Genomic DNA, 224,598 nt, shown 5'->3' on the forward strand with positions numbered 1-224,598 from the left:
GATGATGTCAGTCTCAGCGTTGACACGGGCGAGACGCTTGTGTTGTTCGGGCCATCTGGCGCAGGGAAAACCGTTTTGTTGCGTCTGATTGCAGGGGTGATCGAACCCGATGCAGGGCAGATTTCCATTCATGGCCAAGATATGGATGGGGTCGAGCCCGAAGATCGCGGGATCGGGATGGCGTTTCAAAACTTTGCGCTCTTTCCCCATATGGATGCCAGTGCCAATATCGCGGCCCCTTTGACCGCGCGGCGCATGGGGCAGGGCAAAATTTCTGACACGGTCGGAAAAGTCGCTAAGATGTTGAAGATCGACCACGTTTTGCATCACAAGCCCAAGGAATTGTCGAACGGGCAAAAGCAGCGCACGGCCTTGGCCCGCGCCCTTGCGGGCGCGCCATCAATCTTGTTGCTCGATGATCCGCTGCGCAATGTGGATGCCAAGCTGCGCTTTGAGATGCGTCTGGAATTGCCACGTTTGCTGAAAGATCAGCAGGCCACAGTGATCTATGTGACCCAAGATTATAAAGAGGCGATGGCGCTTGGCGATCGCATTGCGGTGATGAGTGGCCGCGGCATTCAACAAATTGGCACGCCGCAGGATATTTATCTCAATCCTGCAAATATTGATATCGCGCGTCTCTTTGGCGACCCTGTGATCAATCTGCTGGATGTGACCCCTGAGGCGGATGGTGCGGGTGTTGTTGTCTCGCTTTCGGGTCAGCCGCTTAGTCTTGATGCGGGCTATGCCGATGCTGTTGGGCAGGACTGTGTGATTGGCATTCGCCCCGAAAGCCTGCGTTTTGTCAGCAAAGGCACCAAGGGCGCAATTCCTGTGACCATTGAAACAGAGGCGCCGTTGAACGAGAAAACAGTGACCTTGGCGCTGACGAAGAATGGCCGCGAGATCATGATTTCGCGCCCCGCAGGTCAAATCGCACCGAGCAGTGGCGAGGCCTATATTGCTGCCGATACATCACAAATTTATCTGTTTGATCGCAAAAGCGGCACGCGCATTGCCCAATCTTCGGCACAAAACAAGAAAAAAGGAGCGGCCTGATGACAGCGCAACTCAAGCTACAGGGCGTTGATAAATTTTACGGCCCGATTGGCAAAGGCGTTCATGCCGTGCGTGATATCAATATGGATATCGAAAAAGGCGAGATTATCGCCCTTTTGGGTTCGTCTGGCTGCGGTAAAACCTCGACCTTGCGGATGGTTGCAGGGTTTGAAGAAACCAGCCGTGGCAAAATCCTAATCGCGGGGCGTGAGGTGCAAAACCTGCCTCCTGTGCGCCGCAATGTGGCCATGGCCTTTGAGGGGTATTCGCTTTACCCCACGGTGACGGTGCGCGAGAATATTGCCTTTGCCCTGAAGGCGCAGCGTGAAAGCGATGCGCAGGTGGATGCCAAGGTCAATGAAGTGGCCGAGATGTTGGAAATTACATCCATCCTCGACAAATTTCCCGCGTCCATTTCTGGCGGGCAGCAGCAGCGCGCCTCTTTGGCGCGCGCCTTGGTGCGCGATGCCGATCTCTATCTTTTGGATGAACCCATGGGTCAGCTTGAGCCGCAATTGCGCACACTTTTGCGCGGGCGGATCAAATATTACATTAAGGAACGTGGCCTAACCGCAATCCTTGTGACCCATGACCAGACCGAGGCCAATGCTATGGCAGATCGCATAGCGGTGATGGAAGGGGGTGTTTTGCAGCAATTCGCAAGCCCCGATGAAATCAAACTGGCCCCTGCCAATCTGTTCACAGGCACATTCGTGGGCGAGCCGCCGATGAATGTATTTCCCGCCCGTGCGACCGAAGTGTCAGGCGATATTCAATTCCGCCTCGATGCAGGGGTCGAGCTGACTTATAGCGCCGATCAATTCGCGCCTGATCTGCGCGCGGCGCTGTTGTCGCGCGGTGATGTGGTCATGGGGGTGCGCCCCTATGCCGTGCGCCGCGCCAAGGGCAAGAGTGGGGCTGCCGCGCAGGTGGTGGCCAATCAATGGTTGGGGGATCAAACCCATATCGCCGCGGCCTTTGCAGGAAGCACGGTGGTCTTGGTCGAACATGATCGCGCCGATATTTTTATGGGTGACACCATTAGCGTTGAACTGAAGCCCGAAGATTTGCATTTCTTCGACCCTGCAAGCGGGGCCGCAATCAGCCACGGGACGCAAATGGCATGAGCGCATCAGGGGCAGACATTCTGATTGGAATTGATGCAGGCACATCGGTGATCAAATCGGTGGCCTTTAGCCTTGGCGGACAGCAGCTTGCCATGGCATCGGTTCCGAATGTCTACCACTCTGACGCAAGCGGGGCGGCGAGCCAGTCCTTGGTGGATACATGGGCGGGCTGTGCGCAAACGCTGCGGGATTTGGGCGAAAAAATCGAAAACCTAGGGGCGCGGGTTGCTGCGATTGCCGTCACGGGACAGGGGGACGGCACATGGTTGGTGGGGGCAGGGGACAAGCCCGTCACTGATGCTTGGCTTTGGCTCGATGCGCGGGCTGCGAAAACCGTGGATCGCCTGCGCGCCAGCGCCGCGGACATAACGCGGTTTGCCAAAACGGGGACGGGTCTCAACACCTGCCAGATGGGCACGCAAATGGCCCATATGGATCAGCACCATCCTGAGTGGTTGGATGCTGCCGAAGTCTCGCTGCATTGCAAGGACTGGCTTTATCTTCAGCTGACAGGCATACGCGCCAGTGACCCGTCCGAGACAAGCTTTACCTTCGGCAGCTACACATCCCGCAGCTATGAGGCGGATGTGATCGCGGCTTTGGGATTGACCCATCGCGCGCATCTTTTGCCCCCTGTGGTCGATGGGGTGCGGCAGACGCATCCCTTAAGTGCCGATGCCGCAAGCCAAACGGGCCTGCGCGCGGGAACGCCCGTTTCCCTTGGCTATGTCGATGTGGTTTGCACCGCTTTGGGGGCGGGGATTTACACACCAAACGCCCCATCGGGTTGCACCATCCTTGGCTCAACAGGCATGCATATGCGCGCCACGGCCGAGGCCGATGTTGTCCTGAACGAGGGGCGCACAGGCTATGTCATGGTTTTGCCCGTTTCGGGTATGGTTGCACAAATCCAATCGAATATGGCCGCGACATTGAATATTGATTGGGCGCTGAAATTGGGCGCGAAACTGATGGCTGAGTTTGGCCATGAGGTAAGCCACAAAGAGATGGTGGCCCGTATCGATGATTGGCTATCGGCCACCCGTGCGGGCCAGATTCTATATCACCCTTATATTTCCGAAGCAGGTGAGCGCGGCCCCTTTGTTGATGCACGCGCGCGCGCAGCCTTTACGGGGTTGGCCAGCAATCACAGCTTTGCCGATCTCATCCGCGCGGTGATCGAAGGTTTGGGCTATTCGGCGCGCGATTGCTATAGCACCATGGGGGCTGTGCCCGATGAGGTGCGCCTCACGGGGGGGGCGGCGCGCTCGGGCGCGCTGCGCAAAATCATGGCCGCCGCGATTGGCACCAATCTGCGCAGTTCGACCCGCGAAGAGGCGGGTGCGGCAGGGGCCGCGATGATGGCCGCCTGCGCCATTGGTGTCTATCCTGATATGGATGCCTGTCTGCGCGATTGGGTAGAACCTGCGCTTGGCCCGATTGAGGCCCCAGATGCCGCCCTCACAGCGCGCTATTCGGCACTGTTCCCGTCCTATCGTGCGCTGCGTGAAACCGCGCCTGTGGCGTGGGCGGCCCTCTCTGAACCTCAATCGCAACAAGGAGAACAATAAAAATGACAACCAAAATTGCGATTATCGGTGACCTGTTCATGTTGCCTTCAGCCTTTGAGGATGCCGTGACATTGGCCTGCGCAGGCAAGGATCTAGAGATCCGCACCCGCCAAGATGCATGGCCCGATGAGCCGATGGAACATGGCTATGCGGTGGCGGGCATGGATGGCCTGAAAGAATATTTTGGCACGGCTGACGATGTGGTTGAATTTGTTGGGGATGCAGAGATTTTGATCACGCAATTAGCGCCCATGTCGCGCGGCATGTTCGAGCGCCTTCCCCATCTCAAGATGATTGCCGTCTCGCGCGGTGGCCCTGTGAATATCGATATGAAGGCTGCCAAGGATCACGGCGTCTTGGTTGTGAACACGCCTGGCCGTAATTCTTCGGCGGTGGCGGAATTCACCCTTGGGGCGATCCTGTCGGAAACCCGCCGCATTCGTGCAGGGCATGAGGCGCTGCGCGCAGGCACTTGGCGCGGGGATCTCTACCGTGCCGATGTGACGGGGCGCGAATTGTCAGAGATGACTGTGGGTGTCATCGGCTATGGGGCGATTGGCACCAAGGTCGTGCGCCTGTTGCGCGCCTTTGGAACCCGCGTTTTGGTGTGCGACCCCTATGTGCAACTCAGCCCCGAGGATGCGCGCGATGAGGGGGTCAGCCATGTCGATTTCGACACGCTTTTGGCGCAGTCGGATGTGGTCACCTTGCACAGCCGCGTCACCGATGAAACGCGGGGGATGATGAACAAGCATGCCTTCGCGAAAATGAAGCCTGACGCGATTTTCGTGAACACGGCGCGCGGGCCGATGTGTGATTATGACGACCTTTACGCCGCACTCACCACGGGCGAGATTGCAGGTGCGATGTTAGAGACCTTTGCGGTTGAACCTGTGCCAGTGGATTGGCCGCTTCTGCAATTGCCCAATGTCACAATCACCCCTCATATTGCGGGCGCGTCTGTGCGCACCGTCACCTATGCCGCCGAACAGGCCGCAGAAGAGGTGCGCCGCTATTTGGCGGGCGAGCCAGCACGGAACCCTTGCGCATGAGTGGTCTTGCATCAGAAAAGCAGCTTCGCGCTGATATTGTCGCCGCTTGTCACAAGCTAGAGGCGATGGGACTAAACCGTGGCGCTTCGGGAAATATCTCGGTGCGCTATGGTGATGCGATGCTGATTACACCTTCGGCCATTCCCTATGATGCGCTGACACCCGATATGATTGCGGTCATGGATTTGGGGGATGAAACAGGCGCATGGCAGGGGCCAAAGGCCCCTTCGTCCGAATGGCGCTTTCACCGCGATATTTTGCGCGCGCGCCCCGATATGGGGTCAGTCGTGCATACCCACGCGCCCTATTGCACGATTTTGGCTGATGCCCGCCGCCCGATCCCTGCCATTCACTATATGATCGCGGCCTTCGGCACTGTGGAAATTCCCGTGGCGGGCTATGCGCGCTATGGCACACAGGAGCTATCTCAACAGATCATCAAGGCGCTTGGCCCAGTGCAGGGCGGCAGCAAGGGCTGCCTTATGGCCAATCACGGCATGATCGTTGGCGGGGCTGACCTGACGCGGGCCTTATGGTTGGCGGGGGAATTGGAAAGCCTTGCGCATCAATATTATCACCTTCTCGCCATTGGCGGGGGGCATGTCTTGAGTGCGGCAGAGATTGAAGACACTGCGCGCGGCTTTGAAAGCTATGGCGTGCAGTCGAAAGGGGACGGTGCATCATGACGCAAACGGTTGATCTGTTTGTCATTGGCGGCGGCATCAACGGCGCAGGCATTGCGCGCGATGCAGCAGGGCGTGGCCTCTCTGTGATCTTGGCGGAAAAAGATGATCTGGCGCAAGGCACGTCCTCACGTTCTGGCAAGCTTGTTCATGGTGGTTTGCGCTATTTGGAATATTACGAATTCCGCCTTGTGCGCGAGGCATTGATTGAACGGGAAGTTTTGTTGAACTCTGCCGCCCATATCATTTGGCCGATGCGGTTTGTCTTGCCGCATTCGCGCGATGATCGGCCTGCATGGTTGGTGCGGTTGGGTCTGTTTCTTTATGACCATTTGGGTGGGCGCAAGAAATTGCCGCCCACGCGGGTTTTGAACCTTGGCACGGCCCCCGAAGGGCGGGCACTGAAAGACAGCTATAAAAAAGGCTTTGAATACTCGGATTGCTGGGTCGATGACGCGCGGCTAGTGGTCTTGAATGCCGTTGATGCCGCCGAACATGGGGCCAAGGTTCTTACCCGCAGCGCCTGCACCTCTGCGCGGCGCGTGGATGGGATGTGGCAGATTGAGGTGCAAGATGGGCGCACAGGCGAAAAACGTCAGTTTCGCGCCCGCGCCTTGGTGAATGCAGGCGGGCCGTGGGTGAATGACATCATTGGTCGCGTTGCAGGCAGCAACAGCCGCCGTGCGGTGCGCTTGGTCAAAGGCAGCCATATCATCACCCCGAAATTTTGGGAGGGGTCACAAGCCTATCTGGTGCAAAACCACGACAAACGCGTGATTTTCATCAACCCCTATGAGGGGGATAAGGCGCTGATTGGCACGACAGATATTCCCTATGAGGGCGCGCCTGAACGGGTCGAGGCGGATGAAGATGAAATCACCTATTTGCTCGCTGCAGTGAACCGCTATTTCAAGCGCGCGCTGACCCGTGAGGATGTGATTGAACATTTTTCAGGTGTGCGGCCCCTCTATGATGATGGCAATGGCAACCCCTCTGCGGTGACGCGGGATTATGTGTTTGATCTTGATAAAACCGCCCAAGTTCCGATGCTGAACGTGTTTGGTGGCAAGATCACCACCTTCCGCAAATTATCTGAACACGCGATGCATAACCTGCGCGAGATTTTCCCACATATGGGCGGCGATTGGACGGCGACAGCGCCATTGCCTGGGGGAGATATGGCACGCGCCGATTTTGAGGGCTTTTTGCAGGAGGTCAGCGCGGCTTATCCGTTTTTGCCATTTGAATTGTGCCACCATTGGGCGCGGCTTTACGGCACGCGGATGCACCGCTTTTTGCATGGAACCAACAGCCTTGCCGATCTGGGGCGGAAATTCGGCCCGCGCCTCTATGAGGTTGAGGTGAAATATTTGCGCGACCATGAATGGGCGCTGAGTGCCGAGGATGTGCTGAAGCGGCGCACCAAAGAGCATCTCAATATGACCGATGCCCAGATGACCGATTTGCAGGCATGGTTTGATGATATGCTGGAGAAATCCGCATGAGCGCGCCTGCGCGCCCCGCTGATCTGGCGGCTTTGGCGGAATATTCTGCCAAAATCGGGGCCGATCCTTTGCTGATACAGGCTGCGGGTGGCAATAGTTCTGTCAAATCAGGCGATGTCATGTGGATCAAGGCCTCGGGCACGGTTTTGGCGGACGCGATGCGGCGCGATATTTTCGTGCCCTGTGATCTACCTAAGATGCGGGCCGCCCTTGCCGCGCAAAGCGCGATTGCCGATCAGCCGCAGGAGTTTTTGTTGCAAGAGGGGGGGCTGCGGCCTTCGATTGAAACCTCGCTTCATGCGGTGTTTCCGCAGCCTGTGGTGGTGCATGTGCATTGTGTGCATACGCTGTGCATGGCGATCCAAGCCGACCCTTTGGCGGCTATTGGCACAGCGCTTGACCGCTTTTCTTGGGGCTATGTGCCCTATGCAAAGCCTGGCGCGAATTTGGCCGCGCAGGTTGCGGGGCTTGTGGGCGGTGGCGAGGTCGATGTGATTGTCTTGGGCAATCACGGCTTGATCGTGGCCGCAGAAACTGTGGGCGAGGTTGCCTCGCTGTTGGCGGCTGTGCATGAGGCGTTGCGCCCGACACAGGCCCCGTTGACGGGGCCCACGGAGATGCCTGATCTGCCCAAAGGGTGGCAGCCCGCACCAGACAGTTTGATCCGCCTTGGCAAATCTGAGGATTTAACGGCACTGGCCAGTGCAGGCAGCCTTTATCCGGACCATGTGATTTTTTGCGGTGTTGCAATGCGTGCGGTTCCCTCTGTCGCGGATTTGCCAGACCCAACTGACCCCGACACGCCCCCCGCGATTTTGATCCAAGGGCAGGGCGCGGCCCTTCGGGCTGATGCAAGCGCGGGCGCGCGCGCCTTGGCGCAATGTTTGGGCGATGTTCTGGGTCGCACCGCGCCTGATGCCCGCCTGCATTATCTGAGTGCGGCGCAGAATATGGAACTATTGGATTGGGATGCCGAGAAATATCGGCAAGCCTTGAATGCCTGATCTTTATCTTGGGCTTGATATCGGCACATCGGGCGCGCGGGCGCTTGTGATGTCTGATAAAGGCACGGTTGTGGCCAGTGCAAAATCCGCCATGTCTGATCATGGGGCCAATCATCGTGACCCGATGCTGTGGTGGGCTGCGGCGCAAACGGCCTTGCTGCGGGCCTTGGCAGACTGCCCTGCAAAAAATATCCGCGCTGTGGCTGTGGATGGCACATCTGGCACAATGCTGGCCTGTGACCGCGCGCTGACCCCTGTGGGGGATGGGGTCATGTATAATGACCCTAGTAGCGATCAAGGCTTGATCGCGCGTATTGCGGCCGCTTCGCCCCCCCAAACCGCGGCGCGGGGCGCAACCAGTGCCTTGGCCCGCGCCGTTGCCTTGCATCAAGCGCATCAGGGTGTGAAGGGTTTGCACATCCTGCATCAGGCCGATTGGATCGCGGCAAAGCTGACGGGGATTGTCGCCAGTGACGCAAATAACGCCCTGAAAACGGGCTATGATCCTGTGGCGGGCGCGTGGCCTGATTGGGTGGCAGGGTTTTTGCCCCTCGATCTTTTGCCCACCATCCATGATGCAGGCACAGATTTGGGGGTCATTGGCGCGAATGATTTCGGCCTTTCGCCCGACACCCGACTGGTGGCAGGCACGACAGATGGATGTGCCTCTTATTTGGCAACGGGGGCCGATCAAGCGGGGGATGGGGTCAGTGTTCTTGGCACGACCCTGACCCTTAAAATCCTGTCAGATCAGCCCATTTTCGCGCCTGAATTCGGGATATATAGCCATAAGGTTTTAGGTCTTTGGCTGGCTGGCGGGGCATCGAACACGGGCGGGGCGGTGATTTTGCAAGAATTCCCCGACCAAGATATCGCGCAGCTCTCGCAGCAGATTGACCCTGCCGCACCAACAGGTCTGGACTATTACCCCCTAACCCAAAAGGGCGAGCGGTTTCCAATCAATGATCCAGAGCTGCCCCCCCGCCTTGGCCCGCGCCCCGCGCAGGATTGGCGGCACCTTCAGGCGATATTCGAAGGGATTGCGGCGATAGAATGCCGTGCCTATCGCCGCTTGGCCGAATTGGGTGCGCCTGCCTTAAGCACCATTCGATCTTTGGGGGGCGGGGCGCAGGATCGGGCCTTTACGGCCATCCGCCTGAATAGTTTGGGGGTTCAGCCCCGCAAGCCCCTCTCGGGCGAAGCTGCGATGGGCGCGGCGATTTTAGCGCAAAAGGGGATGCGCGGATGAGTGCCACGCTCACCACATTGCGCGATCTGGCCGATCAATATGATGCCTTTTTGATTGATCAATTTGGCGTTCTTTTGGATGGCGCAGGGGCCTATGAAAATGCCCCTTGGGCCCTGTCGGAATTGGCCAAAACGGGCAAGCCCATTGTGATTTTGTCCAATTCTGGCAAACGCGCGGCCCCCAATGAGGCGCGCCTGACGCGTTTGGGCTTCGCGCGGGGGGATTATCAAACCGTGCTTTCCTCGGGCGAGGCGGCCTATCGCCTGCTGTCAGAAACGGTGGGAGATAGGCGGGGTGGGGCCACGCCTGTGTGGTTGCATGCCCGTGACGGCGATCAAAGCGCGATTGAGGGGCTTAATCTGCGCTCTGTCGCCTCCGCCTCTGAGGCCGATCTCTTGATCCTCGCGGGCAGCCAAGGGGATCAGCGGGGCCTTGAGTGGTATCTTGCCGAACTTACACCTGCGGCGCAGCGCGCTGTGCCCTGTTATTGCACCAACCCCGACCTCGAAATGTTGACCGCGCAAGGCAAGGCCTTCGGGGCAGGGCGGATTGCGGCGCTATACGAAGAATTGGGCGGAAGCGTCACCTATATCGGCAAACCCTATCCGCAGATTTACCAAATCGCGGGGCAGATTTTGGGCCAGATCGCGCCGCGTGGGGTCTTGTGTATCGGCGACAGCCCCGCGCATGATGTTTTGGGTGGGGCGGGCGCAGGGTTTTCAACCGCGCTTGTCCGCGATACGGGGCTTCATGCGGGGGCCGATTTTGCTCATCTGCAAGAGATTTGTGAGGGTCTGGGCGCGCGGCTTGACCATGTGATACCTGCCTTCGACTGGGAGAGTTGAGATGCCACTGACCTTGTCATTGAACACCAATCCTTTGGTCAATCGCTTTGCCGAAATGGATGATCTCATCTTCACAGTCGCGCGCGATATCAAAATCCGCGACCTGCAATTGACGCATGAATTCATCAATCCTGCATGGCCTGCCCATGTGACCGCGCGGCTTACGCGCCAGATGGGGCGGGCTTTGCAGCAAACGGGTGTTCGGGTGACCTCGGGCATGACGGGGCCTTATGGGCGGCTCAACCATTTTGGCCATCCCGATGCGGATGTGCGGCGATACTACCTTGATTGGTTCAAACATTTTGCCGCGATCACCGCCGATTTGGGCGGGCGGGCCTTGGGCACGCAATTTGCCATTTTTACCTATCGTGATTTTGATGATCCTGCACGCCGCGCCGCGTTGATTGAGATTGCGCTCGATCATTGGGCGGAATTGGCTGAATATGCCAAGCCCCTTGGGATTGAGCATATTTTTTGGGAACCGATGAGCGTGGGTCGCGAATTTGGCGACACGATCGAGAACGCGATGGCGCTACAAGATCAGATTGCCGCGCGCAAGATGGCCGTGCCCATGTTCATGATGGCCGATATTGATCACGGGGATGTCACATCGCCAAATCCCGATGATTTTGACCCTTACTCTTGGGCGCGTGCCGTGCCGCCTGTCTCGCCAATCATCCATATCAAGCAATCCTTGATGGATAAGGGGGGGCACCGTCCCTTTACCGCCAAACATAATGCAGTCGGGCGGATACAGCCCGCACCGCTTTTGGCGGCCTTTGCAGAAGGCGGGGCGGTGGATAACGAGATTTGCCTTGAGTTAAGTTTCAAAGAGCGTGAACCAGATGATCGGGCCGTGGTGGCCGATATCGCTGAAAGCGTGGCTTTCTGGGCGCCCCATATCGACACAGGCGCATCTGATCTGCGGGTATGAAAAAAGCGGCGGGCCTGTGGCGCCGCCGCTTTTCAAAATCGGTATGAACCTGCCTTAAAGAATGGTTTGGCCCGTTGCAGCCCAATCTTTTGTGAATTGCTCAAGGCCCTTATCGGTCAAGACGTGCTTGGCCAGACCCTTGATCACTGCGGGTGGAATGGTCGCCACATCTGCACCAACCATCGCGGCATCTTTCACATGGTTTGCCGTCCGAATGGACGCCGCCAGAATTTCAGTCTCAAAGCCGTAATTGTCATAAATCTCGCGGATTTCTGCGATCAATTCCATGCCATCAAGGTTGAGGTCATCCAAGCGCCCGATGAAGGGGCTGATATAGGTTGCACCCGCCTTGGCCGCCAAAAGTGCCTGGTTGGCCGAGAAGCACAAGGTCACATTGGTCTTAATGCCCTTATTGGTGAAATGGCGGCAGGCCTTTAGGCCATCCAAGGTCAATGGCAGCTTGATCACGACATTATCGGCGATTTTTGCCAAATGCTCACCCTCGGCCACCATGCCTGCAAAATCGGTTGCAGCGACTTCGGCGGATACAGGCCCATCGACCAGCGCGCAAATTTCGGCGATGACCTCTTTGAAATCGCGGCCTGATTTTGCGATCAGCGAGGGGTTCGTGGTGACCCCGTCCAACAGACCATAATCGTGCAATTCACGGATTTCATCGACCACGGCAGTATCGACAAAGAATTTCATGGATGGCTCTCCTTGATGCTTATTCGCGCGGGGCAGGCGAGGCCTGATGCGCATGGGTTGCTTGGCGCTTCGATAACCTTGCGCGACAAATTCTGCAAATCGCAATTTGCGCAAGGCCGCTTGTAAACCACCACATCAAACATCACAATTAAAAATCACAAAATCACATTTTTATATTGATTTAACTGCGCCCCCTGATAGCGTGCAGGCGCATCTAAAGGGGATCACATGAAACTTGAGACGCGGCGCGAGCAGATATTGGCATGGCTGGCCGAAGCGGGATTCGTGGGGCTGGATGATCTGGCTGCGCGATTTGCCGTGTCTAAGATGACGATCCACCGCGATTTAGACGATCTTGAGGCAGCGGGGCTTTTGCGCAAGCTGCGTGGTGGGGCCTCGATAGAGGCGAGCGCGCAGTTTGAGGCAGATTATCGCTATCGCGCCCTGCGCCATGTCGAGGCCAAGCGCCAAATCGCCCGCGCTGCGGCAGATCGGGTTGAGACGGGCATGCGTGTGATGCTGAATGATGGCAGCACCGCCGCGCTTTTGGCCGAAGAGATTGCCCTGCGCGGTCTTGGCGTGACCATCATCACCAATAACCATGCCGCCATCCATGTGCTGCAAGAGGCCGCAAGCGTGACCCTCATCACCCTTGGTGGCCGCTATAGTCGCAAATTTCACTGTGCCACGGGGCCCATGGTACAAGCCGAAATTGCGATGATGCGGGCTGATCTGGCCTTTATCTCAAGCCCCGCAATTGATGCGCGGGCCTGCTATCACATGGATGAGGGCGTGCGCGCGATAAAGGCTGCGATGATTGCGGCCGCCGCGCGCCCCATTTTGATGGCAGAAGGTGCGAAATTTGGGCGCGATGCGTTGTATCACCTTGCCGATCTAGACGCGTTTTCAGCACTCGTGACCTATGATTTGCCACAGGCCCATAGGGCTGTTTGGGCAGACCTAAACCTGCCTTTCATTGATGCAAAGGAAACATGAAATGTCCGAATTTTGGGTTGGCACCAGTTGGAAGATGAACAAAACCCGCGCCGAGGCACGTGCGTTTGTTGCAGGTCTGAAGGCGGCGCAGACCCCGGCCGACCCGCGCATTCAGCCTTTTGTGATCCCGCCTTTCACAGCTTTGGCTGAGGTTGCGGCAGACCTCGTGGATAGCTCGGTGATGGTGGGGGCGCAGAATATGCACTGGGCCGATCAAGGTGCATGGACGGGGGAAATTTCCCCCGTGATGCTGCGCGACTGCGGCGCGCAGATTGTCGAATTGGGCCATTCTGAGCGGCGCGCCAATTTTGGCGAAACGGATGAGACAGTCGGGCTAAAGGTTGCGGCTGCGCTGCGCCATGGCCTTGTGCCCCTTATTTGCATCGGCGAGACTTGGGCCGAGCGCGAAGCAGGGCGCGCCACCGAAGTTTTGCGCGCTCAAACCGAGGCTGCCTTGGCGCAGATTGCCTCGACTGATCGCGACCGTGCCATTCTATTTGCCTATGAACCCGTGTGGGCGATTGGCGATGGGGGGGTGCCTGCCACCGCTGACTATGCTGATGCGCGCCATGCCGAGATCATTGCGGTCACCCAGGCGGTGATGGGGCGCGCTTTGCCCTGTCTTTATGGCGGGTCGGTCAATCCTGAGAATTGCGCAGAATTGATCACCTGTCCGCATATTGACGGGCTGTTTATTGGCCGCTCCGCGTGGAACGTGGCGGGCTATCTTGATATTTTGGCGCGGGTGTCGCGCGCCATTCAATCCCAATGATCGCAGGAGGAATGATCATGAAATTGGCAATCGCAGGTGACAGTGCAGGTGACGGTTTGGCGCGGGTTTTGGCAGATCACCTCAAAGCCAGCCATGAGGTGACGCTGATTGATATGGATGCAGCAGGCGCAGAGTTTTACGCCAACCTGTCTGAATTTGTGGCCAATCGGGTTTTGACGGGCGAGTTTGACCGCGCGATTCTGGTCTGCGGCACAGGGATTGGCGTGGCCATGTCCGCAAACAAGGTGCGCGGCATTCGCGCCGCACAGACCCATGACACCTATTCAGCTGAGCGTGCCGCGCTGTCGAATAATGCGCAGATCATCACGATGGGCGCGCGGGTGATCGGGGCAGAATTGGCGAAATCCATTGCCGAGGCCTATTTGGCGCAAAGTTTTGACCCCAATGGCCGTAGCGCCAGCAATGTTGCGGCGATTGATGCGCTAGACGGATAGCGCGGTCTGCTAAATTTCCCTTGGCGGCGCGTGGATCGGGGGCTTAACCTATTCCTGACGGAAGAAGGGAGGGCGCAATATGAACGACCGCGTGCAGTTCGAGGGTCCATCGCCCCTGCCGCCATTGGCCAAGATGGGATTGGGCGATATTTGGGCGGCATTGGGCGCAGGGTGGCGCGATTTTCGCCAAAAGCCGATGATGGGCCTGTTCTTTGCCCATATCTATGTGGTGGGGGGCTGGTTGATCTATGGCAGCCTTTCGATCCTGGATATGGGGTGGTTGGCTATTCCGATTACGGTTGGTTTTCCCCTCATAGGGCCTTTCTTGGCGGTCGGGCTTTATGAGGTGTCCCGCCGCCTTGAAGCGGGGGATCGGGACTTTCGCCGCAATGATATCTTCAGCGTGATCTGGCGGCAAAGATTGCGCCAATTGCCGTCTATGGCATGGGTGATCATCGTTTATTTTCTATTTTGGTCTTTCTTTGCGCATATGTTGTTTGCCCTGTTTATGGGGCCATCTGCGCTGATGAATGTGACCTCAAGCTATGCCTATCTGCTTCAGCCCGAAGGGTTGATTATGCTGTTGGTGGGCTCAGGCTTTGGTGCGGTTTTTGCGTTAGTGTTGTTTTGCCTTACGGTGATTTCGCTGCCCCTTTTGTTGGATAAGGAAGTGGATTTTGTGACCGCCATGCTCAAAAGCATTGCGGTGGTCAAAGCCAACCCGAAGGTGATGCTGATCTGGGGGGCGCTGATCGCAAGCCTGACCTTTTTGGCGATGCTGCCCGCGCTGTTGGGGTTGTTCTTGGTCTTGCCCGTTTTGGGTCATGCCTCATGGCATATTTATCGCCGCGCCTTTGTGCATGAAGCGATATGATGACTAAGAAAAACCCCCGCGCGCTGATGCGGGCGGGGGTGCATTGTAAATAAACCGCGCCTGCGCTTATTTCTTTTCTGGCTCTGCGGCGGCTGCGGCAGGTTTTGCGGCTGGGGCAGGGGCTGATTTCGCACCGCTAGAGAGCGGGTCTTCTTGACGCTGAACCGTGCCTTCAAAATGCGCACCAGATTCAATCGCGATGGTCTTGTGAATGATATCGCCCTCAACACGCGCGCTTGAGGTGAGGCGCACTTTCAAGCCACGAACGCGGCCTTTGACATAGCCGTTCACGACCACATCATCGGCAAGAACCTCGCCATCAATGCGTGCGCTTTCACCAACAGTCAGCGAATGCGCGCGGATGTCGCCCTTGACGGTGCCTTCGATTTGAATGTCGCCCGAGGTTTTCAGATTGCCCGTAATCACCAAATCCGAGCTCAGCAAAGACGCAGGCGGCTTTGGCTTGGCGGGGGCAGCAGATGTGCTGGGGGCCACCGGTGCCGAAGGCGCGCTTGGCGCTGTCGCGGCAGGGGCCGCGCTTGGCGTTGTTGTTTCTTTTGGTCCAGGTTCGTTGATTTTTGATTTAGAAAACATTTCGTCCTGCCGTGATAAAGGTCATCGGGTTGGTTGGGTTGCCATTCTGGCGCACTTCGTAATGCAAATGGGACCCGGTCGAGCGTCCAGTATTTCCCATATCACCAATTCTGTCGCCGCGCGACACTCTTTCGCCCCGTGTCACGCTAATACGCGATAAATGTGCGTAGCGTGTTGTATATCCCATAGCGTGGCGAATTTCTATCATATTGCCATAGGCGCCACGGCGGCCCGCGAAAACCACAGTGCCATCTGCGGCGGCAACAATCGGGGTGCCAACGGGGCCTGCAAAATCTTGGCCCTCATGCATCCGCCGCCCCCCTTGGATCGGATCATTGCGATAGCCATAGCCCGAGGTGCGCCGCGCAGCGCCCTGCACAGGATAGCTGAAGGGCAGGCTCTCTGCGGCAATACGATAGAGGTTCACCGCATCGAGATCCTCCAACACCTCATTGGCGCGCAGCGAAACAGGGTCGGGTTGGCCGTTGGAGGTTGAAAAGGTGATTGGCGTCAAAGGCCCGCCTTGGCCCGAATAGCCACGGCGCACCGTCTCCAGAATACTGTCGGTGGGCAGGCCTGCCGCACGGAACATCGCATCAAGTGGCTCAAGCGACATCGCGACCGCGTCTTCGATTTGGGTAAAGATGCGTTCATTGCGCTCGGCGGAAAGGGCAGCTTGGAATTCCAGTTCTTGAATCTGCGCGCGTGCCTCGGCGATCAGATCATGGGTTGTGTCGCGCCCTTCGGCTGTTTCTTGCAGCGCCTCGGTCAATAGCGCCACAACCTGCTCCAGATCCCGTTGACGGCTTGCGGCGGATTGCAGGCTGCCATTCTCATCGGTCATCTCGGCAGTCAATTGTGCCACCTCTTCAAGCGCGTCATCGCGTTCACTGATGGTGCGGCGCAAGGTGCTTTGGATCACGTTGACCGCGGTTTCCAATTCGCGGCGGCGTTCTTCTGATGCCAGAAGCTGCGATTGCATGGCAGAGACTTGGGCCATCGCAACGCCAAATCGTTCATGGGCGGCTTGTGCCTCAAGGGCGCGGCTGTCGCGTTCACTGGACATTGCATTGAGGCGGTCTTGATAGGCCTGCGAGGCGCGCGCGACCTGATCGCGATTAGAGCCTGCATTGATGGCATCGATGAAAAACACCGCTGAAACAATCGCCGTCCATGTGACCAGAAGCCCTGTCGTGGCAATGATTGCGGCCTGCGTCAGGGGCCTCAGGCGCACAAAGCGCGTGCTTGTATCGGATTTCAGAAACAGCCGTTTTTCAGGCAAATGCCGATCCAATGCGTGGTTTGCGCGCTCAATCAATCGCGATTTCAATGCCAAGTCCCCTGTTTTGTCGTTCGGGCGCTTTGCTCTGCGCCTCTCGTCACCACCCCATCACAGCGTCCCCAGACTAATTAGGGGGCGCGAGGATTGGATAGGACATTGAGCGGGGCGGCTCAATATTTTTTGCGCCATTTAGACGGGAAATTGAGGTCATCCCCACAATTTGGGCGAGATTTCGCCGATAGATGGCCTAGCGTTCAGAGAGAGGCCAGTAAAAATCGGGTGGAAGGCCCGCTTCAGCGCGCTTTTCTTCGTTAAAGGGTGGCTTCAATGCGCCGTGGAAATAACGCTGCACCAGTTCATGAAACGCATCCTTTGGATCAAGGTTTTCGCGGCCACAGAGGAAATGAAACCATTTGCTGCCATAGGCCACGTGATGCACCTCTTCGGCATAGATCACGTTTAGCGCATCGACCGCAGCACTGGCCGCAGGGTCATTTTGCGGGCGTTTGAAAATCTCGATCATCGAGGGCGTGACATCAAGGCCGCGTGCCTCGAGAACCATTGGCACCACCGCCAAGCGGCCCATGAAATCGGTGGCCGTATCTTCGGCGGCGCGCCACATCCCCGCATGTGCGGCAAGCGCGCCATAATGACTGCCCATTTGTTCAAGGCAATCTGACAATAGATTGAAATGCTTGGATTCTTCATCGGCCGATTTGACCCAATCATCGTAGAATCCGATGGGCATGGGCGTCTCAGCAAAGCGGGGGATAATGTCCCAATGTAAATCCACCGCATTAAGTTCGATATGCGCCACCGCGTGCAAAATCGCGATCCGACCCTCGGCCGTGCCGGGTTTACGCTTTGGCACCTCGCGCGGATCAAGCAATGCGGGTTGTGCAGGGCGCGCGGGTTGATCGGGCGGTGTGGCGCGGCCAAGGGGTAGGGGCGTGCCTGCCTCCCGCGCCGCGAACCATTTTTTGGCACAAGCGCGCGAAAGCGCGCATTTCTCCTTGGCATTGGCGGTGGTCAAAACCGCCACCGCCATTTCGGCCAATGTCTCGGGTATTTGTAAATCACTCATGGGGCGGTGGATTAGCCCAAGGATTTCACCGCGTCCAGCACGGCATCAACATGGCCTGGCACCTTAACCTTGCGCCAAATCTGGGAAATTTTCCCATCGCCATCAATAAGATAGGTGCAGCGTTCGATGCCCATGTATTTTTTGCCATACATGGATTTTTCTACCCAAGCGCCATAGCGTTCGCAGACATCGCTGGTTTCATCCGAGGCAAGGATCACCCCAAGATCATATTTGGCGATGAATTTATCGTGCTTGGCCACGCTATCTTTGGAGACACCAATCACCACGGCGCCTGCTGCGGCAAAGGCGTCTGCCGCTTCGGTGAAGCCCTGCGCCTCTTTGGTGCAGCCTGATGTGTCATCTTTGGGATAGAAATAGAGAACCACTTTCTTGGGCTTTTGAGCCGATAGCGTCACTTCGCCACCGCCATTGCGGGGAAGGGTGAAATCTGGGGCAGGGCTGCCGATCTCAAGCATGGGCTTCATCCTTTGTTCATTCTTTTGCGCGGAAACTCGCCACATCGTGATCCAGTGCGGCGAATATTTGCGCGGGGCCAGTTGCAGGGTTTTGTTATGTGTGATTGCAAGCTAGGGGATTTACAGCAAAGATAAAGGGCGGCATCCGAAATCGCCCCTCTCTTTGTTCCGCGCCCGACCCGTAAACAGCCCCGTGACCAACCTCGTGACCAGACAGATTATAGATTGACCGCTTCCCGTGACCTCCAAAGAAAACGCCGAGTCCGAACTTAAACCACAGCCTGCCAAATCGCGCAGAGGGCGGTGGGTCTTGGCTGTGGTTTTGGGCCTGTTTGTGACCATTTCAGCGGTGCTTGGTGGGTTTTACCTGCGACTGTCTCAGGGCCCCGTTTCGCTGCCGACCGCATGGCAGGCGCGTATTATTGCGCAAATGCAAGCGGGTATGGTGCGCGATGAGTTAAGCATTGCAGATATGTCCATTGCCCTTGATGAGACGGGGCGCCAAGCCCTGTTGGTCATCACCGATGTCACGGTGCACGATGAAACTGGCCTGCGTGCGGCGTTTCCGCAGCTTGGCTTTGCCTTTGATGCAGGCGCCTTGCTGATGGGGCAAATATCCCCCATCCGCGCCGAAATGCGGGGTGCCAGTCTCTTGCTTGAACGGGATGCAACAGGCGGTATCGATTTGGCTTTCACAACCAATCAAGACGCTGCGCGCGCCGATTTGGCCCAAACCATGGCCGCCTTTGACAGAATGTTTGCCGATCCGCGTTTTGCCAATTTTCAAGAGGCCATTGGCCGCGAGATTACGATTTCTCTGCGCGATGCCACCACAGGACGGGCCTTATCTATTGAAAACGGGCAAATGCGTCTGGCCCGTCAGGGCCAAGATTTGGTTTTGGCGGTGACCGCAGGTCTAGAGGCCCATGCGGAGGGGGCGGCAGATCAGGCGGGGCGTCTTTCCTTTGTGGCGACCCGCACCGATGCCGCGCGTGAGACTGAATTGCGCCTGCAATTTCAAGGGATACCTGCAAATAACCTTTCTGTTGCATCGCCTGCCTTGCGGTGGCTTGATCTGATCTCTGCGCCATTGTCGGGCAGTCTCAGCACCAAATTGCGCGATGCCGAAGGCGTTGGTGATCTTGAAGCCCGCCTTGATTTGGGGCCAGGGGAATTGGCCCTTGAGGGCGCAGAGCGCCCCCTAAGCTTTAGCGAGATCTCAGCGCGATTTCGGTATGAGGCCGCCACAGGGCGCGCGGCGCTGGATGAGCTGTTGGTTGATGCGCGCGACCTAGATTTTACCGCAACGGGTGATGCGCTGATTTCGCCCGATGGCACGCAAATTGACGCCACGCTTGATCTTAATGATCTATTGGTAAACCCCAATGCGATGTTCGAGGCGCCCTTGCTGTTCTCGCAGGGGCGGTCTGAGTTTCGGATCAGTTTGGGGGAGGAGCCGCGCCTCGATCTTGATCGTGTTTTGATCCGCACAGATGCGTTTGAGTTGACCCTTTCAGGCTATGGGGTGGCGCGCTCTGATGGCACGGAATTGGCGATTGATGGGAGTATTGCGCAAATGGTGCTTCGCGATGCCCTGATTTATTGGCCAAATGAGTTTGTCTCTAAAACGCGTGACTGGATTGATCGCAATCTGCACGAAGGGCAGGCGCAGAACCTTATGCTGAGCCTGCGTAAGTCCCCGCAAGATGCCCGTGCGCAGGCGGCCTTGGGGTTTGATTTTACCGCGCTCGCGCTTAGCCCCATTCGCGATATGCCGCCTTTGCGGGATCTGCAGGGCCAACTGCGTCTAGAGGGCGCGCGGCTGACCATTGTGGCGCAAGATGGTCTGATGCGCGCGCCAACGGGCCAAGATATCGTGATGCATCAAGGCAGGTTTACTGTGCCCAATGTGGCAATGCGCGGCCCTGCTGCCACGCTTGATTTGGATGTGTCTGGAGAAATCCCTGATCTTTTGACCCTATTCGCAGGGCCGCCCCTAAACCTATTTCCCGAAGACGGGCGCCTTGACCCTGCCACGTTGGCCACAGGGCAAGCAGAGTTGTCGGGTCAGATCGGTCTGAATTTGGTGCAACGCCAACCCATTGGTGAGATGAGCCTCGATATCACGGGGCGTCTGATAGATGTGCGCTCAGACACACTGGTTCCCAATCGCGATCTGCGTGCAGAGGCGCTTGATTTGGCGATTACCTCCGAGGCAGGCGTAATGATTTCTGGCGCTGCCACAATGTTAGGTCAGCCCCTCACGGGGCGTTGGGTTCGGCCTGATCTTAACCGTGATGCCCCGCAATCTTATGTCGAAGGGCAGGCGCGTTTGACCCCTGAAACCCTTGCGGCCTTTGGTGTCATTTTGCCTGATGGCATGGTGCAGGGCGATGCAGCACTGGATTTGCGGCTTGATCTTGCAGGGCGCGGTGCAGCCCCAGAATTGCGTCTCACATCACCGCTTGAGGGCGTTGCGCTGTCCCTTACCGCGCTCGGGTGGACGAAACCCGCAGAGGCAGCGGGGGATTTAGACGTCACCCTGATCCTTGGGCCTGACCCAAGCCTGCGCGCATTCCGCCTATCAGGGGCTGGCCTATCTGCACAGGGTTCGGGGGAACTCGGCCCCGAAGGCCGTCTTGAGCTGTTGCGCATAGAAGGCTTTACCATTGATGACTGGCTAGATGTGACAGGCATGCTGACGCCGCGTGGCGAGGGTCTGGCACCTGCACTTGGGATTGCTTCGGGGCGGTTGGATTTGCGGGGCCTGCCGCAGGGCGGCGCACAGGCGCAAACGGCACGCGCCCCCCTGTCTGTCAATTTGGACGAACTGCGCATTGGCGCCACGATTGCCCTCAGCGATCTGCGCGCGGATCTCAGTTCTGGCGGTGGCGGGTTGGCAGGGGCGTTTCGCGGCAATCTTAACGGCGCCGTTCCGCTAGAGGGCGCGATTGCCCCGCTTGAGGGCGGGGGCATCGATATTCGCCTTCAGGCTGATGATGGCGGGGCCGTCATGCGCAGCGCGGGCATCATGCGCAACCTCTATGGTGGCGCGCTGACACTGCAATTGCAGGGCGCGACTGGCGCGCGCAGCTATGAGGGCCAGTTACAAATCACCAACCCCAGACTGCGCGATGCGCCCGTTATGGCCGAATTGCTCAACGCCGTCTCCGTGATTGGATTGATTGAACAACTGTCGGGGGACGGGATTAATATGGGCGAGGTAAATGCGCGCTTCACGCTCGATCCGTCAAAGATCACGGTGCATCAAGGCACCGCCATTGGCCCGTCTTTGGGGATCAGTATGGATGGGGTCTATTATACATCTGCGCGGAATTTGGACTTTCGCGGTGTACTGACGCCGATTTATGCGCTCAACGGCGTTGTCGGGCGGCTGTTTGCACGGCGCGATGAGGGGTTGTTTGGATTTAATTTTACTCTGAACGGCCCGCCCGATACGCCGCAGGTGCGGGTCAATCCGCTCTCCATACTTGTGCCAGGCATTCTGCGCGACTTGATGCGTCCGCAGCTTGATACAAATTCCCAATAATCCGCCCGTTTTTTTTGCGATGGCCCGTTTCTGTCAGGTTTACGATGCGTCTTGATGATTTCGATTTTCACCTTCCCGAAACCCTTATTGCGACCCGTCCGGCAAAGCCGCGCTCTTCGGCGCGGCTGCTATATGCGCAAGGCGGGCAGATCACCGATGCGATTGTGCGCGATCTGCCGCAATTCTTGCGCAAGGGGGATCGGTTGATCCTGAATGACACCCGCGTCATTCCCGCCCGTCTGCGTGGCCAAAGGTGGCGCGACAGCGCACAAGGCCGCGTGAGCGCAAAGATTGAGGTGACCCTTCTGGAGCCACAGGCCGATGGCACATGGTCGGCCCTTGCCAAGCCGATGCGGAAACTGGCCTTGGGCGAGGTGGTGGAGTTCACCCCCGATTTTCATGCTGAGGTGGCAAGCCTTGAGGAGGGGCTGCACCTGCGCTTTAACCTTGGAGGGGATGATTTTGATGCGGCGTTGAACGCCGCAGGCGCGATGCCCCTGCCGCCCTATATTGAGGCCAAGCGCCCCTCCGATGCCCAAGATCGGGAAGATTACCAAACCATTTGGGCCAAGCGCCAAGGGGCGGTGGCCGCCCCAACCGCTAGCCTGCATTTTGATGAGGGGCTGATGGCAGATTTGCGCGCCCATGGGGTGACGTTCAGCTTTGTCACCTTGCACGTTGGTGCAGGCACGTTTCTGCCCGTGACGGTGGAAGATGTCACCACCCATAAAATGCATGCCGAATGGGGCGAGGTTTCGCAAAGCGCGGCGGATGAAATCAACGCCACCCGCGCCGCAGGCGGGCGGATTATCCCCGTGGGCACAACAGCATTGCGTTTGATTGAAACTGCGGCAAGCGAAACTGGCGAGATGCGCCCCTTTGAGGGGGATACCGATATTTTCATCTACCCCGGGTATCGCTTTAAAATCACCGATGGGTTGATGACCAATTTCCACTTGCCCAAATCGACCCTGATGATGTTGGTGTCGGCCCTGATGGGGGCAGATCAAATTCGCACGATCTATGACCATGCAATCACGCAGAACTATCGTTTTTTCTCCTACGGGGATGCTTCGCTATTAATCGGGTCGCAGACGTGACAGGATAGGGCGTGAACGCGGCATTAGTTTGGTGCCGTGCAGCGTAAGGATCGCGCATGTTATTGGTGTTGCGAAATTCATGGGCCTTGCTTTTGGGTATCATGCTTCTGATGGTCGGGAATGGCCTTCAGGGCACGCTTTTGGGTGTGCGCGGCGAAATTGAGGGTTTTTCAACCTTTGAGATGTCCGTGGTGATGTCTGCCTATTTTGCGGGGTTCCTGATCGGCTCGCGTATGGGGTCAGAAATGATCCGCCGCGTGGGACATATCCGCACCTTTGCTGCGCTGGGCTCGGTCATATCGGCGGTGCTGATCCTCTATCCTGTGCTGACGGATCCTATTGCATGGACAGTGTTGCGCCTGATTATTGGGGCCTGTTTTGCCGCCGTCTATGTCACGGCGGAATCTTGGCTGAACAATGCCGCAACCAATGAAACCCGTGGTCAGACCCTATCGGTCTATCTGGTGGTGCAGATGGTCGGCATTGTTGCCGCGCAAATGCTGCTGAACCTTGGGGATCCGTCCGACTATTTCCTCTTTGTGGTGCTGTCGGTTCTGGTTTCACTAAGTTTCGCGCCGATTTTGCTGTCGGTTACCCCAACGCCGGCATTTGAAACCGCCAAGCCGATGAGCCTGATGGAGGTTTTGAAAATCTCGCCCCTGGGTGTGATTGGCACATTCCTTATGGGCGGTGTTTATTCGGCCATGTTCGGCATGGCTGCCGTTTTCGCCACGCAGGCAGGGCTGCCAATTGCGCAATTGTCCATTTTTGTATCGGCCTTTTACGTGGGCGGCTTGGTTCTGCAATTCCCCATCGGATGGATTTCTGATCGGATGGATCGCCGTTTGTTGATCATGATCTTGGCGGCTATTTGTGGCGCAGCGGGCCTGTTGGGTGCGCTCAGTTCTGGCATCTTTTCGATCTTGGTGATTTCGGCCTTCTTCATAGGTGGCATGGCCAACCCGCTTTATGCGTTGTTGATTGCCTATGTGAACGACTTTCTTGAGGTTGAGCAAATGCCCGCCGCAGGGGGGCGTCTGTTGTTTGTGAACGGGGTCGGGGCGATTTTCGGCCCGATTGTCGTGGGCGGCATGATGCAGGCCATTGGCCCTTTGGGGTATTTCTATTTCATCGGCGGCTTGGTCACGGTTTTGGCGCTTTATGCGGCCTATCGTATGACGGTGCGCCCCGCACCCACAGTGGAAGATACGGGCAGCTATGCGCCTGTTTTGCCCTCGGCCTCGCCCGTTGTGGTGGGCTTGGCGCAAGAGGTTTTCGCGGATGCGGCCTCCGATGATGGCGATGACGCGCAAGGAACGCTTCCTCCTGCCGCGTGATCGTGGCAGTCTCTCTTTGACAATGGTCTAAAGGGGCAAGATCGGATGACAGACCCACTGGCGCAAGAAATCATAGAGTTCTGGATCGGGGCAGGGCCCGGGGAGTGGTATCGCCGCGATGATGATTTTGACGCTGAAATTCGCGCCCGTTTTGGCGCGGCATGGCAGAGGGCGGCAGCAGGCGCGATGGATCATTGGATCAATGCCGCCCCGACCGCCTTGGCGCTGATGATCCTGCTGGATCAATTCCCGCGCAATATGTTTCGCGCCGACCCGCGGGCCTTTGCCACCGATGCAAAGGTTTTGGGATTGGCCAAGGACGCGCTAGAAATGGGCCATGATCTGAGAATCCCAGAGCCTGAACGTCAGTTTTTCTACCTGCCCTTCATGCATTCCGAGGATTTGGCAGATCAAACCCGCGCGATTGAGTTGATCGAAACGCGGATGCCGCAGACGGGGCAGGGCAATGTGATCCATGCCCGCGCCCATGCTGAAATTATCCGCCGATTTGGCCGTTTTCCCTATCGAAACGCGGATTTGGGGCGGGATATGACCGCAGAAGAACAGGCGTTTCTAGACGCGGGCGGTTATGGTTCTGTGCTGCGCAGTCTGCAGGAATCTTAGATAGATTGCAGCGCGATCAGAGATGGTTTAGAGATAGTTTAACGTTGAACAATTCCGAATCCCGCCGCCCCTGCGTGGCCCGAATTGCAGGAGAACTGCCATGTCCAACCAAGATTTCGATGTAATCGTCATCGGTGCAGGCCCCGGGGGCTATGTGGCCGCGATCCGCGCCAGCCAATTGGGGCTGAAAGTTGCGATTGTCGAGCGGGAACATATGGGCGGGATTTGTCTCAATTGGGGCTGTATCCCAACCAAGGCCATGCTGCGCTCGTCCGAAGTTTTCCACCTGATGCACCGCGCTAAGGAATTCGGTCTGTCTGCGGATGGGATTTCCTATGATTTGGATGCGGTCGTGAAACGCTCGCGCAATGTGGCCAAACAGCTGAATTCGGGCGTGGGCCATCTGATGAAAAAGAACAAGGTCACAGTCGTGATGGGCGCGGCCACAATTCCCGCGAAAGGCAAGGTCGAGGTGAAGGCGGAGGATGGCGTGAAAACCCTGACTGCCAAACATATCATTCTGGCCACAGGCGCCCGCGCCCGCGAACTGCCGGGCCTAGAGGCGGATGGCAAGCGCGTATGGGCCTATAAATCGGCGCTGACCCCCCCGCATATGCCTAAGAAATTGCTTGTCATTGGGTCGGGCGCGATTGGGATTGAGTTCGCAAGTTTCTATAACACGCTGGGCGCTGAGACGACAGTTGTCGAAGTGATGGATCGCATCCTGCCCGTGGAAGATGCTGAGATTTCCGCCTTTGCCAAAAAGGCCTTTGAAAAGCAGGGGATGAAAATTCTGCAAAAGGCCGTGGTCAAGAAACTGGATCGTGCGGCTGATAAGGTCACAGCGCATATCGAAATGGGCGGCAAGGTTGAGACGCAAGAATTCGACACAGTCATTTCTGCCGTTGGTATTGTCGGCAATGTCGAGGGCCTGGGCCTAGAGGCGCTTGGGGTCAAAATTGACCGCACCCATGTTGTGACGGATGAATATTGCCGCACGGGCGTGGACGGGCTTTACGCGATTGGCGATGTTGCAGGCGCGCCGTGGCTTGCACATAAGGCCAGCCATGAAGGCGTGATGGTCGCCGAGATGATTGCAGGGCGCAAGGTTCACGCTGTGAAACCTGAAAGCATTGCAGGCTGCACCTATTGCCACCCGCAAATCGCCTCGGTCGGTTTGACCGAAGAAAAGGCAAAAGCCGCAGGCTATGCCGTAAAAGTGGGCCGCTTCCCCTTTATTGGCAATGGCAAGGCCATCGCCTTGGGCGAGCCTGAAGGGCTGATCAAAACTGTGTTTGATGCCAAAACGGGCGAGCTTTTGGGCGCGCATATGGTGGGCGCGGAAGTGACCGAACTGATCCAAGGCTATGTGGTGGGGCGCAAGCTGGAAACCACTGAAGAAGACCTGATGGAGACCGTTTTCCCGCATCCAACCTTATCAGAGATGATGCATGAGGCGGTTCTTGATGCCTATGGGCGGGCGATCCATATCTAGAGGGCGCGCGTCTCAGGTGTCTGGCTTATGGGGGCAGGGGCAACCTTGCCCCTTTTGCCGTTCTAGCGCCATGCTTGACAGGTTTGCGCGTTTCGGTTTTGTTCTCGCCATCCTGACCCTTGCTTTGTGGCACTGGCGCAGGCACAGGATCGCCCTAGCTTGTGGCGCATCAATATAGGATCGGGCGGTCAGATGGCGGAATTAAAGAAAATCGAAGTGCGCGGCGCACGCGAGCATAATTTGAAGAATATCGATGTCGATATTCCCCGCGACCAACTGACAGTGATCACGGGCCTATCGGGATCAGGGAAATCGTCACTGGCCTTTGACACGATCTATGCCGAAGGGCAGCGCCGCTATGTTGAAAGCCTCAGCGCCTATGCGCGGCAATTCCTTGACATGATGCAAAAGCCCGACATGGATCACATCTCGGGGCTGTCGCCCGCGATTTCCATTGAACAGAAAACCACTTCGAAAAACCCGCGCTCGACCGTGGGAACCGTGACCGAAATTTACGACTATATGCGCTTGTTGTTTGCGCGCGTGGGCACGCCCTATAGCCCCGCAACAGGTCTGCCCATTGAGGCCCAGCAGGTTCAGGACATGGTCGACCGCATTATGGGCATGGAGGAGGGAACCCGCGCCTATCTCTTGGCCCCGATTGTGCGCGACCGCAAAGGCGAATATCGCAAAGAAATGCTGGAGCTGCGCAAGCAGGGGTTTCAAAGGGTCAAGGTAGATGGGGCGTTTTACGAATTAGAAACCCCGCCAAGCTTGGACAAGAAATTTCGCCACGATATTGACGTTGTGGTGGATCGCATTGTGGTGCGTGCAGGCAGTGAAACGCGTCTGGCCGATAGTTTACGCACGGCGCTTGATTTGGCTGATGGGATTGCCATTCTGGAGACTGCACCAAAGGACGGCGATCCCGAGCGGATTACGTTTTCCGAGAATTTCGCCTGTCCTGTTTCGGGCTTTACCATTCCTGAAATTGAGCCGCGTTTGTTCTCTTTCAACGCGCCCTTTGGGGCGTGCCCATCTTGTGATGGGTTGGGGCATGAGCTGTTTTTTGATGAACGGCTGATGGTGCCCGATGTCACGCTTAGCCTTGCCGATGGGGCCATTGCACCATGGCGCAAGGGGAAATCACCCTATTTCCTGCAAACCATCGAAGCGATCGCCCGTCACTACGGCTTTGATCCTAAGGCGCAGTGGAAAGACCTGCCTCAGGCGGTGCAAGATGTGTTCTTGCGCGGCTCCGGCGAAGAAGAAATCGCCTTTCGGTATGACGAGGGCGGGCGGGTATATCAGGTTTCCCGCGTGTTTGAGGGGGTGATCCCCAATATGGAACGCCGCTATCGCGAAACCGATAGCGCGTGGATTCGCGAAGAATTTGAACGCTATCAGAACAATCGCCCCTGTGGTGCTTGTGGGGGGCACCGCCTGCGGGCTGAGGCATTAGCGGTGAAAATCGGCGGCCTCCATGTGGGCGAGGTGGTGCAAATGTCCATCCGTCAGGCCTATGATTGGATCGACACTGTGCCAGCGGCCTTGAGTGCGCAAAAAAATGAAATCGCCCGCGCGATCCTGAAAGAGATCCGCGAACGCCTCGGGTTTTTGAACAATGTGGGGTTGGATTACCTGACGCTGTCACGCAATGCAGGCACCTTGTCAGGTGGTGAAAGCCAACGCATCCGTTTGGCCAGCCAGATCGGCTCGGGCCTCACGGGGGTGCTTTATGTTCTTGATGAACCCTCAATTGGTTTGCATCAGCGCGACAATTCCCGCCTTCTGGATACACTGAAAAACCTGCGCGATCAGGGCAATACCGTCATCGTGGTTGAACATGACGAAGAAGCCATTCGCGAGGCGGATTACGTTCTAGATATCGGCCCCGGTGCAGGGGTGCATGGCGGCCAAGTTGTGGCCTCTGGCACGCCGCGTGAGATCATGGAAAACCCGGCCTCAATCACGGGGCAATATCTGTCGGGCAGCCGCGAGATTGCTGTGCCCCAAGAGCGGCGCAAGGGCAAAAAGGGCGGCAAGTCCGTCACCGTGGTCAATGCGACAGGCAACAACCTGCAGGGGGTGACAGTGGATTTCCCGCTTGGGAAATTTGTCTGCGTCACGGGTGTTTCGGGGGGGGGCAAATCCACCCTGACGATTGAAACCCTGTTCAAAACAGCCTCAGCGCGGCTGAATGGGGCGCGCCAGACACCTGCGCCTTGTGAGACGATCAAAGGGCTAGAGCATCTCGATAAGGTGATCGATATTGACCAACGCCCGATTGGGCGCACGCCCCGCTCGAACCCTGCGACCTATACAGGCGCCTTCACCCCAATCCGCGATTGGTTCGCAGGCCTGCCCGAAGCCAAGGCGCGCGGCTACAAGCCTGGGCGCTTCAGCTTTAACGTCAAAGGCGGGCGCTGCGAGGCCTGCCAAGGCGATGGGGTGATCAAGATTGAGATGCATTTCTTGCCCGATGTTTATGTGGAATGTGAAACCTGCAAAGGAAAGCGCTATAACCGCGAAACCCTTGAGGTGACGTTCAAAGGCAAAAGCATTGCCGATGTATTGGACATGACTGTCGAAGACGCGCAGGAGTTTTTCAAAGCGGTGCCATCCATTCGCGAGAAGATGGACGCGCTGATGCGCGTGGGTCTCGGCTATATCAAGGTGGGCCAGCAAGCGACCACCTTGTCGGGTGGCGAGGCGCAGCGTGTGAAACTGTCCAAGGAATTGAGCAAACGCGCCACGGGCCGCACCCTCTATATTCTGGATGAACCCACCACGGGCCTGCATTTCGAAGATGTGCGCAAATTGTTGGAAGTGCTGCATGAATTAGTTGATCAGGGCAACTCAGTCGTAGTGATTGAGCATAATCTTGATGTGATCAAAACCGCCGATTGGCTGATCGACATTGGCCCCGAAGGCGGTGATGGCGGGGGGCAGGTCGTGGCGACTGGCACGCCCGAGGATGTCGCGGGCGTTGCCGCATCGCATACAGGGCGCTATTTGGCCCCGATGCTGCCAGCGGCCCGTGTTACGGCTGCGCAATAGATTTGCCCCTTCACGCAAATTTTTCCCCGTTCGGTGCTGATTGCGTCTAAGCTTGGCGTGACGGATGAAGCATGAATAGGGGTTAACCAATGTCGGCACGTATGTCTTTTGCCTTGTCACTGGGGCTGTTTGCGGCAAGCAGCCCTGCCTTTGCGCAGGATTTTTGTGGGGGAATGGGGGCCATGGGTCTTTGGGCCAATGGCACCGAGGCCGCCTCTGACCTCAGCCAATCAAGCACGGCCTTTGATCTGACGGGTCTTGGCCTGTCTGCGGGCAATCAGGCGGTCGGGCTGTTCACATTATCGCAATCTGCAAATCTGCGCGTTGAGGCGGTGGGGCAGGGTGGGGTTGATCCCGTTTTAGACCTCTATGACGAAACGGGCCGTTTGATCTTGAATGATGACGATAGCGGCGGAAACCTTGCTGCGCGCGGTGAGATCAACTTGGCGGCGGGGCGCTATTGCGTTGCGGTGCGCGATTTTAGTGGAACCGCTGGCGCGGTTGACCTGCGTATTGGCCTCAGTGATCGCGATCCTGCGCTGACGATGGGTTTGGATGCAGGCACAGGCAGCTTTGCGGGGGTTACGCCCTGCACGGCGGATACGCCCGCCACGGTTTTGGGGGCGGGGGCCTTGAGCCAAGCTGAGCTGAGCGCAGGTATCAGTCAAACAGGCAGCGTGGCAAGCACACCCTATTATCGCTTTGGCCTTTCGGCCCCAACGGCGGTGACCATTCAAGCCGAAAACAGTGCGGCTGATCCCTATATGTATCTCTATGGGCCAGATGGGCGGCTCTTGGCGGAAAATGACGACCATATGGGTCTTGATAGCCAGATTGACATGGCTGACCCGTTGCCTGCAGGCAGCTATTGTATCGCGATGCGCGCCTTGTCGGATCAAAACGCGCCTGTGACAGTGACCTTGCGCGATTATGATCCAATGCGTGCCATGCAGCAGATGTATGAGGCGCTAGAGGCCAGCCCCCCCATCGGTGGCAGTTATCCTATCACGGATTTGGGGGCAATTTCGGGGCAGTTCGTGCGCGATGTCAGCGTGTCAGGCAAGGCGCAATGGTTCCTCGTGTCGATGCCAGAGGAAGGGCTTTTGCTGATTGATGCGGTTGGCATGGGCAATTCTGACCCAATTCTGGCCCTTTACGACCCTGTGGGCCGAGAGCTTGCCTATAATGACGATAGCGGGTCTGGATATGACAGCCAAATCGCGCAGCCTCTTGGCGGGGGCAGCTATTTGGTGGGCTTGCGGCAATATGATAACAGCGCAGGCATGGTGCGTCTGGTGATCCAGCGCTTTGTGGCGGCCAATTAAGCGCGTTCAGGCCGCGTCTGATGCGGCCAAGGCCGTGATGATGGGGCCAAAATCCTGCGCCTTGAGCGAGGCCCCCCCCACCAAAGCGCCATCGACATTTTCCAACGCGAAAATCTCGGCGGCATTGGTTGGCTTGACTGACCCGCCATAGAGCAGCGGCACGCTTTCTGCGGCATCCGCGCCGTAGCGCGCAGCCAGATTAGCGCGCATGGCATCATGGATTTCGGCAATATCACCCAGTTCAGGAACAAGCCCTGTGCCAATCGCCCAAATCGGTTCATAGGCTATCACAAACGCGCCTTCATCGGGGAGGGAGGCGTCAAGCTGTGCTTCAACAACCGCACGGGCCTGGCCCGCGCGCCGTTCTGCCTCGCTTTCACCTAAGCAGATAATGGGGGTCAGCCCAGCCGCCAGCGCCGCTTCTGCCTGCGCGCGCACTTGGGCGTTGGTTTCGCCGTGATCAGCGCGCCGCTCGGAATGGCCCACAATCACATAATCTGCCCCTGCATCCTTAAGCATGGGCGCGGAAATATCGCCCGTATGCGCCCCTGCCGTTGCGGTATGGCAATATTGCCCCCCAAGCGCGATGGCGCTGTCGCGGCACTGTGCGGCAAGGGCACCCAGCAAGGTCGCGGGCGGACAGATCAAAATATCGACTGGCTGCGGTGCAGGGAATGCCGCAATCAGGCTTTGCACTTCGGCCATATTCGCCAAAAGCCCGTTCATCTTCCAATTTCCTGCGGCAAGTTTCCTGCGCATCGCGCTCTCCTCTTTATCTTTGGTTTTATGGGTGGCAAGGATGCAGCCAAGGGTCAAGCCAATATGGGGTAAGAATCGTGATGATACCGCGAATTGATTTTCAGAAAATGATCGCAGGTGATGCCGAGACCCTTGAGACGATCGCCTATGGCGCGCGTGACGTTGGGTTTTTGACGCTTGAGAACACGCCGATTTCGGGCGAGGCTGTTCAAGAATTAATCGCGCTCTATCGCCGTTTTTTCAAAATGGATGACGCGGCCAAAGCGGCCGTGGATATGGCGCGCACAGGGGCCAATCGCGGGTGGGGTGCCTCCAAATCCGAACAGGTCGATCCCAAGGCAAACCCTGATTATAAACAAGTGTTCGACTGTGGCCTGCCAGTGCCCGATGGCGATCCAATGGCGCATTTGCCTGTTTATGCGCCAAATCTTTGGCCCGAAGCCCCTGAAGGTTTTCAAAAAACAGTCGAGCAGTATTTTGCGCAAGCGCGCGCTGTGTCCTTGGCCTTGCTTGCGGCGATTGCGCGGGCAATTGGCAAGGACGGGGATTATTTCGCCGATAAATTCGATCGCCCCATGGCGCTGTTGCGGGCAAATTTCTATCCGCCCCGTCCAGATTGGGCGGGTGAAAAGGATTTCGGCATCGCGGCCCATACCGATTATGGCTGCCTCACCCTTTTGGCCACGGATGGGCAGGCGGGCCTTGAGGTGGAGATGCGGGATGGGTCATGGCTGCCTGTCGCGGTTGAGCCAGGTGTCTTTGTCATCAATTTTGGCGAAATGCTCGAGATGTGGAGCGAGGGCGGGGTGAAGGCCACATTGCACCGCGTCACAGGCGGTGCGGAAGAGCGCATTTCCATCCCGCTGTTTTTCAATCCTAATTATGATGCCAATGTCGCACCCGCAGGATCAGATCAGGTGATCCGTGCAGGCGATCACCTCAGCCGCCGCTACGCAGAAACCTATCTACACATGAAAACCGCCTAAGCGGCCATCAGCGCGGCAAGGATTTCTGCGCGGCTTTCCTCAATCTCTTGCGGGGTTTTGGTGGTTGAGTAGCCGCTTGTTGTCGTGCCCCATAACTGTCTGCAAAACGGGTGCTCGGGGCCCTCATAGCGCCATCCGCGGAAATGTTCCGGCACGAACATATAGGCGGGATAGACATAAAGGCCGCGCGCCAAATCCCGATGCCGCTTGAAAAACTGCCGCAACCTAAAATTTCCTGATCCTTTCCATGGCTTTGGCAAAGTGGCTGGATCGGATTGTGACAGTTCCTCAATCAAAGCGGCCAGAATAGGATGACCCTTGGGGCTGCCCAGAATGGGGCAAAGCAGGCCCTTTTTGCGCGGCATACCATGGGTATCGCATACTTCATTTTCCACCTCACGGCAGGTGAACGGGCCTTGATGGTGAAGAAGGTCATGAACGGGGCGCAGGCATATGGAATCCGTTTCAGGAATGATCCCGCCAAATTCATAGAGAATTTCATAGCGCATCAAATCCGACACGCCCGCATATTCCCCTTACCGAAAATATTCAGTGATCTGCGCGTGGCATTTAAATTTGCGTCCCGTCAAAAACTGATTGTCATACAGTGTATAGTCCCAGTCAGGGTGCATATCGCGCCACGTTTTCATCCACTGAAGCGGTGGATCAAGCGGGCCAATCCAGATTTGCCCAAGCCGTTTGTCGACCGTTTGCGAAGCAGACATCAGAGGCCTTTCATCTCTCAGTGACCCGTTTTATCGCGTCATGGATTATTGGGGCGCGGCTGCGATTTTATTATCCTTGTGGTGAAACAGATAATCTGTGCGGCCAAACCGATAGGCCAGTTCATATCCGATTTCCTTCAAAGCCTCGGTCGCGGGGGCCACTTCGCCAAAGCGGGGGATCAATTCGATCCACATCGGAGGTTTGAATTTGTCCAAGGTTTTATGCGCCCCCGCAATCACTTCAAGGGCCATGCCTTCGACATCAATTTTGATAAAATCAATCGTCTTGAGTTTGGCTTTGGCGCAATAGGCATCCAGTGACTGCACCTCAAATGTTCCGCCGTCAGACAGTTCAAATCGGGTTGCACCGTAATTATTGGGATCAAACCGCGTGATTTGCATTTTCGCTGCCGCGCGTCCAAGGCCCATCAACTCAAAGCGCACACCGCTGAGATTGTTTTCTTGAACATTGCGTTCGAAAATACGCTGGCAGTGGGGTTGAGGATCAAAGGCGATGATCTTTGCGGCCTTCATCACTTTTGCAAAAAATAGGCTGTGATTTCCGATATTGCAGCCAATATCCAGAACCGTGCCACCCGCGGGGATCAGTTTGTCACGATACACACCCGTCAGATGGTTCATTTCAAAAAAGCTGCCTGTGGTCGCGATCAGGCCTTGGATCACATCTTGGGCCACATCAGGCAAATACATTCGGATCGTCTCGCCAAAGGCATTGAAGGTGAAAATGCCCTCTGCATCCAACAGCGCCTTCCGCCCCTGCGCCGCAATTTGCGCATTAAGCGAAATCAGGCTGTCGATTTTTTTCGACAGCGCCTCAAATTCTTCTGATTGCACGGATCAACCCCTTGTGCCCGTCCCAAGTTTAGCGGGTTCACTATAGGGGGCAGAAATCGCGCTTGGCAAGCGATGCGGTGCGTCAGCCCTCGCGTTCTGCGTTGAGTTCTGAGACATCCTTGAACTTGATCGATTCACCACAACCACAGGCATCGGCCACATTGGGGTTGTTGAATTTGAACCCTGCCTCAAGAAGCGAGGTTTGATAATCAATCTCTGTGCCAAAGAGGAACATTTGCGCCATGGGCGCAATCATCACGCGCGCGCCTTCGACCTCGACCACCTCGTCATGGGGGTCAATCTCCGCCGCGTAATCCATCGTATATTCCATGCCTGCGCAGCCGCCCTTTTTCACCCCGATGCGCAGCCCCTGATGCCCGTCTCGCGTCATCAGTTTCTTGATCTGCCCAATCGCAGCGGGGGTAAGGGTTACGGCCGCTTTTCCTGGAATGCCGAACATCTTACATGAACCCTAGCTCAAGACGGGCTTCATCGCTCATCATATCCATGCCCCATGGGGGTTCCCATGTCAGCTTGACATCGACCTGCTTGATCCCTTCGAGGGGCTCGATTGCGTCTGCCACCCATCCGGGCATCTCGCCCGCAACCGGACAGCCCGGTGCGGTTAGGGTCATGATTACCTCGACTGCATTCTCAGCATCGATATTGATCGTGTAGACCAAGCCCAGATCATAAATATTCACTGGAATTTCAGGGTCATAAACAGTGCGGCAGGCCTCGACCACCGTGTCGTAAAGCGGGTGGTCCGTGCTAGAGGGCGCAATCAAAGGCGCCCCTTCAAGCGTTTCTTGCGGCATCGGATCGGGAGTGCTGGTCATCTTGGGCCATATCCTTTGCGGGACGAATTCCTGACTAAACATATAAGGAAAGGGTGGGCCAAGGGCAAGGGTAAGTGACGCTCATCACCGCGGCGGGCGGCGTTTGATGGGGGCAGGGCGCACATGTTTTTCGATGGCGCTATAAAGATGGGCGGCGATGTTTTTGCCCGTGACCTCCTCGATGCCCTCAAAACCCGGCGAAGAGTTGACCTCAAGCACCTTAGGCCCGTCAGCGCCACGCAGCATATCGACCCCCGCAATCCCAAGGCCAAAGGCGCGCGCGGATCGAATGGCGGTTTCGCGTTCCTCGCGGGTGATGCGCACGCTGACCGCCGTGCCGCCACGATGCAAGTTCGAGCGGAAATCATCCGCCGCCCCCACACGTTTCATCGCAGCCACCACTTCCATCAATGACAAGGCAGCGAATATCCTCGCCTGCGGCCTCTTTGACAAAATTTTGTACAAGGAAATTCGCAGATAGGCCGCGAAAGGCATCGATCACCGATTGTGCGGCTTTCTTGGTTTCGGCTAAGACCACGCCTTTGCCTTGGCTCGATTCCAACAATTTCACGACCAATGGGGCATTTCCTACCAATGTGATAAGGTTGTTGGTGTCCTTTGGGCTTGCGGCAAAGGCCGTTTGGGGCATGCCAATGCGGTGGCGCGACAGAATTTGGTGGGCGTGCAGCTTGTCACGGCTTGCGTTGATGGCGGCGCTGCCATTCAGGCAATAGACGCCAAGCGTTTCAAATTGCCGTAAAATCGCCGCACCATAGGCCGTAATCGAAGGGCCGATGCGGGGAATAACCGCATCATATTTTGGCAATTCTTGCCCGTCATAATAAACCGCAGGCGTCATGGCATTTAGCGCCATGTAACAACGGGTTGTGTTGATCACTTCAACGACATGGCCGCGCGCCTCGCCCTCGGCCTGCAATTTTTGTGTGGTGTAGTTTTGTTCGCGGCTCAGAACGGCAATGCGCAGCGCGCGTTTGGGCGCGGTCTCTTTGACCGCAGCGGTGTGATAGACCTCGTAACTGCGTTGCGGCTGACAGAAACTTTCTGAGGGGGTGATGATCCAATCTGCCCCAATCGCCTGCCGCCCCAGAAGCATCCGATAGCTCATATTCGCGCGATCGGTCAGCGTGATTTCAATTTCTTGCCGCAACGGGCCGATTTCGAGCGGGCTGAGGATCACATAGCGCGCCTCGGTATCACCATTGGAACTGGTCACATCGCGGCGGTCATGGATGGTTGCAGAACAGGCAATCGCCAAATCGGGGCGGGCAGGAATTGGATTGATCAAAAACCGCACTTTCGGCTTAGTGGCAGGGCCAAAGAGTTCGATATCAAAGGCGTGCAGCGCGGAGGTGCGCGCGCCTGTATCCACCTTAGCCTTCAGTGCGGGCAGCCCCAATTGTGGCAAGCCAACCCATTCTTCCCAACCAAGTTTAAAGACTTGATCCATGCAATACCCCATCTGGTGAAATCATTCCCGGGCCTTGGCATTGGCGCAGAATCGCCTATGAACAGAGGCCCAATCTGAGCGAGGCTTTATCCCGTGCCCAAAGAGTTTGCATTTGAATTATTACACCAAGATGGCAAGGCGCGCCGTGGCGTGATTTCGACCCCACGGGGGCAAATCCGCACGCCCGCCTTCATGCCTGTAGGCACGGCTGCAACGGTCAAGGCAATGATGCCCGAAAGTGTTGCAGCCACAGGTGCGGATATTCTTTTGGGCAACACCTATCACCTCATGCTGCGTCCGACCGCTGAGCGGGTTGCGCGTTTCGGGGGGCTGCACAAATTCATGAATTGGCAGAAGCCTATCCTGACCGATAGCGGCGGGTTTCAAGTGATGAGCCTATCAGATCTGCGCAAGCTGACGGAGGAAGGGGTTGCCTTCCGCTCGCATGTGGATGGGTCAAAACATATGCTGACGCCCGAGCGTAGTATGGAAATTCAGGCGCTGCTGGGGTCGGATATTGTCATGTGTTTCGATGAATGCCCCGCTTTGCCTGCGGATCGAGATCGCATTGCAGCCTCGATGGAATTGTCCATGCGATGGGCTGCGCGCTCGAAAGCGGCGTTTGGCGAGAGGCCGGGCCATGCGCTTTTTGGGATCATGCAGGGCGGGCTAGAGCGCGATTTGCGGCAGGCAAGCGCTGAGGCGCTTTGTGATATTGGCTTTGACGGCTATGCGGTCGGTGGTCTCGCCGTTGGCGAGGGGCAGGCGGCCATGTTTGAGTGCCTCGATTACGCCCCTGATTTCTTGCCCCAAGATCGTCCCCGTTATCTGATGGGGGTGGGCAAGCCCGATGATATTGTGGGGGCTGTGGCGCGTGGGATTGATATGATGGATTGCGTGCTGCCTTCGCGCTCGGGGCGCACGGGGCAAGCATGGACGCGGCGGGGGCAGGTGAATATCAAAAATGCCCGCCACCAAGATGATCCGCGCCCCTTGGATGAAAATTGCACCTGTCCCGCATGTCGCAATTACTCGCGCGGCTATTTGCATCATGTGTTCCGCGCGGGCGAGATTATTTCTTCGATGCTGCTGACATGGCATAATTTGCATTACTACCAAGAACTTATGGAAGGGATGCGCGCGGCCATCGAGGCGGGGCAATTCGCCCAGTTTGAGGCGGGCTTCCACGCCGCCCGCGCAGAGGGCGATATCGAGCCGATCTAACCCTGATTTTCAGCTTGTCACTGCCCGCGCCCTAGTGCAGCATTGCATGAAATGCAGCCGCAAGACGCGTCAAGATTGGCAGGGGCGCAATATGGCACGCAGATTGAAGGCGCGGCCCTGATGCGTAAACCATAGATTAACTTCCCCGCTTGAAATGCGTCTCAAGGCTGCCCAAATGTAACTGCTCCATGAGGAGAGAGCCAAATGATTGCCAAGGATGGGATCGCGCGCTCTCTTGCCACGAAGAAAAGGAAGGCATGATGCCAGAAATTCACGAAACCTATCCAGTTCTGCCGCTGCGCGACATTGTCGTGTTTCCCCATATGATTGTGCCGCTCTTTGTGGGGCGCGAAAAATCGGTGCGCGCGCTGGAAGAGGTGATGCAGGATGATCGCCAGATCCTGCTGTCCAGTCAAATTGATCCCGCCATTGATGACCCTGAACCAGAAGGAATTTATTCGGTGGGTGTCTTGGCCTCGGTTCTGCAATTGCTGAAATTGCCCGATGGCACAGTCAAAGTATTGGTCGAAGGAAAATCCCGCGTCAAAATCAAGAAATTCACCAAAACGGACGAGTTTTTTGAGGCAGAGGCCGCGCCGCTTGAAGAAAAATTGGGTGATGAGGCGGCAACAACGGCCTTGTTGCGGTCGGTCGCAGACGAGTTTGAGCGCTATGCCAAGATCAAGAAAAACATCCCCGAAGATGCGCTGACCTCGGTTTCTGAAACCCAAGCGCCACAAAAACTGGCCGATCTGGTCGCGGGGCATCTCGGCGTTGATGTCGCGCAAAAGCAAGATTTGCTTGAAACGATTGACGTCTCCGAGCGCCTTGAAAAGGTCTATGGCCTGATGCAGGGCGAAATGTCCGTGCTGCAGGTTGAGAAAAAGATCAAAACCCGCGTGAAGTCGCAGATGGAGCGCACGCAGCGCGAATATTATCTGAACGAACAGATGAAGGCCATTCAGCGCGAGTTGGGAGATGGCGAAGACGGCGCCAATGAGGTGGCCGAGCTAGAAGAAAAAATCGCCGCAACCAAACTGTCAAAAGAGGCGCGCGACAAGGCCGATGCAGAGCTGAAAAAGCTAAAAAATATGTCGCCCATGTCCGCTGAGGCGACTGTGGTGCGCAATTATCTTGATTGGATCGTCTCGCTGCCTTGGGGCGTGAAAAGCCGTGTGAAAAAGAACCTCACCCGCGCCGAAGAGGTTTTGGATGCGGATCATTACGGGCTTGAGAAGGTCAAAGAGCGCATAGTCGAATATCTTGCGGTGCAGGCGCGTTCGGCCAAGGTGAAGGGGCCTATCCTTTGTCTTGTGGGCCCTCCGGGTGTTGGGAAAACCTCGCTTGGGAAATCGGTGGCGAAGGCCACGGGGCGCGAGTTTATTCGCATCAGTCTGGGCGGTGTGCGGGACGAATCCGAAATTCGGGGCCATCGCCGCACCTATATCGGGTCGATGCCTGGCAAGATCATTCAGGCGATGAAAAAGGCGAAAACCACCAATCCGCTGATCTTACTCGATGAGATCGACAAGATGGGTCAAGATTTCCGTGGGGATCCTGCCAGTGCGATGTTGGAGGTTCTCGACCCCGAACAGAACGCCACATTTGTGGATCACTATTTGGAGGTTGAATATGATCTCTCGAACGTGATGTTCCTGACCACGGCGAACAGCTATAATATGCCTGCGCCGCTGTTGGATCGCATGGAGATCATTTCGCTTTCGGGCTACACCGAAGATGAAAAGCTAGAAATTGCGACACGGCATCTGCTGCCTAAGCAGGTGAAAAACCACAATCTCAAGGCGCGGGAATTCGCGGTCGAGCCTGAGGCGCTGACCGATGTGATCCGCTATTATACCCGCGAGGCGGGCGTGCGGAACCTAGAGCGCGAAGTTGCGAAACTTGCCCGCAAGGCCCTGACCGCGATCCTCAAGGGTGGCGAGAAATCGGTGACAGTCACCCGTGAGCGCCTTGAAGAGATGCTCGGTGTGCGCCGCTATCGCTTTGGTCTGGCGGAATCGGATGATCAAATCGGTGTTGTCACAGGGCTGGCTTGGACAAGTGTGGGCGGTGATCTGCTGTCGATTGAGGCGCTGCGCCTGCCGGGTAAGGGGCGTATGAAAACCACGGGTAAGCTTGGCGATGTGATGAAGGAATCCATCGATGCGGCCAGTTCCTATGTGCGTTCTATCGCGCCCAAAATTGGCGTGCAGCCCCCGAAACTGGACGGATGGGATATCCATGTCCACGTTCCAGAAGGGGCGACTCCGAAAGATGGCCCCAGTGCAGGGATTGCGATGGTGACGTCTATCGTGTCAGTTCTGACCCAAACGCCCGTGCGCCGTGATATTGCTATGACGGGCGAGGTGACGCTGCGCGGCAATGTCTTGGCCATCGGTGGCCTTAAGGAGAAGTTGTTGGCCGCGTTGCGGGGTGGGATCAAAACAGTGCTGATCCCGCAGGAAAATGAAAAAGACCTGCCCGAAATCCCTGACAATGTGAAAGAGGGATTGGAAATTATCCCCGTGTCCCATGTCAGCGAGGTTCTCGCCAAGGCCTTGACCCGTCAGCCCGAACCGATTGATTGGGATGAGGAGGCAGAGGCCGCCGCCGCCGCACAGCGCGCGCTTGAGGCCACAAAAGACAGCAGCGCCACAACCCATTAACGTGGCGCATTCCGCGAAATTGCCCCCTTCATATTCGTGGCGGGGGTTTTCTTTTTCGGGTGCTGCAAAATCAAAAAATATATTTTTCATGTATAATATGTCCTGATACCATGCGGCTTTGATAGGATTGGCCAAATGGGGGCACACATGGCACCAAAATCACCAAAATCCACAACGGATAAGGCGGCAGCGAAACCAAAACCTGCGGTGGCCTCGGTCGCGGCGGTGATCGCGCCCAAATCAAAGGCGGCGGCAAAAGCAACAGCAAAACCGTCTGCCAAGCCTGCGCTCAAGGCCGTGACCGCCCCCAAATCTGACAGCAAACCCAAAGCGAAGATTGAGGCGCTGAAGCGCCGCGACCTGCTTGAGGCGGTTGCGATGCGGGTGGGTGTCAAACGCACGGATGCGCGCGAAGTCATGGATGCGGTTCTGGTCGAGATGGCCGAAGCCCTAGATCAAGGGCGCGACCTGATCCTGCCGCCATTTGGCAAGGTCATGTTGCGCAAAGATAAGGATGGTCAGGATGGGCGCCCGATGGTGGCGCGGATAAAACTGATCGAGGCTGACAAACGCGGTGCAAGCGCCGAGGAAACCGACCAAGACTAAACCCTTGCGCAGTGGGGCGCGGCTGACTAGAAGAACCCCGCGCAGAACGGGTGATTAGCTCAGTGGTAGAGCGCTTCGTTCACATCGAAGATGTCGGGGGTTCAAATCCCTCATCACCCACCATCTGGCCTATTGTTGAGGCGGGGCAGGTCTGTGACCCACGGGCGAGGTGATCTTTGTGATGCGGCGAAATTTTCCGATATATTTGCTGCGCCATGGGGAAACCGAATGGAATAACGAACATCGGTTTCAAGGTTGGCTCGACTCTGCGCTTACCCCCAATGGGGTTGCGCAGGCGCAGACGCAAGGTCGTTTGTTGCAGGAAATGATCACCCGTCAAGGCTATGACGCAGTGACCGATTTCCGAACCAGTCCGCTTGGGCGCGCGGCACGCAGCGCGCGGTTGATTGCGCGGGCCTATCCCGATTTGCCGACCCTCGTGCAAGACGCGCGTCTGCGCGAGATAAATATGGGGCAATGGCAGGGGCTTACGCGGGCCGAGGTGCAGGCGAATTGGCCTGTGCGCTTTGACACCGAGGCGCAGGTCTATCGTCATTCTCTCTTGACCCAAGGGGGCGAAACGCGCGCGGCCCTTGAGGCGCGTCTGCAGGATCTTGTGGCTGATTTGAAGGGGCCGAGCCTATTGGTCAGCCATGGTGTTGTGATCCAAACCTTGCGCGGCCTTTTGCGCGGGCTAGACCCTGACCAAACGGCATCTTTGGGCCATGCGCAGGGCGGGGTTTATGTGATTACCGCCAATGGGGGTGAGGTGAAGATTGGGTTTTGAGAAAACTTTGCGCCTTTGGCGCAAAATTCTTTGCAGATCGGGCTTGCATATCCCTGCATCATGCGGCTAATACGCCTTCACGCGTTGGCGAGGGTGATTAGCTCAGTTGGTAGAGCGCTTCGTTTACACCGAAGATGTCGGGAGTTCGAGTCTCTCATCACCCACCACGCGCTTCCCTCCCCAATCCTCAGTCTGATTGATGCAAAGGGCGCACGCGATCATTTCGCCGTGTAAAGCAGGGCCGTAATGCGGTCGCGGATATTGCCCGCGTCACCAGTATCCCCAATCCGATGCACATGGATGAAATACAGCTGATTGTTGTAACATTTCATGGTCACAAAAATATTGCCGTTGATTTGATACCACAAATATTCCGCGCCATCGCCACCCGAAAAATCGACCCAAGAAGCGACTTGGTTCACGGCGCGCTCAGAGGCGGTGACGCAGGCATAATTGCTGCTAAAGCTGCGTTCATCCACGGCAAAAGCCACCTCGTCTGCGCGGGCAATAGTGGCAAGGCCGCATAGGGCAAGAGCGGCAAGAATTGTTTTACGGGTCATTGGGCACTCATCATATTCATTGGTCATATGAATTGGCCGCACAAGCATCACTGTGCGGCCAAATTTGATCAGAAAGTTTCGATTTCCAAACGGGCGTTGCAATAGGCCCCATCATAGGTGCCAACCCAAATATCAATCGGCCCGTCTTGCGGGTTGGTTAGGATGATACGGGGGTCAAGATTTCCGTTATCGTCATCATCATAATACCAAGTTGCCGATGCGGTATTGATCAAAAGGGCCGCGTCACATTCGCTGACCACGCGAATATGCAACTCGTAAGCCGCCATGCCCGAGACGTTGAATCGGAAATCTGGTCGATCTGGGAAAAATCCCGGGCCGACATCTGTGGCAGGTCGGATATGGCTGCATTTCGAGAGCGAATAATCACCCCCAGCGACAATATTATAATAGCGTGGCGTGTAAAAATAGCTTCCGCTGCCGCTATATTGCTCTGCCGCTTGAAAGTTCCAATTTGGACACGCGTCCGCTGATGTGGTGAAGAATGACCCCGCGACAAGCGCGGCTGAAAGCAAGATTTTTCGCATTTTTTTGTCCCTTATTTTATTTATTTATTGGAATAAAACTAGCTCAAAATATAAATTTGTCTAATGTTTTGCGGATAAAGTGAATATCGACATTGCAGTGGAACGGGCGCAGCATAATCTGGGATGAACGAAAGGCGGATGAATGACAGGTGATCCACGTTTAGACGGGTTTCTGGCGACCTATGCGATTGTGATTGTCGCAGCGTTCTTCTTTCCAACCCTCGTGGCCATCCTCCGTGGCCATAAGCGCACCATTGGCGTTTTCATTCTGAACATCGTGGTGGGATGGACGGGATTGGGCTGGATTTTACTGCTGGCCTACGCGTTATTGAGCGAGGCAAAAGCGCAGCCGAGGTAAGCTCTGAACTTTCCCCGCGCATATGCGGTCAAACGCAAATTTGCTTTTGCGCATTTTTTGCGCCAATCGCGCCAAAGGAGGCCTTGACGGGGCAGGGCGCGCAGCATAGACACCCTGCACGCTACAGGGTTGCCTGTGGCCGATGGTGAGCGGTTGTAGCTCAGTTGGTTAGAGTACCGGCCTGTCACGCCGGGGGTCGCGGGTTCGAGCCCCGTCAACCGCGCCACCACCATCGCGCCCCAAAAGTCCCTGTTCGTCTGCGCGGTTGTAGCTCAGTTGGTTAGAGTACCGGCCTGTCACGCCGGGGGTCGCGGGTTCGAGCCCCGTCAACCGCGCCACTTCTTCCTTAGATACACGAAAAATGCGCGGGCGGTTTACCCTTTGTGGATCCATCCACCGCCAAAGATTCGGCTGCTGTTCTCATCATAAAAGACACAGGCCTGACCAGGGCTGACACCTTCTTCGGCGGTCAGCAATTCCACCATCGCGGTTGTCGGGGATGTCGGATGGATCAGGGCCGCGCGCGGTGGGCGGGTTGAGCGAATTTTGACCGCAACCTCGCGGGTTCTTTCGCTGTCAAAGGGCGTATCACCCAACCAGTTGATTTCGCGCACGGGGATATGGCGGGTCGCCAAGGCCTCCTTGGGGCCGACCACGACATGACGCGCCTCTGGATCAAGTTTGACCACATATAACGGGTCAGCCAGCCCCCCAATGCCAAGGCCGCGGCGTTGGCCGATTGTGTAATGGATCACGCCATTATGTTGGCCCAATACACGGCCTTCCATATCCACGATATCGCCCGGATCCGCCGCGCCGGGGCGCAATTTTTCAATCACACTGGCATAGTCGCCATTTGGCACAAAGCAGATATCTTGGCTGTCTGGCTTATCAGCCACGGGCAGTCCGTATTTATGGGCCAGTTTGCGGGTTTCTTCCTTAGACGCCAGATGACCAAGGGGAAAGCGCAGGAAATCCAATTGCGCTTGCGTGGTCGAAAACAAGAAATAGGACTGATCGCGCGTTGCATCTGCGGCGCAATGAAGCTCTGCTTTCTCAGCCCCCATTTTGCGTTGAATATAATGCCCCGTGGCCATGCAATCGGCCTCGAGTTCTTGTGCGGTGGCAAGCAGATCTTTGAATTTCACGCGCTCGTTGCAGCGGATGCAGGGCACAGGCGTGGCCCCTGCGAGATAGGCATCGGCGAATTCGTCAATCACCGCATCCTTAAAGATATTCTCGTAATCCAGGACATAATGCGGAAAGCCCATATTTTCGGCCACACGGCGCGCATCGTGAATATCGCGCCCTGCACAGCAGGCCCCTTTTTTTGCCAAGGCCGCACCGTGATCATAAAGTTGCAGGGTGACGCCCACAACATCATAGCCTTCTTCGGCCAATTGGGCCGCCACAACCGAGCTATCCACCCCCCCAGACATAGCCACGACAACCCGCGTCTCCTGCGGGGGTTTGGCAAAGCCAAGCGAGTTGAGCGGCGCATTGGGGCGGTCAAGGGGCATGTCGATCTCCAGGTGATAGGGCGAAATATAGGAAAATCTTATCTATTCACAAGGGGCTGAAGGCTTGGACGCTTACCTTGCCTTAAGGCTTGGGGGGTTAGCCCTAGGCCTGCGTTCGTGAATAAGGATAAGGTTATGTATATCCGCAAACCCAAAGGCCCTGTCAGCGTCACGCTGCCTAATGGTCAGCAGATGACCCGTGCAGATTTGCCCCCGGCAGACACCACAAGGTGGGTCGCAAGCCGAAAGGCATGCGTGTTGCGGGCGATTGCCACGGGCCTTATTTCACGGGACGAGGCACTGAGCCGTTGGGATCTGTCGGCGGAGGAATTGGACACTTGGCTTGCCAAGGCCAGCCGCTATGGTGAGGCGGCGCTCAAGGCCACAGCGGTGCAAAACTATCCACGCGAGCAGGGCACAAAATCACCCGCCGCTGGCTCTGCCGCGCGCCCGCCATCAGGCGAGCAAAGATTGAGTTGGCCGCAGTCAAAATAAATAATATATGTAAATTATACATATTTTGCATTAAAGCTAAATTAACCTTTTGACGCGATTGTCCTCTTTAAGCGAGTATTAGGAGGTTAGAAGATGCGGCTTCTCTTGGTTGAAGATGATCCAACCACCGCGAAAAGCATCGAAATGATGCTGCGGCATGCCAATCTGAATGTCTACTGCACCGATTTGGGTGAGGAAGGCATCGATCTGGCCAAGTTATATGATTACGATCTGATCCTTTTGGATCTGAACTTGCCTGATATGACGGGCCTAGAGGTGCTGCGCCAATTGCGTATGGCGCGGGTTGATACGCCGATCCTGATCCTGACAGGCGCAGATGATACCGATAGCAAACTCAAAGGATTCGGGTTTGGCGCTGATGATTACCTCACCAAACCCTTCCATCGCGAGGAACTGGTGGCGCGCATCCATGCCATTATCCGCCGCTCAAAGGGGCATGCGCAATCGGTGATCAAAACCGGTGAGATTTGCGTCAACCTTGATGCCAAAACGGTCGAGGTGGCGGGGCGCGCGGTGCATTTGACGGGCAAAGAATACCAAATGCTTGAGCTGCTATCGCTGCGCAAAGGCACGACATTAACCAAAGAGATGTTCCTCAATCATCTTTACGGCGGCATGGATGAGCCAGAATTGAAGATCATTGACGTTTTCATCTGTAAACTGCGCAAAAAACTGTCCGAGGCTTCGGGCGGTCAGAACCATATTGAAACGGTTTGGGGGCGTGGTTACGTGCTGCGTGACCCGCATCCAAAGGCCGCTTTGGCTGCCACGGCTTGATCTGCGCTAGACCTCTGCCGCTGCTGCCCATATCTATAGGGCAGCAGTCAGGCGAGGCGGTCTATGTCAGAAGAAGATCAAAACACGGGCGCAGGGGTATCCCTCTTAGGGCGCGATCAGGCGGCACAGCGTTTGGCCGAATTGGCCGATATTTTGGCGCGCGCCAATAAGGATTATTTCCAAGAAGACGCGCCCACCCTCAGCGATGCGGAATATGACCGCCTGAAACGCGAAAACGCGGATCTTGAGGCGCGGTTTCCCGATCTGATCCGCGGCGATAGTCCGAGCGCGCAAATCGGCGCCAGCCCTGCCGAGGGCTTTGGCAAAATCACCCATGCCGAACGTATGATGTCCTTGGCCAATGCCTTTGACGAGGCCGATGTCGCGGAATTTATCGCGGGCATTCAGCGCTATTTGGGCCTGTCTGATACCACGCCCTTGGTCTTTACCGCCGAGCCAAAAATCGATGGGCTGTCCCTGTCTTTGCGCTATGAAAACGGCGTTTTGGTGCATGCCGCCACGCGCGGCGATGGGGAGACGGGCGAAAACGTCACCGCCAACGCCCGCACGATTGCCGATATTCCGCAGGCCATCCACCACCGCGATTGTCCCGATATTCTCGAAGTGCGCGGTGAAGTTTACATGAGCCACGCAGATTTCGCCGCGCTCAACGCGCGCGCCGAGCAGGCAGGGGGCAAAACCTTTGCCAATCCACGCAATGCGGCCGCAGGATCGCTGCGCCAATTGGATGCCGAGATCACCCGCGCCCGCCCGCTGCGGTTTTTCGCCTATGCGCTTGGGGTTGTCTCCGCTCCGCTTGCAGACACGCAATTTGGACTGATTGCGAAATTGCGTGATTTTGGATTTCAGACCAATCCCTTGACCATTCGCTGCGAGAGCCTTGAGGCGATTATCGCCCATTATCAGGCAATTGCCCATGATCGCGCGGGTCTGGGCTATGATATTGATGGGGTGGTCTACAAGCTCGATGATCTGGCCTTGCAGCGCCGCTTGGGGTTACGCGCCACCACCCCGCGTTGGGCCATTGCGCATAAATTCCCCGCTGAACTGGCATGGACGCGGATCGAGGCGATTGACATCCAAGTGGGGCGCACAGGCGCGTTGTCGCCCGTGGCGCGGCTTGCCCCCGTGACAGTGGGCGGTGTGGTTGTCTCGAATGCAACGCTGCATAATGAGGATTACATCGCAGGCCGCAACAACACAGGCGAGGCGATCCGCGCCGGGCGCGATATTCGCGTGGGTGATTTGGTTCAGGTCTATCGCGCGGGTGATGTGATCCCTAAAATTGCCGATGTGGATGTCACGCAGCGCCCTGCGGATGCGCAGCCCTATATCTTTCCCAACACATGCCCCGAATGCGGATCAGAGGCGCATCGTGAGGAGGGCGATTCCGTGCGCCGCTGCACGGGCGGGCTGATCTGCCCTGCCCAAGCGGTCGAGCGCCTGAAGCATTTCGTCTCGCGCGCGGCCTTTGACATCGAGGGTTTAGGGGCGAAGCAAGTCGAACAATTCAACAAAGACGGATGGATCACCGAGCCTGCCGATATTTTCACCCTTGAGGCACGCTATGGCAGTGGTATCCAGCAGCTTAAAAACCGCGAGGGGTGGGGGGATAAATCTGCGCAAAATCTTTTTGCGGCGATTGCAGAGAAACGTCAAATCCCCCTTGGCCGTTTGATCTTTGCCTTGGGCATCCGCCATGTGGGCGAAGTGGCGGCCAAGGATTTGGCCGAACATTTCCGCAGTTGGGCTGCCTTTGACGCGGCCATTCATGCCGCCCGCCTTGAGCCTGCCGCAACAGCGCCTGACGCCAAATCGCGCAAAAAATTGCTTGAGGACAGCCCCGCATGGGCCGAAATCACGGGGATTGATGGCATCGGGGATACAGTTGCCACAGCGCTCTGCGAGGCATGGGCGCAGCCGCGTGAATATGCGTCAATCGAACGGCTTGTGGCCCATCTTGAGATCCAATCGCCCGCTATTCGTGATGTGTCGGGCAGCCCCGTGATGGGCAAGACAGTGGTGTTCACGGGCAGTCTCGAAAAGATGACCCGCGCAGAGGCCAAATCGCGTGCCGAAAGTTTGGGGGCCAAGGTCGCAGGTTCGGTTTCTGCCAAAACCGACCTTTTGGTTGCAGGGCCTGGGGCAGGATCAAAGGCCAAAAAGGCCGCAGAATTGGGCATTGAAACCATTGATGAAGATGCGTGGTTGGCCCTCATTGGGGATCTTTAACCCATGGCCGCGCAGGGCCGACCAGAGGTTTTGTTCGGGCTCTTCTCGCGCCTTGAGGGCCTATCTGGTATCGGCCCCAAAGCTGCGCAGGCCTTGGGGCATCTTCATATCGAAACCCCGAAAGATCTGATTTACACCTTGCCCGTGGGTGTGGTGGATCGCCGCCCCGTAACGCGCCTTGCTGAAATCACCCCACCGCGCATTGCCACGCTAGAGGTTGAGGTGATCCGTCACCGCCCGCCCCCGTCCCGCGGGCGTGGGCCCTATCGGGTCACGGTCACCGACAGTCAAACCGCCTTTGATCTGGTATTTTTTCACGCGCGTGCGCCCTATCTCGAAAAGCTTTTGCCCATAGGCGCGCGGCGTCTGATCTCGGGCAAGGTTGAGCTTTTCGATGGGATTGCGCAAATCGTGCATCCTGATCACATCCTGCCCGTTGAGGAGGCGGAAACCCTCCCCAAATTCGAGGCGATTTATCCGCTTGGGCAAGGGTTGACGCAAAAGATCATGGCGCGCGCGATTGCCGATGCCTTGCAAGCCGTGCCTGACCTGCCCGAATGGATTGATCCCGCCCTAAAGGCGCGCGAGGGGTGGCCCGATTGGGCTAATGCGATGCGGGCACAGCACCATATGCAATCGGCCAGTGAGGCCGCCCCCAATGCCAAGCCGCGGCTGCGTCTGGCCTATGACGAATTGTTTGCCCATCAATTGACCCTTGCCCTTGCGCGGGCGCGGGCCAAGCGGCGCAAAGGGCGGATCAGCCAAGGCGATGGTGCGCTGCGGGCCAAGGTTCTGCAAAGCTTGCCCTACAGCCCCACGGGCGCACAGACCCGCGCCATTGCGGAAATCGTGGCCGATATGGCCGCGCCCGAACGGATGAGCCGCCTGTTGCAGGGCGATGTTGGGGCGGGCAAAACCCTTGTTGCCTTGATGGCGCTTTTGGCGGCGGTCGAGGCGGGGGGGCAGGGGGTGATGATGGCGCCCACCTCGATCCTTGCGCAACAGCACGCCGCCAATCTGCGCCCCTTGGCCGAAGCGGCAGGTGTCGTGCTTGAGGTTCTCACAGGGGCGGATAAGGGGCGCGAGCGGGCCGCAAAACTGGCCGCCCTTGCGCGCGGCGATATCGCGATCTTGGTCGGCACCCATGCCGTGTTTCAAGAGGATGTTGAATTTGCCGATCTGCGTTTGGCGATTGTGGACGAGCAGCACCGCTTTGGCGTGCGCGAACGCCTGCGATTGGGGGAAAAGGGCGCTTTGGCGGATATGTTGGTGATGACGGCCACGCCCATTCCCCGCACCCTGAGCCTTGCGCAATATGGCGATATGGATCTGTCGATCTTGGATGAAAAACCCGCCAATCGTCAAAAGATCACCACGGCCTTGGTGTCCGAGGCACGGATGGATGAGGTGGTGGCACATTTGCAAAAGGCGGTGGCAGAGGGCCAGCAAGCCTATTGGATTTGCCCATTGGTTGAGGAATCCGAAGTTTACGAGGCCACCGCCGCTGAAGAACGCTTTAAATCCTTGCGCGCACGACTGGGCGAGGGGGTGGTGGGCCTTGTCCATGGGCAGATGAGCAGCCCTGAAAAAGATGCGGCCATGACCGATTTCAATGAAAACCGCACCAAGGTTCTGGTGGCCACCACGGTGGTTGAGGTGGGGGTGGATGTGCCAAATGCCAGCATTATGGTGATTGAACAGGCCGATCTTTTCGGCATGGCGCAGCTCCATCAATTGCGGGGGCGTGTGGGGCGCGGCAGCCGTGCATCGACTTGTGTGCTGCTTTATCGCAATGGCCTGACAGAAACGGCCAAGCGCCGCTTGCATGTCCTGCGCGACACGGATGATGGCTTTGTCATCGCAGAAGAAGATTTGGCCATTCGCGGCGCAGGCGATGTGATTGGCACGGCGCAATCTGGTCTGCCGCGGTTTCGCGTGGCCGATCTGGAACAACATGGCGGCTTGATGGCGATGGCGCAAAGCGATGCGCGCGCGCTTTTGGCGCGTGATCCATCGCTTGAGGGGCCGCGCGGTCAGGCCGCACGCACCCTGTTATGGTTGCTCGAGCAAGATAAGGCTATTCGCCTGATTTCGGCGGGCTGACCCGCTTTGTTCACAAATGTTCTCAAAAAGTTCTTGACGACTCGCGTCAGGGTATGAGAACAATCAGGCAACATTAACGGGAGATGGCCCATGTTGTCAGATGTAAAAACGATTATCACGCGTTCATCCACCACGCTTTTGGCCGATCTTTGCGGGGCGATGTCCCTTGTTGTTTTGGCGATGGGGCTGCTGCATCTGCCGCAATTTTTCTAAGTTTTCTGCCTGCGGTTCAGGTTTCGGGGGTATGCGCCCCTTTGGCATCATGATCCTTGCCTCGGATCTGTCCCCAATGCCGATAGGCCGCGCGATCCCCCAATCGCACGGTTGAAACGATACACCGCATCACTATAACCGCCCCTTTGCATTGCCCTGCAGGGGCGGTTTTTTTAGGGGTCTTCGGCGCGCTCTATCGCCTCAAGGGTCGCTTCGAGTGACAGCATGATAGAGGCGTGACGATTGCGATAATCGCGGGCGGGGGTCAGCACCTCATAACCCTCAAATGGGGCCTCTGGCCCGTTCCCCTCACCTTTGAGCATGGCGGCAAGCGCGTCTCGGGCGGCGGCAATTTCGGCGTGGTTGCGGCCCAGAATATGGGCACCCATCAATGCGGCGGAGGCCTGACCGAGTGCGCAGGCCTTTACATCTTGGGCAAAGCGGCTGATCCGCCCCTCGGCGATATCCAAATCCACTGTAACGGTTGATCCGCAGAGCGGGGCCCGCCGCTTTACACTAGCCTGTGGCGCCTCAAGCCGCCCGTGATGCGGAATATCCGCCGCCAATGCCAGAATTCGCTGCGAATATAGCTGCACCAAATCGGATTTTGTGTCGCTCATCTCAGCCATGCGCGTCTCGGCCCCTTCCATGATCTCCCCCCAAGAGCTAGTTTGAACAAGACGATTTGGAAAGGGTGAGATGTGGAAATGACGGGTGCTGTGGAATTTGACCCAGATAGCCTGCGCTATAATGAGGCGGGTTTGATCCCTGCGATTGCGCAATGCGCCGAGACGGGCGATGTGCTGATGATGGCATGGATGAACCGCGCCTCCCTCGAAAAAACCCTAGAAACAGGCAAAGTCACCTATTGGAGCCGCTCGCGCGCGGCCTTTTGGGTTAAGGGTGAAAGCTCGGGCCATGTGCAGGATTTGGTTGATCTGCGTGTGGATTGTGACCGCGATTGTCTTTTGCTCGTGGTGCGGCAAACGGGGCCTGCCTGCCACACCAATCGCCGCAGCTGCTTTTACACCGCGATCCGTGAGGGGTGCGAGGTCGAATTGATGCAACCCGAGGGCTAAAGCCCGACCATTTTACGAATATCAGCAGGGGTTTTTCCTGCATCCCGATAAAGGGCAATAGCGCGCGCATCATCGCGCTTGGCCAGACGTTTGCCCTGCTCATCACGGATCAAGGCGTGATGATGATATTGCGGCACAGGGTAGGCCAACAGATTTTGCAAAATCACATGGATTGCGGTTGCCTCAAATAAATCTTCGCCGCGAATGACATGGGTTACGCCTTGTGCCGCGTCATCAACCACCACGCTGAGATGGTACGAGCTGCCCATGTCTGGCCGCGCCAATACAGGGTCGCCAATATGGGCCAGCGCGCTATCGCGCGTGATCTCATGCCGCCCCTGATGGCGTGGCCCTGTTTCTGTGAAACGCATTTGCGCAAGGCGCTCAAAGGCGCGCGCCAGATCAAGGCGTAAGGCGGCCCCTTCGGCCTCGGCGGCACTGGTCACAGTCTGGCCGCGGCAGGTGCCAGGATAGATGCGCCCATCTGGCCCGAATGTGGGGCCCCCTTCCTGCGGGGCGGCACTGGCCGCCTCTATGTCCCGCCTGCGGCAGGTGCAGCGATAAATCAGGCCCTGTTGCGCCAATTGATCCAAAGCGGCGCGATAGCGGGCCATCTGCTCGGATTGCCGCATCACGGGCAGGGGCCAAGACAGCCCCAACCATGTTAAATCATCATAAATTTGCGCCTCCCATTGCGGGCGGGCGCGGGATTGGTCGATATCCTCAATTCTGAGCAAAAATTGCCCCTGCGCCGTTCGCGCCATGTCATGGGCCAGACACGCACTATAGGCATGGCCCAAATGCAAAGGCCCCGTGGGGGACGGGGCAAATCGGGTGACACAGCTCTTAGGCAGGGAAGGCATCAAGCCATGCGCGCCAATCTGTCTTAGCGCGATCCGTATAGGCCTTATAGCGGTCTTTGCGTCCGCGCCGCCCCGATTTCAGGCCTTCAACCGGGGGAAAAAGACCGAAATTCACGTTCATCGGCTGAAAGGTTTTCGCCTCCGCCCCGCCTGTGATGTGATGGATCAAGGCCCCCATCGCGGTGGTATTGGGCAATTCGGGCGGGGTGAGGCCGCGCAATTCTGCCACCGCGTAGCGCCCCGCAAGCAGCCCCATTGCGGCCGATTCAACATAGCCCTCAACCCCCGTGATTTGGCCCGCAAAACGGATATGCGGCATAGATTTCAACCGCATTTGCGCATCGAGAAGCGTGGGGGAATTGATGAAGGTGTTGCGATGAATGCCGCCAAGACGGGCAAATCGTGCCTCCTCCAAACCCGGGATCATGCGCAACACCTCGGTCTGTGCGCCGTATTTCATTTTGGTTTGAAAGCCCACGATATTGTAAAGCGTGCCCAGTTTATTGTCGCGGCGCAGCTGCACCACAGCCCAAGGTTTCACATCGGGCTGATGCGGATTGGTTAGGCCCACAGGTTTCATCGGCCCGTGGCGCAGGGTTTCGCGGCCCCGTTCTGCCATAACCTCAATCGGCAGGCATCCATCGAAATAGCCCGCCGTTTCGCCTTCGTGAAATTCGGTTTTTTCTGCAGCCAGCAGGGCATCGATAAAGGCCTCATACTGCTCGCGCGTCATGGGGCAGTTGAGATAAGCGCGCTGCTCTTCTTCGGTTTCGCCCTTGTCGTAGCGCGACTGCATCCACGCCCGCGACATGTCGATACTTTCGGCATAAACGATGGGGGCAATCGCATCGAAAAAGGCAAGGCTGTCTTGACCTGCCTCTTTGGCAATGGCCTGTGCCAGCGCGCCTGATGTCAACGGGCCTGTTGCGATGATCCAATGGCCTGTTTCGGGCAGGGCGCTGATTTCCCCGTCCTCAATCGTAATATTGGGATGCGCGCGCAGACGCGCTGTGACGGCTTGGGCGAAAGCATCACGATCCACCGCCAATGCGCCCCCTGCGGGGAGGCGGTGGTGATAGGCCATTTCCATAATGAGGCCACCCGCCGCGCGCATTTCCCAATGCAAAAGGCCGACCGCGTTTTGTTCGTGATCATCCGAGCGGAAGGAATTGGAACATACCATTTCCGCCAAATGCCCAGTTTGATGGGCAAATGTGCCAATCTTTGGGCGCATCTCATGGATGACGACCTGTTGACCAAGCTCTGCGGCCTGCCAAGCGGCCTCAGAGCCCGCCATGCCGCCGCCAATGATATGAAGCGCGTTATCTGACATGGGCGCTTCTTAGATCAAAAGCGGGGCAGGGTGAAACGGGTTTTTTAGGGGGCGTTACAGGCCGCGCGCCACCACAGGCAGGAATGGGTCTGCAAAGGGCAGGGGCGTGTAAACAGGGCGTTTTCCCAAGGCGATCTCGACCCCAAGACGGAACTGGCCTCTATCGCGCAAGGCGGGGTTGGAGAAGTCTTCAAAACCATAGCTTGCCGTCACCGCAACTGCACCGCTGGGATCCAGCCATTGCACACCAATTTCGCCAGTGATCTGCGTTGTGGACAGGCGCAATTCGTCAAATTCGGCAAGTCCGATTTGCGCAAAGCCCTGCCATGAGGGGCCTAGATCAAGTCGGATCTCACCACCTGCAAAAAGCACATCTGCATCCCCAAGGGGGCGTGTTGCCATGGCGCTGTCGCGCAGGCCAAACCCGCCATAAGCCCCCAATCCAAGCCCTGCAATTTGACGGCGCCCTTGAATGCCAAGCCCACCCCAGCGGCTGCTTTCATTGTTGAGGTCGGCCAAATAGGCAAAAAGACCATAGCGCCGATCAGCGGCAGGGATGAGGTGTAGGCCTGCCCGAACGGCGCCAATAGTGCCGATTTCGGTATCGGCCAGATCAAAATTCAGCTCAAACCCGTGATGCGCGGTAATCGCGTAATCAAGATTGAGATGCGCCCCATTTTGGTCAGCACCCGTGCTGTTAAGGCCAAGCGTTGCGGCGCGCAGGCCCAAATTATCGGCATGCGCCATATCCGCAGCCAAAGAGGCTAGACCGAGGCAAAGGCAAAATTGCGAGATTGGTGCAGCCATCAGAACGCGCTTTCAACAAAGGTTCTTTTGCAAATGGCGCATGGTGAAGAAAAAATATATATGAATTATATCATATGGTTAATGGCCGCAATTTATCTAAAATCTTAAGGGCCGCACGCGCCTTGGCGGTGCGGCCCTTGATGTGGGTCGTAAATTTTTTGGGTTTGAGCGGGCCTGAGATTTAGGTGTCTGCGTTGGCCTCGGCCGCATCCGCATCCGCCGTGGCGGTGTCCTCGTCATCACCTTCAACGATGCGCGCGACTGATACAACGGTTTCGCCTGCCTTTGTGTTAAACACCTTCACCCCACCTGCCGAGCGTGAGCGGAATGAGATGCCCTCAACAGGCACGCGAATAGATTGGCCCGTTGATGAGGCGAGCATGATCTGATCGGTCATCTCAACCGGGAAGGCCGCAACCAATGGCCCGCCGCGCATCGCCTTGTCGATGGCCATAACCCCCATGCCGCCACGGCCCCTGAAAGGGTAATCATGGCTTGAAGATAATTTTCCAGACCCGCTTTCTGTAATGGTCAGGATCAAATCCTCTGAGGCGCGCATTTCGGCAAAGCGTTTAGGGCTAAGGGTGCCTTCGGCCACCCCGCCCTCATCCTCGTCCGTTTCGACCTCATCTTCGGGCGCACCCGCCAAGGCGCGGCGCTGTTTGAGATAGGCGGCACGCTCAGCAGGGTCAGCGGTGAAATGGCGGATCACGGCCATGGAAACCACAGATTCCCCATCACCCAAACGGATGCCGCGCACGCCTGTGCTGTCGCGGCCCTTAAAGACGCGGACATCGGTGCAAGAGAAGCGGATTGCTCGCCCCCCTTCGGTGACCAACATCACATCGTCTTCCTCGGTGCAGATGCGCGCATTCACAAGGCTGACTGTCCCATCTTCGGGCAGTTTCATTGCAATCTTGCCGTTTGATTTCACATTGGTGAAATCCGACAATTGGTTGCGGCGCACATCGCCTGCGGATGTGGCAAAGATGATTTGCAGATCGCCCCAATCTTCCTCGGGGCGGTCAACGGGCATGATCGCCGCAATCGTAACCCCCACAGGAATGGGCAGGATATTCACAATGGCCTTGCCTTTTGATGTGCGGCTGCCAAGCGGCAAGCGCCATGTCTTGAGCTTGTAGACCATCCCATCGGTGGTGAAGAACAAAAGCTGGGTGTGGGTATTGGACACAAAAAGCGATGTTACGACATCGTCTTCCTTGAGGCTGCCGCCCGATAGCCCTTTGCCGCCGCGTTTTTGTGCGCGGAATTCAGCCAAGGCCGTGCGCTTGATATAGCCACCTGCGGTGACGGTCACGACCATGTCTTCGCGTTCGATCAGGTCTTCGTCATCCATGTCGCCAGACCAATCGACAATCTCGGTGCGGCGCGGCACGGCGAAGGCCGTTTTCACCTCGGCCAATTCTTCCGAGATGATCGCCATGATCCGATCACGGCTGGCGAGGATGGCAAGATATTCTTTGATCTTTCCTGCGAGTTCCTCCAACTCATCCGTCACTTCCTTGACGCCAATTTGGGTCAGGCGTTGCAGGCGCAGTTCCAAAATCGCGCGCGCCTGCGCCTCGGAGAGGTTATAGGTGCCGTCCTCGTTCATCGTATGGGTCGGGTCGTCAATCAGACGGATATAGGCGGCAATATCCGCCGCAGGCCAGCGCCGTGTCATCAAGGCTTCGCGCGCCGCGGCCGCATCTGCGGAGGCGCGGATCGTGGCCACAACCTCATCGACATTGGAGACGGCAACCGCCAAACCACACAGAATGTGACTGCGTTCGCGTGCTTTGTTCAACTCAAACGCGGTGCGGCGCGCCACGACCTCCTCACGGAAGGCGATAAAGGCGGTCAGAAAGCCCCGCAAATCCAACTGCTCGGGCCGCCCGCCATTCAGCGCCAACATATTGCAGCCAAAGGAGGTCTGCATCTGGCTAAAGCGGAACAATTGGTTCAGCACCACATCAGGGGTGGCATCGCGTTTCAACTCGATCACAACGCGCACGCCATTGCGATCAGATTCGTCCGCCACGCCTGAGATGCCTTCGACCTTTTTCTCGCGCACCAATTCTGCAATGCGTTCGATCATCGAGGCCTTGTTCACCTGATAGGGGATCTCATCAATAATGATGGCAAAGCGGTCTTTGCGAATTTCCTCAACATGGGTGCGCGCGCGAATGACCACGCTGCCGCGTCCCTCGGTATAGGCCCGCCTCGCGCCAGAGCGGCCCAAGATGATCCCGCCTGTGGGGAAATCGGGGGCAGGAATAAACTCGATTAACTGTTCCGAACTGAGGTCGGGATCTTGGATCAAGGCCTGACAAGCATCAATCACCTCGCCCAAATTATGGGGTGGGATATTGGTGGCCATGCCAACCGCAATGCCGCCCGCACCATTGACCAACATATTGGGAAAGCGCGCAGGCAGAACGGTGGGTTCCTTTTGCTTGCCATCATAATTGTCTTGGAAATTGACCGTGTCCTTGTCGATATCGGCCAAAAGATAGGCGGCGGGTTTGTCCATGCGCACTTCGGTATAGCGCATGGCGGCGGGGTTATCGCCATCCATAGAGCCGAAATTGCCCTGACCATCGAGCAGGGGCAGGGACATCGAAAAGGGCTGCGCCATCCGCACAAGCGCGTCATAGATCGCGCTGTCGCCATGGGGGTGATATTGGCCCATCACATCGCCCACGGGGCGCGCAGATTTCCGATAGGCCTTTTCATGCGTATTGCCCGTTTCATGCATCGCAAACAAAATGCGGCGATGCACTGGTTTGAGGCCATCGCGCAAATCGGGGATCGCGCGGCTGATGATCACCGACATCGCATAATCGATGAAGGATGTTTTCATCTCATCGGCGATATCAATCGAAGGGCCAGAATGCGGGTGCCGCGCGGGGGGCGTGGCGGGGTCATTCTCGGGGGTTTCGGGCGTATCTGTCACTGTGCGGGCCTGCTGTCTTTGCGATCTTGTTCTGCGATGACATGCTGCACCTCTTGGCACAGCTATATTTTGTTATCTGACACTATAGACCCCCGCGATATAGGGCGCAATGCTCCTGTCAGGTGAATTGGCCTTTGACGGCCTGCCGCTTGTTATCAGCCACCATAGGGTGCTGCTAATGCATTGTTTTTGTTGATTTTTAATTTGCATTTGCAATCATGAGGCATCATGAACCAAGCAAGGGAAAGTGCAGATGACTTGGGGGTCTCGCAACAGTGATGAAACCGCAACGGGGCTGATGCTTGAGGGGTATGGGCTGACCACGGCGGAATTTTACTATCGGATGCCTGATTATCGTAATGTTATCAACGTGTTCATCTGGCAGGATTACGATCTCGCGCCAGATTATCCCCGCATTTTCGGCTTTATTGATTTCTGGAAGCGCGAGATCGAGGCGCCGTTGCATTCCGTGCGTTTTGCGCATCGGCGGCTGATTTCTGACGGGTCATGGCGCAATGTCGTTGAGGAGATTTCCTATCACTAGCCCACGGGACAGGCCTAGGGCTACACTTTGGCCGTTGCGGCCTTGGCCCAGATTACGAACAGGGCCAAGCAAATCAGGCCATTCCATGAGGCCATCGACAGGCCCGCAAAAGCCCATGCCACCTCGTCACACATAACAATCGCAGGCGCGGTGTCTGTTGACAGCAGTTCATTCGCCGAAAGCGACAGGATATCTTCCGCGCCCCCCGTGCAGGAGGTTGGGCCTTGCCACCACCCGCGCTCAACCCCTGTGTGATACAGCGCGATCCCTGCATTCACGAGCATTGCGCCCGCCCCAATCAAGGCCAAGCCGCGCGCCAATTTGGGGGCAATGGCGGCAATGATTACGATGAACAGCGCAACCAGTGCAGCGCCCGCATGGGGCCAGCGTTGCCATAGGCACATGGCGCAGGGCGCAAGCCCGCCAAGATACTGAAACCCAAAAGCGCCCGCCAATGTCGCGGCAGACCCAAGACCCGCGAGGGCCGATAATTTTGGCAAATTCAGATCCCGCATCATCCTATGAACCTCACAGCATAAAACCCGCCAAGCAAGATGATGATGAACACTGTAAACATCAGCCCCAGACGGCGCTCAATAAAATCGCGCAAAGGGGCGCCGAATTGGCGCAGCAATGCCGCGATGACAAAGAATCGAATCCCCCGCGCGATGATCGAGGTGACAATGAATGTCCCCAAAGGCAGACCTGTCCACCCTGACATGATGGTGATGACCTTATAGGGGAAGGGGGTTAGCCCCGCGATCAATACGGGCCAAAACCCAAGATCATTGAAGCGCGTGTTAAACTCGGCCATTGCATCGGCCTTGCCAAGGGCCGCCAAAATCGGCGCGCCAATTTGGTCATAGAACAGCGCACCAATCGTATAGCCTGCAATCCCCCCCAAAACTGAGGCGATTAAGCAGACAGAGGCAATTAAAAAAGCCCGATTGGGCCGCGCAAGGATCATTGGGATCATCAAAATATCAGGGGGGATGGGAAAGATTGAACTTTCCGCAAAGGACACAATCGCCAAGGCCCAGAGGGCGTGGCGATGACCCGCCAAACCCATTGTCCAATTATAGAGCCCGCGCAGCATCGCAACTATCCTAATATCGCCCCAATGTCAGAGGCGATGCCCGACAGGGCGGAAAAGGTCAAGCCAAAGCCAGATGACATGATTGTGACAAAACGCTTGACGGATCGTTGCAAATGATAAAATGTCGCAGGCACATTGAATACGCGCGAGCCCCGAATGGGGGTTTCACGTCGCGTTGAGGCTCAAGCGGAGGGGAGGCCGCTTGAGCCTTTTTCATTTTACACCGCGCCACAGCGCGCGAAAATCTGCCCCGCCGCTTTGCCAAATCGTCAGGCTCTGCTAGACTTTGGGTTCGAGATTGGCTAAGCCCGCCTCAGCTTTCGTTAGCGCTAACGTAAATCACGGCCAAAGGCGGCAATAACCTGTGAATTTCCCAAAGAATCTGGGTCAGATGCAGGGCAAAGGAGAGAAAATGGTTTCGCGCGTCATTCCAGTTGAAGATTTTGATCTGGTAATTTTTGGGGCGACAGGGGATCTGGCGCGGCGCAAAATCCTGCCTGGACTTTATCGGCGCTTTCATGACGGGCAAATGCCGCCCGAGGCGCGGATCATCGGCGCGGCGCGCACATCCCAAGATGATGCTGCCTTTCGTGATTTTGTCCGCGCGGCTATTGCCGAATTTACCCCCGAAGCCAGACGCGATGAAACCAGCCTTGCCGCGTTTTTACAGCGTTTGAGCTATGTTGCCATTGATGCGCGCGGCACGGATGGATGGGCCGATCTCGCGGGCACAATGCGTGATGGTGTCGTGCAGGCCTTTTATTTCTCGGTCGCGCCCGCCTTGTTTGGCGATCTGGCCGAACGTCTGCACACCCATAAAGTTGCGCGCTCTGATGCGCGGATTGTGGTGGAAAAGCCCTTTGGTCATGATCTGGCCACCGCCAAGGCCTTGAACGCAACACTGGCCGAGCATTTTGACGAAAGCCAGATTTACCGCATCGACCATTATTTGGGAAAAGAAACGGTGCAAAACCTGATGGCGATCCGCTTTGCGAATATTCTGTTCGAGCCGCTGTGGAACGCCCAATATGTCGACCATGTGCAAATCACTGTGGCCGAAGAGGTCGGTGTTGGCGGGCGGGGGGCCTATTACGATAAATCAGGCGCGATGCGTGATATGGTGCAAAACCATTTGATGCAGCTTCTGTGTTTGACCGCGATGGAGCCGCCCAATCATTTTGACCCTGATGCGGTGCGCGATGAAAAGCTTAAGGTGATCCGCGCACTCGATCCTGTGCGCCCCGAGGATATTGTGCGCGGCCAGTATAAAGCAGGCGATAAGACCGCGTCTTATTTGGATGATGTCGAAGACCCCAAAAGCCGCACAGAAAGTTTTGTGGCCATGAAGGTGCATATCGCCAATTGGCGGTGGAATGGCACGCCATTCTACTTGCGCACAGGCAAACGGATGCGCGCGCGAATGTCCGAGATTGTGATCCATTTCAAAGAGCCGCCCCATTCCATTTTTGATGAGGATGCAGGGACGAAGCCCAATGTTTTGTCTATTCGCCTGCAACCTGATGAGGGCATTGATCTCAGCGTCACGATCAAAGAGCCAGGCCCAGGGGGGATGCGTTTGGTCGATGTGCCGCTTGATATGACCTTTGCCGAGGCGCTTGGGGCGGATGCGGCCGATGCACCCGATGCTTATGAGCGGCTGATCATGGATGTGATCCGTGGCAATCAAACGCTATTCATGCGCGGCGATGAGGTTGAGGCAGCTTGGCGTTGGACGGATCCAATCATCCAAGGGTGGCAATCGCGCAATGAGCGCCCCGTGCCCTATCAGGCCTTTAGCACAGGGCCAGAAGATGCGCTGATGTTGTTGCATCGGGATGGGCGCCGTTGGCGTGAGGTGGGCTGATCCCATGGAATTGATCACCTATCCCGACCGCGATCTATTGATGATGTCCTTGGCGGATCGTATCGCCTCGGAATTAGGGCAGGCCTTGCGCATGGCGGGGCGTGCCTCGCTCTGCGTTCCAGGCGGCACGACACCGGGCCCTGTGTTCAAAACCTTGGCCGAGGTGGATTTGGCTTGGCGCGATGTTGCAATCTTTCTCAATGATGAACGCTGGCTTGGTGAAGATAGTCCGCGCTCTAACACCAGGCTTTTGAAGGAAAAACTATTGCAATCAAAGGCATCAGAGGCAAAGTTAATTCCCTTATTTAACGGCGCCAATACGCCAGAGGAGGGCATCCCCGATCTGACAAACGGGCTGTTGCCGCATTTGCCGATCACGGTTTTGCTGTTGGGGATGGGCGCAGATATGCATACCGCAAGCCTCTTTCCCGATGGGGATAATCTCAACGCAGCCCTCAGCGCAGATGCGCCGCCCCTGATGGCGATGCGGGCCGCAAATGCGGGCGAGCCGCGGATCACCTTGACCGCCCCCGTGCTGAAAGCCGCGCTGCATTGCCATATCTTGATCACAGGGCCAGAAAAGCGCGCAGCACTTGAGCGGGCCGCAGACTTGCCTGAAGATCAAGCACCAATTGCCACTGTTTTAAAGACCGCCACCATTCATTGGGCTGAGTAAATCATGACCATCTGGACAGAGCTTTCCACCGCGTGGGATCACCTGCGCAGCACCCCTATGTCGCAGCTTTTTGACAATGATCCTGCCCGCGCTGCGCGGTTTTCGGCCAAGTCGGGTGATATGATGTTCGATTTTTCTAAGACACATATCACCGATGAGGTGCTGTCACTCTTGGTGGAATTGGCCCGCAAGGCGAATGTCGAAGAAAAACGCACGGCGATGTTCGCGGGCGAAAAGACCAATGAAACCGAAGGTCGCGCGGTGCTGCATACCGCCTTGCGTGCGCCCTCTGGCCCGATCATGGTGGATGGGGTGGATGTTCTGCCTGCCGTGCAAGAAACCCGCGCCCGTATGGCACAGTTCGCCGATGATCTGCGCGCAGGCCGCTATAAGGGGCAGGGCGGCAAGATCAGGGATGTGATCAATATTGGGATTGGCGGGTCTGATCTGGGCCCTGCGATGGCCACGCTTGCGCTTGCACCTTATCACGATGGGCCGCGCGTGCATTATGTGTCAAACGTGGATGGGGCACATATCAACGACACGCTGCAAGGGCTTGATCCAACAACAACTTTGGTCATTGTCGCCTCGAAAACCTTTACCACGATTGAAACCATGACCAATGCGCAAACGGCGCGCGATTGGATGGCGCAGGCGGTCAGCGAGCCTGCCGCGCAATTCGTGGCCCTGTCCTCTGCCACGGATAAAACAGCGGCCTATGGTATTGATCCGTCCCGCGTGTTTGGGTTCGAGGATTGGGTCGGTGGGCGCTATTCCCTCTGGGGGCCAATTGGCCTTGGGGTGATGCTGGCCATTGGGCCAAAACAGTTTGAGGAATTCCTTGCGGGTGCGGCGGCCATGGATGCCCATTTCCGCGAGGCGGATCTTCCCGAGAATATGCCCGTATTATTGGCCTTGGTCGGGCTGTGGCACAATCAGGTTTGCGGTCATGCGACCCGCGCGGTGTTGCCCTATGACCAACGCCTATCGCGTCTGCCCGCCTATTTGCAGCAATTGGAAATGGAATCGAACGGCAAGGGCGTGTCGATGGATGGGCAGGATTTGCCCTATCATTCAGGCCCGATTGTTTGGGGGGAGCCGGGCACAAATGGGCAACACGCGTTTTATCAGCTGATCCATCAGGGCACGCGTGTCGTTCCGTGCGAATTTATGGTGGCCGCCGCAGGGCATGAGCCTGAATTGGCGCATCACCATACCCTGCTCTTGTCGAATTGCTTGGCGCAATCTCAGGCCTTGATGCAGGGCCGTAGCCTTGAGGTGGCGCGCGGCATGATGGCTGCAAAAGGCCTGTCTGGTGCGGAATTGGAACGCCAAGCGCGGCACCGCGTTTTCACGGGCAATCGCCCGTCAACCACGCTGATCTATCCGCGCCTGACCCCGTTCACCTTGGGGCAGATCATCGCCCTTTATGAGCATCGGGTTTTTGTGGAAGGGGTGATCTTGGGGATCAATTCCTATGACCAATGGGGGGTGGAATTGGGCAAAGAACTGGCTTTGGCCCTGCAACCCGCCGTTGAGGGCGCGGCGGGTGCAGAGGGGTTAGACCCCTCTACGGCAAGCCTGTTGCGCTATATCCACGCGCATCGTTAACCAAGCGCCAGTGCGCCCACCCACATTCCAAGGCCAAAGACCGTATGGGCCATAAGACCCAAAACCCGCCCCTTCCATGGGGCGGCGGTTTTCGCAAGCGCCCATCCAAGCCCGAGGCCTGGATGCAACAAAAACCATCCCGCCCCGATGGTCAGGATCGCGAAAATCCAAAGCGGCAGGAAATTTGGCGCGCTTAACCACGCTTGGCCCATGATCCCCAAAAACAGCGCGCCATAGACCGCACCGACCGCATAGTGGAAAACCCAACCAATCATGCGTTCGCGGGCCACGGGGGTGCTGGCATTGATATCAGCGTGAAACACTGTCCCGCGCCCCAAATGCGCAACCCAACGGCCCACATTGCCCCAATTGGGCGCAGGGATGCCCGCAATCCGTGTCAGGATCACCGCCCAGATATCCATCGCAACAGTGCCACAGATGCCCATGATGAGGCCCAGTGTGATGACGCTCATTTTATCTTCTCCCCTGCTTGCAGGTTCATGTCACACGGACGCGCAACGTGCCCAGACCTGCAACCTTTCCTTCCATCACATCGCCGCGCGCCACGGGGGCAACCCCCGCAGGCGTGCCCGTCAGGATCACATCCCCTGCCGCCAATTCAAAATATTGCGACAGATAGCGGATGATTTCAGGCGTTTTCCAAATCATTTGCGCCAAATCCCCCTCTTGGCGCAGCGCCCCATTCACATGCAGCGTGATCTCTCCTGTGCTGGGATGGCCCACTTGGGATACGGGCAAAAGTGGGCTCATGGGGGCGGAGTGCTCAAAGGATTTACCGGTCTCCCAAGGGCGGCCTAATTTCTTAGCCTCGCCCTGCAAATCGCGCCGTGTCATATCAAGCGCCACCCCATAGCCCCACACATGGGACAGCGCATCTTCAAGCGCGATATCGCGCCCGCCTGATTTCAGCGCTACCATCATTTCGATCTCATGATGCAAGTCAGACGTGCCAACAGGGTAGGGCATCTCGCCTGACGCATCCAAACTATCTGGATTTTTCTGAAAGAAAAACGGCGGCTCGCGGTCGGGATCATGACCCATTTCAATCGCATGGGCGGCATAATTGCGCCCGATGCAATACACACGGCGAACAGGAAATACGCCGCCCCCCTCCACGGGAATCATTGGGTGCGGGGGGGCAGGGATCACAAAATTATCTTGGTTCATTTGGGCTATTTTCTTTTTCAGTTCTCACGCGACTGCCACGCTAGGGGCTTGGGGTTCGCTTGGCAATTGGAGAAAAATTTAAGGGAATTTTACCAATTCTTCACCTATCAGCTTCGCGGTTTGCTTTTTTTCTAGGCAAAATTTCTGGAACTGCCTAATCTTTAACAGGCCTTCGTCATGGCGCGCCGTCTTGCCCATGCTGCGGATTGACCGCAGGCGGGTGGGATCATGAGGTGGCTTCACAGTGCTGCATTGGATTGGAGAATAAGCCGTGCTTCGTAAAACACTACCACTGATCGCCGCAGGGATGATTGCAACTACCCCTGCCTTCGCCCAAACCGATATCCCCTTTACGCTCGATTGGCGGTTTGAGGGGCCATCTGCGCCTTACTTCTTGGCGATTGATAATGGCCATTTCGCAGATGCAGGCCTTGATGTTGAGATTTCTGCAGGTGAAGGGTCGCTCGATGCGATCCCCAAGGTTGCCACGGGTGCATTTCCTATTGGGTTTGCTGATATCAACTCATTGATCCGCTTCCTAGATCAAAACCCTGGCGCCCCTGTGACTGCCGTTATGATGATCTATGACAGCCCACCTTTCTCGATTGTGGGTCGTAAAAGCCTTGGGATTAACGGGATTGAAGATCTCGAAGGCTCTACCCTTGGCGCACCGCCCCCTGACGGGGCATGGGCGCAATTCCCGATTTTGGCAGCCGTAAATGGTATCGATGTCAGCACAATCACGGTCGAGCCTGTTGGCTTCCCCACGCGCGAGCCATCTTTGGCCGAAGGCACAGTGGACAGTGTGACGGGCTTCAACTTTAGCTCCTATCTCAGCGCCGCACGTTTGGGGGTGCCTGAGGATGATCTGACCACGATCCTTTTTGCGGATCACGGGGTTAAACTTTATGGCAACGCGATCATCGTAAATACGGATTATGCCGCCGCGAACCCCGAGATTGTGACCGCGTTCTTGGGTGCGGTTGTCGATGGCGTGCGCGATGCTATGGCTGACCCTGCCGCAGGGGCAGCTGCCGTAATTGCGCGCAACCCCGCAGGCGATGTTGATTTGGAAACGCGGCGTCTGCAAATGGCGCTCGATGCGAATATCGCAACCGCTTATGCGCTTGAAAATGGCATGGGCGATATTGACCCTGCCCGCATGGCCGAGGCGCTTGAGCAGATGACCATCGTTTACGATTTCCAAAACGCGCCTGACGCATCGCTTTATTTCACCGATGCCTATCTGCCCCCCGCCGAGGAGCGCAGCTTGGCCCAATAAAGCCAAACAATAAGACAATAAGGGCCAGCGCGACCTGATCTCGCTGGCCCAATTTTTCAGGGATAAAGGAACAGATGGCGTTTCAAATAGAATTAAAAGGGGTCACTCATGCCTATCGCACGGCATCGGGGCCGTTGCCCGTTCTTGATGATCTCTCTTTGCAGATTGAAGAACATTCATTTTGCGCGGTGGTTGGGCCTTCGGGCTGTGGGAAATCCACGCTGACGCGATTGGTGTCGGGGCTGATGCGCCCTGACCAAGGCGAGGTCTGGTTGTCAGGTCAAAAGGTAACAGGGCCACGCGCCACAGTGGGGATGGCGTTTCAAAACCCCGTTCTGTTGGAATGGCGCACAATTTTGGAAAACGTGCTTCTGCCCTTGGAGATTGTCAAAACCCCAATGAGCCGCGCCGAGGGCGAGGCGCGCGCGCGCCATTTGTTGGAATTGGTGGGGCTCAAAGGGTTTGAGGGCAAGAAACCCTCCGAGCTTTCAGGGGGGATGCGCCAACGGGCCTCCTTGTGTCGCTCTATTATCCATAAGCCCGATGTGCTGATCTTGGATGAACCCTTTGGGGCGCTTGACGCCTTCACTCGCGAAGACCTGTGGTGCACCATGCATGATCTGCGTGCGGAAGAGCCCTTTACCTGCCTGTTGATCACCCATGATCTGCGCGAAAGTGTGTTTTTGGCAGATCAAGTGGTGGTTCTCTCGGGTCGTCCCGCCCATGCCCAACATATTTTGCAGGTTGATCTGAAGGGCAAGCGCAGTCTTGAAGACCTCTACAGCAAAAAAGCGGTCGATATGCTGGCCGTGCTGCGCCACCAAATTCAACTGGCGCAAGGTCGCGTTCCTCAGGAGGGCGCAGCATGAATGATAAGTTTCTTAAAATCGGCGTGCCGATCCTGTTCATTGCGGCTGTGATTGCCATCTGGGAATGGTTGGTCTGGTTCTATCAACTGCCCAATTATCGCATGGCCTCACCTTCGGATTTGATCCCAAAATTTTGGCAATTCCGCGAATTATTCGTTGTGGCCTCGTGGGAAACGCTTTGGCGCACAGTTGTGGGTTTGGCCTTGGCGGTGGTGTTTGGCACAGGGTTGGGGATGATCATGGGCTTTTCGCGCATCGCGCGCGAGGGGTTATACCCGCTCTTGGTTGGCTTTAACGCAATCCCCAAGGCGACAGTGGTGCCGATTGTGGCGCTGATCTTCGTGGGTCAGCATGATTTCAACACCGTGCTTATCGCCTTTATGATCTCGTTTTTCCCGATTGCAGTCTCTGTCTCAATCGGATTGTCCACGCTAGAACCTGAATATCGTGATATTTTGCGCGCACTTGGTGCCTCGAAATTCACGATTTTCTGGAAAATTGCATTGCCCAAAACCCTGCCCGAATTTTTCGGGGCGTTGAAGGTTGCCGTCACCTTGGCCTTTATTGGCACAAATTTGATGGAAATCGTCAGCCCGCATGGTCGCGGCCTTGGGGCATTGTTCGATTCAGGGCGGATTAGCGCAGATTATCCATTGATGTTTGCGGTGCTGTTCATGTTGGCCGCCCTTGGTATCTTGCTGTTCTATGTGGTTGTGGCGCTTGAGCGTATCTTTGCAGGATGGGCAGAGCGCGCGCCAAACTGACCCGAGCGATTTGGCCCCCGCAGACACGCGCTGCGGGGGCTTTTCATTTCGCGCTATTTTTGAGCGCGGATCAAAATTTCGATTAAAATTTAATCAATCATCCGCAGGGGCCGATTGGGGCCAAGCGCGCCTCTTTTCCTTGCTGCCCGAGAGGGAAATCCTGGGCCAGACGTGCAATCCATCATCAAGGCCGCCTCCGCGTGACTGAAACTTTGCCCATATCGCCACCATGCGCCCCCCCGCGTGCAAAGGGGGCTTTGCGTGTGGGCTTGGGGCACTCGGGGCGATTACAGGATTTTCGGGCCGAAGGATCATTGCGCGCGCTGTTTCCGCGCCGCGAAGGCACCGTTGAGGCAGTGCTGATCAACACTGCAGGCGGCATCACTGGCGGAGATCGCTTCGCCATTGTGGGCGATGTGGCGGGCGGGCATCTGACCCTGACCACGCAATCGGCCGAACGCATCTATCGCGCCGCAACGGGCCGTGGTCAGGTCAGCACGCAGTTAACCATTGCAGCGGGGGCTGCGCTGTCATGGCTGCCGCAAGAGGTGATCTTGTTTGATGGCGGCGCGCTGCGGCGGCGCCTCTGCGTAGAGATGGCCGAAGACGCATATCTATTGGCGGCAGAAAGCGTTATCCTTGGGCGCGCCGCGATGGGCGAGGTGGTGCGACAGGGCTATCTGCAAGATCACATCAGCATCACCCGCGCAGGGCGCCCCCTCTATCGCGATGCGCTGCGGATGGAGGGTGATCTTCACGCCCATCTTGCGCGTGCGGCCATCGGGCAGGGGGCTGCGGGATTTGCCACGGTGATATGTGCCGCGCCTGACGCCTGCGCCAAGCTTGAGATGATCCGCACCCTGTTGCCCCAAACCGCTGCCGTATCAGCCCCGCAAGCGGGTTTATTGCTCGTGCGCATTCTGGCCGAAGATGGGTTTGGCCTGCGCCGCACTTTGGTGCCCGTTTTGCGCGCCTTATCCCCCCATGATCTTCCCCGTTCTTGGAGCCTGTAAGAGATGAACCTCACCCCCCGTGAAAAAGATAAACTGCTAATCTCGATGGCCGCTGAGGTGGCCCGCCGCCGCCTTGCGCGGGGGGTGAAGCTGAACCATCCCGAGGCCATTGCGCTGATCACCGATGCGGTGGTCGAAGGGGCCCGTGATGGCCGCAGCGTGGCGGATTTGATGCAGGCAGGGGGCCATGTCATCACGCGCGATCAATGTATGGAAGGCGTGCCTGAGATGATCCACGAGGTGCAGGTCGAGGCCACATTTCCCGATGGCACAAAACTGGTCACTGTCCATAACCCTATTCGTTGAAGATAAAGGAATAAATTCATGAAAACTATGATCCTTTCTGCCTTGTCCCTCATGCTTGCTGGCCCCGCAAGTGCGCATGAGGGGCTGCATCTTCACCCGCATGGGGTCGAACCTTGGGCCGTGGCGCTTGGCGCGCTTGGCGCAATTGGATTGGCTGTTTTGATCATTGCGGAGCAGTGGAAATGATCCCGGGCGAGCTGTTTGTTGCAGAAGGGGATTTGACCCTGAATGCGGGTGCCGAGGCGGTGACGGTCGTGGTTGCCAATACGGGCGACAGGCCTGTGCAAGTGGGCAGCCATTATCATTTCGCTGAAACCAACCCCGCGCTGGAGTTTGACCGCAAGGCCGCCCGTGGGATGCGCCTTGATATTGCCTCAGGCACATCGGTGCGGTTCGAGCCCGGTCAGCGCCGCGAGGTCACTCTGATCCCGATTTCTGGGGCGCGGCGGGTCTTTGGCTTTAACGCCGCAATCATGGGGGATTTGTGATGCCTGCCTCAATTTCGCGCCGCGATCATGCAGGGATGTTTGGGCCGACCATAGGCGACCGACTGCGCCTTGCCGATACAGATTTGATCATCGAGGTCGAGCGTGATCTCACAGGCCCCCATGGGGAGGAGGTCAAGTTTGGCGGCGGCAAGGTGATCCGCGATGGCATGGGCCAATCGCAATTGACCCGCGCTGAAGGCGTGATGGACACGGTCATCACCAATGCTTTGGTGGTCGATTACACAGGCATTTACAAGGCCGATATCGGCCTGAAGGATGGGCGCATCGCCGCCATCGGCAAGGCGGGAAATCCCGACACGCAACCCGATGTCACCATCCCCATCGGCGCAGGCACCGAGATCATCGCGGGCGAGGGGCGTATCCTGACGGCTGGCGGGTTTGACAGCCATATTCACTATATCTGCCCGCAGCAGATCGAAGATGCGCTGCATTCGGGCCTTACCACGATGTTGGGCGGGGGCACGGGGCCTGCGCATGGCACGCTTGCCACCACCTGCACGCCCGGGCCTTGGCATTTGGGGCGGATGTTGCAGGCGGCGGATGCCTTTCCGATGAACCTTGCCTTCGCGGGCAAGGGCAATGCTAGCCTACCCGCCGCCCTTGAGGAACAGATTTTGGGCGGGGCTTGCGCGCTGAAACTGCACGAAGATTGGGGCACCACGCCTGCGGCGATTGATTGCTGCCTCAGCGTGGCCGATGCGATGGATGTGCAGTTGATGATCCATACCGACACGCTTAACGAGTCGGGTTTTGTCGAACATACGATCAAGGCGCTGAAAGGCCGCACGATCCATGCCTTCCACACCGAAGGGGCGGGGGGCGGTCATGCGCCTGACATCATCAAAATCTGCGGCGAGGCACATGTGATCCCGTCCTCAACCAACCCAACACGGCCCTTCACCGTGAACACGGTCGAGGAACATCTCGATATGTTGATGGTCTGCCACCATCTGGACAAATCCATCCCCGAAGATATCGCCTTCGCCGAAAGCCGCATCCGCCGCGAAACCATCGCCGCCGAAGATATCCTGCACGATATGGGCGCTTTTTCGATCATTGCGTCTGACAGTCAGGCGATGGGGCGGGTGGGCGAAGTGATCATCCGCACATGGCAAACGGCGGATAAGATGCGCAAACAACGCGGCCGCCTGCCCGAAGAGACGGGCGAGAATGACAATTTCCGCGTCCGCCGCTATGTCGCGAAATACACGATCAACCCCGCCATTGCGCATGGAATTTCGCATGAGATTGGCTCGATTGAGGTCGGCAAGCGTGCCGATTTGGTGCTGTGGTCACCCGCCTTTTTCGGGGTCAAGCCTGAGATGGTCTTAATCGGCGGCACGATTGCCATGGCGCAAATGGGCGATCCCAATGCCTCAATCCCGACCCCGCAGCCCGTCTATTCGCGCCCCATGTGGGGGGCTTATGGGCGTTCGGTGGAACGCGGCTCGGTCAGTTTTGTATCCGAGGCCGCGCAATCGCGCGACATCAAATCCGCGCTTGGCCTTGCCAAGACCACCCTTGCCGTGCGCAACACCCGCGCCATCGGCAAGGCGGATATGAAGCTGAACACCGCCACCCCACAGGTCGAGGTGAACCCTGAAACCTATGAGGTGCGCGCAGATGGGGAATTGCTGATCTGCGAACCTGCCGAGGTGCTGCCAATGGCGCAGCGCTATTTCCTATTCTGAAAAGGGGGGGAAGGATGACTGATCTACCCTTGTGCCATGAGGTGATGCGTGGGCCTGTCACGGGCGTGGCCCTTTCTTTTGACACGATCACGCTGGATTACGAGGCGCGGTTTCTACGCCGCAAGCGCCTTATCAGCGATGGTGGACGGGCATTTTTATTGGATTTGGCGCAGACCACATCGCTGGACGCGGGGGATGTTTTGGTGCTGACCGATGGTCGCCGCATTGCGGTGCGCGCCGCCCCTGAGGCGGTGTTGGTCATCCGAGGTGAAAACTTGGCGCGTCTCGCGTGGCACATTGGCAATCGCCACACCCCTTGCGAGATTGGGCAAGGCTGTCTGATCATCCGCCGCGATCCCGTAATCGCGCATATGTTGGGGCAACTTGGGGCGGATTTGGTGGAAGAAACCCGCCCCTTCACCCCCGAGGGCGGGGCCTATGGTCATGGGCGCACCCATGCCCATGAACATGGTGCAAGCGCGCATATGCCCCATGCGCATTGATGCCGATTATATCACACTGGCGCAGTGGGTTTCGCCTGCCTTCCCTGTGGGGGGCTTTGCCTTTAGTCATGGGATTGAGGCCGCCATTCAAGACGGGCTAATCACATCTGCCGATGATCTTGAGGATTGGTTATGTGACCTGCTGCATCATGGCACGGGGCGCAATGATGCGATTTGGATCGGGCTTGGCGCCAAAGCCGAGGGGCATGGCGCCTTGATCGCACTCCAAGATGAGGCCCGCGCATGGCAGTTCGCGGCCCCCCGTCTGCGCGAGGCGCAAAATATGGGGGCCAGTTTCAGCGCCTTGATGCGCGATGTTTGGGGGCAGGATGGCCTGCCTGATCTGTTTGTGCCAATCGCGCTAGGCTTTGTAGCCGCACAGCGCGGGATTGCGCCCGCCGATGCGGCGGCCCTCTATCTTCAGGGGTTTTTCGCAAATCTTGTCGCTGCGGCGCAACGCTTGATGCCCTTGGGGCAGGTGGCGGCACAAGGGATATTGGCGCGGCTTTCGCCCCAGATTGCCGCCCTTGCCCCGACTGCTGAAACCGCAAGTTTGGATGATTTGCACAGCACCGCCTTTCTTTCTGACATTGCCGCCGCACACCACGGGTTGGCCCCTGCGAGGATGTTTCAATCATGACCAATCTTTCCCCAAATGGCCCGCTTCGAATTGGGATCGGTGGCCCTGTTGGCGCGGGTAAAACCACGCTGACCGCAAGGCTCGCCGCGCGTCTGAAAACCCAGTTTTCCATCGGTGTCATCACCAATGACATTTACACCCAAGAGGATGCAGAGGCGCTGATGCGGATGCAGATCCTGCCCCTTGATCGGATCATTGGGGTTGAGACGGGGGGGTGCCCCCATACGGCCATCCGCGAGGATGCCAGCATCAATTTGGCCGCAATTGCGCAAATGCAGGCGCGCCACCCTGACCTTGAGATCGTGTTGATCGAAAGCGGCGGCGATAACCTATCGGCGACATTCAGCCCTGAATTGGCGGATTTGACGATTTATGTGATTGATACGGCATCGGGCGAGGATATTCCGCGCAAAGGCGGGCCTGCACTGACACGCTCGGATATCTTGGTGATCAACAAAACTGATCTCGCGCCTTATGTCGGGGCGCGGCTTGAGGTGATGGAGGCTGACGCCACCCGCGCACGGGCAGGGCGGCCCTTCGTGATGGCGCAATTGCGCAATGAGCAGGGCGTGGAGAAAATCGTTGATCTGATCCTTGAGATGGGCGGCTTGCCTAAGGTGCAGTCTGCAAAAATTGCCTAATAGAGTGCTGAAATTATCAAATAAACCCGAAAACTGCCTTCGTGCTTTTTGGGTGCGACAGCGCCGCAACAAGCGCCTATCATTGTCTCAGTTTTCAATGTGAGTTGCCTTTATGACCCCCAAATATTTCGCCCCCACAGGCGGCCATCCCCCGCAGGAACAGCTTTTGACAGATCGCGCGGTCTTTACCGAGGCCTATGCCGTGATCCCACGCGGCACGATGCGCGATATTACCACCAGTTTCCTGCCCTTTTGGGAGAAAACCCGCCTTTGGGTGATTGCGCGGCCCCTGTCGGGCTTTGCTGAAACCTTTTCGCATTACATCATGGAAGTCGCGCCCGAAGGTGGCAGCGCGCGCCCTGAAACCGATGAGGAGGCCGAAGCGGTTCTTTTTGTGGTGGAGGGCGAAGCAAGCCTAACAGTGGATGGTCAAACCCATCTGTTGGAGGAGGGCGGTTACGCCTATCTGCCGCCTGCCCATGCATGGGAATTATATAATCGCGGGCAGTCGCCTGTGCGGTTTCATTGGATCAGAAAGGCCTATCAAGAGGTTGAAGGTCTTGATCACCCTGATGTTTTGATCTTGAACGAGCGCGATATCGCGCCCACGCCAATGGCGGGCACAGAAGGGAAATGGGCCACCACGCGCTTTGTTGACCCTGCTGACCTGCGCCATGATATGCATGTGACCATCGTGACATTTGAACCGGGCGCGGTGATCCCGTTTCTGGAAACCCATGTGATGGAGCATGGTCTTTATGTGCTAGAGGGCAAGGCCGTCTATCGCCTCAACACGGATTGGGTCGAGGTTGAGGCGGGCGATTATATGTGGCTGCGCGCCTTTTGCCCGCAAGCCTGCTATGCAGGGGGGCCGGGCAAGTTCCGCTATCTGCTTTACAAAGATGTGAACCGCCACATGCCCCTATGAGGTGGCGATAATCACTTCATCAGGCAGCCAATATTCTTCTAAATTGGGGCCTTCGCCGATGCGGTCGATGACCGCGAAAAGACCAGGGTCATAAAGCGGCGTCAGCACCCCGTGCCAGACGCCGCGGTGAATATTGATCGCTTGCCCTGCCTCGGTCAGAAAGGCGCGGATGTTTTGCGGTGTGCCGTTTTGATCTTCTGCCACGACCACCAAAAACGGCTGGTGGCTCATCGGAACAAAGGCCTGAGATCCGTCAGGGTGCCGCTCGACCAGATGAAGCTTTAAGGGCAAATCGCGCTTTTCTGCGTGAAAGATACTGATCCCCGCACGCCCATCCGAAAAATCCATCCGCGCGCGGTCGTGGAAACGGCCACATAGGCCTTGATTGATGATCTTATCAGGCATGCCTTTCGCCTCAAGCAGATCGCCAAACGGGGCGAAGGCATCGGCGGTCATGGGTTCGATGATGATTTTCATTGTGCAAACCGATCTATCAGACGCAATTCTGCGATACGCTCGACCTGACGGCAGGCTTCGGTGAATTCCACATCGCGCGATTGCGTCACCCGGCGCTTGAAGGCCTCCAAGATACTGGCCTTGGTGTTGTCGCGCACGGCGATGATAAAGGGAAATCCGAAGGCTTCGGTATAGCGGTCATTCAAGGCGGTGAATTCGGCGCGTTCTGCATCTGTCAGGCTATCAAGCCCGACTGAGGCTTGCTCGGCGGTGGAGTCTGCCGTCAGACGCTTGGCCGCGGCCAGTTTTCCCGCCAGATCAGGGTGGGCTTGCAACACCCCAAGCTGTTCTGCCGCGCTGGCGCTGCGAAAGGCGCGTGCAAGAACCGAATGAACCCCCGCCGCGCAATCATGTGCGGCACCAAGCTCCATCTCAAAGGCACGTTCAGCAATCCACGGGCTATGCTCAAACATGCCCCCAAATTCGGCGACAAATTCCTCCCGTGTCATTTGCGAGGGGGTCATGCGCGCGGTCACGGGGTGGGTCGCGGCCCAATGATCGGCAATCTCCGCGCGAGTGGCGAACCAAACGCCCTCATGTGCTTGGAAATGCGCAAGCGCGCGTTTCAGCGCCAGCGCACGGGCAGGGCGCCCTGCAAGGCGGCAATGCAGACCGATCGACATCATCTTGGGCGCGCCTGCCGCCCCTTCGGCGTAAAGCTGATCAAAGGTGTCGATCAAGCTGCGCTCGAATTGCGCGCCTTCGGTGAAACCTGCTTGGATGGCAAAGCGCATATCGTTGCAATCCATCGTATACGGCACGATCAGCTGATCCTTGCCGCCCGCCTTGACCCAATAGGGCAGGTCATCGGCATAGCTGTCTGCGATATAGGCCAGATCCCCCTCTTGCGCGGCAAGATCCACAGTGTTCATGGAACAGCGTCCCGTATACCACCCGCGTGGCGGGGTTCCTGTGACCTCAGTATGCAGGCGGATGGCCTCGCGGATTTGCGCGCGCTCTTCTTCGGGGGGCATATCTTTGTGTTCCACCCATTTTAGGCCATGGCTGGCAATTTCCCAACCCGCCTGTTTCATCGCCGCCACCTGTTCGGGGCTGCGGGCAAGGGCCGTGGCCACACCATAAACTGTCACGGGCAGGTCGGACATCATGGAATAAAGCCGCCAAAACCCTGCACGCGCACCATATTCGTAGATCGACTCCATATTCCAATGGCGCATCCCAACCCATGGTTGCGCGCCTGTGATCTCGGATAAAAAGGCCTCGGACGCAGCATCGCCATGCAGGATATTGTTCTCGCCACCTTCCTCGTAATTCAGCACGATCTGCACAGCGATTTTCGCGCCATTGGGCCAAGCGGCATGGGGCGCGTCTGGCCCGTGGCCGCGTAAATCTCGGGGGTAGCGTGTCATATCAGCCTCGTTTGTTTTTCTATGGCATAATGCAGATAATCGCAGATGATTTTAAAAAAAATCTATAAGCACTCTTTTGATCGCTCTGCACTGTATCAGGCGCATAATCTCGCCTATCATGGGCGCAAGTTTTGAGATTTTCTAGGGTTCATTTACAGGCAAAAGGACGCGCGCGATGGCGGGATATTTGACCACCCATGTTTTGGATACGGCAACGGGCCGCCCTGCGGCAGGCATGAAAATTGATCTTTATCGCATCAGCGATGCAGGGGCGGAGTTGATCAAAACTGTTGAAACCAATGCAGACGGGCGCACCGATGCGCAGATTTTGCCAAGGGCGGAATTTGCGCGCGGGGTTTATGAGCTCTGCTTTCACGCAGGCGCCTATCTTGACGCGCAAGGCGTGCCAAAAGAAAGCCCCCGTTTCTTGGATATGATCCCGATCCGCTTTGGCATGTCAGAAGACACGCATTACCACGTGCCGCTTTTGCTGTCGCCTTTTGGCTATTCCACCTATCGCGGCAGTTAATCGCGCGCGCTGTTGCGGATCACATCCCCCACGCGGTCAATCATGAATTCCATGAAAAGCCGCGTTTTGGGGTCTTGTCTGCGCCGATGGGTGAACAAACAGGCCATTTGAATAGGGGCGGGTGGGGTTTCCGTTGCCACGGGCACAAGCGCGCCTGAGCTGAGATGCTCGGCCACCTCAAAGATGGGTTTCATTACAATCCCATGCCCCGCCAAAGCCCAATCTGTCAGGACATCGCCATCATCGGATTCGTAACGCCCTGCCACGCGGAACCGCTCAAACCCTGCTTTGGTTTGCAACCGCCATTGAAATTCCTTGGCCCCTGGAAAGCGCAAGTTGAGGCATTCATGCCGCTCGGTCACGAGATCAGCGCCTGATTTGGGCATGCCCCGCGCGGCGATATAGGCAGGCGCTGCACACAACACCCGCGCGACATCCGCAATCTTGCGGATGCGCAGATTGCTATCCTCAGGTTCCCCAAGGAAAAACGCCAGATCAAGCCCTTCGGTGGTCAGATCAATCTTGCGATCTGACAGGCGCAGACGCACGTGAATTTCAGGGTATTGCGCGATAAAATCTGGCACATGGGGCGCGATCAAGCGCCGACCCACCCCCAAAGGTGCGGCCACATAGAGACTGCCTTTGAGGTTCTCTGTGATGTTAACGATCTGCGCTTCGGCATCCTCGACCGATTCCAAAATCCGCGTTGCCCCCCGATAAAAGGCTTGGCCCTGCTCGGTGGGGGTGAGGTTGCGGGTTGTGCGCTGAAACAGACGCACGCCCAAATGTTCCTCAAGTTGAGAAATCCGCGAGGATGTCACGGCAGGTGAGATGCGCAAATCGCGCCCTGCCGCCGACATTGACCCAAGCTCGTAGACACGGACAAAGGTTCGGATATTATCAATATAGGACATTGTTTTGCTTTTTTTGATACTGCTTGGCGTTTGCCCGTAATAGCAGAATAAAGCTCAGCCGCCTAGTATGCAGGAAAGACAAGTAACAACAGGGAGATGCCGGTATGTATGATCTGGCCATCATTTGGGATTGGATCGCGTTTTCCGTCAGGTGGCTGCATGTCATCACGGCGATGGCGTGGATTGGTGCATCCTTGTTTTTCATTGCCTTGGATTTGGGGCTGCGGCCTGTGCCGAATATGCCCAAAGGGGCCTATGGCGAAGAATGGCAGGTGCATGGCGGCGGCTTTTACCACATTCAGAAGTATTTGGTCGCCCCTGAAAACATGCCTGAGCATCTGATCTGGCACAAATGGCAAAGCTATATGACTTGGGTCTCAGGTGCAGCTTTGTTGATGATTGTCTATTGGGTCGGGGGCGAGTTGTTCTTGCTTGACCCGACAAAGGCCAATCTGGCGCTGTGGCAGGGGATTTTGATCTCGGGCGGCTCGTTGGCCTTGGGGTGGGTTCTGTATGACCAATTGTGCAAATCGCCTTTGGGTGAGAACCCCACGACCTTGATGTTGATCCTGTTTGTAATCCTTGTGGTGATGTCTTGGGGGTATCATCAGGTCTTTACGGGGCGGGCGGCGCTGCTGCATTTGGGGGCCTTTACCGCGACCATTATGACGGGGAATGTGTTTTTCCAGATCATGCCGAACCAACGTATTGTGGTGGCAGATCTCAAGGCGGGACGCACGCCTGATGCGAAATATGGCAAGATCGCCAAGCTGCGCTCGACCCATAACAATTACCTCACGCTGCCCGTTATTTTTCTGATGCTGTCCAATCATTATCCGCTCGCCTTTGCGACCGAATATTCGTGGATCATTGCAAGCTTGATCTTCCTGACGGGTGTGACCATTCGCCATTATTTCAACACGATGCACGCCACGGGCAAGGGGCCGCATTGGACATGGGCGGTCACGGTCTTGCTGATGATTATCATCGCTTGGCTATCAATCCCGCGCATGGCGGAAACCTACGAGGCCGCCGCAAGCCGCGCCTTGACGCCCTATGAGGCCGAGATGGTCGCGGCAGACGGGTTTGAAGAGGCCTATTATGCCGTGATCGGCAATTGCTCGATGTGCCATGCCCGTGAACCCGCATGGGATGGTATCCGTTGGGCACCGAAAAATGTCTATCTCGAAACCGAGGCGGATGTGGCCCGTCATGCCAGCCAGATTTATACACAGGCGGGCGTTTCCCATGCGATGCCGCCCCCAAATGCCTTTGCAATGGATGATGAGGCGCGCCGCGCCATCGTGGCATGGGTGCAGGCCGCGCGCTAGGGCGCGTTAGGGGCAGCGCCCCCCAATGGCGGCGGTAACCTGATCGGCGGCTTCGCGCACCATGCCGCCAAAATCCATGGAACGTGTCAGCGACAGCCGGAATGCGGGGCCAGAGATTGAGATGCCCGCCACAGGTTCGCGATGCACATTGAAGATCGGGGCTGCAATGCAGCGCATTCCTTCGGCGCGCTCTTGGTCATCAATGGCAAATCCGCGCGCGCGAGCCTGATCAAGATCGGCGCGCAAGGCCGCCTCATCTGTTAGGCTATGCGGGGTAAAGGCCGACAAGCCCCGTTTGAGGATGATTGACTGCACATGGGCTGGCGGAAGCCATGCCAATAGCGCCTTGCCAATTCCAGAGACATGCATCGGCGCGCGGGTTCCAGGTGGAAAAAAGGCGCGGATCGCCTCATGGGTTTCGACTTGGGTCAGGAATAAAACCTCATCCTGCATTTCGACACCCAAATTTGCAGTCTCGCCCGTTTCGCGCATCAGCCGCGTCATGCCTGCGCGGGATCGTTCCACAACATTGGTGCGGCGCAAAAAAGCAGACCCGATTTGAAAGGCGCCTGCGCCGATATGCCAGACCTGCTGCATCTCATCGCATTCGACCATCCCGCGCGTCTGCAATGTGGTCAACGCACGATAGAGCGTTGCGGTGGCCTGACCTGTTTCCTCGGCCAGTTCAGAAAGCCGCAAACCAGGTTTTTGTGCCACCACCTCCATCACGGCAAGCGCGCGATCTAGGGCCTGCACCGTGTTTTGTTCGGTCTTATCATGAAAGGCCTTCGGACGGCCCCTTTGACGCGTGGATGATGTCATATTTGCGGCCCTTTCATCTGCAAAGAGAGAATTGAAAAACTGCAACGCATTGAATTTTTTGATGAAAAACTATTTTTTCACCTATTAAAAAATTATTTCGAAAAAATTGCGAGCTGTAAAGCCCCCCTGCTAATCTGCATCCAACCTTTGAAGGGAGGGCCGCACGAAATGTCGTTTCAAAATCCAGTTTTCATTCCTGGGCCAACCAATATCCCAGAGAGCGTTCGCAAAGCCTGTGATATGCCTACGCTTGACCACCGCAGTCCCGCCTTTGGCGCGATGTTCAAGCCTGCCGTGGCGGGGGTGCGCCGCGTGTTGAAAATGACCGAGGGCGAAGTGATCTTGCTGCCCTCGACAGGCACAGGCGGGTGGGAGGCGGCCATCACCAACACATTGAGTCCGGGTGACACTGTTCTTGCCGCGCGGTTTGGCATGTTCAGCCATCGCTGGATTGACATGTGCCAACGCCATGGTCTGAACGTCCAGATCATTGATGTGCCATGGGGGCAGGCGGCCCCGATTGCGCATATTGAGGCGGCGTTGCGCGCGGATGTTCAGGGCAAGATCAAAGTCGTTCTTGCCACCCATAATGAAACCGCGACAGGGGTGCGCTCTGATATTGCGGGGATACGCGCGGCCCTCGATGCTGCAGGTCATGATGCGATGCTGTTTGTCGATGGCGTGTCATCCATTGCGTCTATGCCATTTGAATTTGACGCATGGGGGGTCGATATTGCGGTGGCAGGTAGCCAGAAAGGCTTCATGCTGCCTGCAGGCCTTGCGATTTTGGGCGTCAGCGCCAAGGCCTTGGCGGCAATGGACAGTGCCACCCTGCCGCGCTGTTTCTTTGATTTCCGCGATATGCTGAAATCCTACGCGACGGGGGGATATCCCTATACCCCTTCTGTTGGTCTGATCGCGGGCCTGTCTCACTCTATCGCACTTCTTGAGGGCGAGGGGTTGGAGGCTGTTCATGCCCGTCACCACCGATTGGCCGAAGGGGTGCGCCGCGCTGTTGCAGCATGGGGTCTGCAGATTTGTGCAACCGATCCTGCCACGGCCTCTGACACAGTGACGGCGGTGATGGTGCCTGCGGGGAAATGCGGCACTGAACTCGCGCAGCTTGCCGCCACCAAATACGGCGTGGCCTTTGGTGTGGGTCTGGGCGAGGTCGCAGGCAAGGTGTTTCGCATTGGCCATCTGGGAATGTTGACCGATGTAATGGTTCTTTCCGGTCTAGCCACCGCCGAAATGTGCATGGCCGATCTGGGATGGGATATTCCGCTTGGGTCAGGGGTTGCCGCTGCGCAGGATTATTTCCGCGCGGATCAAACCGCCCTTCGCCAAGCTGCTGAATGAAAGGGTAAAAATATGAACGACCTTAGCCCAATTTCCGTGCCAAGCTATCAAGACAGCCTTGATGCCTACGCACGGATCACGCCCTATATCCACCGCACGCCCATTCTGACCTCGCGCTTTTTGAACGAGTTGGTCGGGGGTGAGATGTTCTTTAAATGTGAGAACTTTCAGAAGGCAGGCGCCTTCAAGGTGCGCGGTGCATGTAATGCGGTGTTTGGCCTGTCCGATGCCGAGGCCGCGCGTGGCGTTTGCACCCATTCGAGCGGCAATCACGCGTTGTCTTTGTCCTATGCCGCAGGGCGGCGGGGCATTCCGTGCCATGTGGTGATGCCGCATAGCGCGCCGCAGGCCAAAAAAGATGCCGTGCGGGGCTATGGCGGGATCATCACCGAATGTGAGCCTTCGACAACCTCGCGCGAGGCGGTCTTTGCCGAGGTGCAGGCCAAAACAGGCGGCAATTTTGTGCATCCCTATAATGATCCGCGCGTGATTGCAGGCCAAGCCACCTGTTCGCGCGAATTGATCGAAGATGTGCCCAATCTTGACGCTGTGGTGGCCCCAATTGGCGGGGGTGGTATGATCTCTGGCACCTGTTTGACGCTGTCAAATATCGCCCCAGAGATCGAAATATATGCCGCCGAACCAGACCAAGCGGATGATGCCGCGCGCAGTTTTCGGGCAGGCCATATCATCGCGGATGACGCGCCCCAGACCATCGCGGATGGTTTGAAAGTGCCGCTGAAAGACCTGACTTGGCATTTTGTGAAATCCCATGTCACCGATATTCTGACCGCAAGCGAAGATGAAATCGTGGACGCGATGAAACTGACTTGGGCGCGCATGAAAATTGTGATCGAGCCAAGCTGTGCTGTGCCCTTGGCGGTGATTTTGAAGAGCAAACATCTCTTTGCGGGCAAGCGCACTGGGGTGATTATTACAGGCGGCAATGTCGATTTAGACCGTTTGCCATGGATGAAAGGCTAAGAGCATGAACACCCATACAAGTTTTGAAAATCTGGAAGTTGGCTATGACATTCCCGCGCTGCCTGGCATGGCGGAGGCGGATATCCAGACCCCGTGCTTGATCCTTGATCTCGATGCGCTTGAGCGCAACATCAAGAAAATGGGCGATTATGCCGCCGCCCATGGGATGCGCCATCGTGTGCATGGCAAGATGCATAAATCGGTCGATGTGGCGAAGTTGCAAGAAAGCCTTGGCGGGGCCTGTGGTGTCTGTTGCCAAAAGGTAAGCGAAGCCGAAGTTTTTGCCCGCGGCGGTATTCGGGATGTTTTGGTCAGCAATCAGGTGCGCGACCCGCAAAAAATTGATCGCTTGGCCCGTATCCCGCTTTTGGGCGCGCGCGCGATTTGCTGTGTCGATGATCTGAGCAACATCGCCGATCTTTCTGCGGCTGCCACCCGTCACGGCACGGTCATCGAATGTCTGGTTGAGATTGACTGCGGGGCAGGGCGCTGTGGTGTCACCACCACCCCCGAGGTTGTGGCCTTAGCCCGCGCCATTGATGCGGCCGAGGGGCTGAAATTTGCGGGCATTCAGGCCTATCAGGGCGCAATGCAGCATCTTGATCACTATGAAGACCGCAAAGCGAAAATTGCGGTTGCCGTGGCCATGGTCAAGGACGCGGTCGATACATTGGCCGCAGAAGGGATTGCCTGCGATATCGTGGGCGGTGGCGGCACAGGCAGCTATTATTTCGAAAGCACATCGGGCGTCTATAACGAGCTTCAATGTGGCTCTTACGCCTTTATGGATGCGGATTATGGCCGCATTCTTGATGCAAACGGCAACCGCATTGACCGCGGCGAATGGGAAAATGCCCTGTTCATCCTGACCTCGGTGATGAGCCATGCCAAGGCCGATAAGGCGATTGTCGATGCGGGGCTCAAGGCGCAATCGGTCGATAGTGGCTTGCCTGTGATCTATGGGCGCGATGATGTCGAATATGTCAAATGCAGCGATGAGCATGGCGTGGTGGCCGACCCAAAAGGTGTTTTGGCCATCAATGAAAAGCTGCGTCTTGTGCCAGGTCACTGTGACCCGACCTGCAACGTGCATGATTGGTATGTCGGCGTGCGGGGCGGCAAGGTTGAGGTGGTTTGGCCCATCTCGGCCCGTGGCAAGGCCTATTGAGGCGGGGGGACGATGTATATCATTCCAGAACGTTTGATTGCCGATCTTGTCAGTGCCGAAGATGCGTTTGATGCGATGCGCGGGTGTTTCGCCGCGATGGCCGATGGGGATGCCTATAATTTCCCCGTGATCCGCGAGGCCTTGGGCGAGGGGCGTCAATACGGGTTCAAGTCGGGCTTTGACCGCGCAGGCGCGGTGATGGGGGTGAAATCGGGCGGGTATTTCCCCGGAAATGCCGCGCGCGGTTTGATCAATCATCAATCCTGTGTGCTGTTATTTGATCCTGAAACAGGCCGCCCCACCGCGATGGTGGGGGGGAACCTGTTGACGGCCCTGCGCACCGCCGCCGCATCGGCCCTGTCGATTGATCAATTGGCGCGTCCCAATGCCCAAGTTTTGGGCATGGTGGGCGCGGGGCATCAGTCGGCATTTCAATTGCGCGCGGCCTTGCGGGTGCGCAAATTCACTCGCGTTTTGGGATGGAACCGCAATCCTGACCGCCTGTCCCGCTTGGCGGAGGTCTGTGCCGAAGCGGGGGTTGAGTTCACCCCCGTTGATCTGGCCGCGATGCAGGAGGCCGATGTGATCATCACCATTACCTCATCCAATGCCGCAAGCCTGCTTGCGGATCATGTTCGTGCGGGCTGCCATATCTCTGCGATGGGAACCGATACAATCGGCAAGCAGGAGATTGATCCTGCACTCTTTGCGCGCGCTGCGGTCTTTACCGATGAAGTGGCACAATCTGTCACCATCGGCGAGGCGCAACACGCCGTGGCGCAAGGCTTGATTGGGCGCGAGGATATCACCCCCTTGGGGGCGGTGGTCACAGGGGCGACCGAGGGCCGTGTCTCGCCCGATCAGATCACGATTTTCGATGGCACGGGTGTCGGGCTTCAGGATTTGGCCGTAGCCCAAACTGCCCTCAGCCGTGCCCGCGCGCAGGGTCTTGGGTCAGAGGTCGTGTTTTAGGGAAAGACATCAGGCTGGAGCGGGTAGCGGGAATCGAACCCGCGCCAAGAGCTTGGGAAGCTCGTGTGATACCATTTCACCATACCCGCGCATGGCCTTGATGCGCTAGTCGATACGATAAGGCAGGGGTTTCGTCAACCTCTGCCTTTCTCTCAGTCAGCCCCGCCGTCTGCGCCGCCGCCCGTCATCATTGCCCCCGCCGCCAGAGGCGCCAAAATTCACATCTGGCAGGCTGACCACTGTGGCCAGATGGGGCATGGCGGCGGTTTTATGCGGGATGGCGTTTGCGGCCACGAAATGTTCCTGAAACCTTGGCTCAATCGCGGTTTCAACCTTTTGGATGGCGCGCACGCCCCCCTCAATGCGCTTGCGTGCCGCACGGTTGCACAGCGCAATGCGCGCGCCATGGCCTGCGGCATTGCCGGCGCTTGTGACTTTCTCAAGCGGGGCATCGGGGATCATTCCCAAAATCATAGCGTGTTTTGGGCTGATATGCGCGCCGAAAGCCCCCGCCAAAACCACACGATCGACCGCGTCTACATCCATCTGATCCATCAACAAACGCGCGCCTGCATAAAGCGCGGATTTCGCCAATTGAATGGCGCGAATATCGCCTTGCGTGACGGTGATGCGCGGCCCGCCCGTGGCGGTGCCGTCAAAGATTAGATATTCATGGGTGCGCCCTGTGGGGATAGACCGCGGGGTTCCTGTTTGCTCGGCACTGCCAATCAGACCTGACCCGTCCAACAGGCCCGCGGCGCGCATTTCCGCCACGGCTTCGATTATGCCAGAGCCACAAATGCCCGTAATGCCTGTCTGCGCGGTGGCCTCGGCAAACCCTGCCTCGTCAGACCACAGATCGCAGCCAATGACGCGAAACCGCGGTTCTTTGGTGGCGGGGTCGATTTCGATATGCTCAATCGCACCGGGCGCGGCCCGTTGCCCTGACGAGATTTGCGCCCCCTCAAAGGCAGGCCCCGTGGGCGAGGAGCAGGCGAGAACCTTGGTCTTATTCCCAAGCAGGATTTCAGCATTGGTTCCGACATCCACGATCAGCACCAAATCCTCAGATTGTTCTGGGGCCTCAGACAGGGCCACGGCCGCTGCATCGGCCCCCACATGGCCCGCGATACAGGGCAGCAGGTAAATCTGCGCTTGTGGGTTCAATGTAGACAGCCCCAAGTCAGGCGCATTGAGACGCAAGGCATCCGAGGTTGCCAGTGCAAAGGGCGCTTGGCCCAATTCCACAGGATCAATGCCCAAGAGCAAATGGTGCATCACGGGGTTGCAGACGAATACGGTTTCCAAGATCAGCTTGGGGTCAATTCCCGCATCCTCGGCAATTTGCCCCGCTAATGTGTTAATGGCCTCGCGCACCGCGCGGGTCATCTCAGTGGCACCGCCTTCTTGCATCATGGCATAGGAGACGCGGCTCATCAGATCCTCACCAAAACGGATTTGTGGGTTCATGATCCCCGCAGAGCCCATCACTGCACCCGTGGTCAAATCGCACAGATGCGCCGCGATTGTGGTCGAGCCAAGATCAATCGCAAGGCCGTAAATTCCGCCCTCATGAAGATTTGGCCAAATCTCAAGAATTTGCGCCACGCCGCCCTCATCGGGTTGAAAGAGGGCAACTGAAATTTGCCATTTGCCTTTGCGCAAAACGGTTTGCAGCTTGGCCAAAACGGGCAGGGCGGCGCTGACCTGATGCACATCCCATTGTTGTGCGAGGGCATCTTTCAAGCGTTCAAAATCGCCCGAGGGTTCATGCATATCAGGCTCGGCCACCTCGACCATGACAATCCGCGTGGCAGGGTCCATGGTAATAGGCTTGGTTGAGGCCTCTTTGCGCACGACCTGACGATGCACCTGACTGGTTTCAGGCACATCAATCACAACATCGCCCAATACCTTGGCCTGACAGCCCAAACGGCGGCCTGAAATCAGACCTTTCACGCGGTCATAGCGGGCTTCAACCTCGTTCCATTCGGAAAGGGCATCTTCGCGCACTGTGACGCCATGTTTGGCAAATTCACCGAAACTAGGGGTGATCTGGCATTTGGAACAAATGCCGCGCCCGCCACAGACACTATCCAAATCCACCCCAAGCGCGCGCGCCGCCTGCAGCACGGGCGTGCCTTTGGCAAAGCGACCGCGTTTGCCAGAAGGGGTAAAAATCACCAAAGGGTCTTTGTCATCTGTGCTTGCGCTGCCCATCGGGAAGGATCCTGTTTTGGTCTTTCATTGCTTTTATTGGCGCAAAGGCCAGAGCATAAGGTTAAATATGCTCTGGCCCGCGATTTTCAAAAAATGGTGCCTTAGCCGCGGCGGCGACCCCCTGCGCGGCGGTTGGCGCGGCCCCCTTGCACGGCGGCATCTGGATCTTTGTTGAAATTGATCCAAGCAGCCCCGCCGTCATCTTGGTTAAGCAGCAGGTTGGCGGCGCGGATCGCCTCCATCTCCTTGCCCGCGCGCGGCTTGGTCGAGCCCATGCCGAACAATTTGACGAAGGTTTCATCGTCCAGATCTGCGGGCAGGATAATTCCTGCGGCCTCAATCGCGGCTTTCTTTTCGGCAATCGCTTTGGGGCCAACGGGCAGGGCGACTGGGTTCATGATCGCACTGGTCATGCCCGCTGCATAGGCCATGGGCAAAAACGCGTTATTCACGCCGTGGCGGTTGGGCAAGCCAAAGCTGATATTGGACGCGCCGCAGGTGGTGTTCACGCCCAATTCCTCGCGCAAGCGGCGCACAAGGGTAAAGACCTGATGGCCCGCTGTGGCCATTGCGCCAATGGGCATGACCAATGGGTCAACCACGATATCATGGGCGGGAATGCCATAATCAGCCGCGCGTTCAACAATCTTTTTGGCAACGGCAAAGCGCACTTCGGGGTCTTCGGAAATGCCTGTGTCATCGTTAGAAATCGCAACAACGGGCACATTGTATTTCTTGACCAAGGGCAAAACCATCTCAAGGCGTTCTTCTTCGCCTGTGACCGAGTTCAAAAGCGGGCGACCCTTGGCAGCGGCCAAACCATTTTCCAACGCACCCGGAACCGAGCTGTCGATGCACAAGGGGCAATCGGTTACTTCCTGCACGCATTCGACCAAGGCCTTCATCAAGGCAGGCTCAACAAAGTTATTGTCGGCATAGCGGGGGTCTTCGGCCATTTTGTTCGAGAACACCGCGCCAGAGTTGATGTCCAACACGGTCGCACCCGCCGCCACCTGTGCAATGGCATCCGCTTGCACGCGTGAGAAGTCACCGCGTTCTAGCTCTTCGTTCAAGATTTTGCGCCCTGTGGGGTTGATCCGTTCGCCAATCACGCAAAACGGTTCGTCAAAACCGATCACGGTGGTTTTGGTTTGGGATTCAATGATGGTGCGGGTCATGCTGGCTTATACTCCTTCAACGGCCGGACGCGTGGATGCGCCGCCATGGTCGATGGCCCATTGGGCATTTGTCTTGATCCCGCCAAGCGGGAAGAAATGGACGGATTCAATCCCGAAATCAGGATTTGCGGCCTTATGCGCGGCGAGTTCTGCGATGATCTCGTCAGGCTCGAACGGCAAAAGAAGTTTCGAGACATCCTTGGCGCGTTTTTGCAAAACCGACAGAGATGGGCCAACGCCGCAGGCAATGGCGAATTTGATTAAGGTTTGCAGCTTGGCGGGGCCTGCGATACCGATATGGACGGGCAGATCAATCCCCGCGGCCTGCAGGGCATTCGCCCATGCAATCACGGGCTTGGCTTCAAAGCAGAACTGCGTGGCAAGGGCCATTTTTGCATCTGTGCGCGCGCTAAAGGCCTGTTTCCAACGCAAAGCCTCCATCACATTGGCATCGCTGCCATCTGGGTCGATGTCGCGGTTGCCTTCGGGGTGGCCTGCCACATGCAAGCGTTTGAACCCTGCCTGATCAAACAGCCCCGTTTCCAACAGCTGCATCGAGCTTTCAAATTCACCATGCGCCTGTGGGATGCCGCCTGCCAAGATGAGGCCAGAGGTGACACCCGCCTCGCCCTGATAGCGCGCGATCCAATCGCCAAGCGTGGCCTTGTCTTTGATCGAGCGGGCGGGGAAATGCGGCATCACCTCGAACCCGTCACGGGCAAGGCGCGCTGCGGTCGCGACCATGTCATCAATCTCGGTGCCGTCAATATGGGCGATATAGACGCGGGTGCCCTCAGGCAAAAGGGCGCGGAAATCTTCCACCTTTTCGGCGGTGCGCGGCATCACCTCAATTGAATAGCCTTGAAGAAAGGCCTCAACCTCAGGGGAATGGGGCGCGACTGGCGCGCTTGGTTTTTTAAAGTTTAACAAGGCCATAATCTGATCCCTCACGCGCTCAAGGCTCATCAGGCTGCCTCAACCCCATCGCCCGCGATCAAACGCTTGAGGCGGTCGGTGTCATAGTCGGCATCCAAACGATCTGCATAGACGCGCGCGATGTCGGATGGGTCACCTTCGACCTCGGCATCTACCACGCGGCGCCACTCGGCGAGATAGGCTTCGTCATCTTTTGCCCCGACCTTCATCGCGCAGCGGTCAATTGCCTGCTCGAACCGTTCGGGCAGGGGCAATTTGGCTGCAGCGCGGCCTTTGCCCACAATCACTTGGGCAGGGATGTCGCGCCAGTAAACGATGGTCACAGATGGCATTGGATGCGATTCCTTTCTCGTAAGGCGCACCATATGGGCGCAACCCCCGCGCAATGGGACTAATTTCGACACTAAAATCGGCGCAACCGACCTTGTAAGAGGCACATAGCCCGCGCATACGCACATTGCGAGTGGCCGAACATCCCAAAATTTTCATGATGATCATGCGCCAAAGCGCCCAACTGCCCCCGAATGCCACGCGAAAGCAGTTGTCGCTTTTTCATAGGGGCGCTACCATGCCCATGAAGGAGGGGCAGAAATGGCCCGCAAACGCCGCAACCCAAACCGACAGAAAGATACAAAAGAGGGCGGGGTAAACCCTGCGCCTGTGGCGCATATTTCTGATCCAAGCGGCGTTGATCCGAATATGGGGCAGGGGCAGCGTAGATTTTATAGCAAACCTAAACCTGCCGCCCCCGCACAGATCGAAAAAGCAGACCCAGCCGATCTTTATGCCGCCCTTGATTTGGGCACGAATTCCTGCCGAATGTTGATTGCACAGCCGAAAGGCACGCATCTGCATATCGTTGATAGTTTCTCGAAATCGGTGCAACTGGGGCACGGGCTAGAGGCCTCGGGGCGCTTGTCGCGCGCCTCGATGGCGCGGGCGATTGGGGCTTTGAAAATCTGTCAACGCAAACTGGCCCAACACCAAGTGCGCCATATGCGTATCGTAGCCACCGAGGCCTGCCGCCGCGCCACCAATGGGGGCGAGTTCCTCAACCTTGTGAAGCGCGAAACGGGCTTGCAGATGGAGATCATCAAGCCCGAAGAAGAGGCGCAACTGGCCGTGATCTCCTGCGCGCCATTGGTGTCAGCGAAAACCGAACAGCTTTTGGTGGTGGATATCGGGGGGGGATCAACCGAATTGGTTTGGATCGACCTGTCTCGGGTTGCGCCCTCGGAACGCGCCCGTGCGATCATGCGCCTGCATCAAGGGTTTGGGCATGAGGAAACCATTTTTCCCCGCGCGAAAGTGGTGGATTGGATTTCTGTGCCTTTGGGCGTGGCAACCCTGAAAGACCTTTATCACGATGTCGAAGATGACGGGGCGCGGTTTGCGCTGATGTCATGGTATTTCGAAGAACAGCTTGCAAAATTTTCACCCTATGTCGATGCGGCAGATCAAGCGCGCGAAGGGTTCCAGATCATCGGCACCTCTGGCACTGTCACAACCGTTGCGGCCAGTCATTTGGGCCTCAAGCGCTATGACCGTAACAAGGTCGATGGTCTGCGAATGACATCGGATCAGATTGACACTGTGATCCAAACCTACCTTGCCTTGGGGCCAGAGGGGCGGCGCAATGATCCGCGGATCGGGCGCGATCGGCACAGTCTGATTATGTCAGGCTCTGCGATTTTGCAGGCGCTGCTGCGCGCATGGCCAACGGATCGGTTATCTGTGGCCGATCGTGGCCTGCGCGAGGGCTTGCTCTATGCGCAGATGTGCCGCGATGGGGTGATGGAAGACGGGCTGCTGTAACAGCCGCCCGCCTTGAAAAAAGCCGTTACGCGGCCTTTTGCAGTTCAAGCCGAACAAGGGTTTGGTTCAGCAGCATATAGGCAATTTCCCCAAAGGTCATTGGGCCTGTGAATCCTGATACTGATTTGCCCTCCATCTCGCCGTAGAGATAGTTCAAGATGCAATTACAACTGTAATCAGCGCCTGTGACCTTATCGCTGAGCGAGGCGGCAAAGGCTTGGGCATAGTCATCGGGAAGGGCTGCGGCGGGGCGATAGACCACGCCCTCCTGCACAGGGGCATAGAAGCTGACAATGCCTGTATCGGCATCAACCGATTTGATCGACACATTGAGATGGGCGCCGCCGTAATTGGCGATGAGCGGCAAGCGCGCATCCCAATTTTGCGCCGTCAAATAACGTGCCAAATTCTGCTTGGCCCCGTTGATCATGGCATCTTCGGCTTCGAAACCAGAGGTTTCAAAAATAATGCTTGTGGCCGTATCCCCTGCCTGCTCGAAAATATTCACAATCTCCAAGTTGGGGGTGACCCCTTTGGCAAAGCCGAGATGCATCACGATCGCGGCATCCTCGTAGCTCTGACCGGTGCTGCCATCAATGACACTGGCACGATCTTGACCGATCCGCTCCAGCGCGGTGCCTGCGACCCATCCCATCAAGGGCTGCGCGAATAAAGCAGGGTTTTGCTGCGCCTCAATCGCAAAGCGGCGATGCGCGTGACCAAAGGCGGGGATCAAGATCAGGCTTGCCCCGCCTGTCTGATACCCTGTGGCGATATCGGTTAAGTTATCGGGGGCGATGACGCGGATTTCTGCGGCTTCGGCCTCGTCAAAACTGGTGCAATAGAGGCGGTTTTCGATTTTTTTGCCACCTTCCGAGGTCACAAAGTAATGGCTGCTGCCCCCGATCCAAGTTCCCTTTGGCAATTGCGCCAAATAAGCGGGGTGGCCTGCAATGCTTAGGATTTCCCCTGAGACGATGCGCGCGGATGCCTCCGCAAGGGTCAAAACTTCGTTTTTCATTTTGTTTTATCCTCGTTAGCGGGGCATTTTCGCCAAATCATCGGCGGCGAAGGCATTTGCTTTGGCAAAATCAGCCAATTCCTCGATCTTGGCTTCAAGCAATGTAGGGGTGTTTCGGATTTCGATGCGCAAACGACCGATCAAGATACGCGTGGCAAGCGAAGCTTGGGAGAGATCCTGATTGGATTGGATCACGCCCGCGAGAAAGCTGTGTGAAAACATTCAGATGGGTTCCGTTTCAAATGCGGGGCTGCGCCCCTTTGGTGATGTTCGCGCATCTGTTGAAACGGCAGGAGAGGCCTGCAACTTAGGGGTGAGGGCCGCTTTGTCGCATAAAAAACGCGCCGCACGGGTGCGGCGCGTGTAAGGTCTTGAAAGAAAAGGGGGGTCTTAGCCCACCAGTGCCTTGTTCAGATTTTCATCAATTTTCTCAAGGAAGCCTTGCGTGGTCAGCCATTTCTGATCTGGCCCAACCAAAAGCGCCAAATCCTTGGTCATAAAGCCTGCTTCGACCGTATCGACCACGGTTTTCTCAAGCGTCTGCGCAAAGCGCAGCAGCGCGTCATTGTTATCCAGTTTTGCACGATGCTTAAGCCCGCCTGTCCATGCATAGATGGAGGCGACCGAATTGGTTGAGGTCGCCTCGCCCTTTTGGTGCTGGCGGTAATGACGGGTCACGGTGCCATGCGCGGCTTCTGCCTCGACAATTTTGCCATCGGGCGTCATCAACACCGAGGTCATCAACCCAAGCGACCCAAATCCTTGGGCGACAGTGTCGGATTGCACGTCACCATCATAGTTTTTACAGGCCCAGACATAGCCGCCCGACCATTTCAGGGCAGAGGCCACCATGTCATCAATCAGGCGATGCTCATACCAGATTTTCTTTTTTTCAAATGCCTGGCGGAATTCTTCGTCATACACTTTCTGGAACAAATCCTTAAAGCGGCCATCATAGGCTTTGAGAATGGTGTTTTTGGTCGACAGATAAACGGGCCATCCTAAATTCAGCCCGTAATTCATACTGGCGCGGGCGAAATCAATGATAGATTGATCAAGGTTACACATTCCCATCGCCACACCTGCGGCGGGGGCATCGAAAATCTCATGCTCAATCGTGGTGCCATCTTCGCCCACAAATTTCATCGTAAGCTTACCCTTGCCTGGAAAGCGGAAATCGGTGGCGCGGTATTGATCGCCAAAGGCATGACGTCCCACCACAATGGGCTGCGTCCAACCGGGCACAAGGCGGGGCACGTTTTTGCAAATAATCGGTTGGCGGAAAATCACGCCCCCTAGGATATTTCGGATTGTCCCATTGGGGCTGCGATACATCCGTTTGAGGCCAAATTCCTCAACCCGCGCTTCATCTGGGGTGATGGTGGCACATTTCACAGCCACGCCAACCTCGCGGGTCTTTTCGGCAGCGGCCACTGTGATGGCATCATCGGTGCGATCCCGCTCCTCGATCCCAAGATCATAATAGAGCAGATCAAGATCCAAATAGGGCAGGATGAGCTTATCTTTGATAAAGGCCCAAATGATGCGGGTCATCTCATCCCCATCCATATCCACGATGGGGTTTTCAACTTTGATTTTGGTCATATCAGGCAGCCTCGCGCGGGGAAGAAATACTGAGGCTGCGCATATCAAATTCTGGCGGATTCGCAAGAACTGTATGCCGTTGTATACAGATTTGTGATGCCGCTAGTTTGGGGCTTGGCTGCGTTTGCTGCGCAAAAAATCATAGCCACGTTTTTCGGCCATGCGCATGCGTATTGCAGTGCGCAAGGCTTCCTCGACAGTGGGGGAAAGCGCGCCAACGGTTTGCACAGCTCATCGGTCAGGCGTTCATCCCCCGTTTCTTGCGCCACACGCAGGGCCTCTTGGGCCAAGGCATCTGCGATTTCTTCGGCAAGACGGGTGCTAATGGTGGATTACCGCGTGTTTTCCGTCAGGCGCCGCTTCACATAGGCCTTAACCATGTCGATCATGGGGTTCATCTGTGTCTCTTCATCTTCAAAGAAGTGACCCGCCCCCTCCATCTCCTCATGGGTGATGGTGATGCCTTTTTGCTCGTGCAGCTTATCGACCAAGATACGGGTGTCTTGGGGTTTGGCCACGCGGTCGGCGGTGCCGTTCACGATTAAACCTGACGCGGGGCAGGGTGCAAGGAAGCTGAAATCATACATATTCGCGGGCGGTGCGACCGAGATAAAGCCCGTGATCTCAGGGCGCCGCATCAGAAGTTGCATCCCAATCCATGCGCCAAAAGAAAACCCCGCAACCCAACAATGTTTCGAGTTGGGGTTCATCGTTTGCAGATAATCCAAGGCCGATGCCGCATCAGACAATTCGCCCTGACCTTGGTCATATTCGCCCTGACTGCGCCCGACACCGCGGAAGTTAAAGCGCAGAACGGTGAAGCCCATATTGTAGAAGGCGTAATGCAGATTATAGACCACACGGTTGTTCATCGTGCCGCCGAATTGCGGATGCGGATGCAGGACGATTGCAATCGGGGCATCCTTTGCCTTTTGTGGATGATAACGGCCCTCAAGCCGCCCTTCTGGGCCTTGGAATATCACCTCGGGCATGTCGTTCCCCTTGTCGCTTTCTGGCGCATGCGCGTCATGCTTGACCTGCGCAATCGCCCTACCTAGAACCTGTGTCACCGCAATGCTGCGGTTTTGCCCCCAAACGCGGGGCGCGCGTGTCTGTGCGGTTTGCACCACGCATTGCAGTTAAGCGTGACGGATCAAAAGGTCAATCACGGGCTTGCTGTGAATAAGGGCGCGCGGCAAAGTTTCTGCGAAACAGGGCTGCCAAAATGGCACAATTCGGGGGGCAAGATGAAGCTCAGCACAAAAGGCCGATACGCGATGGTGGCTATGGCCGATCTTGCCTTGCAAGCGGACGGCGCGTTGACCTCTCTTGCGGATATTGCCAAGCGGCAGGATATTTCGCTGCCCTATCTTGAGCAGCTGTTTGTGAAACTGCGCCGCGAGGGTTTGGTGGTGTCTGTGCGCGGGCCTGGCGGGGGGTATAAACTGGCCAAAGCGCCCGCAGAAATTCGCGTGGTCGATATTTTCTCGGCGGTCGAGGAAACGGTTTCAGCGATGCATAAGGGGGCGGGCGCCTCTGGCGGCATGTCGGGCAGTCGTGCGCAAAGCATGACCAATCGTCTTTGGGAAAGTCTCAGCGCCCATGTCTATGTTTACCTGCATCAAACACGGCTTTCGGATGTGATCCGCAATGATCTGACGCCATGCCCGGCCGTTCCAACCCTCTTTACAGTGGTGGATGGGGCCTGATGGCGCGCGTCTATCTGGATCACAACGCTACAATGCCGCTTCGGCCCGAGGCGCGCGCGGCGATGATCGCTGCAATGGATGTGGTGGGTAACCCGTCCTCCGTTCATCAAGAGGGGCGTGCGGCCAAGGCGTTGATGGAACGCGCGCGCGGTCAAATTGCCAGTGCCATCGGCGCAGAGGCCGCCGATATCGTGTTCGTGTCTGGCGCGACCGAGGCCGCCGCATTGGCCCTATCTGGGCGCAATCTTAAAGGGGCCGCGATTGAACATGACGCTGTGCGCGCGTGGATCCTCGAGGACCTAGAGGTTGATGCGCAAGGTCAGGTGCATGTCACAGATCCTGCAGAAGCGACCCTCCAACTTGCGAATTCCGAAACGGGGATCATCCAATCCCTGCCCGAAGGTTTGGCCGTATCTGATTGGACGCAAGGCTTTGGCAAGCTGCCGCTTGCCTTTGATTGGTCGGGGGTCGATATGGCGTTTATCTCGGCGCATAAAATTGGCGGGCCAAAGGGAATCGGCGCGCTGATCTTGCGGCGTGGCCTTGACGTGGCGGCGCAAATTCGTGGCGGCGGTCAAGAAATGGGGCGCCGATCTGGAACCGAGAATTTAATTGGCATTGCAGGATTTGGTGGTGCGGCGCAGGCTGCAATACAAGATATTGAAAATGGCCTGTCGAAAAAGCTGGAAAAACTTAGAAATATTCTAGAAAAGACACTGGAACATCGCGCCAAAGATACTATTTTTGTTGGGAAAGACGTCGCGCGGCTTCCCAATACCAGCCTGATGGTCACGGAGGGGTGGAAAGGGGAAAGCCAGGTGATGGCAATGGATCTAGCAGGATTTGCGATTTCCGCAGGCTCTGCTTGTTCCAGTGGCAAGGTCAAATCCAGCGCCGTTTTGCAGGCGATGGGGCTGACGCCAGAGATGGCAGGATGCGCGATCCGTGTCTCTCTTGGGCCACAAACGCAGGAGGCCGATGTAATGGCCTTCGCGGAAGCTTGGGCCGATGCCTATGACAGGCGCAAGGCGCGGGCAGGGTTAAACCGCTAGGGGGCCGCATCATTAAAAGATGTGGCAGGGCCACCGCGCCGCACCCCTTGCGATCGAACAGATGCACGAGGGGGTGGGTGGCCTATACGCACCCATCAGGAAGAAACAGGAGTTGATCCCATGACCGCACTCGACAGCGATATCCGCGAAGGTGTCGATCGCGAAACCGTTGAAACCGTCAAGGCAATGGGTGGCGCGTATAAATACGGTTGGGAAACCGATATTGAGATGGAGTTCGCCCCAAAAGGCCTGAACGAGGACATTGTGCGCCTCATCTCGGAAAAGAATAACGAGCCCAAATGGATGCTTGATTGGCGCCTGCAGGCGTTCAAACGCTGGAAGCAGATGGCTGAACCTGATTGGGCCATGCTGAATTACACGGCGATTGAATACCAAGATCAATATTACTACGCCAAACCCAAAAGCATGACCGAAAAGCCCAAAAGTTTGGACGAGGTCGACCCAAAGCTTTTGGCGACCTATGATAAACTGGGTATCCCCCTGAAGGAGCAGATGCTGCTCGCAGGGGTTGAAGGCGCAGATGCCGAGGCCGCACCGCGCAAAGTGGCGGTTGATGCTGTGTTTGACAGTGTCTCGGTCGGCACGACATTCAAGGATGAATTGGAAAAGGCAGGGGTCATCTTCTGCTCCATCTCCGAGGCGATACAAAAGCACCCAGATCTGGTGAAGAAATATCTCGGCTCGGTTGTGCCTATTTCGGATAATTTCTTTGCCACTTTGAACTCTGCCGTGTTTTCGGATGGCTCCTTCGTCTATGTGCCACCTGGCGTGCGCTGCCCTATGGAATTGTCCACCTATTTCCGCATCAATGCGGAAAATACGGGCCAATTTGAGCGCACATTGATCATTGCGGATAAAGACGCCTATGTGTCCTACCTTGAGGGCTGCACCGCGCCAATGCGCGACACCCACCAATTGCACGCCGCAGTTGTGGAATTGGTCGCCCATGATGATGCCGAAATCAAATATTCCACAGTGCAAAACTGGTATCCGGGCGATGAAAACGGCAAGGGTGGGATCTACAATTTCGTGACCAAGCGTGCCGATTGCCGTGGGGATCGCTCTAAGGTGATGTGGACCCAAGTGGAAACAGGGTCGGCCATTACATGGAAATACCCGTCTTGCATCCTGCGCGGTGATGACAGTCAGGGGGAATTCTACTCCATCGCCATCGCCAATAATGCGCAGCAGGCCGATACGGGCACCAAGATGATCCATTTGGGCAAGAACACCAAATCGCGGATTGTCTCCAAAGGTATCAGCGCAGGGCGTGCGCAAAATACCTATCGCGGTCAGGTCTCGATGCATCCAAAGGCGAAAAACAGCCGCAATTACACCCAATGCGACAGTTTGCTGATTGGCGATAAATGCGGTGCGCATACTGTGCCTTATATTGAGGTCAAGAATAACTCCTCGCGGGTTGAGCATGAGGCCACCACTTCGAAAGTGGATGATGATCAGCTGTTCTATTGCCGCTCCCGCGGGATGGATGAGGAAGAGGCGGTGGCCTTGGTGGTCAACGGCTTCTGCCGCGAGGTGTTGCAGGCGTTGCCGATGGAATTTGCCATGGAAGCGCAGCAATTGGTTGCAATCAGTCTTGAGGGGAGTGTCGGCTGATGAACTGGAAATATTGGCTCACCGCAGGGGAACCACGCCCGCGTTATGCGCTGTTGGTTGCTATTGGTGTGGTTGTGATGATGGCCTTGACCTATTCTATCTGGCATCCAGGTGGGCCAGGTCTGGCGGCTTTCGCCGCGGTGGCGGCCACCATTATCAGCCATGTATCGGCAAAAATGATCATGCGGAAATAAGCCCATGTTGCCAGAGCTGTTGCATCAAACCGCGGGGATCGGTGTTGGCACCTTTCTTGGGGCGCTGATCGGCCTGTCCGTGCGGGCGCGCCAAGGCAAGCGCGGTGGATTGGTGCGCGGATCGGTCTTTTTGACCTCGGTTCTGGTGGGCATGGCGGCTTGGGTTGCAATGGCCGTGCTGCGCGGCGTTATGGGGTAAGGCGGATGATCGTTACAACAACACAATCTATCGAAGGTCGAAAAATCACGGACTATCGCGGTATCGTGGTGGGTGAGGCGATTTTGGGCGCAAATGTGTTTCGCGATATTTTCGCAAGCATCACCGACATTATCGGCGGGCGCTCAGGGGCCTATGAGGGCGAAATGGCCCGTGCGCGGGAAACCGCGCTGGCCGAAATGCAAGATCGCGCGCGCGAGCAGGGCGCAAATGCGGTGGTCGGTGTCGATCTGGATTACGAAGTTATCAACAATATGCTGATGGTCAGTGCCTCAGGCACGGCTGTCACGGTGGAATAAGGGAAAGGGCCTGCGCCCTTGAAGGAGAAGATAATGCTTGAGATCAAGAACTTACATGTCGAACTTGAGGAAGAAGGAAAGCAAATCCTCAAAGGTGTCGATCTGACCGTAGAGGCGGGCAAGGTTCATGCGATCATGGGGCCAAATGGCTCGGGCAAATCGACCTTGTCCTATGTGCTGTCGGGGCGCGATGGGTATAGCGTCACGGATGGCTCTGCCACTTTGCTGGGCGAAGACATCCTCGAAATGGAACCCGAAGAGCGCGCCGCAGCAGGCCTGTTTTTGGCATTCCAATATCCCGTTGAGATCCCCGGTGTTGGCAATATGACCTTCTTGCGCACGGCGCTGAATGCACAGCGTAAGCTGCGCGGCGAGGATGAGGTAAGTGCGGCAGAGTTTCTGAAACTGGTGCGCGAAAAGGCCAAGACCCTCAAGATTGACGCAGAAATGCTCAAGCGTCCCGTCAATGTGGGCTTCTCGGGCGGTGAGAAGAAGCGCAATGAAATCCTGCAAATGGCTATGTTGGAACCCAAGATGTGCATCTTGGACGAAACCGATAGTGGCCTTGATGTGGATGCGATGAAACTGGTCTCGGATGGCGTAAACGCGCTGCGGGATGCAGGGCGTGGGTTCCTTGTGATCACCCATTATCAACGCCTGCTTGACCATATCAAACCTGATGTTGTGCATATCATGTCGGATGGCCGTATCATCAAAACGGGCGGGCCAGAATTGGCCTTGGAAGTTGAGAAAAACGGCTACGCGGATCTGTTGGCGGAGGTTGCATAATGGCTTTGGCGCAGGCACGCATTGATTTGACCGAGGCGCGGATTGCGGCGCTTGAGTTGCCGCACGGGGCCAATTGGGCCAATGAGGCGCGCCATACAGCCCTCACACGGCTGCGCGCCATGGGTTTGCCCACCGCGCGGGATGAATATTGGAAATACACAAACCCCGCCGAGTTGACCGTGGCCGATGCGCCGGCAGCGGCGCTGTTTGATCCGGGGCAAGATCGCCGTGTCTTTGAAGATATTGACCGCCTCAAGATTGTCTTTGTGGATGGTGTTTTTGATGCGGCTCAATCAGATGATCTCAGCCTTGAGGGGCTGGAAATCTCACGCCTGTCTGACGTTCTGAAAACCGACATTCACTGGGCGATGGAGCTTTATGGTCATCTTGAAACCCATGGCCAAGACCCCGTTGCGCGCCCCTTGGCCGCGCTGAACACGGCCTTTGCCACGGATGGCATTGTGATCCGTGCCACAGGGCGGGTGTCCAAACCCGTCAGCCTGATCTATCTGCATCAGTCTGAAACCTCCGATGCCGTGCTGCACCATGTGATCCGCGTTGAAGAAGGCGCAGAGATGACCTTGCTTGAACAGGGCCCTGCGGCGGCGCGGTTCAACAAATGCACTGAGGTTGATCTGGCCCCGACCGCACGCTTTCAACACATCCGCGCACAGGGGCGCGATCACGCCCGCCGCGCCGTGACCCATAGCTTTGTGCGCGTGGCCGAGGCGGCGCATTACAAAAGCTTTACCCTTACCTGCAACGGCGTTCTGACCCGCAACGAGCATGTGATTGATATCGTTGGGGATAATGCAGTTGCCCATGTGGCGGGTGCGGCACTTGGCGATGGCAAGCGGGCCGAGTTCCATCATGACGACACGGTCTTTGTGACCCATCGGGGTGAGGATTGCGAAAGCCGTCAGGTGTTCAAAAAGGTGTTGCGCAACGGGGCCTCTGGCGTGTTTCAAGGGAAAATCCTTGTGACGCCCGGTGCGCAAAAGACCGATGGCTATCAAATCAGCCAAGCCCTGCTTTTGGATGATGACAGCACGTTCTTGGCCAAGCCCGAGCTTGAGATTTACGCCGATGATGTGAAATGCAGCCACGGCTCGACCACTGGCGCGATTGATGAAGAGGCGTTGTTCTATCTGCGCTCGCGCGGGGTGGATCACCCAACAGCCACCGATCTTTTGGTTTTGGCCTTTTTGGCCGAGGCGATTGACGAGATCGAAGATGAGACGCTGCGCGCAGATATATTGGCCCAGCTAGAGCTGTGGTTGGCACGGCGGCGGGGCTAAAGGGTAGGGTCTGCAATGTCAGTCAGCCGCGATATTGTCGCCTCTTGGCGTCGCCCGCGACAGGTGCTGCGGTCTATGCTGAACCATGGCCGCCGCGAGGATCGGGCGATTGCCTTTGTCATGATCGCGTGTTTCCTGCTGTTTGTGGGGCAATGGCCCAAACTTAGCCGTGAGGCGTTTCTGGATCCATCGGTGCCACTGCAGGCGCGCCTTGCCATCACATTTTTCTCAATGATGATGGTGATGCCTTTGATGCTCTATGTGTTTGCAGGGATTTCGCATCTGGTGGCGAAATTGTTTCGCGGGCGTGGCACGTTTTATTCTGCGCGGCTGGCGCTGTTTTGGTCGCTTTTGGTGACGGCACCGCTATTTTTGTTGAACGGGCTTGTGGCAGGGTTCATCGGACAGGGGCCTGCATCCGATGCCACGGGCTTGGTGACATTGCTTGGCTTTTTGGTGATTTGGCTCGCGTGCCTGATTGAGGCAGAACGCGCACCAGAGGCCGTAACAGAAGGGGTTTAGGCGCGTGAACCTGTCAGAGATTCTCACCCTATCGGGTCTGTGGCGTCATACGCGTGACACGATCCGCGCCCCGCAAGAGGCAGCGCAGGCGATTCTGGCCCTTAATCTGCCGCGCAATGTTTTGTGGTTGGGCTTGGCCTTGGTCATTACCCTATCAACCCTGTTGGCAAGTGCGGTCTTGTTGATGGTGCCGATGCCAGAGGCGGGCGCAGGCGTGCCGATGCCTGTCGTGATGGGGCTTGTTCAGGCGGTTTTCCTTGTCTTGGTGTCCCTTGGCATCGCGGTGATTGGTGCGCGCTTTGGGGGCAAGGGCGATTTTGACGGTGCGCTTGCGTTGATGGTCTGGTTGCAGGCCGTGTTTCTGGTCGTGCAGGCCTTTCAAATCGCGGCCATTGCCATTGGTTTGTCGGTTCTTGCCGATATCGTCAGTCTTGCCTCTATCCCACTATTCTTTTGGCTCATGGCGCAGTTTGTCACTGTTTTGCATGGGTTTTCGTCCGTTTGGAAAACCTTTTGGGCGATTATCATGTTTCTCATCGCCTTTGCCTTTCTTCTTTCGCTAGTCGTGACAAGTTTCGGCCTTGTTCCAATGATGCCGTAAAGGGTTTCCATGTTTGATGTTGATAAAATCCGCGCTGATTTCCCGATCCTCTCCCGTGAGGTGAACGGAAAGCCACTGGTCTATCTCGACAATGGGGCGAGTGCGCAAAAGCCGCGCGCGGTGATTGATGCGATGACCCATGCCTATGAGGCGGAATATGCCAATGTGCATCGTGGGCTGCATCATCTCTCTATGGTCGCGACCGAGGCCTATGAGGGGGTGCGCGGCAAGATTGCGCGCTTCCTAGGCGTGGCGGACGAGCGCGAGATTGTCTTTACCTCAGGGGCAACGGAAGGGATCAATCTTGTTTCCTATGGTTGGGCCGCGCCGCGCCTGCAAGCGGGGGATGAGATCATCCTGACCATTGCCGAACATCACGCCAATATCGTGCCGTGGCATTTTCTGCGCGAACGTCTTGGCGTGAAATTGGTCTGGGTCGAGACAGATGTGAGCGGGGATTTGGATCCGCAAGCGATGATTGATGCGATCACCCCGCGCACGCGGCTGATTGCGATGTCGCATATGTCAAATGTGCTTGGCACTGTGTTTGACGTCAAAACGGTGATTGATGCCGCCCATGCCCGCGATATTCCCGTATTGGTGGATGGGTCGCAGGCGGCTGTGCATATGCCGCTGAACCTTGATGCGCTTGGCGCGGATTTTTACGCAATCACAGGACACAAACTCTATGGCCCGTCAGGATCAGGCGCGATCTATATCAAATCAGCGCGCATGGCCGAGATGCAGCCCTTCTTGGGCGGGGGGGACATGATCCGCGAAGTGCATCGTGATGAGATCACATGGAATGACCCCCCAATGAAATTCGAGGCGGGGACACCGGGCATCGTGCAGCAAATCGGTCTTGGCGTTGCCCTTGATTACATGAGCGCCGTGGGTATGGAGGCGATTGCCGCCCATGAGGCCGATCTGACCCAATATGCGCGCACCCGCCTTGCGGGGCTGAATTGGCTGAATGTTCAGGGGAATTCTGCGCATAAAGGCGCGATCTTTTCCTTCACGATAGATGGCGCGGCGCATGCCCATGATATTTCCACTGTCCTTGATAAAAAAGGTGTGGCCGTGCGCGCGGGCCATCATTGTGCACAGCCTTTGATGGAACATATGGGTGTGACGGCCACCTGCCGCGCGTCCTTTGCGATGTATAACACACGTGCCGAGGTGGATGCCTTGGTCGAAGCCTTGGAACTGTGCCACGATCTTTTCGCCTAAGCGCGCACGGATTGATGATTGCGAAACCGCGCCCGCGCCGCTAAAAGCGGGCTCAGGCACCCGTAGCTCAGCTGGATAGAGCGCTGCCCTCCGAAGGCAGAGGCCAGAGGTTCGAATCCTCTCGGGTGCGCCAGTTTTCTTTTTCATCTGGAATGCCGCCCCGCCGATCCTATAGCATATCGACAGATATGATTTTGGAGGGCGGGAGATATGGGCAAGATTGCGATTGTGGGGGCAGGGCTGATTGGTCAGGCATGGGGGGCTGTGTTTGTGGTAGCGGGCCATGATGTTGTGCTTTATGATCCTATCGCGGGTGTTGCCGATGGCGCGGCGCCAAAGGTTTTGGCGCGGTTGCAGGATTTAGCCGATCACGGCCTGATTGCCGCACGAGAGTATCGCAGTCAGATCAGCGTGGCTGCGAGCTTGGCTGCGGCGCTTGAGGGAGTGATATATGTCCAAGAAAGTGGCCCAGAAAAGCGCGATGTAAAGGCGGCCCTGACTGCGGAGATGGATGCAATTCTGCCGCCTGATGTGCCGATTGGCAGTTCAACTTCGGGCATTCCTGCCTCGTCCTATGCGGCTGATGTCGCGGGGCGCGCGCGCTGCTTGGTCGTGCATCCGATCAATCCCCCCCATCTGGTGCCCGCCGTTGAGATTGTGCCTGCCCCTTTTACCGCAGCTGAGGTCACCCAAAAAGTGCGCGATTTGATTGCACAGACAGGGCAAATTCCAATTACATTGAAGCGCGAGATTGACGGGTTTGTGGTTAACCGATTGCAAGGTGCGTTGCTGATTGAGGCGTTTAAGCTGCTGCAAAACGGCGTGGCCGCGCCCGAGGATATTGACCGCGCCATTTGCGATGGTTTGGGGATGCGGTGGTCGTTTATGGGGCCGTTTGAAACGATCCACCTGAATGCACCGGGGGGCGTGTCGGATTATGTCACGCGCTTTGCGGGCATGTATCAGACCATGTTTGAGGGCGACACAAAAATCAGCGATTGGTCATCCGCCTTAGACCAAGGACTGACGTCCTATTTGGATGCCCTGCACCCGCAAGACAGCCTGCCAGAGGCGCATCGCGCGCGCGATCTAAAGCTTATGGAGCTTTTGCGCGCGCGGCGTGCGGGGGGGCGCAGGGGATAAGCCTGTTAGCTTGCCCCTGCCTTTGCCATGTCGCGCAATTGGAATTTTTGGATTTTACCCGTGCTTGTGCGCGGGATCTCCGTGAAAATAAAATCACGCGGGCATTTGTAATGGGCGAGGCGGTCGCGGCACCATTCGCGCAGATCCTCTGCGCTTGCGCTTTCCCCTGATTTCAATTCGATAAAGGCACAAGGCGTCTCGCCCCATTTCTCGTCTGGCTTGGCCACCACGGCCACGACAGCCACGGCAGGGTGTGCATAAAGCACTTCCTCCACCTCGATGGAGGAAATATTCTCGCCTCCTGAGATGATGATATCCTTTGAGCGGTCTTTCAGCTGAATATATCCGTCTGGGTGGATCACCGCCAAATCGCCCGAATGGAACCAGCCGCCCGCAAAAGTTTTTTCGGTGGCGCTTGGGTTGCGGAAATATCCCTTCATCACGACATTGCCGCGGAACATGACCTCGCCCAAAGTTTCCCCATCGCGCGGGACAGGGTGCAACGTATCGGGATCAAGCACATCCAACTGTTCTAGCGGCGTGTATTTCACGCCCTGACGCGATTTAAGCCGCGCTTGTTCGGGCAGGGGCAAATCTGACCATTCCTGATGCCATTCATTGACCACGGCGGGGCCATAGGTTTCGGTTAGGCCGTAAAGATGGGTCACATCAAACCCCGCCTGTTGCATATCGGCCAAGACCCGCTCAGGCGGCGGGGCTGCGGCGGTAAAGAAATTCACCTGTGATGGCAGTTGCTCTCGCTCGGGCGCATCCAAGATTACCGACATCACAATTGGCGCGCCGCATAGATGGGTTACGCCATCCTCGGTCAAGGCGCGCCAAATCGGCGCGCTGCGCACTTGGCGCAGGCAGACATGGGTGCCGATAATGGCCGAAATTGTCCAAGGGAAACACCAGCCGTTGCAGTGAAACATCGGCAAGGTCCACAGATAGACCGCGTGTTTCTGCATCGAAGTGATCAGCGCATTGCCCTGTGCCAGCAAATAAGCCCCGCGATGGTGATAAACCACACCTTTTGGATCACCCGTGGTGCCGGAGGTGTAGTTAAGCGCAATCGCATCCCATTCATCATCGGGCAGGGCCCAGTGATAGTCAGGATCGCCTTTGGTCAGATAGGCCTCGTAATCTTCGGCTATTACATCGCTGCGCGGGCCGTCATATTCGGGGTCATCATATTGCACCAACTGCGGCTTGGATTTCGCCAGTTGCAGCGCCTCTTGGGCCAGTGGCATGAATTCCGCATCTACGATCAGGATTTTGCTTTCGGCATGGTCGATCTGAAAGGCGATGATGGCCGCATCAAGCCGCGTGTTAATAGAATGCAGAACCGCGCCGCACATTGGCACACCGTAATGGCATTCCAACATGGCGGGTGTATTGGCAAGGATCACAGAGACATTATCGCCCTTGCGCACCCGGTCTTGTGTCAGGCGAGACGCCAATTGCCGCGCGCGCGCATAGAAATCGCGGTAACTGCGGCGCAAGGGGCCATGAATGATAGCCACATGATCTGGGTAAGTGCCTGCAGCGCGCTCAAGAAAACTCAGCGGGCTGAGGGGTTGATGATTGGCCGCGCGCCGCGCTAGGCTTGGGTCATCGTGATAAATCTGGCTCATTTGTCCTGCCATTGTGGATGACGTTTTTCGATAAAGGCCCCGATCCCTTCTTCGGCATCATGGGTCAGCATATTATCCACCATAACCTGCGCGGCATAATTATAGGCCTCGGCCAGACCCATTTCGGCTTGGCGATAGAAGGCCGATTTTCCAGTGGCGAGGGTCATTGTGGATTTTGCGGCGATTTTGGCGGCCATCTCCTCGGTTGTGGCGCTGAGTTCTGCCTCAGGGACAGCCTTGTTCACCAATCCCATCTCAACCGCACGCGGGGCCGCGATCATATCGCCTGTCAACAGCATCTCCATCGCGTGTTTATGGCTGACATTGCGCGACAAAGCGACCATGGGGGTCGAGCAAAATAGCCCAATATGCACCCCAGGTGTGCCAAAGCGCGCGCCGTCTTCAGCCACCGCCAAATCACAGGTCGCAATCAATTGGCACCCCGCCGCCGTGGCCACGCCCCGCACCTCGGCAATCACGGGCTTGGGGCAGGCCACAATCGCCTGCATCACGGATGCGCAAAGCGCCATGATCTTGGTGAAATAGGCGCGCCCCCCATCGCCCTCAGCGCGGGCGGCGGTCAATTCCTTTAGATCATGACCCGCACAAAAAGCGGGGCCACGAGAGGCAAGAATGACCACCCGCACCTCAGGATCATCGCCTGCCGCATGGATCGCCTCAAGAAGGCGGTTCAGCATCGCCTCGGACAGCGCATTGCGGCGTTTTTCGTCATTCAGGGTCAGACGTAAAATCCCCCGCGCATCAAGCGCGCTGTCTAGGATATTGGTTTGGCTGGCTATGGTCATGGCATCCTCTCCCAGATTAGGGGCTTAGCTGATCGTCACCTCAACATAGTCGGCGATGGAATTTGCAACAAAGCAATAACGATGGGCGCGGTGCTGCATCTCGTCAAGCGTTTCCTGATCCACCGAAAAGCCGGTATCAAAGGTCACTTTGGGGTGCAGATCAATACGGGTCACCGCCATGCGGCCTTTGGGGCTTTTGCCCAAATGGGCCACGGCATGGTCGCTATAGCTTGCCACAGGCCAACCTGCCTTCGCGGCAAGGGCCAGAAAGGTCATCATATGGCAACTCGACATCGCAGCGGCCAAGGCCTGTTCTGGATTGGTATAGGCGGCATTCCCGCCCCAATCGGGCGCGGCATCCCCCATGACCTTGGTGTCATCAGTATAGGTGATCTCATGGGCGTTGCTGTATTTCTGCGGGGTCAGCGTGGCCTCTTGGCGCTGCCAGTTTAGGGTGATGGATAGGCTCATAACGCGGCAACCTTTCTTTTATTAAAATCAGATAAATTTGGCTTTGAAATCGGTGTCATACCCCTCAGGGGCAAGGGATTGGCCTGTGGCCGCCAAAGCCCCCAAGCGGCCGATTTCATCACAGCTTTTCGCGGCGGCCCCATTGCCCCCTGTCAGGATGGTCAGGTGATCATCAAGCCGCTCGATATAGGGGTATCCTGTGGCCGTGAAACTGATGACGCAAGTATCGGTGTGATAGGATTGCACGGGCAGATCGGGCAAAATTGCCGTCAAATAGCCTTGCAAACGCGCGGCGGCCTCTGCGCTGCCCTCAGAGCGGAACCATGCGGTCATCTCGGCCTGAGTGGTCAGGCTTGGCGAGGCAGGTTCGCCCCCGATTTTCAGATAATATGTCCCATCGGGATATTGGATCGGTGGCAGCAGATACAGGTCTTCATCCATGCGCCCATCTTCGGGCATGGAAATCAGCGTGGGCATCTCGGCCAAGCGCGCCACATCATTGGGCGCGATTTCGGCCAAAAGCACGGTGCGTGCCATCACGTTCATATCGGGGCGGGCGGGCAAAAGCTTGTCGGTGCGCGCATAGCCCCCCGTGGCGATGACGACATGCCCCGCATCCACTGTTTCGCCCGTTGTAAGGGTGACTGTGCCCTGATCCTGCGCCACGGCGGCGGCGTTAATCACCACGCCCCCCGCCTGTTCCATCGCGCGCTCCTCTGCGGCGCGCAATAAGCGGGGGTTGATCCAACCGCCTGTGGCCTCCCATGCGGCGGCTGTTCCTACGGGAAACCGCATAAAGGGAAAGCGCGCGGCAAGCCCTGCATCATCAAGCCGCTCATGGGGAATGGCCAAGGCCTCAGCCGCCTGCAGAAAGGCGTGCGTAAAATCCGCAGCGGGCCCTGCGATTGGCCCTGCCATCATCACCCCGCATGGGGTGTAGAACCCTTGCCCTAATACCGCCTCAAGTTCACGGTATCGCGCCATGGAGCGCAAGGCGAGGCGGGACCAATCCGCCTTTTCCGCAAGGCCGCGCGTGATCCTGCCTGCGTCATGGTGGCTGCCAAAGGGGCCATCATGGGTTGCACGGTTTTGCGGCTCGGAGGGGCCGATTAGGGCCACGCGATGACCCATTTGCGCCAGATACCGCGCGGCGGCTGTGCCCATCAGGCCACGACCAACCACCGCGATATCAAAGCGCCCCGTCACAGCGACAATCCTGTTGTCTTGGTCAGTTCGGCAAAGCTTGCTTGGGTAACAGGGTCAAGGGGGATACCCTTTTGAGCGCGTAAGGCTGCCACATCCCATTCGCGATCCCCAGGCGCCATGACGCGCGCGCCTGTGCGGGGCGTGCTGGTGCGCAGCTTGGTCAGGTAATGCTCCATGCCCGCAATGAACATAGGGCCTGTTAAAAAGGCCTCTGGGTCAATCGCAATCACAAATCCCCCCACGCCCCGCGGACGGGTCATGTCACCGCCCACCATGGCATCGAGATCGGGCGAGATTTTCATGCCCGTGAAAACTGCTGAAAAGATTTCTGCAACGCCCCCCAATGCGGCCCCCTTAAACCCGAATTCGCCCCCGAGCGGGGCCAACATTTCAGCTTTATTAGGGTCGGTTGTGTTCACACCTGCGGCGTCAGATGCGACATCTTCGGGCAAGGTCACGCCAAGGGAAGCATAAAGTTGCACGCGGTTATAGGGCACGGAACTGGTCGCCATATCCAAAAGCCAAGGGTTGCCTGCGGTGGGAAAGGCGATGGAGATCGGATTGGTGCCGTGAAACCGTCCGGCCCCGTCATGCAGGCGCACAAGACTGTCTGAATTGCCAAAGACCATGCCACCCATCCCGCGCTTGGCCAAGGCCATGGTATAGGCCCCCGCAGCGCCGTAATGCGAGCTGTTCATCACCCCAACCGCACCAATGCCCGCCTCACGGGCCAAATCGGCGGCATGATCCGCCGCGGCATAAAGTGCGCGCGCACCATGCGCATCATCCGCGTCCAACATGCCCGTGCCTGCACGGGTTTTGGTGAATTTGAGATTGGGGCGCGGGTTGACACGCCCGCCGCGCATGACCGCCTGATAATGCGGCAAAAGGCGGAAGCCGTGGCTGTCTACGCCATGCAGGCTGGCATGCATCATGGCATCTGTAGTGGTAGTGGCCGTGGCCTCATCTGCGCCCGCAGCGCGCAATATAGCGTGGCTGAAATTTGTTATTGCCTCGGCACTGACCCAAATTTGATTATCATCCTGCCGTTGCGCTGTCATTTTACCCTCCCGCCAGCTTGCAATTTCGCGCATGTTGCCTCAGCGCCACGGGCGATGCCAGTTAAGAATTTATCTCTCAATCCAATGCGGCAATCAGCTGGGGGATTTTCTGTTTCATCTTGAAGAAACCCGCCGTGGCATGGGGCCATATCCTTTGATCCCAAGGGTCGCACCATTCGGCGAAGGCGATATTTGCGGCCTCAAGGGGCCTGCGCGCCTCGGTGAACCAATCGAATAACGGCCCTTGCGGGATATAGGGGGTGGCGATTTGCACGGCCCCAAGCCGCGTGGCCATTTGCGCCAAGAGATTTGGATCGAGCGCCTCGACCATTTCAGCGGTCAGGCCAAGCCGATTTGCGCAATCGCGAATGGCCTCCGCCTCGAAAGCGGCGACACTTGGGCTTGCATGGCGCAAATGCGATTGGGTCAACCCCACCACGGCACCAACATCAAAGCCCGCAATATCGGCGCCTGTGATCCCGCAGTCTTCATCAGTGATCAGCAAAAGGGTTTTCGCCCCCGTCTGTGGCGCAACTGGCGTGCGCAGTGGCAGGGTCGGGGGCAGGCCATCAGGTTCGGTTGTTTCAAGCCCTTCTGTCACCACGGCCAAATCTACATCGCGCGGGGTAAATCGGTTTTGGGTGAATTTTGCGATATTCCACGCCTCGGCCGCATAGAATTTGCCCCGCGTATGTAGGCCCGCAACCCATCGCCAGCCCAAGGTGTTAGACGCTGCATCCCCATCCAAGAGATGACGGTAAAAAAAATCCGCGCCAAGCCGCCATGGCAATCGCAGCGTGAATATCCAGATCGAGGCAAACCACATCCGCGCGTGATTGTGCAGATAGCCCGTTTCAACCAATTCGCGCGCCCAATGGTCAAAGCAGTCTAGCCCGGTGCGCCCTTCGATGGCGCGGGTATAGGCGCGGGACAAAGGGCGATCTTGGTCGAGCGCGGCCATATCGGCCTCAAGACCTGACACGTAACTGCGCCATATGGCGGGGCGCATCTCAAGCCAGCCCTTGAAATAGCTGCGCCAAATCACCTCTTGAATGAATTTTTCAGCGGCAACCGCGCCATGTGTGCCAAGCGCGGTTTTGACAACCTCTGCCTCGCGGATCAGGCGGCGGCGGATATAAGGCGACAAGCGCGACACAGATTTATGTGCGCCATGTCCCAGATCGTAATTGCGCCCATTGGCATAGGCCTTGCCCATTTTGGGGGTGAATTCGATCAGACGCGCCTCTGCCTCTGCCCGTGTGGCCTGCATGTTTTTGCCTCGCTTGGATGTGCTTTGCGCATCTAGCTAAGGCAGCAGGGGGCGAGGTCAACTGCGCCTAGGCGCCCTCAAACGGGGTTTCGCGCAGCTCGCGCGCGACCGCCTCATCCAATCGTGGGGTAAAGGAATTGAGGATAAAACCAAGCGTGCTGTAAAAGCCTACTGTGGCAATCAAATCAAAAATGCCCTCTTTGCCAATTTCCGCCTCAAGCGGCCCCTGCATCTGGGGGGGGATCGCGCGCGTGGTCATCAGGGCATCGACTGCGCGGGCGATGGTTTGATCTTGACCTGTGATCTCGTCAATTGGGCCTGCGAGACGCGCGATGCGGTGATCTTCAAACCCAAGGGCGCGCGCACGGCTGACATGATGAGCCCATTCATAATCCGAGCCCATCCAATGCGCGGCACGCAGGATCACCACCTCGCTCAATTCGGGGCCAAGCGCGGTTTTGACCACCACATGATCCCGCAAATCTGCCCAAGCCCGTAGTAATGCAGGGTGATGTGCCATCACCCGATAGACATTCAGCCGCCCCGCAAACCCCGCTTGCATATCCGCGATTTCGGCGGGCCAATGGGCGTTGTCTAGGGGCGGGTAGCGGGTCATTTTGGGGCTCATTCCTTAGAGGCTGCGCGCAAGGCGCAACCCATCATAAATTGCGGCATGGGTGTTGCGCGGTGAGACTGCATCACCAATGCGGTAGAGGTCAAACTGCCCGTCTGGATTTTTGATAATCTTTTGGGACTGCCCTGCAAGAAAGGCATGGTAATCCATCTCGCCCAAATTGCGCGACTGTGGTTTGAGCGCAAAATAAAGATCATCAAGCGGCGTTGTGCCTTGATTGACCACGACCTGATCTACCTCGCGGGTTTCGATTTTGTCGCTATAGTCACTGATTAAATGCGCGGTCAGGCGATTGCCTGTGCGCGTTACATGGCTGAGATACCATGTGATGGTCATCCGCGCGCCTGAGTGTTGCAGCGCACGAATATAGGGGGTGAGGTTCATGCCCATCACCTCGGGCGCGATGGCGCGGTCGCGGGTGACGATCTCAATGCTGCGGGCATGGGGGGCTGCAAATTCCGCGGCCTGCAACCCTGCGTGATCGCCTGCCTCATCAAAGATCAGCATATCGCCTTCGGGTTTGACATCGCCCGACAAAATATCCCATGCGCTGCAAATGAGATCGCTGCCCGTCTCTAACCCCCCTTCGCGGGCCATGCCGCCTGTGGCCACAATCACCACATCGGGCGCAGTCGCCAAAACATCTTCGGGTTCGGCATAGGTGTTATATTGCAGGCGCACGCCAAGCTTTTCGCATTGTGCAACCCGCCATTCGGTGATCGCCAACATCTCGCGGCGGCGGGGCGATTGCGCGGTGAGGCGAATTTGCCCGCCTGCCTGCGGGGCGGCCTCAAGGAGATGCACCTGATGCCCGCGCGTGGCCGCAACCCGCGCGGCCTCAAGGCCCGCAGGGCCAGCGCCGATAATCGTGACGCGGGTCGGGGTTTCTGTTGGGGCAATCTTATGCGGTTGGCTCAATTCCCGCCCCGTTGAGGGGTTGTGCAAACACAGCGCCTTTTCGCCCTGATAGATGCGGTCGATACAGTAATTTGCCCCCACGCAGGGGCGAATATCCTCCTCGCGCCCCTCGAGAAGTTTTGCCATGATATAAGGGTCGGCAATATGTGCCCGCGTCATTCCCACCATATCTAACTTGCCCGCAGCAATGGCATGGCGCGCGGTCGATAAATCGGGAATACGCGCGGCGTGAAAGATCGGGATGCCCGTTTGCGCGCGTAACTCGCCCGCAAAATCCAGATGCGGGGCCGAAGCCATGCCCTGCAACGGGATCACGCGGGTCAGGCTTGCATCGGTGTCGATATTGCCCCGAATGACGTTTAGGAAATCGACCATCCCGCTGTCGCGCAGGCGGCGGGCAATCTCTTGGCCTTCAGTGGCAGAAATACCGCCCTTGATATCTTCATCGGCCACAAAACGGACGCCCACGATGAAATCATCCCCAACGCGGGCACGAATGGCGCGCAGGACATCCATCGAAAAGGCCATCCGCGTCTCAAGCGTTTCAGCCCCGTATCGCCCCTCTAGGTGATTGAGGCGGGGCGACCAAAACGCATCCATCAAATGGCCGTAGGATTCCAATTCGATCCCGTCTAGCCCTGCATCCTTCATCCGTTCAGCCGCATCGGCGTAATCACTGATGATCCGCGCGATGTCCCAATCCTCAAGCACTTTGGGATAGGCGCGATGTGCGGGCTCGCGCAGCGCACTTGGCGAGAGGACAGGCAGCCAATCGCCTGTATCCCACCGCGTGCGCCGCCCCAGATGGGTAAGTTGGATCATCACAGCCGCGCCCTCGTCATGCACCTCGCGGGCAAGACGGGCCATATGCGGGGTAATCTCGTCCCGATAGGCCAAGAGATTGCCAAAGGCGGGTGGGCTGTCGCGGCTGACCACGGCAGAGCCCGCCGTCATGGTCAGCGCAATGCCAGCACGGGCGCGCTCTACATGATAGGCACGATAGGCATCGGTGGGTAGGCCATCCTCGCTATAGGCGGGCTCGTGGCTGGTGATCATGACCCGATTGCGCAAGGTCAGATGTTTCAGCTGAAACGGCTGCAAGATCGGGTCTTCCATAGGATGCCTCTTAACGGTTCGCGACTGTGTCAGCCTAGGCTGGCCGTGGCGGGCTCTGCTTGTCAAGGAAGGGGCGCGTCACGAAAAGGCGCGTTTGCGCCATTTGCGCCTAGGCGGCCTCTGCCATGACCCAATCTGCCGGCAGGGCATTGGCCAAGACCAATTCGGCATTTGGTAGGTCATTGGCATCGCGCCTTGCGCGGGCCGCTTCGGGGGTGTGGCCGTGATCAATCCATCTCTGCAACAGCCGCGCCTCAATTTCCGCGCGCGGCGGCATCAACATAATTGCGCTGTCCCAAAACTTGCGCAAATCACGCCATCCGTCTTGATCCAAAAGCAGATAATTGCCTTCGACAATGACAAATTCCACGGAGCGGGGCAGGGTGGCTGCCCCAGCGATAGAGATATCACGCGCCCGATCAAATAAGGGATAAGCGATCTCAGCCTCGGAATTTTCGGCAATACGTGCCAAAAGCTGTGTAAAGCCCTGTAAATCAAAGCTATGCGGCGCGCCTTTGCGCGACAAAATCCCGCGCGCCGCAAGCACAGCGTTATCAAGGTGGAACCCATCCATTGGGATCACGGCGGCGGATTTACCTGCCCGCCCAAGGGCATGGGCAAGCGCGCGCGCTGCGGTGCTTTTGCCCGAGGCGGGCGGCCCCGCAACCGCAATGATCTGGCGCGGTTTCTTGGGCAGGCCCAAGATGTGATCGCGCATTTGACGGGCAATCTCTTCAGGCGGCTGCGACATGATCGGGCTGCATTGCTCCTGTCATCAGGGCCACGGCATCGGACATAGAGACTTCACGCGGGTTCACCACGCAGAGCCGTTTGCCCAAGCGGTGGATATGAATGCGGTCGGCTACCTCGAACACATGGGGCATGTTATGGCTGATCAAAACCACAGGCGTGCCACGCGCGCGCACATCTTGGATAAGATCCAGAACCTTGCGGCTTTCTTTCACCCCGAGGGCTGCGGTCGGCTCATCCAAGATAATGACCTTTGACCCAAAGGCCGCAGCACGCGCCACAGCCACCCCTTGGCGCTGCCCCCCTGACAGGGTTTCAACCGCTTGATTGATGTTTTGGATGGTCATCAGACCCAATTCACTGAGTTTTTGCCGCGCGAATTCCTCCATCGCGCGATGGTCAAGCATCCCAAAAACCGAGCCCAAAACACGCTTTTTGCGCAATTCGCGGCCCACGAACATATTGTCCGTGATCGATAGTGCGGGCGACAGTGCAAGGGTTTGATAGACGCATTCAATGCCCGCTTCGCGCGCCTCAAGCGGCGAAGTGAAATTGATTTTGCGATCTTCAAGAGTGATTTCGCCCTCATCGGGGGTGACCGCCCCTGATATCGCCTTGATCAGTGACGATTTGCCAGCACCATTGTCACCGATCACGGCCAGAATTTCACCGGGCATTAGATCAAAATCGGCATGATTTAGGGCGGTGACACGGCCATAGCGTTTGACCAAACCGCGCGCTTTGAGAATGGGTTGTGTCATGCGGAGACCCTCCTGATCCATTGGTTAACGGCAACGGCGATGATAATCAGCCAACCGATTGCGAAAATTTGCCAAAGCACATCCACACCCGCGAGGCGCAGACCTGACTGGAATACGCCCAAGATTGGGGTGAGGCCGCCCGCGCGGCATTGCTCAATGGATCCGATGTTATGGCCGATCCTGCCCCCCCTCAGATGCAGGATCATGGGACGAAGCAGGCGCCTGAAAAGCCCGAGATCATCCCCACACCGCAACGCCCATATCTGCAACGTGAGGCCAGCACGGGCAGTGTCGTTTGGGAAGATTTTTAAAATTGATAGAACCGCAGAACGCAAAAATGGGCCAGTGATTTGGCCCATTTTTTGATCTAATCGGTTGTCTTTTAGGCGCGCTTTGGCAGCACCCAATCAGGGCGCGGGAAATGACAGGTATACCCATTGGGAAGGCGCTCAAGATAATCTTGATGTTCAGGTTCTGCCTCCCAAAACGGGCCCACAGGCGCCACTTCAGTCACAACCTTTCCAGGCCAAAGCCCCGATGCGTTGACATCTGCGATAACCTCTAACGCGGTTTCGCGTTGTGCTTCATCGACATAAAAAATCGCAGACCGATAGGACATCCCAATATCATTTCCCTGACGGTTCAATGTGGTGGGATCATGAATTTGAAAGAAAAACGCCAACAGATCACGATAGGTTAGGCGCTCGGGGTCAAAGAAAATTTCAATCGCCTCGGCATGGGTGCCATGGTTGCGATAGGTGGCATTTTGAACATCGCCCCCCGAATAGCCAACACGGGTTGCACACACCCCATCCATGCGGCGGATCAATTGTTGCATCCCCCAAAAGCATCCACCCGCTAAAACCGACCGTTCTTGCGCCATTGTTCACGCCTCCAACATCATCAGATACTCGCCATACCCTTCTGCTTCCATATCTGCTTCGGGAATGAAACGTAAAGCGGCCGAATTGATACAATAGCGCAAGCCCCCGCGATCCCGTGGCCCATCGGGAAAAACATGGCCCAAATGGCTGTCGCCATATTTCGAGCGCACCTCAATGCGCACCATCCCGTGGCTGAGGTCGCGCTTTTCGACCACCATTTCATCGCTGATGGGCTTTGTGAATGAGGGCCAACCACAGCCAGAATGAAATTTGTCATTCGACAAAAACAGCGGCTCGCCAGATACGATATCCACATAAATCCCGCGCGCCTCTAAATCGGTATAGGCCCCTGTAAAGGGGCGCTCGGTGCCATTTTCTTGGGTAATGTGGTATTGCTCGGGCGTCAGTGCCGCGATGGCCTGCGGCGTCTTTTGATATTTTGGCATGAGGAACGGCTCACTCCTTGTGGGGTTTGAGCCATAATGTGGGGGTGCCGCGCAAATTATCCAGTGAGAATGGCAAGGCACACAAAGACGTTACGCCGAAATAAGCGCACTTTATGCCAAGTTGGGCCGAATATTGGCGGACTTACCCGCCCCAATGGCGGACATCGCCGCAATCCATATGCACAAAGTTCGAGCGCGAATACCGCCCAACCCCACCTGCGGCGCAGCTTTCGGCCGCGCGCGCAATTTGACTGACACTGCGGGAGGTGAGGCGCAAATCAGCCGCCTCGCCAACCATATGGAGTGAGTTGCGCGCAACACCTGACGAGCGTTGACGCAGCATCGCGTTGGTCGCAGGCGAGCGATAGCCAGACAACAACAGATACGGTTCGTTCGTATCCAACAGATTATGAGAGGCCGCCATGATATCAAGGGTGCGCGGGTCAATCGCATGCACCTCATTTTGGCGCCAGTCGCGCATGAAGTAGCTGATTTCTTCGATTGCGGGGCGAATATAGTCGCCATCAATCCAGTAAATCATATCCAACGTTTCGCCCGTGCGGCCATTATGCATGCGCAATTTGCGAAAATCGCCTGCGCCGCGCAAAATCCCAAAGGCGTTGGCCGATACAGGTGCCGCCGCGATCGTTGTCGCAGCAAATGCCCGCAATAAGCCCCGACGGCTAATCAATTTCATTCCAGTCCCCATGCTTCTGCCCTGATTACCACTACACTTGCTACGGGTGCCTCTGTCCCTGAGCTGGACGGATCCAGCGTGAATGGCAGCGGGCGGTTTTTTATTCGCACGTTACGTCACGAAATATGACACAGGTGAAATGATTGTGAAAGTATTGATTAACCTCTTGGCGGGAAGGGTCTTTCGATTCGGCGGAAATTTGCCAATCGGTGTAATGCGCTGTTTTTGCGTAAAAATTCACCTGCCCCTACTCGGGTTTGGCCTCGTGGCGGCCATCAGACCCTCGTGAAGAGGGAAAAACATCTGTTGCAACGCTGCATAGGCGTGATGCTTGAGCGATCGTGCGGCCGCGATTGAACATGGACGGCGCGGGCCTTCTTCCCCATATTTGGCATAGGGGTTCGTTTGAAAATAGGTATTATCGTGCGTGTTGAAAGAACTGGTTTTTGGGTTGAGTTGGTGACTAGGGCGGGCTTAGGCCTGATCATCGCGGGCGCTGCTGTGGCGCAAAGCCTGCCTGCCACGGTGGTCACCTCACCGCCATCATCGGCGCAGTTCTGGCAGGATGTCGCCGCGCGCGAGGCGGTGGCGGCCCGCTTTGCAAGTCATCCTGAGGTATTCGACTTTTATGCCGCACGCGACTTTGCGCCAATTTGGACGGGCGAGGGGCCTGAATTTGAGCTGCGCCGTGCCGCGCTGCTTGCGGCCCTTGAGGCATCTGGCGATCACGGCCTGCCGCGCGCGACTTATGACATCGCAGGTTTACGCGCGGGCTTTGCAACTGGGGCAGATATTGCAACCGAGTTGCGCGCGGCTTTGACCTATCTGGACTATGCGCAAGATATCAGCGCGGGGGTGCTAGAGCCTGCAACCTTGGCCGAAGACATTTATAAAACCACCCCGCGCCAAAGCAGTGAGGCCCTGCTATCAGGTTTTGCTTCGGCCGATAATCCAATGATATATTTGTCAAATTTGATACCGCAGCACCCGCAATATGCCCGTCTTCAGCGCGCAATGTTTGATTTGGCGCGCGTGGTTGAAGCGGGCGGATGGGGGACGCCTGTGGTGGCGGAAAGACTGGAATTGGGCGACCAAGGGCCCGCTGTCGCGGCCTTGATCACGCGTTTGCAAGCGATGGGATATCTCGCCGAAGAGCCCAGTTCTGCATCCGTAACCCTATCAACCGCGAATGATGCGCAAACGGCCACCGAAGCGCCCGCGCCAGCCCAGTTCGATGATAGGCTGGTCGGGGCAGTGATGCGCTTTCAAGCGGATAACGGGTTAACCCAAGACGGAATTGTTGGCGCCAATACATTGGCCGCGATCAATGTGGATGCCGAAACGCGCCTTAAAGATGTGATCTTGGCCATGGAGCGGCAACGTTGGATGAATTTTGACCGCGGTGCGCGCCATGTCTTGGTCAATATCCCTGACTTCCATGCGACTGTGGTGGATCAAGATGTCGTGACCTTCTCAACCCGTTCGGTTGTTGGTCACCCCGATCCACGCCGTCACACGCCCGAATTCTCGGACGTGATGGAATATATGGTCATCAACCCCAGTTGGACGGTGCCCCGTTCAATCACCACACGCGAATATCTGCCGCAATTGCAAGAAGACCCCACAGCGCAAAGTCAGCTGGAATTGTGGAGCGGGGGTCAAGTTGTCGATCGCGCGCAGGTGGATTTCACCCAATACACGGCGAGCACCTTCCCCTATACGTTGCGCCAAGCCCCCTCAACCAGCAATGCCTTGGGGTTGGTGAAATTCATGTTCCCCAATCCGTGGAACATTTATCTGCATGACACACCTGCAAAAAACCTCTTCGCGCGCGAAACGCGAGCCTATAGCCATGGCTGCGTGCGGCTGCAGGATCCGTTTGATTTTGCCTATCATCTTTTGGCTCCGCAAGTGGACGATCCCGAAGCCTATTTCGCGCGTATCCTTGCAACGGGTCGCGAAACAACGGTGCGGCTTGAAACACCGATCCCCGTGCATTTGGTCTATTGGACATCCTTTGTGGACCCCGATGGGCGACTGCAGCATCGCGCCGATATTTACGGGCGCAATGCCGATTTGTGGCAGGCCCTTGAGGCGGCGGGGGTTTCCGTTGCGGCAATCTCAAGTTAAAGGCTCAAGTTAAAGGCAAAGGGTGGCCCCGTGTTTGGGCCATAGCAAGAATAAGGCGCATCCCACATGGCTGGCAGCAGCATTGAGCATATCGCCAAAGAATTGGGCGCAAAAGCCGAAGGCGCGGTTGGATTGGTCGTCTCGCGCCTGTCCGAGCCCGCCACGGCCGCCGCTGATCATCTGGCCTTGGCGATGTCAGAAAAATATCTGCCCGATTTGGCCAAAGGACAGGCCAAGGCCGCGATTGTGGCCGAGGGCACCGATTGGAAGGCCCTTGGATTAGAGGCTGCGATTTTAATCGCCCGCCCGCGCTATGCGATGGCGGGTGTGACGGCCCTCATGGATCAAGGGCCGCATATTGTGGCCGGAATTCACCCCAGCGCGGTGATTGACCCAAGCGCTCAAATTGGCGCGGATGCCGCCATCGGGCCTTTTGTGGTCATTGGGGCGGGCACCATCATCGGGCCCCGCGCCCGCATCGCCCCGCATGTCAGCATTGCCGAATGCGCGGAAATTGGTGCTGATGCGTTAATCCATGCGGGTGTGCGCATCGCGCATCATGTGCAAATTGGGGATCGTGTGATCATTCAACCCAATGCGGTGATTGGGGGGGATGGGTTCTCTTTCGTCACCCCAGAAAAATCCCAAGTCGAAATTGCCCGCCAATCCTTGGGGAAATCAGACGCGGCGCAGACCCCGCAATCTTGGGCGCGTATTCACTCCTTGGGTCGTGTCGTCATCGGGGATGATGTCGAAATTGGCGCAGGCGCTGCGATTGACCGCGGCACAGTGGCCAATACGGAAATCGGATCAGGCACAAAGATCGATAATTTGGTTCATATCGGCCACAATTGCCGCATTGGTCGCGATTGCCTGCTCTGCGGGCAGGTCGGGTTTGCGGGATCTTGTAGCGTGGGCGATCGTGTGGTTTTGGGCGGACAGTGCGGTGTCTCCGATAATATCGAGATCGGCTCTGATGTGGTCGCCGCAGGGGCCACCAAGATTTATTCTAGCCTTCCATCGGGCAGAATGGTGATGGGCAGCCCGGCTGTCAAAATGGAGACACATATCGAGATGTATAAGGCGCTAAGGCGATTGCCGCGTCTTGCAAAAACTGTGGCGGCGCTTGAGAAGAAATTGACCAATCCGAAAGGCTAGGCCTTTGGATATGATGATGGAGGCAAGGTTTTATGTCTGGAGATATTTCTGAGCGAATCATCAAGATCATTGCAGAACAAGCGGTGCTTGAGACAAGCGATGTCTCGCCTGAAAAAACACTCGAAGATTTGGGGGTCGACTCGTTAGGGTTGGTCGAAGCTATTTTTGCCATCGAAGAAGAATTCGACATTCAGGTGCCGTTCAACGCCAATGAGCCTGACAAAAGTGATTTTGATATCTCATCGGTTGCGGCCATTGTGGCGGCGGTCGAAAAACTCGTGGCCGAGCAGCACGGATGAGACGTGTTGTTATCACGGGTCAGGGCACAATCAATGCATTAGGGCATGATGTGCCGACCACTTTGGCGGCGATGCGCGAAGGAAAATGCGGGATTGGCCCGCTTGATTTGCGCGATGTGGATCGGCTGTCCGTCAAAATTGGGGCGCAAGTGACGGGCTATGATCCAGAGGCGCTGTTCAACCGCCAGCAAATCGCGCTCTATGACCGCTTTACGCAATTCACCTTAATCGCTGCGCATCAAGCCTTGGATCATTCTGGCCTTGTCTTTGGGGGCGAGGCGGCCACGCGGGCGGGCGTGGTTCTGGGCACGGCAGGGGGTGGTGTTAATACATGGGACGAGAATTACCGCACTGTCTATGAAGAGGGGAAAAATCGCGTTCACCCCTTTGTTGTTCCCAAGCTGATGAACAATGCCGCAGCCAGCCATGTGTCGATGGAATGGAACCTTAAGGGGCCATCCTTTTCGGTCGCCACCGCCTGTGCCTCGTCAAACCATGCGATGGGTTTGGCTTTCCAATTGATCCGCGGCGGGGCCTGTGACGTGATGGTCACGGGCGGGTCTGAGGCGATGCTCTCCTTTGGTGGGGTGAAAGCTTGGGAAGGGTTGCGGGTCATGTCCAAAGATGCTTGTCGCCCGTTTTCGGCCAACCGCAATGGGATGGTGCAGGGCGAAGGGGCCGCGGTGTTTGTGTTCGAAGACTATGATCACGCCAAACGGCGTGGCGCCGAGATTTTGGCCGAAGTGGTGGGGTTTGCCATGACATCGGATGCGGCGGATATCGTTATGCCGTCCAAACAAGGGGCAGGTCGTGCGATTTCAGGCGCGCTCAAGGATGCGCGGCTGAACCCTGAGGATATTTGTTATATCAATGCGCATGGCACGGGCACGGCGGCGAATGACAAGGTGGAATGCGCGGCTGTTGCCGATGTATTTGGCCATCACGCCGATGATCTGATGATATCCTCGACCAAATCGATGCACGGGCATTTAATCGGTGGAACAGGCGCGGTCGAGCTGTTGGCCTGTATCATGGCGCTGCGCGATGGGGTGATTGCGCCCACCATCGGCTATGAGGAGCCCGACCCTGAATGCGCCCTTGATGTTGTCCCCAATGAGGCACGCGAGGCCAAGGTTGATGCGGTTCTCTCCAACGCCTTTGCCTTTGGCGGGTTAAACGCGGTTTTGGCGTTAAAAGCAGCGCCCTAAGCGGGGCGCTGCTCATGATGGTTTATTCAGGTTGAAGGCTGGCAAAGGCTGCGGTGAACCCGTCAAAAGACAGGGTTAGGGCAACCTCTGCATCGGGCGTAGCAATTGGCACGATGGTGACAGCCGCCGCCGTGGCCCCTTCGAAGGCGTCAATATTGTCTTGGGTCAGACCGATTTGCACCACGCATCCACCGGGTTGGCAGAAATTGAACGGAAGGCGGTTTTCATCGAATTCATCGACCTTGAACCGAACACCTGGCAAAAGCAGCGTATCAATCGGGGTTGCGATGCTGATCGCGCCCACCGTATCGCCGCCGTCAATGACATCGGCAATGCTGACCTCGGCCACGTTATTGCCATACGTATCTTGCAGCACCTGCGAAATCAGACAGGTTTGCGCCTCGCCTTCGCCGCTGCAAATTTTTGTCCATGCGTCAAAGGTTTCAGTGTCTTGCGCGATGGCCTGTGGGGCCATGCCCCCGCAAAGCGCCAGAGCCAGAACCGTGTGCGAAAGGTGACGTGAAAATCGGGTCATAATATCCTCATGTGTCATATGTCCCCTGCGCTAACATAGCATGGCACCATTGTCAGCGGGTGCAGCGCGATATGATCTAAATTCTTGGCCGGCGGGGCAGAATTGCCATGTTTTCCATGCGGCGCGTTCCCAACAAAAAAGGGCCTCGAAACGAGGCCCTTTTTTGTTCAGTCTTTGCGACTGATTTATCGCTCCCTGTCGGACTGGCCGACTTATTGATGCGAACGCTATGTCAGGATTTTCATTCCGTCAACAGGGGTTTTTTATGAAACTGCGATTTTTTACTGCGGGCCGATGAAGCACAAAAAAGCCGCGCCAGCAGAGATGCGTGGCGCGGCCAGTCCACAGGGAGAACAATGACGCCAACACCCAAGAGGAGGATACAAAACACACAAGCATCAGCATCACTGCAAATCATACTGGCACAAAAGCATTAAGAATGTATTGTTTGGGCAGGGTTACGAAATTTTGGGGTTACTTATGTCGGATGAGGCCATTTTTATCGGTGGCGGCGGGGCGAATTATGCCACGGCGCAGCAGCTGCTTTTGAAATACGCCAATCGCCACGGGCTGATTGCGGGCGCAACGGGAACGGGAAAAACCGTCACCCTTCAAATCATGGCCGAGGCCTTTTCCGCGCAAGGCGTGCCTGTGTTTCTCTCCGATGTGAAGGGGGATCTGTCGGGTCTGGCCGAGGCGGGCAGAGCCGGGTTCAAATTGCATGATGCCTTCATGTCGCGCGCGCAGAAAATCGGTCTTGCGCCCTATGAATATCGCGCCTTTCCCGTCAGCTTTTGGGATATTTTTGGCGAAAAGGGCCATCCAATCCGCGCCACGGTGACCGAGATGGGGCCTGTCCTTCTGTCGCGTCTGTTGGAATTGACCGAAGCGCAAGAGGGGGCGTTGACCATTGCCTTTCGCCTTGCGGATGAAGAAGGAATGGATCTCCTTGATCTCAAGGATTTGCAGGCCCTGTTGGTTTTCGCGGGCGAAAATGCAGATCAATTGCAATTGCGATACGGCAATATCGCGGCCGCCTCTATCGGTGCGATCCAGCGCCGTCTAGTGGTGTTAGAGGATCAGGGCGGGGCGGGTTTCTTTGGGGAACCTGCATTGGAATTGGCAGATTTAATGCGCTGCGATGCGGATGGCCGTGGGGTGATCAATATCTTAGCGGCGGATCGTCTGATGATGTCACCGCGCCTTTATGCAACCGCGCTTTTGTGGCTATTATCAGAACTTTTTGAAACGCTGCCCGAGGTGGGGGATCCAGATAAGCCAAAATTGGTGTTTTTCTTTGATGAGGCCCATCTTCTGTTCAATGACGCGCCAAAGGCCTTGGTGGAAAAGGTCGAACAGGTCGCGCGCTTGATCCGATCAAAGGGGGTGGGGGTGTATTTCGTCACTCAAAATCCCGCCGATGTGCCCGATGAGATTTTAGGCCAACTGGGCAATCGGGTGCAGCACGCATTGCGGGCCTTTACCGCCAAAGACCAAAAAGACCTGCGTCAGGCGGCGGACACCTATCGCCCGAACCCGAATTTCGACACCGCCGAAGCCATCCGCGAGGTGGGGGTGGGGGAGGCTGTGGTGTCCTTCCTTGAGGCAAAAGGCGCACCAAGCGTGGTTGAACGCTGTTTGATCCGCCCGCCATCGTCCAAATTGGGGCCAATGGATGAGGCGGCGCGGCAGGCGATGGTGAAATCCGCGCCTCTGCAGGGCAAATATGGCGCTCCACTCGATCGTGAAAGCGCCTATGAGATCCTACAGGCCCGCGCCGCAAAGGCCGCAGCCGAGGCAGAAGCCGCCGCTGCACGCGAAGCCCAAGAGGTGGCCGAGGCAGAAGCCGCGCGCGAGTTTACCGCAGCGCGCCGTTATACTGCGGGGGGCAGCCCCAAGCGAAAAGCATCCCCGCGTTGCGATAGTGTTGGCACAGCCTTTGCCAAAAGTTTCGCCCGTCAAATGGGCACAAGGGCAGGGCGCGCCGTAATGCGCGGCGTTTTGGGGGCACTCACAGGGCGCTAAGATGCCCCCTGGTAGATCACGGCGCTGTGATCAGGGGTGCGGCTCTTTCGCGCTAACCCCTTGGATGCGGGTGGCTTTGTCGTTACTCTTTGCCGCGAACGGACGGCAAAATCTGGATCATGCGGGTCGCGCTGTGATGAAGGAGGGCAGAGATGATCGTTGAAATTGGCCATTTTGCTTTGGTTTTGGCCTTTGCCGTGGCTGTGTTCCAAATGATTGTGCCGATGATTGGCGCACATAAAAATTGGAGCGCATGGATGGCGGTTGCCAGCCCTGCGGCCAGCTTGCAATTCGCGCTTGTAGCGATTTCCTTTGCCGCGCTGACCTATGCCTTTGTGACCTCTGATTTCTCGCTGAATTTGGTTGTTGCCAATTCCCATACCGACAAGCCGCTGCTGTATAAAATCAGCGGTGTCTGGGGCAATCACGAAGGCTCGCTATTGCTATGGGTTTTGATTTTGGCGCTATTTGGGGCCTCAGCAGCGTGGTTCGGTGGAAACCTGCCGCCGCGCCTGCGTGCGCGCGTTTTGGCCGTGCAATCTTCGGTTGGGGTTGCGTTTTACGCCTTTATTTTGTTCACATCTAACCCGTTTTTGCGGCTCGAATTGCCGCCCTTTAACGGCCAAGATTTGAACCCGCTTCTGCAAGATCCTGGTCTCGCCTTCCACCCGCCGTTTTTATACTTGGGGTATGTTGGCCTTAGCATGGCGTTTTCTTTTGCTGTGGCGGCCTTGATCGAAGGGCGCGTTGATGCAGCATGGGCCAGATGGGTGCGCCCTTGGACATTGGCGGCATGGGTGTTTCTGACCATCGGGATCGGACTCGGGTCTTGGTGGGCCTATTACGAGCTTGGTTGGGGCGGGTTCTGGTTCTGGGATCCAGTTGAAAACGCCTCTTTCATGCCTTGGTTGATTGCGGCGGCCCTGTTGCATTCGGCAATTGTGGTCGAAAAACGCGAGGCGCTGAAAAGCTGGACAATTCTCTTGGCGATTTTGGCCTTTGGTTTCTCGCTGATCGGCACATTTATCGTGCGGTCGGGCATCATCACTTCGGTGCACGCCTTTGCCAATGATCCAGAGCGCGGGATGTTTATTCTTATGATCTTGGCCGTTTTCATGGGCGGGGCCTTTACGCTCTATGCTTTCCGTGCTGGCGCGATGGAGGCTAAGGGCGTGTTCTCAACTGTGAGCCGCGAAAGCGGTTTGGTCTTGAATAACCTTCTTTTGGCGGTGTCATCCTTTGTTGTGTTCATCGGCACAATCTGGCCCTTGGTGGCAGAGATGTTCTGGGGCCGCACCGTTTCGGTAGGGGCACCTTTCTTTAATGCGGCCTTCACGCCCTTTGCCTTCGCCATTGCGGTGGCCTTGCCCATTGGGGCGGTGTTGCCGTGGAAACGCGCGCAGCTTGGCCGTGCCATGCGCCTGATGAGTGGTGTTGCCCTTTTGACCATCGCGCTTTTGGGTTTGTTTTATGCGCTTGGAACGGGGCGCTCCTTGGCGGGGTTGATTACCCTCGCGCTTGGGGTTTGGCTGGTTGCAGGGGCCGCGGTTGATCTGTGGCAGCGCACAGGGCAGGGGCGTGAGATTGCCGCGAAATTTAGCCGCCTGACCCGCCTGCCGCGTGCCGATTGGGGCAAGGCCGTGGCCCATGCAGGGCTAGGCATCACCTTTATTGGTGTGGGGGCCTTGGTGACCTATCAAATCGAAGATATCCGCGTGGCGCAAATCGGCGAAGAATTCGATGTGGGCGCCTATCATTTGACAGTGCGCGATGTGCGCGAGGTGCAAGGGCCAAATTACATCTCAACCATGGCCTTTGTCGAAGTCGCCAAAGACGGGCGTATCGTGGATGTTTTGACCCCTGAAAAGCGGATATATCCCGTGGCGGGCATGCCCACCACGGAGGCAGGGATCGACAGTGGCTTTACCCGTGATGTTTATGTGGCGCTTGGCGATCCCCAGTTGGATGGGGGGTGGGCCGTGCGCACATGGATCAAACCCTTTGCAAATTGGATTTGGGGCGGTGCAATTATCATGGCCCTTGGCGGGGCGCTCAGCCTGACTGATCGCCGCTATCGTGTCGCGGCGGGGGCCGCGCGGGATCGGGCCGCTATTGGGGTGCCTGCCGAATGACGCGGGCCTTCGCAAAAGCCGCGCTTGCCGCAGTATGGTTGATCTCAACCCCCGCGCTTGCGGTGCAGCCTGATGAGGTTTTGCCTGATCCTGCCCTCGAGGCGCGGGCGCGAGAGATTTCAGCAGATTTGCGCTGCGTGGTGTGTCGCAATGAATCGATTGACGAAAGCAACGCCACAGTCGCCCGCGATCTGCGCATTTTCGTGCGCGAACGGATCATGATGGGCGATAGCAACGAGCAGGTCATCGCAGAGGTGGTGGATCGATATGGTGAATATGTGCTGATGCGTCCGCCGATGTCGGGCAGCAACCTGGCACTTTGGCTCGCAGGGCCTGCCTTGCTTTTGTTGGGCTTTGGTGTGGCCTTTGCCTTTATCCGCACGCGAGCGCGCAGCACGAACCCCACCGAAGCAGAGCTCACCCCAGAAGAGCAGGCCGCGCTTGCGCGTATTCTTGGCGACAAGCAAAGTTGAGCCTTCCAAACCCAAATTGAGGCGATCATGAACTACGAGCGGATTCTCTATGAATTGGATGATGGCATAGCGGTGATTACGCTCAATCGTCCCGATGTCTTAAATGCGCTCGACACGCAGATGCGGGCCGAATTGACGTATGCGATTGGTCAGGCGGGGGCCTCTGCGCGGGTTTTGGTGATCATGGGCGCAGGTCGCGCCTTTTGCGCGGGACAGGATCTGGGCGATGCAGGCCGTGTGGCTGATCTCAATCTTGAGCGGGTCTTGCGGGATGAATACATGCCGCTGATCTCGGCGATTGCCGATTGCCCGATCCCTGTGATTGCGGCGGTCAATGGCGTGGCGGCGGGGGCGGGTGCAAGCCTTGCCTTAATCTGTGATGTCGTCATTGCCGCCGAAAATGCGCGATTTATTCAAGCTTTTGCGCAAATCGGCCTCATGCCTGATGCGGGGGCAACTTGGGTTTTGCCCCGCCTCGTGGGGCAGGCCCGCGCCATGGGGGCCGCACTTTTTGGCGAACCTGTCACCGCGCGGGAGGCCGAAGCAATGGGGATGATTTGGCAGACCACCAGTGAGGCCGAATTTGACGCCACATGGCGCGCCCGCGCCGCGCATTTGGCCAGTGGCCCCACACAGGCCTATAGCAAGATAAAATCTGCACTGCGCGCCTCTGCGCAACAGGGGCTTGAGGTGCAAATGTTGCAAGAAGCCGCGCATCAAGGCGCGCTCAGCCGCACGCGCGATTTCAAAGAAGGCGTTTTGGCCTTTAACGATAAGCGCAAACCCACATTTGAAGGGCGCTAAGGCCGCTTGCGCAGGCTTGCCCCAAGGGGCGCCAAAGTGCTAGGGATGCAAGGCCGCGGGGGGATGTGAACGTCCCACCCACGCAAGGCGGAATTTGATAAAGGAAGACCAAAATGACGGGCGAGACGCCGAAAGAGGCAGATATTCATCTGATCCAGCGGATTATTCCGCATCGCTATCCGTTTTTGTTGATTGACCGCGTGCGCGATATCGAAGGGTATCATTCGGCCACGGGCATCAAGAATGTCACCTTTAATGAGCCTCATTTTCAGGGTCACTTCCCATCCGCCCCCATTATGCCCGGCGTCACAATCATCGAGGCCATGGCGCAAACCGCCGCCGTGATGGTTGGGGTGGCTATGGATATGGCGGATCGCAATTTGCTTGTGTATTTCATGGGCATTGACGCCTGCAAATTCCGCCGCAAGGTTGTGCCGGGCGATGTGCTCGAGCTGAAAATCGAAACCACGCGCGGCAAACCCGGTGGTAAGGTCTGGCGCTTTAAGGGGCAGGCCACTGTCGAGGGGGAAATGGCAGCCGAGGCTGAATTTACCGCGATGATGGATCTTGAGGGTGCCACGGGTGGGGCTGCGTAATGGCGATTGATCCTTCGGCCTCGATCCATCCTTCGGCTGTCGTTGAAAGCGGGGCAAATATCGCTGCGGGCTGCCAGATTGGCCCGTTTTGCCATGTTGGCCCTGAGGTGACCTTGCATGAGGGGGTGGTGCTTAAATCCCACGCCGTTGTCACAGGATTGACCGAAATTGGCGCTGAAACCGTGATTTTCCCCTTCGCGAATATCGGTGATATTCCGCAGGATTTGAAATATGCGGGTGAAAAGACGCAGCTGATTGTGGGCAAACGCAACCGCATCCGCGAAGGTGTGACCATGAATACGGGCACAGATGGCGGGGGCGGGATCACCCGTGTTGGTGATGACAACCTCTTTATGACAGGCGCGCATGTTGGCCATGACGCAATCGTGGGCAACCATGTTGTGGTGGCCAACCAATCCGCTATTGCAGGCCATTGCATCATTGAGGATGGCGTGATCATCGGCGGGCTTTCGGGCATCCACCAATTTGTGCGCATCGGGCGTGGGGCCATCATTGGCGCGGTCACGATGGTGACCAATGATGTCATTCCCTATGGCCTTGTCCAAGGCCCGCGCGGGGCCTTGGATGGTCTGAATTTGGTGGGCCTAAAACGCCGTGGCGTGGCCAAGGAAGATATCACCGAATTGCGCGCCGCCTATCAGGCCTTGGCGCAAGGCGAAGGTGCATTTCAGGAACGCGCGCGCCGTTTGTCAGAAGAGGCACCAAATTCCCAATATGTGCGAGATGTGGTGGATTTTGTGCTCAAAGGCTCGGATCGGTCATTCTTAACGCCGGGTTGAACGGGGGGATCATGCCAAAACGCGCAATCTTGGCGGGTGGGGGTGCCCTTCCGCAATCGCTGCTTGAGGCGGGGGACGCGATATTGGTCACCTTCCACGGCACGCCCGTGGACGCCCGCGCATCGCGGCAGATTGAGGCGCGGTTTGAGCAATTGGCCTCCCTGTTTGCGCGTCTGAAATCCGAAGGCGTGACGGAACTGTGCCTTGCTGGCGCAATGCGCCGCCCCGTGTTTGACCCCGCTGCGCTTGATACGGGCACAGCCGCGCTGATGCCGCGCCTTATGGCGGCTTTGCAGCAGGGGGATGATGGGCTGTTGCGCGCCGTGATCGCGCTGTTGGAGGAACAGGGATTCACCATTTGCGCCCCGCATGACATCCGCCCCGATCTTTTGGCGTCCGAGGGCGTGATGGTGGGCGAGGTCAGTGCAGCTTTGCACGCCGATGCACATCGCGCTGCCGCCGTTTTGGCGGCCCTTGCACCCCAAGATGTCGGCCAAGGTGCCGTGGTGGCCAAGGGCCAAGTTCTGGCGATTGAAACCCTACCGGGCACAGATGCGATGCTGGAATTCGTGGCGCAGACTTGCCCCAATTCGGGGGGTGTTCTGATGAAGCGCCCTAAGGCAGGGCAGGATTTGCGCGTTGATATGCCCGGAATTGGCCCGCAGACGATTGCGATGATGCAAAAGGCGGGGCTATCTGGCTTGGTGCTGCAGGCGGGTGGCGCACTGATCCTTGAGCGGGAAAAGGTTCTCGCCCGCGCGGCATCGGCGGGCATCACCTTATGGGCTGCGCCGTGAAACTGTTTCTCATTGCGGGCGAACCTTCGGGCGATGCGCTTGGGGCCAGCCTGATGGCGGGGCTGAAGGCCGCGCGTTCTGACATTGAATTCTCAGGCATTGGTGGCCCTTTGATGCAGGCCGAAGGGCTAAATAGCCTCTTTCCCATGTCTGATCTGTCGGTCATGGGGCTGGCCGAGGTGCTGCCGCGCCTTCGGCATTTGTTCAAGCGCCGCGATCAAGCGGCCAATGCAGTGATTGAGGGCCAGATTGACGCGCTCATCACCATTGATAGCCCTGATTTTTGCTTGCGCGTGGCCAAGCAGATAAAGAAACAGGCACCGAAGCTTCCTGTGATCCATTATGTCGCCCCAACTGTCTGGGCATGGCGGGCGGGGCGTGCGCGTAAAATGGCACGCTTTGTTGATCATGTGCTAGCGCTGTTCCCGTTTGAGCCGCCATTGATGCAGGCTGTGGGGATGGGCTGTGATTTTGTGGGGCATCCAGTCGCGCAGATGCCGCAAGCCGCGCCCGAGGACTGCAGCGCCTATCGCGCGGGCCTTGGTGTTGGGGCAGGGGATCCGTTGCTGTTGATGTTGCCCGGCTCGCGGCGGGGCGAAATTGCGCGGCTTGGCCCCCGATTTGGGCAGGTTGCGCGCGGGTTCCTGCAGGCGCATCCACGCGCCCATCTCGTTTTGCCGGCGGCCCCCGCCATTGCCGATGATGTCGCGCAGATGATGGCCAATTGGGATCTTGGGCTAAGGGCACACCTGCTCGACCCGCGTGCCGCGGGCGCGGATTATCCATATCAAAAATCCTGCGCTTTTGGGGCGGCGGATCTGGCGCTTGCGGCTTCGGGAACCGTGTCCTTGGAATTGGCTGCCGCAAAAACCCCGATGGTGATTGCTTATGATATGGCGCCGCTGTCACGGGCTTTGATGCGGTGGATGTTGAGAATTGACACGGTCACTTTGGTCAATTTGATCAGCGAAACCCGCCACATCCCCGAATTTTTGGGGAAGGACTTTGAACCTGCGCCTGTTTTGGCGGCGCTTAAGCGGTTGGTGAGCGATCAGACCGCGCGCAACGATCAAATCCAAGCCGCCGAAGTGACGATGGCGCGGCTTGGGGCAGGGGATCGCGACCCAAAGGCCCGCGCGGCAGAGGCAGTTTTGCGGGTTTTGGAGAAGGAAATTGTGGGGTAAAATATAACCCCATAACCAAATAATTGATTTTAAACAATTAATTATAATTTAGGTGCACTAAAAAGGCTTGACCTTACCCCGTCTCTGCCGCATAAGCCTGCCATCTTTAACGGGGGTCGCGCAGGCGGTCTCTTTTTTCGGTCAAAATCTAAGACCAAGGAACGTATACATGAAAACCTTTACCGCAACTCCTGCGGATATCGACAAGTCATGGATCGTGATTGACGCTGAGGGCGTTGTTCTCGGTCGTCTTGCCTCGATCATCGCCATGCGGCTGCGCGGCAAGCACAAGCCGTCCTTCACGCCCCATATGGATATGGGCGACAATGTCATCGTCATCAACGCTGAAAAAGTGCAGGTGACGGGCAACAAGCGCAACAAGCCAAACTATTGGCACACAGGCTATCCCGGCGGGATCAAGAGCCGCACCACAGGCCAGATCCTCGAAGGTGCGCACCCTGAGCGCGTTGTGATGCAGGCGGTCAAGCGCATGCTTCCCGGTGGCCCGCTGTCGCGCCGCCAGATGACCAATCTGCGCGTCTATGCAGGTGCAGCGCACCCGCATGAGGCACAAAACCCCACAGTTCTGGATGTAAAATCCATGAACAAAAAGAACACGCGGAGCTAAACCATGGCCGAGACACTCTCTTCGCTCGATGAGCTGAAAGGCGCCGTGGCTGAGGGCTCTGCCCCCGCCGCAGGTGCAACATCCATTTCCGTGGATGCCTCCCCCCGCGAGCCTGTGCGCGATGCGCTTGGCCGCTCTTATGCAACGGGTAAGCGGAAAGATGCGGTTGCCCGCGTCTGGATCAAGCCAGGCTCTGGCAAGGTCACCGTGAACGGCAAAGAGATCAAAACCTATTTTGCCCGCCCTGTGTTGCAGATGATCCTGCGTCAGCCTTTCTCTGTGGCTGGTGTGGAAGATCAGTTTGATGTGATGGCAACCGTCAAAGGCGGTGGCTTGTCAGGTCAGGCAGGCGCGGTAAAGCACGGCATCTCTAAGGCGCTGCAGCTTTATGATCCCTCCTTGCGCGGCGCGCTGAAGGCGGCAGGCTTCCTGACCCGCGACAGCCGCGTTGTGGAACGTAAGAAGTTCGGTAAGCGCAAAGCGCGCCGCAGCTTCCAGTTCTCGAAGCGTTAATTTGGATCAACGCTTTTCAAGATTACAAAAAGGCCACCCGTTTGGGTGGCCTTTTTCTTTGTCCCTTTGACGCGTCCCCATTTTGTGCGCGGTCAATTTATATGGCGCGCGCATAGTCCTGTGGTGTTGGCATCGGCCCGCTCTGTGCTTGATAGGCGCGATCATAGCCCTGTGTCGCCCCCCCAAGTTTGAAGAATTGCAATTCCCCCGTCAGGCCCGTTGCGGCTTGGGTCATGGCGCCGCTGTCTTTGACCAATTCTTCGGCCATCGTGGCATTTTCTTGGGTCGCGCGTTCCATATTGAAAATGGCGCTATTAATATCGGCAAGGGCGATGCTTTGTTCGCTGACACCCGCCACGATCCCATCGACCTCATGGGCGACTTGGCCAATATCTTCGAAGATGCGGCGCAGTTCGCTGCCTGTTTTATCGACCAAATCAACCCCGCCTGTGACATGGCGGCGGCTTTCTTCGATGAGGGTGCTGATTTCGCGCGCGCTATCGGCGCTGCGTTGTGCCAATTGCCGCACCTCCGAGGCCACAACCGAGAACCCGCGCCCTGCTGCGCCCGCGCGTGCGGCCTCAATCGCGGCATTCAGAGACAGCAGATTGGTCTGTGCCGCGATCCCGTCAATCACGGAAATGATTTGCGCAATACGATCTGAGCTTTCCTTGATTTTATGCATGGCGGCAACGGCATTAGCCACCACTGCCTCGCTCTCGCGGGTGCGGTCACGGGTGGAATTGGCCCCTGATAAAACCCGCCGCGCGGTGTCGACATTGGCCTCTGTCGAGGTGGTGAGTTCTTCAACCGCCGCAGCCGTTTGTTCGATCTGCGCGGCCTGTTCGGTGGCGCGATTTGCCAATGCATCTGCGGCGCTGTTGATGGCTTGACCCACCTCCTTAACCTCGCGGCTGACATCGGTTGCATTGCGCATCAGATTACCCAATTGCGTTGCGGCCTCATTATAGGCCACAGCCACCTTTGCCAGATCAGGCAGTTGGCTGAGGGCGACCCGCGCGGTTAAATCGCCCTCGCGCAAGGCAAATAGCGCCTGTGCGATTTCCTCGATTGCTGTGACGCGTTCGGTGATATCGGTTGCGACTTTGACAACACGGGTCAGATTGCCGTTCTCATCCTTCACGGGCGCATAGGTGGCTTGGATCCAGATGGTTTGACCTGTCTTGGTGCGGCGTGGAAATTGATCCGTGAATATTTTACCACCCTTTAGATCATCCCAAAATTTTGCATAGGCCGCGCTGCGGGCATAGTCAGGATCCACAAAAAGGGCGTGATGTTTCCCCACCACCTCATCTAATCGATAGCCGAGTGTGGAAAGGAAGTTGTGATTGGCCGTAATGATGGTGCCGTCAATTTTGAAATGAATGACCGCTTGGGTGTCATTCACCATGGACAGGAGAGCCTGATCTGCAATGGCAGAAAGGCGAGCCTCTTCGCCATCAATATCATGCTGATGTGGTGTGGCGCGCTGTAGGGTCATGAAGGAATCCGTCATCTATATTCAGTTACAGATGATAACGAACAGCTTAAGGTTGAGTTTAGACTCTCGCGCGAAAAATATTTGATGCAAAGATTTTGAATCAAAGCTTTGATTTTGCTGCGATCATCTTATCGCAGAAGGCCAGTGCCCCATGCACGGAATAGTTGAAATAGCCGTATGATCAAGCGAGAGATTTCCAGCCATGCGCGATAGGGCAAAACCGTCAAATAGCGCCATTTGGGCAGTTTGAAATCCGGCCCTTGGTTTTGGATTTGCGTCACCTCGCCGGTAATTTGCGCGCAAGGTAGGGGTTTGACGAAAACTGCCCGCAGGCCTGCAAGATATTCGAGGTCAAACATAATGTCATAGGCCAACCGCATGGGCAGTTGCCGCACCAACCAGTTGGCCGCGCGCCGATTGACCATATAGGCCCCCGCACCTTTTTCTCGGGTCAGGGCCACGGCCAGACGATAGCGCCCAGTAAGCCCGCTATAGGGAATGGCGCGGCCCGTGTTCACAGTGGAGAGGCGCAGAATATCCCATTCGCCCGCGCGCGCGACTGCGGCCTGCATCACCTGCGTAAAATCGGGCTCGAATGTAATGTCATCTTCTAAGATCAGCGCGTGATCCGCGTCACTGTTTAGAAATTCGCGCAAGGCCTCGATATGGCTGAAGTAACACCCAACCTCAGCCGGCGCGCGTCTGCGGCCATGCAGCAGGCGATAGGCCAAATCGCTGAAATCAGGATGCGGAAACTGCAGCATTTTGCCATCCACCGCCGCAATCCGCTGATAGGGCAGACCAATCGCCCGAAGCCGCGCGTCAAGTTTGGCCAAGCGCGCAGGCGCGCGATCCAAATTGATCAGATAGGTTTTCACCTTATCAAGGGAGGCGCGTGCAGATTGGGGCATGGATGTTATGATGGGCCTGTCAGTGTTGGTGAAAAAGGGGCTACAGGCTTGCCTGCCTTGGTGCAAGGGCCAAGGCGCAGGCAATGGTGCGGCACGACTGTGCAGAATATTCGCGCAAGCGCCCGATCTTGCGCCTTCACGCATCGAATCCCTTGCGCAAAGATTGATTTCTTCTAAAGGTCGAATGCTATGCACCCCTGATTAGGGGCGAATTTGGGGGATATAAATGGCCCGATCCTTTGATCTGGGAAGGTTCCTGCGCCGCGATGAGACCAAAGGAATGGTTCTGATCGCGCCCCCATTCATTTACGCGGTTTTGCTGCTGGCGGCCCCTTTGGCCGCGATTGTTTTGTTTTCCTTCTGGACGCAGGATTTCATGACGATTGATCGCAGCTTTACTTTGTCGAATTACCGCGAGGCCTTCACAGACCCGCTATATATGGAATTGCTGTCGCGCTCTTTGCGCATATCCTTGTCGGTGACGGCCATCACGGTCGTATTGGCCTTTCCCGTGGCCTATTTCGTGTCCTTCTATGTGGCCCCTGAACGCAAATCCTTGTGGCTGTTTTTGATCACAATCCCGTTTTGGACAAGCTACCTGATCCGCGTGTTTTTGTGGCGGGTGATCTTGGCCTATGATGGGCCCGTAAACGGCACATTGGTGGGCCTTGGTGTGATAGACGAGCCTTTGGCCTGGATCCTCTACTCGGCCAATTCCGTGGTGATCACCTTGGCGCATGCTTATGCCCCGTTTGCGATTTTGCCGATTTTCGTCAGCCTTGAGAAAATAGATCGATCCTTGCATGAGGCGGGGCGCGATTTGGGAGAAAATCGTGTGATGGTGTTTTTGCGCGTTACATTGCCCCTTGCGATGCCAGGTGTTTTGGCGGCGGTTTTGATCGTGTTTATTCCGACAATCGGCGATTACGTCACCCCGCGTCTTGTGGGCGGGTCGGATGGCACGATGATTGCCAATATGATCCAAACCCAATTCATGCGCCTCAATAACGCGCCGATGGGGGCGACCTTGTCGGTTCTGGCAATGTTGATGGTGGGGTTTGTCTCGCTTGTGATGATCCTTGGCACATTGCGGTGGACACGCGGGGGCAAATCGAAATGAAGGGGCAAAGCCTTAAGATCTATGTGATCCTTTATTTGGTGTTTTTATACGCACCGATTGTGCTTTTGCCTTTATTTGCCTTCAATTCGGGCACGGTCATCGCCTTCCCGTTGCAGGGCTTTACCTTTGGCTGGTTCATCGAGGTTTTCACCACCCAAGCCTTGGTTGAGGCTACGCGCAATTCTGTCTTTATCGCGGTTTCGGTTGCGGTCTTCTCGACCTGTTTTGGCCTGTTCGCGGCACGCGCGGCCACGCGGTATAATTTTCCTGCCAAAGGGGGAATTGTGGGCTTTGTCATGTTGCCCTTGGTTCTGCCCGAAATCATCGTGGCGGTGTCCTTATTGGTCGTGTTGATCCAAGCGGGGCTGTCCACGGGAATTTGGTCGGTGATTGCAGGCCATGTTTTGATCTGCACCCCGTTTTCAATTGCGATCCTGCAAGGCAGCTTTGCCAATATGGACAAAAGCCTAGAAGAGGCGGCTGTGGATTTGGGCGAAACACCGCTCAGCACCTTTCGCCTTGTCACCTTGCCGCTTGTCGCACCTGGCATCATTGCGTCCCTTTTGATCTGCTTCACGATCAGTCTGGACGAATTTATTATCGCCTTCTTCCTATCTGGGAATGAGCCAACCTTGCCCGTTTATATCTGGGGTTTGCTGCGCTTTCCTGCGCGGGTTCCTGTGATCATGGCGCTTGGCACATTGTTGGTGGCGTTGTCGATTATTCTGTTGATCACTGCCGAATATTTCCGCCGCCGTGGCCTGCGCCGTGCAGGCAAGCGCGATGTTGGAGGGTTTTTATGACCAAGCAAGAGCCAATCATCCGTCTAGAGAATGTCCACAAATATTACGGCGATTATCATGCGCTGCGGGGCATCACGGCCGAAATCGGGCAGGGTGAGTTCTTCTCACTGCTGGGGCCATCAGGCTGTGGCAAGACCACGCTTTTGCGCGCGATTGCGGGCTTTGAGGATATATCCTCAGGCGCGATCATGCTTGGCGGCAAGAATATGGAGGGGGTGGCGCCAAACCATCGCCCGACCAATATGGTGTTTCAATCCTATGCGATTTTCCCGCATTTGAATGTCGAGCAAAACGTGGCCTTTGGTTTGCGAAAATCGGGGATGTCTGCAGCGGATAAGACACGCGCCGTAGGGCAGGCCTTGGAAATGGTGGGCCTTGGGGGCTATGGCGCGCGCGCGGCACATGCGCTTTCGGGCGGGCAAAGGCAGCGCGTTGCCTTGGCCCGTGCCCTGATCCTAAAGCCGAAGGTTTTGCTTCTTGATGAGCCACTTTCGGCCTTGGACAAAAAAATGCGCGAGGTGATGCAGGTTGAATTGATCAAGCTGCAACGCGAAGTGGGGATTACCTTTATCCTTGTGACCCATGACCAAGAAGAGGCTTTGGTCATGTCTGATCGCATCGCGGTGATGTTCGAGGGCGAGATCGCGCAATTGGATGACCCCGAGCGCCTGTATCGCCGCCCTGTCAGCCGTAGGGTAGGGGAATTCATCGGGATGATGAATTTCCTTGAGGGCAGTTTGGAACACTCGGGCGGTTTGTCTGTAGATATCGCGGGGCTTGGCCGCGCGGAGATCGCCCCCGACCAAGTGGTCGGGTCAGGCGCTGCGGGGGCCGTTTCCATTGGGCTGCGCCCTGAAACCCTGTCGATCCTCTTTGACGATGATCCCAAATCCGCGCGCACCGCCCAAGGTGTGGTGGATGAGGTCGTCTATTATGGCGATATGACCTATTATGATTTGCGCCTTGACGGGGCTGCGCGCCCTGTGCGGATTTCTATGCGCAATGTGGTGGGCCGCCCCGTTCTTGAGGTCGGCGCGCGCGCCCGCGTCAGTTGGGATCCCCGCGCGTTTACGGTTTTCACTTAACCGCGTTTTTCCACAAAAAACGTATAGGTGCCATTCTCTTGGTGAGATGAGATGAGGGCGTGGCCTGCCTCGGCACAAAAATGCGGCACATCAATCTGGGCCATCGCATCGGTGGCACAGAGCTTGACCACCGCACCGACCTGCGCCGCCCGTATCGCCTTTTGCAGGCGTAAAACAGGCAGCGGGCAGCGTAAATCGCGCGCATCAATTTCAATCTCATATGGGGGTTGGTCTTGCATGGGGTGTGGCTTAACGCGCGCGCCTGCCTGCCGTCCACAAGAATGTGATCTCCTGCGCAATGCGGCCATGGGTGACGCAGGGGCAAAAATACCCTAAAGCCAAACTCATGTTCGGAATCGATTTATATGACGCATCGCTTTTGCCCGCGATCTTAGTGGCGTTAACCGCAGGGGTGCTGAGTTTTCTCAGCCCTTGTGTGTTGCCCATTGTTCCACCTTATCTGGCCTATATGGGCGGGATCAGCCTAGACGAGGCTAAGGGGCGGGGCCGCAATCGTGCGGTTCTTGCGGCCTTGTTTTTTGTTCTGGGCCTTTCGACCGTGTTTTTATTCTTGGGTTTTACCGCCTCGATTTTCGGCCAGTTTTTTCTGCAAAACCAAATTCTTTTATCCCGTATCTCAGGCGCGGTGATCATCGTGTTTGGCCTTCATTTTTTAGGGGTTTTCCGTATCCCGATGTTGGATCGCGAAGCACGGCTTGATGCGGGTGATCGGGGCGGATCTGCACTTGGGGCCTATGTTCTGGGCTTGGCTTTTGCCTTTGGCTGGACGCCGTGCATCGGCCCGCAGCTTGGGGTGATCCTGACCTTGGCCGCGAATGAGGCCAGCCTTGCGCGCGGCACTATCTTACTTGGGGTATATGCCGCAGGCTTGGGGATACCGTTCTTGCTAAGCGCGCTGTTTCTTGAACGTGCGATGGGGGTCATGGCGCGGCTCAAGCGCCATATGAAGCTGATTGAGCGGCTGATGGGGGCGCTTTTGATTGTCGTGGGGCTTGCCCTTTTAACGGGTGCATTTTCCGCCTTTTCTTTCTGGCTTTTAGAGAATTTCCCAGCCCTTGGTGCGCTTGGTTAAAGGTTTCTTTTTCATATAGCAATTTCCACTCTTTCGGCGATAGTCTGGCCGCATGGATAGGGTGGGTCATATCGTGCGCCGTAGGGCGGTTTTCTTTGTGCCAGGGTTTGACCCTGCGCCGCCACGCGCCTTGCGCGAACGGTATCGCCGCGAGGCCGCGAAACAGGCCCGTCTCTCAGGCCATGTGATCCAAATCAGCGCGGATGGCAGCCACGCATGGCGCGTGGATGCGGTGATTGAGGGGCAGGCCTGCGAAACACGAATTGAGGTTCTGGCATGGTCTGATTTGGTGCGCGCAGAAATGCGTGGGGGCGGTGTTTGGCGCAGTTTTGCCAATCTCACCCGCGCGGCGATGACCAATATTCGGGCAGGCGCGATTGCGCCCTTATTCTCTCTGCGCAAGGGGCCCGTGATTGCGATCTCTTACCCTGTCTTGGTGGTGCTTACTGAACTTTTGGTTGCTGCGCTACTGGTGGTCGCGGGCGCGCATTTTGGCCCAATTGGCGCGCTTGTGGGGGGCGTGGCGGGCTATGCCGCACTGTCACTGGCCGCCCGAAAAGACCCGATTTTTGCGCATTACCTGATTGATGATTATGCCTATGCCGCGCGGGAAGACGGGGCTTATCCGCCCGCGCTTGAGGCGCGCTTGGTGGCGTTTCAGGCCAAACTCGCTGCCGCCTGTCTTGCTGACTATGACGAGGTTTTGCTGATCGGTCACAGCTCGGGCGCGTATTTGGCAGTGTCGTTAATGGCGGATTTGCGCCGCGCAGGGGGGGCGCATCCCGCGCTATCGCTGTTGACCTTGGGCCATGTCGTGCCGATGGTCAGCTTTTTGCCACGCGCAACGCGCTTGCGCGGCGATCTGGCGGGGCTAAGCACCGATCAGGCCCTGACATGGGTCGATATCAGCGCACCTGCCGATGGGTGCTGCTTTGCGCTCTGTGATCCTGTGGCCGTGTCTGGCGTGGCCCCTGACAACCAATCTTGGCCGCTTGTCATTTCTGCCGCCTTTTCTCAAACCCTGACACCCGCCACATGGGCGGCGCTGCGGTGGCGGCTGTTTGAGACGCATTTTCAATATCTCAACGCGTTTGATGGGGGCGGCGATTATGATTATTTCGCGCTTACCGCAGGCGGGCAAAGTTTGGCTGCACGCTATGGTGCGCGCACGCCATCGCCCTCGCGGATCACGCGGGCCGTGTCGCCGCATCGGGGTTTCACATGAACGCACCGCTCCCCCCCAAGCCGCCCGCCCGCGCGGATCGGGTGAGCCTTATCCAATATCTGCGCCTATTTCGCCGCGATATCCTGTCCGCGCAGCCCGCGCGCCTTTACCATGCATGGATGGCGGAATTTCGTACCCCGTTTTTCCGCTCTTATCTTCTGAACCAACCCGATTTGGTTGATTTGGTCTTGAAAGAACGTCCGGAGGATTTTCCAAAATCTGATCGCATTTCCGAAGGCTTGCGCCCGCTATTGGGGAATTCAGTATTCCTGACCAATGGCGAGACATGGAAGCGGCAGCGCCGCATCATTGACCCTGCCTTCGAAGGGGGGCGCCTGCGGGCCACATTCCCCGCAATCTGGGCCGCTGCCGAGGCTGCAGTGGCGCGGCTGCCGCAAGGCGAGGTCGAGATTGAGGCGCAGACCAGCCACGCTGCGGCTGATGTGATCTTTCGCACCTTGTTTTCAGTTCCGATTGAGGATCAAACGGCCCAATCCGTGTTTCACGGGTTCCGCGCTTATCAAAGAACGCAGCCCTTGGTGAATTTGGCTGCATTTTTGCCAGTTCCGCGATTTATGCCGCGATTTATGCCACGTGGCTTTGCAAAATCCACCAAACGGGCCGCGCGCGATATCCGCGCCTTGATCGCGCGGATGACAGAAAGGCGCGTGGCTGAGATTGCCGCAGGCCAGGCCCCAGATGATCTGGCAACCAAGATTTTGACGATGCATGACCCGCAAACGGGGCAGGGCTTCTCGCCTGATGAAATGGTGGATCAGGTCGCGATATTCTTTCTGGCAGGTCATGAAACATCGGCCAGTGCGTTGGCATGGGCCATATACCTTTTAGCACTTTACCCTGAGTGGCAGACCCGTATCGCCCATGAGGCGCGCGCCCTAGAGGGGGGATGTGATTTCGCGGTGCTGTCTCAGTTGCCCGTCACGCGCGATGTGTTTCGCGAAACATTGCGCCTTTATCCGCCCGTGCCCATGATGGTGCGCGAAGCCACGCGCCCCGAGCGGTTTCGAGATCGCGTGATCAAACGCGGGGCGCAATTGGTCATCTCGCCCTTTCATATCCACCGCCATACACGGCTGTGGGACAATCCTGATGGGTTTGCCCCCACTCGATGGGAAAAAGGGCGCAGGCGGGGACCGTATTTGCCGTTTTCAGCGGGGCCGCGCATCTGCACAGGCGCGGGCTTTGCAATGGTCGAGGGGGTTGTGCTCTTGGCTATGCTGGCGCGCGCCTATCGGTTCGACTTGATCGAAGGGCGCGCCCCTCCGCGCCCTGTGGCCCATCTCACCCTGCGCGCCGCCAATGGGATTTGGCTCAACATCACGCAGCGCTAACGGTAGCGATAACATCGCCCATGCCCCTATGCAGCCTTGTTTTATTGGCGTATGCAGCCAAAAGGCGCAGCTAGAAAAAGGCGGTTTTACGATGTTTGATATGTTCCAAGACATGCGCACGCGCATCATGACGGATGCAGGCTTTATCGCCGCTTTGGATCAATCGGGCGGCTCCACCCCAAAGGCGCTGGCGCTTTATGGCATCACGGAAGATGCTTATAGTAGCGAGGCGGAAATGTTTGCGCTGATGCATCAGATGCGCGCACGGATCATTATGGCGCGCGATTTCACCGCCGAGAAAATCCTAGGCGCGATCCTGTTCGAGCGCACCATGCGCGACACGATCAACGGCACGCCTGTGGCAGAACTTCTGTGGCGCGATAAGGGCGTTGTGCCGTTTTTGAAAATCGACAAAGGCTTGGAAGAGACACGCGATGATGTGCAGCTTCTTAAACCGATTTCGGGCTTAACAGCACTTTTGTCAGATGCGCGCGCCTTTGGCGTCTTTGGCACCAAGGAACGCTCGGTCATCCATGCCGCCAATGCTGGTGGCATCGAGGCGGTCGTGGCGCAGCAATTCGATCTTGCGGCAGAGGTCTGCGCAGCAGGGTTGGTGCCGATTATTGAGCCAGAAGTGAATATTCACGCAGATACAAAATCCGAGGCGGAAACCCTATTGCGCGATGCTATTGCCCGCCATTTGGATCAACTGGCCGTTGGCCATGAGGTGATGCTCAAGCTGACCATTCCAAATAAAGCAGGGCTTTATGATGGTTTGGCCGATCACCCCCGTGTCTTGCGGGTGGTGGCCCTGTCGGGGGGCTATAGCACAGATGACGCTTGTGCGCGCCTGTCGCAAAACCCAAAAATGATTGCAAGCTTCAGCCGCGCCCTGACCGAAGGCTTAAATGTGGCGCAATCCGATGCCGAATTTAACGCGGCACTTGGGGCGAATATTGATAAGATTTACCGCGCCTCTCTTTGAGCGCGCAGTTCCTTCAGGACAAACAACCTAATCGCCGTGGCAAGGCCCGAGGATAATCCGCGGGCCTCGTCTATTTCTGCGGCTAGGGCATTCACCGACTGCCCGCGCGCAGCGGCAATGGCGCAGAATTCCTCCCAAAACGGATCCTCCAATGAGACGGAGCTGCGATGCCCGCGCAAGGTGAGGGAGCGTTTTTTGGGGCGGTCAGTCATTCTGCATCATATTCTGAATCGGGGGTCAGTTTATGCTGATCCAACACTTCGCGAAGACGCGCCTCGCGCGTGGCGGCGAGTAATTTCTCAGCCTTAGATTGACCAAATTTTACAGCATTTTCAGATGCCTGTTCGCGGTTATTCATGCGTTGTTTTTCCTTGCGCGCGCGGCGTAGATTGATGGTCTGGCTCATACTCGTCACTCTTTGCAAGGGGACTATCTGGCGGTTTCATCAGTGATTTGGCAAGAAAAATGGGGTGCCTGCAAGAGGCACCCCATCATCCGTGATGAAAATGCAGCAGTGATTAGCCTTTGGGGCCAATCATATCTTCGGGCCGCACCACGCGGTCAAAGGTCTCCCCATCGACAAAGCCCAGATTAATGGCCTCTTCGCGCAAGGTGGTGCCATTTTTATGCGCAGTTTTCGCAACCTTGGTGGCATTGTCATAACCGATTGTGGGCGCAAGCGCGGTGACCAACATCAGGCTTTCGCGCATCAGTTTTTCGATCCGCTCGACATTGGCCTGTGTGTCTTTCAGCATACGCTCGGTAAAGCTATCTGCAGCATCCCCCAACAGCTGCATCGATTGCAGCAGGTTATAGGCCATCATCGGGTTATAGACGTTTAATTCAAAATGGCCTTGGCTGCCCGCAAAGGAAATCGCGGCATCATTGCCCAAGATATGGGCGCAGACCTGTGTCATCGCCTCGGCCTGTGTTGGGTTCACTTTGCCGGGCATGATTGAGCTGCCTGGTTCATTTTCGGGCAGGATCAATTCCCCAAGGCCCGACCGCGGGCCAGAGCCCAAAAAGCGCATATCATTGGCGATCTTATAGGCGGCCATCGCCGTTGTTTTAATCGCGCCCGACATAAAGACCATCGCATCATGCGCGGCCAAGGCTTCGAATTTATTGGGGGCGGTGATGAAGGGCAGGCCCGTGATCCGCGCCATATTGGCCGCAACGGTGGTGTCCCAGCCTTTATCCGTGTTCAGGCCAGTGCCAACCGCCGTGCCGCCCTGTGCCAATTCGTAAATGCCTGGCAGGGCCATTTCGATACGGGCAATCCCATTGCGGATTTGCTGCGCATAGCCTGAGAATTCTTGCCCCAAGGTCAGCGGGGTCGCATCTTGGGTATGGGTGCGGCCAATCTTGATAATGTCTTTGAACTCCTTAGCCTTCGCCTCAAGGGCGGTGGCCAGTTTGTCGAGGCCAGGCAGCAATACATCGCGCGCGGTCATTGCTGCGGCGATATGCATGGCGGTGGGGAAGGTGTCGTTAGAGGATTGCCCCATATTGCAATGGTCATTGGGGTGAACGGGGGTTTTCGACCCAATCACACCGCCCAAAATCTCAATCGCGCGGTTCGAGATCACCTCATTCGCGTTCATGTTGGATTGCGTGCCAGAGCCTGTTTGCCACACCACAAGGGGGAAATGATCATCAAGCTTGCCATCGATCACCTCTTGCGCCGCCGTAATCATGGCATCGGCCAAGTCCGCGGGCAGTTTGCCGCTTGCCTTATTCGCCTCGGCACAGGCGCGTTTGATCACCCCAAGGGCGCGCACGATGGCAACGGGCTGTTTCTCCCACCCAATGGGGAAGTTCATCAGGCTGCGCTGTGTCTGCGCGCCCCAATAGCGGTCGGCAGGAACCTCCAACGGGCCAAAACTATCGGATTCGGTGCGGGTTTGGGTCATCAAAGATCCTCCAGTATGCTGTTGCATACCAAATAGGGCCTGCGCCGCTTAATCGCAACGGGGAATTTAGTGCATCGGCCGCGTAAAGCGATAGACGCGGGCAGGGGGCAGGTTGCGCCAAATCTTATCGCTGCGTGTCCATGACAGGGCCATCTCTTTGCGCAGATCGGCATTCACCGAAGGGTTTGGCCCATAGGTGAATTGCACAAAGCTGCCCTCGGGCGCGAGGCTGTTGAAACTGCCGTTGAGAATATCGCGCTGCACCCCGATGGGCATCGACAAAAGCGGCAGGCCCGAGATCACGGCCTGCACATTTTTTAACCCCAACTTGTCGAGATCACAGGCACTCATGTGATGGACATTCACCCCTGCAAAACTCTCGCGCAGATGGGTGCAAAAGTTGGCGTTCATCTCAACCGAATGCAGCATCTGTGGGGCAATGCCACGGCCCAAAATGGCGCAGGTGATATTGCCCGTGCCCGGGCCCAATTCGATCACGGGGCCTTTATTGGGATCAAGACCTGCAACCATCTCTTGGCACAGCGCCGCCGATGAGGGGGCCAATGCCACAACCTGATGAGGTTTTGACACAATCTGAGAAAGGAATAAGCGCAGATCTTTGTTCATACCGCATCCGATGCAGGGTTATTGTAATTTATTTATGTCGAATATGCGGGATGCCCACAAATTTCAGGTATTTTTTCTGAACCGATCCAAAGATACCACTTCGCCCTGCGCTTTGGCCTCTTTCGGGGCGGGGTCGGGGTCTGTGACGGGGTCATCCTCGGCGGGGATGTCTGGATCGGGGGTGTCATCTTCGGCTTCGACCGATTCAAACCGCAGACCAAATTCAACCGAAGGATCAACAAAGGTGACAATCGCGTCAAAGGGCACCCGCAGCGCCTCGGGGTTGTCGCCAAAATTCAGAACGATGGAAAACCCGTCCTCATCCACCTCAAGCGCGTCATACCAATGTTGGATCACAATGGTCATTTCCGCGTCATACCGCTCGCGCAGCCAATCGGCCATTTCCACATCAGGGTGGCCCGTGGCGAAGGTGATGAAGAAATGATGGTTCCCCGGCAGGCCGTTATCCGCAACATCCTCTAGCACAGTCTGGATCAGCTTGCGCATCGCGTGATGCATCAAGCGACCATAGGGGATAGAGGCGTTGGAACTCGAACTCATCATCATTGCCTTTGCTGCATCTGCAGCCCCAAGCATAGAAGATTCGGAACGGAAAGAAAGCGCGGTTTTGGCCCGCGCCTCAGCTATTTGCGAGGATCAACCACGCGGCCAATCCCGCCTCGCAGCCAAAAAAGGTCAGGCTTTGACGCGACCACGCCTTGTCGCGCAGGATCGAGGTGATCCGACCAAGCGCCGCCCCTGCATAGGCCAATCCCATCACAACCCATGCCAGCGGGTCATTGATCAAGATCGCGCCCAGACCAAGACCCACAAACAAACAGCCCGAGGCGGCAGAGACTTCGGTATAGGCCATATTGGTGGGGCCTGCGCGCATATCAAGCACATCCATCGTCCAACGCGTGGCCAACCACCCAAGCGCGCCAAGGGCGATGGTGATCGCGCCCGCCGCGAAATTTAGAATATCAACGATGCCCATCTGACCCTTCCAAGCCCTGTCTTTCCTCTTATTCGGCGGGGGTGGGGGATTGGATCACTTTTCCTTGCATCTGCAAGAAAATCTTTTTCGTGCCTTGGGTGGGAATGTGGGGGAAAGTGCAGGCTTCTGTTGCCAGGTGCCTGCGGACCCCGCCTTACGCGGCTAGGCGCAAGGGCTTAGTTTCGGCGACCCGAACTGCTTACGCAGCCAGAGCCATTGCCGGAGCACGGTTGTCATTTGCAACTGTACGATTTGAACCGATAACGGTGGTATCTCACCGAGACAAAGCTAACCCCTTTAGACGTTCGTCGATCCTATTTCGGCCCCATGATCCGCAAATGACGGGGTATGGTGGAGCCGCCGGGTACCGCCCCCGGGTCCGATCCGCTTATTACGAGCGCGTTTATGTCCATAGTCCCCCGAGGGGGGACAGGGGGAATATAGGCGCTGTGGGGGGGGATGGGAAGGGGGGGTGGGAGCGGCGCCCGTCAATGGCGGCTATGCGCATGAAGTGGGCTCTGCAAAGTTTTGGGACAGTGGCCAAGTCCGCTACACTGACCCCATGAGCGACTTCAGAATCCACAAAGACGAACCAAACCACTCTTAACTTGATTTTTGCAGTCCTATAGGTATCAACGGATTCAAAGGTTCCCCTCCGATGATAAGAACCCAAGGGGTTCTCCGCAAGGTAGTCGGAGGGGTCACACACTCAATAGTAGTGTCGAGTCCCTTTTCTGAAGATGTCGAACTCACTTCGAATCTGACTAGCAATCACACTGTGAGAGCCGTCATCACCATGCTCCGATTTGCGGTATATTGCCCAGTTAAAATAGTCGGCAATTTGCAGGCCATAATGTGCACGGGAAGAGTGATGCATTACTCTGTATGGAGTGCCTGCTGTAAGCATACTTGCAAGAACGGTCTTTACCGCCTTTTCGATAGCATTGCGCTTTTTCGCAACAGGTATGTTGTCTGTGATAACTACGACTTCACCCACGTCTGGGGCCTTTTTAACGGCATACCTCAGAAGGTAGCCTAACATCTTGGGATAGAACTTTTCCGGTGGCTGTAAAGCCGGGCCAGTTTTTTGTTTTTCAATGATTACGGAATCCACAGATGCATGCGGAACCGAGCGAGCAAGCATCGAAAACACCCTGCTTCGAACGTGTTTGTTGTCATCAGCGCAATGAAAACATTCCATTTCGATACGCGGAAGGAGCCTGTGTTCAATTAGGTCGTACTTATACGTATCAAGGTCTGTATGAAGTGTAAAAGGGCGGTACAGGCTGACACAAGTGAGAGTAAAGTACTTCGAACCCGTTGGAGAAAAGTCGAAGTTCCCGCCTTCATCGATAAAAATGTACAGGGTACGCGGCGCGGACGAAGATAATCCATTATTCATCAATAGCTAAGCACTCATGCGGTTGCTTTATGTAATTTTTTATACATATATATAATGTTAAATTAAAGCCTCTATACGGAATTTTCTGAGTAATCACGCTCTGCGACATTTCGCTTCGGGCTAGGAGCGCCCTCAAGAAGCGCTACGCGCGAACAACTACCTCCCCAAACACAAAACGAGCGCCCTTTCGGGCGCTCGTCTCATTTCACCTTCTGACCTAAATCAGAAGCCCGATTTGATCCGCACAAAGGCCTCGGCCTGTGCTTCGCGGCGGTCGTTGCTGATGGGCAGCTGTGCCAGAACGGGCACGGTCACTTCGCCCAAGCCATTGGCCTCGAGCGTTCCTGCACCAAGGGCGGCAAGGGCCGCGCTATTGGCGGTGCCAAAGCCGCCATCAAGCAGGGGCTGTGCCGATACCTCGGACTGCATCGCGTTGACATAGTCATAGGCCTTATCCTCGGACCCTGGCGCATCGACCATGTTCACATAGCCGCAGAGCCAGACAGATGTGCCCTCGACCGTGTTTCGCTCGAACCCAACGGGGAAGCCTTCATCGGCCAATGCCACGGGGACTTCGTTCCAAGCCCAAGCCACCAGAACCTCGCCCGATGCCATCAACTGGCCCAATTCGGCGGGGTCGGTCCAATAGGTGCGCAGGTTTTCGTGAATCGAACGCAGCCATTCGGTGGCGGCCTCAAACTCGGCATCTGTGGCTTTTGTCCAATCGGTCACGCCTGTCGCCAGATAGGCCAGCGCATAGGCGTCATCCACATTGTCAGGGATCGACAAGCGGCCCGCAAAGGCGGGGTCGGTGAAGACTTGCAGCGAGGCCACCTGTTCGGCGGTCACTTCCTCGGTGTTATAGGTGATCGCGGTCGTGCCGTAATCGGTGGGCAGGAAGAACAATTCAGACGTGCCCGCAAGCACATCTTGGCCCACGAGGCTTGCATCGAGATTGTCAAAGGCCGCGATGCGGTTCTGATCCCATGGTTCAATGATGCCCGACTCTTGCCACCGCGGCACGGAGCCTGCGCAGATATGGGTCACATCGGATTTGAACCCAGAGACCAGACGCTGAAACGCTTCATCCTCATCCCCGAAGAACACGAAGCTGGGGCTTGCGCCATGTTGGTCGATATAGGGTTGGTGGTAACCAGGTTCTTCAAAGCCCGAATAATCGAACACGGTCAATTCGCTATCTTGGGCGAGGGCCACACCAGACATCGCCATCAGTGCAACAGTGCTAAAGAGCATTTTCTTGGTCATAAGCAGCAATCCCGATCCTGTGAGTTAGGGGAAAAATCGCAACGGACGCTAGGGCGAAGCCAACCATCACGCAAGAGGATTCGCGAAATTCGCGCTCTGGGATCGGGCAAGTGCCACAGCATTAAGCAGTTTGTGACCCGAGATTTTACCCCCCATACCTTGACCCGCCAGATGCTGCACTAGCTTGCACCCAAAAGATTGGGTTGGGCCTTGTGACACCGCCCCAAAACAGGAAATGCCAAGGCCAATCGCGCCAACGGCCAAAGATAAAAAAGAGGGGCCATGACAGACGCGCCTGTCCTATATTGGATCCGCCGTGATTTTCGCCTCAGCGATAATCCCGCGCTTGTGGCCGCCGCCGCCATGGGGCCTGTGATCCCCATTGTGGTTTTGGATGACAGCATTAATCAGATGGGCGCAGCCCCCCGTTGGCGCTATGAAATGGGGCTGCGCGCCTTGGCCCGCGCCTATCATGCGCAGGGTCTTGATCTGGTGATCCGCAAAGGGGCGGCTGATGCGGTCTTGGCGGATCTTGTGGCCACGACCGGGGCCAAGGCGGTACATTGGAACAGGCTCTATGACCCCCATGCCCGCGCACGCGACAGCGCCATCAAGACCGCGTTGCGTGATCAAGGCATCGCCGCGCAGAGCCATAATGGCCATCTCCTGTTCGAGCCATGGGACGTGCAAACAGGGCAGGGCGGGTTTTACCGCGTCTATACCCCCTATTGGCGCGCGGTGATGGGGCGTGATGTGGCGCGCCCCTTGCCTGTGCCAGCCTTGCGCGGGGTAGATCACGCGCTTGACAGCCTATCGGCTGAGGATCTGAACCTTGCGCCGCAGATGCGCCGTGGCGCGGGCATTTTGGCGCGCTATGCGCAAATCGGGGCCGAGGCCGCCCAAACCCGTCTGGCGCAATTCCTCGATCACAAGGTGGCCGCCTATAAGGACAAGCGTGATTTTCTCGATCAGGACGCCTGTTCTAACCTGTCCGAGCATCTCTCGCTTGGCGAAATCAGCCCGCGCGAGATTTGGCATATGGGGTGGGAGGCACATCGCCATGGTGCAGCGGGGGCCGAGCATTTTGTAAAAGAATTGGTTTGGCGCGAATTCGCCTATCATCTTCTCTATCATTCGCCCCAGATTGCGACTGAAAATTGGCGCCCTGATTGGGACAGTTTCCCATGGGCCACCGATCCTGATGCCCCGCAGGTTCTGGCGTGGAAACAGGGGCGGACGGGCATTCAAGTGATCGATGCTGCGATGCGCGAACTATATGTGACGGGGCGCATGCACAATCGCGCGCGGATGTTGGTGGGGTCCTATCTGACCAAACATATGATGTGCCATTGGAAAATTGGGCTTGATTGGTTCGCCGATTGCCTGATTGATTGGGATCCTGCCGCCAATGCAATGGGGTGGCAATGGGTTGCGGGCTCTGGCCCTGATGCGGCCCCTTATTTCCGTATCTTCAACCCAGAAACCCAAGGCGAAAAATTCGACAAGCACGGGCGGTATCGGGCGCGCTGGATTGCCGAACTGTCAAACCCTGCACCGCAAACCGCGCTTGATTTCTTCGAAGCCGCGCCGCGGTCGTGGAATTTGCAGCCCAAAATGGGCTATCCCACCCGCCCCATTGTGGATCTGGCCGAGGGGCGCGCGCGGGCGCTTGCCGCATATAGCGCGCGAAATTCTTAACACATGCAACGATGAGATGAATTCGCTTGAGCCTGCACAGGTTTAAGGCGAAACTGGCTGACAATGTCAGGGGGAACGATGACAATAAAAACAACCACCAAAGGTGAACCAAACCTACCGCGCTATTTTGAGGCGGTTTTTGCCAAATCTGTGGACATGAAAAACGGCCGTTTGGATATGGTTCTGCCCGATGGTCGCATCTTCCGCGCCGAAGGGGCTGGTCAGGGGCCTGTTGCTGAAATTCACATTCACAATGTGGATGTATTTGCACGCCTGATCCGCGAAGGGGATCTTGGGTTTTGCGAGGCCTATTTGGATGGGTGGTGGTCAACCCCTGACCTGCAAGCCTTTCTTGATCTGGTTCACGCGGGCAATGACGATATCTATGACGGTTTCTTGGGTCTCAAAATCGCCCGCGCCTATGAACGGTTTCGGTTTTGGCTGCAAAGCAATTCCAAATCTCAGGCGCGCAAGAATATCTCTTATCACTATGATCTGGGTAATGAGTTCTACAAATTGTGGCTTGATGACACGATGACCTATTCCTCGGCCCTGTTCCAAACGGGCCAAGAAAGCCTTGAGGCCGCGCAGATCGCCAAATACGCCTCGATGGTGGATCAGATGGGCGCACAGCCTGGGGATCATGTTTTGGAAATCGGCTGTGGATGGGGTGGGTTTGCCGAATATGCCGCGCGCGAACGCGGCCTAAAGGTTACGGGCCTGACCATCTCGCGCGAGCAGCATGATTACGCGGTTGATCGGATTGCCCGCGCGGGCCTGTCTGATCAGGTTGAGATCAAGATGCAAGATTACCGCGATGAAACGGGGCTTTATGATGGGATCGCCTCGATTGAGATGTTCGAGGCGGTTGGCGAGAAATATTGGCCCGTCTATTTCAAAACGCTGCGAGATCGCTTGAAACCTGGCAAACAGGCGACTTTGCAAATCATTACAGTTCAGCATCGCCGTTGGCAGATTTACCGCAACACGGTCGATTTCATTCAGAAATATATCTTTCCCGGTGGCATGCTACCATCGCCCGTTGTTTTGCGCGAAGAAGTGCAAAAAGCGGGGCTTGAGGTGGCAGGGTCAATTGAATTTGGCGAAAGCTACAGCCAGACCCTGCGGCGTTGGTATGACACGTTCAACGATCGTTGGGATGAGGTGGCCGCCCTTGGGTTTGATGATCGCTTCCGCAGGATGTGGAATTTCTATCTAACCTCTTGTGCCGCAACCTTTCATTTCCGCAATTGTGATGTGACCCAAATCACGGTGCGCAAGCCAAGCTGAGGGATAGTATGACTGATCTCGCGCTTTACGGCACGCTGCGTGATCCTGATATCCTCAAGATTGTCTTAGGGCGGGCAGGGGGTGAGATGCCATTTGCCCGTCTTTCTGGCTATCGTGTGGCGATGGTAGCCGAACAGCATTATCCTATGATCTGGCCCGAGGGCGGGGCGGACTGCGAGATAGAAATTTTGCAAGGGTTGGATGCGGGTGATCTCGCACGGCTTGATTTTTATGAGGATGTGTTCGGATATACCCGCACAACCATTTCCCATGAGGCGCGACCGCTGCAGATGTATCTGCCACCTGAAGGTGGGTCTTGGCCGAAGGGTGGGGTCTTTGATCCTGCAACTTGGGCTGTGGCACATGGCGCACTCACCCGTTTGGCCGCGCAAGACATCATGTCGTCATATGGCATTGAAACGGCCAAGGCCGTTGCCGCCCGCCTGCCTATTATTCGCGCAAGGGCGCAGGCCCATCTGCGTGCGGGCGATCATCCGCCTGCGGGCGAGCCCCTCAAGCGCCGCATGAATATCACGCATCAAGATACTGTCTATAATGGATTTTTTAATTTAATAGACATTGCAGCCTCATACCAACGATTTGATGGCAGCCTGTCTGACCCTGCGGGGCGTTTGATCCTTGATCTGGGCGAAGCTGTCACTGTGCTGCCTTATGACCCCCAGCGGGACTTGGTGCTTTTGATTGAACAATTCCGCCCTGCCGCGGTGGTTCAAGGTGACCCAAACCCATGGCTGCTTGAGACTGTGGCAGGCATATGTGACGAGAGGGAAACCTATGAACAGACTGCACAGCGCGAAGCCCGCGAGGAAGCAGGGGTTGCGCTGCAGGCGCTGCATCTCATCGGGCGGTATTACCCAAGCCAAGGGGCGGTTGCGCAAATCCTGATTTCTTACATCGGCCTTGCTGATTTGGCGCAGGATTATGACAGCACCCATGGCCTGTTGGCCGAAGGCGAGGATATTCGCGCCTTTACCTTGCCCTTTGACGAAGCCTTTCGCCTTGTACAGGAAGCGCGCCTGAGCAACGCGCCGCTTTTGCTATCCTTGATGGCGCTTGATCGCATGCGTGCGGCGCGGGGCTGGCCCTCACAATAGCGCCAACGCCCCTTGAGTTATCGCCCCATCCCACCTATCCCTTGAGAAAGCAAAGAATTCTGCCAAAAAGGGGCGCGCTATGACCATTTATTCCGATCTTTCTGCTGCGATTGGCGATACGCCCCTGATCCGTCTGAACAAAGTCAGCGATGAGACTGGGTGCGAGATTTTGGGCAAAGCGGAATTCATGAATCCCGGTCAGTCGGTCAAGGATCGCGCAGCGCTTTACATCATCCGCGATGCCATTGCGCGCGGTGATCTCAAGCCCGGCGGCACGATTGTTGAGGGCACGGCGGGCAATACGGGCATTGGTCTTGCGCTTGTCGGGGCCTCGCTTGGGTTTCGCACTGTGATCGTGATCCCCGAAACGCAAAGCCAAGAAAAGAAAGATATGCTGCGTTTGGCAGGCGCCGAATTGGTGCAAGTGCCTGCCGCGCCCTATAAAGATCCGAACAATTATGTGCGATATTCAGGGCGTTTGGCGGCTGAACTTGCAAAATCCGAACCTAATGGGGCGATTTGGGCCAATCAGTTTGACAATACCGCCAATCGTCAGGCGCATATTGAGACAACGGGTCCCGAGATTTGGGAACAGACCGCTGGCAAGGTGGATGGGTTCATCTGCGCGGTTGGCTCGGGCGGTACATTGGCGGGGGTTGGTGCCGCGCTGCAACCCAAAGGCGTGCGCATCGGTTTGGCTGATCCTGAAGGGGCCGCGCTTTATAGCTTTTACACCAATGGAACTTTTGACGCGCCCGGAACCTCAATCACCGAAGGGATCGGGCAGGGACGCATCACCGCGAATTTAGAGGGGTTTACGCCGGATTGCGCCTATCGCATCTCGGATCAAGAGGCGCTGCCGATCGTGTTTGATTTGCTCAGCACGGAGGGCTTGTGCCTTGGTGGCTCATCAGGGGTGAATATCGCAGGCGCGGTTCACATGGCGCGCGAGATGGGGCGGGGTCATACCATCGTGACCATCTTGTGCGACTATGGCACCCGCTATCAATCAAAGCTCTACAACCCTGAATTCTTGCGTGAAAAGGGCTTACCCGTGCCCGCATGGCTTGATTGCGGCGCGGCGGATTTGCCCGTGGTATTTGAGTAATGATGACATTCGCACGACCAAGTTTGGCCCTGACGCGGCTTTTGATCGCTTTTGCGGTCTTGTGGCTTAGCCTCACAGCCGAGGTTTTGGCACAAGACCCGCCCGATTACACTGCGTGGTCACAACTGAGCGCGCGCGCGCAGGTGATGATTGACGGGGATCGCGCGTCAACCTCGATGCTTGAGGCGGTGCGTGCCGAGATCGTCACGTGGCGCACCGTGTTTTTGGACGCGCAAGATATCAATGCCAGTCGCATCGCAACATTGCGCGAACAAATCACGGCCCTCGGCCCTGTCCCCGCAGAGGGGGAGGCCGAGCCTGCGGCGATTGCCGCAGAACGCGCGGATTTGACCCAACGCCTGACCGATGCAGAGGCACCCGCGCGGCGCGCGGAGGCGGCCTATCGCGAGGCGCAAGGCCTCATCGGGGAAATTGATGCGCAAATCGCCGCCCGACAGGCGGGCGCCTTGTTGCAGCTTGAACCCGCCCCGATTAACCCCGCCAATTGGCCCAGTGCCGTTGCAACACTGCTTGGCTTCGCTTTTGCCGTAGGGCAGGAGGTCGTAACCTACTCACTGGCGCCTGCGCAGATATCCGCCCTTGGGGCGAACCTGCCACTTGTGGCGATTTTTGTGATTGTGGGGCTTGTTCTCTTGACCCGTGGCAGGGGGTTTGTGGGGCGGTGGATGGAAACGCACCACAGCCCAAGCCCAACCCCCACAGCGCGGCTTGCCCTGTTTGGTCTGTCACTTTTGCATCATGCCATGCCCGTCATTGGGGTTTGGGCCTTGGCCTATGCGGTGCAGATCTCGGGCATGGTCGGGTTTCGCGCGGCGGTGTTGGTGCAAATGGCCGCCCCGATGGCGCTCAGCTTTATGGCGGCGATATGGCTTGGGCGGCAGGTTTTCCCCCTCGATGAGACCAACCGCCCCCTTCTGCGCCTAGACGAGGCGACACGCGCAACAGGCCGCCGCTTGGCGCGGGTTTTGGGGGCGATTGTGGGGCTGTGGCTTTTGGTGGGGCAGGTCGCACAAACCGAAAATTTCACCTCCGCAGACCGCTTGGTGATCAGTTTCCCAATCGTGGTCTTGGTGGGTCTGATGATGTGGCAATTGGGCCGTCTGTTGGCCGTTCATGTCAAAAATTCAGCCCAGTTGGACGGCGCGCGCCCCCTGATGCTGCGCATGACACGCGCGCTGTCTTTGGCGGTCATGGCGCTTGGTCTTTTGGGGCCGATTTTAGCGGGGGTTGGGTATTTCACCGCAGGATCGTCCTTCCTGTTGCCGATGTTGTTCAGCCTGTCTTTGCTTGCGGTTCTCGGCATCTTGCAGCGGGTGGTGACAGATGCCTACGGGGCCTTGACCCGCCGCAGCGAGGGGTTGGACGAGGCCCTGACCCCGACCTTGATTGGGTTCATCCTGGTCTTGGCCTCCTTACCCGCCTTTGCCTTGATCTGGGGGGTGCGGCCCGCGCAATTATCTGACATTTGGGCGCAGATTGTCTCGGGGTTCACCATTGGCGGCGTGACGATTTCGTCCCGCAATTTCCTGATTTTCGCGATTGTCTTTGCGATTGGCTATACGGCAACCCGCGCGCTTCAAAGCACGCTGCGCTATAATCTTCTGCCAAAAACCCAAATCGACCAAGGCGGTCAAAGCGCGATTTTGGCGGGAACGGGCTATGTCGGCATTTTCTTGGCCGCACTTTTTGCCATCACCTCGGCCGGAATTGATCTGTCCTCTCTGGCGATTGTGGCTGGTGCGCTGTCGGTCGGTATCGGTTTTGGCTTGCAAACAATCGTGTCCAATTTCGTCTCAGGGATCATTTTGTTGATCGAGCGCCCGTTCAAAGAGGGTGATTGGATCGAGGTCAATGGCCAGATGGGCTATGTGCGCGAAATCTCTGTACGCTCCACCCGAATCGAAACCTTTGATCGTTCTGATTTGATTGTGCCGAATGCCGATTTGATTGCGGGGGTGGTCACCAATATGACCCACTCCTCCAACACAGGCCGCCTGATTTTGCCCGTTGGGGTGGCCTATGACAGCGATCCGCAGCTTGTGATGAAAATCATGGCCGAAGTGGCCGAGGCGCATCCGATGGTGATCTTGAAACCAAAACCAACCATCTTGATGGTTAATTTTGGGGCAGATGCGTTGGAATTTGAAATTCGCGCGATCCTGCGAGATGTCAATTTCCTATTGTCGGTGAAATCCGAGATGAACCTTGAATTGCTGCGCAGGTTCCGCGAGGCAGGTATCGAAATCCCATTCGCACAGCGTGATTTGTGGCTGCGCAACCCCGAGGCGCTTGCCGCCCCTAAATCTTGAGTGCTGGTATGAGTGAGCTTTTATTTCTGGAAGATGCCTATCGCAAAACTGGCCCTGCGACAGTTAAGGGGCTGACGGATGCAGGTGGGATCATCTTGGATCAAACCATTTTCTATGCCCAAGGGGGCGGGCAACCCGGCGATAGCGGGTGGTTGGATTACGAGGGCGGGCGCATCGCCATCGCCACCACGATGAAGGGCGAGGGCGGGGATGTTGTTCTCTTGCCTGCCGAACCCGTGGCCCTGCCAAAATCTGGCGCGGCGGTTGAACAGCGTCTTGATTGGGCACGCCGCTTTAACCATATGCGCATGCACACCGCCTTGCATCTGTTGTCTGTTGTGCTGCCCTACGGGGTGACAGGCGGGGCGATTGGCGCAGAACGTGGGCGGCTTGACTTCGACATTCCCGATAGTTTGCCCGAGCGTATGATCCTGCAAGGTCAACTGAACGCATTGGTGGATCGCAACCTGCCCGTAACACAGCACTGGATCACCGAGGCGGAATTGGATGCAAAGCCTGAGATGGTCAAAACCCTCTCGGTCAAACCTCCGCGCGGCGCGGGCCGTATTCGTCTTGTACAAATCGGTGAGGGGGCTGCGCAGATTGACCTGCAACCTTGCGGCGGCACCCATGTTGCGCGCACAGGCGAGATCGGCAAATTGGAGATCCTTAAAATCGAAAACAAAGGCCGCCAAAACCGCCGCGTCAGCATCGGGTTTGCCTAAACTCGGGCTACGATGAAATTCTCTGCGGGGGATGTCAATTCACGGGTTGCACAAAGGGGGTGATATCCTATAGGAGACCCCTCACGGACAGGTGGCCGAGTGGTCGAAGGCGCACGCCTGGAACGCGTGTAGGCGGGAAACCGTCTCCAGGGTTCGAATCCCTGTCTGTCCGCCACCCCACCCTTTGATGAGCTGCTTACATCGGATCAAACTGATCGGCGGCAAAGACCGTGTGGATGACATGGCCGTCAAACATGTCAAAAAGCCGCTTTGACACTTCTTTGCTTTGCCATCTTGTGGGGGAATTCAGCGCCTCTTCGATGTCATCGCGGGTTTTGAATTTCATGGCCATCACAAGCGGGAAGGGGCTGTTGGGGTCATCGCTTTCCACTTCACGCATCACGCGCAACTCTTGCAGATTGGGAAAGGCCGACCAAAGCGGCACAAGATTTTCGCGCCAATGGCTGTGGAAGTCTGCCTCCATGCCATCCTTGATTTTACCCTTAAAAAAGGCGCATCTTACAAACATCTGTCCCGCTCCATTCTATGCGTTGCAGCGATAGGATTGCCGAAAGCCTGCGCACAAGCAAGGGGAATGGGATGGACGGTCGCCCCTGTGAAACGTGGGGGTCATGCAAGCGACAAACGGGGGCGGGTCATGGATTTTGGACTAAAGGGGAAACCCTGCATCGTGACAGGCGGGGCATCGGGGATTGGCGAGGCGATTGTGCAGGATCTTGTGGCCGAAGGGGCCAAGGTCATCGTGATCGACAAAACCCCCTGCAAGGTGGCGCAGATTGCGACATCCGTCACCCTTGATTTGACCGATGATGCGGCCTGTGCGGTAGCATTGCGCGATATTCGCGCTGAATTTGGGACGATTTACGGGCTTGTGAATAATGCAGGCCTCAATGATGGCGTGGGGCTAGAGGCGGGGCCTGACGCGTTTCGGGCCTCTCTCAATCTCAACCTCGTGCAATATTACACCTTGATGCATCATCTGCATCATGACCTGCGCGCAAGCCGTGGCGCGGTGGTCAATGTGGCCTCAAAAACCGCTGTGACAGGGCAGGGCGGCACATCGGCCTATGTGGCCGCAAAGGCGGGCGTCTTGGGTTTGACGCGGGAATGGGCGGCGGAGCTGGCCTCAGAGGGTGTCCGCGTGAATGCCGTTTTGCCCGCCGAGGTTATGACGCCTATGTATCAAAACTGGCTGTCGACCTTGTCTGATCCAGAGGGGATGCGCGGCAAGATCGAGGCCGCGATTCCCCTGTCGCAGCGCATGACCGAAAGCGCGGAAATCGCGGCAATGGTGGTGTTTTTGCTTTCTGCGCGGTCGGGCCATACCACGGGGCAGTGGATGTTCGTGGATGGCGGATATGTGCATCTGGATCGCAAGCTGACGCTGTGATCCAACTACATCACCGCCCCCACTTGCCACGGCACGAATTCGACCCCGCCAAAGCCCAATTCCTCGCTTTTCGTGGTGCCGCCTGAGGCCACGCGTAGGATTTCGCGGTAAATCTCTTGCCCCTTATCGGCTAGGCTGATGCCGCCGCTGATAATGTCACCGCAATTGATATCCATATCGTCCCCCATGCGGGCATAAAGATCATCATTGGTCGAAAGCTTGATGCAAGGTGTGGGCATATAGCCCGACACAGACCCACGGCCCGTGGTGAATGTGATGATATTTGCGCCTGAGGCAATCTGCCCTGTGACCGAGCATGGATCATATCCAGGACTGTCCATATAGACAAAGCCCTGCGTGGTCAGGGTTTCTGCAAATTCGTAAACCCCCGCCAAAGGGGCAGTCCCACTTTTGGCAACCGCGCCCAAAGATTTTTCAAGAATTGTGGTCAGCCCGCCGCGCTTGTTGCCTGGGGATGGGTTATTGTCCATCTCGCCGCCATTTCGGGCGGTATAATCTTCCCACCATTGAATGCGCGAAATCAGTTTTTCACCAATTTCGGGCGATATCGCGCGGCGGGTCAAAAGATGCTCTGCGCCATAGATTTCTGGGGTTTCAGACAGGATTGTGGTGCCGCCCTGACGCACGATTAAATCAGACGCATACCCCATGGCAGGGTTGGCGGTGATGCCAGAATAGCCGTCTGAACCCCCACATTGCATGCCTACCACCAATTTTGAGGCCGGCGCAGGGGCGCGTGTTGCACGATTGGCCACGGCTGCAATCTCGCGCAGCATGCTGAGACCCCGTTCAATTGTGCGCTTTGTGCCGCCTGTCTGCTGAATGGTCATATAACGGAAACTCTCGCCATCGCGCAGGCGGGCTGGGCCGATCAGGTCAGGCACCTGCATCACCTCGCAGCCCAGACCGACCAACAGGATCGCCCCGAAATTTGGATTTTTCGAATATCCCGCCAAGGTTCGGAAAAGCATCTGATACCCTTCGCCCAAGCCAGACATCCCGCAGCCAGAACTGTGCACAATCGGGACAATCCCATCGACATTTGGGAAATCCTCCAACAGCCCCGATTTTTCAGCAGCCTCCGCGATAAAGCGGGCCACGCTGCCCGCGCAGTTCACGGATGTCAGAATGCCAATATAGTTGCGCGTGCCGACTTGCCCATCAGGCCTATGATAGCCCATAAAGCTGTCGCTTTGATCCGCAGCAGGCAGGGGGGTGTTCTGCGTGGCAAATTCATAGCCGCGTTTGTGATCGCCAAAAGACAGGTTGTGGCTATGCACATGTGCGCCTGCGGCAATATCTTCGGTCGCATAACCGATAATCTGACCATAGCGGATGACCGCCGCGCCTTTGGCAATAGGGCGCAATGCAAATTTATGCCCTTTTGGAATGTCGGATTGCGCAAGCGTTTCAAAAGATGATAGAGCCGCGCCTGATCGGATATCAACCAGGGCAATTCCGACCGTGTCATCTGCGTTCAGGATCAAAATATCTTGGGTCATCGCTGGCATCATTCATTCAAAGTGAGAGTTTACGATCTTGAAATTTCCACGGCAATCATACTAACATGCTAGAATTATCGAGATTGAGCGACACGATGCAAGAGAATTCACCATCAGACCCCACGCAAGGCAACGAAGTTAGGCTGCGGTCTTTGGATGCCTATGAAGGGAATTTGGCACGGCGCACCTACGCCGCCCTGCGTGAGGCAATTTTGACCTTGCGCTACAAACCGGGCGAGGCGCTGCGCAAGCAGGATATTTGCGCAACGCTTGGCGTGTCGCGGTCCCCTGTGGCCGAGGCGATCACGCGCCTCTCTAACGAGGGTTTGGTGGATGTTGTGCCGCAATCTGGCACATTTGTCGCGCGCTTTTCGATGGAAGAAATTCGCGAAGGTGCGTTTCTGCGGGAAAGTATCGAACTGGCCTGCGCCGAGCTTTTGGCCGAGATTATCACAGACGAGCAGATCACTGAATTACGCCGCAATTTGCGCCTGCAAAAGGTGATGGTTGAGGAGGGCGATTTTGCCGAATTTTATCGGCTAGATGGCGAAATGCACGATCTCATCATCGGCTTTACGGGGTTCAAGCAATTATCGACCATTGCCAAAACGGGGTGGGTTCATGTGGATCGCGCACGGCAGTTGATCTTGCCCATGCCAGGGCGCGTGGTCGAGACATTGCAAGAACATTGTGATCTGGTCGATGCGATTGCCGCCCGTGACCCGCAAACGGCGCGAAAAGCGATGCGTGCCCATTTGGGTCAGTTGATGAAATCTTTGATCCCGCTTGAAAAGACCCATCCAGAATTGTTCGACCCCAGTTGAAAGTCATTAAATGTCCTATCCTGCGAATAAACCCCGCTATGCCGCGCGTCTGAATGCATTCAAACCACTGGCCGAGGGGCGGGGTATCGCGGGCATGATTGCCGCCGCCGCCCGTGTTGAGGGGATGGATGCGGCGGATTTGAACTATCCTGATCACTTCGAAGGGCGTCCTGCGCGTGAGATTGGCGATATGTTGCGCGACAATGGGTTGGGGTTAAACGGCCTTGCGATGCGCTATTACTCTGACCCTGCCTTTGCTATCGGGGCCTTTACCAACCCAGATCCCGCAACACGGCGCAAGGCGATTGATTTGACCAAACAGGGTCTAGATGCTTTGGCGGAAATGGGTGGGGGCGTGATGACCCTTTGGATGGGGCAAGACGGGTTTGATTACGCCCTTCAGGCTGATTATGCGCGTCTTTGGGCCGATACGCTTGATGCTTTGGCTGAGGTCAGCGCCCATAACCGCGATCTGCGAATTGCCATCGAATATAAACCCAATGAGCCCCGCGCCTTTGCGCTGATGCCCGATATGGCCACAACATTATTGGCCATTCGTGATGTTGGGGCCGAAAATTTGGGCGTCACTGTGGATTTTGCCCATGTTCTCTATGCAAACGAGATGCCCGCGCATGTGGCCTATCTGGCGCAGCGCCATGCCAAGATTTTGGGGGTTCACCTGAATGATGGCTATGGCAAGCGCGACGATGGCTTGATGGCGGGCACGGTGCATCCTGTGGCGACAGTCGAGTTATTCGTGCAATTGCACCGCATGGGCTATGATGGTGTCATTTATTTCGACACATTTCCCGACCATTCGGGCCTGAACCCGATTGAAGAGGGGCGCACAAATATCCTGATTATCGAGCGGTTGCGCGCCATTGCCGCAGAACTCGCCGAAAGTTCAGAGCTGTCTGATCTGTTGCAAAAGCAAAACGCGGCCCTCACCCAGCGACTGATCGCCGAGCGGCTTTATGGCGGGGTGATCCCTGATGGGCGCTGATATCCTTGTGATGGGGGCGCTGCATCTTGATGTGATTGTCAACGCCCCCGCTTTGCCCGCCCCAGACGAGACGATGATGGGCAAAGATGTGGCTTATCGTTTTGGTGGCAAAGGCGGCAATCAGGCGGTTTCTGCCGCCCGCATGGGGGGCAAGGTTGCCATGATTGGCGTGGTTGGCACGGATGATTTTGCGCAGCCTTTGCGCGCTGAACTGGCGCGCGCAGATGTCGATATGTCTATGCTTGCCACCTGTGATGGGGCCTCAGGCATGAGCGTGGCCATCGTGCAAAATGATGGCAGCTATGGCGCCGTGGTCGTTTCGGGCGTGAACCGCCAAATTAATGCGCAGCAGGCAAAACTTGACCCGCCCCCCAAAGTGGTCGTGCTGCAAAACGAAATCCCTGTTGCAGAAAATCACGCGCTCTTGGCGCGTTTGCCGCAGGATGTCACCGTTATCTGGAATGCGGCCCCCGCTTTGGCGCGTGACGCGGTGATGGTTGGGCGGGCTGATATTTTGGTGGTTAATCGCCTAGAGGCCGCAATGCAGGCAGGGCTGCCGCATGATCTGCCCGATCCTGAGGCGGCCTTAGCGCAGCTTGCGCGCGAAGGGCGTGCGGTGATCATTACACTCGGCGCGGATGGCTATATCGCGCAAGCGCGGGACGGCACCCGCTTTGGGGCCAAGGCGCATCGCGTGCCCGTCATCTCCACCCATGGGGCAGGGGATGCTTTCGTGGGGGCGCTTGCCGCTGAGATTGCGCGCGGTGCCGATTTAGCGGCGGCGGCGGCCTTTGCCCAAGGGGCGGCGGCCCTTCATGTCTCAACCCCGCTTGAGGCGCGGGCCGATATTACCCCTGCGCAACTGCGCCACGCCTTTGGCCTATAGGGCCAAGCGATAGGCCTCGGCCGCCGTGCCGCCAAAGACCCGCGCCCGTTCTTCGGCGGTCAGGGTTTTGGTCAGCTCCTCCGCCGCATGGCGCCATGCGTCATATTCCGCCCGCAGGCGGCAGACGGGCCAATCTGACCCCCACATGATGCGCTCTGCGCCGAAACAGGCAAAGACATGATCCGCATAGGGGCGGAGGTCTTCGATTGTCCAACCTTCATTTGCCTCGGTCACAAGGGCCGAAAATTTCAAATAGGCCTTGGTGTAACGCGCCAAAGCGGCCATGCCATCGGCCCAAACCTGAAACGTCTCGGCGCTATGCGCGTGGATTTGCGGCTTCATGCAGTGATCAATCACGCAGCGCATCTCGCTGTGGCGGGTTAAGATGGTGTGGAAATTCGCCAAATGTCGCGGAAATCCAAGCGCGTCAAAGCACAGATCATGCTTGGCGATGGCCTTATAGGCCCATGCGATATCTGCGCGCAGCATCCAGTTATCGTCTTCAATATCTTGGATCATGGGGCGCACGCCCACGAATTTGGGATGCTTTGCAAATCGCGCTAAGACCGCTTCATCGTTTGGATTTTCAAAATCAATCCACCCCACAACGCCTGCAACAAAGGGCGTGGCATCGGCAAGGCCCAACATATAGGCGCTTTCCTCCACCGTTGGGGCGGCCTGCACCAAAACGGTTTTATCAATACCATGACGCGCCAAATGCGGGCGTAAATCATCCGGGCCATAGGGGCGATAGAGCGTGGCGTTTGAGGGATCCATCCATCCATAATCGCCACGAGCAGGGTTCCAGAAATGTTGGTGGGCATCAATTTGCATCGTTTGTCTCCCCGTTGCGAATTTAGGCGGTTGGTGCGTCTTGGCGCATCAATCCTGCGGATTTGAGATCAGACCAAAGGGCGGGCGGGATTTGCGCCTGTGCCGCGCGCAGATTGCTGGCCATTTCTGCAGGGCTTTGCCCACCTGGGATCACCGAGATCACCGATGGATGCATCAGCGGAAACCGAAAGGCGGCATCGACAAGGCGCACATCATGCGCGGCACAAACCGCCTCAATGGCCGCGACCTTGTCCAAGATGTGTCGCGGGGCAGGGTCATAGTTGAAATACGCACCCTTGCGCGCACCTGTCGCCAAAATGCCCGAATTATACGGGCCGCCAATGACAATCCCAATTCCACGAGCGGCGCAGAGAGGGAGAAAGGTTTCAAGCGCCTCTTGCTCAAGCAGCGTGTAGCGGCCCGCAAGAAGGAAGATATCGAAATCGCCACGCTCGGCCAGCCATTGTGACGCTTGCCATTCATTCAGGCCCGCACCAAATGCCGTGATCACCCCTTGATCACGCAATGCGGTCAGCGCGGCTAAGCCACCCCCCATGAATGCGGCGCGCTTTTCCTCAAGCACGGCATCGGTCTTGTGGGTGAAGAGGTCAAGATCATGCACATAAAGCACATCAATGCGGTCTATTCCCAAGCGCTCAAGCGAGGTCTCAAAAGAGCGCATCACACCAACATAGCTATAATCGAACACCTCGCGCCGTGCGGGAACATCAAACCATTTCCCAAACCCATCCCGCGCCTCTGGCGATGTGACCTGCATCAGCCGCCCAACCTTGGTCGAGATCACATAGTCTTCGCGCGGCTTGCCCCGCAGAAAATGGTTGATCCGCGTCTCAGAGAGGCCAAGCCCATAAAGCGGCGCAGTATCGAAATACCTTAACCCTGCATCCCATGCATCTTGCAGGGTGTTTTGCGCATCCTCCTCAGAGATCGCGCGATAGAGATTGCCCAAAGGGGCCGCGCCAAACCCAAGCTCGCTCAGCCTCAGCCCGCCATTTCCAAGGCGATCCCAATTGCGAAATTTGATCATCATGCGCCCTCCAAGGTTTAACTGACATGCTAGTATGTTTTGCCTTGGATGCAAGATAGTTTCACGTTAGGCTATGTCTCGCGCAGGTCGCGCATGGGAGAGTATCGTGCAGAAATTCAAAGCTATTTTTGGGGATAAGAAACCTGTCATCGCCATGGTTCATTTCGGCGCCCTGCCAGGTGCGCCACTCTATGATGCAGAGGCAGGTATTGAGGGGTTGATTGCAGGCTGCAGGAAAGATTTGCACGCCTTGCAGGCCGCAGGCGTTGATGCGGTGATGTTTGGAAATGAGAATGATCGCCCCTATGAATTGAATGTAGATACTGCCTCGACTGCGACCATGGCCTATGTCATCGGTCGGCTGCGCGATGAGATCACTGTGCCTTTTGGCGTGAATGTTTTGTGGGATCCCAAGGCAAGCCTTGCTTTGGCGGCGGCAACGGGCGCGCGTTTTGTGCGTGAGATTTTCACCGGCACCTATGCCTCGGATATGGGAGTTTGGGCGCCTGATGCGGGCGCCGCCTATCGCTACGGCGCGCGTGTCGGCGCGGGCGATGTTGCAAAGTTTTTCAATATCAGTGCCGAATTCGCCTATAGCCTTGATCAGCGTTCGGTCGCGGATCGTGCGCGCAGCGCCGTGTTCTCGTCCATCCCTGATGCGGTTCTCGTCTCTGGCACCATCACGGGTGAGGCCGCAAAAATGGAGGATCTCGAAAGCGTCAAGGCGGCTTTGCCCGATGCGCCCGTTTTGGCCAATACAGGCGTTAAGCATGAAACTGTGGCCGATATTATGCGGGTCGCGGATGGCTGTATCATCGGATCGGCGCTCAAGGTGGATGGGCATACATGGAACGCGGTTGATCCTGATCGGGCCAAGGATTTCATGGATCGGGTGCGAGCAATCAGATGAGCGAGCAATTAAAAAAAGATCTTATTGATCTCATGCAGATCGTGGGCCTGTCTGGCCACGAGGATCGGGTGCGCCGCGCCATTGCAGCGCGTCTGTCGCAAATGGGTATTGCGCATGAAACCGACAGGCTCGGCAATCTCATTGCGCGGTTTTCAGGCGATCCTGATGCGCCGTCCGTGATGGTTTTTGCGCATATGGATCAGCTTGGGTTCTTTGTGCGTAAAATCGAACAGGATGGCAGCATCAGGGTTGAACGCATGGGCGGCGTGCCCGAGCGTGCGCAAGCCGCGCAGGCGGTGCGTCTCTGTATCGGGGAGGGGCGTGATATTGACGCTGTGATTGCCAATAAATCGCATCACGCAACCACCCCTGACGAGAAATATCAGGTTTTGACCACGCCGCAGATTCGCATTGATGCAGGCTTTACAGGCAAGGCTGAGGCAGAGGCCGCAGGGGTGCAAATCGGCACGCCCGTGGTCTATCGGCCCAATGTGATTGAATTGGCGAATGGCCGCATTGCGGGCACAGCCGTTGATGATCGCGCGGGCTGTGCCGTTCTTTTGGATTTGGCTGCGCGCCTTAAAGCGCGTAAATCAGGGCCGCCTGTTGCCATCGTCTTTTCGGTTCAAGAAGAATTCAATTTGCGGGGTGCAATGTCTGCTGCACAAATTTTGCAGCCTGATATAGCCATACAATTGGATCTGATGCTGGCCTGTGACACGCCTGACATGGCGGATCGGGGCGAGATGGTTTTGGGCGGTGGCCCGGGAATGTCTCTCTATTCCTTTCATGGTCGGGGCACCCTCAATGGTGTGATCCCGCACCCTAAGATGGTTGCCCTATTTGAAGGCGCTGCCAAAAACGCCAATCTGCCCTTGCAGCGCAGCGCGCAGGTCGGGGTTTTGACCGACCTATCCTATATTCAGCAGATGGGGCAGGGTGTTGCCGCAATCGATCTGGGCTTCCCGTGTCGCTACACCCATTCCAGTCTCGAGGTTTGCGCGCTCAGTGATTTGACGGATCTTGCGCAGCTTCTTGAAACAGGGCTTGCGCAAATTGGCCCAGATTTCAATCTCAACCGCGATTAACGGGGGGCTTGGGCGATGGCCGTGTTTATTGGCGTAGACATTGGCACCTATGAGACAAAAGGTGTTTTGACCAATGAGGTCGGCCAGATTTTGGCGCAGGCCGCTGTCAGACATGAGATGATCGTGCCACGCGCGGGTTGGGCCGAGCATCGCGCAGAAGAAGATTGGTGGGGTGATTTCGTTGCAGTCACCAAGGCGCTGCTTGCCCAGTCTGGGGTTGACCCGCAGGAGATTGCCTGCATCGCCACCTCAGCCATCGGCCCCTGTATGCTGCCCGTGGATGCCGCAGGCACGCCCTTGATGAATGGCGTGCTTTATGGGGTGGATACCCGCGCCACCGCGCAAATTGACCGCCTTAATGCTGAGATTGGCGAAGATCAGATCTTGGCACGCTGCGGCAACGCGCTGACCTCGCAATCTGTGGGGCCAAAAATCCTATGGCTCAAAGAGACGCAGCCCGATCTTTACGCGGCCACAGCGAAAATTCTGACCTCGACCTCGTTTCTCGTGCATCGCCTGACGGGGGAATATGTCATTGACCATTACACGGCCGCAAATTTCAGCCCACTTTACGATGTAACCATGCAGGACTGGACGCAATCCTTAAGCGATCAGATCATCGAAACAGGGCGTTTGCCGCGCCTTTTATGGTCAAGCGAGATTGCAGGGCGGGTGACCGAACAGGCCGCAGCGCAGACGGGGTTGGCCGATGGCACCCCTGTCACGGCAGGCACAATTGATGCCGCCGCCGAAGCGCTGAGTGTCGGGGTGCAAGAGGCGGGTGATATGATGATGATGTATGGCTCGACCATTTTTATCATACAGCGCACCGCAGAACGGGTGAGTGACGCACGGCTGTGGTATGCCCCATGGCTTTGGCCCGACAGCCACGCCTCAATGGCGGGTCTTGCGACATCGGGCACGCTGACCCATTGGTTTCGCGACAGGTTCGCCCCAGACCTGCCAAAGGACACGGCCTTTGGTGCCTTGGCGCAGGAGGCGGCGGCCTCCCCCGTGGGGGCCAATGGCGTTTTGGTCTTGCCCTATTTTTCGGGCGAAAGGACGCCGATCCATGACCCGCTGGCCAAAGGGGCGATTTTTGGCCTGAACCTGACCCATAGCCGTGGCGACATCTATCGCGCCTTCATTGAGGGGATCGCGATGGGAACCGCCCATGTCATCGAAACCTATCGCGAGATTGGCCATGCACCGGAACGCTGTTTGGCGGTTGGGGGCGGCACGAAAAACCCGCTGTGGTTACAGGCAACCTCGGATTTTGGGAATATCCCGCAGATCGTCTGTGAAAAGACCATCGGCGCGTCATTTGGGGACGCATTCCTTGCCGCCTGCGCCATTGGGGCTGCGCGGCCCAAGGATATCAGCAAATGGAACCCTGCCACCCACGAAGTGGCGCCCAACCATAGCGCGGCGCATGCCCGTCACTATAGGTTGTTCCGCCAATTATACGAGGACAGCCGTGGCGTGGCGCATAGCCTGTCTGGGGGGCAGTGATGCGGTTCGAGCGGATGTTGCCCCATCAAATTCGGCATGCGATTGCCGAAAACACGCCTGTCGCCTTGGCGCTTGGGGTTATGGAATATCACGGCGAACATATGGCCGTTGGGATGGATCTCTTGGCGGTCACAGAGATCCTCGCGCGTCTTGAGGCGGAGATGGATTTGGTGACCCTACCGCCCTTTGCCTACGGCGCGGCCAGTTATGCGGTTGCGGGGCCAGAGGGCACGGGCAGCATGGATATTGATGCATCCAAAATTTCGGCACTGGCCGAGGATATGTTTTTTGCACTTTTGCGCATCGGGTTTCGCAATATTCACGGCATTATCCATCACCAATCGGAAAACTTCACCGCAGGTATGCCAACCGATCTGGCGTTCAAATTCGCGGCGCGGCGCGCCTTGTTTCGATATCTGCAAGAGACGCGCGGCGAAGGGTGGTGGGGCGATAACGCCATGGCCGATTACTATGCCGAGCATGCCACGGGCAGTGATCCCTTCAACTGGATCAAAATTCACCCGCTTATGGGGCCCGAGGTGACGGCGCATTATCCCTTTGATCATGCAGGGGCAGGGGAAACTGCCCTGATGATGGCGCTTGCCCCCGATGTGGTCGAGGCTGCGCGCATGACGCAGAACACAGCATGGTATACGTCCAGCGCGAGTGAGGCGACACCAGAGCTTGGCGCGAAAGGGGTTTCCTTGATCATGGCTGAGATGCGCAAGCGCCTGAGCTAACACCCCGCGTGCGCTAAAGCGGCGCTAAATCCACCACACCTTTTTTCAGGATAAAGCAGCCGTAAGGCCCGCTATCGGCGGTGCGAATGATGCAAAAGGCCCGCTTTGCAGCCTCGTAGAAGGCAAATCGTTCCAAGGCCTCGACCAAGACAGGTGCGCCGTTTGAGGCATCGAGAACCTTCTGCATCTTGTCGAGAATAGGCACTACGCCTTCGGGGTCACCCACAACTTGCATCCGCCTAACGGGGGCAGGGACAAAGCTATCGAGCGGCATGAGGGACAGAATGGCGCGCGTTGCGGTGGGAATATCGCACCCCGCCATATCCAAAAGGCTGCCATAGGTCGTCTCTTTTGCGATGGTCACGGCGGGGTGGTTGATGTCGCAGATCACCAGATCATCCCCATGCCCCATTTGCATCAGCGCATAGACGATTTCAGCGGAAAGGCGCTGATCAATGCCCTTCAGCATTATTTGACCGCCCCTGCTGCCATGCCTTTGATGATGTATCGCTCAAGGATGATGCCGATGATGATCAAGGGCACAATCGCCGCAAAGGACAGCGCCGCCATAGACCACCATGAAATGCCCTGTGAGCCCGTTTGTGAGGCCACCATCACAGGCAAGGTCTTCGCCGCAGATGAGGTCAGAAGTGCTGCAAAGAAATACTCGTTCCATGTCAGCACAAGCGACAAGATGAACGCGGCCACCATACCGGGCAGGGCGATTGGCATCACAATGGTGCTAAAGGCCCCCCAGATCGACAACCCATCAACCAAAGCTGCCTCTTCCAACTCGGTCGGGATTGAGCTGAACTGATCCCGCATGATCCAAATAACAATGGGCAAAACTGTCAGCGTATAAAGCAAGATCAACCCAATCCGCGTGTCGAGAAGATCAAGCGACTTATACAAAACCAAAAAGGGCAGGGCCAAAACCACAGGCGGCAGGATCAACTGGCTGAGGAAAAAGAACGAGATGTCCGAATTGCGCATAAAGCCAAATTTATAGCTAAACCGTGACAAGCCATAGGCGGCGCAACTGCCCAAAACCACCGCCAAGAATGAAGCGGTGACAGAGACAACAGTCGAATTCCAAAACCGCTTGAGAAATTCTTCGCGCACGGTGGATTCATTTCCGATCGTATCAGGTGACAGGCCAAGCGAGCGCCACCCCAACCAATTGGGCGTGAAATCTGCCCAAGGGATGATATTGCCCTGCATCACATCAGGCGCGGTCTTAAAGGCTGTTGTGGCTGTCCAAAAAATTGGAAACAGGCACACAATGGCCCATAGGATCAACACGCCATAGATCAGACCGCGCGAGAGATACCAAACGGGGCGAAATTTGCGGTCAGTGTCGCTGTCTTTGAAAATCTGCGCCGACATTTTAATACCTCGGTTTCATCCAGCGATCTGCCAGTTTCATCAGGATTGTCATCGCAATCACGATCACAACCAAATAAACAATCGCCAAAAGCGTGCCATATCCCACATTGGATCGGTCACGATATTCTCGGAAAATAAAGCTGGTTACACTATCGGTCGCGCCGCCTGGCCCGCCCGAGGTGATGTTGATGATGATATCTGCCAATTTGAGCTTAAAGATAATGCGGATCAAAATCGCAGTGATGGAAACGGGCAACATTAAGGGGAAGGTCACCTCCCAAAATTGCCGCCATTTCGAGGCGCCATCGACCTCGGCCGCTTCGAACAATTCGCGCGGGATTGCCTGAAGCCCCGCAAGGATCATGATCATCATGAAAGGGATGAACGTCCACGCGTCCATCATCATGATCATCGCGCGCGCAACCCCCGCAGAGCCAAAGAAAGACGGGCTTGCCCATCCCAACCATTGACCAAAATCGCTGATATAGGAGCCAATCCAAAACAGCGGGGCAGGCAGGTCGGCTGAAGGTTCGGAGGCGATATAGCGCATAAAGCGCGAAATCGGGCCAAAACGGATTTCCAACATGGATTTGCCAATCATCCAGCTGACCGCAACGGGGGACAGCATCAATGGCAGAAGGAAAGCCACCCGAAAGAATTTGCGTGCCCGAATTTGCCCGTTCAGCAACAGCGCAAGGCCAAAGGCAATCGCATATTCCACAACAATAGCGGCCGTATACCAAACCATGTTGCGCATCGCGTTCCAGTAAAACGGGTCGCCCGCCATCTGCCGCAGATTGTCGATGCCGTTAAATTGCCGCCCATCGGGCGAGGAGAGGTTCCAATCTGAAAAGGCAATGATCAATCCAAAGAGCAGCGGGAACACCACCATAGAGATCACGAATAATGCGGCGGGCAGAACAAATAATGTGCGCTTTCCATGTTCGCCGCGGATCAAAACTTGCGACACGCAAAGGCAGGTTGACCAAAAGAGATAGGCATAAAGAGAGGGCCGCCAATTTTCAAACCCGATGGACAGCGTGCCAATCCCATCAAGGGTCTGTAAGGCCATGATCAAGGCCATCAGCGCGGCTGATCCCCAGACAAGGGTTTTTCCCAAACGGCGGCGTTGATCCGAAATATGATCCGCCGTCACCACGTGAAGCCTGTCGCCGTCTTCCATGCCTATCGCCCGATTTATTGTGTAAATGGATTAACAAATCTGTGGCCGACCCCGAAAGATCGGCCACAGCGTGTTTTTGCCCTTAGAGCCCGAGAGAGGCGCGATAGAGGCTGATTTGGGTGTCACGACCGATTTGATCCGTGATTCCCTCCCATGCGGCTGCAATCGCATCAGCGGTCTCTTGTGCCGATCCGTATTGACCCGCAAAGCCTTTGGCCAATTCGTCTTCCGCCACCGAGTAATATTGGAAGATGCCAGGGATACGAGGCTCAATCGCCGCATTGGGGTGGTTGTAGCTATCCGCGTTCGAGCCCAGATAATCCTCGATATAATCGCGGTCATAGCCCGCTGCTTCCCATTCGTCATACTGGAAGTGCGAGTTACGATAGGGCTGGAAGCCCGATGGATAGGCCGACATCCACAGCGAGATATCTTTGCCGCCCAGATGTGCCGCCGCTGACCAAGCCGCTTTGCGCTTGAGGTCATCGCCCTGCACGTTTTTGGTGACATAGATGCCCCAACCAAGATAGGCCATGTTGGGCGCTTCGTTATAGCTGTCTTCCCACTGGCCGGTTTGCGAGTTGTAGACCCGATCCGAACCTGGGTTGATGCCAAAGCCCACAACATCCCCCACAACGGAGGTGTCTGAAGTGCGCGCGTTCGAGCCAATATCACCCCACCACATCAGCATCGACCCTGTGCCAGCCAAGAATTGCTGAAAGCCCGTTGTGCCAGGGTCAGCATTGATCTGATCCGCAGGGTAGGCGCCTGGGGTTTCGATCAAATCCATCACATCTTGGATGGCCTGAACCCATGCTGGGTTGTTCACCCGTGGGGCCATTGTGTCTGGATCAAACAGCCACGCGGGATCATTTGGGTGCTTGGCATATGCAGCCGCGCGGTTGGCGATGAAGTAGAAGCCAAAACCACCCCAACCTTTGAGCGGATCAAGATAGCCATGTGCAGGTAGACCAGTCAGCGGGTCAGTCTTGCCAACCAAATCCTTGGTCACTTGGTTCACCTGTTGCCATGTGCGCGGCACTTCGGCCCCACCAATTGCGCCATCGCCGAAGTAATCCTTGCGATAGCAGAATGTATGGCAGTCGCCATCAATGGTGATGCGATAGGATTTGCCATCCCATGTCCCCACGGGTGGCTGCAAATACCCAACCAAATCATCGGCTTCGATCTGGTCTTTCACCCATTCTGGCATTTCATCCAACAGGCCTTTGCCTGCGGTATCACCTTCAAATGGGGCGCCCATTTCGATGATGTCGAAATCAACTGTGCCAGTGGCAATCGCTTGCTGCAAGCGGGGGTTATAATCGGCCTGTGCAAGGTCGATCCAGTTGATCTTGGCACCTGTATAGGCCTCCCATGGTTTGAGGAAACCACGGAACAAGAAGTTATGCAGGTTTTGGTTGTTGAGGCCCAAGAAGGTCAGTTCAACACCTTCAAACTCGCCTTCAGCAACACGTTCACGGGTTGGCCCGAGGCATAATTCGCCAACGCGCTGCCAGTCTGCATCGGTGGGTGAACCCATGCCGACACCTGGAATTTGGAGCAATTGCGCCCGCAAATCGCCATGTGCTGCGGCTTGCGCAGGTTTTGCACCTGTCAACGCGCCCGCGCCGCTGAGTGCGGCCATCGCGCCGACACTGGCGGCACCTTTGAGCATATTACGGCGGCTCATTTGCGCAGCCATAATAGCCTTATACATTTCAACTTTCACGACCTATCCTCCCAGATATTTTTCGCGTCTTTGACAACAGTCGGTGTGCCAGCTTTGCCCGCCTCCCGCGGATAGTGCTGATTTCGCTCAAGCCAGCCCCTCCACCTTTTCAGCCAGATTTGCGTCTGTCAAGATTCTAACATGTTAGTATGTTTAAGTCATGGACAGCACAAAATTTTCCTCTTAACGTCCAAGCCAAAGCGCATGGGAGGAGTGACAGAATGGCAGGCGTAGAAATCCGATCTTTGCTGAAGTCTTACGGCGAAACGGCCGTGTTGCATGGGTTGGATGTCGATATTGAGGATGGCGAATTTGTTGTTCTGGTGGGGCCCTCTGGCTGTGGGAAATCCACGCTATTGCGCATGATTGCGGGGCTTGAGGGGATCACGGGGGGCACGATTCACATTGGGGATCGTCTGGTCAACAACCTACCGCCTGCCGAGCGGGACATCGCGATGGTGTTCCAGAATTACGCGCTTTACCCTCATAAGACCGTGCGTGCCAATATGGCCTTTTCGCTGCGGATGCGCGGCATGGATAAGGGCGAGATCAACAGCCGCGTTGATCGTGCCGCCGAGATTTTGGGTCTGACCCCCTATCTTGATCGTTATCCCCGTGCCTTGTCAGGCGGGCAGCGCCAACGCGTTGCCATGGGGCGCGCCATTGTGCGTGATCCGCAGGTGTTTTTGTTTGATGAGCCGCTTTCAAACCTTGATGCGAAATTGCGCGTGCAAATGCGCACCGAAATTCGGGAATTGCACCAAAGGCTGCAAACAACGACCGTTTATGTGACCCATGACCAAATCGAGGCGATGACGATGGCCGATAAGATTGTGGTCATGCAGGGCGGCTATATCGAACAAATTGGCACCCCGCTTGAGCTGTATGATCGCCCGCGCAATGTCTTTGTTGCGGGCTTTATCGGCAGCCCTTCGATGAATTTCTTCGAAGGGCAGGTGGTCAAATCTGGGCGTTCTCTGGCGGCGCAGATCGGTGATGCGGTGCTTTCCTTGCCAAAAGGGGCGGGCGTTGCCGAAGGCCAAGAGGTTATCATCGGCATCCGCCCCGAGGCCCTGCAAATCGCAGATAAGGGGATTTCTGGCACGATTTCAGTAATCGAGCCAACAGGTTCAGAGACACATGTGATGTTGCGCCACAGCACGGGGCAGGATTTTACGCTGATCTCGCGCGAGCGGCGCGATTTCAAGGTGGGTCAAACGATCACGATGACCGCTGATCCAGATCACCTGCATATTTTCGATAAATCCACCAAAGAACGCGTGTGATCATCACTATTCGAGAAAAAGGGGGGGTATCATGCTGAAAGGAATTGATCCAAGGCTTAATGCAGATGTTTTGCATGTTCTGCGCATGATGGGGCATGGCGATGTTCTCATCATTGCGGACACGAATTTTCCATCCGACTCGGTTGCCCGCGCCACGGTTTACGGCAACCTGTTGCGCATGGATAACCTCACTGCTGCCGAGGCGGTCGAGGCGGTTCTTTCGGTCATGCCCCTTGATACTTTTGTTGATGATTTCGCAGGCCGCATGGAAATTGTGGGCGAGCCTGACACAATCCCCGCCGTTCAGGCCGAGGTGCAGCAGAAAATCAACGCTGCCGAAGGGGCGGAGCGGCCCATGATCAGCATTGAGCGATTTGCCTTTTATGATATGGCGCGGCAAAGCTATGCTGTAATTCAAACGGGCGAGCGGCGTTTTTACGGCTGCTTCATGCTGCGCAAAGGCGTGATTGGCCCTGACGCATAGGGGAAATGGATGTCTAAGGCGATTGTGATTTTGGGCGTATTTGTGGCTGATACGGCCTATACCGCACCGCGTCAGCCCGTGATGGGCGAGACGCTGATTGGGTCACGTTTTGTGTTGGGGCCAGGTGGCAAAGGGTCGAACCAATCGGTCGCGGCGGCTAAGGCGGGCGGGGATGTGCATATGATCACGCGGCTTGGCCAAGATGATTTTGCCAAGATGGCGCTTGATCTTTGGGCCGAGTGCGGTGTGACCCCCCATGTCAGCCACCATCCCGAAAGCTATACGGGGGCTGCCTATATTTTTATCGAAGAAGGCAGCGGCAATAACGCGATTATCGTCAGCCCGGGTGCGGCAGCACAGATTGCGGTTGCTGATCTTGAGGCGCGCGCCAGCGTCATCAACGCCGCAAAGGTTTTCATGACCCAACTTGAACAACCTTTGTCCGCTGCAAAGCACGGGTTGAGCATGGCGAAATCCGCGGGCGCGCTTACGATCTTAAACCCCGCACCTGCACAAGAATTGGGGCGGGATATCTTGGGCCTTTGTGATTATGTGACGCCCAATGAGATTGAGGCGGAGCAGTTGACAGGGGTAAAGGTGACCACCTCTGAAAGCGCGCAATTGGCCGCGCAAAAATTGCTTAATCTTGGTGCCAAGGCTGCGGTGATCACCTTGGGTGAGCAAGGCGCCCTTTACCATGATGGGCAGCAAACCCTGCACCAACCCGCCTTTAATTGCGGCGCGGTGGTCGAGACAACGGGCGCGGGGGATGCGTTCAATGGCGGCTTTGCTGTGGCGCTTGCTGAAGGGCAGGGGATCGAGGCCGCGTTGCGCTTTGCTTGCGCGACTGCAAGCCTGTCTGTCACCCGCCAAGGCACGGCGCCGGCAATGCCAACCCGCCCCGAGATTGAGGCGGTCGTGTCCTCGTAAGTCGCGCTTTGTGATTGCCGCGCTTCCCCGCTTTGGGTCATAGTCAAACGCGGAGAGGGGACGGGTTTGATGCGCAAGGCGAAAATCACGCTTAGGGATGTTGCGGCAAAGGCGGGGGTTTCACCCTCTGCCGTGTCGCGCGCCTTTACCGATGGTGCATCTGTTTCGCCTGCGATGCGCGCGCGGGTCGAAGCCGCCGCCGCTGCCCTTGGCTATCGCCCGAACGCCTTGGCCTCATCCCTGACAACTGGACGCAGTAAGCTGATTGGCTTGGTTGCGAATAATTTTCAAAACCCTGTCTTTCTTGAGATTTTCGATCAGTTCACCCGTGGCTTGCAGCAGATGGGGTTGCGGCCACTATTGGTTAATCTCAGCGATGTGAGCGATATTGAACAAGCCGCCGCAATGCTGCGGCAATATTCAGTTGATGGGGTGGTGGTGGCCTCATCCACCTTGCCCGCTGGTTTGGTCGAGCAATTCTATGAAGAGGGCGTTCCTGTGGTTCACGCCTTTGGTCGCCATGATCCGCAGGCGCGGGTCAATGTGGTGGGCATTGATAACCACGCTGCAGGCCGTTTGGCGGGCGAGACATTAATCGCGCGCGGCTATCGCGAGATCGGGTTTCTGGGTGGGCCAGAAGGGGCCACCTCAACCCAAGATCGTTTGGCGGGTTTCCGCGCGGCCCTTGCAGAGGCAGGGCTTAGCTGCCGCGCGCGCTTTGTGCCCGCCTATCGGTTTGAGGCGGGGCAGGCGGCTATGTCCGCCGAACTGTCAGCGGGGCCTGCGGAGGTTTATTTTTGTGGCGATGATATTCTATCCATAGGCGCTATGGCCGCGATCGGCGCGGCAGGTCTAGGCTGCCCTGATGATATTGGCATATTAGGGCTGAATGATATGGCAATGGCCGCGTGGCCCAATATTCGCCTCACCACGATTGCGCAGCCGATTGAGGCGATTGTGGGGGCGGCGTTGTCGCTTGTCGTGCGCCTGAGTGAATACCCCAGCCCGCAGGCTGAGGCACAGATGTTTCCTTGTCATTTGGTCGAACGCGCCAGTTTGCGTGCGCTTAACCCCTGAACATGGGCGGGCGGGCCTCCTGCCACGCGCCGTGATCCTTGGCTGAGGCCACCGCCGCATAAACAGCCGCCAGCGAACGACATCCATCTTCTGCCGTTGGCAACCCATCACGGGCCTGACCGCGAATGGTATCGGCCAGATCGCAGTAAATATTGGCCACAGCCAAGGGAAACCCTTCGGGATGTGCAATGGCGACACGGCTGAGCCGCGTGGCCTCGTCATGCAAGCCCCCTTCGCCCTTTTCGATGATCTCCGTGCGCCCGCCTGTGCGGGTATAGATCAATTGATTGGGCTGCTCAGACGCCCATCTTAACCCACCTTTTTCGCCAAAGACCTGAATGTCGAACCCGTGTTGACGGCCAATCGCAACCGAAGATGTCCAGAGCCGCCCGACAGTGCCCTTGGACATACGGAAATTCACCATTGCGTCATCTTCGAGCACGCGCGATGAAATTGTTGAGGCGAAGTCAGCGGACAACGTGGTGACGTGATCATCACAAATAAACCCTGCCATATGCAGCGCATGGATCCCACAATCAGCAAACTGCCCAGAAACACCCGCCATCGCAGGGTCATAGCGCCACCGCACGCGTGGGTTATCTGCATCTTCCGCATCGCCGTGATGGCCATGGCTAAAATTGGTGACGACCAACCGAATGTTGCCCAATTCGCCCGCGCGCACCATGGCACGCGCCTGACGGATCATCGGATAGGCGGAATAGCAATAATTCACCGCGCAAATTCGGCCATTGGCGCGGGCGATTTTTACGATTTCTTCGCCTTCTTGGACTGTCACCGTCATGGGCTTTTCGCAAAGAACATTAAAGCCCGCTTCAAGAAAGGCTTTGGTGATTTCAAAATGCGTGGAATTTGGCGTGGCCACAGTCACGAGATCAACACGATCCTCGCGGGCGCTTTCCCCTGCCAACATCTCGCGCCAATCGCCATAGGCGCGATCAGCGGCAATTCCCAGACGCTGTGCATAGGCGCGACCCACATCCGCGCGGTGATCCAAAGCGCCTGCCACAAAGTCAAAATGCCCGTCCGCCTGTGCGCCTAAGCGATGTGCAGGGCCGATCTGGCTGCCTTCGCCACCACCGATTAGACCCCATTTCAGTTTTGTCATGATTTGATCTCTTTTCGCTTAAAAACCAATGGATTGCAGGTAGGCGCGGTTGGCGCGTGCGTCATCAATGGGGCGCACATCTAGGGTTGGGTCGCAATCTTGCTCGACTGTGCACCAGCCTTCAAAATTTGCATCCAAAAGAACCTTGCGCACTGCCTCAAAATCTACATCGCCTTGGCCGAGGTTGCAGAAAATCCCCTGTCCGCAGGCCTCATAAAACCCTGTGCGATTGGCAATCACATCTGCCTTAACCTTGGGGTCTATATCCTTGAAATGCATATAGGAAATGCGACTGACATATTTTTTCATGAAGGCCACAGGATCAAACCCCGCATAGGAGTGATGGCCCGTGTCAAAGCAGATTTTCAAAAGGCCCTCATCAACCTCATCAAGCAGGCGGATCAATTCAGGTTCAAAATCCATAAATCCTGCCGCATGGGCGTGGATGCCAACCGTTAGGCCATAGTCTTCGGCGCCAATCCGCGCGCTTTCTACGATGCGGTCGCGAAATCCAGTCCATTCAGCCTGATCCATCTGCGCCGCCTCATCAGCGCGGCCCGCCGTAGGGGCGCGGCGCGGTGAGATACTGTCGATAATCACCAGATGCTCGGCCCCATGTGCCTTGAGAGCGCGGGCGGTGCGATGCGTGGCATCGAGCACATCCTCCCATGCGTCAGGGTCGTGATAGGGGCGGAAAATCACGCCGCCAATCAAGGTGAGGTCAAATTCATCCAGCGCCTCGCCCAAAATTGCGGGATCTTCGGGCATAAAGCCAACAGGCCCCAGTTCAATCCCGCGATAGCCCGCCTCGGCGCAATCCTGCAGGACTTTGCGCCATGTTGGATTGCGGGGGTCATTTGCAAATTCAACACCCCAAGAGCAGGGCGCATTGCCGATTTCGATTGTCATAATGGGTTATGCCCTCGTTTAAACAGATGAAATATCGCACCACGCGCCTTGATCGCTTGAGGTGATTACGGCAGCAATCACGCGGTTCACATCGTGACCATCGCGGAAGGTGGGCCAAATCGCCTCGCCCGTTTCAATCGCGCGCAGAAAATCACGGGCTTCGATGATGATTTGGTCTTGATAGCCCGTCCCATGACCTGGCCCTTGGCAAAAGGGCAGATAATCAGGATGCGCAGGCCCCGTTAAAATCTTGCGAAAGCCGCGCGTGGCCTCTGGCCCTGTCATCTCATAGAGCCAGAGCGCGTTTTGATCTTCCTGATCAAATCGAATGGCGCCTTTGGTGCCTGTGATCTCGTAAGCATAGCCCATTTTGCGGCCAGTCGCGATGCGCGAAGCATAGATTTGCCCCATGGCCCCGTTTTCAAAGCGACACATGAACTGCGCATGATCGTCATTGGTCACCACGCCTTCGGGCCGTGATGTGTGGACGGTTTCATAAACCCCCATGACCGATGCAATAGGCCCCATCAGTGCAAGGCTTGCGTTGATGATATGCGGGGCCAGATCCCCCATTGTGCCATTGGCCATTCCCGATGTGCGCCAATTTGCAGGCAGGGTTGGATCGGCCAAAAAATCCTCGGTATGTTCGCCGCGAAACCATGTGATTTGGCCAATTGCCCCCTGTGCAATCAGCGCGCGGGCATATTGGCTGGCAGGGGTGCGGATATAGTTGAAGCCAACCATATTGGCGACACCTGCGGCCTCTGCCGCGGCGACCATAGCCTGACTTTCGGCCAAAGAAGCGCCAAGGGGTTTTTCGCATAAAACAGGTTTTTTCGCCGCGAATGCCGCAAGCGCGATGTCGTGATGTGTGGTTTGCGGCGAGGCGATGATAATGGCCTCTACCTTTGGATCATTGACCAACACGCGCCAATCATCGGTCGCGCGGGCAAAACCATATGCGGCGCGATAGGTTTCTGCGCTTTTTGTGCTGCTCGCGCAGACCATTTCCAAACGGGGCCGCAGCGTGGTGTTGAACACCGCACCAACGGCAGACATCGCCACGGCATGGGCCTTGCCCATATAGCCGCCTCCGATAATTCCTATCCCAATTTCTGACATGGCGGCCCCTCGTGAAATGCACTTGCAAGCGGTTGCAAAAGAAGTAGCTTTGAACGCATAGTCATGCAAGCACGATTGCAGTGCAAGCAAGGTCACGAATGAGGGGCGGGGGCCAGTGTCCGAACTATCCGCGCAATTACACAATGGGATCGCAAAAGGTAGTTTCGTGGTTTTGGGCCGCGCGGGCATGGATCTCTATGCCGATCCGATTGGGGTAAAGGCCGAATTTGGCGAAAATTTTCGGGCCGATCTTGGCGGGTCGTCTGCGAATATTTGCGCAGGCCTCTGTAAATTGGGGATGAAAGCCGCGCTTGTGACTTCGCTCAGCGATGACACGGTGGGGCGATTTATCCGAAACAAGCTGATCCAGTATGGCGTGGATGTGGGGCATATCCGCACCTTAGCGGGGGAATACCGCTCCTCCTTGGCGGTTTATGAATCGGTGATGGAGGATTTTCAGGTCTGCATCTATCGCAACAATGCAGTCGATTTTCAGGTCACGCCTGAAGATGTTGCCGATATTGACTATGGCCGCTTTGGCGCGCTTGTCACCGCAGGCACGGTTTTCGCAGCGGAACCTTCGCGTAGCGCCACCTTTGCCGCGTTTGATTTGGCGGAAAAAGCGGGCGTGCCGATTATATTTGATATTGATTATCGGCCCTATTCTTGGCCCTCGCCAGACGTTGCAGCCGATGTTCTGACCCGTGCGGCAGACGCATCGGCGATGATTGTCGGCAATGACGAGGAATTCGGATTTATGGCAGGCGCCTATGAGCGCGGTCTTGACGCGGCACGGGGCTTGGCCGCGCGCGGCAAATTGGTGATTTACAAAATGGGGGCCGAAGGCGCGATCACCATGACGGGGGATCAGGAATTTCGCACAGGCACCTATCCCGCCACGCCGCTCAAGCCTGTTGGGGCGGGTGATAGTTTTATGGCCGCAACTCTTGCGGCCTTGGCCAATGGGGCAAGCCTTGCCGATGCCGTGGATCAAGGTGCCGCAGCGGCGGCCATCACTGTCTCGCATCCAGGTTGTGCGGGGGCCATGCCCGACCGCGCGACCCTATCCCAATTCATCGAAATTCATCAGTAAAGGAGGGGCCCGATGCATATCCCACCCCATGACAACCGAAATAAACCCATCGTGGATGTTGATCACGATTTGGTGCCGCTGAATTATTTCAACATCGTAAAGCTGAAAAAAGGCGAGGTATTTGATTATCAAGTTGCAGGATATGAGACTTGCATCGTGCCTGCTACGGGCAGTGTCGATGTGGATGTCGATGGCGCGTCCTATCCCCGCCTTGGCAATCGCGGGGTCGATGTTTGGGATGGCGAACCTGAGGGGGTGTATGTTCCCGTGGGCGCGCGGGTGCGGATCACATGTGTCAGTGACACGACTGAAACCTTCATTGCGGGGGCCAAATATGACAAGGTTTTGGAGCCGTTTGATGTGCGCGAGGCAGAATTAGATGTGATCCAATACGGATCGGATGACACAAAAACGCATCGCAAGATCAAACATATCCTCGGCACGAAATACGCGGATAAGGTGGGGCGGCTCTTGGTGTCGGAATTGTTCACTGTAGGGGCAGGGGGATGGTCAGGCTTTCCCAGTCACAAACATGACACGGATAGAACAGATGACGCGGGCGAGATCATCGAAACCCGTCATGATGAAACCTATAATTTCCGCTTCCGCCCGAATTACGGGTCGGGTGTGCAAATGTTGCAGCGGGTCGATAATGAGGTGGGCGAAGCCTATCACATCATGGATGGCTCGACCATTTTGCTTGATAGCGGCTATCACCCTTGCGCCGCGTTGCCGGGCTATGAGATGTATTACTTCACCATTCTAGGCGGGCTGAGCCAACGCTCGCTCAAACAATATTTCCAACCAACCCATGCCGAACAGATCCACACGATCCCAGGCATTTTGGATATGGTGGCCAAGTTTAAATGACCCGCGCGACCCTCACCGATGTCCTGACCCCTGCCTTGGCCCAAGGTTATGCGGTGGCAGGCGTGGTCTGTTTGGGCTGGGAAGACGCGCGCGCCTATACGCGCGCCGCTGAATTAGAGGGGCTGCCCATTATTTTGCAGGCGGGCCCGGGCGCGCGGGCGCATATGCCGATTTCGGTTTGGGGGGCGATGTTTGGCGAATTGGCCGAAAGCGTTTCGGTGCCCGTGGTCAGCCATTTGGATCACGGCACATCACTTGAGGATTGCGCCGCAGCAATAGCGGCAGGCTTTTCCTCGGTGATGTTTGACGGCTCGGCGTTGCCCCTGTCGCAAAACATTGCCCGCACCGCCGAAATCGCAGAGATGGCCCATGCGGCGGGTGTCTCGTGTGAAGGTGAGATTGGGTATGTCGGCTATGCGGATGGGGCAAAATCGCGGGGCACAGACCCTGAGGAGGCTGCCCGATTTGCCCAAGAGACGGGCATAGATGCAATGGCGATTTCCATCGGGAATGTGCATTTGCAACAAGAAAAGCACAAAGGTCTGGATCGCAACCGCCTTGCTGCGATTGAGGCGCTTTGTGACATTCCATTGGTAATTCATGGCGGCTCAGGCGTGCCTGTGCGAGAGCGTCAAGATTTGGCGCGCATGTCTAAGATTTGTAAATTCAACATCGGAACCGAATTGCGCATGGGGTTTGGTGCGGCCTTGTCCCATGTGATGTCAGAGCAGCCTGCCGAATTTGATCGTATCAAAATCCTTGGTCAAATCGAGGAAGCCTTGGTCGCACTGACCCGTCCCATTTTGCGCGCGCTGAAACCCTAAACCTCCAGATCGTGCAGATGCGCCTGATAGGGTTTGGCAGTTGGGGGTAAGGTTTTCTCAATCCGATATTCGGGGTCACTCAGCTGCATTTTCAGCGCATGTGCCACCTCGCGCAGCCCATCGACAAAGCCACGATTTGCAGGCGGCAGATCATGTTTGATCACCTCATGCAGGGCGGGCAGATTGTGATAGGGCACCATGGGGAACATATGATGCTCAACATGGTAATTCATGTTCCAATAGATGAAACGGCTGATAGGGTTCATGTAAACGCTACGGGAATTGAGGCGGTGATCAAGCACGTTATCGGCCATGCCGGTGTGCTGCAATAACCCCGTCATGATCAGATGCCATGAGCCCAAGAGGGCAGGGCCAACGCCCACCAACATCAACGGCAAGATCGACCCCGTGATCGGCACCAATGCCAAAACCACGGCGCAGATCGCAAGCCAAATCTGCGCAATCACCTGCGCCTTTTTCCAATAACGGTCAGGGGTGAAACTGCGTTCTTCTTTGTTCAGCCCATAAAGGGCGTGGCGGAACGTGGCCTTGAACCCATCCCATGTATGGCTGCCAATAAAGAGCCATAGAACCTTAAATATTTGCGGCGGGCGCATGGTGATAATTTCGGGATCACGGCCCACGATGATCGTGTCGGTGTGGTGGCGGGAATGGCTCCATCGCCACAAGACAGGATTACGGAACAGCATGAAGCAGGCGATGTGATAGACCACGGCATTCATCCAAGGGGTTAAGAACGCCGTGCGATGACCTGCCTCGTGCCAGCGGCTATCTGCGCCTGCGGTGTAAAATGTGGCATATATCACCCAAAAGGGCGCTGACCACCATGACCCCCACAGCATGATCCCGCCCGTGGCAGAGGCGATCAAGACCGCGAAATAAAGGATCGTATCACGAATGGCAGGCCCATCTTTGCGCTGCATCAGGCGGCGCATATCCTCGCGCGGGATATCCGAGTGATACCACTGCGCGGCAGCCAGACCCTTTTCCTCTGCCTCGACCGCAGATGCGCCAAGCAGGCTGTAATCACGGGTGATCTTGTTCACGGGCATCCTCCCTTATGCACGCCTTTACAGATGCAACCATTGCCACTCATTTCTGTCAATCCTTTCCACGAAGAACCGCTTTGCGCCTTGCCGCCAATAGGGGCAGCGGTTAGGTTTTGCGCGAAAAGAGGCATTGCCAAAGGAGGGGCAGATCCATGGGTCAGATTGATCAATCACAATTCGCCATATATCCAAGCCTAAAGGATAAATCCGTCTTTGTTACGGGCGGTGCATCAGGGATTGGCGCGGAAATCGTCAAGGCTTTTGCAGCGCAAGGCAGCCGCGTTGGTTTTGTCGATATTGATGCCAAAGGCGGTGCAGCCTTGGCCGCCGAATTGGGCGATACTGTGTATTTCGAGCAATGTGACCTGCGCGATATTTCTGCATTGCGGGCAGCCTTCAAATCATTGGCCGAGGCCTGCGGGCCTGCACATGTTTTGGTGAATAACGCCGCCCGTGATGATCGTCATGATTGGCGGACAGTCGAACCAGATTATTGGGACGAGCGATATGCAACGAACCTGCGTCATATGTTTTTCGCCATTCAGGCCGTAGCGCCCGCGATGATTGAGGCGGGTGGTGGCTCGATTATCAATTTTGGGTCGAACTCTTGGATGCAGGCCAGCGGCGATATGCCCGCCTATACCAGTTCCAAATCGGCGGTGCACGGCCTGACCCGCACAATGGCGCGCGATTTGGGGGATCACCGCATTCGGGTGAATACGGTCGTTCCGGGCTGGGTGATGACAGAGCGGCAAAAACAGCTTTGGGTGACGCCTGAGGCCTTGAAAGAGGCGCTCGATCGTCAATGTCTGCCCGATGAGATCGAACCCGTTTATCTCGCGCGGATGGTTTTGTTCTTGGCCTCTGACGATGCGGCCATGTGCACCGCAAATAATTACATGGTCGAAGCTGGATCAATCTAAGCGGCCAAGGGGGCGGCAGATTTGCCGCCCTTATTCCTTGCTTGGGACATCTTCCCACAGGACAAAGAAATTCCACCCGCAATAGACCGCGGTGGCCGCGATGAATGCGGCCCACCCATAGGTTTGGTTCCAAATCTCGACCCCTGTCCAGAGGCAGAGAAATATGGTCAAGGCCACCCGCCGCCACAGCGGGTTGAAAATGGGATCAGCAAGGGTTTTATGCGCGGCCATCTCTCACCCTTTTCGGGCCTGATCCCACAGCGCTGACAAGCTGCGATAGCGATCTGCCATTTGCGAAATTGCCTGCGCATCGCTGATTTGCCCCGTAAGCCACGCGCGGGCTGCATCGCCAAAAATTGTGCGCCCCACTGCAAACCCTTTGACCAAGGGCTGACGGGCGGCGAAGGCGAAACTTGCGGCCAAATCATCGGCGGGGGCATCAAGGCCCAAAACCAAAATCCCCCGCGTATGTGCATCGTTTGCCGTGATTGTTTGGGTCACAGCCCCCCATGAGGCGTCATCGGCAAAAGGTTCCAATTTCCACCAATCGGGAAAGATGCCGGCATCGTAAAAGCGTTGGATCACGGCGGGGGTGGTTGTCTGATCCACTGCGCCGCGTTTTGAGGGGATCACCTCAAGCAAGAATTCCAACCCATTGCGGCGGGTCGCCGCAAAGAGGCGGCTGACGGTGTCGATCTGGTTTTGCCACAGCGCAGCGTCATCTTGGGGATGGCAAAAGCACAGGCATTTCACCACGTGATTGCGCGGCCACTCCTTAAGCCCGCCGAAATCAGGGCCAAGTTCAGGTTCAAGCACCAAAGGGCAGGAGCCCGGCCATTCCACAGGGCGGCCAATCCAAAGCGGGCTGTCAGAGGCCGCCTGCAAGGCAGAGCGACCCAATCGGTTGTCGCATAAAATGCCATATCCCGCCCGATCATCCGCCACAACGCGCGCCGCCTCAAGGCATAGCTCTTTGAACGCATCAATCTTGGCGGGGTTTGCCCCCTCCATCTCTTCAAGTTGCATACGATGGTCAAACGCAAAGATGTGCATATCGGGCAAATCTGGCCCCCGATTGGTGGCCCAATGAACCTGCTCTAACGGCCCATCATTGCGCAAGTCGGGCCGCGTGATCCCGCGTGCGAGGAAGAATTGCAGCTCCTCCCATGACGGGTAGGCGGGGGTGCAGCCATGACGAGACACCGCAAATGCGCCGCAGGCATTGGCGTATTTTAGTGCGGTCGCCCAATCAATCTGATCCGTGGGGCAATCAAGCCACCCTTTGATAAGGCCCGACATAAACCCGTCCCCCGCGCCAAGCACGTTGAACACCTCAATCGGAAACCCCTGACCTGCGATCCCGTCATCAAGGCTTGTAGGGATCTCGCCTGTGATTGCCACGGCCCCTGCGGCCCCGCGTTTGCACACCAATGTGGCACCACTGACCGCTCGCACGGCCCGCAGCGCCGTCAGCGTATCGGTGCTGCCGCCTGCAATGTGAAATTCTTCCTCCGTGCCCACGATAAGGTCAAAGAGATGCAACGTTGATTGCAGTTTGGCCGTAACAGCCGCGCTTTCCACAAAGCGGCTTTCGCCATCGCCATGCCCTGCCACGCCCCAGAGGTTCGGGCGATAATCAATATCAAGGGCGGTGCGGGCACCCCCCTCGCGGGCTAAGCGCAAGGCTTTCAATACCGCGGCTTCGGTCTGTGGATGGCTGAGATGCGTGCCTGTTGCCACAACTGCGCGGGCGCGTGCGATGTAGGCGGGGTCGATATCGTCTTCGCACAGCCCCATATCGGCGCAATTCTCGCGATAGAAAATCAAGGGAAAGCGTTCTTGATCACGGATCCCCAACAGCACCAATGCGGTCAGGCGATCGGGATCGACTTTGATGCCCTCGATATTAACCCCTTCGCGGGTCAATTCTTCGCGAATAAACCGCCCCATATGCTCGTCACCCACACCCGTGATAAGGCCAGATTTCAGCCCCAAACGCGCTGTGCCTGCGGCCATATTGGTGGGTGAGCCGCCAATATATTTGTCAAAGCTGCGCATATCCTCCAAGCGGCCACCGATTTGGGCGCCGTAAAGGTCAACCGAAGCGCGGCCAATTGTAATGACATCAAGGTCTTTTTTCACGCTCATTGCGGATCTTTCCTTTAGAAGTCGGGGTTCAAGTGTCTTTTTGGGTCACATGGGGGATCAGCGGTGCCTCTGCCCCCTTTTGTAAGCGCGCCGCTGTCGCCACGACCAAAGCCTGCGCCACGCACATAGGCGCGGCCAAGGAGCGGGAGAGGCTTTGCTGATATTCGGGCACTGCGAACAGGATCTTTGCCGATTTTGCGAGGGGCGATAGGGTCGTGTCGGAAATGGCAATCACATCATGCCCCTCCGAGGCGGCCTGATCGACAATCTGTACAACCTCATTGGCGTAGTAGCGAAAGGATACAGCAAAGAGAACGTCCCGCGGCCCCATACTGCGCGCCATATGGGTGGCAAGGCCACCGCTGGCATCCAGAAGGATGCAGCGTTTGCCAATCATGGTCAGCAGATAGCGCATCAGCAAAACCACGGGTGAAGATCGATTTTGTCCGACCAAATAAATGGTTTCGGCCCGCTCCATCAGCTTGGCGGCGGCGGCCATATCAACGCCTGAAATCTCATCAACCAGACCTTCGAGCGAAGCAATGTCTTGCACGATCATCTCGCGCAGGAATCCGATTTCCGAGATATCATCGCGCGCGGCCATGCCATCACGCAAGGATTGCACGCGCGCCCCAAATCCAGGCGCCGCCGTCTCTAGGCGTTGTTGGAATAGGGCCTGCACATCCCGAAACCCTTTATACCCCAAGGCCTGCGCAAAGCGCACGAAACTCGAGGCATGCACCCCGCAGCTTTCGGCAATCGCATTGACCGAGCGCACCGCCACATCATTGGGGTTCTGCGTCAGATAGAGCGCGATGGCCTGATAGGTGTTGCTCATCGCGCTATGACGTTCATGGATCAGGCGGATGAACCCCTCATAGGTATCAGGCGGCGGGGCATCGGTGAGGGGAGTGTTGTGATCCATCACGCCCCCGATCAGACTGTCGCGATCCACGCCTCGGATTTGGCCGAGGCTTGGATGGTTTCAACCAGATATTGAATGCGCAACCCTGCACGGAAGTTAAAGGGTTCAGGCGCGCGATCTGCGATGGCATCAAGATAGCCTGCGATCTCAATCGCCTTGAGGTCGTTAAAGCCAATCTGATGGCCCGGTGCCACACAGAATTGCCCATAGGGCGGGTGATCTGGGCTGGCCTCGATTTTGCGAAACCCCTGACGGCCTGTTGCGTCATCGGTGTTGTAGAAATGCAGTTCGTTGAACCGCTCGCCCGTAAAGATGAGGGCGCCTTTGCTGCCATAGACCTCGAAATCATGCTGCATCTTGCGGCCCGTGGCGACCCAATTGGCCTCAATCGACCCTGTTGCGCCATTTTCAAACCGCAAAAAGGCGCGCCCGATATCATCGACCTCGATCTTGCGGGCGGATCCCGTGGCATCCTTGCGGTGGTCAATCATGGTGACGCAATCCCCCATAACGCGGGTGATTGGCCCCAACAGATATTCCGCCGTGGCCAAGGCATGGCTGCCAATATCGGCCAAGGCCCCGCCGCCCGCAGGATCATGACGGAAGGAATAGGGCGCGCTTGCATCACGCATATAATCCTCGGCATGCACGCCGCGATAGCTGCGAATGTCACCCAATTCGCCGCCCACAATCATCTCGCGGGCCAGCGCCATGATAGGGTTGCACAGGTAATTGAACCCAACTTGGGTTTTGATCCCTGCCGCCTCTGCCGCAATGGCCATCTCCTCTGCGTCACGCGCCAAGGGGGCCAAGGGCTTTTCGCAATAGACATGCTTGCCCGCCCCAATCGCTGCCATGGCCATTTCTTTGTGCAGCGCATTTGGCGCGGTGATATCGACCACATCTATATCGGGGTTTTCGATTAAATCCTGCCACCGATCTGTGGCATGGGCAAAGCCAAACCCTGCGGCCGCGGCCTGAGCCCCCGCAAGCGTGACATCGGCCAGCGTGTGTAATTCCACCTCATAGGGCAGATCAAACACGCGCGCAGCGGTGGCAAAGCCAAACACATGCGCTTTGCCCATAAAGCCCGATCCAATCAAGCCAATGCGAAGTTTCGGTTTAGCTGCCATTGATTGCCTCGTGATTGACAATGAGCGCAGGATCAATCCTGCCTTCGATAAAGTTCAGCGCGTTTTCCACGCAGGCGCAGGCCATACGTTCAGCTGCCTCATTGGACAGCCCGCCAATATGGGGCGACAGGATCACCCGCGGATCCGAGAAAAGCGGGTTATCAAGGGCAGGGGGCTCGGATTGGAACACATCCAACCCTGCCGCGGCCACCGTGCCATCCTTGAGCGCCGCCAACAGGGCCGCCTCATCGACAACGCCACCGCGCGCCGTGTTGCAGATCACAACGCCGCGTTTCATTTTCCCAAAGGCATCGCCATCCAGCAGCGCGCCCTTGGCGGCGGGGATATGCACCGAGATGAAATCAGCCTCAGCCAAGGCTGCGGATAAATCTGTCACTTCTTGCGCGGCCCCTTCAGGCCATGCGCCCATTTGGGAAAGATAGGGATCATAGGCGGATATACGCATGCCAAACCCATCGGCCATTTTCGCCAAACGCAGCCCGATGCGGCCATAGCCGATAATCAACAGGCGTTTGTTATACACTTCACGCGCGCGCAAAAGATCACGCCAGTTCCACTCAAACCCTTCGCTGCCAAGCGTGGCGAAATGCGCCTCTAGCGCCTGTTTCGCGCCAGCAAGCATCATCATCATGGCCTGCTCGGCCACGGAGATAGAATTCACATCCCCCACAATGGCCAAGCCAATTCCGCGGGCCGACAATGCATCTACATCCACCGCGTCATATCCCACGCCGTGGCGCGAGACGATTTTCAGGTCTGGTGCAGTTGCAATCATCTCGGCCGTCAGGGGTTGTGTGCGCAGCACAAGCGCATCGGCCTGCGGCAGATAGGGCAGATAGGCCGTAGGTGCGGGATCGGTCACATAGGTAACATCCACGCCCTGCGTTTTTAGCCGCTCAAGCAGCGCCTCACCTGTCGGGTGAAGCGCCCCTGCAACCAAGAGCCGTGTCATCAATAGCCCCCTTTGCCAGCACCTGCGCTGTCCGAACCACCGGCGCGGCCCACAACCTCATGCCAGCCTGTGACCGCCGCGCGGGCTGATTGCGCCAAAAAGCGCACATCGCCCCCAACAGTGGTGAGGCGATAGCCCCATTCAATGGCGCGGGCCGCATAGGCGGGGCTGCCGCAATGCAGGCAGGCGGCGATTTTGTTCTTGCGACATACGGCGGCGATTTCCTTAATCATCGCGATCATCTCGGGTTCTTCGCGGTCAAACCCTGGGGGCAAACGCCCCGCTTGGGTGCCGAGGGTCAGATCAGCAGGGCCAACATAAATACCGTCTAGGCCTGGTGTGGCGGCGATTTCCTCAAGATGTTCCATGCCTGCCGCGGTTTCGATCATGGCAATGGCCAGAACCTGCGCATTCGCGTCTTTGACATTGTAACTGGGGTCGGCAATCACCGCGCGGGTCGGGCCATAGCTGCGCTGCCCATGCGGGGGGTAGCGCAGATAGCTGACGAATTCTTCTGCTTCGGCGCGAGAATTGACCATGGGGCAGATGATCCCCTCAACGCCCATATCCAAGGCCTTCATGATCCAACTGGGGTCACGCCACGGCACGCGGGCCATGATCGTGGGGCCTGCATTGCGCAAGGCCTGCACCATCGGCAAAGCCATGCCATAATCCAACGCGCCATGCTGCATATCAATGGTGATGCTGTCAAAACCCTGCGCCGCCATGATCTCGGCGGTAAAGCTAGAGCCGATGGAACACCACCCATTCAACGCGGGCTGATCCCCTTGCCATAAGGCCTTGAGTTTGTTTGCTTTCATTTCTAACCTCCCCATGACTGCGGTCGCAATTTGGGGGAATCCCTCGCCCAAAGTTTAAGCAAGCGCACAGTCTTTCAGCGTCACTATTGCAGCGTCAAAAAGTTTTTGCAATGATCGTTGCATCAAAATTTTTTTGTCAATATACATTTCGTGTGAGGACGAATCTAGCCCAGGGGAGGGGTGCTGGTATGAGTAACCGAGCAAGTGCAAACGGCACTGTGCGTCTAACTATGGCGCAGGCAATCGTGCGCTACATGGTTAATCAATTCACCATAATTGATGGCGAGGAGGTGCCGCTGTTTGCAGGGGTGTTCGGGATCTTTGGCCACGGCAATGTCACCTGCTTGGCCGAAGCACTAGAGCGTGTTCAAGATCAGCTTCCCACATGGCGCGGCCAGAATGAGCAATCCATGGCCTTGGCCGCGATTGCCTATGCCAAAGCAAAGAAACGCCGTCAGATCATGGTCGCGACCTCATCTGTCGGGCCAGGTGCCACGAATATGGTCACCGCTGCGGGTGTTGCGCATGCCAATCGCTTGCCCGTCTTGCTGTTGTCGGGCGACACTTATGTAAACCGCTTGCCCGATCCCGTGTTGCAGCAGGTTGAGCATTTCGGGGATCCAAGCATCACGGTGAACGACAGTTTCCGTGCGGTGACGCGCTATTGGGATCGGATTACCCATCCTGCGCAGATCATCCAATCCTTGCCTGCGGCTGTGGCCACGATGCTAGACCCTGCAGATTGTGGGCCGGCCTTTCTTGGCCTGCCACAAGACACGCAGGAATTGGCCTATGATTATCCAGAGGCCTTTTTCGAGCGCAAAGTTTGGACGATCGCCCGCCCACGCCCCTCGCGCGATCAGGTCGAGGCGGCGGTCGAGATCCTGAAAACTGCGAAGAATCCCTTCATTATCGCGGGGGGTGGGGTGCGCTATTCTGGGGCCGAGGCCGCGGTGGCAGATTTCGCGAAGCGCCGTGGTATCCCCATGGCTGAAACCATTGCGGGCAAGGGCGGCGTCGTGCATGACAACCCTGCCTATGCAGGCCCAATGGGGATTGAGGGCACCGAGGCCGCGCGGCAATTGGCCGAAACAGCGGATGTGGTGATTGCCATTGGCACCCGTCTGCAGGATTTCACCACAGGATCATGGACAACATTCCCGAAGGATGCGCGGTTTATCAATATTAACGCGGCGCGGTTTGATGCGCAGAAGCACCGCGCACAGGCCGTTGTGGGGGATGCGCTTGAGGCGATCACCGAGATTGATGCGCAATTGGGCGATTGGTCTGCCCCATCCGCCCGTATGACGCAGGCACAAAAATGGTATGCCGAGTGGAATGATTTCTTGGACAAGGGCCAAGCCCCCACAAATCAGGCCGTGCCATCCTATGCGCAGGTCATTGGTGTTGTGAACCGCATGGCGCGCCCTGAAGATGTGATGGTGACAGCCGCAGGCGGATTGCCTGGTGAAACGATCAAAAATTGGCGCTGTAAAGCACCGCACACCTATGATTGTGAATTCGGCTATTCCTGCATGGGCTATGAGGTTGCAGGGGGCTGGGGCCACGCGATGGCGATGGCAGGCAGCAAAGGCACACCTATCGTCATGGTCGGGGATGGGTCTTATATGATGATGAATTCCGACATCCATTCCTCGGTCATCTCAGGCCATAAGATGATTGTTATCGTCTGCGACAACGGTGGTTATGCAGTGATCAATCGTTTGCAGACCAATACGGGCGGGGCAGGGTTCAACAACCTACTCAAGGATTGCCGCGTGAAGGACCCTGCCAATGTGCGCCATGTTGATTTTGCAAAACATGCCGAGGCCATGGGGGCCTATGCGCGCCATTGTGACAGCCTTGCTGATCTAGAGGCCGCGATGGAATGGGCACAGACCACCGATGCGACAACCGTGATTTCAATCACCTCTGACGCCTATACTTGGACAGATGGCGGCGCGGATTGGTATGTCGGCGTGCCCGAAGTCAGCCCCCGTGAAAGCGTTCAAGCCGCCCGCAAGGGGCAAGAAGAATTCCGCAAAAAACAGCGGATTGGAGTGTAAACCTCATGTTGAAGGCCAAATTGGGCATTGCCCCGATTGCATGGTGGAATGACGACCTGCCTGAATTGTCAGATGACGTCAGCCTAGAGGAATGTCTGGCCCAAGCGTCCGAGGCAGGGTTTAGCGGCATGGAAACAGGCCGCCGCTTTCCAATGGATATGGCGGTTTTAGGCCCGATCTTGGATCGGTATCGGATCTCTGTTTGTGGCGGATGGTTTTCGGGTGAATTGCTTGATGGGGATATCGAGCGTGAAAAGGATCGCATTGCAGAGCAAATGGCATTTTTCAAAGCCGCAGGCGCGCCGTGCATCGTCTACGGGGAAACAGCGCGATCTGTGCAGGGCAAGCGCGAGGTGCCTTTGACGCAAAAGCCAGTGATCAGCGAGGCCGAGATGGCCGCCTATGGGCGCAAGATGTCGGATTTTGCCGATTGGTGCGCGGCCCAAGGGATGCCGATTTCCTATCATCATCACATGGCCGCCGTGGTCGAAACCGAGTCTGAGCTTGATTTGTTTATGAAGCATTCCTCGGTTCCGCTGCTGTTTGATGCGGGGCATATGGCCTTTGCGGGCGGGGATAATCTGCGCGTCATCGACAATCATCACGCGCGGATCACCCATGTGCATACGAAGGATATTCGGAAAAATGTGATAAACACCCTTGACCGAAGCAGCGAAAGCTTTCTTGATGCTGTTGTTAAGGGGGCCTTCACAGTGCCAGGGGATGGGGATTTAGATTTTCATGCGATTGTTTCAGCGCTTGCAGGCCATGGATATGAGGGTTGGTTCGTGATCGAAGCCGAACAAGACCCCAAGCCAAACCCGCCCAAGGAAATGGCCATCACGGGACATAAGACCCTGATGGATGTCATGGCGCAGGCGCATTATGAGGTCATTGGATGAACCGTATTGACGGAAAAATTGCCGTCATAACGGGCGCAACCCAAGGTCTTGGGGCCGCGATTGCGCGCGTCTTCGCACAAGCGGGGGCCGAGGGGCTTATTCTGGTCGGTCGTGATAGCGCTAAAGGTCAGCGCGTTTGCGATGAAATCGCGGGCGAATTTGGCACCCCATGTCACGTTGTGGGCGCGGATCTGGCCGATTTGGATGCGGTGCGTAGTATTATTCCCTCAGCCAAGGCGCAATTTGGCCGCGTGGATATTTTGGTCAATGCGGCAGGCATGACCGATCGTGGCAATCTGCTGAACACCAACGCCGCGCTGTTTGACAAGATGATTGCGGTTAACACCCGTGCGCCGTTTTTCTTGATGCAAGACGCCGTTTTGCTGATGCAAGAGGCAGGTGTCAAAGGCAGCATCGTCAATATCGGATCCGCATCTTCGCGGGTGGGGCAACCGTTTCTTGCGCCCTACGCGGTGTCAAAGGGTGCGCTTGCCACGCTGAGCCGCCATGCGGGCTTTGCCCTCATGCGCAATGGGGTGCGGGTGAACCAATTGGATATCGGATGGATGAATTCCGATGGCGAACGCGCCTTGCAAAAGGCGGAGACGGGAGATGCAGGCGCCCTTGATCGCGCCGCAAAAGAATTACCTTACGGAAGACTGCTTGACCCGGTGGAGGTGGCAAAAGCAGTCTTGTGGATGGCGTCAGACGATAGCGGGATGATGACGGGCTCTGTCATTCATTTCGATCAATCTGTCTGGGGCGGGTATGATGGACAGGCACCTGCGCCTGCCCATGCATTGGTGCCATGAGGAGGGGCCAAGCATGAGCGCGCGCGCGTAGGTGTTTCAAAGAATTCTGCCACAAGCGCAGAATAACAGCTCTTCGGAGCATATAACTTGGGAGGAAGACCATGAAAAAACTTATTCTCACCGCTGCAGCAGCTGCTTTGATGGCAGGTGCGGCACATGCTGAGCGTTATGTTATGATCACTCACACGCAGGGCACAGACCCGTTCTGGCCTGTGGTGGAAAAGGGTGGCCGTGATGCAGCCGAGGCTGTAGGTGCGACCCTTGAATATAACTTTGACGTATCCGGCGACATGGCTGCAATGGCTCAGCTGATCGAAGCCGCAGCAGCAACGCAGCCCGATGGCATCATCGTCTCGCTGCCTGACGCAGACGCGCTCGGGCCAGCAATTCGTTCCGCTGTTGCCGATGGTATCCCTGTGATCACCATGAACTCGGGCCTCGAAGCATCCGCAGAGCTGGGTGCATTGATGCACGTGGGTCAGCCAGAGCGTTTGGCAGGTCAAAAGGCCGGTGAGCGCGCCGCAGCAGAAGGCGTGACCAACGGGCTTTGCTTGAACCAAGAAGCGTTCAACACCGCGCTTGTGGATCGTTGCACAGGCTACTTTGAAGGTGTCGGCGGCGATCTGAACATGATTGACGTGTCAAACGACCCTGCACAGATCGAAACCCGCACCGCAGCGGCGCTGCAGGCAGACCCATCCATCGATGGCGTTTTGGCTGTTGGCCCACATGTCTGTGAAGCGGCAAACCGCGCGATCAAGGAAGTTGGCGCAGACGTGCATTTGGCATGTTTCGACCTTTCCCCTGGCGTGATGGACATGATCCAAGCAGGTGATGCGGCCTTCACAATCGACCAGCAGCAGCGTCTGCAGGGCTATATGCCTGTGATCGTTCTGCACCTCTACAACACTGGCGCAGGCCTGTTGCCTGGTGCGAACATCCCATCTGGCCCAGGCTTTGTGGATGCATCCAATGCGGCATCGGTTTCTGCACTCGCAGGCATCGATCGCTAAGTTTTGTGATCAGTCGAGACTTGAAACAGGCGGGATTTCCCGCCTGTTTTCACCCTCAAAATCCAAATAAAAACAGGATGTGAGATATGGCCGATCAAAGCGAAGCGAACAGGCTTCAACAAGAAACTGCCTTTCAAAAAATCTTACGCCGTCCCGAGATCGGCTCTTTCGTGGTGATGATTATCATCATTGCGGCCTTGGCGATTGCCTCGGATGGTAAGGCGTTTAACCCCTTGGGTCTGAAAAATAACATCGCGATTATTGCCCAATATGGGATCATTGCCACAGGGGCCGCTGTGTTGATGATTGCAGGCGAATTTGACCTGTCAATCGGTTCGATGATTGGCTTTGCGGGCATGTCGATGGCGATGATGCTGAAATGGGGTTTGCCCTTTGGTCTGGGCGAAGCAACCCCTGCCGCAGCGTTTTTCATCACCCTTGCGATGACATTGGGGATCGGTTGGGTGATTGGCATGATCGTTGTGCGATCTGGCCTCTCGAGCTTCATTGTGACCTTGGCGTTTTTGTTTTTCTTGCGCGGGGTTACCGAAGTTTGCTTCCGCTTGATCAACCAATCGACCCAAATCTCGGGTTTGCAAGATTTCAAACTGGAAAGCTGGTTCGCCGACATCATGGGCGGCGAGGTTTTCGGGTGGTTCTATGATATTTGGTTCGCGCTTGGCGGTAATCTTAACCGCAATGGCGAACAATGGGTTCACGGGTTTGACGCGCGGTTTTTCTGGTGGATTGTGATCGCGGGCGTGTCCTATTTCGTGCTCAGCCGCACCCAAATCGGCAACTGGATTTACGCGACAGGCGACAACAAAGAGGCCGCGCGCGCCAATGGTGTGCCAGTCGACAAGGTAAAAGTGGGCCTGTTCATGTTCACCGCCTTTTGCGCCACGATGTTTGCCGCATGTCAGGTGTATGACACCAACACATCAGATGCCGCAAAAGGCAATTTGATGGAATTGTTCGCGATTGCCATCGCGGTTGTGGGTGGCACGCTGATGACGGGCGGCTTTGGATCCATCCTTGGCGTGGTCTTTGGGGCGATCACCGTTGGCCTTGTGGCGAATGCGGTGTTCTTCATTCCTGCTATCGATGGCGCATGGTTCCGCGTTTTCCTTGGCGGTATCCTGCTTGCTGCGGTTTTCGCCAATGAGCGTATCCGCAAGCGTATCACGGGAGGGATTTAACCATGGCTGAACCATATCTTCGCGTAGAAAATCTGGTCAAACGCTTTGGCCCGTTCACAGCCCTTGGTGGCGTTGACCTAGAGGTCTTTCCAGGTGAGGTGCATTGCCTGTTGGGGGATAACGGGGCGGGTAAATCGACCCTGATCAAAACCCTTGCAGGTGTTCACCAACCCACCGAAGGCAAAATCTATATCGAAGGGAAACCTGTTACCTTCCGCTCGCCGCGGGATGCCTCTGCCGCTGGCATTGGCACAGTGTATCAGGATTTGGCCTTAAACCCGTTGATGAGCGTCACCCGTAATTTCTTTATGGGTCGTGAATTGACAGGGCCGCTTGGCAGCTTGCGCATGAATGAAATGAACAAGATTGCGCATGATGAGATGCTGAAAATCGGTATTGATTTCTCTGACCCCACGCAGGCGGTTGGCACAATGTCGGGCGGTCAGCGTCAGACATTGGCGATTGCGCGCGCGATTTATTTCGGGGCTAAGGTTCTGATCTTGGATGAACCAACTTCAGCGCTTGGTCAGCGTCAGCAGATGGGTGTTTTGAAAACAATCAAACGCGTCCGCGCACGCGGGGATATTGCGATTATTTTCATCACGCATAACGAAATCCATTCGCGTCTGGTGGGGGATCGCTATACGTTCCTTGCGCTTGGTAAAACGATTGGGGCGGGCACCGCTACCGAGATCGGTGACAAGGAAATGCGCCGCTTGATGTCAGGGGGCGCAGAGATGGGCGACCTCAAGGCAGAGCTAGACGCGATCTAATCTCGCTGTAACTGACAGCAGGGGCCGTTCGCGGCCTCTGCATCTGCGGGGTCATGTGTGACCAAAACCGCAGGAATATTGCGCGCGCGGATATGTGCAAAAACAAAGCGGCGCATCTCATCTCGCAATTCCATGTCCAAGGCCGAAAAAGGCTCGTCCATCAACAGCGCGCGCGGCTCTGCCAAGAGGCTGCGCATCAGGCTGGCACGGGATTTTTGGCCGCCTGAAAGTGTGTCTGGGTCTGCCTCATAGAGGCCCGCAAGGCCCGCTGTCTCAAGGGCTGCCTCTATGCCGGCGCGGCGCGCGGTGCGGTCGGCGCTTGCCCGCAGACCAAAGGCAAGATTGTCACCAAGGCTGAGATGGGGAAAGAGGTACGGATCTTGAAAAATCATGCCCACCCCGCGTGTTTCGGGTGCAAGGGAGGCTAGGTCTTGTCCCTCAAGGGTCATATGACCAGTCGCCGTGATGGATGGGTCAAGATGGCCTGCGATTGCCGCCAAAAGGGTGGATTTCCCGATTCCAGATGGCCCCATGATCGTGGCAACCTCGCCACGCGCAACACTCAGGCTGAGGGGCTGAAACAGCATCCGTTCCCCAATACTGAGGCTCAGTTCTGTGATCTCTAGGCTCATGTCACCCTCGCTTGCATCGCGCGTCTGTTGCGCCAAACATAGCGCGGGGTCAAGAAGGCCAGCAGATAGACCAACAGGGGCAGCGCGGCCTGAAGGCTGCCATAAACCCCTGTGATCCTGCGATCCCCGCCTGAGGCGAGCGTCACCGCCTCAGTGGTGATCGTAGCGACCCTGCCGCCGCCGACAAAGAGGGTCGGCAGATATTGCGCAATGGAAACGGCAAAACCAACCGCCATGGCCACCATGATGGCCCGAAGCATCAAGGGAAGTTTCACAGCGAAAAACCCCCGCCACGGCCCTGCGCCAAGGGCGGCTGCCGCCTGTAACACCCTGCGATCCATTGCGCGCCACGGATCGAGCAGCATCAACAAAATATAAGGATAAACGAACAAAAGATGCGCCCAAATCACGGGCGCCACCCCTGCCGTGATGCCAAGTTTCAGCGCGGCAATATTCACCCCATAAAGAAACCCAATCTGGGGCATCAACAGCGGGGTGTAGATCAGCGGCAAAAGGATAGATTTTGCCAATTTGTTGGGCAAATGATCCACCGCCTCGAGTGTCAGAAGCGCAAGCGGTGTTGCGATTGTCAGACTGATCATTGCAATCTCAAGGCTTGTATGAAGGGGCGCACCCCAATCGCCGCTTTGCCATGCCCTGAGGGAAAGGGATTGTGGAAAAACATCAGGCCAAACCCACCGCCATGTGATTGACCACAAAAGCAAGCCCACAATGCCGATCAGACCCAACCCCATGATCCCGCGCGGCAGGGGCGTGATCCATGATAGGGGTATCCGCGTTCCCCCGCGCCGCCCCATGCGCGCCTCGGCCTTGGCAAGTCGCATCATGCCGCGCTCACATAACCATAGGCTGAGACAGGCCAAGGCAATCAGCGCGATTTGAATCATAGCCCCCGCAAATGCGGGCAAAAGCAGCGTCAAATCAGGTGCGATAAACAGGCGCGTGACCAAGACGGCGAAGGTTGGCGGGGCATTCGGCCCCAAGATCAAGGCCATATCCACCACAGATAGCCCGTAAGCCAACACCACCATCACAGGCAGTCGGATCAGCGGGTAAAGCTGCGGCAAGATCAGCAGCGCCCAAATTCGCAGCGTGCCATAGCCAAGGCTTGCCCCGATTTGGCGGGTGCGGATCACGGGCAATTGCGCCATGGCACTGGCGATAGCGATGACTAAAAACGGGGTTTCCTTGATCACCAATCCAAGGATCAGCGCAAAACCCGCAGGATCATTCACCAAGGCGAGATCTGGGGGGCGGTCAATGCCCAAAAGGGGCGCAAGCGCACGCATGATCCACCCTGAAGGCGCAATTAGGAATGCAAGGCCAAGGGCGATTGCGGCATGGGGAATGGCCAATAGCGGGGCTAAGATACGGCTTTCCCCGCCGCCTTGTGCCACGAAGATCAGCGCAAGCAACAACGAGAGGGCCGTGGACACCCCCCCTGTTTGCAGCGACAGACCAAGCGCGCCCCAAAACTCGGGGACCGCAATCAAGCGGTGATAGGGCGCAAATGTCAGGTGATCTGCGCCAATCGCGGGGAAAAAGCCCAAACTGGCCGCAAGGCCAATGGCAAAGCCCGCAACAATCGGGGCCAAGACCAAGGCCGCCGCCGCGCTGAACACACCGATAGACGCACCACGCCCCATCAGCGTGCGTAGCGCGCCGCCCAATCTTCGGCGATGGCGGTCATCCAGCTTGCATGGGGTTCAAGTAAGGTTGGCCCCAGATCGGCCAATTCGGGCAAGGCGGGGCTTTGGGGAAGGTCTGCAAAAAACGCTGCCGCTTCGGCATCCATCAGTGCGGGGTCAAGCACGGAAAACGCGCCGAGATTGTCGATATTTTGCATATGCGCTTGCGCTTCGGGCGATAGCAGGAAATCTGCCACCACTTGCGCCCCCTCAACATGGGCCGCGTTATAGGGGATTGCCACAAAACTGATATTTCCAAGCGTCCCCCCCTCGGGCACGAAAACGCGGGCCGTGTCGGGCAAAAGCCCCAAATTGATGGCCGCTGCCGCATAGCTTGGGTCAAACGACATGGTGATATCGATTTCGCCATCGTTCAAAAGGCGCGCTTGGATCGACTCGTTTTCAGGGAATGTTTCACCCTCCCGCCACATCAAGGGGCGCAAGGCATCATACCATGCCCAAAGGGGGGCGGTGAGGGCGGTATAATCCGCTTCGCTTACAGGGTTTTGCAGGATGGCGGGGGTATCAACCAAACTGATCAAAGCCTGTTTTAGAAAACTGGCCCCCATGAAATTGGCAGGATCGGGATGTGTGAAACGCCCGGGATTGTCACGCGCCCAATCGAGCAATTCGCCCATAGATTGTGGCGGGTTCGGGACGCGGGCGCTGTCATGGATGAACACGAATTTGGCCAAGCGCCATGGGGCCTCTAGCCCATCAATGGGAACGGTAAAATCAACCGATGCAGGCGCATCAGGCGACAGGTCAACAAAGCGCGCATTTGGCAGGCGTTGAACAAAGGGGCCAAACAGCAAATCTTGCTCTTTCATCGCCAGAAAATTTGGCCCGTTGATCCAGATCAGATCAACCGCGCCGCCCGTGTTCTGACCTGCGGCACGTTCTGAGAGAACCCTTGTCACGGCCTCGGCCGTGTCGGTCAGCGGTACATGCTCGACCGCGATACCAAAACGCGCCTGCATCTGCGCATCGACCCAATCAATATAATTGTTCGTGCGTGGATCACCGCCCCATGCATGCCAATACACAGTCTGCCCGCGCGCGGCATCCACTGTGTCTTGCCATGTTTGCGCATGGGTTTGTGTGGCCATCATCAGGGCCAGTATCGGCAAAAGGCGTTTGATCATGAGGTCTCTCTCTCAATGCGTGTTCGGTGAAAAAGCCACCCATGCCGCGATGAGGCGGGTGAGTGTTGTAATGGCGCAGGCCGCTGCAAAAATAAACGCAAAGGCAGGGAAGGCCATGGGGAAAAGGCAAAAGACCACAAATGCGGCAATTGTTTCGGCCCCTTCGGTCAGGCCGCCCAAATAATAGAACCCTTTTTGCGGAAAGGCTGAAGAGTGCAACCCGCGTTTCGCGGCAATCACGGCATAAGCCATAAATGACACGCCCGTGCCAATGAAACTGGCCAACAGGAGCGCAGCAGGCAGGGCGTTACGGCTCGGATCAAACAGCGCAAACCCCAGTGGGATGCTCGCGTAAAAGAGAAAATCAAGCGCGATATCCAAAAATGCGCCCCGATCTGTTGGCCCCGCGATCCGCGCCACAGCCCCATCCAACCCGTCACAAAGGCGGTTGAGCAGGATGAACATAAGACCCAGCCCAAAGTGCCCCATGGCAAGCGCGGGCAGGGCGCATAGCCCCAGAGCAAAGCCAAACAAACTGATCTGATCTGCACTGATACCGGCCTTATACAAAGCTTCGGCAAAGGGGCGGGTCAGGCGGCGTTGTAGGGGCAATAGACGGGCATCGATCATTTTCCCAGCCTCCAGGCGTGAAACCGCTGCAGCAGCGCAAGGGCGCGGGGGTTCACGCGGGCTTTGCGCCAATTCCCCGCGACATATTTATTCGCCTCTGCGAGGGTTGGATAAATGTGAATGGTGCCCAAGATTTTGTTCAGCCCAAGCCCGTGTTTCATGGCCAAGGTGAATTCGGCCAAGAGATTTCCCGCCTCGGCCCCGATAATCGTGGCCCCAAGTATGTGATCACTGCCTTTTGCGGTCAGCACCTTTACAAACCCCTTTCTGGTGCCATCGGCAATGGCGCGGTCAAGATCATCGAGATCATAGCGCGTGACCTCATAAGCCACGCCCTTGGTTCGGGCCTCACTTTCAGACAGGCCAACGCGGGCGATTTCGGGATCGGTAAAAATTGCAAAAGGAATGGTGCGATAATCGGCTTTGCTGCGCTTAATATCCCCAAACAGCGCGTTTACGGCGGCGTAATAGGCCTCGTGGCTTGCCGTATGGGTGAATTGATAAGGGCCTGCGACATCGCCTGCGGCGAGGATATTGGGGAAAAGGGTTTGCAAATAGTCATTCGTATCGACCTTGCGATCTGTGACAATCCCCAATTCTTCAAGGCCAAACCCCGTCAGGCGCGGGCTGCGCCCGACTGCCACCAAAAGATCATCGGCCAGGATCACCTCACGGCCCTCTGGCGCTTCGATTTCCACGGCAATCTGATCACCCGCACGGCTCACGGATTGCGCCGTTGAGCTTGTTTTGACAGCAACCCCATCCCCCTCTATCGCGGCAAGAAGGGCGGCGCTGACCTCCTCATCCTCGCGCGCCAAAAGCCGCGGCGCGCGTTCGATCTGTGTGACCTGAACCCCAAGCCGCGCGAAGCTTTGCGCTAATTCGCAGCCAATCGGCCCACCCCCTAAAACCACCATGGATTGTGGGGCGGTTTCACGGGTTTTCATCTCTGACCACAATGTGTCAGAGGTCAGATAGGGCACATCGGACAGGCCCGTGATGGGGGGGATGGTCGGAGATGCGCCCGTGGCCACGATGATCGCGCGGGTGGATAAGGTTGTGACGCTGCCATCATTTTGCATGATCTCAACATGCCAAGGGTCACGGATGCGGGCATAGCCCTTGATCACTTCAACCCCCAAACCCTCGTAACGCTCTACGCTGTCATGGGGCGCGATGGTTTCAATCACCTCATGAATGCGGGCCATGATGCGCGGGAAATCCACCTTGGGGGGCGTGGCGATAAGGCCGTATTCCTCGGCATGGGCAATGTCATGGGCGCGCTTGGCGGATTTGATCAATGCCTTTGAGGGGACGCAGCCAAAATTGAGGCAGTCCCCCCCCATTTCTCCAGCCTCAACCAAGGTGACCTTGGCCTTGACCGCAGCGGCGATATAGGCCGAAACAAGACCAGCCGCGCCTGCGCCAATCACGATCAGATTGCGATCAAAACGGGCAGGGCGCGTATAGGGGCGATAGGCGCGATAGCGTTTGATGCGCGCAATCGCAAATTTTGCAATCCATGGAAAAAGGCCAAGCGCTGCAAAAGATCCAATCAGCGGGGGCGACAGGATATCAGCAACGGCTGTGATCGTTGCCAATTGCGTGCCTGCGTTCACATAAACGGCCGTTCCTGCAAGCATCCCCGCTTGACTTACCCCGTAAAAGGTCAAGGCCTTCATCGGCGATAGGCCCATCACCAGATTAACCACGAAAAAGGGGACAATCGGCACAAGGCGCAAGGTAAAGAGGTAAAAGGCCCCATCGCGTGCAAGCCCGCGATTGACGCCCTCAAGCCGCGCGCCAAATCGGCCCATAACCCAATCCCGTGCAAGATAGCGGGCGGTGAGAAAGGCCAGGGTCGCCCCAAGGGATGCGGCAAAGGACACCATCAACAGCGCCGACCAAAAGCCGAAAATTGCGCCTGCCCCCAAGGTCATCCAAACCGCCAAGGGCAGAGACAGCGCCGTGACCGCCACATAGATCAGGAAATAGAGGCCCCATAAAAGCCCTGCATTTTGGTCGCGCCACATTTGCGCGTCATCCACAAAGCCGCGCAGCCCCTCAAGCGATAAATCAAGCGCGGATAGAGCCCAAAACCCTAAGACAATTAGCACCACCAAAAATGCGGCTATTGCGCGTTTTTTCATCGTGGTCCCTTTAGCCTTATTCGACAGCGTTTCACCGCTTTTGACGAAGAATCCCGCGCGCGCCTAGTCTTATTTCTCTCCCTCACACCCATGTGAGGGGAGTGTTACCGCATGACCAAAACGGGGGCTTTGCAGGATTGGATCATCTGCGTGGTGGTTGAGCCGATCATCAATTGGCGCACACGGCTGTGGCCATAGGCCCCCATCACCAAGAGATCATGGGCGGCGCCAGTGCTGCTGTCACTGTCACAGAGCCGCGCAAGCAGGTGCTCGGGCTCGCCCGCCTCAATGAGGATGTCAGCGCCCATTCCTGCCGCGGTCAGACGGTTTTTTGCCGCCTCAAGCGCCGTGATTTGTTCGGCGCTTGGTGTTCCCGCAAAAACCAAAGTGACGGCGCGCGTTGAAAACGCGGGCAAAGTGGCGACATAATCGACTGCCTTTGTGGCAGAGGCCCCACCATCAAATGCGATCAAAAGTTTTGAAATAGGGGCAAAGCTGCGATTGGCGATGAAGACGGGGCGGTGCGCGCTGCGCAAAATCCGTTCTAGGTTTGACCCCAAATGCGCCATGGCGTGACTTGCCGCCTCGCCACGTTTGCCGATCATGATCATTTCAGCCGCTTGTTCTTTGTCAGCCACCGTATCGACAAGATCCCCCTGCCGCAGGCGGGTTTCGACCTCGACCCCCTCGGCGCTGATAAGGGCGGCGGCATCCTCTAGCACAGCGCGGCCTTGCTCTTGGGCCAATTTTGCGCGGGCTTCGTCCATTTGTGACAGCTCGGCCAAAAGACGGCTGCGCGCACCAAGTCGAATTGCGCCGCTATAATCCCCCCGATCATGCCCCGAACGGCGACCTAAGATGTGATAAAGCTTGACCTTCCACGCGTTCTGCCCTGCGATCCATGCTGCGTAATGGCACAGGCTTTCGGAATAGGCCGAGGCATCCACAAGCGCCATCAGGTTTGGTTTATCGGTCATCACACAATCCCCTTAATGGCCCGTCAGCGCATCCAAGGCGCCAGGTTTGTCATGAATGGCAAGTTTATCAACGATGGTCTCTGAGGCCTCGTTTAGGCCGATGACCTCAACCTCAGCACCCTCGCGGCGGAATTTCAAAATTGCCATATCCAAGGCGGCTACGGATGAAATATCCCAGATATGGGCATGGGTCAGATCAATGGTGACACGATCCAAGGCTTCGCGGAAATCAAAGGCCTTCATAAAATCTTCGGAGGAGGCAAAGAAAAGCTGGCCTTCAATCCGATAGTTGCGATGGCGTCCATCGGCGGTGATGCTCGATGTAACGCGAAAGAGCTGCGAGATTTTCCACGCAAAGAAAATGCCAGACAGAAGCACCCCAACCAAAACGCCAATCGCAAGGTTGTGCGTGTAAATCACAAAGAACACAGTCGCCAACATCACGATAGAGGAGGATTTGGGATGCTCGCGCAAATTGGTGATGGATGACCATGAAAATGTGCCAATCGACACCATGATCATAATCGCGACCAAGGCAGGCATCGGGATAATCGCCACGATATCGCCAAGCGAGACGCAGAGGATCAACAAGAAAATTCCCGCCACAAAGGTCGAAAGCCGTCCGCGCCCGCCTGATTTTACATTGATAATCGACTGCCCAATCATGGCGCAGCCCGCCATCCCGCCGATGAACCCGGTGGCAGAATTGGCCAGACCTTGGCCGATGCATTCTTGATTGCGATCTGACGCTGTGTCGGTCAGATCATCCACAATCTGCTGTGTCATTAAGCTTTCCAACAGGCCCACAACCGCAACGGCGAGTGAATACGGGAAAATGATCTGCAATGTTTCAAAAGTCAGCGGGATATCAGGGATCAAAAATACGGGCAGCGTGTCAGGCAAATGCCCCATATCGCCTACAGTGCGCACATCCCACCCCATCAAGACACATAGCGCCGTCAACACGATGATCGTGACAAGGGGTGATGGAACAGCCCGCGTCAGGCGCGGAAATAGATAGATGATCGCAAGCCCCGCCGCGACTAAGGGATAGGTCAAAATCGGCACATTGCGCGGGTCAAGTTCGGGCAATTGCGCCATGAAAATCAAGATGGCCAAGGCGTTCACAAAGCCTGTCATGACGGATTTTGAAACAAAGCGCATCACATAGCCAAGCCGTAAAAGACCCGCCATGATTTGCAAAAGACCCGCCAAAACAGTGGCCGCCAAGAGATATTGCAGCCCGTGATCGCGCACCAAAGTCACCATCAAAACGGCGGTGGCGGCGGTGGCCGCCGAAATCATGCCAGGCCGCCCGCCTGTGATTGCGCAAATCACAGCGATGGAGAAACTGGCATAAAGGCCTACTTTGGGGTCAACGCCCGCAATGATGGAAAAGGCGATTGCCTCAGGGATCAGGGCCAAGGCCACAACCAATCCTGACAAAAGATCGCCACGGATATTATGCGTCCATTCATGGCGGTAATGCGCGAGAGATATCATCAAATCTAGTCCCTTGCCGGCCTTGGAATGCCAAGGCGGGGTCATGTCCGATCAGCGTGATCAAGCGTTGATTTTGGCCGCGAGGGGCCAGTGCGGCCCCTATGCTGTTCGGGCGGGTTTTAGGGGGAAATGCCGAACTTGCCAAGCCCAGAGGGCAAAGTCGCATTTTGGCTTGAGTTCGTGATGGCCGATGCTAACTCTGCCAGACATGCAGTATCGCCGTGCCATAAATCCTGATCCCACCGCTTTTGCGGATGTGTTTTTGAAAAGCTTCACCGCCTCTGAAGGGGCGGAGGAGGGGGAATTTGTATCAGCACTCGCCGCTGACTTGATCAAAACCACCCCAAAAAATGACATCGCAGCCTTTTCCGCCCATGAGGGCGATCTGTGCGTGGGCGTGGTGATTTTCACGCGGCTCTATTTTCCGCAGACGAGTAGGATTGTGTTCTTGCTCTCGCCAATGGCGGTATTGCCAAACCATCAGGGGCAGGGCGTGGGGCAGGGGTTGATTGCCTACGCCCTGTCACAGTTGGTGGGCGATATCGTGGTCACATATGGTGACCCCGCGTTTTACGGAAAGACGGGGTTTGCGGCCATTGACCCTGTGGTTTTGCCCGCACCTTACCCGTTAAGCCAACCGCAAGGGTGGATTGCACAATCCTTGACAAAGGCCCCGATTTTACCGCTAGAAGGCCCCGCAACCTGCGCGCCTGCCTTGCAAAACCCCGCATATTGGTAGGCCCCACCACCAACGCGGTAATGATGTGACCCAGACCCTGACCCACAATGCCCGCCTCAGCGTGGCGCCCATGATGGATTGGACGGATCGGCATTGTCGTTATTTCCATCGTCTGATGTCGCGTCACGCTTTGCTTTATACCGAAATGGTGACCTCCGCCGCTTTGGTGAATGGGGAGGCTGCACGGCATTTGACCTATGATGCGGCTGAGCATCCCGTTGCGCTGCAATTGGGGGGCTCTGATCCTTCTGAATTGGCGCAGGCGGTGAAAATTGCTGCGCCCTATGGGTATGATGAGATCAATCTCAACGTGGGGTGCCCGTCTGATCGGGTGCAATCGGGCTGTTTTGGGGCGGTTTTGATGAAAACCCCACAGCTTGTCGCAGATTGCGTGCGGGCGATGCAGGACGCTGGGACTGTCGAGGTGACGGTGAAATGCCGCATCGGGGTTGATGATCAAAACCCCGCCGAGATTTTGCCCGCATTTTTGGAACAGATGGCAGAGGCAGGGGTCAGGCGTCTGACAATTCACGCACGCAAAGCGTGGCTTGAGGGGCTAAGCCCCAAGGAAAACCGCACCATCCCGCCGCTTGATTACGCCTTGGTGCGGCGCATGAAGGAAGAATTTCCAAACCTGCATCTATCGATCAATGGCGGTGTTGAGGATCTAGACGGGGTCGCATCCCACCTTAGGGATGGGCTTGATGGGGTGATGGTTGGGCGCGCGGCCTATCATAGCCCCTATGTGATCTTGGGCCACGCGGATACAGTGATTTTTGATGACCCGCGCACAGTGCTGTCGGCGCATGAGGTGGCCGAGGCGATGATCCCCTATGCCGAGCGCCATATCAGCCAAGGCGGGCGGTTGCATCATGTGACGCGTCATATTTTGGGGCTATTTTCGGGGCAGCCTGGCGCGCGCACATGGCGGCGCATGTTATCGACCGAGGCACAAACAGCCGATGCGAGCCCCAAGGTGATTGCGCGCGCGATGCAAATGATGCGTGAGCCTGCCTAATTCGGCACCCGTGCCGCGCGCCCGCCACGGCGCTTGCTCAAAAGATTTGCGCGGCTTGGCAGGGCCTTCATGATGTCCGCGCGTTCTTCGGGTGACTTGCGGCCCCATGTGCTGATTTCATCAATCGTGCGATAGCATCCTGTGCAAATCCGTTCGGTCGGATGAACAAGGCAGATTTTTATGCAAGGCGAAGCTATTTCTTCGCGCGACCAAACCTCATCCACCATTGCCTGCCCTGCCTCTATTCTGCGCTGCGGATGACCCGCATGCGATCCAGTGATCCTTGCAATATATAGCTTGCAGCGACCGCATCAATCACCTCGGCGCGACGTTTTCGGGACGTATCCGCCTCTAAAAGCGCCCTTTCGGCGGCCACAGTGGATAATCTTTCATCCCAAAACGCGGCGGGCAAATGCGACAGCCCCTCAAATCGGCCGATATTGCGCAAAAAAGCGCGGGTTGATTGGGCGCGGGGGCCTTCGCTGCCATCCATATTGCGGGGCAGGCCAAGGATGAGGCCGCGAATATCGCGTGCCGCCACCAGTTTCGCCAATTCGGCGGCGTCTTGGGTGAATTTCTCGCGCTTGATTGTGATCAACGGGGTTGCCACGCTTTGGAATAAATCGCTGATGGCAATGCCAATGGTTTTGGTGCCAAAATCCAAACCCAAAATCGCGGCAGGCGGCGCGGTGGCCGCTGCAAAGTCGTGAAGGTCGACAAAACCCTCGGTCATTGGGGCAGGCCTGCCTCAGCATTGTCCAACACTGCCGCAGCGCCGTCTTGGCCCGCAAAATTTGCGCGCGCCTCAGCCAGAATCGTGCGCGCTTCATCAAGGCGGCCCAAAACACCCAAGGCCGTAATCAGTTGTGCATATTCTTCAACAGTGCCACTCTCATTGGCCAAACGGGCCGATAAATTGCCAACCATGCCCTCAATCATTGCAGCGCGATCTTCGGCGCTCATTTGACCTGCGGCTTCCATTTGCGCGGCATCAGGGCCGCGAAGGGGGGCGTCTTCACGGCGGGGTTGAGGAAGGTCATCCACATTGATGGGATCACCGGCCAAAAAGGCCACTTCTTCAATCTGCAAGCGGATGGGTTCAAGCCATGGCGCATCAGGCGTGCTTTCGGCCAAAAGAGTGCGCCAGATTGTGTAGGCCAGATCTGGGCGGCCCCCTTGGGCATACATAAGGCCCATGTAATAGCGCGCGGTTCCATTGCGCGGCTCTTGCGCGATGGTGTCGGTCAACACGGCCTCAGCCTCGGGCGAAACATACCCGCCCGCCGCCAAAATCATCATTTCCGCCAGATTGGCCCTTGCGGCCACGCCCTCGGGGCTTTCTGGGGCAAGCAGGCCGACAAGCTGTTCTTGCGCGGCAACGGCAGCCTCGAAATTGCCAAGGCGCAACTCGTTTTCCGCCAAGAGGCGCCACCCCGTTGGGTCATCGCGCCGCTCTGTCATAATCGCGCGCAGACGTTCAACCAAGGCCTCAAGTTCTGGGTTTTCGGGGATGGCAGGGCGGGCCGACACCGAAGCCTCGGCCACAGCCTCGGCCTGTGAGGGGCGGGTGGCGCGATTTTCTTCGATCCGTTCAATGCGGGTTGCAATCGGCATATCTGGATAATTGGGCACCCCCAATTGCGCATAGACCAAAACCGCAAAAGCCAGCGTTGCGACCAAACCCACAGGGATCAGAACCTTACCATTGGCGAGGCCCGTTCCCGCCTCTTGGGCCGCTTGCAGGGCGCGATCTGCCTCAATCAGGCGGCGTGAAACTTCTGCGCGGGCGCGTTCTGCATCTTGCGGCGATAGCACGCCACGCGCTTCATCGCGCTCAAGTTCCTGCAATTGGTCGCGATAGACCTGCACATCATAGGCTTCGGTTGGGGTTGTCTCGGATACGCCGCGCAGAAAAGCACGCAGCAAAATCAAGATAGCTGCCACAGAAATTGCAGCAGTTGCGATCCAGAAAACCATCAAGCCTATTCTCCCGCGAAATGTCGTCTTGGCTCAGATGTAAGCCCTTGGCCCGCAGATCAAAAGGATAATCGTGACACAAAGCCGCGACCATCTTGCGCAGGCCCGCAAAGCGCGGCAAGAAATGCAGGAATTGCGTTTTGCATCTGGTCGTTTTTGCGCGCAAATATGCCGCCCGCAGTATCCTTTTGCGTCCCGAACAGGGCCAAACAGGGGCAAGTTTTCAGGAGTGTCTTTCGCCATGCGCCACTATTCTGTCTTTGCCATCGTCAAAGAGGCATTGGGATATCACCAAGGTTGGGAACGCGCGTGGCGCAACCCAACACCAAAGGCCCAGTATGACGCGATCATCATCGGCGCAGGCGGCCATGGTTTGGCCACGGCCTATTATTTGGGTAAGAATTTTGGCATCACCAATGTAGCGGTGATTGAAAAAGGCTGGCTTGGCGGCGGGAACACGGGGCGCAACACCACGATCATTCGCTCGAACTATCTCCAAGACCCATCTGCCGCGATCTATGAGAAATCGCGCAGTCTGTATGAAACCCTGAGCCAAGATTTGAATTATAACATCATGTTCAGCCCGCGCGGCGTGATCATGTTGGCGCAGACCGAGCATGAAAAGCGCGGCTATTTGCGCACGGCGCATGCAAATTCGCTGCAGGGCGTTGAGACACGCTTCATCACCCCGCGCGAGGTCAAAGAACTTTGCCCGATTATCCATCTTGAGGGGCCGCGTTATCCTGTTTTGGGCGGTCTGTGGCAGGCGCGCGGCGGCACGGCGCGCCACGATGCGGTGGCATGGGGCTATGCGCGGGCCTGTTCCGCGATGGGGATGGACATCATCCAACAATGCGAGGTCACAGCCATCCACCGCGAAAATGGCGCGGTCAGCGCGATTGAAACCACCAAGGGCCGCATTGGGTGCAATAAATTGGGCATCGTAGTGGCGGGTCATTCCAGCCATGTGGCCGATATGGCAGGCTTCCGTCTGCCCATTGAATCGGTCGCGCTTCAGGCGCTGGTGTCTGAACCTATTAAGCCCTGCATGGATGTGGTTGTTATGGCCAACACGGTGCATGGCTATATGAGCCAATCCGACAAAGGTGAAATGGTCATTGGCGGTGGTGCGGATGGCTATAACAACTACACGCAGCGCGGCTCTTTCCAGCATATCGAGGAGACGGTGCGCGCCTTGGTCGAGACATTCCCGATGATTTCGCGCCTTAAGATGCTGCGCCAATGGGGGGGGATTGTTGATATGACGGGGGATCGTTCCCCGATTATCTCGAAAACCCCTGTTGAGAATTGCTTTATCAACTGCGGTTGGGGCACGGGCGGGTTCAAGGCTATCCCCGGATCAGGTTGGGCGATGGCGGAACTTATGGCCAAAGGGCATTCACCTTTGGCCGATGAGTTTGGCCTAAACCGCTTCCGCGAGGGCCGCTTTATTGATGAAAGCGTGGCGGCGGGGGTGGCGCATTGATGCCTGCCTTGATGTTTAAGATTTACCAAAGCGAGGTTCAGCTATGCTGCTTTTGACCTGCCCTTATTGCGGTGTCTCCGCCGATGAGACTGAGCTTTCCCCTGGCGGTGAGGCGCATCTCAAACGCTTTGGCCCAGGATCTTCCGATGAGGATTTTGAAGGCTATTTGTTCATGCGGCACAACCAAAAGGGCATGCATTTTGAACGCTGGCGGCACACATATGGCTGTGGCAAATGGTTCTTGGCGGCGCGCTGCACCGCGACCCTAGAGGTGTTTGGAACCTATAGCGCACAAACGCCCGAACCCCCCAAAGAGATTATTGCAAAGATACAGGCAAAACGCCCTGATTGGAGCCTGACATGAGCCATCGTTTGCCTCAAGGCGGCCGTCTGATCGACAAGGCCCGCACGGTTTCTTTTGAATTTAACGGCCAAAAAATGCGCGGGCTTGCGGGGGATACGCTGGCCTCTGCGCTTTTGGCGGAAGACCAGATGTTAGTGGGCCGCTCGTTCAAATATCACCGCCCGCGCGGTATTGTGGCCTCGGGCGCGGAAGAACCAAACGCGCTTGTCGGTTTGGGCCGTGATGCGCGGTTTGAGCCAAACCAACGCGTGACCACCACCGAATTGTTCGAAGGACTTGAGGCGCAAAGTCAAAACCACTGGCCAAGCCTTGAGAACGATATCGGCGTGGTGAACAATTACCTCGCGCGGTTCTTGCCTGCGGGCTTTTATTACAAGACATTCATCCACCCGCGCCCGTTTTGGAAGCATGTGTTTGAACCCATCATCCGCCAATCAGCGGGTTTGGGCAAAGCCCCCAAAGATCGCGATGCAGATCGTTACGAGCATTTCTACGCCCATGTTGATCTTCTGATCATTGGCGGTGGGATTGCAGGGCTTCAGGCTGCGTTGGACGCAGGCAAGCAAGGCAAGCGGGTGCTTTTGGTTGAACAAACCGCCCATTGGGGTGGCCGCGCGCCTGTCGATGGGATCGAATTGGGCGGTAAATCTGCGGATGAATGGATCACCGCAACATTGGCGGCCCTTGGCAAGATGAAGAATGTCACCTTGCGCGCCCGCACTATGGGGGCAGGGGTCTATGATCACGGTTATGCCTTGGCCTATGAGCGCGTGACGGATCACGCGCCGAACGTTGATGCCCCCCGTCATCGGTTGTGGCGTATTCGCGCCGCACGCATCATCACCGCGACAGGTGCAATCGAGCGCCCGCTGTCTTTTGCAGGCAATGATATTCCGGGCGTGATGTTGGCGAGCGCCTTGCGCGATTACATCGTGAATTACGGCGTGGCCGCGGGCAAGCGTATCGTGATTGCCACCAATAATGATGATGGCTATCGCAGTGCTTTGGTCGCCAAAGAGGCGGGTCTTGAGGTTGCAGCCGTTATCGACCCACGTCCCTCTGCGACAGGCGATTTGATTGAAGCCACCCGTTCTGCGGGGATTTCGGTCAAGCAGGGGATGGCGATTGCAGAGGCGCAAGGGGGCAAGCGTGTCACGGGCGTGAAAATCTGCGCGCAAGACAGCGATGGCAGCACGGGCGAGGTCATCGCCTGTGATGCGGTCGGCATGTCGGGCGGATGGTCGCCTGTGGTGCATCTGTGGTCACATTGCGGTGGCAAGCTGATTTGGGATGAGGCACAGGCCTGTTTCCGCCCCGATCCAACGCGCCCGCCGCTCAGCCATGACGGCGAAGGGTTTGTTTTCGTGGCAGGGGCGGCAGACGGGCATTCCACCGCAGCTGCGTCTTTGAAATCGGCGCAGGCGGCTGTTGCGGCCGCCACGGGCCAAGCAGTGAAATCGCGCCTGCCCAAAGTGGTCGAGCCTGAATTGGGGGCCTTGGCCCCGATTTGGATCATGCCCGCCCGCGCACCTATTCAGAAACGCGCAAAAATGTGGTTGGATTTCCAAAACGATGTGAAAGTGTCTGACGTTCAGTTGGCCGCGCGCGAGGGTTATGAAAGCGTTGAGCATACCAAACGCTACACCACTTTGGGTATGGCAACCGATCAAGGAAAACTTAGCAATATCAATGGCCTTGCGGTGCTTGCTGATGCACTTCAGGCGCAAATCCCTGCTGTGGGAACCACCACCTTCCGCCCACCCTATACGCCCATTTCCATGGGGGCCATCGCAGGCGAGGCGCGTGGTGCGGTGTTCCAACCGCTGCGCCGCACCCCGATCTTTGACTGGCACGTTGAACATGGCGCCGATTTTGAGCCCGTTGGTCAATGGCGGCGCCCCTATTGCTATCCACGGGCGGGCGAAGATCGCCACGCTGCCGTGACCCGCGAGATCAATGCCACCCGCGGCTCGCTTGGTCTGCTTGATGCATCGACCTTGGGCAAGATCATCGTCAAAGGGCCTGATGCGGGGCGGTTTATGGATATGCTCTACACCAATATGATGAGCACCCTGAAACCGGGTCGCTGCCGTTATGGTCTTATGTGCAATGAGAACGGCTTTTTGATGGATGATGGCGTTGTGGCGCGTCTCGATGAAGAGACGTTCCTCGTGCATACCACCACAGGCGGGGCTGATCACATCCACACCCATATGGAAGATTGGCTGCAATGCGAATGGTGGGACTTTAAGGTATACACCGCCAATGTGACCGAAAGATGGGCACAGGTGGCCGTGGTTGGCCCCAATGCGCGCAAGCTGTTGGAAAAGCTCGGCTCCGACACGGATTTGTCTGCAGAAGCACTGCCCTTTATGGCGTGGACAGATGCGAAAATCGGCGGGTTTGAGGCGCGGGTGTTCCGCATTTCCTTCTCGGGTGAGCTATCCTTTGAAATCGCTGTTCCTGCAAGTCAGGGATTGGAATTCTGGAAAAGCCTGATTGAGGCGGGCGCAGAATGGAACATCACCCCCTATGGCACCGAAGGGCTGCACGTCATGCGGGCGGAAAAGGGCTTCATCATGATCGGGGATGAAACCGATGGCACGGTCATCCCACAGGATTTGGGCCTTGATTGGGCGATTTCCAAAAAGAAAGAGGATTATTTGGGCAAACGCGCACAGTCGCGGAGTTTCATGGATAATCCTGATCGGTGGAAATTGGTCGGTCTTGAGACGCTGGATGGTGGGGTTCTGCCAGATGGTGCCTATGTGATCCGCGCAGGCAAAAACGCCAATGGTCAGAACAATGTCCAAGGGCGGGTGACATCGACCTATTATTCACCAACCCTGAAACGCGGGATCGCAATGGCGCTGATCCATAATGGCCCTGATCGCATGGGCGAAGTGGTGAATCTCACCGATGGTAAGGGTGGTCAGATCAAGGCACGGATTTGTTCGACCATCTTCTTTGATCCCGAGGGGGAGAAGCAAAATGTCTGATCTCAGCACCCTAACACCTTATGTCAGCGTCAACGAACTGCCGCTGCAAGGGATGATCACCTTGCGCGCAGATCTGTCTCAGAAAACAGTGGCGACAGCGGTCAAGGCCATCACAGGCCTTGCCATGCCCGCCCCGCGCGCAATCCTTGAGAAGGGCGCATATGGGGTCGCATGGATGTCACATGACGAGGTGATGATCCTTTGCCCCTATGCGGAATGCGCGGCGCATGTCGCCACCTTGGACAAGAAATTGGCCAAGCTGCATCATCTGGCGTTGGATATGTCCGATGCGCGCGCGGTGTTTGAGATCACCGCACCCACAGCGGGCGCATTGCGCGATTGTTTGGCCAAATTGATGCCCGCAGATTTTCATCCCGACAGTTTTGGGGTCGGTGAATTGCGCCGCAGTCGCGTGGCACAGGCCGCTGCCGCAGTTTGGCTAACCGATCCAAAAACAGCGCGGCTTTTTGCGTTTCGTTCGGTCAAGCAATATGTCCATGACCTGCTGCGCGTCTCTGGCGCAAAAGGCGGCGAGGTGGGGTATTTCTGATCTGCTCCCCCTTGACCTTTGGGGGCGATGCCCTCCATCTGTGGTCTAGAAATTGAAACCGCGAGACGAGGGGATAAACCCATGGCTTTTACACTTCCTGACCTGCCCTATGCCCATGATGCGCTTGCCGCAAAGGGGATGTCGGCCGAGACATTGGAATTCCACCACGACCTGCACCACAAGGCCTATGTCGATAATGGCAATAAGCTGATTGCAGGCACCGAATGGGAAGGCAAATCTGTTGAAGAAATCATCACAGGCACCTATCAGGCAGGCGCTGTGGCCCAAAACGGCATCTTCAACAATGCAAGCCAGCATTGGAACCATGTGCAGTTCTGGGAAATGATGGGGCCAGGGTCATCGGCCATGCCATCGGAATTGGAAAAGGCACTGGTTGACAGCTTTGGTTCGGTTGATCAGTTCAAGGCTGATTTCGCCGCCGCAGGCGTGGGTCAGTTTGGCTCTGGCTGGTGCTGGTTGGTGCAGGACAAAGACGGCAGCCTCAAGGTCACCAAGACCGAAAACGGCGTGAACCCGCTCTGCTTTGGTCAAACAGCCCTGTTGGGCTGCGATGTGTGGGAACATTCCTATTACATCGACTACCGCAACAAGCGCCCTGCCTATTTGGACAATTTCCTGAACAACCTCGTGAATTGGGAAAACGTGGCTTCGCGGATGAAGTGAGGCGGTTCACGGCCTAGATTGAAACAGAACCCCTCGCGAAAGCGGGGGGTTTTTCTTTTCCTTTTGGATTTAATGCGAAGGGGGAAATCTATCGCAAGGCCCTCCTTGACCTCCCCCAAAATCCCCCCTCACATACGGACTTAACCACAGAACCGAAGGCGATGCTTCATGACAGAGGACACCAAAGGCGTTTTGGCGATGGTGGGGGCCTGTGTGATTTGGGGCTTCTCCGCGCTTTACTATAAATTATTGGCCGATATCCCGCCGTTGGAGGTTTTGGCGCATCGCACCTTGTGGTCGGTCTTTGTCTTTATCGGCGTGCTTGCGCTGCAATCGCGACTGGGTGAATTGCGCCGCGCCTTGTCGGGCGGGCGGTCGTTTTTATTGATCGGGGCTGCGGCCTTGATGATTTCAACAAATTGGTTTTTCTTCATTTTTTCCATCCAAACAGGCCATTTGATGCAAAGCTCGCTTGGCTATTACATCTTCCCTTTGGTGGCTGTGGCGCTTGGTGCGCTTGTGTTGAAAGAGCGCCTTTCGCGGTCAAAAAAAATCGCCGTTCTTTTGGCGGCCATTGCGGTTGTGCAATTGACCCTCGGTCTTGGGGTGGCGCCGTGGATTTCGCTGATCTTGGCCCTCACATTCGGCCTTTACGGTCTGATCAAACGCTATGTCGCGGCGGGGCCGGTTGTATCGGTCACGGCTGAGGTGTTTTTGCTGATGCCAATCGCGCTTGCCTATCTCGTTTGGTTGGGGCGGGCTGAGGGTGTCTTTGGCGCTGATCTGATCCAATCGGGGGTGCTGATCTTGTCTGGCCCTTTGACCGCGGCACCTTTGATCTTGTTCTCCTACGCGTCAAAGCGTGCGGCCCTCTCAACGATTGGTCTGGTGCAATATCTGAACCCCACGCTGCAATTCACGATTGCCGTGGTCATTTTTGGTGAGGTTCTCACCCTGTGGCACGCGATTGCCTTTGCGCTGATTTGGGCAGGGCTTGCGATCTATTCGGTGGGGGCCATGCGCCCTCAGGCCGCGCGATAGGCATTAAGCCGCGCCAAGATATCAGCAGGCGTATCTGCCGTTTCCACAAAGTCCAACAGGCTCGCATCGGCAAAGCCATCTGTGACCACATGGTGCAAAAGATCGGTCAGCCTGTCCCAATAGCCCGCGGTGTTCATGAGGATAATCGGCTTATCATGCAGGCCCAATTGCCGCCATGTGAGCACTTCAAAAAATTCGTCCAAGCTGCCAGCGCCGCCTGGCATCATCACGACCGCATCGCAATTCATGAACATGACCTTTTTGCGCTCATGCATGGTTTCGGTGATGACAAAACGCGTCAGGTCGCGTTTGCCGACCTCGCGCGCCATCAGATGGGTTGGGATGACCCCGAATGTCTCACCCCCTGCCTCTTGCGCGGCGCGGGCGATATGCCCCATCAGCCCAACATCACCCGCCCCGTAAACAAGGCGCATTCCCGCCGTTGCAATTGCAAGGCCTAAGTCACGCGCGGCCTTTGCATAAAGGGGATTTGCCCCGTCCCGCGCGCCACAAAAGACACAAACTGAGAAATCGCGCATCGGGCCTATCCTTTGGTTTTTGCATATTGGGTTGGTTCTGTGATAGCCGCCTTCGGCAAAGGGCTCAACTGTTGCGGCGATGTCAGTGTGACACAGTTTTGTGACAGATAGGTTTCGCAACATCTTGCGGATGGTGCCAAGCGTGGTGCAATATCTGCGCAAGCCCTTGGGTTTGGGGATAAATCTATACGCCCGCAAAGCGGTGCGATCATGAAGGTAGAAAATATGGCAAACGGGTCAAAAATGGCGGGCGGCTTGTCGGGGGTTGGGATGGGCATTATTGCCCTTGCCATCGCCGCTTTGGGTTTTTTGGGCTGGCAAGTGGTAAACGAAGACCGCGCTGGTGAAGAGGTCGTAGCAGAGGCACCCGCTGTGGCAGATGACGCCACAAGCAGCACAGAAGCGCCAGAGCCCGCAGAAGAAGCGGCTGCGGAAGAGGCCAGTTCAGAGGCCACCGAGGAAACCGCCGCCACGGAAGAAACTGCAAGCGTAGAAACTGCAAGCGAAGAAACCGTTGCGCCCGAGACATCTTCGGCTGCGCAAGTTGCGGCTGATGTCGCTGAGGCCGTGGTGACGACCACGCCTGTTTTGGATGTTATCCGTGTCTCGCCCGATGGCATGACCGTGATCGCCGGCAGCGCGATGCCAAATGCCGAGATTTATCTCTTGCTCGATGGGGTTGATAACGCAGATGCCAGTGCGGACCGTGCGGGCAATTTCGTGCTTTTGTCCAAACTTGCCCCTTCGGACAGTCCGCGTCTTTTGTCGGTCGAAGCGACCGATGAGACAGGTGCGCGGGTGGCTGCAGCACAAACCTTGGTCGTGGCGCCGATTGCCGCGCCTGTGACTGTTGCAGAGGCCACAGACGAGGCGGAAACAGTCACCCAAAGCACCACAACGCCCATCGTTTTGCAATCAGACGGGCAGGGCGTTTCCCTGGTGCAAGGTGGCAGCACTGATGGCGTGGCCCTCAGCATTGACACGGTCAGCTATTCTAGTGCGGGGGATGTTCAAATTGCGGGGCGTGCCGATAGCGGCGCTGCTTTGCGGGTTTACCTCAACAACGCGCTTGTGGCTGAGGTGACAGGCGGTGACGATGGCACATGGCGCGCCGATGTCGCCAACGTTGCCGCAGGGGCCTATGATCTGCGCGTGGATCAACTGGCCGCGGATGGCACAGTCATCGCGCGGTCTGAAACCCGCTTTATCCGCGAGGCTGCGGCTGAGATTGCGGATGCTGCAGGTGGCGCGCAAAACGCCATTCGTGTGGTAACGGTTGAACGCGGCTTTACGCTTTGGGGAATTGCCGAAAATATCTTGGGGTCTGGCTTTGACTATGTTCAGATTTTCAATGCCAACCGCGACCAAATTCGGGATCCTGATCTGATTTATCCGGGTCAGGTCTTCACCATCCCTGCGCAATAGGTCGCGGGGGCAGGGGCGGGATCGCTCAAGCGGGGCTCTGGTCATCAGCGCCCCGCTTCTTTACGTTTAGGTCACCTGACCAAATCCGAGTCTCCAGATAATGACCGCACCACATACAAACGCGCCAGCAATTGATCCTGAAAGTCGCGCCTCTAGCATGATCACCTTGCGCAAGGTGGGGCCCTATCTCTGGCCCAAAGAGATGCCATGGGTGAAATATCGGGTTGTCTTTGCCCTTGCCGCCTTGGTGGTTGCCAAATTGGTCGCGGTTGCGGGGCCTTTTGCCTATAAGGCCGCTGTGGACGCGCTTGGGGGAGACGCGCCAAGCCCCGCTTGGGCCCTTGGCCTTGGGGCGGTTGGCCTGACTATCGCCTATGGGGTCGCGCGGGCGGGAAATGTCGGCTTTCAGCAATTGCGCGATGTGATTTTTGCCCGTGTTGGGCAGCGCGCCTTGCGCATGATTGCGATTGAAACCTTCCGCCATATCCACGCCCTATCAATGCGGTTTCACATCACGCGGCGAACAGGCGGGCTAAGTCGCATCATCGAGCGTGGGGTCAAAGGCGTAGATTTTCTTTTGCGGTTTTTGCTGTTCTCAATCGGGCCGCTGATCCTTGAATTGCTGCTAACGGGGATCATCCTCGCCACGGTGTTCGACATCAGCTATTTGGCGGTTCTGATTGTCACGATTGCCCTCTATGTTTGGTTCACCTTTAAGGTGACAGAATGGCGCGTGAAAATTCGCCGTCAAATGAATGATCAGGACACCGATGCCAATCAAAAGGCGGTCGATAGTCTTTTGAATTTTGAAACCGTCAAATATTTCAACGCCGAAGAGCGTGAGGCACAACGCTATGATCGCGCGATGGCGGGCTATGAAGAGGCGGCGATCAAGACCAATTACTCGCTCGGGTTTCTAAACTTCGGCCAATCATTGATCATCACCACGGGTCTTGTGATTGTGATGATCATGGCGGCTTTGGGGGTTGAGCGGGGCGATTTGACTGTGGGTGATTTCGTCATGGTCAACGCGTTTATGATTCAAATCACCATGCCATTGAATTTCTTGGGCACAGTCTATCGCGAAATTCGACAGGCTTTGGTTGATATGGGCGAATTATTCACGTTGCTTGAGCAGCCCGCCGATGTGCATGATGCCGCTGATGCGCAAGAGCTGAAGGTCAGCCATGGCAAGGTGGAATTCCGCGCCATTGATTTTTCCTATGAAAGCACGCGCGCGATTTTGCACGGGGTGGATTTCACCCTAGAGGCGGGTCAAAGCGTGGCACTGGTTGGGCCGTCTGGGTCGGGAAAATCCACCATTGGGCGCTTATTGTTCCGCTTTTACGATCCCCAAAAAGGCCAGATTGTGATTGACGGGCAAGATGTCGCCAAGGTGACGCAAAGCTCGCTGCATGATGCCATTGGCGTGGTGCCGCAAGACACGGTTTTGTTCAATGATACGATTTTCTACAACATCGCCTATGGCCGGCCCGATGCCACCCGTGCTGAGGTTGAGGCCGCCGCAAAATCCGCGAAAATCCATGATTTCATCGAAAGCCTGCCCGAAGGCTATGAGACAATCGTGGGGGAGCGGGGGTTAAAGCTCTCTGGGGGTGAAAAGCAGCGCGTGGGAATTGCGCGCACCTTGTTGAAAGATCCCCCCATTCTTTTGCTCGATGAGGCGACATCGGCGCTTGATACGGAAACCGAGCGTGAGATTCAGGGCCAATTGCGCGCGCTTGGTCAAGGGCGCAGCGTGATCATGATTGCGCATCGCCTGTCGACTGTGGTGGATGCGGATTTGATCATGGTGCTTGAAAAAGGCGTTGTTGTGGAACGGGGTCGTCACGAAGATCTGGTTGCCGCAGGTGGCCGTTACGCGGCCATGTGGGCGCGTCAGATGAGTGAGCAGGAACGCGCGCCCCAATAAGGGGCGCGATTGTCTTTACTGTGCGGCGTGAACAGTCGGGCCTGCAGGTTTTGTTTTTTGATCTTCGGCCGTCTCATCCTCCCACAAGATGAGGGGGTTTGCCGTTTCCAATGCCGCGCGCGCCAAAGCGTAATCTTGGGTGCGCTGTGACAAGCGCGCCGCGCCAATGCGCGCCAAGGTCTGCGCAATCCAGCCTAAGATTTCATTCCACCAGACCCGCACCGCCAAAAGCGATGGCGTGAAGACCAAGGTCAGAACTGTGGCAATGCCCAATCCAAAGACCACTGCCGTGGCGAGGTTTTTCCACCACAGGGCAGTCGGGCTATCAATGGTGTAACCGCCATTTGCAAAATCAAGGCTGATGCCAAACATCATCGGCGCAAGCCCCGCCATCGTGGTGATGGTGGTCAAAAGAACAGGGCGAATGCGCGCCTCGACTGTGCGGATGATCGCCTCAATCGGGGCCAGATAGCGGCTATATTCTTGATAGGTGTCAATCAGCACAATGTTATTGTTCACCACAATCCCCGCCAAGGCGACAATGCCCGTGCCCGTCATGATGATCGAAAAACTTTGCCCCATGGTCAAAAGCCCGATCAATACCCCTGCGGTCGACAAGACAACCGCCAGAAGCACCAGAACCGAATTGTAAAATGAATTGAACTGCGCCAGCAGGATGATGAACATCAAGCCCAATGAGGCTGCAAAGGCCTGAGATAAGAAGGCCTGACTTTCGGCTTGCTCGGCTTGGTCGCCGCCCCATTGCCAATTCACGCCATCGGGCAAAATCGTGCCTGTTTCTAATGCGGCGGTGATATGGGCAATCCGTTCATTGGCCGTGATAGGCGTCAGGGTAACATCGCCGCTTAATGCATCGTCAAACTCGGCGCGGCTCACGCCTTCGGCCAAGGAATGAAGCACATAGTCGCGCCCATCTATGCTGAATTCAGCGGGCCTGTTGGCGTGTTCAGGCGCCGCATTGCGCAGCAATCCCAAGTCACGATCCCCGATCGTCACCCGCACAAGGCCCGAGATAACATCGGCCTTCACTTGAAAGATGCGCGATTGATCAAGGCGTTTGATCTCGGCCAAACGGCGCACCGGTTCCCATCTGACGAAATTTGATAGCGGCACCAATCCATCTGCGGTGCGCACGCGCAAGGTGTCTAGGGTCGACAAGACACGGGCATCTTCTGGAAAACGCACGCGAATTTCTATCTCATCATCCGATGTCGGCACGCGCATCCGATCAAGCAAAATCCCGCGCGTGACCAATTGCACCATAGCGCCCACAGTGGCCACATTCGCGCCATAGCGGCCTGCGGCCTCGACATCGACATTGATCTGCCAATCAATCCCCGGCAGGGGCAGGGTATCTTCGATGAGGGTCAGCCCCTCGAGGCTCTCGAAATAGGCATGAACGTCTGCCGTAGCTTGCTGAAGCTGCACCCAATCATCGCCTGTTAGTTCGAGATCAATCGGCTTACCATTGGCAGGGCCATTGGCCTGCTCGAATATCTCGGTATGGATGCCAGGAATGGTGTCCAACTCCGCTTGGATCGCATCAAGAATGATATTGCCATCGGCCCGCGTGCCCCAAGGGGCGAGGTCGATTTGAACCTGACCGATTGTGTCCTCAGGCGCGCTTGCGCCGCCTGTGTTATTGTTCAATCCGCCATCACCCGAAAAGGCAAAGACATCGCGCACGCCCTCGAACCCAAGCACCCGCGCCTCGACCTGTGCGACCAAAGCGTCTTTTTCTTCGACCGACAGATTGCCGCGCGCGCGCACATAGACAATCGCGTTTTCAGGCTCGGTCTCCACGAAGAAATCCACGCCGTTATTGTTGGCCCCGTAATAGCTGAAGGTCACGACAACAAAGCCCAAAACCGCGGCAATGGTCAAAACGGGGGCAAACGGGTTGCCCACCAAACGCTCGATCAGCAGGCCCAATCTTGTGCGCTTATATCCGCCCTCAACCCGTTCCACCACGCGCGGGCGGATCAATGTGCCCATGACAACCGACATGGCCAAACCTGTAACCGAAAAAGCCAAAACGCCCGGCAGGATCGCAAGAAGGGCAGGGGTGTCTGGCCCTGCGCCACCGCCGCGCATAACCATCAAGGCGGATTGAAACAGGGCAAACCCCACCACAACCGCAAGAGCGATGCGAATGGCGCGACTTGGCACAAGGCGCATCAACAGCACACCAAAGCGATCCGCGCTGCGCGACAGACGGGCGGCAACGCCCCCCATCACGGGCAGATAGACCAGCGCCACAATCAGAGAGGCGGAGAGAACAAAGATCAACGTGACGGGGAGCATCCCCATAAATTCACCCGGAACCCCAGGCCAGAATAGCATCGGCAGAAAGGCGCAAAGCGTGGTCGCAGTCGAAGATATAACGGGCCAGAACATCCGCTTTGCGGCATCAGTATAGGCCTGCATGGGGCGCGCGCCCTCCGCAAGGCGTTTGTCGGCATATTCGACCACAACAATCGCGCCATCAACGAGCATCCCAACGGCCAAGATCAGGCCGAACATCACGATATTTGAAACCGCGATGCCCATGATGCCCAAAAAGATAAAACACAATAAGAATGAGGTGGGGATGGCAAAGCCCACAAGAAGCGCCGATCTTGTGCCAAGCGTGGCCAGAACAACGATCATCACAAGCGCGATTGCAGTCAAAACCGACCCTTCAAGCTGTGCCACCATCGAGGCCACGGTTTTGGATTGATCCAAGGAGGTGGTGATATGAACGGCGGCGCGTAATTCTTCGGGCCATTCCGCCTCGAAGGCGGCCACTTCTTGGCGCACCAATTCGGCGGTGTCGATAATGTTAAACCCTTGGCGTTTGACGACCTGAAGCGCAATGGTGGGATTGCCGTTAAAGCGCGCAGCGCCCGTGCGATCCTCATAGGTGAGGCGAATTTGCGCCAAATCCCCTAAGGTCACAACGCGGTCACCATTTACCTTGACGGGCAAATCATAAACGTCCTGCGGGCTTTCAAACGAGGATGGAATGCGCACCGACAAGGCACCCGTTGGGGTGTCGACCACGCCCGCCGCGATCAATTGGTTGTTGTTCACAACTGCCGAAATCAATTCCTGCGCCGTGACATTATAGGCCTCAAGCGAGAGCGGGTCGATCAAGACCTCCAACATCTCATCACGCGCGCCCGCAATCCCCGCCTCCAAAATAGGCGACAACCCCTCAAGCCGTGTTTGTAAATCCTGCGCAAGGCGGATCAATGTGCGCTCGGGCGCGTTGCCAGACAGCGCCACGATGATGATTGGAAACTCCGAAAAATTGATTTCATTGATTGAATAGTTCTCCGCCCCTTGCGGGAATTGCGTCTCGGCGCGGTTCATGGCATCGCGCACATCGGCAATGGTTGCGGATTTATCCCAGCCAAATTCAAACTCGATAAAGATTCCCGCATACCCTTCGGCGGCGGTGGAGTTGATGGATTTCAATCCATCGAGATCTTGAAACTCGGCCTCCATCGGACGCACCAATTGGCGCTCGCTATCTTCGGCGGAAATGCCGGGGAAGGGGACAGAAACAAACAAACCTGGAATATCAATGTCAGGTTCACCCTCTTTGGGCAGGCCGACATAGGCGGCCGCACCAACCGTCAGCGACAAAACGATAAAGGCCACGACCATCCGCGCACGGGCGGCGGCCCAATCGATGATCCCGGTCATTGTGCCCCTCCAAGCGCGGATCGCGCTGCATCAATCGTGGCATTTTGGCCTGTGGGGATGTCATGGATCGAGACAGGCACGACCTGCCTCCCGTTTGAGACAAATTCCTGCCCTACGATGATGATGTCGACCTGGTCAGGCAGTCCTGTGACCAAGGCCCCATCAGGCGTGTCGCGCAGGAGGGTGACGGGGTAAAATGCAACAAGATTATCTTCGGCCACAACGCGCAGCCCCAAATCACCCTGATCATCCAAAGTCAGCGCAGAACTTGGCACCAAATGGGCGGCTGTCCCTTCGGTGGCGATGGCGATATCGGCACTTTGGCCATCCCCAATGCTGAGATCGGGGTTTTCTGCCTCAATCTCAACGCGGAAGGTGCGGGTTTGCGGATCAGCGGAACGCGCAACAAATCGCACAATCCCGTCCACCTCACGCCCATTCACCAGCCGCGTGGTCGCTGTTTGGCCGATGCTGATGCGCGCCAATTCAGCCTCGGGCAGGAACCCAACGAATTTGATGGGATCAAGATCAATCACCGTGGCGCATAATGCGCCTGGCTGCATCAATGTGCCCAGTTCCGCGGTGTCGCTTTCCAATAGACCGTTGAAGGGGGCGCGAATTTCTACGCGGGCCAATTCTTCGGCGGCGCGATCAATGGCCGCCTCAGCCGAGCGCAAGGCGGCCTCTGCACTGCTGAGGCTGGCTGAGGCGCTGGCCGCGCGTGTTTCAGAGGCAAAACCGCTCTCATTCAGGCGGGTTGCGGCATTGGCGTCAATTTGCGCGGCTGCAAGTTGCGCCTCTGCGGTGCTGCGCGCGGCCTCAGCCTCGGCTAGGGCGGCAGCGCGGGTGCCTTCATCGATTTGGCAAAGAATATCGCCTGCCGTCACGGATTGGCCCGCCTTGATCGGGTCTGAAATAATCCGACCCGAGGTTTCTGCGCGAATCTCAACAAAACGCGCAGCTTCGGATCGCCCGCGCAGGCGCACGGCATCGGAAATCACCTCAGCACGGCTTGGCAAAATCACCACGCGCATCGCATCCCCAAATGTGCCGCTGTCCATTTGCGCGGCCTCAGCCGCGGCAGGGCTTTCACTGTCGCGCCCCATCAAGGCATCGCGCTGAAAAATCAGCACATAAAGCGCCGCGCAGACCAAAAGGGCCGTGATGACTGGAAAAATGCGCATTAAATAACCTCTTTTCGGGGCGGATATATGATCTGATAACGC

General features: G+C 56.8%; 219 protein-coding genes, 7 tRNA genes, 1 other RNA gene and 1 pseudogene (1 of these 228 cut by a window edge). 134 read left to right on the plus strand and 94 right to left on the minus strand.

Translation table 11 applies throughout. The features are described 5' to 3' along the window. The 10 genes in view from AAC620_RS01440 to AAC620_RS01485 are tightly spaced (at most 2 nt apart) and all read left to right on the plus strand, a layout consistent with a single transcriptional unit that may run on beyond the window. A protein-coding gene (locus AAC620_RS01440; protein WP_340242494.1) for an ABC transporter ATP-binding protein crosses the window boundary here: on the plus strand, positions 1–1,059 show its 3' portion. It extends 54 nt beyond the left edge of the window; only the last 1,059 of its 1,113 coding nucleotides appear in the window; its start codon lies beyond the left edge, outside the window; it ends in the stop codon at positions 1,057–1,059. Then, positions 1,059–2,186: an ABC transporter ATP-binding protein gene (locus AAC620_RS01445; protein ID WP_340242495.1), complete on the plus strand. Its 1,128-nt coding sequence runs from the start codon at positions 1,059–1,061 to the stop codon at positions 2,184–2,186. Before AAC620_RS01440 ends, AAC620_RS01445 begins: the two co-directional genes overlap by 1 nt. After that, entirely contained in the window at positions 2,183–3,757 is a 1,575-nt protein-coding gene (locus AAC620_RS01450; RefSeq protein ID WP_340242496.1) for an FGGY-family carbohydrate kinase, read from the plus strand. The genes AAC620_RS01445 and AAC620_RS01450 overlap by 4 nt, the downstream gene beginning before the upstream one ends. Positions 3,758–3,759: 2 nt before the next feature. Further along, a complete protein-coding gene (locus AAC620_RS01455; protein WP_340242497.1) occupies positions 3,760–4,809 on the plus strand; it encodes a 2-hydroxyacid dehydrogenase in 1,050 nt (349 codons plus the stop codon). Then, positions 4,806–5,495, plus strand: coding sequence for a class II aldolase/adducin family protein (locus tag AAC620_RS01460; RefSeq protein ID WP_340242498.1), 690 nt, complete (start codon positions 4,806–4,808; stop codon positions 5,493–5,495). Before AAC620_RS01455 ends, AAC620_RS01460 begins: the two co-directional genes overlap by 4 nt. Continuing rightward, the gene (locus tag AAC620_RS01465) at positions 5,492–6,997 is read left to right on the plus strand and encodes a glycerol-3-phosphate dehydrogenase (protein WP_340242499.1); all 1,506 of its coding nucleotides are present in this window, start codon (positions 5,492–5,494) and stop codon (positions 6,995–6,997) included. The genes AAC620_RS01460 and AAC620_RS01465 overlap by 4 nt, the downstream gene beginning before the upstream one ends. Continuing rightward, on the plus strand, positions 6,994–8,001 hold the full coding sequence (locus AAC620_RS01470) for a class II aldolase/adducin family protein (protein WP_340242500.1): 1,008 nt from the start codon (positions 6,994–6,996) through the stop codon (positions 7,999–8,001). Before AAC620_RS01465 ends, AAC620_RS01470 begins: the two co-directional genes overlap by 4 nt. Beyond that, positions 7,994–9,250 (plus strand): FGGY-family carbohydrate kinase, encoded by a 1,257-nt coding sequence (locus tag AAC620_RS01475; RefSeq protein ID WP_340242501.1) that lies wholly within the window; start codon positions 7,994–7,996, stop codon positions 9,248–9,250. The genes AAC620_RS01470 and AAC620_RS01475 overlap by 8 nt, the downstream gene beginning before the upstream one ends. Continuing rightward, entirely contained in the window at positions 9,247–10,095 is an 849-nt protein-coding gene (locus AAC620_RS01480) for a TIGR01459 family HAD-type hydrolase (protein ID WP_340242502.1), read from the plus strand. Before AAC620_RS01475 ends, AAC620_RS01480 begins: the two co-directional genes overlap by 4 nt. A gap of 1 nt (position 10,096) precedes the next feature. Further along, positions 10,097–11,029 (plus strand): sugar phosphate isomerase/epimerase family protein, encoded by a 933-nt coding sequence (locus tag AAC620_RS01485; RefSeq protein WP_340242503.1) that lies wholly within the window; start codon positions 10,097–10,099, stop codon positions 11,027–11,029. A 54-nt stretch (positions 11,030–11,083) separates the two neighbouring features. Here AAC620_RS01485 and fsa read toward each other — a convergent pair whose 3' ends face one another. Continuing rightward, positions 11,084–11,737: a fructose-6-phosphate aldolase gene (fsa, locus tag AAC620_RS01490; RefSeq protein ID WP_340242504.1), complete on the minus strand. Its 654-nt coding sequence runs from the start codon at positions 11,735–11,737 to the stop codon at positions 11,084–11,086. 228 nt (positions 11,738–11,965) lie between these two features. Between fsa and AAC620_RS01495 the strand changes: the two genes are divergently transcribed. From AAC620_RS01495 to AAC620_RS01510, 4 genes are all read left to right on the plus strand, one after another. After that, entirely contained in the window at positions 11,966–12,733 is a 768-nt protein-coding gene (locus AAC620_RS01495; protein ID WP_340242505.1) for a DeoR/GlpR family DNA-binding transcription regulator, read from the plus strand. Between the two features lies 1 nt (position 12,734). Next, entirely contained in the window at positions 12,735–13,505 is a 771-nt protein-coding gene (locus tag AAC620_RS01500; protein WP_340242506.1) for a triose-phosphate isomerase, read from the plus strand. Positions 13,506–13,522: 17 nt separating this feature from the next. Further along, positions 13,523–13,960: an RpiB/LacA/LacB family sugar-phosphate isomerase gene (locus AAC620_RS01505; RefSeq protein WP_317655001.1), complete on the plus strand. Its 438-nt coding sequence runs from the start codon at positions 13,523–13,525 to the stop codon at positions 13,958–13,960. Between the two features lie 79 nt (positions 13,961–14,039). Beyond that, entirely contained in the window at positions 14,040–14,834 is a 795-nt protein-coding gene (locus tag AAC620_RS01510) for a DUF2189 domain-containing protein (protein WP_340242507.1), read from the plus strand. Positions 14,835–14,900: 66 nt separating this feature from the next. Here AAC620_RS01510 and AAC620_RS01515 read toward each other — a convergent pair whose 3' ends face one another. The 4 genes from AAC620_RS01515 to AAC620_RS01530 all read right to left on the minus strand — a co-directional run bounded on the left by AAC620_RS01515 (position 14,901) and on the right by AAC620_RS01530 (position 18,270). Then, positions 14,901–15,428 (minus strand): bactofilin family protein, encoded by a 528-nt coding sequence (locus tag AAC620_RS01515; RefSeq protein WP_340242508.1) that lies wholly within the window; start codon positions 15,426–15,428, stop codon positions 14,901–14,903. Next, the gene (locus AAC620_RS01520) at positions 15,418–16,758 is read right to left on the minus strand and encodes a M23 family metallopeptidase (RefSeq protein ID WP_340242509.1); all 1,341 of its coding nucleotides are present in this window, start codon (positions 16,756–16,758) and stop codon (positions 15,418–15,420) included. The genes AAC620_RS01515 and AAC620_RS01520 overlap by 11 nt, the downstream gene beginning before the upstream one ends. Positions 16,759–16,957: 199 nt before the next feature. Then, a complete protein-coding gene (locus AAC620_RS01525) occupies positions 16,958–17,758 on the minus strand; it encodes a ferritin-like domain-containing protein (protein WP_445322445.1) in 801 nt (266 codons plus the stop codon). Positions 17,759–17,805: 47 nt separating this feature from the next. After that, the gene (locus AAC620_RS01530) at positions 17,806–18,270 is read right to left on the minus strand and encodes a peroxiredoxin (RefSeq protein WP_340242511.1); all 465 of its coding nucleotides are present in this window, start codon (positions 18,268–18,270) and stop codon (positions 17,806–17,808) included. Between the two features lie 238 nt (positions 18,271–18,508). On the opposite strand from AAC620_RS01530, the gene AAC620_RS01535 reads away from it, so the two are divergent. The 7 genes from AAC620_RS01535 (at position 18,509) to AAC620_RS01565 (ending at position 30,761) form a co-directional block, all read left to right on the plus strand. Continuing rightward, entirely contained in the window at positions 18,509–21,820 is a 3,312-nt protein-coding gene (locus AAC620_RS01535) for a YhdP family protein (RefSeq protein ID WP_340242512.1), read from the plus strand. A gap of 44 nt (positions 21,821–21,864) precedes the next feature. Continuing rightward, positions 21,865–22,920, plus strand: a complete 1,056-nt coding sequence (gene queA, locus AAC620_RS01540; RefSeq protein ID WP_340242513.1) for a tRNA preQ1(34) S-adenosylmethionine ribosyltransferase-isomerase QueA — start codon at positions 21,865–21,867, stop codon at positions 22,918–22,920. 56 nt (positions 22,921–22,976) lie between these two features. Then, positions 22,977–24,257 (plus strand): MFS transporter, encoded by a 1,281-nt coding sequence (locus AAC620_RS01545; RefSeq protein ID WP_317654993.1) that lies wholly within the window; start codon positions 22,977–22,979, stop codon positions 24,255–24,257. A 45-nt stretch (positions 24,258–24,302) separates the two neighbouring features. Further along, positions 24,303–24,881 carry a DUF924 family protein gene (locus tag AAC620_RS01550; protein WP_340242514.1) on the plus strand — a complete coding sequence of 193 codons (579 nt, stop codon included), beginning with the start codon at positions 24,303–24,305 and terminating at the stop codon, positions 24,879–24,881. Positions 24,882–24,981: 100 nt separating this feature from the next. Further along, positions 24,982–26,376, plus strand: coding sequence for a dihydrolipoyl dehydrogenase (gene lpdA / locus AAC620_RS01555; protein WP_340242515.1), 1,395 nt, complete (start codon positions 24,982–24,984; stop codon positions 26,374–26,376). Between the two features lie 192 nt (positions 26,377–26,568). Then, on the plus strand, positions 26,569–29,436 hold the full coding sequence (gene uvrA / locus AAC620_RS01560; RefSeq protein ID WP_317654989.1) for an excinuclease ABC subunit UvrA: 2,868 nt from the start codon (positions 26,569–26,571) through the stop codon (positions 29,434–29,436). Positions 29,437–29,525: 89 nt separating this feature from the next. Beyond that, positions 29,526–30,761, plus strand: a complete 1,236-nt coding sequence (locus tag AAC620_RS01565) for a DVUA0089 family protein (protein ID WP_340242516.1) — start codon at positions 29,526–29,528, stop codon at positions 30,759–30,761. A 6-nt stretch (positions 30,762–30,767) separates the two neighbouring features. Here the strand turns inward: AAC620_RS01565 and tpiA are convergent, their stop codons facing one another. After that, complete coding sequence (tpiA, locus tag AAC620_RS01570) at positions 30,768–31,520, minus strand: triose-phosphate isomerase (RefSeq protein ID WP_340242517.1); 753 nt, start codon at positions 31,518–31,520, stop codon at positions 30,768–30,770. An 80-nt stretch (positions 31,521–31,600) separates the two neighbouring features. Here tpiA and AAC620_RS01575 point away from each other — a divergent pair, with 80 nt between their 5' ends. After that, positions 31,601–32,506, plus strand: coding sequence for an isopenicillin N synthase family dioxygenase (locus AAC620_RS01575; protein WP_340243571.1), 906 nt, complete (start codon positions 31,601–31,603; stop codon positions 32,504–32,506). Here AAC620_RS01575 and AAC620_RS01580 read toward each other — a convergent pair. The 6 genes and pseudogenes from AAC620_RS01580 to rimK all read right to left on the minus strand — a co-directional run bounded on the left by AAC620_RS01580 (position 32,503) and on the right by rimK (position 36,393). After that, complete coding sequence (locus AAC620_RS01580; RefSeq protein ID WP_340242518.1) at positions 32,503–33,027, minus strand: glycosyltransferase; 525 nt, start codon at positions 33,025–33,027, stop codon at positions 32,503–32,505. The two genes, AAC620_RS01575 and AAC620_RS01580, sit on opposite strands and share 4 nt — an antisense overlap. Before the next feature lie 15 nt (positions 33,028–33,042). Further along, on the minus strand, positions 33,043–33,231 hold the full coding sequence (locus tag AAC620_RS01585; RefSeq protein WP_340242519.1) for a hypothetical protein: 189 nt from the start codon (positions 33,229–33,231) through the stop codon (positions 33,043–33,045). A 45-nt stretch (positions 33,232–33,276) separates the two neighbouring features. Continuing rightward, complete coding sequence (locus AAC620_RS01590) at positions 33,277–34,086, minus strand: FkbM family methyltransferase (protein ID WP_340242520.1); 810 nt, start codon at positions 34,084–34,086, stop codon at positions 33,277–33,279. A gap of 82 nt (positions 34,087–34,168) precedes the next feature. Further along, positions 34,169–34,546, minus strand: a complete 378-nt coding sequence (locus AAC620_RS01595; protein ID WP_317654984.1) for a HesB/IscA family protein — start codon at positions 34,544–34,546, stop codon at positions 34,169–34,171. Position 34,547: 1 nt separating this feature from the next. Further along, positions 34,548–34,925: an SUF system Fe-S cluster assembly protein gene (locus tag AAC620_RS01600; protein WP_317654983.1), complete on the minus strand. Its 378-nt coding sequence runs from the start codon at positions 34,923–34,925 to the stop codon at positions 34,548–34,550. 84 nt (positions 34,926–35,009) lie between these two features. Next, positions 35,010–36,393, minus strand: a pseudogene (rimK, locus tag AAC620_RS01605) (30S ribosomal protein S6--L-glutamate ligase). 93 nt (positions 36,394–36,486) lie between these two features. On the opposite strand from rimK, the gene tgt reads away from it, so the two are divergent. The 6 genes from tgt to AAC620_RS01635 all read left to right on the plus strand — a co-directional run bounded on the left by tgt (position 36,487) and on the right by AAC620_RS01635 (position 41,843). After that, complete coding sequence (gene tgt / locus AAC620_RS01610) at positions 36,487–37,617, plus strand: tRNA guanosine(34) transglycosylase Tgt (protein ID WP_340242521.1); 1,131 nt, start codon at positions 36,487–36,489, stop codon at positions 37,615–37,617. Between the two features lie 257 nt (positions 37,618–37,874). After that, positions 37,875–40,283 carry an endopeptidase La gene (gene lon, locus AAC620_RS01615; protein WP_340243573.1) on the plus strand — a complete coding sequence of 803 codons (2,409 nt, stop codon included), beginning with the start codon at positions 37,875–37,877 and terminating at the stop codon, positions 40,281–40,283. 147 nt (positions 40,284–40,430) lie between these two features. After that, positions 40,431–40,889: an HU family DNA-binding protein gene (locus tag AAC620_RS01620; RefSeq protein ID WP_340242522.1), complete on the plus strand. Its 459-nt coding sequence runs from the start codon at positions 40,431–40,433 to the stop codon at positions 40,887–40,889. Positions 40,890–40,937: 48 nt separating this feature from the next. After that, a tRNA-Val gene (locus AAC620_RS01625) sits at positions 40,938–41,012 on the plus strand. A 58-nt stretch (positions 41,013–41,070) separates the two neighbouring features. Beyond that, positions 41,071–41,676, plus strand: a complete 606-nt coding sequence (locus AAC620_RS01630) for a histidine phosphatase family protein (RefSeq protein ID WP_340242523.1) — start codon at positions 41,071–41,073, stop codon at positions 41,674–41,676. A gap of 91 nt (positions 41,677–41,767) precedes the next feature. Continuing rightward, positions 41,768–41,843, plus strand: a tRNA-Val gene (locus tag AAC620_RS01635). Positions 41,844–41,894: 51 nt separating this feature from the next. Here AAC620_RS01635 and AAC620_RS01640 read toward each other — a convergent pair. Both AAC620_RS01640 and AAC620_RS01645 read right to left on the minus strand, forming a co-directional pair. Continuing rightward, positions 41,895–42,236 (minus strand): hypothetical protein, encoded by a 342-nt coding sequence (locus AAC620_RS01640; protein ID WP_340242524.1) that lies wholly within the window; start codon positions 42,234–42,236, stop codon positions 41,895–41,897. Positions 42,237–42,304: 68 nt separating this feature from the next. Continuing rightward, on the minus strand, positions 42,305–42,781 hold the full coding sequence (locus AAC620_RS01645; RefSeq protein WP_317654977.1) for a hypothetical protein: 477 nt from the start codon (positions 42,779–42,781) through the stop codon (positions 42,305–42,307). A 142-nt stretch (positions 42,782–42,923) separates the two neighbouring features. Between AAC620_RS01645 and AAC620_RS01650 the strand changes: the two genes are divergently transcribed. The 3 genes from AAC620_RS01650 to AAC620_RS01660 all read left to right on the plus strand — a co-directional run bounded on the left by AAC620_RS01650 (position 42,924) and on the right by AAC620_RS01660 (position 43,477). After that, positions 42,924–43,139: a superinfection immunity protein gene (locus AAC620_RS01650; protein ID WP_340242525.1), complete on the plus strand. Its 216-nt coding sequence runs from the start codon at positions 42,924–42,926 to the stop codon at positions 43,137–43,139. Positions 43,140–43,288: 149 nt separating this feature from the next. Next, positions 43,289–43,365 (plus strand) — tRNA-Asp (locus tag AAC620_RS01655). Positions 43,366–43,400: 35 nt separating this feature from the next. Further along, a tRNA-Asp gene (locus AAC620_RS01660) sits at positions 43,401–43,477 on the plus strand. 36 nt (positions 43,478–43,513) lie between these two features. Here the strand turns inward: AAC620_RS01660 and mnmA are convergent. Beyond that, positions 43,514–44,659 (minus strand): tRNA 2-thiouridine(34) synthase MnmA, encoded by a 1,146-nt coding sequence (mnmA, locus tag AAC620_RS01665; RefSeq protein WP_340242526.1) that lies wholly within the window; start codon positions 44,657–44,659, stop codon positions 43,514–43,516. 135 nt (positions 44,660–44,794) lie between these two features. On the opposite strand from mnmA, the gene sciP reads away from it, so the two are divergent. The 5 genes from sciP (at position 44,795) to AAC620_RS01690 (ending at position 50,521) form a co-directional block, all read left to right on the plus strand. Then, on the plus strand, positions 44,795–45,154 hold the full coding sequence (gene sciP, locus AAC620_RS01670; protein ID WP_340242527.1) for a CtrA inhibitor SciP: 360 nt from the start codon (positions 44,795–44,797) through the stop codon (positions 45,152–45,154). Positions 45,155–45,247: 93 nt separating this feature from the next. Next, the gene (ctrA, locus tag AAC620_RS01675) at positions 45,248–45,952 is read left to right on the plus strand and encodes a response regulator transcription factor CtrA (RefSeq protein WP_317654974.1); all 705 of its coding nucleotides are present in this window, start codon (positions 45,248–45,250) and stop codon (positions 45,950–45,952) included. Between the two features lie 63 nt (positions 45,953–46,015). After that, complete coding sequence (gene ligA, locus AAC620_RS01680) at positions 46,016–48,205, plus strand: NAD-dependent DNA ligase LigA (protein WP_340242528.1); 2,190 nt, start codon at positions 46,016–46,018, stop codon at positions 48,203–48,205. A gap of 3 nt (positions 48,206–48,208) precedes the next feature. After that, positions 48,209–50,308, plus strand: a complete 2,100-nt coding sequence (recG, locus tag AAC620_RS01685; RefSeq protein ID WP_340242529.1) for an ATP-dependent DNA helicase RecG — start codon at positions 48,209–48,211, stop codon at positions 50,306–50,308. Between the two features lie 90 nt (positions 50,309–50,398). Beyond that, a complete protein-coding gene (locus AAC620_RS01690; protein ID WP_317654970.1) occupies positions 50,399–50,521 on the plus strand; it encodes a hypothetical protein in 123 nt (40 codons plus the stop codon). A 173-nt stretch (positions 50,522–50,694) separates the two neighbouring features. Here AAC620_RS01690 and AAC620_RS01695 read toward each other — a convergent pair whose 3' ends face one another. Further along, complete coding sequence (locus AAC620_RS01695; RefSeq protein WP_340243575.1) at positions 50,695–51,141, minus strand: iron-sulfur cluster assembly scaffold protein; 447 nt, start codon at positions 51,139–51,141, stop codon at positions 50,695–50,697. Positions 51,142–51,228: 87 nt separating this feature from the next. On the opposite strand from AAC620_RS01695, the gene hisI reads away from it, so the two are divergent. After that, complete coding sequence (hisI, locus tag AAC620_RS01700) at positions 51,229–51,600, plus strand: phosphoribosyl-AMP cyclohydrolase (RefSeq protein WP_340242530.1); 372 nt, start codon at positions 51,229–51,231, stop codon at positions 51,598–51,600. On the opposite strand, the gene gluQRS is transcribed toward hisI, so the two are convergent. The 4 genes from gluQRS to gyrA all read right to left on the minus strand — a co-directional run bounded on the left by gluQRS (position 51,597) and on the right by gyrA (position 57,559). Further along, positions 51,597–52,463, minus strand: a complete 867-nt coding sequence (gluQRS, locus tag AAC620_RS01705; RefSeq protein WP_340242531.1) for a tRNA glutamyl-Q(34) synthetase GluQRS — start codon at positions 52,461–52,463, stop codon at positions 51,597–51,599. The genes hisI and gluQRS overlap by 4 nt on opposite strands. Next, the gene (trmFO, locus tag AAC620_RS01710; protein ID WP_340242532.1) at positions 52,447–53,796 is read right to left on the minus strand and encodes a methylenetetrahydrofolate--tRNA-(uracil(54)-C(5))-methyltransferase (FADH(2)-oxidizing) TrmFO; all 1,350 of its coding nucleotides are present in this window, start codon (positions 53,794–53,796) and stop codon (positions 52,447–52,449) included. The genes gluQRS and trmFO overlap by 17 nt, the downstream gene beginning before the upstream one ends. A 54-nt stretch (positions 53,797–53,850) precedes the next feature. Then, positions 53,851–54,603, minus strand: a complete 753-nt coding sequence (locus tag AAC620_RS01715; protein WP_340242533.1) for a hypothetical protein — start codon at positions 54,601–54,603, stop codon at positions 53,851–53,853. Positions 54,604–54,784: 181 nt separating this feature from the next. Next, positions 54,785–57,559 carry a DNA gyrase subunit A gene (gene gyrA, locus AAC620_RS01720; RefSeq protein WP_340242534.1) on the minus strand — a complete coding sequence of 925 codons (2,775 nt, stop codon included), beginning with the start codon at positions 57,557–57,559 and terminating at the stop codon, positions 54,785–54,787. A 253-nt stretch (positions 57,560–57,812) separates the two neighbouring features. Between gyrA and AAC620_RS01725 the strand changes: the two genes are divergently transcribed. Next, positions 57,813–58,103, plus strand: a complete 291-nt coding sequence (locus tag AAC620_RS01725) for an usg protein (protein WP_317654963.1) — start codon at positions 57,813–57,815, stop codon at positions 58,101–58,103. A 20-nt stretch (positions 58,104–58,123) separates the two neighbouring features. Here the strand turns inward: AAC620_RS01725 and AAC620_RS01730 are convergent, their stop codons facing one another. Both AAC620_RS01730 and AAC620_RS01735 read right to left on the minus strand, forming a co-directional pair. Beyond that, positions 58,124–58,621, minus strand: a complete 498-nt coding sequence (locus tag AAC620_RS01730; RefSeq protein WP_340242535.1) for a disulfide bond formation protein B — start codon at positions 58,619–58,621, stop codon at positions 58,124–58,126. Then, positions 58,618–59,199, minus strand: a complete 582-nt coding sequence (locus AAC620_RS01735) for a YqaA family protein (protein ID WP_340242536.1) — start codon at positions 59,197–59,199, stop codon at positions 58,618–58,620. The genes AAC620_RS01730 and AAC620_RS01735 overlap by 4 nt, the downstream gene beginning before the upstream one ends. 412 nt (positions 59,200–59,611) lie before the next feature. Here AAC620_RS01735 and zwf point away from each other — a divergent pair, with 412 nt between their 5' ends. The 3 genes from zwf to pgi are packed head-to-tail and all read left to right on the plus strand — an operon-like array spanning position 59,612 to position 63,350. Then, the gene (gene zwf, locus AAC620_RS01740) at positions 59,612–61,063 is read left to right on the plus strand and encodes a glucose-6-phosphate dehydrogenase (protein ID WP_340242537.1); all 1,452 of its coding nucleotides are present in this window, start codon (positions 59,612–59,614) and stop codon (positions 61,061–61,063) included. Between the two features lie 4 nt (positions 61,064–61,067). After that, positions 61,068–61,739 carry a 6-phosphogluconolactonase gene (gene pgl / locus AAC620_RS01745; protein ID WP_340242538.1) on the plus strand — a complete coding sequence of 224 codons (672 nt, stop codon included), beginning with the start codon at positions 61,068–61,070 and terminating at the stop codon, positions 61,737–61,739. Between the two features lie 3 nt (positions 61,740–61,742). After that, the gene (gene pgi, locus AAC620_RS01750) at positions 61,743–63,350 is read left to right on the plus strand and encodes a glucose-6-phosphate isomerase (protein ID WP_340242539.1); all 1,608 of its coding nucleotides are present in this window, start codon (positions 61,743–61,745) and stop codon (positions 63,348–63,350) included. Here the strand turns inward: pgi and AAC620_RS01755 are convergent. Together AAC620_RS01755 and AAC620_RS01760 are read right to left on the minus strand one after the other, a co-directional pair. Further along, positions 63,347–63,823, minus strand: a complete 477-nt coding sequence (locus tag AAC620_RS01755) for a DUF2938 domain-containing protein (protein WP_340242540.1) — start codon at positions 63,821–63,823, stop codon at positions 63,347–63,349. The two genes, pgi and AAC620_RS01755, sit on opposite strands and share 4 nt — an antisense overlap. Before the next feature lie 25 nt (positions 63,824–63,848). Then, positions 63,849–64,538 carry a fumarylacetoacetate hydrolase family protein gene (locus tag AAC620_RS01760; RefSeq protein ID WP_445322420.1) on the minus strand — a complete coding sequence of 230 codons (690 nt, stop codon included), beginning with the start codon at positions 64,536–64,538 and terminating at the stop codon, positions 63,849–63,851. Between the two features lie 271 nt (positions 64,539–64,809). Here AAC620_RS01760 and AAC620_RS01765 point away from each other — a divergent pair, with 271 nt between their 5' ends. From AAC620_RS01765 to AAC620_RS01820, 12 genes are all read left to right on the plus strand, one after another. Next, complete coding sequence (locus tag AAC620_RS01765) at positions 64,810–65,820, plus strand: ABC transporter substrate-binding protein (RefSeq protein ID WP_411567071.1); 1,011 nt, start codon at positions 64,810–64,812, stop codon at positions 65,818–65,820. Between the two features lie 74 nt (positions 65,821–65,894). Then, positions 65,895–66,689, plus strand: coding sequence for an ABC transporter ATP-binding protein (locus AAC620_RS01770; protein ID WP_340242541.1), 795 nt, complete (start codon positions 65,895–65,897; stop codon positions 66,687–66,689). Further along, entirely contained in the window at positions 66,686–67,453 is a 768-nt protein-coding gene (locus AAC620_RS01775; RefSeq protein WP_317654955.1) for an ABC transporter permease, read from the plus strand. Before AAC620_RS01770 ends, AAC620_RS01775 begins: the two co-directional genes overlap by 4 nt. Positions 67,454–67,716: 263 nt before the next feature. Next, positions 67,717–68,466 (plus strand): urease accessory protein UreD, encoded by a 750-nt coding sequence (locus AAC620_RS01780; RefSeq protein WP_340242542.1) that lies wholly within the window; start codon positions 67,717–67,719, stop codon positions 68,464–68,466. Positions 68,467–68,469: 3 nt separating this feature from the next. Then, positions 68,470–68,772 carry an urease subunit gamma gene (locus AAC620_RS01785; protein WP_317654953.1) on the plus strand — a complete coding sequence of 101 codons (303 nt, stop codon included), beginning with the start codon at positions 68,470–68,472 and terminating at the stop codon, positions 68,770–68,772. Positions 68,773–68,790: 18 nt separating this feature from the next. Continuing rightward, positions 68,791–68,958, plus strand: a complete 168-nt coding sequence (locus AAC620_RS01790; RefSeq protein WP_340242543.1) for a peptidase M23 — start codon at positions 68,791–68,793, stop codon at positions 68,956–68,958. After that, positions 68,955–69,260, plus strand: a complete 306-nt coding sequence (locus AAC620_RS01795) for an urease subunit beta (protein ID WP_340242544.1) — start codon at positions 68,955–68,957, stop codon at positions 69,258–69,260. The genes AAC620_RS01790 and AAC620_RS01795 overlap by 4 nt, the downstream gene beginning before the upstream one ends. Next, on the plus strand, positions 69,260–70,972 hold the full coding sequence (ureC, locus tag AAC620_RS01800; RefSeq protein WP_340242545.1) for an urease subunit alpha: 1,713 nt from the start codon (positions 69,260–69,262) through the stop codon (positions 70,970–70,972). Before AAC620_RS01795 ends, ureC begins: the two co-directional genes overlap by 1 nt. Before the next feature lie 14 nt (positions 70,973–70,986). Then, positions 70,987–71,475 carry an urease accessory protein UreE gene (locus AAC620_RS01805; protein ID WP_317654949.1) on the plus strand — a complete coding sequence of 163 codons (489 nt, stop codon included), beginning with the start codon at positions 70,987–70,989 and terminating at the stop codon, positions 71,473–71,475. Continuing rightward, positions 71,465–72,115 carry an urease accessory protein UreF gene (locus tag AAC620_RS01810; RefSeq protein ID WP_340242546.1) on the plus strand — a complete coding sequence of 217 codons (651 nt, stop codon included), beginning with the start codon at positions 71,465–71,467 and terminating at the stop codon, positions 72,113–72,115. Before AAC620_RS01805 ends, AAC620_RS01810 begins: the two co-directional genes overlap by 11 nt. Next, positions 72,112–72,756, plus strand: a complete 645-nt coding sequence (gene ureG / locus AAC620_RS01815; protein ID WP_340242547.1) for an urease accessory protein UreG — start codon at positions 72,112–72,114, stop codon at positions 72,754–72,756. The genes AAC620_RS01810 and ureG overlap by 4 nt, the downstream gene beginning before the upstream one ends. 112 nt (positions 72,757–72,868) lie before the next feature. Continuing rightward, complete coding sequence (locus AAC620_RS01820; RefSeq protein ID WP_340242548.1) at positions 72,869–73,684, plus strand: bifunctional allantoicase/(S)-ureidoglycine aminohydrolase; 816 nt, start codon at positions 72,869–72,871, stop codon at positions 73,682–73,684. On the opposite strand, the gene AAC620_RS01825 is transcribed toward AAC620_RS01820, so the two are convergent. Together AAC620_RS01825 and puuE are read right to left on the minus strand one after the other, a co-directional pair. Beyond that, positions 73,679–74,161, minus strand: coding sequence for an ureidoglycolate lyase (locus AAC620_RS01825; protein ID WP_340242549.1), 483 nt, complete (start codon positions 74,159–74,161; stop codon positions 73,679–73,681). The two genes, AAC620_RS01820 and AAC620_RS01825, sit on opposite strands and share 6 nt — an antisense overlap. Then, positions 74,158–75,570, minus strand: a complete 1,413-nt coding sequence (puuE, locus tag AAC620_RS01830; RefSeq protein ID WP_340242550.1) for an allantoinase PuuE — start codon at positions 75,568–75,570, stop codon at positions 74,158–74,160. The genes AAC620_RS01825 and puuE overlap by 4 nt, the downstream gene beginning before the upstream one ends. Positions 75,571–75,745: 175 nt before the next feature. Between puuE and uraH the strand changes: the two genes are divergently transcribed. Continuing rightward, positions 75,746–76,099, plus strand: a complete 354-nt coding sequence (gene uraH / locus AAC620_RS01835) for a hydroxyisourate hydrolase (protein WP_340242551.1) — start codon at positions 75,746–75,748, stop codon at positions 76,097–76,099. Here uraH and AAC620_RS01840 read toward each other — a convergent pair. Continuing rightward, positions 76,096–77,013: a LysR family transcriptional regulator gene (locus AAC620_RS01840; protein WP_340242552.1), complete on the minus strand. Its 918-nt coding sequence runs from the start codon at positions 77,011–77,013 to the stop codon at positions 76,096–76,098. The genes uraH and AAC620_RS01840 overlap by 4 nt on opposite strands. 104 nt (positions 77,014–77,117) lie before the next feature. Between AAC620_RS01840 and AAC620_RS01845 the strand changes: the two genes are divergently transcribed. Next, positions 77,118–78,344, plus strand: coding sequence for a urate hydroxylase PuuD (locus AAC620_RS01845; RefSeq protein ID WP_340242553.1), 1,227 nt, complete (start codon positions 77,118–77,120; stop codon positions 78,342–78,344). Positions 78,345–78,350: 6 nt separating this feature from the next. Here the strand turns inward: AAC620_RS01845 and bhcR are convergent, their stop codons facing one another. Then, a complete protein-coding gene (gene bhcR / locus AAC620_RS01850) occupies positions 78,351–79,166 on the minus strand; it encodes an HTH-type transcriptional regulator BhcR (protein WP_340242554.1) in 816 nt (271 codons plus the stop codon). A 168-nt stretch (positions 79,167–79,334) separates the two neighbouring features. Here bhcR and bhcA point away from each other — a divergent pair, with 168 nt between their 5' ends. The 4 genes from bhcA to bhcD are packed head-to-tail and all read left to right on the plus strand — an operon-like array spanning position 79,335 to position 83,649. Then, positions 79,335–80,525 (plus strand): L-aspartate--glyoxylate aminotransferase BhcA, encoded by a 1,191-nt coding sequence (bhcA, locus tag AAC620_RS01855; RefSeq protein ID WP_340242555.1) that lies wholly within the window; start codon positions 79,335–79,337, stop codon positions 80,523–80,525. Between the two features lie 12 nt (positions 80,526–80,537). Beyond that, positions 80,538–81,509, plus strand: a complete 972-nt coding sequence (gene bhcB, locus AAC620_RS01860) for a beta-hydroxyaspartate dehydratase BhcB (protein WP_340242556.1) — start codon at positions 80,538–80,540, stop codon at positions 81,507–81,509. A gap of 4 nt (positions 81,510–81,513) precedes the next feature. Next, on the plus strand, positions 81,514–82,677 hold the full coding sequence (gene bhcC / locus AAC620_RS01865; protein WP_340242557.1) for a 3-hydroxy-D-aspartate aldolase BhcC: 1,164 nt from the start codon (positions 81,514–81,516) through the stop codon (positions 82,675–82,677). 12 nt (positions 82,678–82,689) lie between these two features. Continuing rightward, positions 82,690–83,649 carry an iminosuccinate reductase BhcD gene (gene bhcD / locus AAC620_RS01870; protein WP_340242558.1) on the plus strand — a complete coding sequence of 320 codons (960 nt, stop codon included), beginning with the start codon at positions 82,690–82,692 and terminating at the stop codon, positions 83,647–83,649. Between the two features lie 15 nt (positions 83,650–83,664). On the opposite strand, the gene AAC620_RS01875 is transcribed toward bhcD, so the two are convergent. From AAC620_RS01875 to AAC620_RS01895, 5 genes are all read right to left on the minus strand, one after another. Further along, positions 83,665–83,738, minus strand: a tRNA-Gly gene (locus AAC620_RS01875). Positions 83,739–83,805: 67 nt separating this feature from the next. Beyond that, positions 83,806–85,869, minus strand: coding sequence for an ASKHA domain-containing protein (locus AAC620_RS01880; protein ID WP_340242559.1), 2,064 nt, complete (start codon positions 85,867–85,869; stop codon positions 83,806–83,808). Between the two features lie 101 nt (positions 85,870–85,970). Next, positions 85,971–87,047 (minus strand): methyltetrahydrofolate cobalamin methyltransferase, encoded by a 1,077-nt coding sequence (locus tag AAC620_RS01885; RefSeq protein WP_340242560.1) that lies wholly within the window; start codon positions 87,045–87,047, stop codon positions 85,971–85,973. A gap of 6 nt (positions 87,048–87,053) precedes the next feature. Further along, on the minus strand, positions 87,054–87,983 hold the full coding sequence (locus AAC620_RS01890; RefSeq protein WP_340243579.1) for a methylenetetrahydrofolate reductase: 930 nt from the start codon (positions 87,981–87,983) through the stop codon (positions 87,054–87,056). 29 nt (positions 87,984–88,012) lie between these two features. Continuing rightward, the gene (locus AAC620_RS01895; RefSeq protein ID WP_340242561.1) at positions 88,013–88,315 is read right to left on the minus strand and encodes a virulence factor; all 303 of its coding nucleotides are present in this window, start codon (positions 88,313–88,315) and stop codon (positions 88,013–88,015) included. Between the two features lie 367 nt (positions 88,316–88,682). On the opposite strand from AAC620_RS01895, the gene AAC620_RS01900 reads away from it, so the two are divergent. Next, positions 88,683–89,798, plus strand: a complete 1,116-nt coding sequence (locus tag AAC620_RS01900) for a Ppx/GppA phosphatase family protein (RefSeq protein ID WP_317655801.1) — start codon at positions 88,683–88,685, stop codon at positions 89,796–89,798. A 25-nt stretch (positions 89,799–89,823) separates the two neighbouring features. On the opposite strand, the gene AAC620_RS01905 is transcribed toward AAC620_RS01900, so the two are convergent. The 4 genes from AAC620_RS01905 to AAC620_RS01920 form a co-directional block, all read right to left on the minus strand. Further along, on the minus strand, positions 89,824–90,819 hold the full coding sequence (locus tag AAC620_RS01905; protein ID WP_340242562.1) for a DUF6976 family protein: 996 nt from the start codon (positions 90,817–90,819) through the stop codon (positions 89,824–89,826). A 15-nt stretch (positions 90,820–90,834) separates the two neighbouring features. Next, on the minus strand, positions 90,835–91,041 hold the full coding sequence (locus tag AAC620_RS01910; protein ID WP_340242563.1) for a hypothetical protein: 207 nt from the start codon (positions 91,039–91,041) through the stop codon (positions 90,835–90,837). 168 nt (positions 91,042–91,209) lie between these two features. Then, positions 91,210–92,424, minus strand: coding sequence for an NADP-dependent isocitrate dehydrogenase (locus AAC620_RS01915; RefSeq protein ID WP_340242564.1), 1,215 nt, complete (start codon positions 92,422–92,424; stop codon positions 91,210–91,212). Positions 92,425–92,756: 332 nt separating this feature from the next. Further along, positions 92,757–93,416, minus strand: coding sequence for an alpha/beta hydrolase (locus tag AAC620_RS01920; RefSeq protein WP_317654925.1), 660 nt, complete (start codon positions 93,414–93,416; stop codon positions 92,757–92,759). A gap of 255 nt (positions 93,417–93,671) precedes the next feature. On the opposite strand from AAC620_RS01920, the gene AAC620_RS01925 reads away from it, so the two are divergent. The 13 genes from AAC620_RS01925 to AAC620_RS01985 all read left to right on the plus strand — a co-directional run bounded on the left by AAC620_RS01925 (position 93,672) and on the right by AAC620_RS01985 (position 103,116). After that, entirely contained in the window at positions 93,672–94,133 is a 462-nt protein-coding gene (locus tag AAC620_RS01925) for an Rrf2 family transcriptional regulator (RefSeq protein WP_317655800.1), read from the plus strand. Next, positions 94,133–95,185: a cysteine desulfurase family protein gene (locus AAC620_RS01930; protein WP_340242565.1), complete on the plus strand. Its 1,053-nt coding sequence runs from the start codon at positions 94,133–94,135 to the stop codon at positions 95,183–95,185. The genes AAC620_RS01925 and AAC620_RS01930 overlap by 1 nt, the downstream gene beginning before the upstream one ends. A 120-nt stretch (positions 95,186–95,305) precedes the next feature. Beyond that, positions 95,306–96,823 carry a Fe-S cluster assembly protein SufB gene (gene sufB / locus AAC620_RS01935; RefSeq protein ID WP_340242566.1) on the plus strand — a complete coding sequence of 506 codons (1,518 nt, stop codon included), beginning with the start codon at positions 95,306–95,308 and terminating at the stop codon, positions 96,821–96,823. After that, positions 96,823–97,017: a hypothetical protein gene (locus tag AAC620_RS01940; RefSeq protein ID WP_317654923.1), complete on the plus strand. Its 195-nt coding sequence runs from the start codon at positions 96,823–96,825 to the stop codon at positions 97,015–97,017. The genes sufB and AAC620_RS01940 overlap by 1 nt, the downstream gene beginning before the upstream one ends. Before the next feature lie 4 nt (positions 97,018–97,021). Continuing rightward, entirely contained in the window at positions 97,022–97,216 is a 195-nt protein-coding gene (locus tag AAC620_RS01945; protein WP_340242567.1) for a hypothetical protein, read from the plus strand. A gap of 5 nt (positions 97,217–97,221) precedes the next feature. After that, on the plus strand, positions 97,222–97,533 hold the full coding sequence (locus AAC620_RS01950; RefSeq protein ID WP_317654921.1) for a heavy metal-binding domain-containing protein: 312 nt from the start codon (positions 97,222–97,224) through the stop codon (positions 97,531–97,533). Positions 97,534–97,566: 33 nt separating this feature from the next. After that, positions 97,567–98,322, plus strand: a complete 756-nt coding sequence (gene sufC / locus AAC620_RS01955) for a Fe-S cluster assembly ATPase SufC (protein WP_317654920.1) — start codon at positions 97,567–97,569, stop codon at positions 98,320–98,322. Continuing rightward, positions 98,322–99,620: a Fe-S cluster assembly protein SufD gene (sufD, locus tag AAC620_RS01960; RefSeq protein WP_340242568.1), complete on the plus strand. Its 1,299-nt coding sequence runs from the start codon at positions 98,322–98,324 to the stop codon at positions 99,618–99,620. Before sufC ends, sufD begins: the two co-directional genes overlap by 1 nt. Positions 99,621–99,635: 15 nt before the next feature. Beyond that, positions 99,636–100,142, plus strand: a complete 507-nt coding sequence (locus AAC620_RS01965; RefSeq protein WP_340242569.1) for a YIP1 family protein — start codon at positions 99,636–99,638, stop codon at positions 100,140–100,142. A 4-nt stretch (positions 100,143–100,146) separates the two neighbouring features. After that, positions 100,147–100,743: a YIP1 family protein gene (locus tag AAC620_RS01970; protein ID WP_340242570.1), complete on the plus strand. Its 597-nt coding sequence runs from the start codon at positions 100,147–100,149 to the stop codon at positions 100,741–100,743. Between the two features lie 9 nt (positions 100,744–100,752). Further along, entirely contained in the window at positions 100,753–101,973 is a 1,221-nt protein-coding gene (locus AAC620_RS01975; protein WP_340242571.1) for a cysteine desulfurase, read from the plus strand. A 56-nt stretch (positions 101,974–102,029) separates the two neighbouring features. Beyond that, positions 102,030–102,106, plus strand: a tRNA-Arg gene (locus tag AAC620_RS01980). Between the two features lie 77 nt (positions 102,107–102,183). Continuing rightward, positions 102,184–103,116 (plus strand): 3-hydroxyacyl-CoA dehydrogenase, encoded by a 933-nt coding sequence (locus AAC620_RS01985; RefSeq protein WP_340242572.1) that lies wholly within the window; start codon positions 102,184–102,186, stop codon positions 103,114–103,116. A gap of 5 nt (positions 103,117–103,121) precedes the next feature. Here the strand turns inward: AAC620_RS01985 and AAC620_RS01990 are convergent, their stop codons facing one another. The 10 genes from AAC620_RS01990 to AAC620_RS02035 all read right to left on the minus strand — a co-directional run bounded on the left by AAC620_RS01990 (position 103,122) and on the right by AAC620_RS02035 (position 113,746). After that, a complete protein-coding gene (locus tag AAC620_RS01990; RefSeq protein ID WP_340242573.1) occupies positions 103,122–104,753 on the minus strand; it encodes an acyl-CoA synthetase in 1,632 nt (543 codons plus the stop codon). Then, the gene (locus tag AAC620_RS01995; RefSeq protein WP_340242574.1) at positions 104,750–105,559 is read right to left on the minus strand and encodes an enoyl-CoA hydratase; all 810 of its coding nucleotides are present in this window, start codon (positions 105,557–105,559) and stop codon (positions 104,750–104,752) included. Before AAC620_RS01995 ends, AAC620_RS01990 begins: the two co-directional genes overlap by 4 nt. Positions 105,560–105,583: 24 nt before the next feature. Further along, the gene (locus tag AAC620_RS02000) at positions 105,584–106,030 is read right to left on the minus strand and encodes an OsmC family protein (RefSeq protein ID WP_340242575.1); all 447 of its coding nucleotides are present in this window, start codon (positions 106,028–106,030) and stop codon (positions 105,584–105,586) included. A 27-nt stretch (positions 106,031–106,057) separates the two neighbouring features. Continuing rightward, positions 106,058–107,236, minus strand: a complete 1,179-nt coding sequence (locus AAC620_RS02005) for an NAD(P)/FAD-dependent oxidoreductase (protein ID WP_340242576.1) — start codon at positions 107,234–107,236, stop codon at positions 106,058–106,060. After that, a complete protein-coding gene (locus AAC620_RS02010) occupies positions 107,233–108,297 on the minus strand; it encodes an Ldh family oxidoreductase (protein ID WP_340242577.1) in 1,065 nt (354 codons plus the stop codon). Before AAC620_RS02010 ends, AAC620_RS02005 begins: the two co-directional genes overlap by 4 nt. Positions 108,298–108,373: 76 nt before the next feature. After that, positions 108,374–109,567, minus strand: coding sequence for an FAD-binding domain-containing protein (locus tag AAC620_RS02015; protein ID WP_340242578.1), 1,194 nt, complete (start codon positions 109,565–109,567; stop codon positions 108,374–108,376). Between the two features lie 67 nt (positions 109,568–109,634). Next, entirely contained in the window at positions 109,635–110,183 is a 549-nt protein-coding gene (locus tag AAC620_RS02020) for a carboxymuconolactone decarboxylase family protein (RefSeq protein ID WP_340242579.1), read from the minus strand. Between the two features lie 15 nt (positions 110,184–110,198). Then, entirely contained in the window at positions 110,199–112,235 is a 2,037-nt protein-coding gene (locus AAC620_RS02025) for an NADH:flavin oxidoreductase (RefSeq protein WP_340242580.1), read from the minus strand. A gap of 109 nt (positions 112,236–112,344) precedes the next feature. Beyond that, positions 112,345–112,986: a nucleoside/nucleotide kinase family protein gene (locus AAC620_RS02030; protein ID WP_340242581.1), complete on the minus strand. Its 642-nt coding sequence runs from the start codon at positions 112,984–112,986 to the stop codon at positions 112,345–112,347. After that, entirely contained in the window at positions 112,970–113,746 is a 777-nt protein-coding gene (locus AAC620_RS02035) for an ATP-binding cassette domain-containing protein (RefSeq protein WP_340242582.1), read from the minus strand. Before AAC620_RS02035 ends, AAC620_RS02030 begins: the two co-directional genes overlap by 17 nt. Positions 113,747–113,916: 170 nt before the next feature. Between AAC620_RS02035 and AAC620_RS02045 the strand changes: the two genes are divergently transcribed. Then, on the plus strand, positions 113,917–114,057 hold the full coding sequence (locus tag AAC620_RS02045; RefSeq protein ID WP_340243636.1) for a hypothetical protein: 141 nt from the start codon (positions 113,917–113,919) through the stop codon (positions 114,055–114,057). A gap of 71 nt (positions 114,058–114,128) precedes the next feature. Here the strand turns inward: AAC620_RS02045 and msrA are convergent, their stop codons facing one another. The 3 genes from msrA to AAC620_RS02060 form a co-directional block, all read right to left on the minus strand. After that, positions 114,129–114,629, minus strand: a complete 501-nt coding sequence (gene msrA / locus AAC620_RS02050; protein WP_340242583.1) for a peptide-methionine (S)-S-oxide reductase MsrA — start codon at positions 114,627–114,629, stop codon at positions 114,129–114,131. Between the two features lie 3 nt (positions 114,630–114,632). Continuing rightward, positions 114,633–115,076: a peptide-methionine (R)-S-oxide reductase MsrB gene (msrB, locus tag AAC620_RS02055; RefSeq protein WP_340242584.1), complete on the minus strand. Its 444-nt coding sequence runs from the start codon at positions 115,074–115,076 to the stop codon at positions 114,633–114,635. A gap of 142 nt (positions 115,077–115,218) precedes the next feature. Further along, positions 115,219–115,773: a YcbK family protein gene (locus AAC620_RS02060; protein ID WP_340242585.1), complete on the minus strand. Its 555-nt coding sequence runs from the start codon at positions 115,771–115,773 to the stop codon at positions 115,219–115,221. 423 nt (positions 115,774–116,196) lie between these two features. On the opposite strand from AAC620_RS02060, the gene AAC620_RS02065 reads away from it, so the two are divergent. The 4 genes from AAC620_RS02065 (at position 116,197) to AAC620_RS02080 (ending at position 120,568) form a co-directional block, all read left to right on the plus strand. Further along, on the plus strand, positions 116,197–117,903 hold the full coding sequence (locus tag AAC620_RS02065; protein WP_340242586.1) for a L,D-transpeptidase family protein: 1,707 nt from the start codon (positions 116,197–116,199) through the stop codon (positions 117,901–117,903). A gap of 66 nt (positions 117,904–117,969) precedes the next feature. Continuing rightward, positions 117,970–119,061 (plus strand): UDP-3-O-(3-hydroxymyristoyl)glucosamine N-acyltransferase, encoded by a 1,092-nt coding sequence (locus AAC620_RS02070; RefSeq protein WP_340242587.1) that lies wholly within the window; start codon positions 117,970–117,972, stop codon positions 119,059–119,061. Between the two features lie 32 nt (positions 119,062–119,093). Next, positions 119,094–119,360 carry an acyl carrier protein gene (locus AAC620_RS02075; protein WP_317654883.1) on the plus strand — a complete coding sequence of 89 codons (267 nt, stop codon included), beginning with the start codon at positions 119,094–119,096 and terminating at the stop codon, positions 119,358–119,360. Beyond that, on the plus strand, positions 119,357–120,568 hold the full coding sequence (locus AAC620_RS02080; RefSeq protein ID WP_340242588.1) for a beta-ketoacyl-[acyl-carrier-protein] synthase family protein: 1,212 nt from the start codon (positions 119,357–119,359) through the stop codon (positions 120,566–120,568). Before AAC620_RS02075 ends, AAC620_RS02080 begins: the two co-directional genes overlap by 4 nt. 22 nt (positions 120,569–120,590) lie before the next feature. Here the strand turns inward: AAC620_RS02080 and AAC620_RS02085 are convergent, their stop codons facing one another. Beyond that, positions 120,591–121,103 carry an invasion associated locus B family protein gene (locus AAC620_RS02085; RefSeq protein WP_340242589.1) on the minus strand — a complete coding sequence of 171 codons (513 nt, stop codon included), beginning with the start codon at positions 121,101–121,103 and terminating at the stop codon, positions 120,591–120,593. 480 nt (positions 121,104–121,583) lie between these two features. Here AAC620_RS02085 and AAC620_RS02090 point away from each other — a divergent pair, with 480 nt between their 5' ends. The 10 genes from AAC620_RS02090 (at position 121,584) to rpsI (ending at position 131,055) form a co-directional block, all read left to right on the plus strand. Beyond that, a complete protein-coding gene (locus AAC620_RS02090; RefSeq protein ID WP_340242590.1) occupies positions 121,584–123,128 on the plus strand; it encodes a helicase HerA-like domain-containing protein in 1,545 nt (514 codons plus the stop codon). 152 nt (positions 123,129–123,280) lie between these two features. Further along, complete coding sequence (locus tag AAC620_RS02095; RefSeq protein ID WP_340242591.1) at positions 123,281–125,260, plus strand: heme lyase CcmF/NrfE family subunit; 1,980 nt, start codon at positions 123,281–123,283, stop codon at positions 125,258–125,260. Then, positions 125,257–125,733: a cytochrome c-type biogenesis protein gene (locus AAC620_RS02100; protein ID WP_340242592.1), complete on the plus strand. Its 477-nt coding sequence runs from the start codon at positions 125,257–125,259 to the stop codon at positions 125,731–125,733. Before AAC620_RS02095 ends, AAC620_RS02100 begins: the two co-directional genes overlap by 4 nt. Before the next feature lie 27 nt (positions 125,734–125,760). Further along, entirely contained in the window at positions 125,761–126,537 is a 777-nt protein-coding gene (locus AAC620_RS02105; RefSeq protein ID WP_340242593.1) for an enoyl-CoA hydratase-related protein, read from the plus strand. A gap of 113 nt (positions 126,538–126,650) precedes the next feature. Continuing rightward, the gene (gene fabZ, locus AAC620_RS02110) at positions 126,651–127,133 is read left to right on the plus strand and encodes a 3-hydroxyacyl-ACP dehydratase FabZ (RefSeq protein WP_317654876.1); all 483 of its coding nucleotides are present in this window, start codon (positions 126,651–126,653) and stop codon (positions 127,131–127,133) included. Further along, the gene (gene lpxA, locus AAC620_RS02115) at positions 127,133–127,933 is read left to right on the plus strand and encodes an acyl-ACP--UDP-N-acetylglucosamine O-acyltransferase (RefSeq protein ID WP_340242594.1); all 801 of its coding nucleotides are present in this window, start codon (positions 127,133–127,135) and stop codon (positions 127,931–127,933) included. Before fabZ ends, lpxA begins: the two co-directional genes overlap by 1 nt. A gap of 11 nt (positions 127,934–127,944) precedes the next feature. After that, the gene (locus AAC620_RS02120; RefSeq protein WP_340242595.1) at positions 127,945–128,730 is read left to right on the plus strand and encodes an LpxI family protein; all 786 of its coding nucleotides are present in this window, start codon (positions 127,945–127,947) and stop codon (positions 128,728–128,730) included. After that, on the plus strand, positions 128,727–129,914 hold the full coding sequence (gene lpxB / locus AAC620_RS02125) for a lipid-A-disaccharide synthase (protein WP_340242596.1): 1,188 nt from the start codon (positions 128,727–128,729) through the stop codon (positions 129,912–129,914). The genes AAC620_RS02120 and lpxB overlap by 4 nt, the downstream gene beginning before the upstream one ends. A gap of 169 nt (positions 129,915–130,083) precedes the next feature. Further along, a complete protein-coding gene (rplM, locus tag AAC620_RS02130; RefSeq protein ID WP_317654871.1) occupies positions 130,084–130,542 on the plus strand; it encodes a 50S ribosomal protein L13 in 459 nt (152 codons plus the stop codon). A gap of 3 nt (positions 130,543–130,545) precedes the next feature. After that, positions 130,546–131,055: a 30S ribosomal protein S9 gene (gene rpsI, locus AAC620_RS02135; protein WP_317654870.1), complete on the plus strand. Its 510-nt coding sequence runs from the start codon at positions 130,546–130,548 to the stop codon at positions 131,053–131,055. A 97-nt stretch (positions 131,056–131,152) separates the two neighbouring features. On the opposite strand, the gene AAC620_RS02140 is transcribed toward rpsI, so the two are convergent. Both AAC620_RS02140 and AAC620_RS02145 read right to left on the minus strand, forming a co-directional pair. After that, positions 131,153–132,571 (minus strand): methyl-accepting chemotaxis protein, encoded by a 1,419-nt coding sequence (locus AAC620_RS02140; RefSeq protein WP_340242597.1) that lies wholly within the window; start codon positions 132,569–132,571, stop codon positions 131,153–131,155. Between the two features lie 113 nt (positions 132,572–132,684). Then, positions 132,685–133,467 (minus strand): glycosyltransferase family 25 protein, encoded by a 783-nt coding sequence (locus AAC620_RS02145; protein ID WP_340242598.1) that lies wholly within the window; start codon positions 133,465–133,467, stop codon positions 132,685–132,687. 226 nt (positions 133,468–133,693) lie between these two features. Between AAC620_RS02145 and AAC620_RS02150 the strand changes: the two genes are divergently transcribed. The 3 genes from AAC620_RS02150 to AAC620_RS02160 are packed head-to-tail and all read left to right on the plus strand — an operon-like array spanning position 133,694 to position 136,475. After that, positions 133,694–134,587, plus strand: coding sequence for an ABC transporter permease (locus AAC620_RS02150; protein WP_317654867.1), 894 nt, complete (start codon positions 133,694–133,696; stop codon positions 134,585–134,587). Continuing rightward, positions 134,584–135,390, plus strand: a complete 807-nt coding sequence (locus AAC620_RS02155; protein ID WP_340242599.1) for an ABC transporter permease — start codon at positions 134,584–134,586, stop codon at positions 135,388–135,390. The genes AAC620_RS02150 and AAC620_RS02155 overlap by 4 nt, the downstream gene beginning before the upstream one ends. Next, the gene (locus AAC620_RS02160; RefSeq protein WP_340242600.1) at positions 135,387–136,475 is read left to right on the plus strand and encodes an ABC transporter ATP-binding protein; all 1,089 of its coding nucleotides are present in this window, start codon (positions 135,387–135,389) and stop codon (positions 136,473–136,475) included. Before AAC620_RS02155 ends, AAC620_RS02160 begins: the two co-directional genes overlap by 4 nt. On the opposite strand, the gene AAC620_RS02165 is transcribed toward AAC620_RS02160, so the two are convergent. Beyond that, entirely contained in the window at positions 136,472–136,714 is a 243-nt protein-coding gene (locus AAC620_RS02165) for a sulfurtransferase TusA family protein (protein WP_340242601.1), read from the minus strand. The two genes, AAC620_RS02160 and AAC620_RS02165, sit on opposite strands and share 4 nt — an antisense overlap. A gap of 107 nt (positions 136,715–136,821) precedes the next feature. Between AAC620_RS02165 and AAC620_RS02170 the strand changes: the two genes are divergently transcribed. The 4 genes from AAC620_RS02170 to AAC620_RS02185 all read left to right on the plus strand — a co-directional run bounded on the left by AAC620_RS02170 (position 136,822) and on the right by AAC620_RS02185 (position 141,130). Further along, positions 136,822–137,568: a cytochrome c biogenesis CcdA family protein gene (locus AAC620_RS02170; protein WP_340242602.1), complete on the plus strand. Its 747-nt coding sequence runs from the start codon at positions 136,822–136,824 to the stop codon at positions 137,566–137,568. A 52-nt stretch (positions 137,569–137,620) separates the two neighbouring features. Further along, positions 137,621–138,793: a hypothetical protein gene (locus AAC620_RS02175; RefSeq protein ID WP_340242603.1), complete on the plus strand. Its 1,173-nt coding sequence runs from the start codon at positions 137,621–137,623 to the stop codon at positions 138,791–138,793. Beyond that, on the plus strand, positions 138,790–140,145 hold the full coding sequence (locus tag AAC620_RS02180) for a cytochrome P450 (protein WP_340242604.1): 1,356 nt from the start codon (positions 138,790–138,792) through the stop codon (positions 140,143–140,145). Before AAC620_RS02175 ends, AAC620_RS02180 begins: the two co-directional genes overlap by 4 nt. A 91-nt stretch (positions 140,146–140,236) precedes the next feature. Then, positions 140,237–141,130, plus strand: a complete 894-nt coding sequence (locus tag AAC620_RS02185) for a fructose bisphosphate aldolase (protein ID WP_445322421.1) — start codon at positions 140,237–140,239, stop codon at positions 141,128–141,130. Here AAC620_RS02185 and AAC620_RS02190 read toward each other — a convergent pair. From AAC620_RS02190 to AAC620_RS02230, 9 genes are all read right to left on the minus strand, one after another. Then, a complete protein-coding gene (locus AAC620_RS02190) occupies positions 141,112–141,342 on the minus strand; it encodes a ribbon-helix-helix domain-containing protein (RefSeq protein WP_340242605.1) in 231 nt (76 codons plus the stop codon). The two genes, AAC620_RS02185 and AAC620_RS02190, sit on opposite strands and share 19 nt — an antisense overlap. Continuing rightward, a complete protein-coding gene (locus tag AAC620_RS02195; RefSeq protein ID WP_340242606.1) occupies positions 141,339–141,536 on the minus strand; it encodes a DUF4169 family protein in 198 nt (65 codons plus the stop codon). The genes AAC620_RS02190 and AAC620_RS02195 overlap by 4 nt, the downstream gene beginning before the upstream one ends. A 112-nt stretch (positions 141,537–141,648) precedes the next feature. Beyond that, positions 141,649–143,043 (minus strand): class II fumarate hydratase, encoded by a 1,395-nt coding sequence (gene fumC / locus AAC620_RS02200; RefSeq protein WP_317654858.1) that lies wholly within the window; start codon positions 143,041–143,043, stop codon positions 141,649–141,651. Between the two features lie 66 nt (positions 143,044–143,109). Further along, positions 143,110–143,670: a class I SAM-dependent methyltransferase gene (locus tag AAC620_RS02205; protein WP_340242607.1), complete on the minus strand. Its 561-nt coding sequence runs from the start codon at positions 143,668–143,670 to the stop codon at positions 143,110–143,112. A 63-nt stretch (positions 143,671–143,733) separates the two neighbouring features. Further along, positions 143,734–144,267, minus strand: coding sequence for an SspB family protein (locus AAC620_RS02210; protein WP_340242608.1), 534 nt, complete (start codon positions 144,265–144,267; stop codon positions 143,734–143,736). Positions 144,268–144,310: 43 nt separating this feature from the next. Continuing rightward, positions 144,311–144,667, minus strand: coding sequence for a DUF4345 domain-containing protein (locus AAC620_RS02215; RefSeq protein ID WP_340242609.1), 357 nt, complete (start codon positions 144,665–144,667; stop codon positions 144,311–144,313). Positions 144,668–144,782: 115 nt separating this feature from the next. Next, positions 144,783–145,137, minus strand: a transfer-messenger RNA (tmRNA) gene (gene ssrA, locus AAC620_RS02220). Positions 145,138–145,376: 239 nt separating this feature from the next. Next, positions 145,377–146,069, minus strand: a complete 693-nt coding sequence (locus AAC620_RS02225; RefSeq protein WP_340242610.1) for a DUF3800 domain-containing protein — start codon at positions 146,067–146,069, stop codon at positions 145,377–145,379. 222 nt (positions 146,070–146,291) lie between these two features. Then, positions 146,292–147,335 carry an extracellular solute-binding protein gene (locus AAC620_RS02230; RefSeq protein WP_340242611.1) on the minus strand — a complete coding sequence of 348 codons (1,044 nt, stop codon included), beginning with the start codon at positions 147,333–147,335 and terminating at the stop codon, positions 146,292–146,294. A gap of 282 nt (positions 147,336–147,617) precedes the next feature. Between AAC620_RS02230 and AAC620_RS02235 the strand changes: the two genes are divergently transcribed. The 7 genes from AAC620_RS02235 to AAC620_RS02265 all read left to right on the plus strand — a co-directional run bounded on the left by AAC620_RS02235 (position 147,618) and on the right by AAC620_RS02265 (position 155,776). Beyond that, the gene (locus AAC620_RS02235) at positions 147,618–149,033 is read left to right on the plus strand and encodes a cryptochrome/photolyase family protein (protein ID WP_340242612.1); all 1,416 of its coding nucleotides are present in this window, start codon (positions 147,618–147,620) and stop codon (positions 149,031–149,033) included. Positions 149,034–149,111: 78 nt separating this feature from the next. Next, on the plus strand, positions 149,112–150,323 hold the full coding sequence (locus AAC620_RS02240; RefSeq protein WP_340242613.1) for a cyclopropane-fatty-acyl-phospholipid synthase family protein: 1,212 nt from the start codon (positions 149,112–149,114) through the stop codon (positions 150,321–150,323). An 8-nt stretch (positions 150,324–150,331) separates the two neighbouring features. Then, positions 150,332–151,438, plus strand: coding sequence for an NUDIX domain-containing protein (locus AAC620_RS02245; protein WP_340242614.1), 1,107 nt, complete (start codon positions 150,332–150,334; stop codon positions 151,436–151,438). A 79-nt stretch (positions 151,439–151,517) separates the two neighbouring features. Further along, on the plus strand, positions 151,518–152,546 hold the full coding sequence (locus tag AAC620_RS02250; RefSeq protein WP_340242615.1) for a cysteine synthase A: 1,029 nt from the start codon (positions 151,518–151,520) through the stop codon (positions 152,544–152,546). Beyond that, complete coding sequence (locus AAC620_RS02255) at positions 152,546–154,876, plus strand: mechanosensitive ion channel family protein (protein ID WP_340242616.1); 2,331 nt, start codon at positions 152,546–152,548, stop codon at positions 154,874–154,876. Before AAC620_RS02250 ends, AAC620_RS02255 begins: the two co-directional genes overlap by 1 nt. 8 nt (positions 154,877–154,884) lie before the next feature. Beyond that, positions 154,885–155,601 carry an alanyl-tRNA editing protein gene (locus AAC620_RS02260; RefSeq protein ID WP_340242617.1) on the plus strand — a complete coding sequence of 239 codons (717 nt, stop codon included), beginning with the start codon at positions 154,885–154,887 and terminating at the stop codon, positions 155,599–155,601. An 85-nt stretch (positions 155,602–155,686) separates the two neighbouring features. Then, a tRNA-Ser gene (locus AAC620_RS02265) sits at positions 155,687–155,776 on the plus strand. Between the two features lie 21 nt (positions 155,777–155,797). On the opposite strand, the gene AAC620_RS02270 is transcribed toward AAC620_RS02265, so the two are convergent. Further along, on the minus strand, positions 155,798–156,130 hold the full coding sequence (locus AAC620_RS02270; protein ID WP_340242618.1) for an EthD family reductase: 333 nt from the start codon (positions 156,128–156,130) through the stop codon (positions 155,798–155,800). A gap of 66 nt (positions 156,131–156,196) precedes the next feature. Here AAC620_RS02270 and AAC620_RS02275 point away from each other — a divergent pair, with 66 nt between their 5' ends. Then, on the plus strand, positions 156,197–157,012 hold the full coding sequence (locus AAC620_RS02275; protein WP_340242619.1) for an SDR family oxidoreductase: 816 nt from the start codon (positions 156,197–156,199) through the stop codon (positions 157,010–157,012). 5 nt (positions 157,013–157,017) lie between these two features. Here AAC620_RS02275 and AAC620_RS02280 read toward each other — a convergent pair whose 3' ends face one another. Further along, the gene (locus AAC620_RS02280; protein WP_340242620.1) at positions 157,018–158,535 is read right to left on the minus strand and encodes a UxaA family hydrolase; all 1,518 of its coding nucleotides are present in this window, start codon (positions 158,533–158,535) and stop codon (positions 157,018–157,020) included. 95 nt (positions 158,536–158,630) lie between these two features. Between AAC620_RS02280 and AAC620_RS02285 the strand changes: the two genes are divergently transcribed. The 3 genes from AAC620_RS02285 to AAC620_RS02295 are packed head-to-tail and all read left to right on the plus strand — an operon-like array spanning position 158,631 to position 161,248. After that, positions 158,631–159,359, plus strand: a complete 729-nt coding sequence (locus AAC620_RS02285; RefSeq protein ID WP_340242621.1) for a GntR family transcriptional regulator — start codon at positions 158,631–158,633, stop codon at positions 159,357–159,359. Between the two features lie 10 nt (positions 159,360–159,369). After that, the gene (locus AAC620_RS02290) at positions 159,370–160,362 is read left to right on the plus strand and encodes a sugar phosphate isomerase/epimerase family protein (protein WP_340242622.1); all 993 of its coding nucleotides are present in this window, start codon (positions 159,370–159,372) and stop codon (positions 160,360–160,362) included. Further along, positions 160,352–161,248: a PfkB family carbohydrate kinase gene (locus AAC620_RS02295; RefSeq protein WP_340242623.1), complete on the plus strand. Its 897-nt coding sequence runs from the start codon at positions 160,352–160,354 to the stop codon at positions 161,246–161,248. Before AAC620_RS02290 ends, AAC620_RS02295 begins: the two co-directional genes overlap by 11 nt. On the opposite strand, the gene AAC620_RS02300 is transcribed toward AAC620_RS02295, so the two are convergent. Both AAC620_RS02300 and AAC620_RS02305 read right to left on the minus strand, forming a co-directional pair. Further along, entirely contained in the window at positions 161,243–162,082 is an 840-nt protein-coding gene (locus tag AAC620_RS02300; RefSeq protein ID WP_340242624.1) for an amidohydrolase family protein, read from the minus strand. The genes AAC620_RS02295 and AAC620_RS02300 overlap by 6 nt on opposite strands. A 22-nt stretch (positions 162,083–162,104) precedes the next feature. Then, positions 162,105–163,133 (minus strand): aldo/keto reductase, encoded by a 1,029-nt coding sequence (locus tag AAC620_RS02305; protein WP_340242625.1) that lies wholly within the window; start codon positions 163,131–163,133, stop codon positions 162,105–162,107. Between the two features lie 70 nt (positions 163,134–163,203). Here AAC620_RS02305 and AAC620_RS02310 point away from each other — a divergent pair, with 70 nt between their 5' ends. From AAC620_RS02310 to AAC620_RS02325, 4 genes are read left to right on the plus strand one after another with little or no spacing between them, the layout of a single operon-like run. Further along, positions 163,204–164,040, plus strand: a complete 837-nt coding sequence (locus AAC620_RS02310) for a BtpA/SgcQ family protein (protein WP_340242626.1) — start codon at positions 163,204–163,206, stop codon at positions 164,038–164,040. Continuing rightward, positions 164,037–165,128: a M42 family metallopeptidase gene (locus AAC620_RS02315; RefSeq protein WP_340242627.1), complete on the plus strand. Its 1,092-nt coding sequence runs from the start codon at positions 164,037–164,039 to the stop codon at positions 165,126–165,128. Before AAC620_RS02310 ends, AAC620_RS02315 begins: the two co-directional genes overlap by 4 nt. 15 nt (positions 165,129–165,143) lie before the next feature. Next, complete coding sequence (locus tag AAC620_RS02320; protein ID WP_340242628.1) at positions 165,144–166,640, plus strand: FGGY-family carbohydrate kinase; 1,497 nt, start codon at positions 165,144–165,146, stop codon at positions 166,638–166,640. Continuing rightward, entirely contained in the window at positions 166,640–167,380 is a 741-nt protein-coding gene (locus tag AAC620_RS02325; RefSeq protein ID WP_340242629.1) for a creatininase family protein, read from the plus strand. The genes AAC620_RS02320 and AAC620_RS02325 overlap by 1 nt, the downstream gene beginning before the upstream one ends. Before the next feature lie 13 nt (positions 167,381–167,393). Here AAC620_RS02325 and AAC620_RS02330 read toward each other — a convergent pair whose 3' ends face one another. From AAC620_RS02330 to AAC620_RS02345, 4 genes are all read right to left on the minus strand, one after another. Then, positions 167,394–167,849, minus strand: coding sequence for an RbsD/FucU family protein (locus tag AAC620_RS02330; protein WP_340242630.1), 456 nt, complete (start codon positions 167,847–167,849; stop codon positions 167,394–167,396). Next, on the minus strand, positions 167,849–168,766 hold the full coding sequence (locus AAC620_RS02335) for a carbohydrate ABC transporter permease (protein WP_340242631.1): 918 nt from the start codon (positions 168,764–168,766) through the stop codon (positions 167,849–167,851). Before AAC620_RS02335 ends, AAC620_RS02330 begins: the two co-directional genes overlap by 1 nt. A gap of 1 nt (position 168,767) precedes the next feature. Beyond that, on the minus strand, positions 168,768–169,949 hold the full coding sequence (locus AAC620_RS02340; RefSeq protein ID WP_340242632.1) for a carbohydrate ABC transporter permease: 1,182 nt from the start codon (positions 169,947–169,949) through the stop codon (positions 168,768–168,770). Positions 169,950–170,031: 82 nt separating this feature from the next. Then, positions 170,032–171,681, minus strand: a complete 1,650-nt coding sequence (locus AAC620_RS02345) for a substrate-binding domain-containing protein (RefSeq protein ID WP_340242633.1) — start codon at positions 171,679–171,681, stop codon at positions 170,032–170,034. A 221-nt stretch (positions 171,682–171,902) separates the two neighbouring features. Here AAC620_RS02345 and AAC620_RS02350 point away from each other — a divergent pair, with 221 nt between their 5' ends. From AAC620_RS02350 to AAC620_RS02365, 4 genes are all read left to right on the plus strand, one after another. Next, on the plus strand, positions 171,903–172,967 hold the full coding sequence (locus tag AAC620_RS02350) for an ABC transporter ATP-binding protein (protein WP_340242634.1): 1,065 nt from the start codon (positions 171,903–171,905) through the stop codon (positions 172,965–172,967). A 31-nt stretch (positions 172,968–172,998) separates the two neighbouring features. Continuing rightward, positions 172,999–173,451 carry an RbsD/FucU family protein gene (locus tag AAC620_RS02355; RefSeq protein ID WP_340242635.1) on the plus strand — a complete coding sequence of 151 codons (453 nt, stop codon included), beginning with the start codon at positions 172,999–173,001 and terminating at the stop codon, positions 173,449–173,451. Between the two features lie 9 nt (positions 173,452–173,460). Then, positions 173,461–174,381 (plus strand): ribokinase, encoded by a 921-nt coding sequence (locus AAC620_RS02360; RefSeq protein WP_340242636.1) that lies wholly within the window; start codon positions 173,461–173,463, stop codon positions 174,379–174,381. A gap of 69 nt (positions 174,382–174,450) precedes the next feature. After that, positions 174,451–175,458 (plus strand): LacI family DNA-binding transcriptional regulator, encoded by a 1,008-nt coding sequence (locus AAC620_RS02365; protein ID WP_340242637.1) that lies wholly within the window; start codon positions 174,451–174,453, stop codon positions 175,456–175,458. Here AAC620_RS02365 and AAC620_RS02370 read toward each other — a convergent pair. Genes AAC620_RS02370 through AAC620_RS02380 form a run of 3 tightly spaced genes read right to left on the minus strand, consistent with a single transcriptional unit; the run spans position 175,448 to position 178,615 of the window. Then, positions 175,448–176,584: a Gfo/Idh/MocA family protein gene (locus AAC620_RS02370; RefSeq protein ID WP_340242638.1), complete on the minus strand. Its 1,137-nt coding sequence runs from the start codon at positions 176,582–176,584 to the stop codon at positions 175,448–175,450. The two genes, AAC620_RS02365 and AAC620_RS02370, sit on opposite strands and share 11 nt — an antisense overlap. An 18-nt stretch (positions 176,585–176,602) precedes the next feature. Beyond that, on the minus strand, positions 176,603–177,493 hold the full coding sequence (locus AAC620_RS02375; RefSeq protein ID WP_340242639.1) for a sugar phosphate isomerase/epimerase family protein: 891 nt from the start codon (positions 177,491–177,493) through the stop codon (positions 176,603–176,605). Between the two features lie 18 nt (positions 177,494–177,511). Next, positions 177,512–178,615, minus strand: coding sequence for a Gfo/Idh/MocA family protein (locus AAC620_RS02380; protein WP_340242640.1), 1,104 nt, complete (start codon positions 178,613–178,615; stop codon positions 177,512–177,514). A gap of 115 nt (positions 178,616–178,730) precedes the next feature. Here AAC620_RS02380 and AAC620_RS02385 point away from each other — a divergent pair, with 115 nt between their 5' ends. Genes AAC620_RS02385 through AAC620_RS02395 form a run of 3 tightly spaced genes read left to right on the plus strand, consistent with a single transcriptional unit; the run spans position 178,731 to position 181,402 of the window. Further along, entirely contained in the window at positions 178,731–179,708 is a 978-nt protein-coding gene (locus tag AAC620_RS02385) for a PfkB family carbohydrate kinase (RefSeq protein ID WP_340242641.1), read from the plus strand. 12 nt (positions 179,709–179,720) lie between these two features. Continuing rightward, positions 179,721–180,578 carry a 5-deoxy-glucuronate isomerase gene (locus AAC620_RS02390; protein WP_340242642.1) on the plus strand — a complete coding sequence of 286 codons (858 nt, stop codon included), beginning with the start codon at positions 179,721–179,723 and terminating at the stop codon, positions 180,576–180,578. Beyond that, positions 180,575–181,402: a class II fructose-bisphosphate aldolase gene (locus AAC620_RS02395; protein ID WP_340242643.1), complete on the plus strand. Its 828-nt coding sequence runs from the start codon at positions 180,575–180,577 to the stop codon at positions 181,400–181,402. Before AAC620_RS02390 ends, AAC620_RS02395 begins: the two co-directional genes overlap by 4 nt. Here AAC620_RS02395 and AAC620_RS02400 read toward each other — a convergent pair. Then, on the minus strand, positions 181,399–182,469 hold the full coding sequence (locus tag AAC620_RS02400) for a fatty acid desaturase (RefSeq protein ID WP_445322422.1): 1,071 nt from the start codon (positions 182,467–182,469) through the stop codon (positions 181,399–181,401). The two genes, AAC620_RS02395 and AAC620_RS02400, sit on opposite strands and share 4 nt — an antisense overlap. A 155-nt stretch (positions 182,470–182,624) precedes the next feature. Between AAC620_RS02400 and AAC620_RS02405 the strand changes: the two genes are divergently transcribed. Then, positions 182,625–183,395 carry an SDR family NAD(P)-dependent oxidoreductase gene (locus AAC620_RS02405; RefSeq protein ID WP_340242645.1) on the plus strand — a complete coding sequence of 257 codons (771 nt, stop codon included), beginning with the start codon at positions 182,625–182,627 and terminating at the stop codon, positions 183,393–183,395. A 30-nt stretch (positions 183,396–183,425) separates the two neighbouring features. On the opposite strand, the gene AAC620_RS02410 is transcribed toward AAC620_RS02405, so the two are convergent. The 6 genes from AAC620_RS02410 to AAC620_RS02435 are packed head-to-tail and all read right to left on the minus strand — an operon-like array spanning position 183,426 to position 189,395. Continuing rightward, a complete protein-coding gene (locus tag AAC620_RS02410; protein WP_340242646.1) occupies positions 183,426–183,626 on the minus strand; it encodes a hypothetical protein in 201 nt (66 codons plus the stop codon). Between the two features lie 3 nt (positions 183,627–183,629). Further along, positions 183,630–185,543, minus strand: coding sequence for a bifunctional 5-dehydro-2-deoxygluconokinase/5-dehydro-2-deoxyphosphogluconate aldolase (locus AAC620_RS02415; protein WP_340242647.1), 1,914 nt, complete (start codon positions 185,541–185,543; stop codon positions 183,630–183,632). A 28-nt stretch (positions 185,544–185,571) separates the two neighbouring features. Further along, the gene (locus tag AAC620_RS02420; protein ID WP_340242648.1) at positions 185,572–186,498 is read right to left on the minus strand and encodes a MurR/RpiR family transcriptional regulator; all 927 of its coding nucleotides are present in this window, start codon (positions 186,496–186,498) and stop codon (positions 185,572–185,574) included. Continuing rightward, a complete protein-coding gene (locus AAC620_RS02425; RefSeq protein ID WP_340242649.1) occupies positions 186,480–187,601 on the minus strand; it encodes a Gfo/Idh/MocA family protein in 1,122 nt (373 codons plus the stop codon). The genes AAC620_RS02420 and AAC620_RS02425 overlap by 19 nt, the downstream gene beginning before the upstream one ends. Further along, the gene (locus AAC620_RS02430; RefSeq protein ID WP_340242650.1) at positions 187,591–188,574 is read right to left on the minus strand and encodes a hydroxyacid dehydrogenase; all 984 of its coding nucleotides are present in this window, start codon (positions 188,572–188,574) and stop codon (positions 187,591–187,593) included. The genes AAC620_RS02425 and AAC620_RS02430 overlap by 11 nt, the downstream gene beginning before the upstream one ends. Continuing rightward, positions 188,574–189,395 carry an HpcH/HpaI aldolase family protein gene (locus AAC620_RS02435; RefSeq protein WP_340242651.1) on the minus strand — a complete coding sequence of 274 codons (822 nt, stop codon included), beginning with the start codon at positions 189,393–189,395 and terminating at the stop codon, positions 188,574–188,576. Before AAC620_RS02435 ends, AAC620_RS02430 begins: the two co-directional genes overlap by 1 nt. Before the next feature lie 188 nt (positions 189,396–189,583). Between AAC620_RS02435 and iolD the strand changes: the two genes are divergently transcribed. The 6 genes from iolD to AAC620_RS02465 all read left to right on the plus strand — a co-directional run bounded on the left by iolD (position 189,584) and on the right by AAC620_RS02465 (position 196,160). After that, the gene (gene iolD, locus AAC620_RS02440; RefSeq protein WP_340242652.1) at positions 189,584–191,461 is read left to right on the plus strand and encodes a 3D-(3,5/4)-trihydroxycyclohexane-1,2-dione acylhydrolase (decyclizing); all 1,878 of its coding nucleotides are present in this window, start codon (positions 189,584–189,586) and stop codon (positions 191,459–191,461) included. A 5-nt stretch (positions 191,462–191,466) separates the two neighbouring features. After that, positions 191,467–192,363: a myo-inosose-2 dehydratase gene (gene iolE / locus AAC620_RS02445; RefSeq protein WP_340242653.1), complete on the plus strand. Its 897-nt coding sequence runs from the start codon at positions 191,467–191,469 to the stop codon at positions 192,361–192,363. Beyond that, on the plus strand, positions 192,360–193,175 hold the full coding sequence (locus tag AAC620_RS02450; protein WP_340242654.1) for an SDR family oxidoreductase: 816 nt from the start codon (positions 192,360–192,362) through the stop codon (positions 193,173–193,175). The genes iolE and AAC620_RS02450 overlap by 4 nt, the downstream gene beginning before the upstream one ends. Positions 193,176–193,276: 101 nt before the next feature. Further along, positions 193,277–194,188: a sugar ABC transporter substrate-binding protein gene (locus AAC620_RS02455; protein WP_340242655.1), complete on the plus strand. Its 912-nt coding sequence runs from the start codon at positions 193,277–193,279 to the stop codon at positions 194,186–194,188. A gap of 86 nt (positions 194,189–194,274) precedes the next feature. After that, entirely contained in the window at positions 194,275–195,387 is a 1,113-nt protein-coding gene (locus tag AAC620_RS02460; protein WP_340242656.1) for an ABC transporter permease, read from the plus strand. A gap of 2 nt (positions 195,388–195,389) precedes the next feature. Further along, positions 195,390–196,160 carry an ATP-binding cassette domain-containing protein gene (locus AAC620_RS02465; RefSeq protein WP_340242657.1) on the plus strand — a complete coding sequence of 257 codons (771 nt, stop codon included), beginning with the start codon at positions 195,390–195,392 and terminating at the stop codon, positions 196,158–196,160. Here the strand turns inward: AAC620_RS02465 and AAC620_RS02470 are convergent. The 7 genes from AAC620_RS02470 to AAC620_RS02500 form a co-directional block, all read right to left on the minus strand. Beyond that, a complete protein-coding gene (locus AAC620_RS02470) occupies positions 196,157–196,792 on the minus strand; it encodes an ATP-binding cassette domain-containing protein (protein ID WP_340242658.1) in 636 nt (211 codons plus the stop codon). The genes AAC620_RS02465 and AAC620_RS02470 overlap by 4 nt on opposite strands. Then, positions 196,789–198,459, minus strand: coding sequence for an ABC transporter permease (locus AAC620_RS02475; RefSeq protein WP_340242659.1), 1,671 nt, complete (start codon positions 198,457–198,459; stop codon positions 196,789–196,791). The genes AAC620_RS02470 and AAC620_RS02475 overlap by 4 nt, the downstream gene beginning before the upstream one ends. Continuing rightward, on the minus strand, positions 198,459–199,646 hold the full coding sequence (locus AAC620_RS02480) for an ABC transporter substrate-binding protein (protein WP_340242660.1): 1,188 nt from the start codon (positions 199,644–199,646) through the stop codon (positions 198,459–198,461). The genes AAC620_RS02475 and AAC620_RS02480 overlap by 1 nt, the downstream gene beginning before the upstream one ends. Before the next feature lie 12 nt (positions 199,647–199,658). Beyond that, positions 199,659–200,276, minus strand: a complete 618-nt coding sequence (locus AAC620_RS02485) for a CDP-alcohol phosphatidyltransferase family protein (protein WP_340242661.1) — start codon at positions 200,274–200,276, stop codon at positions 199,659–199,661. Then, a complete protein-coding gene (locus tag AAC620_RS02490) occupies positions 200,273–202,426 on the minus strand; it encodes an FAD-dependent oxidoreductase (RefSeq protein ID WP_340242662.1) in 2,154 nt (717 codons plus the stop codon). The genes AAC620_RS02485 and AAC620_RS02490 overlap by 4 nt, the downstream gene beginning before the upstream one ends. Before the next feature lie 104 nt (positions 202,427–202,530). Next, a complete protein-coding gene (locus AAC620_RS02495) occupies positions 202,531–203,403 on the minus strand; it encodes a universal stress protein (protein WP_340242663.1) in 873 nt (290 codons plus the stop codon). 12 nt (positions 203,404–203,415) lie between these two features. After that, on the minus strand, positions 203,416–204,906 hold the full coding sequence (locus AAC620_RS02500) for a SulP family inorganic anion transporter (protein WP_340242664.1): 1,491 nt from the start codon (positions 204,904–204,906) through the stop codon (positions 203,416–203,418). 190 nt (positions 204,907–205,096) lie between these two features. On the opposite strand from AAC620_RS02500, the gene AAC620_RS02505 reads away from it, so the two are divergent. After that, the gene (locus tag AAC620_RS02505; RefSeq protein ID WP_340242665.1) at positions 205,097–205,645 is read left to right on the plus strand and encodes a GNAT family N-acetyltransferase; all 549 of its coding nucleotides are present in this window, start codon (positions 205,097–205,099) and stop codon (positions 205,643–205,645) included. A gap of 25 nt (positions 205,646–205,670) precedes the next feature. Next, a complete protein-coding gene (dusA, locus tag AAC620_RS02510; protein WP_340242666.1) occupies positions 205,671–206,663 on the plus strand; it encodes a tRNA dihydrouridine(20/20a) synthase DusA in 993 nt (330 codons plus the stop codon). Here dusA and AAC620_RS02515 read toward each other — a convergent pair. From AAC620_RS02515 to ccmI, 3 genes are read right to left on the minus strand one after another with little or no spacing between them, the layout of a single operon-like run. Further along, on the minus strand, positions 206,660–206,890 hold the full coding sequence (locus AAC620_RS02515; protein WP_340242667.1) for a DUF1289 domain-containing protein: 231 nt from the start codon (positions 206,888–206,890) through the stop codon (positions 206,660–206,662). The two genes, dusA and AAC620_RS02515, sit on opposite strands and share 4 nt — an antisense overlap. A gap of 14 nt (positions 206,891–206,904) precedes the next feature. After that, entirely contained in the window at positions 206,905–207,396 is a 492-nt protein-coding gene (ruvX, locus tag AAC620_RS02520) for a Holliday junction resolvase RuvX (protein WP_340242668.1), read from the minus strand. After that, on the minus strand, positions 207,393–208,640 hold the full coding sequence (gene ccmI / locus AAC620_RS02525) for a c-type cytochrome biogenesis protein CcmI (RefSeq protein WP_340242669.1): 1,248 nt from the start codon (positions 208,638–208,640) through the stop codon (positions 207,393–207,395). The genes ruvX and ccmI overlap by 4 nt, the downstream gene beginning before the upstream one ends. 241 nt (positions 208,641–208,881) lie before the next feature. Between ccmI and AAC620_RS02530 the strand changes: the two genes are divergently transcribed. From AAC620_RS02530 to rarD, 6 genes are all read left to right on the plus strand, one after another. After that, a complete protein-coding gene (locus AAC620_RS02530; protein WP_317654692.1) occupies positions 208,882–210,126 on the plus strand; it encodes a sarcosine oxidase subunit beta family protein in 1,245 nt (414 codons plus the stop codon). Positions 210,127–210,169: 43 nt separating this feature from the next. Further along, positions 210,170–210,490, plus strand: coding sequence for a sarcosine oxidase subunit delta (locus AAC620_RS02535; RefSeq protein WP_340242670.1), 321 nt, complete (start codon positions 210,170–210,172; stop codon positions 210,488–210,490). After that, positions 210,487–213,489 carry a sarcosine oxidase subunit alpha family protein gene (locus AAC620_RS02540; RefSeq protein ID WP_340242671.1) on the plus strand — a complete coding sequence of 1,001 codons (3,003 nt, stop codon included), beginning with the start codon at positions 210,487–210,489 and terminating at the stop codon, positions 213,487–213,489. Before AAC620_RS02535 ends, AAC620_RS02540 begins: the two co-directional genes overlap by 4 nt. Further along, complete coding sequence (locus tag AAC620_RS02545) at positions 213,482–214,039, plus strand: sarcosine oxidase subunit gamma (protein ID WP_340242672.1); 558 nt, start codon at positions 213,482–213,484, stop codon at positions 214,037–214,039. Before AAC620_RS02540 ends, AAC620_RS02545 begins: the two co-directional genes overlap by 8 nt. Positions 214,040–214,120: 81 nt before the next feature. Then, complete coding sequence (locus AAC620_RS02550; protein ID WP_340242673.1) at positions 214,121–214,723, plus strand: superoxide dismutase; 603 nt, start codon at positions 214,121–214,123, stop codon at positions 214,721–214,723. Between the two features lie 168 nt (positions 214,724–214,891). After that, positions 214,892–215,764, plus strand: coding sequence for an EamA family transporter RarD (gene rarD, locus AAC620_RS02555; RefSeq protein WP_340242674.1), 873 nt, complete (start codon positions 214,892–214,894; stop codon positions 215,762–215,764). Here rarD and AAC620_RS02560 read toward each other — a convergent pair. Then, positions 215,749–216,303: an LOG family protein gene (locus AAC620_RS02560; protein WP_340242675.1), complete on the minus strand. Its 555-nt coding sequence runs from the start codon at positions 216,301–216,303 to the stop codon at positions 215,749–215,751. The genes rarD and AAC620_RS02560 overlap by 16 nt on opposite strands. A gap of 210 nt (positions 216,304–216,513) precedes the next feature. On the opposite strand from AAC620_RS02560, the gene AAC620_RS02565 reads away from it, so the two are divergent. Beyond that, a complete protein-coding gene (locus AAC620_RS02565; RefSeq protein ID WP_340242676.1) occupies positions 216,514–217,728 on the plus strand; it encodes a LysM peptidoglycan-binding domain-containing protein in 1,215 nt (404 codons plus the stop codon). Between the two features lie 157 nt (positions 217,729–217,885). After that, positions 217,886–219,661: an ABCB family ABC transporter ATP-binding protein/permease gene (locus AAC620_RS02570; protein ID WP_340243584.1), complete on the plus strand. Its 1,776-nt coding sequence runs from the start codon at positions 217,886–217,888 to the stop codon at positions 219,659–219,661. Between the two features lie 15 nt (positions 219,662–219,676). On the opposite strand, the gene AAC620_RS02575 is transcribed toward AAC620_RS02570, so the two are convergent. Further along, on the minus strand, positions 219,677–223,372 hold the full coding sequence (locus AAC620_RS02575) for an efflux RND transporter permease subunit (RefSeq protein ID WP_340242677.1): 3,696 nt from the start codon (positions 223,370–223,372) through the stop codon (positions 219,677–219,679). Beyond that, the gene (locus tag AAC620_RS02580; RefSeq protein ID WP_340242678.1) at positions 223,369–224,556 is read right to left on the minus strand and encodes an efflux RND transporter periplasmic adaptor subunit; all 1,188 of its coding nucleotides are present in this window, start codon (positions 224,554–224,556) and stop codon (positions 223,369–223,371) included. Before AAC620_RS02580 ends, AAC620_RS02575 begins: the two co-directional genes overlap by 4 nt. Positions 224,557–224,598: the final 42 nt, after the last annotated feature.

Source organism: Roseobacter sp. HKCCA2468, from assembly GCF_037805105.1.
Classification (GTDB): Bacteria; Pseudomonadota; Alphaproteobacteria; order Rhodobacterales; family Rhodobacteraceae; genus M30B80.

What these genes read in the sequence shown, in the direction of transcription:
- AAC620_RS02045 (WP_340243636.1), top strand. Translation starts at nt 113,917, where the DNA reads ATGGCCGATCCTGCCCCCCCTCAGATGCAGGATCATGGGACGAAGCAG.
- AAC620_RS02260 (WP_340242617.1), top strand. Translation starts at nt 154,885, where the DNA reads ATGAGTGAGCTTTTATTTCTGGAAGATGCCTATCGCAAAACTGGCCCT.
- AAC620_RS02340 (WP_340242632.1), bottom strand. Translation starts at nt 169,949, where the DNA reads ATGGAAGACGGCGACAGGCTTCACGTGGTGACGGCGGATCATATTTCG.
- AAC620_RS01840 (WP_340242552.1), bottom strand. Translation starts at nt 77,013, where the DNA reads ATGTCCTATATTGATAATATCCGAACCTTTGTCCGTGTCTACGAGCTT.
- AAC620_RS01820 (WP_340242548.1), top strand. Translation starts at nt 72,869, where the DNA reads ATGACCCCCAAATATTTCGCCCCCACAGGCGGCCATCCCCCGCAGGAA.
- AAC620_RS02150 (WP_317654867.1), top strand. Translation starts at nt 133,694, where the DNA reads ATGGCCCGATCCTTTGATCTGGGAAGGTTCCTGCGCCGCGATGAGACC.
- AAC620_RS02465 (WP_340242657.1), top strand. Translation starts at nt 195,390, where the DNA reads ATGGCTGAACCATATCTTCGCGTAGAAAATCTGGTCAAACGCTTTGGC.
- msrB (WP_340242584.1), bottom strand. Translation starts at nt 115,076, where the DNA reads ATGCCAAAATATCAAAAGACGCCGCAGGCCATCGCGGCACTGACGCCC.
- AAC620_RS02140 (WP_340242597.1), bottom strand. Translation starts at nt 132,571, where the DNA reads ATGACGGATTCCTTCATGACCCTACAGCGCGCCACACCACATCAGCAT.
- AAC620_RS01640 (WP_340242524.1), bottom strand. Translation starts at nt 42,236, where the DNA reads ATGACCCGTAAAACAATTCTTGCCGCTCTTGCCCTATGCGGCCTTGCC.
- AAC620_RS02535 (WP_340242670.1), top strand. Translation starts at nt 210,170, where the DNA reads ATGCTGCTTTTGACCTGCCCTTATTGCGGTGTCTCCGCCGATGAGACT.
- AAC620_RS02375 (WP_340242639.1), bottom strand. Translation starts at nt 177,493, where the DNA reads ATGACAATCGAAATCGGCAATGCGCCCTGCTCTTGGGGTGTTGAATTT.
- bhcD (WP_340242558.1), top strand. Translation starts at nt 82,690, where the DNA reads ATGTATATCATTCCAGAACGTTTGATTGCCGATCTTGTCAGTGCCGAA.
- AAC620_RS01775 (WP_317654955.1), top strand. Translation starts at nt 66,686, where the DNA reads ATGAATGATAAGTTTCTTAAAATCGGCGTGCCGATCCTGTTCATTGCG.
- fsa (WP_340242504.1), bottom strand. Translation starts at nt 11,737, where the DNA reads ATGAAATTCTTTGTCGATACTGCCGTGGTCGATGAAATCCGTGAATTG.
- pgi (WP_340242539.1), top strand. Translation starts at nt 61,743, where the DNA reads ATGACCATCTGGACAGAGCTTTCCACCGCGTGGGATCACCTGCGCAGC.
- AAC620_RS02155 (WP_340242599.1), top strand. Translation starts at nt 134,584, where the DNA reads ATGAAGGGGCAAAGCCTTAAGATCTATGTGATCCTTTATTTGGTGTTT.
- sufD (WP_340242568.1), top strand. Translation starts at nt 98,322, where the DNA reads ATGGCTTTGGCGCAGGCACGCATTGATTTGACCGAGGCGCGGATTGCG.
- AAC620_RS01470 (WP_340242500.1), top strand. Translation starts at nt 6,994, where the DNA reads ATGAGCGCGCCTGCGCGCCCCGCTGATCTGGCGGCTTTGGCGGAATAT.
- AAC620_RS02350 (WP_340242634.1), top strand. Translation starts at nt 171,903, where the DNA reads ATGGCAGGCGTAGAAATCCGATCTTTGCTGAAGTCTTACGGCGAAACG.
- AAC620_RS02425 (WP_340242649.1), bottom strand. Translation starts at nt 187,601, where the DNA reads ATGGCAGCTAAACCGAAACTTCGCATTGGCTTGATTGGATCGGGCTTT.
- AAC620_RS01985 (WP_340242572.1), top strand. Translation starts at nt 102,184, where the DNA reads ATGGGCAAGATTGCGATTGTGGGGGCAGGGCTGATTGGTCAGGCATGG.
- AAC620_RS02215 (WP_340242609.1), bottom strand. Translation starts at nt 144,667, where the DNA reads ATGGGCATCGTTGATATTCTAAATTTCGCGGCGGGCGCGATCACCATC.
- AAC620_RS01450 (WP_340242496.1), top strand. Translation starts at nt 2,183, where the DNA reads ATGAGCGCATCAGGGGCAGACATTCTGATTGGAATTGATGCAGGCACA.
- AAC620_RS02095 (WP_340242591.1), top strand. Translation starts at nt 123,281, where the DNA reads ATGATCGTTGAAATTGGCCATTTTGCTTTGGTTTTGGCCTTTGCCGTG.
- AAC620_RS01475 (WP_340242501.1), top strand. Translation starts at nt 7,994, where the DNA reads ATGCCTGATCTTTATCTTGGGCTTGATATCGGCACATCGGGCGCGCGG.
- AAC620_RS02500 (WP_340242664.1), bottom strand. Translation starts at nt 204,906, where the DNA reads ATGATATCTCTCGCGCATTACCGCCATGAATGGACGCATAATATCCGT.
- AAC620_RS02105 (WP_340242593.1), top strand. Translation starts at nt 125,761, where the DNA reads ATGAACTACGAGCGGATTCTCTATGAATTGGATGATGGCATAGCGGTG.
- AAC620_RS02165 (WP_340242601.1), bottom strand. Translation starts at nt 136,714, where the DNA reads ATGCAAGACCAACCCCCATATGAGATTGAAATTGATGCGCGCGATTTA.
- AAC620_RS01890 (WP_340243579.1), bottom strand. Translation starts at nt 87,983, where the DNA reads ATGGCCTTGTTAAACTTTAAAAAACCAAGCGCGCCAGTCGCGCCCCAT.
- AAC620_RS02000 (WP_340242575.1), bottom strand. Translation starts at nt 106,030, where the DNA reads ATGAGCCTATCCATCACCCTAAACTGGCAGCGCCAAGAGGCCACGCTG.
- AAC620_RS02020 (WP_340242579.1), bottom strand. Translation starts at nt 110,183, where the DNA reads ATGACCCGCTACCCGCCCCTAGACAACGCCCATTGGCCCGCCGAAATC.
- AAC620_RS01920 (WP_317654925.1), bottom strand. Translation starts at nt 93,416, where the DNA reads ATGCCCGAGGTGATATTCCAAGGCCCAGAAGGGCGGCTTGAGGGCCGT.
- AAC620_RS02090 (WP_340242590.1), top strand. Translation starts at nt 121,584, where the DNA reads ATGTCGGATGAGGCCATTTTTATCGGTGGCGGCGGGGCGAATTATGCC.
- AAC620_RS02185 (WP_445322421.1), top strand. Translation starts at nt 140,237, where the DNA reads ATGTTTGATATGTTCCAAGACATGCGCACGCGCATCATGACGGATGCA.
- AAC620_RS02290 (WP_340242622.1), top strand. Translation starts at nt 159,370, where the DNA reads ATGTCCTATCCTGCGAATAAACCCCGCTATGCCGCGCGTCTGAATGCA.
- AAC620_RS02270 (WP_340242618.1), bottom strand. Translation starts at nt 156,130, where the DNA reads ATGTTTGTAAGATGCGCCTTTTTTAAGGGTAAAATCAAGGATGGCATG.
- AAC620_RS02315 (WP_340242627.1), top strand. Translation starts at nt 164,037, where the DNA reads ATGAGCGAGCAATTAAAAAAAGATCTTATTGATCTCATGCAGATCGTG.
- AAC620_RS02145 (WP_340242598.1), bottom strand. Translation starts at nt 133,467, where the DNA reads ATGCCCCAATCTGCACGCGCCTCCCTTGATAAGGTGAAAACCTATCTG.
- AAC620_RS01790 (WP_340242543.1), top strand. Translation starts at nt 68,791, where the DNA reads ATGAAAACTATGATCCTTTCTGCCTTGTCCCTCATGCTTGCTGGCCCC.
- uvrA (WP_317654989.1), top strand. Translation starts at nt 26,569, where the DNA reads ATGGCGGAATTAAAGAAAATCGAAGTGCGCGGCGCACGCGAGCATAAT.
- lpxA (WP_340242594.1), top strand. Translation starts at nt 127,133, where the DNA reads ATGGCGATTGATCCTTCGGCCTCGATCCATCCTTCGGCTGTCGTTGAA.
- AAC620_RS02320 (WP_340242628.1), top strand. Translation starts at nt 165,144, where the DNA reads ATGGCCGTGTTTATTGGCGTAGACATTGGCACCTATGAGACAAAAGGT.
- AAC620_RS01940 (WP_317654923.1), top strand. Translation starts at nt 96,823, where the DNA reads ATGAACTGGAAATATTGGCTCACCGCAGGGGAACCACGCCCGCGTTAT.
- AAC620_RS02460 (WP_340242656.1), top strand. Translation starts at nt 194,275, where the DNA reads ATGGCCGATCAAAGCGAAGCGAACAGGCTTCAACAAGAAACTGCCTTT.
- AAC620_RS01925 (WP_317655800.1), top strand. Translation starts at nt 93,672, where the DNA reads ATGAAGCTCAGCACAAAAGGCCGATACGCGATGGTGGCTATGGCCGAT.
- puuE (WP_340242550.1), bottom strand. Translation starts at nt 75,570, where the DNA reads ATGACACGCTACCCCCGAGATTTACGCGGCCACGGGCCAGACGCGCCC.
- AAC620_RS01810 (WP_340242546.1), top strand. Translation starts at nt 71,465, where the DNA reads ATGCGCATTGATGCCGATTATATCACACTGGCGCAGTGGGTTTCGCCT.
- bhcC (WP_340242557.1), top strand. Translation starts at nt 81,514, where the DNA reads ATGAACACCCATACAAGTTTTGAAAATCTGGAAGTTGGCTATGACATT.
- AAC620_RS02305 (WP_340242625.1), bottom strand. Translation starts at nt 163,133, where the DNA reads ATGATGATCAAATTTCGCAATTGGGATCGCCTTGGAAATGGCGGGCTG.
- AAC620_RS02560 (WP_340242675.1), bottom strand. Translation starts at nt 216,303, where the DNA reads ATGCGCGATTTCTCAGTTTGTGTCTTTTGTGGCGCGCGGGACGGGGCA.
- AAC620_RS02505 (WP_340242665.1), top strand. Translation starts at nt 205,097, where the DNA reads ATGCTAACTCTGCCAGACATGCAGTATCGCCGTGCCATAAATCCTGAT.
- AAC620_RS01785 (WP_317654953.1), top strand. Translation starts at nt 68,470, where the DNA reads ATGAACCTCACCCCCCGTGAAAAAGATAAACTGCTAATCTCGATGGCC.
- AAC620_RS01825 (WP_340242549.1), bottom strand. Translation starts at nt 74,161, where the DNA reads ATGAAAATCATCATCGAACCCATGACCGCCGATGCCTTCGCCCCGTTT.
- AAC620_RS01525 (WP_445322445.1), bottom strand. Translation starts at nt 17,758, where the DNA reads ATGGCGGTGGCGGTTTTGACCACCGCCAATGCCAAGGAGAAATGCGCG.
- AAC620_RS01545 (WP_317654993.1), top strand. Translation starts at nt 22,977, where the DNA reads ATGTTATTGGTGTTGCGAAATTCATGGGCCTTGCTTTTGGGTATCATG.
- AAC620_RS02435 (WP_340242651.1), bottom strand. Translation starts at nt 189,395, where the DNA reads ATGAAAGCAAACAAACTCAAGGCCTTATGGCAAGGGGATCAGCCCGCG.
- AAC620_RS01630 (WP_340242523.1), top strand. Translation starts at nt 41,071, where the DNA reads ATGCGGCGAAATTTTCCGATATATTTGCTGCGCCATGGGGAAACCGAA.
- AAC620_RS01565 (WP_340242516.1), top strand. Translation starts at nt 29,526, where the DNA reads ATGTCGGCACGTATGTCTTTTGCCTTGTCACTGGGGCTGTTTGCGGCA.
- AAC620_RS02570 (WP_340243584.1), top strand. Translation starts at nt 217,886, where the DNA reads ATGATCACCTTGCGCAAGGTGGGGCCCTATCTCTGGCCCAAAGAGATG.
- AAC620_RS02335 (WP_340242631.1), bottom strand. Translation starts at nt 168,766, where the DNA reads ATGTCGGCGCAGATTTTCAAAGACAGCGACACTGACCGCAAATTTCGC.
- AAC620_RS01795 (WP_340242544.1), top strand. Translation starts at nt 68,955, where the DNA reads ATGATCCCGGGCGAGCTGTTTGTTGCAGAAGGGGATTTGACCCTGAAT.
- AAC620_RS01755 (WP_340242540.1), bottom strand. Translation starts at nt 63,823, where the DNA reads ATGAGCGTCATCACACTGGGCCTCATCATGGGCATCTGTGGCACTGTT.
- AAC620_RS01460 (WP_340242498.1), top strand. Translation starts at nt 4,806, where the DNA reads ATGAGTGGTCTTGCATCAGAAAAGCAGCTTCGCGCTGATATTGTCGCC.
- AAC620_RS02275 (WP_340242619.1), top strand. Translation starts at nt 156,197, where the DNA reads ATGGGATGGACGGTCGCCCCTGTGAAACGTGGGGGTCATGCAAGCGAC.
- AAC620_RS01725 (WP_317654963.1), top strand. Translation starts at nt 57,813, where the DNA reads ATGACTTGGGGGTCTCGCAACAGTGATGAAACCGCAACGGGGCTGATG.
- AAC620_RS01485 (WP_340242503.1), top strand. Translation starts at nt 10,097, where the DNA reads ATGCCACTGACCTTGTCATTGAACACCAATCCTTTGGTCAATCGCTTT.
- rarD (WP_340242674.1), top strand. Translation starts at nt 214,892, where the DNA reads ATGACAGAGGACACCAAAGGCGTTTTGGCGATGGTGGGGGCCTGTGTG.
- AAC620_RS01905 (WP_340242562.1), bottom strand. Translation starts at nt 90,819, where the DNA reads ATGAAAAACGAAGTTTTGACCCTTGCGGAGGCATCCGCGCGCATCGTC.
- AAC620_RS02450 (WP_340242654.1), top strand. Translation starts at nt 192,360, where the DNA reads ATGAACCGTATTGACGGAAAAATTGCCGTCATAACGGGCGCAACCCAA.
- bhcA (WP_340242555.1), top strand. Translation starts at nt 79,335, where the DNA reads ATGTCGTTTCAAAATCCAGTTTTCATTCCTGGGCCAACCAATATCCCA.
- AAC620_RS01770 (WP_340242541.1), top strand. Translation starts at nt 65,895, where the DNA reads ATGGCGTTTCAAATAGAATTAAAAGGGGTCACTCATGCCTATCGCACG.
- AAC620_RS02360 (WP_340242636.1), top strand. Translation starts at nt 173,461, where the DNA reads ATGTCTAAGGCGATTGTGATTTTGGGCGTATTTGTGGCTGATACGGCC.
- queA (WP_340242513.1), top strand. Translation starts at nt 21,865, where the DNA reads ATGCGTCTTGATGATTTCGATTTTCACCTTCCCGAAACCCTTATTGCG.
- AAC620_RS01500 (WP_340242506.1), top strand. Translation starts at nt 12,735, where the DNA reads ATGTCCGAATTTTGGGTTGGCACCAGTTGGAAGATGAACAAAACCCGC.
- pgl (WP_340242538.1), top strand. Translation starts at nt 61,068, where the DNA reads ATGGAATTGATCACCTATCCCGACCGCGATCTATTGATGATGTCCTTG.
- AAC620_RS01930 (WP_340242565.1), top strand. Translation starts at nt 94,133, where the DNA reads ATGGCGCGCGTCTATCTGGATCACAACGCTACAATGCCGCTTCGGCCC.
- AAC620_RS02490 (WP_340242662.1), bottom strand. Translation starts at nt 202,426, where the DNA reads ATGAAAAAACGCGCAATAGCCGCATTTTTGGTGGTGCTAATTGTCTTA.
- AAC620_RS02060 (WP_340242585.1), bottom strand. Translation starts at nt 115,773, where the DNA reads ATGAAATTGATTAGCCGTCGGGGCTTATTGCGGGCATTTGCTGCGACA.
- AAC620_RS02575 (WP_340242677.1), bottom strand. Translation starts at nt 223,372, where the DNA reads ATGACCGGGATCATCGATTGGGCCGCCGCCCGTGCGCGGATGGTCGTG.
- AAC620_RS02455 (WP_340242655.1), top strand. Translation starts at nt 193,277, where the DNA reads ATGAAAAAACTTATTCTCACCGCTGCAGCAGCTGCTTTGATGGCAGGT.
- AAC620_RS01695 (WP_340243575.1), bottom strand. Translation starts at nt 51,141, where the DNA reads ATGAGCGACACAAAATCCGATTTGGTGCAGCTATATTCGCAGCGAATT.
- ligA (WP_340242528.1), top strand. Translation starts at nt 46,016, where the DNA reads ATGTCAGAAGAAGATCAAAACACGGGCGCAGGGGTATCCCTCTTAGGG.
- AAC620_RS02550 (WP_340242673.1), top strand. Translation starts at nt 214,121, where the DNA reads ATGGCTTTTACACTTCCTGACCTGCCCTATGCCCATGATGCGCTTGCC.
- AAC620_RS02390 (WP_340242642.1), top strand. Translation starts at nt 179,721, where the DNA reads ATGCATATCCCACCCCATGACAACCGAAATAAACCCATCGTGGATGTT.
- AAC620_RS02175 (WP_340242603.1), top strand. Translation starts at nt 137,621, where the DNA reads ATGGATAGGGTGGGTCATATCGTGCGCCGTAGGGCGGTTTTCTTTGTG.
- AAC620_RS02250 (WP_340242615.1), top strand. Translation starts at nt 151,518, where the DNA reads ATGACCATTTATTCCGATCTTTCTGCTGCGATTGGCGATACGCCCCTG.
- sciP (WP_340242527.1), top strand. Translation starts at nt 44,795, where the DNA reads ATGTATATCCGCAAACCCAAAGGCCCTGTCAGCGTCACGCTGCCTAAT.
- AAC620_RS02075 (WP_317654883.1), top strand. Translation starts at nt 119,094, where the DNA reads ATGTCTGGAGATATTTCTGAGCGAATCATCAAGATCATTGCAGAACAA.
- AAC620_RS02080 (WP_340242588.1), top strand. Translation starts at nt 119,357, where the DNA reads ATGAGACGTGTTGTTATCACGGGTCAGGGCACAATCAATGCATTAGGG.
- AAC620_RS01910 (WP_340242563.1), bottom strand. Translation starts at nt 91,041, where the DNA reads ATGTTTTCACACAGCTTTCTCGCGGGCGTGATCCAATCCAATCAGGAT.
- AAC620_RS02245 (WP_340242614.1), top strand. Translation starts at nt 150,332, where the DNA reads ATGACTGATCTCGCGCTTTACGGCACGCTGCGTGATCCTGATATCCTC.
- AAC620_RS02495 (WP_340242663.1), bottom strand. Translation starts at nt 203,403, where the DNA reads ATGACCGATAAACCAAACCTGATGGCGCTTGTGGATGCCTCGGCCTAT.
- AAC620_RS01645 (WP_317654977.1), bottom strand. Translation starts at nt 42,781, where the DNA reads ATGCGAAAAATCTTGCTTTCAGCCGCGCTTGTCGCGGGGTCATTCTTC.
- ureC (WP_340242545.1), top strand. Translation starts at nt 69,260, where the DNA reads ATGCCTGCCTCAATTTCGCGCCGCGATCATGCAGGGATGTTTGGGCCG.
- AAC620_RS01950 (WP_317654921.1), top strand. Translation starts at nt 97,222, where the DNA reads ATGATCGTTACAACAACACAATCTATCGAAGGTCGAAAAATCACGGAC.
- AAC620_RS02240 (WP_340242613.1), top strand. Translation starts at nt 149,112, where the DNA reads ATGACAATAAAAACAACCACCAAAGGTGAACCAAACCTACCGCGCTAT.
- AAC620_RS02530 (WP_317654692.1), top strand. Translation starts at nt 208,882, where the DNA reads ATGCGCCACTATTCTGTCTTTGCCATCGTCAAAGAGGCATTGGGATAT.
- lon (WP_340243573.1), top strand. Translation starts at nt 37,875, where the DNA reads ATGATGCCAGAAATTCACGAAACCTATCCAGTTCTGCCGCTGCGCGAC.
- uraH (WP_340242551.1), top strand. Translation starts at nt 75,746, where the DNA reads ATGGCGGGATATTTGACCACCCATGTTTTGGATACGGCAACGGGCCGC.
- AAC620_RS02010 (WP_340242577.1), bottom strand. Translation starts at nt 108,297, where the DNA reads ATGACAGCGCAACGGCAGGATGATAATCAAATTTGGGTCAGTGCCGAG.
- AAC620_RS02280 (WP_340242620.1), bottom strand. Translation starts at nt 158,535, where the DNA reads ATGACCCAAGATATTTTGATCCTGAACGCAGATGACACGGTCGGAATT.
- AAC620_RS01650 (WP_340242525.1), top strand. Translation starts at nt 42,924, where the DNA reads ATGACAGGTGATCCACGTTTAGACGGGTTTCTGGCGACCTATGCGATT.
- AAC620_RS01735 (WP_340242536.1), bottom strand. Translation starts at nt 59,199, where the DNA reads ATGCTGCGCGGGCTCTATAATTGGACAATGGGTTTGGCGGGTCATCGC.
- rplM (WP_317654871.1), top strand. Translation starts at nt 130,084, where the DNA reads ATGAAAACCTTTACCGCAACTCCTGCGGATATCGACAAGTCATGGATC.
- bhcB (WP_340242556.1), top strand. Translation starts at nt 80,538, where the DNA reads ATGAACGACCTTAGCCCAATTTCCGTGCCAAGCTATCAAGACAGCCTT.
- AAC620_RS01530 (WP_340242511.1), bottom strand. Translation starts at nt 18,270, where the DNA reads ATGCTTGAGATCGGCAGCCCTGCCCCAGATTTCACCCTTCCCCGCAAT.
- AAC620_RS02255 (WP_340242616.1), top strand. Translation starts at nt 152,546, where the DNA reads ATGATGACATTCGCACGACCAAGTTTGGCCCTGACGCGGCTTTTGATC.
- AAC620_RS02210 (WP_340242608.1), bottom strand. Translation starts at nt 144,267, where the DNA reads ATGCTTGGGGCTGCAGATGCAGCAAAGGCAATGATGATGAGTTCGAGT.
- AAC620_RS01480 (WP_340242502.1), top strand. Translation starts at nt 9,247, where the DNA reads ATGAGTGCCACGCTCACCACATTGCGCGATCTGGCCGATCAATATGAT.
- sufB (WP_340242566.1), top strand. Translation starts at nt 95,306, where the DNA reads ATGACCGCACTCGACAGCGATATCCGCGAAGGTGTCGATCGCGAAACC.
- AAC620_RS01455 (WP_340242497.1), top strand. Translation starts at nt 3,760, where the DNA reads ATGACAACCAAAATTGCGATTATCGGTGACCTGTTCATGTTGCCTTCA.
- AAC620_RS01730 (WP_340242535.1), bottom strand. Translation starts at nt 58,621, where the DNA reads ATGATGCGGGATCTGAATTTGCCAAAATTATCGGCCCTCGCGGGTCTT.
- iolE (WP_340242653.1), top strand. Translation starts at nt 191,467, where the DNA reads ATGTTGAAGGCCAAATTGGGCATTGCCCCGATTGCATGGTGGAATGAC.
- AAC620_RS02365 (WP_340242637.1), top strand. Translation starts at nt 174,451, where the DNA reads ATGCGCAAGGCGAAAATCACGCTTAGGGATGTTGCGGCAAAGGCGGGG.
- AAC620_RS01465 (WP_340242499.1), top strand. Translation starts at nt 5,492, where the DNA reads ATGACGCAAACGGTTGATCTGTTTGTCATTGGCGGCGGCATCAACGGC.
- AAC620_RS02540 (WP_340242671.1), top strand. Translation starts at nt 210,487, where the DNA reads ATGAGCCATCGTTTGCCTCAAGGCGGCCGTCTGATCGACAAGGCCCGC.
- AAC620_RS02100 (WP_340242592.1), top strand. Translation starts at nt 125,257, where the DNA reads ATGACGCGGGCCTTCGCAAAAGCCGCGCTTGCCGCAGTATGGTTGATC.
- msrA (WP_340242583.1), bottom strand. Translation starts at nt 114,629, where the DNA reads ATGGCGCAAGAACGGTCGGTTTTAGCGGGTGGATGCTTTTGGGGGATG.
- AAC620_RS01945 (WP_340242567.1), top strand. Translation starts at nt 97,022, where the DNA reads ATGTTGCCAGAGCTGTTGCATCAAACCGCGGGGATCGGTGTTGGCACC.
- AAC620_RS01495 (WP_340242505.1), top strand. Translation starts at nt 11,966, where the DNA reads ATGAAACTTGAGACGCGGCGCGAGCAGATATTGGCATGGCTGGCCGAA.
- fabZ (WP_317654876.1), top strand. Translation starts at nt 126,651, where the DNA reads ATGACGGGCGAGACGCCGAAAGAGGCAGATATTCATCTGATCCAGCGG.
- AAC620_RS02195 (WP_340242606.1), bottom strand. Translation starts at nt 141,536, where the DNA reads ATGAGCCAGACCATCAATCTACGCCGCGCGCGCAAGGAAAAACAACGC.
- AAC620_RS02170 (WP_340242602.1), top strand. Translation starts at nt 136,822, where the DNA reads ATGTTCGGAATCGATTTATATGACGCATCGCTTTTGCCCGCGATCTTA.
- AAC620_RS02070 (WP_340242587.1), top strand. Translation starts at nt 117,970, where the DNA reads ATGGCTGGCAGCAGCATTGAGCATATCGCCAAAGAATTGGGCGCAAAA.
- hisI (WP_340242530.1), top strand. Translation starts at nt 51,229, where the DNA reads ATGACGGGTGCTGTGGAATTTGACCCAGATAGCCTGCGCTATAATGAG.
- AAC620_RS02580 (WP_340242678.1), bottom strand. Translation starts at nt 224,556, where the DNA reads ATGCGCATTTTTCCAGTCATCACGGCCCTTTTGGTCTGCGCGGCGCTT.
- AAC620_RS02160 (WP_340242600.1), top strand. Translation starts at nt 135,387, where the DNA reads ATGACCAAGCAAGAGCCAATCATCCGTCTAGAGAATGTCCACAAATAT.
- AAC620_RS02285 (WP_340242621.1), top strand. Translation starts at nt 158,631, where the DNA reads ATGCAAGAGAATTCACCATCAGACCCCACGCAAGGCAACGAAGTTAGG.
- AAC620_RS01505 (WP_317655001.1), top strand. Translation starts at nt 13,523, where the DNA reads ATGAAATTGGCAATCGCAGGTGACAGTGCAGGTGACGGTTTGGCGCGG.
- AAC620_RS01975 (WP_340242571.1), top strand. Translation starts at nt 100,753, where the DNA reads ATGTTTGATGTTGATAAAATCCGCGCTGATTTCCCGATCCTCTCCCGT.
- AAC620_RS02515 (WP_340242667.1), bottom strand. Translation starts at nt 206,890, where the DNA reads ATGGTGGATGAGGTTTGGTCGCGCGAAGAAATAGCTTCGCCTTGCATA.
- AAC620_RS02205 (WP_340242607.1), bottom strand. Translation starts at nt 143,670, where the DNA reads ATGAACAAAGATCTGCGCTTATTCCTTTCTCAGATTGTGTCAAAACCT.
- AAC620_RS01585 (WP_340242519.1), bottom strand. Translation starts at nt 33,231, where the DNA reads ATGTCTGCTTCGCAAACGGTCGACAAACGGCTTGGGCAAATCTGGATT.
- AAC620_RS02030 (WP_340242581.1), bottom strand. Translation starts at nt 112,986, where the DNA reads ATGTCGCAGCCGCCTGAAGAGATTGCCCGTCAAATGCGCGATCACATC.
- AAC620_RS01965 (WP_340242569.1), top strand. Translation starts at nt 99,636, where the DNA reads ATGTCAGTCAGCCGCGATATTGTCGCCTCTTGGCGTCGCCCGCGACAG.
- zwf (WP_340242537.1), top strand. Translation starts at nt 59,612, where the DNA reads ATGGTTTCGCGCGTCATTCCAGTTGAAGATTTTGATCTGGTAATTTTT.
- AAC620_RS01880 (WP_340242559.1), bottom strand. Translation starts at nt 85,869, where the DNA reads ATGGGCAGCGCAAGCACAGATGACAAAGACCCTTTGGTGATTTTTACC.
- AAC620_RS01595 (WP_317654984.1), bottom strand. Translation starts at nt 34,546, where the DNA reads ATGTTCGGCATTCCAGGAAAAGCGGCCGTAACCCTTACCCCCGCTGCG.
- mnmA (WP_340242526.1), bottom strand. Translation starts at nt 44,659, where the DNA reads ATGCCCCTTGACCGCCCCAATGCGCCGCTCAACTCGCTTGGCTTTGCC.
- AAC620_RS02395 (WP_340242643.1), top strand. Translation starts at nt 180,575, where the DNA reads ATGACCCGCGCGACCCTCACCGATGTCCTGACCCCTGCCTTGGCCCAA.
- AAC620_RS02235 (WP_340242612.1), top strand. Translation starts at nt 147,618, where the DNA reads ATGACAGACGCGCCTGTCCTATATTGGATCCGCCGTGATTTTCGCCTC.
- ccmI (WP_340242669.1), bottom strand. Translation starts at nt 208,640, where the DNA reads ATGGTTTTCTGGATCGCAACTGCTGCAATTTCTGTGGCAGCTATCTTG.
- AAC620_RS02355 (WP_340242635.1), top strand. Translation starts at nt 172,999, where the DNA reads ATGCTGAAAGGAATTGATCCAAGGCTTAATGCAGATGTTTTGCATGTT.
- AAC620_RS01620 (WP_340242522.1), top strand. Translation starts at nt 40,431, where the DNA reads ATGGCACCAAAATCACCAAAATCCACAACGGATAAGGCGGCAGCGAAA.
- sufC (WP_317654920.1), top strand. Translation starts at nt 97,567, where the DNA reads ATGCTTGAGATCAAGAACTTACATGTCGAACTTGAGGAAGAAGGAAAG.
- AAC620_RS02430 (WP_340242650.1), bottom strand. Translation starts at nt 188,574, where the DNA reads ATGACACGGCTCTTGGTTGCAGGGGCGCTTCACCCGACAGGTGAGGCG.
- AAC620_RS02325 (WP_340242629.1), top strand. Translation starts at nt 166,640, where the DNA reads ATGCGGTTCGAGCGGATGTTGCCCCATCAAATTCGGCATGCGATTGCC.
- AAC620_RS02180 (WP_340242604.1), top strand. Translation starts at nt 138,790, where the DNA reads ATGAACGCACCGCTCCCCCCCAAGCCGCCCGCCCGCGCGGATCGGGTG.
- AAC620_RS01715 (WP_340242533.1), bottom strand. Translation starts at nt 54,603, where the DNA reads ATGGCTGCACCAATCTCGCAATTTTGCCTTTGCCTCGGTCTAGCCTCT.
- iolD (WP_340242652.1), top strand. Translation starts at nt 189,584, where the DNA reads ATGAGTAACCGAGCAAGTGCAAACGGCACTGTGCGTCTAACTATGGCG.
- AAC620_RS02190 (WP_340242605.1), bottom strand. Translation starts at nt 141,342, where the DNA reads ATGACTGACCGCCCCAAAAAACGCTCCCTCACCTTGCGCGGGCATCGC.
- AAC620_RS01445 (WP_340242495.1), top strand. Translation starts at nt 1,059, where the DNA reads ATGACAGCGCAACTCAAGCTACAGGGCGTTGATAAATTTTACGGCCCG.
- AAC620_RS02035 (WP_340242582.1), bottom strand. Translation starts at nt 113,746, where the DNA reads ATGACACAACCCATTCTCAAAGCGCGCGGTTTGGTCAAACGCTATGGC.
- AAC620_RS02485 (WP_340242661.1), bottom strand. Translation starts at nt 200,276, where the DNA reads ATGATCGATGCCCGTCTATTGCCCCTACAACGCCGCCTGACCCGCCCC.
- AAC620_RS01760 (WP_445322420.1), bottom strand. Translation starts at nt 64,538, where the DNA reads ATGAACCAAGATAATTTTGTGATCCCTGCCCCCCCGCACCCAATGATT.
- AAC620_RS02370 (WP_340242638.1), bottom strand. Translation starts at nt 176,584, where the DNA reads ATGACAAAACTGAAATGGGGTCTAATCGGTGGTGGCGAAGGCAGCCAG.
- AAC620_RS01895 (WP_340242561.1), bottom strand. Translation starts at nt 88,315, where the DNA reads ATGCCATCTGTGACCATCGTTTACTGGCGCGACATCCCTGCCCAAGTG.
- ctrA (WP_317654974.1), top strand. Translation starts at nt 45,248, where the DNA reads ATGCGGCTTCTCTTGGTTGAAGATGATCCAACCACCGCGAAAAGCATC.
- recG (WP_340242529.1), top strand. Translation starts at nt 48,209, where the DNA reads ATGGCCGCGCAGGGCCGACCAGAGGTTTTGTTCGGGCTCTTCTCGCGC.
- AAC620_RS02310 (WP_340242626.1), top strand. Translation starts at nt 163,204, where the DNA reads ATGTCTCGCGCAGGTCGCGCATGGGAGAGTATCGTGCAGAAATTCAAA.
- fumC (WP_317654858.1), bottom strand. Translation starts at nt 143,043, where the DNA reads ATGACCCAAACCCGCACCGAATCCGATAGTTTTGGCCCGTTGGAGGTT.
- trmFO (WP_340242532.1), bottom strand. Translation starts at nt 53,796, where the DNA reads ATGTCAGATAACGCGCTTCATATCATTGGCGGCGGCATGGCGGGCTCT.
- AAC620_RS02120 (WP_340242595.1), top strand. Translation starts at nt 127,945, where the DNA reads ATGCCAAAACGCGCAATCTTGGCGGGTGGGGGTGCCCTTCCGCAATCG.
- AAC620_RS02565 (WP_340242676.1), top strand. Translation starts at nt 216,514, where the DNA reads ATGAAGGTAGAAAATATGGCAAACGGGTCAAAAATGGCGGGCGGCTTG.
- ruvX (WP_340242668.1), bottom strand. Translation starts at nt 207,396, where the DNA reads ATGACCGAGGGTTTTGTCGACCTTCACGACTTTGCAGCGGCCACCGCG.
- AAC620_RS02480 (WP_340242660.1), bottom strand. Translation starts at nt 199,646, where the DNA reads ATGATCAAACGCCTTTTGCCGATACTGGCCCTGATGATGGCCACACAA.
- AAC620_RS02300 (WP_340242624.1), bottom strand. Translation starts at nt 162,082, where the DNA reads ATGCAAATTGATGCCCACCAACATTTCTGGAACCCTGCTCGTGGCGAT.
- AAC620_RS02545 (WP_340242672.1), top strand. Translation starts at nt 213,482, where the DNA reads ATGTCTGATCTCAGCACCCTAACACCTTATGTCAGCGTCAACGAACTG.
- AAC620_RS02330 (WP_340242630.1), bottom strand. Translation starts at nt 167,849, where the DNA reads ATGCTGAAGGGCATTGATCAGCGCCTTTCCGCTGAAATCGTCTATGCG.
- bhcR (WP_340242554.1), bottom strand. Translation starts at nt 79,166, where the DNA reads ATGACATCATCCACGCGTCAAAGGGGCCGTCCGAAGGCCTTTCATGAT.
- tpiA (WP_340242517.1), bottom strand. Translation starts at nt 31,520, where the DNA reads ATGCGCAGGAAACTTGCCGCAGGAAATTGGAAGATGAACGGGCTTTTG.
- AAC620_RS02025 (WP_340242580.1), bottom strand. Translation starts at nt 112,235, where the DNA reads ATGGAAGACCCGATCTTGCAGCCGTTTCAGCTGAAACATCTGACCTTG.
- AAC620_RS01995 (WP_340242574.1), bottom strand. Translation starts at nt 105,559, where the DNA reads ATGACCATAGCCAGCCAAACCAATATCCTAGACAGCGCGCTTGATGCG.
- AAC620_RS02295 (WP_340242623.1), top strand. Translation starts at nt 160,352, where the DNA reads ATGGGCGCTGATATCCTTGTGATGGGGGCGCTGCATCTTGATGTGATT.
- AAC620_RS01510 (WP_340242507.1), top strand. Translation starts at nt 14,040, where the DNA reads ATGAACGACCGCGTGCAGTTCGAGGGTCCATCGCCCCTGCCGCCATTG.
- AAC620_RS01690 (WP_317654970.1), top strand. Translation starts at nt 50,399, where the DNA reads ATGTTGTCAGATGTAAAAACGATTATCACGCGTTCATCCACCACGCTT.
- gluQRS (WP_340242531.1), bottom strand. Translation starts at nt 52,463, where the DNA reads ATGCCTTCCCTGCCTAAGAGCTGTGTCACCCGATTTGCCCCGTCCCCC.
- AAC620_RS02230 (WP_340242611.1), bottom strand. Translation starts at nt 147,335, where the DNA reads ATGACCAAGAAAATGCTCTTTAGCACTGTTGCACTGATGGCGATGTCT.
- AAC620_RS02380 (WP_340242640.1), bottom strand. Translation starts at nt 178,615, where the DNA reads ATGTCAGAAATTGGGATAGGAATTATCGGAGGCGGCTATATGGGCAAG.
- lpdA (WP_340242515.1), top strand. Translation starts at nt 24,982, where the DNA reads ATGTCCAACCAAGATTTCGATGTAATCGTCATCGGTGCAGGCCCCGGG.
- AAC620_RS01515 (WP_340242508.1), bottom strand. Translation starts at nt 15,428, where the DNA reads ATGTTTTCTAAATCAAAAATCAACGAACCTGGACCAAAAGAAACAACA.
- AAC620_RS01845 (WP_340242553.1), top strand. Translation starts at nt 77,118, where the DNA reads ATGTATGATCTGGCCATCATTTGGGATTGGATCGCGTTTTCCGTCAGG.
- AAC620_RS02470 (WP_340242658.1), bottom strand. Translation starts at nt 196,792, where the DNA reads ATGAGCCTAGAGATCACAGAACTGAGCCTCAGTATTGGGGAACGGATG.
- AAC620_RS02475 (WP_340242659.1), bottom strand. Translation starts at nt 198,459, where the DNA reads ATGGGGCGTGGTGCGTCTATCGGTGTGTTCAGCGCGGCGGCGGCCTTG.
- ureG (WP_340242547.1), top strand. Translation starts at nt 72,112, where the DNA reads ATGACCAATCTTTCCCCAAATGGCCCGCTTCGAATTGGGATCGGTGGC.
- AAC620_RS01575 (WP_340243571.1), top strand. Translation starts at nt 31,601, where the DNA reads ATGATACCGCGAATTGATTTTCAGAAAATGATCGCAGGTGATGCCGAG.
- AAC620_RS01915 (WP_340242564.1), bottom strand. Translation starts at nt 92,424, where the DNA reads ATGACCAAAATCAAAGTTGAAAACCCCATCGTGGATATGGATGGGGAT.
- AAC620_RS01990 (WP_340242573.1), bottom strand. Translation starts at nt 104,753, where the DNA reads ATGAGCCAGATTTATCACGATGACCCAAGCCTAGCGCGGCGCGCGGCC.
- AAC620_RS02415 (WP_340242647.1), bottom strand. Translation starts at nt 185,543, where the DNA reads ATGAGCGTGAAAAAAGACCTTGATGTCATTACAATTGGCCGCGCTTCG.
- AAC620_RS01885 (WP_340242560.1), bottom strand. Translation starts at nt 87,047, where the DNA reads ATGACCCGCACCATCATTGAATCCCAAACCAAAACCACCGTGATCGGT.
- AAC620_RS02405 (WP_340242645.1), top strand. Translation starts at nt 182,625, where the DNA reads ATGGGTCAGATTGATCAATCACAATTCGCCATATATCCAAGCCTAAAG.
- AAC620_RS01550 (WP_340242514.1), top strand. Translation starts at nt 24,303, where the DNA reads ATGACAGACCCACTGGCGCAAGAAATCATAGAGTTCTGGATCGGGGCA.
- AAC620_RS02015 (WP_340242578.1), bottom strand. Translation starts at nt 109,567, where the DNA reads ATGCAGGCCACACGGGCAGAGGCAGAGGCGCGTCTGATCGAATTCACC.
- AAC620_RS01805 (WP_317654949.1), top strand. Translation starts at nt 70,987, where the DNA reads ATGACTGATCTACCCTTGTGCCATGAGGTGATGCGTGGGCCTGTCACG.
- rpsI (WP_317654870.1), top strand. Translation starts at nt 130,546, where the DNA reads ATGGCCGAGACACTCTCTTCGCTCGATGAGCTGAAAGGCGCCGTGGCT.
- AAC620_RS02410 (WP_340242646.1), bottom strand. Translation starts at nt 183,626, where the DNA reads ATGGCCGCGCATAAAACCCTTGCTGATCCCATTTTCAACCCGCTGTGG.
- AAC620_RS02225 (WP_340242610.1), bottom strand. Translation starts at nt 146,069, where the DNA reads ATGAATAATGGATTATCTTCGTCCGCGCCGCGTACCCTGTACATTTTT.
- AAC620_RS01900 (WP_317655801.1), top strand. Translation starts at nt 88,683, where the DNA reads ATGGGGCAGGGGCAGCGTAGATTTTATAGCAAACCTAAACCTGCCGCC.
- AAC620_RS01600 (WP_317654983.1), bottom strand. Translation starts at nt 34,925, where the DNA reads ATGACCAGCACTCCCGATCCGATGCCGCAAGAAACGCTTGAAGGGGCG.
- AAC620_RS02085 (WP_340242589.1), bottom strand. Translation starts at nt 121,103, where the DNA reads ATGACCCGATTTTCACGTCACCTTTCGCACACGGTTCTGGCTCTGGCG.